Genomic DNA, 190364 nt, shown 5'->3' with positions numbered 1-190364 from the left:
GTATGCGAGTCAAATCAATATGTTGTGGTGTACCGATAGAGCGTAATGATGTACCGGTAGCCCCGTAACGGGTGCCGGTGAAATTTGGAACGATGTACCGATTTACTTGTAATAATCAGCTGTCTTTCCTTCGATATCGCACGGCGCGACGTTCACTGAATTGAGTGTTTTAGGGCTGATTTTCCTGACCATTTTTCCTCCCGTTTTCAGGCGATAACGGCAGGATGTTTAAGTAATTAGACAGGAGGCCAAGTAGGATGAGAAACACTAAGAATTGCACTCTGAACAGGCAAAATGGATTCGAACCTGCGGCTTTCTGCTCCGGAGGCAGACGCTCTATCCCCTGAGCTACAAGGGCACGGGGGATGATTATACGCTATGATGATGCAAATCGGAAAAACAATGCAAGGAATTCTCACGAACATGAAGCAAACCATCGCTATCGATCGCATGGGCTACGGCTCCGAGGCCGTCGGCCGTCTTGACGACGGGAAAACGGTATTCGTCGAAGGCGGTGCGCCGGGGGATGTGGTCACCATCGAGATCACGGAAGAGAAGCCGGCGTTCGCCCGCGCGCGCATCCTGACGATCGAGGAAGCGTCGCCTGCGCGCCAGATGCCCGTCTGCGCGCACGCTGCTTCGTGCGGGGGGTGCGCCTGGGCCCATCTGTCTTACGAGGCGCAGTTGAAGGCCAAACGGGACAACGTGGCGGCGGCGCTCGTGCGCACGGCGCACGTCGATCGCGAGCGCGCGGAGGAGCTGGTACGGCCCTGTCTGCCCAGCAAGCGCCAGTGGGGCTATCGCAACAAGCTGGAGCTGGGCGCGCGGTTCGACGATCGCGGCACGTTTCTGCTGGGCTTTCACCGCGAGGGAACGCACGACATAGCCACGCCCGAAACCTGTCCTCTGGCTGCCAAGGCCATCGAGAAGGCGCCCAAATCGCTGCGCGGCGCGCTGCGATTCGCGCAGGGGTCGTCGGACTTGGGCATATTCCGCGTGGGCGTACGCGCGAGCATGCGGACGCGCGACGTGGAGATAGCGCTGTGGACCGAGCCCGGCGCGTTTCCGCGCGCCCACATGGCCAAGATGCTCAAAAGCGCGCTCAAGGCTACGAGCATCGTTCGCGTGATGGCCGATCCCGGCAAGGCCCGCAAGATCAAGGGCGTCGAGACCTTGGACGGGAAGGGCTGCTGGGAAGAGGAGCTGGCCGGTGCGCGCTTCTTGACGAGCGCCCCTTCGTTTTTCCAGGTGAACACCGCGCAGGCCGAGAAGCTGATCGCCGAGGTGATTGACGGTTTGGGCGGGCAGGCGTCCCTCGACGGCGCCTTGGTAGCCGACCTGTACGCCGGAGGCGGCACGTTCTCCGTTCCGCTGGCGCTTGCGGGAGCCGAAGTGATCGCGGTGGAGTCGGCCGGATCGTCCGTGCGCGACCTGCGCCGCAACGGCGACATGAACGGCGTGGACATCGAAGTGGTGGGGGGCGACGCAGCCCGCGAGCTGCCCGAGTTGGGCGAGCTTGACGCCTTGGTGGTGGACCCGCCGCGCGCGGGGCTCGCCGACGGCGTGGTCGAGAGCATCGCCGCCGCCGCGCCTGCGAAGGTCGCGTACGTGAGCTGCAATCCCGCCACGTGGGCGCGCGACGCGCAGCGCTTCGAGGCTAACGGCTACCGTCTGTGCCGGGTGCAGCCCGTCGATCTGTTTCCGCAGACGCACCACGTGGAAGTGGTCAGCGTGTTCGACCGCGTCGGCTGCTGACGCACGCGGCCGACGCCTTGCCGGAGTTCGAGGTTGACAGAAGGGCAAACAGGCGGCAACCGCTGGTTGAAACCGCATGGATGTTATAAGATTTTTGCCTGCATGGCCGGTTGGCCTGCTAAACTTCTCCTTTGGTATGCAACGAACCATCCGGTCTGCATGCGGATGCACGACAACGTGACGAACGAGATAGAAGGAGCCGACATGGCGCAGTACACTCCTGAATACCAGCCGACGGGCGAAGAAGTCGCCGTCATCAAGACGTCGAAGGGCGACGTTCGCGTCCAGCTGGCGGGCAACGACGCCCCCATCCATGTGGGCAACTTTGTCGAACTGGCTCGCAAGGGCTTTTACGACGGCCTGAAGTTCCACCGTCACGTTCCGGGCTTCGTCATCCAGGGCGGCTGCCCGAACACGCGCGACCTCTCCTGCGACGAGGTTGTGGCGAAGGCTGGCAATCCGTTCGCCGGCCTGGGCACGGGCGGCCCCGGCTACACCATTAAAGAGGAGTTCTCCACGAACCCCAACAACAAGCATGCTGACGGTGCGCTCGCCATGGCCCGCTCGCAGGAACCCAACTCCGCCGGTTCGCAGTTCTACCTGTGCCTGGGAGCTCAGCCCATGCTGGACTCGGGCTACACGGTGTTCGGCCAGACGGTCGACGGCATGGACGTTATCGGCCAGCTGCGCGTAGGCGACGAGATCCTGGGCATCGAGATCGAGAACGTGGCCGACTAACCGTCGTTCGCGCGTTTTCGCCAAGACCGAAGGAATCAGATGAACAACGAGTTATTCCAACAAGCCCGCGCCGCGTATGCGCGCAAAGACTACGAGAGCGCTCTGTCCACGTATGCGCAGTGCTTGCAGGATGCCAGCAGCCCCCTTGCCCCCGGCGAGATGGGCCAGCTGTACCATCAGATTGGAAACTGCCTGATCAAGCTTCGCAATCCCAACGAGGCCATCCATGCGTACACGCAGGCCACGGCCGATGCCGCGTACGACGCGTGCGGCGCGGTGAACTACAACTTGGGCATGGCCTACGCGGCGCTGCATGACTACGAGGACGCGGTCAAGCACTTCGAGATCGCCGTTTCCGATGCGAAGTACGATGCTTCGTACAAAGCGTACAGCGGCATGGGCAGCGCGCTCATGAAGCTGGGCAAGTCCGCTGAGGCGGGCGTGGCGTTTCGCGAGGCGGCGCTCGACGAGGGCAACCCCGATCCCACCAAGGCGCTTCTGAACCTGGGCGTGTGCTTCATGGCGCTTGACAGGCCGTCGGATGCCGTGGCGTCCTACGAGAGCGCGTTGCAGTTCGACATGGGATCCGACACGCGCAACAAGCTGTACGCGAACCTCGGTCAGGCGTACGTGGCGTGCGGCCAGATGCAGAAGGCCTCCGCGGCCTTCGAAGAGGCCATCGCCGACAAGACGTACTTCCTCTCCGACTCCGCCAGCGTTGACTACCAGCGTGCCGTAGCCGCCGTGGCTCAGGGCACGTCGGAAATCACGCAGGTCATGGCTCCGGTTCCGGCTGTCGCCGACATGTCGGGCCTTGACGTGGCTGCCGACGGAACCGCGGTGTACGTGGAGCAGGATCCGTACGCCAGCGCGCAGCAGGACCCGTACTACTACGCGGACCCTTACGCCCAGCCGAGCCCTTACGGGGCTGCGGGCGGAGACGATCGCTTCTTCAACGCAAGCGACGAAGAGCTCGAGCAGTGGTCGAAGGGCCTGGCCAAGCAGGATCGCAAGCGCCGCAACGTCGGTCTCAAGATCCTCGTGACCATCGTGCTGCTGATTCTGGTCGCGTTCGGCGGCGCCGTGTTCCTGTACACGCAGGGCTGGGGCTACCCGACGCAGGAGACGGTGGTCAAGCAGCTGTTCGCCGATCCTCAGAACGCGGTGAGCACCGTGTTCTCGAGCGAAGTCGATTCCAGCAAGGCCGCTTCCATGGTCGAGCCCGTCGTGCAGGATGCGAATCCCGCTATCGACGGCATGAACAAGTCCATGAGCGATTCCACCGTGTACGTGACGGCCAAGACCGCCGAGGGCGGCGCCATGCAGTACAAGGTGTCGCTCGTGCGCGATGCGATCGGCTGGAAGGTTTCCAGCGTTGATCTGTATTTCCCCAGTCAGAATTAACAGGGTTCACCGAAGGCGCGTGCGTTCGCGCGCGCCTTCTTCACGTTTGCAATAATGCATGATAGAGAAGGGAACAATATGGCAGTTCAGAAGACGTACAGCATGATCAAGCCGGACGGCGTGCGCAACGGTCACATCGGCGAGATCGTCAACCGCTTCGAGCGCGCGGGCTTGGTTGTCGAGCGCATGGAGCTGGGTATGGTGACTGACGAGCAGGCGAAGGCTAACTACGCCGAGCACGAGGGCAAGCCGTTCTACGACGGTCTGATCTCCTACATCACCAGCGGCCCGGTGGTCAAGATGGTCATCTCCGGCGAGGGCGCCGTGGCGAAGTGCCGCGCGCTCATGGGTGCCACTAATCCGGCGGAAGCAGCCCCCGGCACGATTCGCGGCGATTTCGGTCTCATCATGGACGAGAATGTCATCCATGGATCGGATTCCCCTGAATCCGCCGAGCGCGAGATCGGCATCTTCTTTGCGTAAGCGGGTCGAGAACGACCGGTAACGCCAAAGGCCCCTTCGCTCGGCAACGACGAAGGGGCCTTTCCATGCCCGATACATCTGCTCACCCAGACGAGAAACGGACGAGAGCATGCTCTATCGTGTTATCGATGCAACCGAGTTGCCAGCGCTCGTGTCGGCGTTCATGGAATCCTATGAGGTGGTGGCCCCGGTCAAAAGCGATCAGGGCTATTCCTTCGAGGCCATCGCTTCGCCCGATGACGTGGAGTTGGCCTACGAGACCACCATCGCGTCGCCGAAGAAGTACTTCCTGCCGCCGGTCGAGACCCTTATGACGTTCGATGTTGCCGACAACTCGGTCACCGACTTCGCGGCGGAGATCACGCCGCGCGTCATCTTCGGGGCCCATGCGTGCGACATCAACGCCATCAACCGCTTGGATTTGGTGTTCAAGGACGGTCGCTACCCTGATCCGTACTACGTGGCTCGCCGCAACGCGACGCTCATCGTGGGCATCAGCTGCATGCCCACCGCCACATGCTTCTGCCATTTATGGGACGCCGACGAAGCTCGCTTCGGATACGACTTGTTCCTGCAGGATCTTGGCGACAAGTACCTGGTGAGCATCTCGAGCGTCGAGGCTGCGAACATTTTGGAGGCCGCCTGCAACCCGCGCGTCGCAACTGACGAGGACCGTTTCGAGTTCCGTCAGGCCACGCGTCGGCGCCAGGAGTCCTTCAACGGCTCGATCCCCGATATCACCGACGTGGCCATGCTCATGGACGCGTTCCATAAGGATCCGTACTGGGACGAGCTGGGCGGTCGGTGCCTCTCGTGCACGGCCTGCTCGGCAGTGTGCCCCACGTGCTTCTGCTTCGATATTCAAGATACGTTCGACCCGGACGGCAAGACCGGGCGGCGCGAGCGCGTGTGGGACGCATGCACGGCGCCGCAGTTCGCCGAAGTGGCCGGCGGCCACAACTTCCGCGGTGACGGGCGCACGCGCGTACGGCATCGCATGTACCACAAGCTCAACGGCTTTCTGGCGAACCACGACCGCATGCTCTGCGTGGGATGCGGCCGGTGCGTGAAGGCGTGCAAGGCGAACATCAATCCCATTGAGGTGCTGGAGTTCTTCGAGAGGAAGGGGGCCGAGGATGCCCAGTAGCTGCGCTGTGTCCACCGTGCAGGTGCGCCCGTTCGCGGGCGGTCCCGCTCCGCTTTCGGGGACCGAGATGATGATGTCGAACCCGTACCGGCCCTGGCCGGCGCGCATCACGTCCATCACGGAGCTGACCGCAACCGAGAAGTTGTTCGAGTTTCGCCTGATCGACGAGCGCATTCGCGATGCGTTCCATCACGAGCCCGGACAGTTCGTGGAGGTGTCCATCTTCGGCGTGGGCGAGGCCCCCATCTCCATTTCCAGTTCGCCGTCCAAGCACGGCTTCATCGAGCTGTGCGTGCGCCGTACGGGCAAGTTCACCGAGGTGCTGCACCAGATGCAGTGCGGCGACATCGTGGGCTTGCGCGGGCCGTTCGGCCGCGGTTTCCCCTTCGAAGACATGAAGGGCCACGATATCTTGCTGGTTGCGGGCGGTTTGGGCATCGCGCCTTTGCGCTCGCTCATCAACAACATCCACGACGAGCGTAGCGAGTTCGGCAAGGTCACCATCATCTACGGGTCGAAGAACCCCTCCGAGGTGATGTTCCGCAACCAGTTCGAGATGTGGCGCCATCGCAAGGATTTCGACCTGTACTTGACCGTCGACAACCCCGACGATACCTGGGACGGGGAAGTGGGCCTGGTCACGAAGCCGTTCGAACATTTGGAAGTGGATCCCGACAACACGTTCGGGGCGTTGTGCGGGCCGCCGGTCATGTACCGTTTCGTCATCGACGAGATGCGCAAGAAGGGCATCAGCTACGACCATATCTACTGCAGCTTCGAACGTCACATGAAATGCGGCATGGGCAAGTGCGGCCATTGCCAGATCGGCCATCAGTACGTGTGCATCGACGGACCCGTGTTCAACTATTGGGAAGCCAAGAACATTCAGGGGTCGATGTAGGATGAACGGGAGCAATATGAGCGGAAACTGCATTGCCTGTCAGGAGAAGCCGGTTGCGCCGCGCGTCGTGGTTGCCGGACTGGCCAGCTGCTTCGGGTGCCAGTTGCAGATCACGAACGCCGAGGCGCATCTGCTTGACGTGCTGGGGCAGATCGATTTGCGCTATTGGCAGCTGGCCTCGAGCGATCCTATGCCCGACGATTTCGACGTCGCCATCATCGAGGGCGCGGTGACCACGGAGGAAGCCGAGGCTACCGTGCGCATGCTGCGCGAGCGCGCCGGCGTGGTGATCGCCATCGGCGCGTGCGCCACCACGGCCGGCATCCCCGGCATGGCGGCCGACCATTTCCTCGAGCGTCCCGGCCAGGTGTACGATCGCCTGCCCGACGCGTGCGGCGACATGATCGCCCCGCGGCCGATCAGCGCGGTGGTGGACGTGGACTACGAGGTGCGCTGCTGCCCGATCGACACGCTTGACTTCCTGGACGTTTTGCAGCGCGCCCTGTACGGGTCGAACAAGGGATTCCCCACGAAGACCATGTGCGGCGACTGCAAACGCAACGAGTCCAGCTGTTTCTACGGGAAGGGAACGCTGTGCCTGGGGCTGGTGACCGTAGCCGGCTGCGGCGCGAAGTGCGTGAATCTGGGTCGGCCCTGCAACGGGTGCCGCGGCCTTTCGCCCGATGCCAACCTGGCGTCGGCTCGCGAGGCGGTGGCGCGCTACGGCGTTTCCGTGGCCGACTTCGACCAGGCGCTCGAGATGTTCAATCAGGTAAACCCCGCCCTTGCGGCGAGCGAGTGAGGAAGCATCCCATGACGAAAACCGCTATACACGTCGACCATATCGCCCGCGTCGAGGGCCACGGCAACGTGCACGTGGTCATCGAGGACGGCGTTGTGAAGACCGTTGAGATGAACGTGGTCGAGCCGGCCCGCCTGTTCGAGAGCATGGTGCGCGGCCGCCGGTTCGAGGAGATCCCCTACATTGCCTCGCGCATCTGCGGCATCTGCTCGGCAAGCCACGTGGTCACCGACCTGCTTGCCATCGAGCGCATCTTCGGCGTGCAGGTGACCGATCGCACGAACGCCTTGCGCGAGCTTTTGGTGTACGGGTCCTACCTGCAAAACCACGCGTCGCACCTGTTCGTGTTCGCCGCGCCGGACTTTGTGGGCATGAAGAGCGTGTTCCCGCTGGCCGAGACGAACCCTGAGCTGTTCGAGAAGGCGCTGGGGCTCAAGGCGCTCGGCAACGAGCTGTGCACGCGCGTCGGAGGTCGCAGCATCCATCCCATCACGGCGGTGGTCGGCGGCTTCACGCACGAGCTGGAAGCGGGGGAGTACCGGGAGCTTGCCGACAAGATGGACGAGGCGCGCGCGTTCGCGTCGGCGACGGTCGACCTGTTCGATTCGTTCGAGGTGCCGGACATCCAGACCGCGGGAGACATGCTGGCCATGGTGGCTCCCGACCGCTACCCGGTGTGCGATTCGCGCACGGCGCGCTTTCTGGATGCGGACCTGACGTTCGACGCCGATGAGGCGACCAACGAGCTGGAAGAGTTCGCGGTTCCCCATTCGGCCGCGCTGCTCTCGCGCGTGCGCTCGACCGGCAAGCCCTTCTTCACGGGCGCGCTCGCCCGCATCAACGCCTCGTGGCAGCATTTGAGCCAGGATGCGAAGGTGGCGGCGGCAAAGGCCGGATTGCGCCCGCCCGAGCGCAATCCGTATTTGAACAACGTGGCGCAGGCGGTGGAGCTGGTGGACGCGCTGGAGCGCTGCGCCGCCCTGTGCCGTCGCCTGGCGGAGCCGGACGGCTTCGAGGGATCGAGCGAGCCGGTTTCGTTCGAGGTCAAGGCGGGTCGCGGCACCGGGTTCACCGAAGCGCCGCGCGGTGCGCTGTTCCATGAGCTGGAGCTGGACGAAGAGGGCCGCGTGGTGCATGCGTCCATCATGACGCCTACGGCTCAGAACGTGGCGAACCTCGAAGCCGACATGCGCCTTCTGGCCGAGAAGCTGGTGTCCGAGGGCTTGGATCGCGACGCCATCCAGCTGGGCATTGAGAAGCTGGTCCGCGCCTACGACCCCTGCCTCTCCTGCAGCGTCCACTAGGCGAGGCTGGCGGTCCGGCCGTCTGTTCGAGGCGCGCGGCTGTTTCGAGATATGCGACCCGACGGGCTTGCGACTTCGCGTCGCAAGCCCGTTTTTAGTTGGGGAGCGTTCGCGAGGCGCCGGGGCTTTCTTGTGGATGTCGCCGCGGGTTGCAGCTTGCTGGTTTCGCGTACGGGCTTGCGGCGACATGCGGCGCGCTGGCCGGCTTGCTCGCGAAAAACCCCTGTCGCTGGCAGGTTCTGACGGTTTGAGGTCGTTGAAGGCGGCGAAGCAAGCTCCTGCGAAAGAACGGCCCAGCAGCCCAGAGCTGTGACCAGGCAAAACGAAAAACGGGCAAAGCTGCGGCGCGAGCAGGGCTCGGCCAAACGACCTCAAACCGTCAGAACCTGCCAGCGGGAGCGTTTTCTCGTGCGCGTATAAGGCGGCGCGAGCGCGGTGCCGGGACCGTTCCTTGGTTTCACTCGTTTCCTCTGCGTCATTGGGCGGGCTAGTTGTGCCCCTCGTGGATTTTCGCGCGGGGAAAACCCCCTGTGCTAGAATTCAGTTTCACGTAGAAACGAGATACAAGGGGTTTGCCCGTATGTCCTTCTTAGATATGTTTTCGGGTTTGACGGGTCAAATGTCCACGGACATGGCTATCGACCTCGGAACTGCTAATACATTGGTTGCCATTCCGGGCGAAGGCATCGTCGTCAACGAGCCTTCGGTCGTGGCTATCGAAAAGGCGACGCATCGCGTGCTCGCCGTCGGCCACGAGGCCAAGAACATGATCAACCACACGCCGGAGGCGTTTTCGGCCGAGCACCCGCTGCATGACGGCGTGGTCGCCGACTACGACGTGACCGAGGCTATGATCTCGGCGTTCATCAACAAGGCGGCTCCGCGCAAGTATCCGTGGCAGGCGAAGCCCCGCATCGTCATCTGCATCCCCTGCGGCGCCACGTCGGTGGAGAAGCGCGCCGTGTTCGAGGCGGCCGTGCAGGCGGGCGCTCGTCAGGCGTACCTCATCGAAGAGCCCATGGCTGCTGCTATGGGCGCCGACCTGCCCGTTACCGAGCCGACGGGCTCGATGGTCGTCGACATCGGCGGCGGCACGACGGAGGTCGCGGTCATCTCGCTCGGCGGCATCGTCACGTCGTCTTCGCTGCGCTTGGCCGGCAACCGTATGGACGAGGCCATCGCCATGCACCTGCGCGACCTTTTGGGCATCAAGATCGGCGAGCGCACGGCCGAGATCATCAAGATCAAGATCGGCTCCATCCTGCCGTTCGAAGACGGTCGCGAGCGCGACATGATCATTTCGGGCCAGGACGTCATCACCGAGCAGCCGAAAGAGGTCACCATTCAGTCCGAGGACGTGCGCCAGGCCCTCATCGCCCCGTGCGAGGAGATGGTCGTGCACATCAAGGAGACGTTCAAGAAGACGAACCCGGACCTGGCCTCCGACATCATCCAGAACGGCATCCTGCTGACGGGCGGCGGCGGACTTCTGTCCGGCCTTGATCGCTACCTGACGGACAAGCTGGAGATTCCCGTATGGACAAGCGAAACGGCGCTCACCAACGTGGTTATGGGCTGCCTCAAGGTGCTCGAGACGCCGACGGCGCTCAAGCAGACCCTCATGCGGTCGAAATAGGGTTGAGCCGGCTTTCTTATGGCGCTTAACTTCCAACAAAGAAACTCGGCGTTTCTGCGCCGGGTTCTGCTCGTTGCATTCCTGGTGGCGTCGATCGTGCTGGTTGCGGTATATGCACGCGAAGGGGAGAACGGGCCTGTTCATGCTGTGCAGGGAGCCGTGTCGAACGCGGTCGCGCCGCTTAGGTTCGTGGGCGCCGCTGCCGGTTCGGCTGCGAGCGCCGCGGGCGAGGGCATCGAGAACGCCACTGCAGACGAATCGACGCTTTCGGGCTTGCGCGAGTACAACGCCGAGCTCATAGAGCAGTACGCCCAGATGGAGGAGTACCGGCAGGAGAACGAGCGCCTGCGCCAGCTGCTCGATCTCAAGGATACGGCCGGCATCGACGGGGTGGGCGCGCGCGTCATCGGTCGCAGCTCCGAAGCCTGGAGCCAGACGGTGACCATCGGCAAGGGCTCGGCTGACGGCGTGGACAGCGGTTTGACCGTCATGGCCGCATCGGGCGTGGTGGGGCAGGTGTTCGAGACGACCGAGCACACCGCCAAGGTTCGCCTGCTGTCGGATCCGAAGTCCGGGGCGGCGGCGCTCGTGCAGTCGAGCCGCGCCGAGGGCATCGTTCGCGGCTCCCTGGAGGGGCTGCTGTACCTCGAAAACCTTGATGCCGACGCGGCGGTGAATCCGGGCGACGTTGTGGTTACGTCGGGTTTGGGCGGCAGCTACCAGAAGGGCCTGGTCATCGGCACGGTGGTCAAGGTCGATTCCCAGCAGGGCGGCGCGACGCGACGTGCGGTGGTCTCGCCGAACGATCAGGCTTCTTCGCTTGAAGAGGTGCTCGTGGTGTTCGGCGTGGGCTCCGACGGATCGGACGCTTCGTCGGGGTCTTCGAATGCGGATAACGAAGGGAGCGATGCGTAATGGGCCCTGAGCGCAGCAATGCCGTGGTTGCGGTCGGCGCGGTTGTGGCCGTTTTGCTCCAGATCGTCGTGGCTCCCAATATAGCGTTGTTCTCTGCTCAGCCGAATTTCCTTTTGGCGTACGTGCTGGTGGTCGCGATCGTGAGGCCGAACGAGGCGGGACCCGTCCTGCCGTTCGTTTTGGGGCTCGTGTACGATTTGACGGGTTCCGGGCCGGTGGGCGCGATGGCGTTCCTGTTCGTGCTCTTCTCGTTCGTCGCTTCCCGCGCGTTCGCGATCCTGGACAACGATACGTTGTTCATGCCGTTGACCATCTTCGCAGTGAGCGTTCTTGCGGTCGAGATGCTGTACGGCGGACTGCTCATGACAACCGGGCTTTCCGCCAGCGCACTCGACGCGTTTCTGTACCGGGCGCTGCCGTGCGGACTTTACGACTGCATCGTCGGCCTGGTGCTGTACCTGATCATGGCGCGCCTGATGGTCGGCGGCTCCCAGGACCGCGGACTGCGCACGCCTCGGCTGCGCTAGGAGGCGATCCGCATGCTTGTCGCCATCATAGCAGCTGTCGTTGCGGCCATCGTGGCCATTGCGGCCATAGCCATCACGTTCTCCATCGTGAAAGGCCGCTCGTCGTCCAACGTCAGCGTCAAGAAAGACGTGCGCTCCATCAGCTCGGTGGGCGTGTCGTCCACGCTGCCGGATTCCGCTAAGCGCGTGGCCGGTTCCGGCTCCGGGCATGCGACCGGCGTGCAGCAGGCCGCTCCGAATCCGTCCGGCAATCTCAAGTCGCGCTTCGTGGCCATGGGCGTGCTGGCCGCCGGCGTGTTCGGGTCGCTGACGGCGAAGATCTGGAGCATGCAGGTGCTCGAGCAGAGCGAGTTCCGCAGCGCTTCAGACGAAAACCAGTACAGCATCGTGTACAAGCCGGCGCCGCGCGGCCGCATCTTGGATGCCGACGGACTGCCGCTTGTGAAGAACCGCTCGTCGTTGACGGTGCTGGCCGACCCGGACGTGGCGAACGACCGCGACGTGGTCCAGCGCCTGTCCGCCACCCTGGGCGTGCCCTACAACGTGGTGCGCAAGCGCATCCTCGACGCTTCGAGCGGCGCGCAGAGCCAGCGCGTGGTGGCCAGCGACGTGCGCATGCGCGACGTCGCGTTCATCATGGAGCATTCCGATGCGTTTCCCGGCATCACGGTGGACGAGCGCGCGGTGCGCGACTATCCTTACGGCGCGCTTGCGGCGCACGCGGTGGGCTATACGGGATTTCCCAGCGAGGATGATTTGAAGAACCCGCCCGAGGGCCGCGTGGTGAAGTCCGGCGACTCCGTGGGCAAGGCGGGCGTGGAGTTGATGTACGACAACATGCTGGCGGGGGATCACGGCGAAAAGAAGGTGGTTGCCGACACGCACGGCAACGTGGTGGACGTGGTGAGCGAAACGCAGCCCGTGAGCGGGTCCGACGTCTATCTGACCATCAAGGGGCCGGTCCAGTACGCCTGCGACCGCGCGCTTGCGGAGCTGATCGCGCCCAAGGACGGCACCATCGGCACGGGCAAGGGCACGGCCGGCGCGGCCGTGGTCATGGACGTGCGCGACGGCGGCATCGTGGCCCTGGCCAGCTATCCGACGTTCGAACCGGAGGTATTCTCGGGTTCCATCTCGCAGGATGTGTGGGACGTGTACCAGTCCGACGACGCGCATCGGCCCATGCTGAACCGCGCGATCGGAGGCACGTACCCGGCTGCTTCCACCTATAAAGCGTTCACGAGCTTGGCGGCGTTGGCCAACGGGTTCGCGGACACCTCGCGCACGTGGACCTGTACCGGTTCGTGGGACGGCTGGGGTTCGGGCGACGTGCAGAAGTGCTGGAAGCGCTCCGGGCATGGGACGCTCGACCTGCGCGGCGGTATCGTAAACTCGTGCGACGTGGTGTTCTACGACATAGCGTACAACTTCTTCGAGCATAGCTCGCTCGGACGCGGTCCCGCTACGGTGTCGGATACGGCCATGCAGGACTATATAAAGAAGTACCGCTTCGGCGAGCGGACGGGCATCGACCTGCCCGCCGAGGAAGCCGGCCGCGTGCCGACGCCCGAATGGAAAGCCGAGTATTTCAAGGACACGCCCGAAGAGGCGGCCTGGAAGGGCGGCGACTCCACCAACATGGTCATCGGCCAGGGCTACGTGCTGGCCACGCCTTTGCAGATCGCCGTGGCGTACGGCGGCCTTGCAACGGGCAAGATCATGAAGCCCCATCTGTTGAAAGAGGTGCGCAACGCGGGAGGCGACGTGGCGCTGTCCGCGAAGGCGGAAGTGGTGGCGGAGCCCGACGTTCCCATGAAGGACCTTGCGTTCGTGCGCGACGCGCTCAAGGGCGTGACCGTGGAGAACGCCGACATCGCACCGTTGTTTCAAGATCGGGGCATCGATCCGGCCACGGTTGCCTGCAAGACGGGTACGGCCGAAATGGCGGGCAAGGACGATTACGCGTGGTTTGCCTGCTACGCCCCCTACGACGACCCCAAGTACGTGGTGGCCTGCGTGGTGGAGGAAGGCGGCGGCGGTTCGGCCGTCGGCGCTCCTCTGGGCGCGGAGCTTCTGGCTGCCGTGCTTGATTACGATGCGGGCACGTACGCCGACATGGGAAAGATCGCCGGCTCGACGGGCAAAGCGGTCGAGTACAAGGGATCGTCAAGCGGACGAACGGACTAGAAAGGAGGCGTCATGGCGCAGCTGCCCCAGATCAACTCGGTCAAGGCTCCCGACAGGGCCGTAACGCAAGCCACGCGAACGCGACGCTTCCCTTGGCTCAACCTTCCGTTCGTCATCGTGGTGGCGCTTCTGGTGTGCTACGGGCTGGTGATCGTTTATTCGGCGGTGCTCAACGATCCCGACTACAGCTTTTCGCGTCAGCTTATGGGCGTGGCCGTCGGCGCGATAGCCATGGTGCTGGTTTGGCAGTTCGATTACCGAAGGCTGTCCGACTACACCACGCTGTTCCTCATCGTGAACGTGGTGCTCATTCTGTCGCCTCACCTACCCGTTATCGGCGTGAACACCATGGGCGCCACGTCGTGGATCAACGTTGGCATACAGATTCAGCCGGGCGAGTTCGCCAAGGTGACGGTCATCCTTTTGGACGCCAGTATCATGGCACGCTACGGAGGGCGGCTTGACGACCCGCGCGAGTACCTGAAGGCGCTCGGCCTTATGCTGGTGCCGTTCGCGTGCATCATGACGCAGCCCGACCTGGGTACGGGCCTGGTGTACCTGTTCATCGGCGCCGTGGCGCTGGTGGTGGGCGGCGCGCGCCCGAAGTACCTGCTGATCACGTTGGCTGCCGGCATTGTGGCGGTGGCGGCCGTGTTTGCCATCGACGAGGTCATCAAGGGGTCAACGGGAGAATACAAGCTGCTCAAGCAGTACCAGCGCAACCGGTTGCTGGTGTTTCTCGATCCCGGCCTCGACCCCAACGGGGAAGGCTACAACCTTCGCCAGGCGCAGATCGCCATCGGGTCGGGCGGGTTGTTCGGCAAAGGGCTGTTCCAGGGCACTCAACATGCGCTGGGCATTCTGCCTGAAGCTCCAACCGACTTCATCTTCTGCGTTCTGGCTGAAGAGCTTGGGTTTTTCGGTGTGATGGTGCTGCTTTCGCTGTACGCGTCGCTTGTTTTGATAAGCTTCCGTATTGCGGCGGCGGCCAGCGACCTTTTCGGCATGACCATCGTCATGTGCGTTGTGGGCATGTGGCTGTTCCAGATTCTCGAGAACATCGGCATGGACTGCGGGCTCATGCCCATCACGGGCATCCCCTTGCCGTTCATGAGCTACGGGTCGTCGTTCATGATGGTCAACTTTATCATGGTGGGTATGATCGGATCGGTGTGGACCCACAACATGGCAAGCAAGCGTTAGGGAAGAAGGCGGTTATGCAGCTACCCGTTGACGTCAAGGCGGTTATCGACGAGGCCACCAATATCGACGAGGCTCGTCGCACTTCCATTTCAGTGAGCGTGTACCTGGACGACACCGCTCCCGGCGACGTGCAGGCGCACGTACGCCAGGCGTTCGCCAGCGCGTCCGCGCATGCGCGCGTGTCGCTGACGTACCTGGACGGCCGTCCGTTCGTGCCGTACGCGGGCGACGACATGGCGGTTATCGTGGCGGGACTGGGCGATCAGGTGGGCGTGTGCGCTCAGCACGTGCGCGCGGTCGGCGTGCCGGTCATGGTTGTGACCACGTTGCCGGAGCTGGTTTCCGACATAGCGCGGGCCTCTGGCTTCCCTATTCCGGACGGCGATGTGGTTTCGCCGAAGATCGTGCAGCCCAAGCAGCTGCCCGCTGAAGGAGAGGACCCGTCTGCCGCGCAGCCTTTGACCGAGCCGTACGCGCTCGACGACGCAAGGGCCGCGTCGCTTTCGGAGCGCATGGGGGGCTGGGTCATCGATGCCTGCAACGAGAAGCGCCTTGCCTGTGCGCTGGCGTTCCCGTTCGTGCGCAAGCCGCTGTCTATGGAAGCCGTGAACGCGACGTCCTTGCAGAACGCGGGCGTGGGCTTGCTGGTTATCATTCCGGGTGCCGATATGCCCGTCATGACGCTCAACCAGGCGAAGATGCTGCTCATGATAGCCGCCGCCTATGGCGAGGAGCTCAACATGGAGCGCGTCAAGGAGCTGGCGGCGTTGGTGGGCGGCGCGTTCGCGTGCCGCGCGGTCGCTCGTCAGCTGGTGGCGTTCGTTCCCGCGCTCGGCTGGGCCGTGAAGGCGGCGATCGGGTACACGGGCACGCAGGCTATGGGCCGTGCCGCGATCGAATACTACGAAGGCGGCCCGAACTTGGGTAGGCTGACCGATGCCGTGGCTTCCGCCCGCGACAAGGTGGTCCAAGCCGCCGCGAAGCGCGCGGCTCAGAAGGCGCAGGCCACCGGTGCCAAGGCCGTGGAGGCCGTGCGCGCCAAAGCCGCGCAGGCGGTCGGCGGCGTGCGCCCGGGAGGCGGCGCGGTCAAGGGCCGCTAGTTCGCACTTTTGTTCCGGGGGCCTGCTCGGTCCCCGGTGTTCTGCTTGTTTTTGCTCATCCCGCATTCGAAGAGGGGAAATTCCGATGAAGGATCTTTGGCCGCAGCTCGAGCCGCTGCTTGTCCATGCAGAGCGTCCTGCTCGCTATCTAAACCATGAGTACGGCTGCGTTTACAAGCCCGAAGCAGACTTTCGCTTCTGCATGGTGTATCCCGACACGTACGAGTTGGGCCAGGCCAACCAGGCGCTGCGCATTCTGGTGAACGCGGTGAACGCCCAGGAGGGCATGGCTGCGGAGCGCGCCTTCCTTCCGGCTTCGGACATGTGCGACACACTGCGCGCCGAAGGCTTGCCGCTGTTCAGCATCGAGAGCTGCGCGCCGGTGGCGTCGTTCGACGCAGTGGGCATCACGCTGCCGCACGAGCTTGCCGCCACGAACGTGCTGGAGACGCTCGACCTAGCGGGCATCGCGCTGCATGCGAAGGATCGCGCGCAAGACGATCCGTTCGTGATGGGCGGCGGACCCTGCGCCTTCAATCCCGAGCCGTACGCCCCGTTCTTCGACTTCCTCAGTATCGGGGAAGGGGAGGAGGCGTTGCCGGAATACTTGGCCATTGTCAGGCGCATGCGATCGGAAGGCGCGGCGCGTGCCGACATTCTGCGCACGCTTGCCCAGCAGCCGGGTTGCTACGTGCCCTCGCTGTACCGTTGGCGCGACGAGGCGACGGCGCAGCAGGAGGGTTCGTGGATCGAGCCGCTGGAGGTGGAGGCGCCCGCGCGCATCGACAAGCGCCTGTTCGAAGGCTTTGCCGAAAGCCCCGGTTGGGAACCGTGCGTCGTGCCGTTCACGGAAGTGGTGCACGATCGTCTGAACGTCGAGATCCTGCGCGGCTGCGCGCGCGGGTGCCGGTTCTGCCAGGCAGGCATGATGTATCGTCCCGTGCGCGAGCGATCGGCGGACAACGTGGTGGCTTCGGTGGTGTCGGGTCTGGCCGAAACCGGTTACGACGAGGTGAGCCTGACCTCGCTTTCCTCGACGGATCATTCGCAGATCGCCGACATTCTTACGCGACTGAACCGTGCGTGCGACGGGAAAGGCGTGCGCATCTCGGTGCCTTCGCAGCGCCTTGACTCGTTCGGCGTGGACATGGCCGAGCTGGTGGCGGGCCAGAAGAAGGGTGGTCTCACCTTCGCGCCGGAGGCCGGCACCCAGCGTTTGCGCGACGTTATCAACAAGAACGTGACGGAGGACGACCTGTTCGGCGCGCTCGACGCCGCGTTCTCGGCGGGCTGGCGTCGCTGCAAGCTCTACTTCATGATCGGCCTGCCTACCGAAACTGACGAGGACATCAAGGGTATCGCCAGCTTGGCGCAGCGCGCGTACGACCGCATGAAGGCCGCGACGCCGCCCGAGCAGCGCGGCAGCTTGCGCATGAGCGTTTCATGCGCGCTGTTCGTTCCGAAGGCCCAGACCCCGTTTCAGTGGGACGGGCAGATTCCTCCCGAGGAAGCGTTGCGACGCGTGAACCTGCTGCGCAACTCGATCAAGTACCGTGCGATCGACGTGCATTGGCACGATCCCTCCACCAGCTTCGTGGAGGCCGTCATGAGCCGTGCCGGACGCGAAGCCGCGGCGTGGGTGGAGGCGGCCTGGCGGCGCGGCGCGCGGTTCGACGCGTGGACCGAGCATTTCAACGCGCAGGCTTGGCGCGATGCCGCGCAGGAGGTGGGCATCGATCCCGAAGCGATCGCGCAAACGGCTTATCCCACCGATCGGGTTATGCCGTGGTCGCATATCACCACGGGTGTGTCCGAGCGCTTTTTGGCGCGCGAGCGCAAGCTTGCCGAACAGGAGCGCACGACGCCCGACTGTACGTTCGGGGCGTGCTCTGCGTGCGGCGCATGCCCTTCGCTTGGCGCGGACAACCAGCTGGCGCGGCCGCGCGTGGCCAGCGGGTCCAATGCGCAGCCGGAGTCGCCGGATTCCGATCTTCGCGCGCACGCCGCCGCTCCGGAGGATGCCCCGGCGGCCTCCGACGAATGTCAGGAGGAAGCTCATGTCTGATCCGAACCTGTTTCGCCTTCGCGTGACGTTTTGCAAGCAGGGGCGCTTGGCGCTGCTCTCCCACTTGGAGGTGGCGCGCGCCCTCGAGCGCGCCGTGCGTCGCGCGGGACTGCCGTTTGCCGTGAGCCAGGGATTCTCTCCCCACATGAAAATTGCGTTCGGCGCTGCGCTTCCGGTGGGCGTAGGGGGCACGCACGAGCTGTTCGACTTGCAGATGACGCGCTACGTAGCGCCTGACGAGGCATTGGAGGCATTGCGGGATGCAAGCGTCCCCGACCTGATGGTGAAGGATTGCGTCTACATCGACGCGCGCACGCCGGCGGCTTCGGCTGCGTATCCGATCGGCACGTACCGGGTGCTGCTCTCTTGCGCCCCCGCCCAGCTGCCGGTGCCCGAAGAGATCACCGTGATTCGCAAGAAGAAGGAGAAGGTTCTGCGGGTTTCCGACTTCCTGGTGGGAGAGATGGAGCTTGCTGGAGCCGTCCTGACGTTTTCGCTGGAGTCGAAGCCTACGGGGTCGCTGCGTCCCGACGTGCTGCTGCAAGCTTGCTGCGCGCAGGCGAACGCTTCCGAAGATGATGGCTGCTGCGCGGCGCCTCTGGCGTTTTTGGTGGAGAACGGCGAGCCGTCGCTGGTTGACGAGGATCCATGCGACGACGGACGGATCCTGCGCGTCGTCACTACGACCCGCATCGACCAGCGGGCCGTTTGAGTCCGGCAGGTTTTCGCGGTGCAAACGCGGGCGCTTCGTGCGTCCGCGTTTTTTGTACCTGGTTTCGAGCGCTGTTGGCGCGGTGGAGAGCTTTCGGTTCTGTCAAAACGAACGAGTTTTGCTGGTCCTTGAATCAGGATAAAGGCTAAGGTCGATCGTCTGACCTGGTACGATGAGATACGTGCTCGAGCGCTTCGCCTGCAAGGGGTCGAAAATCGCCGCAAAACTCGTTCGTTTTGACAGAGCGGGGGACCAGACAGCAAAAAAGCCCGCAAAAGCGGGCTTCTGCAAGTAAATGGCGGGATGTACGAGACTCGAACTCGCGACCTCCGACGTGACAGGCCGGCGCTCTAACCAACTGAGCTAACACCCCAGGTGCGGCAGTGAAGTAAATGGCGGGATGTACGAGACTCGAACTCGCGACCTCCGACGTGACAGGCCGGCGCTCTAACCAACTGAGCTAACACCCCTTGCTTCAGCAGCGCGGATTATTCTACCGGGTGTTTTCCAATCGCGCAATACCTAATTTCAAAAACTTTTGATTCTCGTGTGTTCCCGCGTGCGAGGGGGAAGGGAGGGCTCTCGTGCGGAACGGGACGGACGGTTCCCAGCGGTGGGCGAAGCACCCGTGCGATTTTGCGGCCCCGTGGGGACTCGCACGATTGCACAGCCGTGCAATCGCGGGGCGGATGGGGCGTCCCGCGAGGCCGCGCTCTGCAACCAAGGGGCGGACAGGTGCTCGCGCCAAGTCGTACTCCGCGATCCCGGGGCGATCAAGGCGCGTGCGGCAGCCCGCAGCTAGCCGCCGTCCTCATGCCCCGTTCGCGGTGCATGCAGGTTCTGTGTTCAAATAAACATTTCGGTACGCAGTATTTAACTCATGTTAAAGTTTAGCAGCTAAATTACAGGGGTATGGGAAGGTGCGCCGCTTGCATTGCGCGGAATCTTCCCCAGCATGAGAGGAACGATATGCCTGATTCGTTCGGACAGATCAGAAGCGAGCTTTTCGAGCTCATGGGACGCATGCGGCACGGCAGCTTCACGCCGCCGACCCCCGATGGCATGACGCCCTCGGAAGCGCGCACGATCATGGCTGTAGATGAGATGGTTCGCCGCCACGGAGAGGCGCGGCCTAACCGCGTGGCCGAGTTCGTGCGCACGACGCCCAGCGCGCTGTCGCAGACGCTTCGATCGCTTGAGGACAAAAACCTTATAGAGCGCCGCCGTCTGGGCGGGGATTATCGGGGCGTCACCGTCAGCCTCACGCAGGACGGGGAGCGCCTCGCGCAAGAGGGAAGGCGCCTTCGCGACGAGTACATCGACCGGGCCATAGCCCATGTCGGTGAAGAGGACATGCGCCATCTGGTGCGCATCTTGGGCAAGATGGCGGAGTTCCGCGAGCAGCACAGCGGCTTGGAAGCTGCGTCGGCATGCGAGGGATGCGCATCCCGCCCTTTCTGCGATGACGCGCGGGAGGACCATCCTGCCGATGCGAAAGGCGGCGACGTTTCGTGCGCATAATTCGCTATCTGAAAAACTGCAAACTCGCGGTGGCGCTCATCGTATGCCTGCTTGTCGTCCAAGCGGCCACCGATCTGGCCCTGCCGAACTACACGTCGCAGATCGTGGACGTGGGCATCCAGCAGTCGGGCGTGGAGCATGCGGCGACCGAGGAGATGACCGCGAAGACCCATGATGCCGTAGCCATGCTGTTGCCCGAAAACGACGAGCAGGTGTTCCGCGCTGCCTACGACCAGACGGAGCAGGGTACGTACAGGCTCAACGACCAGGGGCGCAAGGAGATCGACGCGCTCGACAAGATGGTGTCCGTTCCGCTTGTGATCGCCCACTACGCCGACAAGATCCCCGACTTCGATCTCGATCAGGCTCTGCAGGCCTATCGGGAGGGGGTCGTCACGAAGGACCAGGTTCTTTCGCTGCGCGATCAAGCCGAACAGCAGATAGGGGACAAGGGCCAGGCCATCGTCGAGCAGCAGGCCATCGCCGCCGCGAAAGCCGAATACGAAAGCCTTGGCTACAACCTGTCCGACATGCAGATGGGTTATCTTATTCGCGTGGGCCTGCTGATGCTGGGCCTTGCTGCCGTGGGCATGGTCGCCGCCGTATGCGTGGGCTTCATCGCCTCTCGCACGGCCGCGAAGGTGGCTGCGGGCTTGCGTTCCCGGCTGTTTCGCCAGGTGGTCGGCTTCTCGGACGCCGAAGTGCAAAGCTTCTCGGCCGCGTCGCTCATTACCCGCGGGACCAACGACGTCCAGCTGGTGCAGATGGTGATCGTCATGCTGCTCCGCATGGTGCTGTACGCTCCCATCCTGGCTATAGGCGGCATCATCATGATCTCGCGCACCAGCCTGTCGATGAGCTGGATCATCGTTGCGGCCGTGGCGGTCATCTTCGCGGTCATCATGGTGCTCATGCGCGTGGCGCTGCCCAAGTTCCGCATCATGCAGACGCTTGTCGATCGCGTGAACCTGGTGTCGCGCGAGATGCTCACGGGGCTGCCCGTCATTCGCGCGTTCGACCGCCAGGAGTACGAAGAGGCCCGCTTCGACAAGGCTAGCACGCACCTGATGAAGACCCAGCTGTTCACGAACCGCGTCATGACGTTCATGATGCCGTTGATGATGCTGATCATGAACGTAGTGTCGGTGCTGATCGTATGGGTGGGCGGCAGCTACATCGATACGGGTGCCATTCAAACCGGCGACCTGATCGCGTTCATCACCTATTCGATGGTCATCATCATGGGCTTTCTCATGATCGGCATGATATCCATCATGCTTCCGCGCGCCGACGTAGCCGCGCAGCGCATCAACGAAGTGCTCGATGCGCGTCCGACCGTGTGCGACCCTCCCGCCGACGAAGCCTGCGACCAGCGTCTGGCCGCGCGTACCGGCGGGGCGGCCATCGCATTCAACGACGTGAGCTTCAAGTACGGCGACTCCAAGGAATGCGTGCTCGAGCACGTCGATTTCGTGGCCGAGCCGGGCAAGACCACGGCCATCATAGGTTCCACGGGATCGGGCAAGTCCACGATTATCAAGCTGATCGAGCGCTTTTACGATGCGACCTGCGGATCCGTTACGGTGGACGGCGTTGACGTGCGCCACGTGAGCCAGCACTGCCTGCGTGCTCAGTTGGGCTACGTTCCTCAGGAGTCGTTCCTGTTCAGCGGCACTATCGGCTCGAACATCGCGTACGGCAACGAGGACATGCCCCCCGAGCGCATCGAGACGGCTGCCTCCATCGCCCAAGCCGGCGAATTCGTCGCCTCCAAAGAGGAAGGGTTGGACGCCCGCGTTTCGCAGGGCGGAACGAACGTGTCGGGCGGGCAGCGACAGCGCCTGGCCATCGCCCGCGCCTTGGCAACCGATGCGCGCGCCTACCTGTTCGACGACAGCTTCTCGGCGCTCGACTACAAAACCGACGCCGCTTTGCGTCGCGAGCTGGCGGCGCGCCTGTCCGACAAGACGGTGGTCATCGTGGCGCAACGCATTTCGACGGTTTTGAACGCCGATTTGATCGTGGTGCTCGACGAAGGCCGCGTGGTGGGCAAGGGCACGCACGAGCAGTTGATGGAGTCTTGCGAGGAGTACCGGGAGATCGCGATGTCGCAGCTTTCCGAAGCGGAACTGAACGGAGGTGATGCCGCATGAGCGAACGGAAGCCTTCCGACCGGCAGCAGGCCGAGGCGCCGCGCCGTGGCCCCTTCGGCGGTCACGGGCCCGCGGGGCGCATGATGCCCGGCGAGAAGCCCAAGGATTTCAAGGGCACGCTTGGCAAGCTCGTCTCGTTCATGGGGCGTTTCAAGGCGGCGCTCGTGGTGGTGGTCGTGTTCGCCATCGGATCGACCGTCTTCAATATCGTGGGGCCGAAAGTGCTCTCCACTGCGACGACCGAGCTGTTCAACGGCATCGTCGCCAAGATCGACGGTTCGGGCGGGATCGATTTCGACGCCATCGCGCGCATCTTGGCGTTCACGCTGGGCCTGTACCTGCTGTCGGCAGCGTGCTCGTTCGTCCAAGGTTGGATGATGAGCTCGATCTCGCAGCGTACGTGTTACCAGCTTCGCCGGGCTATCGCCGAAAAGATCGATCGCATGCCCATGGGGTACTTCGAGCGCACGCGGGTCGGCGATACGCTTTCGCGCATCACGAACGACGTGGACACGCTGGGGCAGAGCCTGAACCAGGGCGTGACCCAGCTCATCACGTCCGTGACGACCATCATCGGCGTGCTGGTCATGATGCTGAGCATCAACCCGCTTATGACGCTGATCACGGTGCTCATCCTTCCCGTGTCGGTAGTGCTCATTCTGGTTGTGGTGAAGCGTTCGCAGAAGTACTTCGTGGCTCAGCAGAACACGTTAGGCGAGATCAACGGCTTGGTGGAGGAGACGTTCTCGGGGCACGCCATCGTGAAGGCGTTCAACCGCGAGCAAGGCGCGCTCGAAAGCTTCAACAAGACGAACGGGCGGCTGTATGCGTCGGCGTGGAAATCGCAGTTCATCAGCGGCCTTATGCAGCCCATCATGAACTTCGTGGGAAACCTGGGTTACGTGGCCGTGGCCGTGGCCGGCAGCTTTCTGGCCGTGCAAGGGGTTATCACGGTGGGCGACATCCAGGCGTTCATCCAGTACGTCAAGAACTTCACGCAGCCCATCACGCAGCTGACGCAGGTGTCCAACGTGCTGCAGCAGATGGCGGCGGCGGGAGAGCGCATCTTCCGGTTCCTGGAGCAGCCTGAGGAAGAGCCCGAGCACGTGTCCGCGCGCACGGCCGACGTCGAGTGCCGCGTGTCGTTCGATCACGTGCGCTTCGGCTACGATGCCCAGAACCCGGTCATCAAGGACTTTTCGGCCGGGGTCGCTCCGGGGCAGACCGTCGCGCTGGTAGGGCCTACGGGTGCGGGCAAGACCACCATGGTGAAGCTTCTCATGCGGTTCTACGACGTTCAGGGCGGCGCGATACGGATCGGCGGCGTGGACGTTCGCGACTTCGCGCGCGACGACGTGCGCAGCTTGTTCGGGATGGTGCTGCAGGATACGTGGCTGTTCAACGGGACGATTCGCGAGAACATCCGCTACGGCAACCTGGACGCGACCGACGAAGAGGTGGAGGCGGCGGCGAAGGCTGCGTACGTTCACCATTTCGTCCAGACGCTTCCCCAGGGCTACGATACCGAGATCAACGAGGACGCCAGCAACATCAGCCAAGGCCAGCGCCAGCTTCTGACCATCGCGCGTGCCATCTTGGCCGACCGGCGCATGCTCATCTTGGACGAAGCCACCTCGAGCGTCGACACGCGCACCGAGGAGCGCATCCAGAAGGCCATGGACAACCTCATGCGCGGGCGCACCTCGTTCGTGATCGCGCATCGGCTGTCCACCATCAAGCGCGCCGACCTCATCTTGGTCATACGCGACGGCGATATCGTGGAGCAGGGGTCGCACGATGAATTGCTGGAACTTGGCGGTTTCTACGCAGAGTTGTATAATTCTCAACTATATGACTTGCGCAAATGACCTGGGTATATTTTGGAAATATCCTTATTTTTCCTATCTGGGATAGAGGTTAGGATATTTCGGACAGGCGCGATGCGGCTTCCACGGCCACGGAAACCAGCTCGTCTCCGCCGGGACGGTCGTAGTGCCCGACGGTAGTGGAAGCCTGTGTGTGCCCCATTATGCGGGCGACCTGCTCGATCGGGACCCCGGCCTTCCAATGCATGATCGTCTCGAACGACGGGCGCAGCGACTGCATTGGAAGGTACGGGACGGCGGATGCTTTAACGAGCCTTTCCCATGTTCTCGCGACGACGTAGCGCGGAACAGGCTCCCCTGCGCCGTTGTCGTTGGCCCACAAGGCGTGATCGGGCAAGTCTGCGACGATATCGCGCAAACGGTCGCACCAGGGCTTGGGAAGCCCTACGGTGCGCTTAGACGCTCTCGTCTTCAGACGCGCGCGAAGCTCTCCGTCGTCGGCGAGCTGCGACGTTATCGCTATCGAGGCGGCTTCGTCTCCGAACTCGACGTTCTCGATCGGCACGCCGCACGCCTCGCCGACTCGCATTCCGGCGAACGCGCACAGGATGAAAGGCACTTCGCATGCCGACCCCCGCACGACTTCAGCCAGCTGCTCGAGCTGGGCTTGCGTGTACACGCTGCGGTCCCTTCGCTCGGAATCGGCGTACCTGAACTTCTTGTCTGCCGGATTCGTCGCGATGAGCTCGAACATGACGGCATGATCGAGCGTTTTCTTCAGCACGATCCGCGCTGTCTTCGCGCTCGTCCTCGGTATTTCGAGGAGCCACTTCTGGATGTCGAGCGGCCTCACCTCCGTGCACGGCGTGCCGCCCCACCTGGGAGCCACGTGCTTCGCCCAGCAGCTGTCGTACTGCCTGGCCGTGCGATTCGACATCCTGCCGGACGCGAGCCTGTCAGCCATGACGGGCCGCTCGTGATCATCCCATAGGGCTTTGACGGTCATGGCCGGAGGGGCTTCGACTTCCATCCTTCGCTCGGCTAGAAACCTGTCAGCTTCCCGGTACGTGCATTCGAGCGTCTTGGACTTGCGAACGCGCCCGTCGGTGGTATTCTCGATCCATCTTACGACGTGCTTCGTCTTCGTCACGATCGTTATCGACCCCCACGACCGGCGACGGCTTTTCCTGGACATGGTACAATGCACCTGCCTTCCGTTATTCGGTTGGTACTTCAGAAGCCTCGCGCTAGGGTTGCCGCCCGGTGATGCGCGGGGCTTTCTTTGCAGTTATTATTTAAACAGCTTCTTCAATATGTCCATGGTGCCGAACGTTGTCCTGCGGTAGACCGCGTTCTTTACGGAGCGCCGTGGGTTTTTCGCAAACCCAACGCCCTTTTTGCCGTACATCGGGTTGATGGATTTTTTAACCGACCTTTTTGCACGTCCTGTCGTTCTCGCTTTCAAGGACGATTTTATGCGCGGTTTTCTGTACCCGATCTTCATTCGCTCCATCTCCTCTCTAGATTGAAGCCATTCGACAATGCCACCCATATGAGCTGGGCTTTCTTGTTAGTATGTCAATTCAATCGCGTAATAGAATTCGCGACGATCCCGCATCGACGGTATCTTCGATATTGTTGCCGAACTCGGAAGCTGGCCTACCTTGTCTGTCAGGGTGCTGTAGGCTCCGCAGGTTGCTGCTATTTCTGTGACGGGAATCTCCTTGTCGAGCAAAAGTATATGCGGCTTTGCGCGTGAGCCCTTAGGTACTTCAATCATCCTGGTGTCTCCAGAAATACTGATTGACCCTACAACGAAATCAGGAGCACCTTCCGAACGAACGAATTGTTTATTGGCGACATCAAACTCTTGTTTGAATGCAGATTCTTTGATGTTGAATTTGACCAGGCGCCCTTCATTCATCGCCTTTTGCCTGCTATCTAGCAGACCTTTTACCTCTTGGTACGATGGCATGTACGCCTTTATTTCTGGGATTATCGGAGAATATGACCCTGTTCGCATTGCGTCGATCTGCACATCGAAACCTCGCTTGCACAGCTCTTGCAGAATGCCTCCATAAGAGGACATGAATCCGATTGGTTTACCATTGTAAAGTAGCGCGCAGGCACTAGAGTCTTCATCGCTCGTGCTCCATACGCCGCCTGTCTCAGCACTGATCATTGTGATCTCGTCCGCGGTAGCATGAAGCACAATCCTTTCATGCTTCTTTATGCTTTTGAGCGGTGATCCGTCGTAGACGTACACCTTCCGCTCTTCGCAACCCGATAGCAGCAGAGGCTTTAGGGTAGGCTTGGACTGCAGAGGGTATTCTCTTTCGCCAGATTTTCCAAACAGTATTGAAAATAGTCCCATAATTACGCCCCTATCTTTTCCGCAGCCCGTCCATCGTCCATATTTTTCGCTGCACCGTCGTCGGCCATCGTCTCGGCGGTGTTGAGCACCGCCAGACGCTCGCGCTTGGTGCATCTGCGGTACGCGGACACGAGGCGTTCTTCCTCGGCGGTCTCCGCGATCTTCGGCGACGAGGCGGGGAAAGGCGTCGGGTCGTCGGTTCGGCAGAGCAGGTAGTCGGTGGAGCAGCCGTATTTGTCGGCGATGGCGCATAGTATCTCGCCGTTCAGCTTGCCGACGCCCTGCTCCCAATTTCGGTACGTACCGAGGCTTACGTTGAAATAGCTCGCAGCATCTTCTTGCGTGAACCCTCCGACAGCTAAAGCGTAAGAGCGTCGTGCTTCACCAATGTTGTTTTCCATGATAGCTCCTACCAATTGTTTTGGTACAAGAAATATTACCACCAATTCCAAAATTACGCTTGAAACTACTAGAAATTGTTGTACTATACCTACTGAAGGCACGAAAAATTCTAGTAGTTAAGTTGGAGGTGAACCATGGAGGATACGAGAACCCCGCCCCTGGTGGCGATCGCCACCTGTATCCAGGTTGCGTTTCTCGTCCTGTTCTATGCGGACCTCTTCCTGGACTGGGGGCTGCCCAGAACGAGCTTCCTCGCGATGCCGTTCCTCGCGTAGGGCGTCGCCCTCGGCTGGAAGCTCCGCGAAAAGCGCATGAAGGGAGGTGATTCCATTGTTGGAGATTAAACCGCTCGCGTCCGAGCGAGTGCGCGTCGGAATGACGCAGGAGGAGGCCGCCGCGCGCCTGGGCTGCAGCGCGAAGAGCCTGTGCTTCTACGAGAACAACGTGCGCGACATTCCCGCAGAGGTGGCGAACTCCGCAGCCGACCTGTACGGCTGCTCCACCGACTACCTTTACGGCCGCACAGACGAGCGCCTTCCGAGGGATGTCAACGAGCGCAAGGCAGGGTAGGAAAGGAGGAGATGAGTAAATGTTTAAGAATCTACGGGGCTTCATGCATATGCGGGAAGTTACGCCTGAGCAAGTTGCATCTGAAATCGGTTGCACGGAAGCGGTATTCGAGATGAAGCTGTCTGAAGCTATCTCGTTCACTCTCGACGAAGCGAAGGCTATCCGGGACAGGTTCTTTCCGGGTTATCGGCTCGATGGTCCCTTCGGATTATTCGAATCCGACGGCGACGTGCCGACCGAGCGGGAGCGCCTGCACCACTACGCGGAGGCTATCGGCAACGAGCTGACGAAGGACGGCGCGAAGCCCGACCCGGAGGTAGACGAGATCGTGGAGCTGTTCCACGGCTGCGCGGAAGCGTACGCCGAGCGCGAGGCGGGATAGGGAAGGAGGCGAAAAAGCAAGTGGAGATCGAAGCCGAGGACAAGGCGCTGTTCGTTCAGCGCATCAACGATGCCCTCGTCGAATGCGGCGCGCACCGATACGACTACCTGGCCGAGACGCCGATGGTCTACGAGGTGGACGATCACGGCGAGGAGTGGGTGCGCATCGAGGGCGTGGACCACAAGCGGGCGAACGTCAGCATCGACAGCCTGCCGGCCCTCATGACGGACATCAGGCCGCTGCTGTAGCGGCCATGAGGTGAACCCGCCGCAAAGGATCGACCGATCCGGCCCGTCCTTTCAGCCGCAGCCGCGCCGACCAGATGCGCCGCTGTAAGCGCGAAGGCAACCCGTTCCATTGGCAGCGCGCTGTCGGTCATCCTCCGCAGCGGGCTCGCCGCAAGCACCTTAACAATCGAATACCCGGAAACACGGCAGCCGGAAAGGCGGTAGCCGTGAAACTGAAAGACCTGTTTGGCATGAGCGAGGATCAGGCGGAGTCCGTTAAAGACGTCGTGCTGGGCTACGTTTTGGGTGTGGTGAGCACGCTCATTGGCTTGGTGCTTGAATCAATGAGCTGACCAGATTGACGAGGTACGGTATGGCTGCTGTGGCAAGGCCGAGGAACCATCCGATGATCACGTTGTTGCGGCTGTGCTTCCTGTCCTCGTCGCGTATCCGATCGACCTCTTCTTTACGCCGAGCCTCCAGTTCCGCTAGCTTGTCGTGGCGGGCGATGGCCCAGTTCGCTTTCGGGTCGTAGTCGACGTACAAGATGTCTCCGTCGAAATCGCGAAAACAATGGATGAAGCCGAGATCCGACAGTTGAAGGTACATTCCTTGCACGGCTTCGGATTCAAGGCGCGATGCGGCGTATCCTTTCGCCCCGTCTCCGAGACTCACGAGCTTTCTGAGCTCGTCGATCTCGTCGTCCGTGAGAAGGTCGACCGATTGCATGGCCGATGACTCGGAAACTCGCTTTCCGAGGTTGTCGATGCTCCTTCGGATCTCGTCGGTTGATTTCGATGCCTGGGCGACGGATCTTCCCACGTTGCCGACGCTTGACGCTATGCCATCGAGCGGTCTTCTCAGTTCGCTTGTCATGGCGCGCCTTTCCTCGATTGCCTCTCGCAAAGCCAATTCTAACAGGCTGCCGTGTTTCCGGGTATTCGGCTCGGTGCGAACGTACCTTGAAAACCGAATAGGCATGGAGTCGGAAACGCTTCCGACGAGAGAGGTTGTTACGAGCCGAGCCAGTCGCGGAACTCGTCCAAGACGCTCGGAAGGGACTTCTCGAAGAACTCGGCAACGGCCATCGCCGCCGCCTCAGGGCTCGGATCGTCGCCCAGGTCGTCGATGATCGGCTCCGATTCGCTTTCGCGGTCGGGGGAGCGCTGCAGCAGCCCATCGCTTTTTATGAAGCTGTCGAGGTCCTTGAACATACTATTACCTCCGTTCTAAGCGAATCTTACCACGTTTTCGCCTCCATGCCTATTCGGCGAGCACATTGAAAACCTAGGGCACCGCCCAATACCCGCTCCCGACAGGGAGAAGCGGGGAACACCGGTGCTATCTGATAGCGATGATCGATTGAGAAAGGAGGCGCCGATGGAAACCGAAACCCATGGGCAGATCTTCGCCGAGATGGCGAGGGTCGCCGAGCTGCCAGTGAAGCCCATGTACAGGCTGAGGGAGGTGGAGCGTGCGTCAGGCATACCGTACAGCACGCTGTCGCTCGCCGTAAGAAGCGGGGAGATGAAGTCCTTCATGCCGGTCGGGCAGTCTCGCGGCATGCGGGTGAAGCCAGAGTGGTTCGACGATTGGTTTATGAGAGGAGTGCGGAATGCGAGCTGAAAAAGAAGCGCGCCCAGCCGTGGAAAGCAAGCGCGCAACTGACCAACAGGTCGTAAATAGCATAACACGCGCAGTCAAGTACGACATGGAGCGATGCCTGCGCGACGAATGGGAGCGCGGCATGCGGCTGCTCCCGGTGCCGTTCGCGGCGATGCTCGCGATCTACGCGATCATGATGGCATGCGGGGTGGGGTCATGAGCGAAGGGGAGGATCGGACGGTCACGTGGGCGCTCAAAGCCGCCGCATGGGCTGAGAGGCCGTACCCGGCCGATCCGAGCATAACGACCTTCGCGGCCTGGATGATAAGGCTGACCGCCGAGGCGAGCGTTACGAAGAGGTGCACCATCATGCGCAACCAGCAGGCGATGGGGATGAGCAACAACTACTGGCCAGCCCTGTCGCGCCTCGCGGTCATGCACAGCCCCCATCTGGCGAAGTACATACATCCGGCGCACAGGCAGCCCCTCGACGGGCGGGAGGGCGTCGAACTGATGAACGAGCTGTACCGCCGCGTGGTGGGCCGCTCGCCGAAGGTTCGCGACTGGACGGCCGCGCGCGACGCGGTCGGGCAAGGCGCCTTCGATGGTCGATAGGTCGGCGGACGTCGGCCCCTGGCTGATCGTCGTGGACGCGATGGATTACGACCGCGCCGACGAGCTGGGGCGCACGATGGGGTCGCTCGGCGTGACGGGCAAGTTCATGCGCGGAGAGGTCGCCGACTGCATGGCCGACGCGGCCCGGTGGCGAAAGCACAGGAAGGAACAGGAGATTGTCGAGCATCAGGATTGATCCTAGGACGGGCAGCATAGTAGTGCGGTCGTACGCCGGCGTCGACGCGGCGACGGGAAAGACGCGTCAGGTATCGAGGACGCTGCCGCCGGGAGCGACCGACGAAGAGATCGCGCAGACCGTTGAGGAGGTCGAGCTGAAGGCGGGCCGCGCGAAGAGGACTGGCTCCGGCTACACGGTGGGCGCGCTCCTGGACTACTACCTGGACGGCCTCGTCGACTACGGGCATGCGGCGTCGACCGTCGCGGCCTACCGGTCGATGGCCCGCTGCTACGTTCATCCCGGCGTGGGGCGGATCGAGTACGACCGGGCCTCGGCGTCGGACTTCTCGGCGCTCTATCGGTCGCTTCTGCGCAGCGGCGGAAAGGACGGATCGCCGCTGTCGCCCGTGACCGTTCGCAAGCTCCACGCGATGCTGTCGGGCTGCTTCTCCACGCTCATGCGCGACGGCGTGGTGGACTCCAACCCCGTCCTCGGCGTGGCGGTGCCGCGCGGCGGAAGCTCTGAGGCCAAGCCGCTTTCCGAGCGCGACTTCGCGGCTCTCGCGGCGCGCCTCCACGAAGTTCTTGCGAAACCGGTCGAGGACGACGCGGGCTACATGGAGCGGACGTTCGCGGCGGCATGGTTGACGTGCCTGCACACCGGGGTCAGGCGCGGCGAGCTCGCCGGCTTCCAGGTCGGCGATTGGTCGGAGCGGATCGGCATGGACATGGCCCCAGGCGGCGAGGCGTCGTGGCATCCGGGCGTGAGGGTTTCCCGCTCGGTCGCGCAGGTCCCCGGCATGTCGGCCCCCGCCGAGTACAAGGAGCCGAAGTCCGAGCGCGGCAAGCGCGTCTTGACGGTCGACGACGAGACCGCCGGCGCGATCCGCTCGCAGATCGCGCTGCAGCAGGCCGTCATGGCCGAGCGCGGCTGCCGGCAGACGGACGAGACGCCCTTGTTCTCGCATCCGGACGGGACGTGGATACTTCCGTCGGAGTTCACGGCGGAGTTCCGCGCCCTCGCGAAGTCGCTCAAGCTCGCCAAGCACGTCCACCTGCACACGCTCCGGCACACGCATGCGACCTACCTGCTGTCGCACGGCGAGGCGATAAAGGTCGTACAGGAGCGGCTCGGGCACTCGAAGATCGACGTGACGCTGGGAATCTACGGCCACGTGCTTCCGGGGCGCGATGCGCGGGCGGCGGAGAGCTTCGGCGCCCTTTCCAAGTCGATGGTGGAGCGGGCGTGTTCCGCGCCCATCGTCTCGTACGCGCCGAAGTGCCCGCTGTCTGGGGAAACGTGCGCGAGGTTCTACAATCCATCGGGAAAAAGCAATGCATGAAAGGAAGGAGGCGCCAGCCATGGGAAACGGCCGGGAAGCGTTGAAGGAGGCGCGCAGGCGCGCCGGCATGACCCAGCAGGCCGTAGCGGATTCGCTGGGGATAAGCCTTAACTACTATCAGAAGATCGAGGCGGGGGACCGGACGGGAGACTTCGAGATATGGGATGCGCTGGAAGATATGTTCAGCGTTCACCAACGTCTCTTGAGAACGACGGATCCTCCGTTCTCCCAAGGATCCAATCGGTAGACGTGTCGAAGAAGTCCGCGAGCTTTACTAGCGTTTCCGGTGACGGCGCCCTGGTGCCCTGCTCGTATTTCTGGTAGGCGTTCAGCGAAATCATGAGATGGTCAGCCGTTTGCTGCTGAGTTAGAGCATGCGCCATTCGAATTTCGCGGAGCCTTTTTCCGAGCAATTGAACTCCTAAAACAGGTATTGGTTACATACGAATTGTATGTTAATATGCACCTAGAAAAAACATACATAACGTATGTATACAGTACGAATGTAAGGAGGATCGCCATGCTGCACATGATCGACAAGGCCGAGGTGCCGGGCTACCGAGACGGAGACAAGAGCCCTCTTCGGGTCTTCTGCGAGGAGACCGCCAGGGAGTTCTTGGAGAAGTCGAATCCCGGAGACGTGGCCGAGGTGACGTGCGCTCCGGTGGAGCCGGGCGAGAGGGGCGTGCGGAGGCTGGCGGGCGCGTTCCGCAGCGCGCTCTTCTGCATTGACAGGAGCGCCGACCTGCGCCGGGAGGTGCGCGTCATCACGCGCAACGGCGAGCGGGTGTTCCTGGAGCGCGCGAAGCTTGCTCGGCCGACGGAACTCCGCGAGCCGAACCCGTATCCGGACCACGTGAGGAGATAGGGAATGGAAGGAAAAAAAGAAGCGCGCCGGATGTGGAAGTCGGGGCGCGCATCCGCCGATGAAGGCAACCGAATGATACCACACGGCGAATGGGAGCGCAGCTGCAAGATGCTGCCGGCCCCGTTCGCCGCCGCAGCCGCCGCCTACGCGCTCATGCTGGCGTTCGGCGTCGGGGCGTAGGAGCGGGAGGAGCGGCATATGGGAGCGATCGGAGGGTCCCGGAAGAGGGACCCGCGCGGACGAGGCGCGCGGGTCCGTCGTCGAAGGGGGGCTTCGAGCGACGGCCGACAGTCTACACCATACGCCCTTTCGAGTGAAGGGGCGGCCGAGGGAACGAGAGGAAAAGCACCTTTATGAGCATAAACAGAACGATCATCAGCGGGCACCTGACCCGCGAACCGGAGCTGAGGTCGACCGCGGGCGGCATGCCGGTCCTCAGCTTCGGCGTGGCGGTCAACGACCGCCGCAAGAACCAGCAGACCGGCGAATGGGAGGATTACCCGAACTTCATCGACTGCACCATGCTCGGCAACCGAGCCGAAAGCTTGAGCAGGTACCTGTCGAAAGGTACGAAGGTCGCGATCGAAGGCAAGCTCTGTTGGAGCCAGTGGGAGCGCGACGACCAGAAGCGCAGCAAGATCGAGGTGGTCGTTGACGATATCGAGCTTATGAAGCGGCAGGACGGCTCGCAGGCGGTTGCGAGCGCCGCGCCGGTCGTCGACGCTTGCCAGGCGGTTCACGACGAAGACATACCGTTCTAGGAGAAACGATGCCAAACAAGTTCACTTGGTTCCCGAAGATAACGAGAGTCGTCGAGCGGATCCCGTCCGAGGAGCAGCGCGGCATGTTCGCGCTCGCCGTAATGCGCTACGGCACCGAGGGCGCGGAACCCTCTCTCGAATACCCGCTCGACGCGCTGTTCGAGTCGATCCGCGAGGACGTCGACAACTCCGTGAGCGCGCGCGAGGGCAACGCCGGAGGGCGTCCGAGACGGCAGAGGAAAGAAGCTACCAGAGACGTTCGAGAAGCCGAAAACGAGCCGGAAAACGCGCCGGAAGATGAAAAGCAAGCCGAAAAAGAACGGAGTTTAAACGAAGGTGAAACCCCCGTTTCAAACATCGAAAACGGGGGTTTTGAAACCTCGGAACCCCTCCTATATAAACCAAGCCAAGATAAACCAATCCAAACCAGACCAGAAAAAGAGGGAGGTGCGCGCGCGAGGTTTCGCGCCCCGACCCCCGACGAGGTCCGAGCCTTCGCGGAGGAGGCCGGGCTGAGCCTCGACGCGGAGCGGTTCTGCGACTTCTACGCGTCGAAGGGCTGGACGGTCGGCAAGTCGAAGATGCGGGACTGGAGGGCCGCGGCGCGCAACTGGGCCCGCCGCAACGCTGCCGGGAAGGGGGTCGGCCATGATGAGCTTGGCGAGTACGCTGGGGCGTTTTGAGGCGCCGAGGAACACTCCGGAGCAGGAGGCGGCGGCAGCCGCCTGGAAGGAGGGGCAGCGACGGCTGAAGGTGGAGGAGCGGCTCGCCAGATCCGGCGTTCCCTCGCGCTACCGCTCGGCGTCGCTCGACGGGTGCGACCGGCGCATCGCCGACTGGGCGGCGTCGCCGTCCGACGTGCTGCTGCTCCGAGGAGACGTCGGGCGCGGCAAGACGCACGCCGCCTGCGCCGTCCTGATCGCCAACGCCGCCGAGCGCACGGTGCTCTTCGCGACGTCGCTCGACCTGCTGCGGGACTTCCGCAGCGTGTTCGACGGGGCTGCTCGCGAGGCCGACGTGATGGGGCGGTACCGCAACGTCGGTCTGCTCGCCGTCGACGACCTGGGCAAGGAGCGGCCGACCGACTGGGCGCTGTCGAAGCTGTTCGACGTGCTGGACGCCCGCATCAGGACCGGCAAGCCGACTATCGTCACGACGCAGTACAACTCGATCGATCTGACGTCGCGGATGGCGTCCGACGGCAACGTAGAGACAGCCAAGGCGATAGTGAGCCGCCTCGGCGACAGGAGAAACGCGGTCGTCGCCTTCGACGGCCCGGACAGGAGGCTTCGAAATGGCCGATAACGTGAACCACCCCGACAACTACACGCAGGGAGGGATCGAGTGCATCGACGCCATGCGCTCGATGGCCGGCGAGGGCTTCGCCGCTCACCTGCGCTGCACGGTGCTCGAGTGCCTGTGGAGCTACGACCTCAAGGACGGCCTGGATGATCTCCTCAAAGCCCGACGGTACCTGGACGAGCTGATCGACGAGGCGCGAGCCGAGGAGGGGCGCGCGGCCCTCGCCGGGATGAGCGATGCGGCCTCGTCGGACGCCGTGCGTGCGGCGAGCGAGGCCGAGCGGGCCATGGTGGAACGGACGTGCAGCGAAGCCGCCCGCCCAGCCCGCATCGGCTACGGCATCGGCGCAGGTGAAGATCACGATGCCGATGATTCCGAGCACGACGAGTTCGGGAAAAAGGGATGCATGAAAACGCTCTACGGTCCGGTGACGGGATTCTGCCGCGAGGGGGCCTGATGGCGGAGCACTACGGGCAGGTGCGGGGGTTTCGGCATCGAAGCGATCAGAAGGCGGTCGAGCAGCCCGCCGCGCCGCTCCCGAAGCGGCGCGGCACCGAGAAGCACCTGGAGGACATGGTTGCCGATCCGAGCGACCGAAGGCACGGGACGGCTACAGGCTACAAGTACGGATGCCGATGCGAGAGATGCCGCGCCGCTTCTCGCGAAGCCCGCAAGAAGGGAGCCGAGAGGGAGCGCGAGCGCCGAGCAGAAGTGCTCGCCGAGATGTCCGCCGATCCCGGCCATCTGTCGCATGGCACGTACGCCGGCTACAACCGCTACGGGTGCCGGTGCAAAAGCTGCCGACGCGCAGGGCATCTGCACTACATCAAGACGAAAGGAGGCCGATGATGGCCGATGAAACGAGCGGGATCGAGAAGCTGCGAGCGTTCGCAGACGCAGCCGAAACCTGGAACACCCGCTGGGAGCGCACGTGCAAGCCCATCCGCAAAGGCACGAGCGTATCGTGCGACGTATGCGGGAGCGAGCTGCACGATCCGTATAGGTTCTGCGGCGGATGCGGCGCGAAGGTGGTGGACGAATGAGCGGACGCGAGACGTGCTTATGGCGGATGTGCTGGCTAGCGAAAGGTAAGTTTGCCGTAAGCACCCAATGCGGGCACGAGTTCCTGTTAACGAAGAATATGCGCCTCCATGCTCGCATGCGAAAGCCATCATTCGCTTGCCCGTACTGCGGGCTGGAAGAGCGGCATGCCGACGAGAGCAACTGGGATCCTTCCGACGAGCAGCTGGACGAATGGGGCATGTGATGGCGGCGTGGCTGTTCGTCGCGTCCATCGCGCTCATGGCGGCGTTCTGCGCGTGGGTGCTGGCAGGGATCGCGAGGATGCTCGCCGTCGAGTTAATGAGGAGGAAGGAGGATCGCCGATGATATAGGAGCGTATGCCCCGGCTGCCCGTCGCCCTTCTCTAAAGAACGCGGCGCACTCAACCAGCAGGACGTTTTGCAGCCATCCGATCGGAGGCGCGGAATGAGCGCAGAGAGCCTGCCGCCGTGGCCGGTGTGGTAGCATTCTCTTCCAGGAATCCACCGCCGAGCGAAAGGCCATTCGATGAGCGTCGTGTCCAGGATATTCGCGGGAGGGAAAACCAACGCCGAGAGGATCCCCGAGATCGAGCGCATCACGTTGGTGCGCGTCGATAATCCCGTCAAGCAGTACTCCGCGTTCCTTCTCTGCCTCGTGCTGTCGGCGGTGATCGCCACCTGCGGGATCGCCGCCGAGTCGTCTGCCATAGTGATAGGGGCGATGCTCATAGCCCCGCTCATGTCGCCCATGATCGGCACGTCGTTCGCCATCGCGACGGGCAAGCGGCGCCAGGCGGCGAGGGGCCTTCTGGTCGCCCTCTCGGGAGCGGCTGCGGTCGTCGCCGTCGCCGGTGTTACGTCGCTCGCCATACCGGCCGGCGTCCCGCTGGTCGGCAACGGCGAAGTGTCGTCGCGGGTCTCCCCGCGCCTCGTCGACCTCGTCGTGGCCGTCGCGTCCGGGGCCGTCGGAGCCTTGGCCGTCGGCCGCGACGACGTGTTCGACGCCATCCCGGGCGTCGCCATCTCGGTGTCGATCGTGCCTCCCCTCTGCGTGGCGGGCGCGGCTCTCGCCCAGGGGGCCCAAGCGGTCGCGTCAGGGGCCCTGCTCCTATTCACCGTGAACTTCTTCGCCATCCAGCTTTCGTGCAATGCCGTGTTCTTCCTGATGGGCTTTGCCGGGCGCGCGCAGGACGGAAGCAGCGCGAAGGCGAGGCTTTTGTGGTACGCCACCGCGGTCGTCGGGACCGTCCTGCTCGCCGTGCCCCTCGCCGCTGCGAGCAACGAGGTCATCGAGCAGTACTCCTTCGAGCGCGGCGCCGCGCAGTCCGTGAGGGAGTGGCTGCGGGAATCGTCCTACGAGCCGGTCTCCGTCGACGCGTCGGGCGGCGCGGTGGTCGTCGAGATCGCCGGCGAGGGGACGTTGCCCGACCTGGACGACCTGCGCATCCTGCTAAGGGAGAGCAAAGTTCCCGTCGAAGACGTGAAGATGAGGGTTACAAGGCAGTACAGCTGACGAAGGAAGAGGGCCCGCAGCCGATCCAAGGCTGCGGGCCCTCTTCCTTTAAGCGAGAGCGCGGTCGGCTACTTGCGCTTCACCTCCGCCTCGATGTCCTTCACGGCGTTCTTCGCGTCGGCGGCGACGTCCTTGGCGGCGTTCTTCACGTCGTGGGCGGCGTCCTTCACGGCGTTCTTCGCGTCGTGGGCCGCCTCGCTCACGGCTTCCTTCGCCTTGTCGGCCGCTTCTCCCAGCTTTTCCTTGACGTCTTCCATTGGCTCTCCTCTCGAGTCGATCTGCCTTGTCCGGCATTGTAACGGCAGGGGCGATGGGCGGAGCGAGACGGGCGGGAAACCGTTGCGGATCTGATTCTTTAATGCAACTGGCACGAGCTTGCTTCGCGCGGGCGCGCTGGACTCGCCGACGTCCGTGCCGTATCATCTGCAAAACGACCGACGCAGGGGAGGAGCCGCGCCATGGTTCGCGAGAGGCAGCGTTACAGGGTGTTCGACCGCGGGGCCTTGATAGCCGAGGGGACCGCGAGCGAGTGCGCGGCGGCCGCGGGCCTCAAGCCGCGCACGGTCCAGGCGTACGCGGCCGACCCCCGGCGCTCGCCGAGGTGGCGCGTGGAGCACGTCAAGGGAGGCGGCGCTCTACCCGATGAAATGCGACAGGATTCCCAGTCCGAACACGTCTGCTGCCGAATGCGCGATGAAAAACGGCGCTAGGTTCTTGTCTTTCGACCGCCTGTAGATCAGGTAGACGGCTCCTCCGAACACGAGGCCGATTCCCAATGCAGGCATTAACCCTTGGTAGGTATGGAAGCTTGCGCGCACGAGCAACGAGAACGGCACGGCCCACTTCAGGTGCCTGGGCCTCACCGCGAGGCAGATGCCTAGGAAGTACAGCTCTTCGTACGCTCCGTTGAGCGCGGCGTGCAAGACCCTGGAAACGGGTTCGCTCCAGAAAAAAGATCCGATCGGGTTCGGGAACTGGATCGCCTCGCGGATCGACCCCGCAACGACCATGTAGGCATCGAAGGCGAGCGAGCCGATTAGAAACACGAACGCAGCGCAGAGGACCGCTCTGAGATCGAGCTTGATGCGCCATGCCTTGAAATCGAAGTTCCTGGCTCGCAGGTACAGCAGGGCGATCGCCAGCAACCCCGATTGGACGGCGATGGCGTTGTAGTTGTCCGCGACGGAGAACGAGATGTTGCCTTCGACCGTCGCCGTCCCTTGCGAAAGGCCCAAGAGCGACATAGTGGACGAGAGGATCGCCCAGCCGAATAGGATAACGGTGAGCGAGAGGATGTCGAACCACTCGAGATAGCGAACTTTCTCCTTTTTCGTTTTGCGAATGAGCGTCAAGGCCGCCTCCTTTTGACTGCTTTGCATCGATGAGCTCGTCCGTTTTCCGGGAGAGGGGGATGATGATACCCGCCTATCGAATTTCGTCAAGGGGAGGCGACGTTTTTCGCATGTTCGTCGACAGTGATAATTTATGCGATAAAATATCAAGCACACTTGTTCGATCGGATTCCGGAGGCAGATTTGGACCACGACATATTCGTCATGCGGGCATGCGTCGCGTCTTACTTGCGGCATATAAAGACGATGGACGACGAGATACGCGAGATCGAGTCGAGGATAAGGGACGTGCGGTCGCGGCTCGTGTCCATGGGGGCGTCGTTCGAAGGCTCCCGATCCGGCGGATGCGGGGACAGGCTGGGCGAGGGCGTCGCGCGCATCATGGAGCTGGAGGCGGAGTGGTCGGACCGCGTGTCGGCATGCTATGCGGAGATAGCCGCCGCCCAGGACATGTGCGATCCGCACCACGTGGGCAGGTGGGCCATGTGGATGCACGTGGTCGAGGGGCGGACGTGGGCCTACGTCGGGCGCGTGATCGGATACAGCGAGCGCCAGGCTCGCACCATCGGCGACGCCGGGGCGCGCGACCTGTACCGCTTGATCCCGGAGACGTTCCGGCGCGACGAGTTCCCCAACGCCGCGCCGATAGAAACGCTGCCGCCCATTGCCGTCTGATCCTGATAGTCTGATATAAGCGAGACGCAACCGAACAGCCGTCCATTAGGGGCGGCTTTTTTATCGCCGAGACAGGGAGGCAGCAATGGTATCCGTCGAAGAGGTAATCGCAATCGCGTTGCAATACGACACCGCCATCAGCCGCGCCATGCTGCGGGCATGCGGCGTACCGGTTCCGCATGCCCGTCCGCGCATCGGCTCCATCGTCGCTGTCGACGCCTACGACGGCATGGGCGAGTGCTTCGCGAACAACGAGTCTCCGATGGACGGGCGATAGGGGATGGAGGTGCGCCGATGATAATTCACAGGGGTTTCCATACGATGAACGAGCGAGTCGATGCCATGGAAGCGACGGGGCATGTCGAAGCCTAACCCGCGCCGAGCCAACGGAGCCAGAAGGGACGCGCTGCGCAAGCGCGTGGCGGCGATGGGATTGCCGTGCCATATATGCGGGCTTCCCATCGACTACTCGCTCGCGACCTACGTCGATCCGACGGACGGGAAGACCAAGCGCCACCCGATGTCGTTCGAGCTTGACGAGCTCGTGCCGGTGTCCAAGGGCGGCAACCCGCTCGACATCTCGAACGTCGCTCCTGCGCATAGGATATGCAATCAAAAGAGAGGCAACAAGACGCTTAGGAAGCCTCCGGAGCCGACGGCCGACAGGCTCCCGAAGTCGAGGGAGTGGTGACCCAGGGGGGACCCCCTCCCCTTCGTCCGAAGCCACCCTAGCGGCGCAGGGCTAATATCCCCCCGCGATTCTTTTCCGCACCAGGTTTTTGATCTTTTAGCCCGAAAGGAGGGGTTTCCGGATGCCAGAGGACGGATGCATGACGCTTGCGGCCCTCGCAGAGGGTACTGACGACCTCGAGATGCTGAAATGCCTCCGACTAGGGATAGCAAGGCAGCTGGAGGAAACCCAGTCAGGACGCGACATAGCGGCTCTCTCAAAGCAATTCATGGATATTACCAAGGAGATACGCGCATTGGAGAAGGCGCAGCCGAAAAAAGACAGGAGGACGGCTTTGGATGAAGCGAGGAACAAGCGCAAGAAAGCGCCAGCTAAGAGGAAACCAAGATCCGCGAATTAGGGTTTCTGACGATTACGCCTACACGTACGGAGGCGATGCGGCGGAGATGGCCGGCGCCTACGGACTTACTCCCGACCCTTGGCAGCAAACCGTGCTGGATGACTGGCTCGCATACGACGATGACGGCACATACGCGCACGACACTTGCGGGCTGGCCGTTCCGCGCCAGAACGGGAAGAACGGCACTCTTGAAGTTCGTGAACTGTACGGGGCTGCTGTGGAGGGCGAGAAGATACTGCACACCGCACACGAGGTGAAGACGGCCCGCAAGGCATTCCTGCGCCTGTGCTCATTCTTCGAGAACGAGAGCGAGTATCCAGAACTTGCCGAAATCGTGAAAGCCATCCGCAAGACGAACGGGCAGGAGGCCATCGAGTTGACGAACGGAGGCTCGATAGAGTTCTCTGCCCGCTCGAAGGGCGCAGCGCGTGGCTTCACCGTGGACGTAGTTGTGTGCGACGAGGCGCAGGAGCTCACCGACGACCAGTTGGAGGCTCTGATGCCAACCAGTTCGGCTGGCCCGTTGCAGAACTCGCAACTCATTCTTTTAGGAACGCCGCCCGGTCCAACCACCAATGGGGACGTATTCCCGCGAACGCGGAGAAACGCGCTGTCGAGCGAGCACGGCGGCACGAACTGGATCGAATGGTCGGTTGACGACATCGGCGATGTATCCGACGAATCAAGGTGGGAGGAAACCAATCCCGCTCTCGGCTACCGGCTAACGCGAAAGGCGGTCGAAAAGGAGCTGAAAACGATGTCGCCAGACGGGTTCGCGCGCGAGAGGCTTGGCTGGTGGGCGAGCGACATGGCAAACGGGTGCTTCGACCCTTCCGAATGGGACGCGCTCAAAGTCGACTTCACCGACGAGGAGATAGCAGAGCAGGCTTCCTGGAAGCGAGCCTACGGCGTGAAGTTCTCGGCGGACGGAAAGCGCGCGGCAATCGCGATCGCGATATGGAAAAGGGGAGCCACGCCCCATGTAGAGGTGCTCGAGCATGGACCGACGGAGAACGGGATACAGTGGGCTGAAGATTGGCTGACGCCTCGGTGCGGGAAGGTCAGCACGACCGTCATAGATGGCAAGGCAAACGCGCTCGACCTGTACAACCGGCTCCTAGCCGGCGGCGTGGTCAAGAGAGCGCTGGACCCCGCGAAACCGGAAACGGTCACGGCGGCGTCGTCCATGTTCCTGAACGCCGTCACGGAAGGATCCATGACGCACATCGGGCAACCTGCGCTCGACGATGCGGTCAAGGCGGCGGAGAAGCGCGAGATAGGCAAAGGCGGAGGCTTCGGCTTCCAGTCGGGAAACGAGACCGACATCACCCCGCTCGAGGCCGCGTGCCTCGCTCTGTGGGGCGTGAGAACCACGAAAAGAGACCCTAGCAGAAAGGCGGTGGTCGGCTGATGGCTACGACGAGAGCGGCGTTCCAGAAGCCGCGATTCGCGCCCGATTTCCCGTACCAGGACGTGTTCGACGACCTATGGGGCATCTGGCGCAAGCACATCCTCGGCAACCAGAAGAAGAACAAGTACTACGAGGCGAAGAACACCCTGCAAGACCTGGGACTGTCGATCCCGCCTCCGCTCAAGGACGTGGAGACCGTCGTGGGATGGCCGCAGAAGGCCGTGGAGGCCCTCGCCGTGCGATCTCGCTTCGACGGGTTCGAGGCGAACGACGAGACGGCCGCCGCCATCCTCGACAGGGTGTCCGAGCAATCTGGGCTGAAACGAAAATACCGCATGGCCGTCACGTCCGAGCTGGTCTACTGCTTCTCGGCCGTAACCATATCGCGCGGCGACGTCGATGCTGGCGAGCCGGAGGTGATAATCGGGCTCCATTCGGCGGAATCGTCCGCTGCTCGCTGGGATTACCGCAAGAACCGCATCAAGTACGGCTTCACCATCGTGGATTACACTGACAAGGGAAAGGCGTGCGAGATCAACCTGTACGTCGACGACGCGATAGTCAACGCGAGGGCCACTCGGTCGGGCGTTTGGGATTACTCGGTTTCCGAGCACGAGATGGGACGGCCGCTCATGGAGGTCCTGGCGTACCGGCCGACCGAGGCGCGCCCGTTCGGGCAGTCGCGCATCACGCGCGCCGTGCGCTCGATCACCGACAGCGCCGTGCGCGAGGCGCTGCGCACCGAGGTGAGCGCCGAGTTCTTCACGGCTCCGCAAAAGTACCTGCTCGGCGTGAGCAAGGAGGAGGCTTTCGCAGAGGTTTCCAAGTGGGAGGCCTACATCGGATCGATCTTCACCATCGGCAGGGATTCGGAGGGCGACGTCCCGCAGTTCGGGCAGCTCGCACAAGGATCAATGCAGCCGCACGTCGACTACATGCGAAGCCTCGCCGCAAGGTTCAGCGGAGAGACGAACGTGGCGATAAGCCAGCTCGGCGTCATCCACGACAACCCGTCGAGCGCGGAGGCGATCTACGCGGCGAACGAGCCGCTCATCATGGAGGCGGACGACCTCAACGACGGAAACGGCGAGGCTCTGCGGAACATCGCCCGCATGGTGGTGGCAGCCGTGCTCGACAAGCCGCTCGACAAGCTCACAGAGGACGAGCGCAGCATCACGCCGATATTCCGCAACCCGGCGATGCCGAGCATCGTCTCCCAGGCAGACGCTATGGTGAAGATCGCGTCCGTCGCGCCTTGGATCGCCGAAACCGACGTGTTCCTCGAACAGCTCGGGTTCGACGAGGGCACGCGCCGCCGCCTGATGGACGACAGGAACAAAGCTGCGTCGGCTAACGCGATCAGCGATATCTTCGCCGTCAATAAGCCGTCGCAGAACGAGCCTACGGTGGTGGAGTAAATGTACTCCATCCCGCTTTCGTACATTCAGGAGTTCTCCGACGCGGTCGACGAGGTGAGCTACAGGGCGAAGAGTCGGCTCGTCGCCGCGCTTGCAGCCGTTGACATGAGCGACCCGCAGGCAGCGCGCGCTCAAATCGCCGACATCATGGAGCGCATCGTTGGCGCGTCCGACGTGCTGGCATCAACTATGGCGGCTTCCTTCTACGACGGAATCCGCGAGTACCAGACAGGTGAGAAGCTTGGCGCTTCGACCGACAGCGGGCGCGACCCCGAGTCGACTAGGAACGCGACCTACGGCATCACCTCGAAGCTGGCGGAGACGCCTGAAATAAAAGTTGTGGAAGCCATTCTTCTGCAGCGCGTCGGATACGAGATACAGCGTTCCGTTGGCCGCACGATGTTCCTGAACGGAGAGCGCGACGCCAGGAAGCCGAAGTACGCTCGAATACCCTTGGGCGGCGATTCGTGCGAGTTCTGCCGAATGCTGGCATCGCGCGGCTTCGCGTACAGATCAGAGCTGACCGCCGGCAAGCTCGACCCCGACCACTACCACGACGGATGCAGGTGCCGCGTCGTGTGCTCATGGGACAAAGACCCCGCCATCGAGGGGTTCGACCCAGCAGAGTACGATGACAAGGCGTGGGGCCAGTACGGCGGCGACGCGGAATCGTTTGCGCGGAAGGACCATTCGCAGCATCGGCAGCACCAGAAGGAGAAGAGGCGCAACCGTTACACGGAAGACGGCAAGCTGAAAGCCGGATACTCCGGCCAGCGCATCGATAAGCAGGCCGCATATACCGAAGCCGACCGCAAGAAGACGGCGGTACGCGCAGCAGCCGAGCGAGGAAACGCGCAGCGCGTCAAGAAGCGCAAATAGCGACCGCCCTCGGCAAGGCGTTGAACTGCATCGGACATACCTAGGAATCAAGCACCCGCATAGGTGCTTTTTTCATGCCCTGAACCGGGCGACAGCAAAGCGGAGCCGCATGGCGACGCGAACCAAGCGCGCCGCATGGCGCAGGAAGGATGGTCATCATGGCCGAAGACAACATCACAACGATCGAACCGACAGAGCCGACGCAGAACGGCGACGGAGGCGCCGAGCCGCAGGGCGCAGGCGCTCCGGCAGCCGACACGACCGACTGGAAGGCGGAGGCCCGCAAATGGGAGAAGAGGGCGAAGGCGAGCGCGAAGCAGCAGGACGGCAGCAAGACGACCGACGAGGAGCTTGCCAGCATCCGAGCCGAGCTCGACGCTATGAGGGCCGAGCGCGACCAGAAGGCGTGGCTCGCCGAAGTGTCCGAGGAAACCGGCGTCTCCGCAGACCTCGTCAGAGGAGCGACCAAGGAGGAGATGAAGGCGCACGCAGAGGCCATCGCGAAAGCGTACAAGAAGCCCTCCGCGCCGTCCGGCCAGTCCGACACCCGCAAGGGAGGCGACGGCAACGGCCCGAAGATGACCAAGCAGGAGATCCTTGCGATCAAGAACAGCAAGGAGAGAAAAGCCGCGATCGCGGAGAACATCGATTTGTTCAAATAAACCGAAAGGATGATGAAAAATGGCAGACGCAAACCTCAGCACCGCGTCCCGCGTCCTCGACATCGAGTTCGCCAGCAAGTTCGAGCAGGGCGTGACCGCGCTCATGACGGTGTTCGGCATCGAGACGCCGCAGACGCTCACCGCCGGGACCCAGATCCAGATGTACACCGTGGAGGGATCCCTGTCCGAAGCCGAGGTAACTCCCGGCGACGACATCCCTCTGTCCAAGTACGAGCACAAGAAGGTAGGAGATCCGTACGCTGTGAAGCTCAAGTCCTACCGCAAGGCCACCACCAAGCAGGACATCCTGAAGTACGGCTTCGACGCCGCCGTCGAGAAGACCGACAAGAAGATGATCCAGGACATCCAGGGCGGTCTGCGCAAGGACTTCTTCGCGTTCCTGAAGGCGGGGACCGGCACCGCGACCGGCAAGACGTTCCAGGCTGCGATCGCGAACACCTGGGGCGTGCTCACCAAAGCGCTCAACGAGAAGGACGAGAACGGCACGCCGGTGTTCTTCGTCAACCCGCTCGACGTCGCCGAGTACCTCGGAGCCTCGACGATCAACAACATCGAGACCGCGTTCGGCTTCACCTACCTCAAGAACTTCCTCGGCATCGGAGACTGCATCCTCGACGCGAACCAGGCGAAGGGAACCGTCTGCGCGACGCCTAAGGAGAACATCAACGTCTACGCCGTCGACTTCGCCGCGCTGGGCGAGGCTGGCTTCAGCTACCAGTTCGACGAGTCCGGCTTCATCGGCGTCCACCACGAGCCCAAGTACACCAACGGCACGGCCGAGACCTACGCCGACACCGGCGTGCTCCTGTTCCCGGAGGTAGCGAACTACATCGTCAAGGGCGCCATCGAGGCGGGCGTCTAATCATGGCCAAACTGCGAGTGATCAAGTGCTTCACCGACAATACCCTAAACGACAAGAAGGGCGGCGTCCGCTGGGAGGGCGAAGTGTTCGATGCGCCCGCCAACCGCGCTAAGGCGCTCATCGAAGCCGGCAAGGTCGAGGAGGTAAAAACCGAGCATGTCAACAAGCCCGACGAGAAGGTCGAGAAAGAGGAGTAAGGAGGTGCCGCTGGCATGGAGGCTTACGCGAGCGTAGAAGATCTCCAAGCGCGCTGGCGACCTCTTTCGAGCGGTGACGAGAAGGCGCGCGCGGAGCAGAAGCTGAAGGACGCGTCCCTCGTCGTCGCCGACGAGTGCCGGAGATTCGGCGTTGAGCTGGATATCGACGATGAGCTGACGAAGGACGCGCTCTCGCTCACCGTATGCGAGATGGTGAAGCGAGCGATGATGTCGCATGTCGACCAGGCTCCGATAACGCAGGGCGGCGTGACCGTTGGGCCGTTCAGCCAGTCCCTAACCTACGCGAACCCGACCGGCGACCTTTACCTGACGTCTGCGGAGAGGCGAAGGCTCGGCATCGGCCGCCAGAGCGCCGGATTCGTCCACCCGTGGGGTGATGCGTGATGCTCCATGGAACCACGGTGATCGTCGAAACCAAGGCGCAAGCAGGGAAAGACTCCCATGGGAACCCCGTCTACGACGTCGCGGTAGAGACCGTCGGCAACGTCCTGGCGGCCGTCGGCCCCACGTCCTCCATCGGAGAGTCAAACCGTCCGGAGGGCGTGTCCGTCGCCTACACGCTGTACTTCCCGAAATCCTACGGCGGCAGCTTGGAGAAGGCGCGGGTGTGGGTCTACGGAGAATGGTTCGATGTCATCGGCGACCCACGCCCGTGGCTCGACCCAGAGCCTCCCGGCGACTGGAACAGAGAAGTGGAGGTGACGGCGACCCATGGCTGATATAAGCGGCCTCAAGATCAACGGGCAAGCTGCGCGCGAGATCATGAAGATGCCGGCCGTGAGGGCGGACCTCGTGGCGAGAGGGCAGCGCATCGCGCGCAACGCCGAGGGCATGAGCGAGAGCGGGAACGCTCGCTACGGCGTCGTGGCGAAGAACCTGGAGGTTTCGGCGCACGTTTTCGTGCAGACCGCAGACGCCGCATCAATCGCGTCGAACGCGAAGCACAACTCCCTCGTGAAGTCGGTCGATGCGGGAAAGGGGTGATGCCATGCCTTACGACATCGAGGCTGCGCTCGTCGCATGGATAGCCGCGAACACCGGATGGGACGCTGCAACGGAGGTCCCGAACCCGCGCCCGGAGCGCTTCGTGTCGATCGAGCGCACCGGCGGAGGGGTGACAGGCGTCGTCTTGGACAACCCTGCCGTCGCCATCCAATGCTGGGCGCAGACGAGAGCGGAGGCGGCGGAGATGGCGTGCAGCATCCGCGACATGCTGCCGTCGTTCAAGCGCGAGGCGAACGTCAGGGCGGTTTCCATCAACTCGATTGCGAGCTTCCCGGCTGCCGATTCGCCACGTTACCAGATAGTCGCGGACATAAAAACGGTTTAGCCGCCCTCTTCGGGCGGCTTATCAGCATAGGAGGATGAGATATGGCGCAAAACGCTGAAAACGTGCACATTCCGAAGCCCAAAGTAGGAGGATCCGTGTACTCGGCCGACCGAGGGACAAATGTGCCGACCGACGCATCAACGGCGCTGCAGGAAGGGTTCAACAGCCTCGGCTACATCCACGAGGACGGCATCACGGAGGCCATCAACGGCGACACGGAGGGATTCAAAGCGTTCGGAGGAGACGAGGTCGCCGTCGTCAGGACCGATCACGAGGTGACGTACGCGTTCCACCCGATCGAGACGAACAAGCACGCGCTGGCAGAGCGGTACGGGCAGGACAACGTGACGGTCGACAGTAAAGGCAACATCGCCGTGCTGGTGAACAGCAAGCAGTCCGCCGCGCGATCCTACGTGTTCGAGGTGCTCCTTTCCGAGACCATGGTGGAGCGGACCGTCGTCCCTCGCGGGAAGGTCATCGAGGTCGGAGAGATGAAGTACTCCGGATCCGAGCCTCTCGGATCCGAGATCAAGATCAAGGCACTTCCGGACGAGCAGGGAAACAAGGCGTACAAGTACTACGCCGAAATCGAGGAGGAGAGCGCGTAATGGCGACGAACGGCAAAGCAAAGGCGAACGAAACGCCCGTAACCGTAAACGTAAAGGGAATCGACGTTACGGTCGACAAAGAGGTGATGAACGACATCGAGGTAGTGGAGCTTCTCGGAGAGATGCAGGACGGCAACATCTTCGCGTTCCCGAAGCTGTGCAAGCGCGTCTTCGGCGACCAGTACCCGAAGGTGAAGAGCGCGCTCGCGAACAAGGCGGGAGTGACTACGGCCACGTCCATGACCGGGTTCTTCAACGAGCTCATGGCGAAGATGAACGAGGGAGAGGCAAAAAACTGATCTTCTTCGCCGAGGTGCGCCGCAAGTACCCGGACGAGCTTAGAGCCGACCTCCAGAGGTACTACGGCGTCTGCATCGACGACGTGGGAGGGAGCGTGTCGGTCAGGCATGCGGCGTCTCTGTCCCGCAGCCTGCCGAGAGGCTCGCTCACTTTGGCGAAGATCAACCCGGAAACGCAGTGGACGGACGCCGAGTGGATGCTCTTCCACCTGCTCAACTCGTGGCGCGACAAGGACGGCCAACTTGTCCCGCCTTGGAGGGAGGCTCCTAAGAAGCGCTCCGCGTCCATGACGCAGGAAGAGTACGAGAGAAGGCTGTCGATGCCGAGGAAGGAGGCTCGCGATGGCAAGCGAATTGGCTAGCGCGTACGTCGCGCTGTACCCGAAGCTGAAGAAGGCGAACATCGCCGCGCAGCTGAAATCAGTCGACGCGAGCAGCGCCGGGGACTCGGTCGGCAAGTCGTTCGGAGGAAGCTTCGGAGGAGCGGCGGCAACGGCGGCAAAAGCAGGGCTCGCAGCGCTCGTGGCAGCGGCTGCTGCCGCCGTCGCCGGCGTCGCAAAGGTTGCCGCATCCGCGCTCGAAAGCTACGCATCCTACGAGCAGCTGGTTGGAGGCGTCGACACGCTGTTCAAGGAGAGCAGCGGGAAGCTCCAGGCTTACGCTGCCGGCGCGTACAAGACGGCCGGCATGAGCGCGAACCAGTACATGGAGCAGGCTACGTCGTTCAGCGCGTCGCTGCTGCAGAGCCTCGGCGGCGACACCAACGCCGCCGTCGAGTACGCGAACATGGCGATCACCGACATGTCGGACAACGTGAACAAGATGGGCACCGACATGGGGCGCATCACCGACGCGTACCAAGGCTTCGCGAAGCAGAACTTCACGATGCTCGACAACCTCAAGCTAGGCTACGGAGGAACAAAGGAGGAGATGCAGCGCCTGCTCGACGATGCCGAGAAGATATCGGGAATCAAGTACGACATCTCTTCCTACGCCGACATCGTGGAAGCCATCCACGTGGTGCAGCAGGAGATGGGCATCACAGGCACCACCGCGCAGGAGGCCGCAGCCACCATCGAAGGATCTGTTGCGATGGCGAAAGCCGCCTACTCGAACTGGCTCACCGGGCTTGCCGACGAGAACGCCGACCTCGAAGCGCTGACCGGCCAGCTTGTCGATTCCGTCGTCACGGCCGCTGGGAACATAATCCCGAGGCTCGGTCGCATCCTAGGGACGGCCTTGGGTTCGATACCGCAGCTCGTCGCAAAAGTAGGTCCGGAGCTTGCTGCGTCGCTGGGGACGATGTTCTCGACCGCGTTCGAGACCGTGAAGGGCTCGCTTCCGCAAGGAATGCAGGATTCCATCGCGGCGGCGACAGGGTCGCTGCAGGAAGCGTTCGGCCCGATCGTGTCGGAGATAGGCGAGAAGCTCCCGTCGGCCATCGCGACGGCGCAAGAGTGGATAGGACGCCTCGTCGACGCGTTCGCCCCTGTAGCAGCTCAGTTCGCGGGGACGCTGGCGGCAGCGTTCTCGACCGCGTCGACGCTTCTCGAGAGCCTCGGAAGCGCTATAGGCCAGTGGGTGATCCCGGCATTGGAGCAGCTTGCTCCGATGATCGGCGACTTTCTCGGGGCAGCGCAGCGCATGTACGAGGCGCTTCAGCCTGTCGCCGACTTCCTCGGCACCGTGCTCGGGGCAGCCCTGTCGCTGGTCGTCGCCCTCTTCGGAGGAATCGTGCAGGCCGCCACATTCGCCATCGACGCGTTCACCGGGTTCGTCGAGTTCCTTGCAGGATTGCCTGAATCGGTGAACCAGTTCGTGACGAACGTCGGCGCTTTCTTCTCGCAGCTCCCTATGCTCGTCAAGTCGTGGCTCGACCAGGCGGTCGCAGACGCGGTCGCATGGGCGTCCTCGATGGCGGCGCAGGCCGTGGCGGCAGGATCATGGTTCGTGAGCAGCGTCGTGTCGTTCTTTGCCGGGCTTCCAGGATCGGTGTCGGGATTCCTCTCGTCTGCTGTATCTGCTGCAGCGTCGTGGGCGGCGTCGATGGCGAGCCAGGCGGCGACGGCAGGATCCCAGTTCGTCGGAAACGTGATCTCTTTCGTATCGAGCCTTCCTGGAAAGGTCGCCGGGTTCGCCGGGCAGATGGCGTCAGCAGCCGGCGACATGGTACGAGGGATGGTGTCGGGCGTCCGCGACGCAGCGGGTGCTGTTTGGGACGCCATCGTAAACGTGTGCTCCGGTGCGCTCGACGCCGTGAAGAGCTTCTTCGGCATCGCGTCCCCGTCGAAAGTGATGAAGGCGACGTTCAGGTGGGTTCCCCTCGGAGCCGCAGAGGGTATCGACGCAGCTGCAGGATCGGTAGCCAAGTCGATGGCCGCCATGGGAGCAGGAGCAGTGAAGACGGCGACGAGGTTCGCCGACGCAATGGCAGCGCCGTTCTCGAACATGGCCGTATCAGCTCCGAGGATGTCGTCGGCGGGATACGCCGCGTCCAACGGCGTTACGGTCAGGGTCGATCAGAGCGGCGGGATAACGGAGGAAGGCGTGTACAACGCCATGGCGGCGGCAATCGCCTCTGCGGAAGGCAGGGAAGTCTCCGTCTACGTGGACGGGAAGAAGCTGGCGTCGTCAATCGCGCAACCGATCGGAGCGGAGCTCGCCAGGGTGGAGAATCTCAGGAGGTGGTAGAAGATGGAGGAGATAAACCCTCAAAACAGGATCGTCGTCGGAGGCGTCGACCTGTTCGAGCGTTTCGGCATGGTGATGTCAGACGACTGCACGCTGTCCCCTCCGGCTCCGAAGACCTACCTGGTCGACGTGCCTGGCGGCAGCGGGTCGATAGACCTCACCGAGGCGTTGACCGGAGACGTCGCGTACGGGGCAAGGAACCAGTCGTTCGTGTTCGGCGTCATCGAGCCGGAGATGTTCGAGCAGCTCAAGACGGAGGCGTCGAACTTCCTCCACGGGCGCGAGTTCGATTACTCGCTGACGATGGACCCAGGGTACACGTACCATGGCCGGTTCGCGGTTGACGAGTACTACAGCACCGCCCATATCGGGTACATCAAGGTCAACGTCACGGCAGATCCGTGGAAAACCAAGGGGACGCAGACCTACCGCCTCGATGCGAGCGGAGGCAGGATGTACCGCTTCGAGTGCGGTCGGCGTCCCGTGCAGCCGGTCATCGAGTGCGACCAGCCTACCAAGGTCACGACCGCCGACGGAGAGGTCATCCGGCTCGGCAAGGGGACGTACCGCCTCAACGACGTGGTTTTCCGCGAGGGGTGGAACGACCTGTACATCAACAGCCGGGAGGTCAGCAACACGTGCTGGTACGAGCTCGCCGACGGAGAGGCGCACGCCATGACGTGGGTGCAGGCGTCGTCTTTGAGATGGGACGAGGTCATGGCCATGAACGGAAGCTCGAACGCCAAGTCCTCGGCATGGGAAGACCTCGCCGAGACGAGGTGGGCGGAGCTGTCGGAGACGAGATGGGCCGACCTTAGGGTGTACGAGGAGGCGGTCGGAGAGAACGCGACCTACATACAGTACGAATGGAGTGATCTTTAATGCCAACAGCTAACCTAGACCTGGAGTACGTGAACGGGTCTGACTACATCGATCCCGAGGCTTTCAACAGGAACGCCGACAAGATAGACCCTCTCGGGAAATGCTACGTTGTCTCCAGCGGGAAGACGGGCGAATGGCGGTGGAAGAAATGGAGCGACGGCACCGCCGAGTGCTGGATCGACGACAAGGCGTTCCCGTCGCAGGGGCTTTCCGCCTGGGGCAACATGTACGCGACGCAAAAAATGTCGTTCGGTGCGTACCCCTTCGCGTTCAAGTCCCGCCCGTTCGCGTCCATCGCGATCAACAGCTGCACGAACTCGACGCATTGCTCGTTCGTCGCACAGCAGACGACCGAATCCACTACGCAGTCGCCGAGCTTCGTTCTGTGCGATCCGAACAACACGTCGATCGGCGATCCTCATTTCGGCATCTCCGTGAAGGGGGCTGTGTAAGGTGTACATCGTCAAGTACGGCGACGCTTACCTGCACGACCCGCGAGGAGACGAGTCTCTGCTGACCGACGCGAAGCTGTCCGGAGGGCTGAACCAGGCCGGGTCGCTCGTGTTCACGATGGCCCCGAACCACCCGCTTCTCGGCACGGTGCGCGAGCGCGACTCGTCGAGCCCGGTGGAGGTGTACGACGGGGGCGTCCTGGTCTTCGCCGGCTACGTGTGGGAGCTGTCCCAGGATTTCAAGAACACGCGCACGGCATCGTGCAAGGGCGAGCTCGCCTACCTCGGAGATTCGCTGGTGCGCCCGTACTCGACCGTGGAGGGGGAGGCGAAGCTTTCCGCCCCTTCCTCCGTGAGCGGATATTTCCAATGGCTGATCGACCAGCACAACTCGCGCGTGTCGGAGGCGCAGCGGTTCGACGTGGGGCGCAACGAGGGCGCGCTGCTCGACAAGAACGACCGCATATACCGCGCATCGTCCCAGATTCCGACGACGTCCGAAGAGCTGCAGTCGAAGCTGCTCGACGGCCCCGGCGGCTACGTGTTCGTCAGGCGCGAGAACGGGCGGCGCGTCATCGACTACCTGGCGGATTGCGTGGACGTCAACGCGCAGGTGATCGACTTCGGCGTGAACCTGCTCGACTACGCGCGCACGGATTCGGCATCGAGCCTGTACACGGCTATCAGGCCGAAGGGCGGCAAGCCCGACGGATCGGACGAATACGCGACGCTCGAATCGCTGCCCGACGGCACCTATTCCAAAGACGCGCGCTTCCGCAAGGACGGCGACGTCGTCTACGACGCGGAGGCCGTCCGGAAGTACGGCATGATCGAGCTGGAATGGTCCGATTCGGAGGCCGTGACCGCCGACGGCCTCCTCGATTCGGCGGTGATAGCGCTGAAGGAGCACACGTCGCCGAAAACGACCATCGAGATAAAGGCCGTGGACATGTCAATGTTCATGGACGGCTGCTCTCCGTTGCGGCCCGGCCAGCTTGTGCGCGTGCGAAGCAAGCCTCACGGATTCGATTCGTACATGCTGGTGGCGAAGATCGACCCCGACCTGAACGACCCAAGCCAGACGGTCTACACGCTGGGGACCACCTTCGATGCCGTGACGGGCGAGACGAACAAGCAGATACGCAGGCTCAACGCGTCCATCAATGCGCAGATCGACGCGGTAGCCGGGATAAGCGCGGAAGCGAAGGAAGCTGCGAAAAACGCGATCATGGCGAACGCGGCGGCAGGTCAGGCGCAGGAGACGGCGGAAAACGCCAAAGCGGGAGCAGACGAAGCGCAGAGCAAGGCAAACGAGGCGAAGGAAGCAGCCGAAGGCGCGCTGCGAACTTCGGAAGAGGCGCAAGCCGCAGCCGAATCGGCGGCTCAATCAGCAATTAACGCGCAGGCGGAGGCGAAGGCCGCGCAAGCAGCCGTGGATGCCGTGGAAACGCTCGTGACGGGCATGCAGACCGACGTGGAGAACGCCCAGAGCGCGGCCGATGCGGCATGGCAGGCAGCGGAGGAAGCCGACGCTAAGGCTACCGAGGCGAAGACGGCAGCGGACATGGCTAAAGACGCTGTGGAGACCGCTAAAGCGGCTGCGATCAACGCCAAGGCCGAGGCGGAGCAGGCAAACGCCAACGCTTCGGCTGCACAGACCTCCGCGAACGAGGCCAAGACGGCTGCGCAGGAGGCGTCGTCTACAGCTGCTGCTGCGAAGCTCGACGCGGAGCAAGCGCAGCGGGACATAGACGCGCTCGACGCCGAGCTTGAAACCGTGTCGAGAACCATGACTGCGGACTACGCGCGCAAGACCGAACTCACCGAGGCCACGGCGTCGCTGCAATCGCAGATATCCCAGAACGCCGGGCAGATCAGCTCCACCGTTTCAAGGCTGACGGAGATCGACGAGACGGCGAACGACGCAGCGGAGCAGGCGGCTACGGCCCAGACGGCGGCTAACAACGCGAAAGCAGCAGCCGACGCCGCCCAGGATGCAGCAGACGAAGCCCAAGCCGCCGCCGACAAGGCGCAGGAGGACGTGAACGCGCTGGCCGTCCGCGTGACGAAAGCGGAGACGAGCATCACGCAGAACTCCGATGCCATCAAGCTGGCTGCGACCAAAGAGGAAGTGACCAGAACCCTCGGCGGGTACTACACCAAAGAGCAGGCCGACGCGGCGATCAAGGTTGCCGCAGACGGCATCAACCTCACGGTGTCTGAGGTCAAGGAGACGGCGAACGCAGCGAAGGACGCCATCGACGGGCTGGAGGTCGGCGGTAGGAACCTTGTTTTAGATTCGATGGCGAACGATACTAGCAATCATGAGTACGCCTTCGATACAAGAAATTTATCGGTGGTTCTTGAACCTAACACGACATACACTCTAACCGTCAACGGAAGAACCAACGACGACAAAACCTCCGAGGACAACAAGTATCTAAATGTCTTTTTATATGCTGATGATTGGTCGTGGAATAAAAATATCTCCATCAAAGAAAGAAAAGATACGACCAAAAGCTATACGTTCACAACACCGAACGATACCAGCAAGATACGCAAAGTAACGGCGTACTACTATCCAAGTGTGGATAATAGTGGAGTTTCTTCTGCTGGAACATGCACGGTTAACTGGTACAAATTAGAGCGCGGCAACAAAGCCACCGACTGGACGCCTGCTCCAGAGGACATCGAAACGCGCGTCGAAGGCTGCGAGACCGCAGCAGGAGCCGCCGGTATCAAAGCGGAGAACAACTCCACGATGATAAGCAGCTTGTCGACCGAGCTGAACGTCTACAAGGGAACGGTCGAGGCGAAGTTCACGGACGAGAGAAAGTACGTCGACGGTCGAACCGAGGTCGTGGAGAACTGGATTCGAGAAGGCTCCGACGGTACGTCGTCGTTCTTGGAGCTGGGCGGAACGGACAGCAACTTCAAGTCACGGCTAACAAGCACCGAGCTTGGGTTCTACGAAGGAAACGCGAAAGTCGCGCACATCGGCAACAAGCAGATGCACATAAACGATGCGGACATCGACACTGCGAGCATCGACAAGCTGACCATCGGCAAGTACTCGTTCGTAGCCAACAGCGACGGGCATTTGACGCTCGTATACACAGGGTAGGAGGTGGAATGTAATTGGCAACCGTTTTCAGCAACACGGTCAACTATTGGCGAGCTTTCGCTGATTACGTCACCTCGCTAAGCAGCACGCATTTCACCGTGACGGTCACTGCTTTCGGCGTCCAGGCGCAGGGATATGGCTTCGACATCTCGTCGGGCATCACGACCACGATATGGGACACCGCAGGAGGGGCGTGCGCATCTGCAAGCGGAGGCATGCACTCTTCCTACGGAGGATACGATTACACGCGCCACTGGGAGGGTTCGCACTCGCACTCCTACGCCCGCGGGCACAGCGCGTACAATGTAAGCCTCGGCGTAGCTGCGGTCAACTCGTCTGGGTACATGAACGGGTCGGTCGCATCGAGTTCCGGAAGCGGCGACGTGGTTTTCACCGTTCCCGCCCTTGATTCGTACACGGTGTCCTTCAACGCCAACGGAGGCACGGGCGCTCCTTCCGCTCAAACGAAGTGGTACGGGGAGACGTTGACGCTCTCGACCGTGAATCCGACGCGAGCAAACTACACGTTCAAAGGCTGGGCAACCTCTCCAACGGCTACCAGCGCGACCTATGCGGCAGGCGGATCGTACACGTCGAACTCGGCTGTGACCCTATACGCCGTCTGGGAGCGGAATTACATCCAACCGACCGTCAGCAACTTGGCAGCCGTCAGATGCACGAGCAACGGCACGGCGAGCGACAGCGGCACGTATGCGAAAGTCACGGGATCGTGGGCTGTGGACACGTCGATCAACCCGTCCAACAAAGCCACCTCCCTGAAGATCGAATACCGGGCAACTGCCGCCTCGTCGTGGACGACGGCGACAAGCACGAACCCTGCGGCATCGAGCGGAAGCATATCGTCTGTCATAGGAGGGGGCAATATATCCGCCGGCAGCGCGTATTACGTGCGCGTCACGGTCACCGATAGCGGCGGCAGCGTATCGCAACAGGCTATCGTCCCAGCACAGTTCAGGCCGATGGATATCGGGAACGGCGGCAAGACCGTGGCTTTCGGAGCCGCGGCTAGCTCGACGGAAGGATTCGAGGTCACGATGGACTCCCGCTTCGCGGGGTCAATGAACGTGTCGGGTCCGAGTTGCAACTTCGACGTGGCAAACGCCGCCTTAACCAAGAACTCGACGAGAGTGCTGCACGGCGGCAAAGTGCTGTACAGCAACGCATCTGGCACGAACGGGACGGTCACGCTGAACGAAACCGCTGCTAATTTCAGCATGTTGGAGATTATCTATTACGGCGGCGTCAACGACATGAACCATGCGTCAACGAGGGTCTACAACCCGGACGGGAAGAGGGTTGCTTTGTTTGTTCCGTTGGTGCTTTCCCAGGGTAATTATTATGGAAAAGGCAAGGTTGTAACAGTGTCTGGAAACGCTATCTCACGATACGACACCTGGTATGGCGAGGTAGATAATAGCGGTAATATTTACGACGTAGATCACATTTATATAGTTCAAGTGGTCGGGTACGCATAAGGAGGCGAGAAGCATGGCATTGAGCAAACGAATAGTCTTGGACAACGGCGTGTCGACCAACTACCACCGAATCGTCGGCGTGAACGTCGTTACGAACGTGCAGAACACCATCGAAGTAGCCTCTTACACGTCGAGAAGCAAGCGGATCGAGGAGAAGGCATGGTACGAAGAGGCCGCGCGCCGCGACGATCTGGCGCGCAAGGGGAAGGAAGAGCTGACGGAGGACGAGGAAGCCCTGCTCATGACGGCGCAGGAGCCTATGAACGTGTTTATCGAAACGAACGTGTACGACACGCCGTACGACCAGTCCATGACGGTCGAAGCCGCATACGGCTACCTGAAGGGACTTCCGGAGTTCGATGGCGCGTCCGACGTGCTCGAATCAGGCCAAGATCCTGGCGATCCGCAATAAGAGCATCCGTCGACGAACGATATCAGATCAGTTGAGCCCTGCGAGCTTTCGCGGGGCTTTCTTATTGCAAGAGGGGAGGTGATTCCTTGGAGGCGATCATAGCCGCCTGCATCACGGGCGCGGTCACGCTGATCGGCGTCATCGTCGCGAACAGCAAGCAGTCGGCCGTAATGGCCGAGCGGATCGAGGGCGTGAAGAAGGACGTCGTCGACCTGTCGGCGCACGTCGAGAAGCACAACGGCGTCATCGAGCGCGTGTTCAAGCTCGAACAGCAGCCGAAACAGTGCGACGAGAAGTTCAAGACGCTGTTCAACAGCATCGACCGTTTGGAGGACAAGTGAGAAAGCCCAAGGGGAGCACGGTCATCATCGCGCTCATGTACCTGACTTGGACGGCGTACGTCCTGCTCCAGGCGTGGTGCCGACTAGCCATAGGGGCGTTCCTGCCGCCTGAAGTGACGTACGGCACCGCCGCGCTGTTCATCGTGGAGACGGTGAGCCTGGCGCGGCTGAAGATGGCGAAGGAGGGGAGCGCGCTCCCGCAGAAGAGGCCCAACCCCTTCTTGTCCAAGCTGGGGATCGCGGACGTCCCCGATTTCGAGGAAGAAGCGCAAATCGAAAGCGCGAAGCACGCGCAGAAGGAGGAATCGAAATGACCAAGGAAGAGATCTTGCAGAAGCTGACCAGCCGCAAGTTCTGGATCGCGACGGCAGCGGCCCTCGCGTCCGTCGGCGGCAGCGTAGCGGGCTTGGCTACCGACAACACGGCGCTCGCAACCACGGGCATGGTCTGCACCATGTTCAGCGCGGCCATCTACGCCGCAGCCGAAGCGTACGTTGACGGCAAGAGCGCCGCGAGCGCGCAGACCATCAACCAAGTGGTGACGACCAAGCAGGTGACGGCCACCACGTCGGACAAGGCCACCGTGCAGGCTGCGCTCGCCCCGGCGGAGAAGGAGGCCCCCAATGCCTGATCGCGCGAATATCGCGGCGACGTCCCACCGCCGCCAGGTGGACGATTGCCGGTTCGGATACACCCAGGGCGACGGGCGGTGGGGTTCCGGCCCCGTCGAGTGGTGGGAGTGCGAGGGGGTGCGCGCGCCGTTCGCCGTCGGCGACCGAGACTGCGCCAGCTCCGTCATCGACTGCTGGCGCGAGGCCCTGCGCGGCAGCGCCTACGAGGGCGCGCTGGATGCCGCGACGTACACCGGCGACATGCGCGCCGTGTTCGTCGGCTCCGGGCTGTTCGAGTGGCACCCGATGGGCGACGGCTACGTAGCCAAGCGAGGGGATATCTACCTCAACGAGGCCAACCATACGGCCATGTGCCAGAGCGCCGTGCCCGACATGCTGTCCGAGTACCTGTCCAACGAGTTCGGCGGCATCGTCGGCGGGCAGGTCGGCGACCAGACCGGCGGCGAGAGCCTGATGCGCCCGTACTACGACTTTCCGTGGGACGGAATCCTCGCGTACAACGGCAAGGCCGACGGGGGAGGGGCGCAGCCCTCGCAGCCAGCTCCCGCGCCGTCGGGAGTCGCCGGCGGCACCTACGAGTGCGTCGCCGACTCGCTCAACGTGCGCGACGCTCCGGGCATGTCGGGGGCCGTGGTCGCGTCGTACGCCGAGGGAGAGACGGTCGCGCTCGACGAGTGGGGCGAGGTGTCCGACGGCTACCTGTGGGGCCGCTACACGTCCTGGACGGGGGAGACGCGCTACATCGCCGTGGGGACCGCCGACGGGGGCGAGGAGTACTTGCGCAAGCAATGAAGCGAAGAGGGCGCATCCATGACGGGTGCGCCCTATTTTTTTGCGTTTGGGGTTCGATTTACGGGCTTGATAAGCTCTGTGCGGCGGCCACCGGGCACGCCGCGACGCGGTCGCTCGGGTCGTCGGAACATGCAGCCGCCTCCATGTAATCGGCTAGAGCGTAGCAGCGTTTCTTCTTCATCTTCTTCATTTCGGTCTCCTTTTCGACGCTTTCCCATATCCTTCGCATATCCTAAGTTGGCGTTTTTGCGAGCTTTTCTAGCATTGGCGAATCTAAAACACCAGTTGGTAGCATACCTAGCGTATTGAGAATTAAAGAGTTATACTTCTCAATTCGTTGCATGCAACGACGGGAGCGAGGGGTAGCGCGCGGCGGGCGGGGGCCTGCATGCGAGCTCCCGTCCGCCGCGCCAAGGGCGCGGCTCCGTCGACACGATGAGAATGGAATGCCATGTCCCGGAGCGGGGATCAGAGCGCGAACGTAGAACCGAACGTTGAAGCGAAGCCGAATCAGGAGGGCGCGGGGGTTGTTGCACCCGCAGGCGTGCGCGGCCAAACGGGGTCGACCGATTCCGACGCGCCCGTGCAGTTGGCGGTGTTCGATTTCGACGGTACGAGCATTGACGGCAACTCCCCGGTCTTGCTGGTCGCCCATCTCATGAAGCTGGGCCTTCTGCGCAAGCGCGTGGTCTCGCGCATCCTGCTATGGGCGGCTGCCTACAAGCTGCGCCTTCCGCAGAACGAGGCGCGCGTGCGCGGGCTGGTGTTCACGGCTTTCGAGGGCTGGCCTGCCAAGAAAGTCGACGCGTTTCTGGCCGACTTCTACGACCACAGCATTGCGCCGATTTTCCGTCCGCAGGCCGACGCCGCCATGCGCGCCCATGCGGAAGCGGGCGACGTGGTGCTGGTGGTTTCCGCCACCTTCGAACCCATTATCCTGCGCGCCATGGAGCACCACCCCTTCGCGCACCAGGTGTCCACGCGCATGTGCGTTGCTCCTGACGGCACCTACGAGCGCCGCGTGGAGGGGCTTCCGGTCGAAGGCGAGGAGAAGCTGGCTGCGGTGCAGCGCTTCGGCGACGAGCATTTCGGCCCCGGCAAGTGGGAGCTGGCTGCCGCGTACGGCGACCATCATTCCGACCGCGTGGTTTTGGGCGCCGCGAAACAGGCGTTCGCCGTCACGCCGGACCGCCCGCTCACCCGTACGGCGCGCGCGTGCGGATGGAGCATCCTCGACTGGTAGCCTCTTGGGTTTCGGCGTTTTCGGTTCGCCCGCCCCTTGATTCCCAGCCGCAGTGTTTTTGGGTTTTGAGTGCATGCCGCGCCGCATGCGTCTCTATCGGGTAAAATGTGACCTCAACATAGTCATTTTTGCGCACGATGTGCAGATACCATACGCAAAGGAGGTTGGGTACATGCTCGAGAACGACGCGAACAGCTCGCCCAGCCAAAACGACGAGCACGAAAATTCATCCAGCGAGTACCTTCGCCGAGCCGCGCAGGCTTGCGCAGCGGGCGATGCGGTGCTGGGGATGCACCTGTACCTTGCCGCTTTCGAGCAGGCGCGCCGCACCGACGGCACGGCGCCCGACGAGGCGGCGCTCGAAGGCCTCAAGCAGGCGTGGGCGCTTGCCTGCGCGCTCAAGGAGCGCTCGATTGCCGAATACGTGTTCGAGCGGTTGGAGCCGTACCTGTCTTCCGACGAAACGGTCTCCTGCGCCGAGCAGCTGCAGGGCCTGGCTCTCGACAAGCTGCAGGAGTTCGGCCTTTCACGCGAGGACCTGGAGGACATGACGGACCTCATCTCGCAGGACTTTCTGGGCCTTGACGGCGCGCGCCTGCTGCGCGTCGAGCACGTGACCGCCCCGGCGCAGCGCGCCGGGAAGGCGAAGGACGCTCCCGAAGCGGCCGTGCCCGCCGAAAAAGATGCGTCGGCAGGTTCCGAAGACGCGTCTTCTTCCGGCGAGGTCGAAGCGGCGTCGGAGGAAAGCGCGGATGCGACCGGCCATGACGCCGACAGCGCGGCCGTTCTTTCCACGCTCGAGCGCATCACGTATCGAGAGCTGGTGGGATACGATCGAACAGTGGCGCTCATGCGCGATTTCGGGGTGGGCATGCAGGGCGACCCCCAGTTCCAAGAGCTGGTCAGGCAGCTGAACGCGCGGCACGGGCTGGATCGCATGCCCGCCGCCGACGCGCTGCTGTTCCGCTCGCCGGCGCGCGAGGATGCGAACCGGTTCATGGTTGCCACGCTAGGCGAGCTGGGCTTGCCTGCGCTGCGCATGCGCATGGAGGAGAACCTGCAGGGCATGCCCGTCCTGTGCGTGATGGCCCAGGCCGACCGCCAGCCCCAGTTGAACGCGGCTCGCAACGCCTTCGAAGGCGCGGGCGTTCTGCTGCTGGAGGATCTTGACCTGTGGGCGTCGCCGGTGTCCGAGCCTGCGGGGGACGATCTCGGCGGCTTCCTCATGGCAAGTTTGTCCCGCGGCGCGCGCGAGGCCATCAACCTCATACGCTCGGCTGTCGAGAACCCCGACGTGTTCGTGCTGGCGTCTGCGTCCGAAGCGGGGGAGATCGAACCGTTCTTCTACGATCTTCTGGAGCCGCTGTCCATCGTCGACATCGATTTTCCCACGGCGTCGGAGCGCGCGGACATCTGGATGGAGATCGCGCGCGAGCATCCTTCGCTGCGCGGCGTCGACCAGGCGGCCCTCGTGCGCTATTCTGCCCAGATGCCTCGCTACGACATCTACATGGCGGCGCGGGAGGCCGTGGAGGAAGCCTACAAGGCAAGCCTTATGGCGCGGCGCTACGTGCCGGTGACGGCGGACAATCTGTTCGACAAGATGGCGGCCTACCAGCCGCTCGATTCGGAGGAATACCGTGCGCTTGAAAACGCGGTGATCAGCGATTTTCGCCGCGACCTCGAGCACTTGGAGGACCTGCTGAAAGGGGAAGAGGGATAATCGATGGACATCACGCGACGCTGCGATTACGCTTGCAGGATACTTCGTGCCGCTTATAAAAGCGGCGACGCTTACGTGTCGGTGTCCGATATCGCCGAAGACGAGGACATCCCTTACGCGTTCGCGCGCAGCATTCAGCACGACTTGGTCAAGGGCGGGCTTATCAAAACGGTGCGCGGAGCGCGCGGCGGCCTGGCTCTCAATTGCGATCCTGCGGAGGTCACGCTGCTCGAGGTCCTGGAGGCTATCCAGGGTCCGGTGAGCGTGTCGTTGTGCGTGCTGGACCCCGAGTATTGCGAGAAGCAGAAATCCTGTGCGTACAACAAGCTGTGGCAGGGCGCGGATCGCCTGCTCAACGATTACTTCGGCTCCATTACGCTCAAGGATTTGATCGAGTTGGGGGCAACGCATCCCGTGGTGGAGGCGGCTCTTGCGAAGGCTCGCGGCAAGGAGGCTCCCGTGCATGCGCCAGCCGACGCTCGGCCCGAGGCGTGCAGGGTGGCAAGCTGCTCGGTTTCCTGCGCTCATCTGACCGTCGAGGCTCCGGACGACGCGAACCCGGAAAGCCCGCAGCCGTGCGCGTAGCGGGTTTCGATTCGCCTTCGTGGCCCGCCGACGCTCCGTTAGCTCGCGAGGCGTTCGAGGCCAAGGTTCGCGAAGAGGGCGCGCTGCGCTATCGGGAGCTGCCTTGGCGCTATCTGGACGATCCCTACGCGGTTTTGGTTTCGGAGGTCATGCTTCAGCAGACGCAAGTGACGCGCGTGCTGAAGCATTGGGAGCGCTGGATGTCGCTGTTTCCCACGGTCGACGCGCTGGCTGCGGCCGGCACCGCCGATGTTCTGGCGCAATGGCAGGGGCTTGGCTACAACCGGCGCGCCCTTGCTCTCAAGCGCGCGTGCGAGGAATGCTCCGCCACCCATGGCGGCGCCCTTCCCGACACGGCCGAACAGCTGCAGCAGCTTCCCGGCATCGGCCCGGCTACGGCGGCCGGCGTCATGGCGTTCGCGTTCGGCAAGCCTTCGATCTACATTGAGACGAACGTGCGCACGGTGTTTCTGCATGAGGTGTTCCCCCAGCGCGACAAGGTGTCCGATCGGGAATTGACGCCGCTCGTGGCCGCTACGTGCCCGCAAGACGATGCGCGCGCCTGGTACTACGCGCTTCTGGATTACGGCGCGCATCTGAAAACGCTTGTCGCCAATCCCTCGCGGCGCAGCGCCCATTACGCGCGGCAATCGACGTTCGACGGGTCGCGCCGTCAGAAGCGCGCCGAGCTGGTGCGCGTGGTGTTGGCCGAGCCGGGCATCGGCTTCGACGATCTGGCCGCTCGCCTGGATGCGTTCGAGCGCGCGGCGGGCCGCGACGGCGTGGATGCCGAGACGTTCGAGTCCATCGTAAACGACCTGATGCGAGAAGGGTTCTTCCGCCAAGAAGAAGGCGTCTTCCGGGCGTAGCGCGCGGTCCGCTAAAAGACGGGCGCGCGAGCGGGTCTCTGTGGTAAAATACCTCAATCCCGTGGGGGAGTAGTCGGCGCCGTACGGCGTGGCTGGGTCAACATACTGCTTCGGACGAAGCTGGCCAGCATTAAATGACAAGACTCGCGGTGTGACGAAGGCGTCGCACCGTGCATTTCCGCAACCGGCGCGCGCCGGTATTTTTATGCCCTGATGCGGGGAAGAGGCCGCACGGGGTTTGCTGGGGTCGAAGGCGGACGAGAGGATTGCGCTGTGGGTTTTGTCGAATTGCTGCTGGTGGGCGTAGGTTTGTCCATGGACGCGTTTGCGGTTTCCGTGTGCAAGGGGCTGTGCATGAAGCGCCTGAACATGCGTCAGGCGTTGGTGATCGCGTTGTTCTTCGGAGGGTTCCAGGCGCTCATGCCTCTGATCGGCTGGGCGTTGGGCACCCAGTTCGAGCAGTTCATCACGCCGGTTGATCATTGGATCGCGTTCGGGCTTTTGCTGATCATCGGCGCGAAGATGCTGTGGGACTCGTTTCACGGCGACGATGACGAGCAGCTGTCCTGCGCGGTGGACGGGCGGCTTGACCTGCGCGAACTAACGATGATGGCGGTGGCTACCAGCATCGACGCCTTGGCCGTGGGCATCACGTTCGCGTTTCTGCGCGTTGATATCGTGGCTTCGGTGGTCGTCATCGGCGTGACCACGTTCGCGCTTTCCCTTGTCGGCGTTGCCGTTGGGCACCGCTTCGGCGCGCGCTACGAAAAAACGGCCACCATCGCAGGCGGCGTGGTCCTCATTCTCATCGGCCTGAAAATCCTGCTCGAGCACCTGGGAGTACTGGCGTTCTAACGATTCCCGAGAACCTTCCAGGTAGAACCCGGGCCAGCGAAGAGCTGCCCGGTGGAATGGCCGCGATCGGCGGAGGGGCTGGGGAAGAGGTCCGCCAAGCGAGTTCCGCAGCGAAGCGAGGACTGTCTGAGCGATCGGGTCTCTTCCCCAGCCCCGGTTCCCATAGGTTGATGCGCTATCCGATCGGGTAGCTGCCGAGCACCTTCACTTCGCGCAGCTTGAGGCGCAGGCAGTTGAGCGCGGTTTGCACGGGCAGGTCGTTCACGCTGCCTTCCAGGTCCACGAAGAACATGTACTCGCCAAGCGCCTGTTTGGTGGGCCGGGACTGGATCTTGGTTAGGTTGATGCCCGCGTAGGCGAACTCGGACAGGATCATGAGCAGCGCGCCCGCCTTGTCCGCTTGCAGAAACAGCGCGAGCGAGGTCTTGAAGCGCTCTCCCTCGAAAACCGGCGGATGCCCCTGGCGGCCGATGAGCGCGAACGAGGTTTGGTTGCCGTAGTGGTCCTCGATGCCCGCCTCGGCCACGCGCGCTCCGTACAGCTGTGCGGCGAACGAGTTGCCGATGCCGGCCACTTCGGGATCGGATGCGGCTAGGCGCGCGCTCTCCGCGGTGGAGGACGTGGTGATGGTGGCGCGCCCCGGAAGCTGCTCGTTCAGGTAGCGTCGGCATTGCGCGAGGCCTTGCGGATGCGAGGCAACCGTCTTGATGCGCGCAAGGTCGCTTTCGGGATGCACCAGCAAGCAGTGGTGGATGTCGAGCACTTCTTCGCCGAGGATCGTGGCCGAGCTGCGAAACGCGAAGTTGTCGAGCGTGGCCGTCACCGGACCTTCGAGGGCGTTTTCCATGGCTACGACGCCGTAGGTGCAGCGGCCGCGATCCACGCAGTCGAACACCTCGCTGAAAGACGGGCATTCCACCAGGTTCGGCTCGTCGATTCCCAGGCGCGCGGCAAAGGACCGCGCGGCCTCGTCGCTGTACGTTCCGGCGGGTCCCAGGTAGGCGAAAGAAGCTTCTGTCAGCGTCATATTGAATCCTTCTAGTTCTCAGGCTCTCATTGCATATCGTGTGCTATCATACCCGTTTTGCGACGGGAGAAGTGGTGCACGACAAGAAACCGAACGGTCGCTTGCGTCGATTTACGGCTGGTTTCTTGCGTCGGACTGTTTGCATAGCGGGGGGCGAAACCCGGCAAATGCTGCATCAAAATGCAAGCATGAGCCGAAATGGTGAATACTGTTTGTTACGGCTTCGGACGGCGGTAACACTTTCGCGCCATTTGCGGGTTAAACGTTGCGCTCGCGCACCTTTTCTCCATTTTTGCATAACCGTCGTGGAGAATGCATAAGCAGGTAAGCAAGACGAGAAGCACCTGAGGAGGTGTGCACATGGGAAAAGAGGCCACCGTATCTGAGTTTCAGGATATGCTGGCGGCTCGAGGAGTAAGCCGCCGCGATTTCATGAAGCTTTGCGGCGCGGTCGCAGTTGCCGCCGGGCTGTCCGAACTGGCTGCTCCGAAGATAGCGCAGGCTCTCGAAAAATCCGTGATCGGCGCAACGAAGGGTAAGTTGTACCCGGTCATTTGGATTGAAGGCGCGTCGTGCACGGGTTGTACTGAGTCGTTCGCCCAAGTTGAGACGCCGAGCGCGGCTACGATCGTGCTCGAGATGATCTCGCTCAACTATTCCGAGACGCTTTCGGCCGCTGCCGGTCATTCCGTCGAAGAGGCGAAGGCGCAGACGATCGAAGCTGGCAACTACATCCTTATCTACGAGGGAGCTGTGCTGGAGGGATGGGGCGGCCAGGCTCTGCGCGTCGCCGATGCTCCGGGCACGCATCATCTGGAGGAGGCTGCCGCGAACGCCAACGCGGTCATCGCGCTGGGATCTTGCGCGGTCAACGGCGGCTGGATGGGCGCGCATCCCAATTCCGCGGGCGCCTTGGGCGTTCAGCAGTATCTGGAGAAGGCCGGCATCAACGTTCCGGTGGTAAACATCCCCGGCTGCCCGGCCAACCCCGAGTGGCTCGTGTCGGTTTTGGTGGACGTCGTCCTCATGGACAACACGCTGCCCGCGCTTGACAGCCAGAACAAGCCCGTCGGCATCTTCGGCCAGACCATTCACGACAACTGCGAGCGTCGCGGCCATTTCGAGAACGGCGAGTTCGTGTACCAGTTCGGTTCCAAGGAAGAAGCCATGGGCTACTGCCTGTACCCGCTGGGATGCCGTGGTCCCCAGACGAAGTCCAACTGCGGCGTCGTGCTGTGGAACGACCGTCGCAGCTGGTGCGTCCAGGCCGGTTCTCCCTGCATCGGATGCTGCGAGGCCAACCCCAACGATCCGGGCCAGAACTGGGTCGAGGTCAACACCCCGTTCTACAAGCGCCATCGCGACCTGCGCATCGGCGACTGGATGGTCCAGCCCGGCACCATCGCTTTGGGCATCACCTGCTTCCTGGCAGGCGCCCTGGTCGTGCACGGCTTCGGCATGAAGCTGTCCGGACGCATGGACGGCGGTGCGGACTTCGAGAAGGTGCGCGCTTGGGATGCCAAGCACCCCGACAAGTCCATCGGCAAGTACGACGATAAGGAAGGGAGGTAAGCCTACATGACCCGTTCAGTCATCGACCCGGTCACCCGTATCGAGGGCCATCTCCGCATCGAGATGGAAGTCGAGAACGGCAAGGTCTCCGACGCCTGGGTGTCCGGCGGCTGCTTCCGCGGTATGGAGCTCGTCGTGCAGGATCGCACGCCCGAAGATGCGGCGCAGATCGTGCAGCGCATCTGCGGCGTGTGCCCGGTGTCGCACGCTCACGCGTCCGCCATTGCCGCCGAAAAGGCTTACGGCATCAAAATCTCGAACAATGCGCGCATCATCCGCAACCTGATCGAGGGCGCGCAGTTCCTGCGCAGCCACATCCTGTGGTTCTACAACCTGGCTGCGCTCGACTACGTGAACCCGCTCAACGCGCTCAAGGCCGATGCGGCCGACGCGTACGATTTGGCGCAGGCTGCCGGCACGTCCATCAACAGCGACTTCAACGTGTTGAAGGAGCGCCTGACGAACTTCGCCGACAACGGCCAGCTGTCCATCTTCTCGGGCAACTGGTTCGACGCCGAGGACGGCACCGCCTATCAGCTGCCGCCCGAGCTCGACCTCATCTGCACCGCCCATTATCTTGAGGCGCTGACCATGCAGGCGAAGGCTTCGCAGGTTTCCGCTTTGCTGGGCGGCAAGATGCCGCACGTCATGACGATCATCCCCGGCGGCACCGCATTCGTGCCCACCGATCAGAAGCTCGACGACCTCAAGGGCCTCGTCGACGAGATCTACACCTGGGTTGCCACCACCATGATCCCGGACACCTTGGCTATCGCTCCGTACTACATGGATGCGCTCACCTGGGGCAAGGGCTGCGGTCGCTACATCGCTTGGGGCGTGTTCGAGAACAAGAGCATGGAGATGGCGGATCGCTATCTGCCCATGGGCGTCGTCGACGACAAGCTCAACCTGTCCGACGTGCAGGAAAACCTCATCACCGAGTACATGGGCCGCTCCTGGTACAAGGGCGACGCGACCATGACGTCTCCGTACTTCGTTACGGAGCCGGAGTACACGTCCTACGACGTGAACGACCGCTACACGTGGGTCAAGTGCCCCGCGTACGACGGCAAGGCTTACGAGGCCGGCGGACTTTCCCGTATCTTGGCTGCGTACAAGCGCAACGTGCCGTTCGTCAAGGAGCACGTCGACGGTCTGCTCGAAGCGCTGGGCGCTCCCGGCCAGATCGGCGTTGCCCAGTCCACGCTCGGCCGTACCGCCGTTCGTCAGATCGAGACGCTCTACATCGCCGGCCTCATGAAGGAATGGACCGACGAGCTGGTCGAGGCCGTCAAGAGCGGCGACAGCGAGTACTTCCGCGAGCCCGCCACCATCACCGGCGCCGGCTCGGGCTTCTGGGAGGCTCCGCGCGGCGCGCTCTATCACAGCGAGACCGTCAAAGACGGCAAGATCGATGGTTACCAGATCATCATCCCGTCCACGTGGAACCTGGCTCCCATGAACGGCAACGGCGAGAAGGGCCCGCTGGAGCAGGCGCTTATCGGCGTGCCCGTGGGCGATGTGGAGAAGCCGATCAACGCTTTGCGCACGGTTCACAGCTTCGACCCCTGCACGGCATGCGCGGTGCACGTCACCGAGCCGGCCACGGGCAAGAGCTTCGAAACCGTCACGAGCCCGTGGGGGGTGAAGTAACATGGCGCACTTGGCACATTATCGCGAAGCGCATCCGATGCCCTTCGTCATCACGCACTGGATCAACCTGGTTGCGATGGTCCTGTTGATCGTCACCGGCTTCGCTATCCACTTCCCGTTCTGGCCGCTCTTCATGGGCATTGCCCGCGGCGTGCATGTGTTCTGCGGCTTCGTGCTGTTCATCAACTGCATCGTGCGCGTGCTGATGGCGTTCTTCGTCAAGTCCGCTCCGGACGGCGGTACGCGCTATCAGGTTACGGACTACAAGACGTGGCTGCCGCAGGCTGACAACCGTCACCAGCTGGGCGCGTGGATCAAGTACTACCTGTTCCTGAAGAAGGACCATCCGCTGGGCGCCAAGCTGGGCGTGCCGCAGAAGATCAGCTACCTGATGATCCCGATCCTTATCATCGTCATGTTCTACACGGGCCTTGCCCTGTGGGCTCCTACGATGAACCTCGGGTTCTTCGCGGCTGGCACCGACCTGGTGGGCGGCCTCATGTCGATGCGCATCATCCACTACTTCATGATGTACATCTTCATCTGCTTCATGCTCATCCACATGTACCTGGCCAACATCGAGGGTATTTCCCCGACGCTGCTCATGTTCTTCTGGAAAGAGCACGGCGGCTTGGTCTACGATCCCGAGAAGCACACGATCGTGGGCGAGGACGACCTGCATCACAAAGAGAAGGCGTAAGCGCTCTTTGTCGAAAGCGGTATGACGTACGAACCGGGCCGGATCCCTCGAGGGGTCCGGCCCGGTTTTTTCATCGGTGGCGGGCTTCTCGCGTGTGCGTGCTCGTCCTTGTGCTTGCGCTTACCGCGCGGCTTCGATGAAGCGGACGAAGGCGTCTGCCTGTCGTTCCAGGTAAGGAGCGGACGCGTCCAGCTTGAGGACGCCGTCTTGGGCTTGCGAGCCAACGTGCGGTATGCAGAGGCGGGGCTTGTTCATGACGCGCGCGTTGAGGTAGTTCAGCATGCCGGCAAGCTGCTCTTGCGCATGCTCGGCGCCGCTCATGCCGATGCTGGCTCCTGAAAGGGCTACGGGCTTGCCTACGATGACCGGCCCTTCCGTTGCGCTGACCGGCCGTGAGAGCCAATCGAGGAGGTTTTTGAGCGGCCCGGGAATAGCGTGGTTGTATTCGGGGCTGAACAGCCACACGCCGTCGGCGTCGCGAACGGCTTGCCGTACGCGAGCGATGGCAGGAGGCTCGGGGTGCTCGGAGTCTTCGTTCATAAAGGGGACGTCGTCCCAGTTCAGAATAGTGAACGTTACGTCGGGGCGTCGCTGTTTCAGCAGTTCGCCCGCCGCCTGCGCAACTTGGAGATTGTAGCTGCCCACGCGTCTCGACCCTACGATGGCAAGTACGTTCATGTGCTCTCCTTCCGCTTTGCCGGACCCTCCCGTAGAAGGGTGCTTCCTAGACTATAATGGCAGGGAATCATCAAGGTTTCGAAAAGGATACCGAACTGTGGCTGAATTAACCGAAGAGCAAATCGCGCAAGAAGAGAAGTTCTTGGAAGGCGTGCCCCGCGTCAACGTGGGCGCGTTGTTCCTTCCTCCCATCTGGGGGCCGGCGCACGGCATGTGGGCCACTATCCTGTTCTACCCCCTCTGGCTGTTCGCGGACAACACGTTCTATGCGGCGTTCGCGCAGCGCACGCCCTTGGCCATCGGCGTTGCGCTTCTGGTGCTGCTGACGTTGACGGCCGGGACGGTGGCGTTTTCCATCGTGGCCCAGCCGTTCGCTGCGCATCGGGCGGCCAAACGGGGCGTCGACAAGGAAGCGTACTTGAAGCGCGAGCGCGTTTGGGCTGTTGCGAGCGTGATCATTGGGCTGTGCATGCTGGCTGCGGCGACGTACTACAACCTGGTCGTGCGTCCGACGATAGGGGCGTGACGGCTGTGATAGCGGATGATGCTGCGAAGGGCTGCGACGACGCCCGCGCTTTACGTTCCATCGCGGTTCTGTGCGTGGGCAACAAGCTCATGCTCGACGACGGCGTGGGGCCTGCCGTATACGAGGAGCTGATCGAGCGCTACGAGATTCCCCAGAACGTGCAGCTGTTCGATTTGGGGTGCCTCAGCCTTGACATGCTCGATTCCGTTCGCGCGTTCGACATGATCATCACGGTGGACGCCGTGGACGGCACCGATGCCGAGCCGGGCACGGTGTTTCGCTTCGAACCCGATGCCATGGCGCGCCGAAGCGGAGCCAGCGCATCGCTGCACGACCTCAAGCTGATCGACCTGTTCGATTCCGCTGCGCTTCTGGGATACCGGGCGGAAGGCCTGTGCTTGGGCATGCAGGTGGAGAACGCCTCGCCCGCCGTGGTGACCATCGGGCTGACGCCGCGCGTGCATGCGGCCCTGCCGCTTCTGGTCGATACCGTGGCGGGGGAGCTTGCGCGCTTGGGCTCGCCGCTTTCTCCGAAGACGCTCCGCTAGCGTTCGTTCTGCGCATCGCTGCGGGGTGGCGGCGCGTCAACGCGGCATCTTCGATTCGGTGACGGTCGCCCGGTGCTTCTCCTGCGCGCAAGCATGCGCGCTATCGTTTTCGAGAAACGGTAGGATCGCGCGCTGCGCGGTTAGAAGGAGATGCACGTCTATGCTTATACACACGATCAGCGCGTACGAAACTTCGGCAGAGGATTTTTTCGGTCGTTTGGCCGACTGGCGGGTCGATATGCTGCTTGATACGCGCCTGAAGAACACGAACCAGCTTTCCGGTTTCACTAAACGCGATGACCTGGCGTTTTTTGCTGACAAAGTGGCGCATGCGCAGTATGCGCACGACAAGCTGTTCGCTCCGGCTCCCACTATGCTCGAGCGCTACCTCAACGGCAACATAGGGTGGGAAGCTTACGCGAGCGCCTATCGAGCCGACATGGAAAAGCGTGCGGCGGTCGCGCGGTTCTTCGAGCGGTACGGCGATTTCGAATCGGTTGCGCTTGTCGGCACGGCTACGCGCAAGCGCCGCTCCCATGCCGAAGTGCTTGCGGACATGCTTCGGGAGGCTTTGGAATCGTAGGCGCCCATGCGCCGTTCGGCTTGGCGCGGAAAGGGCGCGGTTCTGGGGTCGGCGTGCGGATCGGTCCCGACGGCTGCACCCCTCTGCCGCTTCATCCAATCCGTCTTCTTGTAAAACTAGCACTTGCTTGGTATTATACTAGCAAGTGCTAGTTTTACTTGAGGGGAGATCATCATGCCGGAAGGCAAGCGGGGCGCGCCGACGCGCGACCGGATACTCGACGAGGCGTTCGGGCTTTTCGCCGATCGCGGGTTCCATGCGGTTTCCGTTCGGGACATCGCGGCGGCCGCGGGCATCAAGGACGCGTCGCTGTACAACCATTTTCCTGGAAAGCAAGCCCTGTTCGACGCGATCATCGCGCGCGAGCTCGACCGTTTGCGCGCGATGTTCCAGCCGAAGGGCGTCCTGTTCGACGTCGGGGACGACCCGCGGGAATACGACCCGTCCGATCCCCGTGCGCTTGAGAGGCAGGTGCATGAATCCGTCAGGCCGTTTTTCGAAGATGCTTCGCTGCGGCAGCTGCGTCGCCTGCTCGTTATCAGCCAGTTCGAGAGCGAGGACGCTGCGCAGGCGTACCGCCTTGTGTTCATCGAGCGCCCGCTTGCCTTGCAGCGGTCGGCTTTCGAACATGGAATGGCAACGGGGACCCTGCTGCGCGACGACGCCGCACGGATGGCACTGGAGTTTCAAGGCCCGGTGTTTCTCATGCTGCATGCTGGCATGACCTGGGACGAAGCGAAACCGAAGGTGAGCGCGCTCCTGGCGTCGTTCCTGCGGCGCTACGGCGCGGCGGGGAAGGCTCCTGCGGGCGCCGCTGCGCCTTCGGGTTCTTCGGAAGCAGCTGATGAAAGAGGACGCTCATGACGTGCTTGGTGGCATACGCATCTCAAACCGGGTTCACGCGCGCGTACGCCGAGTGGATCGCGGACGATCTGGAATGCCGGGCCGTTGCGTACGGTCAGGCGACCGACGAAGACGTGGCGGCGTGCGACGTGGTGGTTATGGGAGGGTGGTTCCATGCGGCCTCGCTTGCCGGAGGATCGTGGCTGAAGCGCATGCGCAAGGCTCATCCGAACGTCCGCTTCGTCGTGTTTGGCGTGGGCGCGACTCCTGTAGAGTGGACCGATCAGGTGGAAGAGGGCTTGGCCCGCGCGCTGCCTTCGCCGGACTTCGACGACGTGCCGCGCTTCTACCTGCGCGGAGGCTTCGACTACGCCAAGCTGGGCCTACGCGACAAGCTTATGATGAAGCTGTTTCTCAAGGCTCAGGAGAAGGCGGCGCAAAGCGACGAGCGAGCCGCTGCGATGCTGGAGGGCATGCGCGAGGGCTTCGACGGCACCGATCGGGATGCCATCGTCCCCGTGGTTGCCTGCGCGAGGTCGCTGCTGGACGAGGCGGTGCGACCGTAGCGCCGCTCCGTGCGGTGTGCGCGCTGCGCGCTGTGCCACGCCGACGCGGGATTGCCCATCATGGCGCTTAGCCGGCCGCCGTACAATGGGCCGGACGGAAAGGAGCGTGCGCATGGTTCGATACGATGCGGCTATCGCGGATGCGATGATGGTGAACGTAACGGCTCAAAAAGAGCTCGAGAGCCTGGAGATATTCGAAGCCGAGCGGGGGCGCGTGGCGTTTCGGCTCGACGTGCCGCAGGAGGTGCTGAACTATCACGGCACCATCCACGGCGGCTTTTTGGCGACGTTGTGCGAGATCGCCGCAGGCATGGTCGCGTATTCGTGCGGCGTGAGCAACGTGGCGTTGACGAGCTCGGTCAACTTCGTCAAAGCGGTGGGGGCCGGCCCCCTTGTCGTAAGGGCGAAGACGTCCCACGAGGGTCGCAGCACGGTGATCGCGCATTGCCGGGCCGAAACGTCCGAGGGGCGGTTGGTGTGCGAGGCCACGTTCACGCTGTTCGTGCTCGGGCCGCTTGAGCGGGCATAGCGGTCCGAGCATCCGGGCGCTACCCCAAGAGGAGCGCGATCTTCTCCATGCGCTCGGCTATCGGCACGCCGAAGGGGCATCGGGGCTCGCAGGCGCGGCAGGCAATGCAGTCCGCAGCCGTGGCGTCGAGGGCGTCGTAGTGCGCCTTGACCGATGCAGGGGCCTCGCCTTGGACGGTCGCCAGGTCGTAGAGCTTGTTCGCCATAGCTATGTCGATGCCGGAGGGGCAGGGGGCGCAATGCCCGCAGTAGGTGCACTGGCCGTAGTAGGCATGCTTGGGGGCGCTTGCCAGAACGGTCGCGTAATCCTTCTGGGCGTCGCTCGAGGTTTCGTAGCGCACGGCGTCGGTAACGTGCGCTGGCGTGTCGAATCCGGCTAGGATGCTGGCTGCGGCGGGCCGGGTGAGCGCGTAGTGAATGCACTGGATGGGCGTGAGGGCCACGCCGAACGGCGAAGCCTCGGCGCTGAACAGGCGCCCCCCTGCGTATCCTTTCATGATGGTAAGCCCCACGCCCTCCCGTTCGCAAAGCGCGTAGAGCTCGGCTCGAACGGGGTCCATGCCTTCGAGCGCGTCGTCATAGTCGAAGGCGAATGCCGTTTCCAGGCTGGTCGTGGCCGGCAAAAGGTCGAAAGCCGGGTTCACGCTGAACATGATGACCTCGATCTTGCCCGAGCGCGCCGCCGCCTGCGCCACGTCGGGGCGATGTGTGGACAGTCCGATATGGCCGATGACGCTGCTTTCCTGGAGCTCGTGCACGTAGGCGAAGAACGGTCCGTTCATGATCTGGTCGAACTCGGCAAGGTCGTCCACGTAATGGATCATGCCCACTTCCACGTGATCGGTTGCCAGGCGCGCGAGCAGGTCTTCGAAGGCGTTGCGCGCAAGGTCGAGGTCGCGCGTGCGCACGTACTGCCCGTTTTGCCAGGTGGATCCAATGTGGCCTTGGATGATCCACCGATCCCGGTTGCCTGCGATGGCCTTTCCCAGGTTGCTGCGTACGGCGGGCTCGGCCATCCAGCAGTCCAAGATGTTGATGCCGGCCTGCATGCAGGCGTCGACGACGGCTTGCACCTCGCTGGCGGACTTGCGCTCCATCCACTCCGCTCCGAACCCGATCTCGCTCGCTTCCAAGCCGGTGTTGCCCAGTTTGCGATAGCGCATGTGGTTTCCCCCTTGTTGCTCGATTCCTTTTCGGGCGTCGTTTCCCGTCCGCCCGAGCCTACGCTTTGCCGCAGTTGGGGCAAAGGTCGCAGATGAAGCACTCGCCGCATTTCGGCCGCCGTGCGATGCAGGTTTCGCGGCCGAACAGCACCCACTGGTGGTTGATGGGGCCCCACCATTCGCGAGGATACAGCTTGAGCAGCGCGTCCTCGGTTTTCGCGGGCGTGTCGGCGGAGGGTCCTGCAAGCTTGAGCTTGTGCGCGATTCGGAACACGTGCGTGTCCACGGCGATGCCTTCGACAATGCCGAACGCCTCGTTGAGCACGACGTTCGCGGTTTTGCGGCCCACTCCGGGAAGCTTCTGCAGCTCGTCGATGTCGCGCGGAATCTGGCCGCCGTACTCGGACACCACCAGCTGCGCGCACTTGATCACGTTCGCGGCTTTCGTACGGTAGAACCCGATGGTGCGGATGATTTCTTCGACGTCGGCTGGGTTGGCGGACGCCAGGTCGGCTACGGTGGGGTAGCGTTCCCAAAGCGCCGGCGTTACCTTGTTGACGCCCTTGTCGGTGGTTTGGGCGGACAGCAGCACGGCGATGGTCAGCTTGAACGGGTCGCCCCAGTAATGCAGCGCGCATTCGGCGGCGGGGTAGTGCTCGTTCATGCGCTGCGCGATTTCGATGGCGCGCTCGCGTTTCGCTTTCACGGTTTCGCGGGGCAAGGGATCCTCCTTTGCAGGATGCGATTCGGATGCGGTCAAGTATAGTGAACTTTCGGGTTGGTGTCTGCTTGCAAGACGGGCTGCGGGTGTTTTCGGCTTCGCTGGCCGGCTGGTTTCGAGATCGTGTCAAATCGAACGAGTTTTGCTGGTCCTCAATCAAGAATAAAGCGAGTGCGCAAGTCTTTGACCAGGCATGATGAAAAACGCCCCTCGATCATTTTGCTCAGGAAGGCGAAAAACCGCCGCAAAACTCGCTCAATTTGGCAGCGGTTCGATCCGCCGGTGCAAACTGCCTGTTTGCGGGCGGGCGAACGGCAGGCGAACGGGAGCGGCTTGCGGCTTGCATCGATGTTCTTTGTCGGTTGCGGCCGGTTGCCCGCGCCTTCCGCGCGGGCTTTAAGGTACACTGGTCGGCGCTCGTGCGCGCGCTGTGCGACGGGCGCATACGCAACAAAGCTGCAAGCCGCCCATCGCGGCTTTTCGTGCTGCTCGGATAGAGAAAAGGGAACGACCATGCTCATCGACTCGCTCACGTTCGCATTGGAGAAATCCGGGTGCCTTGACGCGTTTTGGGACAAGCTGGACGCGGGCGAGGACGGCGCGCTCGGCGTGGCGAACTCGGCGCGCCCCTTCCTGATTGCCGCCCGTTTCGCGCACAGGCCGCAAACGACCCTGGTCGTGGTGGCGGGCGAAGACGCGGCGGTGTCGTTCGCGCGCAGCGTGGCGGCTTATCTGGGCGACGAGCGTGTCGTCCGCTTTCCCGAACGAACCGACTATCCGTTCAATCCCAAGCCCAGCGACGCGAGCATCGTGGCGCGCCGCATGGAGGCCGTGCATGCGCTTTCGACCGGACGGCCGGTCGTGGTGGTGGCAAGCGCCCGCTCGCTCGTGCGCATGCTGGCTCCGGCCGGCTCGTCGGTTGCGACGCCGGTTGTGTTCGAGGCCGGGAAGGAACTGGGCGCTATGGAGGGCGCCGACGCGGCGGGCATCGCTTCCTTCGAGGACGTGGCGCGCGCTTTGGAAGAGCGCGGGTACCGCAACACCGGCGAGCTTGACGGGCCGGGCACCTTCGCCGTTCGCGGGGGCACGATCGACGTGTACCCGGGAAACCTGGTGTACCCGGTTCGGTTGGACTTCTTCGGCGACGAGTTGGACGAGGTGCGGCGCATCGTGCCCTCCACGGGCCAGACCATTCAGGCGCTTGCGCGCGTGGAGGCGTATCCCGTGATGGAGTTCTCGTGCTCGAAAAGCGCTCTTGCCCGAGCCCGCAAGAAGCTCGAACGCCCAGCTCAGACGAATGCCGCTTTACGCGATGCGCTGGAGAAGCTGGACGGGGGCCTGCGCTTCGACGGGTCGGACATGCTGCTGCCCTACCTGTACAACGAGACTGTGACGCTGGGCGCCTATCTTCGTCGCGACGCGCTTTCGGTGCTGGTGGAGCCGCGTTCCCTGTTCGACGACATGACGCATGCCTATGACGACATCGCGGGTCGCGCGAAGGGCACGGGCATCGCCCTCAAGGGGCTGTACGCCGAACCCGGCGCGGTCAGCTTCGGGGAGGGCCAGCGCGCAACCTACGTATCCATCATGCGCGTGGGCGGGCACGTGGACGACGAGCTTCCCGTGAAGCGCGTGGAGGTAGCGGGGCATCCCGACAAGCTGTTCGGGCGTTTGCGCAGCTTGGTGGACACCGACTACACGACGGTGTTCAGCGCGCCGAACTTCCGGGCGCGCCAGGACATGAAGCTGGCGTTCGTGGACCACGGCCTGCCGATCCAGGAGACGCTTGACGTCGAGCAGGATCCGAACGAGACGGAAGGCGCGGCCAAGCGACGGTTGCGCCGCGGCGTGGTGAACGTGGTGGACGTGGACGTGCCGCTGGGCATGATCATACCGAAGGCCAAGCTTGCGGTGATCAGCGTGTCCGATACGCAGGGCGCGTCGACGGCGCGTCCGAGCAGGCACGTCGACATCACGGAGATCACGTTTCCCTACAAGCCGGGCGATTACGTGGTGCATGCCGCCCACGGCGTAGCCCACTTCAAGGAGCTTGTGCGCCGCGACGTGGACGGCACGGCGCGCGACTACCTGCTGCTGGAGTATTCGGAAGGCGACAAGCTGTACGTGCCGGTGGAGCAGCTGGACCGCGTGACGCGCTACGTGGGTCCGGAGGGAGCGAGCCCGCGGCTTACTCGCCTGAACACGGCCGATTGGTCGCGCGCCATGAAGAAGGCGCGCGCCGCCACGAAGAAGCTCGCCTTCGATCTGGTGGACGTGTACGCGCGCCGCGCCACGGTGCAGGGCTACCGTTTCGAGGCCGACACGCTGGCGCAGCGCGAGATGGAGGAGGCGTTCCCGTACCAGGAGACTCCCGACCAGCTTGCCGCCATCGCCGACGTGAAGGCCGACATGCAGTCGGCCAAGCCGATGGATCGCTTAGTGTGCGGCGACGTGGGCTTCGGCAAGACCGAGGTGGCCCTGCGCGCCGCGTTCAAGGCGACTCAGGATTCGAAGCAGGTGATGGTGCTGTGCCCGACCACCATTTTGGCGCAGCAGCACTACACCAACTTCAAGGAGCGCTGCGAGCCGTTTGGCGTGACGGTGGAAGTGCTCTCGCGTTTCCGCACGCCGGCCCAGCAGGCGGCGGCGCTTGCGGGCTTCGCCGACGGCAGCGTGAACGTTTTGGTGGGAACGCATCGCCTGCTCTCCCGCGACGTGAACCCGCACGATCTGGGCCTGGTCATCATCGACGAGGAGCAGCGTTTCGGCGTGGGCCACAAAGAGCAGATGAAGAACCTGCGCGAATCCATCGACGTGCTGACGCTTTCGGCAACGCCCATTCCGCGCACCATGCAGATGTCGCTTTCAGGGGTTCGCGACATGAGCCTGATCCTCACGCCGCCCGATGAGCGGCGCGCCGTCGAGGTCCACGTGGGCGAATGGGACCCCGACGTGGTGAGCGCTGCTATTCGGCGCGAGCTGGCGCGCGGCGGGCAGGTGTACTACGTGTCGAACCGGGTGCGCTCGATCGACGAGGCCGTGCGCCGCGTGACGGCTGCCGCGGGCGAGGCGCGCGTGGGCGTGGCTCACGGCCAGATGACGCGCGAGCAGCTGGAGCGCGTCATGGAGGACTTCAGCGCTGGCGAGCTCGACGTGCTGGTGGCCACCACCATCATCGAGAGCGGCATCGACAACCCGCATACGAACACCCTCATCATCGAGGACTCGCAGCGCTTGGGTTTGGCGCAGATGTACCAGCTCAAGGGCCGTGTGGGCCGGTCGTCCACGCAGGCGTACGCCTTCTTCATGTTCCCCGAGCACATGGAGCTTACCGAGGAGGCTGCCGCGCGCTTGACGGCGTTGAACGAGCATACCGACTTGGGCAGCGGCATGCGCATCGCCATGCGCGATCTGGAGATACGCGGAGCGGGCAGCCTCATGGGCGCCGAGCAGTCGGGCAACATGTCCGCCGTCGGCTTCGACCTGTTCGCTCAGATGCTCGCTCAAGCCGTGACGGCTACGCGCGAGGGCGACCTGAAGGCCGTCGATCAGCTGCCGCCGGCCTTGTCCGACATCACGGTGAACGTGCCGGGCCATACCTACCTGCCCGAGGACTACGTGCCGGAGGCGGACGAGCGCGTGCTGTGGTACCGCAAGATCGCGTCGGCGGCGACCGAGCAGGCCGTCGAGGACGTGTACCAGGATATGGCCGACAAGCGGCCCGATATGCCGCAGGCCGCGAAGAACCTGTTCGAGAAGGCGCGCATCAAGGCATTTGCGAACGAGCATCACATCAAGACCGTTTCGGTGACGGCGGGTCGCTTGGTGGTGGAGCCGATCGACGTGTCGCGCGACCAGATGACGCCGCTGCGCCGTGCGGGCGGACGCTACCTGGCCGACAAGCGCAAGCTCCAACTGCCCCTGCGCTATTTCAAGCTTGACGAGGGCGATAACCTTCTGGGGCCGGTCGCCGAGTTTCTGAAAGAGCTGGCGAAGTGACGGGCGAGGCCGTGCGGGCGGGCGAGGCGTTTTTCCGCCAACGTTTCTGGCGCGGGATCGCGGCTGCTTTGGTGGGCGCGTCGCTGTGGGGGTTCTCGGGGGCGTGCGCGCAGTTTTTGATCGCGGGGTACGGGGCTTCTCCCGCGTTCATCACGGCGGCGCGCATGCTGGGGGCGGGCTTGCTGTTCTTGGCGGTGCTGCTGGTTCGCCAGCGCGCGCACGTTCTGGCGATGTTGCGCGATCGGGCGACTTTGGCGCGTTTGGCGGTGCTGGGCGTGGTGGGGCTGTATCCTTCTCAGATCACGTACACGATCGTCGTCGAGTACACGAATGCCGGCACGGCTACCGTGCTGCAATGCATGGGCATCGTGTTCGTCATGCTGTATGCGTGCTTGTCTGCAAGGAAGCTGCCGCAGCGGCGCGAGCTGATCGGCTTGGTTTTGGCGATGGCGGCAACGTGGCTTATCGCCACGCAGGCCGATCCCGGAGCGTTCGCGGTGCCGGTTGAGGGCCTGCTGTGGAGCGTTGCAAACGGCTTGGCAGTCGCGTTCTACATCGTGTATCCGAAGCGCCTGTTCGCGCAGTGGGGAAGCTTGCCCGTAACGGGGCTGGGTATGTTCGCGGGCGGGTTGGCGGCGTTTGGAATGTGGCTGGCGGGCGCGGCCTGGGGCCAGCCGCCGGTCGTTCCCGGCTTCGACGCGGCCGGCTGGGCGGTGGTCGCGGCGATCATCGCGGTGGGCACGTTCGCGGCGTACGGTCTGTATTTGCATGGCGTGTCGGTGGTGGGCCCGGTGAAGGGCAGCCTGCTGGGGACGATGGAGCCGCTGGGCGCTACGGTGTTCGCGGCGCTTTGGCTGGGGACGGTGTTCACGGGCGCCGATTGGGCGGGCTTCGTGCTCATGATAGCCATGATCTTCCTGGTCACGGGCGAGAAGCCGCAACCGAAGGGCGAAGCAGCTGATACGCCCGATTAGCGCTTCTTCAGCTCTGCCATGGGAATGGCGTTTTTGCCGCTCACGTTCACGCCGCGAAGAAGCGCAACATATCTTTTCATAACGCCGCCTTTGCAAAGGTTTTGATTCGATCGTTGCCTATTGAAAGCGTGCGCGCAAGGGGCTTTGCAGCGGTACAATAGCAAGGCTTTGATGCGATTCGCGAGAGAGGAGCGCGGCCGTGGGGCTGTTCATGACGTTGGGAGATGCTTCGCCTGAGGAGGCTGCCAAGCTGTGGGGAGACGACATCTTCTCTCAAGCGAAGGATGCGAATCCTGATCGCTTGCGCGTGTTCGACCTGCATTGCGATACGCTCGATCGCCTGGCGCTTTCGGGCGATCCCGGGGTTCCGGGCGGATTCGCCGAGCATGATGCGGCAATCCCTCGCTCGCGCATGAGCTCGCTGGAGGACAACGCCGCCCATGTTTCGCTTGCGCGCACCGCGCCGTTTTCCTGGTGCCAGTGCTTTGCAGTGTTCGTCCCCGACCAGCTGCAAGGCGATGCAGCGTGGGCGCTGTTCGAGCGCGTGAGAAGGTTTTGGGAGACATCTTTGGAGCGCCATCGCGATGCGATCGCGCGCGTGCGCGACGTGCGCGAGATCGAGGACGCGTTTGCGGCGAGCAAGACCGCCGGGATGCTCACCGTGGAGGGCGCGTCGTTTCTGCAGGATGACGGAAAGGCGTCGGCGCGCCTTGACGCGTTGGCGGAAGCCGGGGTGCGCATGGTCACCCTTACCTGGAACGGCCGGAATGCGTTGGGAAGCGGCAACGAAACGCTTGACGGATTAACTTCGTTCGGGGGCGCGTGCGTGCGCGAATTGGAAGCGCGCGGCATCGTGGTGGACGTTTCCCATCTGAACGAGGCGGGCTTCAGGGACGTATGCGCGATAGCCTCCCGACCCTTCGCCACTTCGCATTCGAACGCGCGGGCGATATGCGACCATCCGCGCAACCTGGAGGATTGGCAGTTGCGCGAGATTGCCGACTGCCAAGGCATCGTCGGATTGAATTTCTGCCGGGACTTCCTATCGGACCTGCATGCCGATCCTTCGCCTGACGACGTGCTGCGTCACGTCGATCGCATCTTGGAAACGGCAGGGGAGGACGTGCTTGCGCTCGGTAGCGACTACGACGGCTGCGACGTGCCCAGCTGGCTCGATCCATGCGATCGCGTCGCCGACTTGCACGCGCTGCTCGAGCGACAGTTCGGGCCGAACGTTGCCGACAAGGTGTTCTTCGAAAACGCGCGCGCCTTCTTCGACCGCATGGGGTAGCGGCCTCGCCCGAAACGCCGGTTCGATTATCTTCGGGTAAGTAGCGTTCTGGTGGTGCGCCCGAATCCCGAGCGCTCCCGTGGCTTCCGGTCGCGCTTGCTTACCGGTAGCACGTAACCGTCATGCGCGCGATCTGCTTGCCCAGGTCGTCCTCGACGACAACGGTGTAGAAGGCCAGGTGACTGCCTGGCTTGTCGCATGTGGCAGTCGCGGTCAGCTTCGACCCTTTCGTCGAGCGGAGGAAGCTGATGGCATGGTCTACGGAAACGGTGGGCTTTTCGCCGATGTTGCAGGCTATGGCCAAGGCGAAGTCCGCCAACGTGAAGATGGCTCCGCCCATGACGCTTCCCATTGCGTTTCGGTGCACGTCCGACAGTTTCATGTCGCACACGGCTCGTCCCCTGCATCCTTCGACCACGCGGCAGCCAGCTGCTTGGGTGGCGAAGCGATCGTTCTCGAACACGGCTGCGATTTCTTCAAGGGAAGGGTTTTCGGAAAGCATGGGCGTCTCCTTTTCCGGGTACTCGATGCGAACGCCCCGACGAAGCCGGGGCGTTGCGAGGTTGCGTCAATGTGCGGTCGGGTTTATTCCGCGGGAGTTGCAACGGCGGCGTACAGCTCCAGGTAATCGCCGTCCGTCACGGTAACGGTTTGGGATCCCCCTGCGATCACGTACTTCGTCTGCGTAATGGAATCGCTGTCGAAGTCGAGATCCTTCATGACGAACGCCGCGCTGTCCTGCGATGCGTTCGCGGACGCCTCGGCGCTCACCGTGACGGTGTACGTTCCGGCGGGGATATCGACTCCCACGCGATACAGCCCGTTCTCGTAGGGAGCCGCGGGGGCGAAGCTCGCCGCCTTGCTCGGGTACATGCGCAGCTCGTCTTTGCCGGGCAGGAAGGCGATCGCGTCGCCGGCCTCAAGCTGTGCGAAGTAGTTGCCGAAATACGAGACCGCCAGCTCAAGCGAATAGGTTCCCGTGTCGTCGTCGCGATCGAACACGTAGTAGGTGCTCTCGGCATCCGAGCTTCCTTCGAGGAAGTAGAGTCCCGGCTCGATGTCCTTTCCCGGGCCTATCTGGTACACGCCGGCTGTGCAGCGACCGTCCTCGACGGTGCTCGGAAGATCGCCCACCGCTTTCTCGATATCCTCGAGCGTAAGCCCTTCGTAGCGGCTGGTGCCGTAGTCGTCCGGGTTGCCGTTTTCGTAGGAATGGTTGTATCCGTATCCCGGTCCGTCGTAGCGAGGGTCAAACGAATCGTTGTAGCTGCGATCGAAGTACAGGGCTCCGCACGCTACGCAGCCGACGCATCCGCCAACGCCTAAAACGAACGCCAGCAGGCACCCGCAGAGCACCCAAGGCCATACCTTCTTCTTTTGCGGTGGCTGCGCGGCGGCCGGGTAGGGAGGCTGCACGGGGTACGGGGGCTGCGGCTGCGGCGGCTGGCCCGCCGACGCGTAGTGCGGCGAGGGCGCGCCGGCGTAGGGGGATTGCGGCTGCTGCGGCTGGGGGCCGCCGTATGTCGGGGGCTGCGGCGGCTGGCTCGTGCTGCTGTAAGGCTGCTGGCCGTAAGGCGGCGCGGGCTGGTCGTTTTGCTGGTCGCCCTCGGGGCGCTCGGGTTCGTTCATGTGACCCTCCTGAAACTCTTCGTTGCGGCGTGCGGTGACGTGTCGCGGGCTTTGCTAGGCTTGTTCGCACCCAGCTTCTTCGGTAAGGAAAACTTCGGCGCTTTCCTCGATCAATTGCACGGCTCCTTGCGCGCAGGCGCTTACGCACAGGCCGCAGCCTATGCAGTAGCGTGCATCGAAAGCAAGCGTCCCGTCTGCGGGGTCTGGGTAGCGCGCGCCGGTCGGGCAGACGGCCGCGCAGTCAAGCGCGTTCGTGCACAGCGCACGGTCGGTGCAGGATATGACAACCGGTATGTTCGGAGCGATGGCGGGCTCGCGGTCGATGGCTTCGAGCAGCATGCGCCGTTTGGGATGCATGGTCTGCTTCGTGTGTCCTTCGGGGGCGAAGTCGTTGAACTGCGGGCTTTCGTTGAGGTTGAGCCGCGCTCGCGCCCGTGCGCGCTCCTTGCGCTCGTAAAATTGCTGCAAAACGTCCGAGTTGCGCAGACGGCGCTTGCCCGAGGCGACGTCTGCCACGTCGGCCGCCAGATTCGTGAACGCGCTGCGTCGATCGACCCCTTCGGGATTCGCCAGATCTTTGACCAGGTTCTCCTTTTCGGGAATTGTTTCAAGGTAGCCCACCTTGCGTCCCGTCCACTGCTCCGCCGTGGCAATGGCGTGCGTGAACAGCATTTCGCCGAACTCTCCCGCCCGGTCGCAGTCGGCGCAGTAAGCTAGGTCCCCCGCGATGCTCACGGGGATGTTCTCGGCCAAAACGAGCGTCCAGAACTCCGGGGAAAGCGTGGCCAGGCAGGGCAGCACCACCACGTTGGCGGCAGGCTGGAATCCGGGGAAGATGTTCTCCTTGCAGGTGATCACCACGTCCTCGCCGCGCAGGGCGATGCGCCGCACGCGGGCGTGCAGGTCGATCATCGTCACGCGCGTGGAGGTGAACGCGTCGCAGATTCCCAGGCAGATGCCGCAGTTCGTGCAGGCTTGCGCATCGATGACGGGCAGTTCCTCGGAGTTGAATTCAATGGCGCCGTGGGGGCATGCGCGTGCGCAGCGGTCGCATGCCGAGCCCCGGAATCGCGTGCAGAAATCCCGCAGCACAAGAATGCGCTGCGGGTGCACGGTCCGCTCATCCTGCGTGTTGTCGGCGACCTCAGCCACCGAACGCCTCACTTGCCACCTGGTCGATGCGCGCAAGCACGTCCTCGCGCGGCAGAAGTTCGATGCTCTCGAACAGCGGCGGCGACACCATGTTGCCGCATACGGCCACGCGCAGGGGCTGGAACAGCAGCTTCGGCTTCAGTTCCAGCTGCTCGCCCACGGCGCGGCATGCTTCCTGCAGCGCTTCGGCTTCCCAGGCCACGCTTTGGTCGGCAAGCACGCCGCGGCAGGCCGCCAGAGCTTCGTCGGCGCGAGCGCCCTCCTTCTTGAGCACCTTGTTGACGCTCTTTTCGTCAAGCTCGCGCACTTCGGGTCCCCAGAACATGAAGCCCAGCTTGGAAACCACGTCGTCGAGGCGCGTCAGGCGTTCCGCCACCAGGGGATACAGCCCCAGGTAGAACTCGGCGCGCGCAGAGATGTCCTCCGGCGTGGCGCCCAGCTCCAGCAGCCAGGGAAGCGACGCCTGTACCCAGGCGTTCGCGCCCATGTCCTTGATGTACTGGCCGTTCATCCAGTCCAGCTTCGTCTCGTCGAACACGGCGTCTTTCTTGGTCACGCGGTCCAGGCTGAAGCGCTCGCACAGGGTGGCACGGTCGATGAGCGTCGTCTCGCCGTCGAGCGACCAGCCCAGAAGCGCCAGGAAGTTCACCATGGCGTCGGGCAGGTAGCCGCGCTCGCAGAACTCCTCGACCGAGGCCGCGCCGTGGCGCTTCGACAGCTTCTTGCCGTCCGGCCCCAGGATCATCGACAGGTGCGCGAACGTGGGCACGTCGAAGCCGAGCGCCTCGTAGATGAGGATCTGGCGCGGCGTGTTGGACAGGTGGTCGTCGCCGCGGATGACGTGCGTGACGCCCATGTTCGCGTCGTCGCACACCACGGCGAAGTTGTAGGTGGGGGAGCCGTCCGTGCGCACGACGATCATGTCGTCCATCACCTCGGCTGGGAAGCTGACGTGACCGTACACGGCGTCGTCGAACTCGATGGGGCCGTGGTTCTCGGGCACGCGCAAACGCCACACGTGCGGCTCGCCTGCGGCGATGCGCGCAGCTGCGTCAGCGGGGTCGATGCAGCGACAGGTGCGGTCGTAGCCGGCGTAGCCGCCTTCGTTCGCCTCGGCTGCGGCGCGCTTGGCGTCGAGCTCTTCTTTCGTGCAGAAGCAGGGGTACACGCTGCCGCGCTCTTTCATGAGTTCGAGCGCTGCGGCGTACGTGTCCATGCGCTGGGTTTGGAAGTACGGTCCGGCCTGGCCGCCCACCTCGGGGCCTTCGTCCCAGTCAAGGCCGAGCCACTTCATGGCATTGAGGATGACCTGCACGTTTTCTTCGGTGGAGCGCTCGGGGTCGGTGTCTTCGATGCGCAGGATGAAGTCGCCGCCCATCGCGCGGGCGAACGCCCAGTTGTAGATGGCCGTACGGGCTCCGCCTACGTGCAGCCGCCCGGTAGGCGACGGGGCGAATCGAACGCGAACTTTCTTCTCGTCTGTCATAGCCGTGGTAATCCTCCAGTTGAATAACGTCATGTTCAAGCCGAAGCGCGGGCTTCGGCGGTGCTTGCAAGTATAGACAACCCGAAGGCCGGAGCAAACCGCGGCTGGCCCATCCTCACTCAAAATGCTCGACCGAGCAGCAGCAGGAAGCTGCTCGCGCACGGGTCGCGCAGCGCCGAGAACCTCGCCGTCCGCTTTCTTAACGGGGAAGGCTCCGGCGCCGCAGCGCCGTTCCCGTGAACGCGGCGATCAGGGACAGCGCGCCCGTGACCGTCAGCCAGACGGCCCCCATTCCCATCCAGAATGCGGGCGGGTACATGGTGATGAGCAGCGACTCGTACGAGAACGTCCAGGTTCCGTCGGCGAAGAACAGCGAGTGGAACGCGGCGAAAAAGCCGTTGAAGTCGACGACCACCCAGGCGGACAGCGCGGCGAACACGGCCAGCACGACGATCCCCGCGCAGGCCAGCGCGCCGCCCACAGCCCGTTTGCCAGCGCGTATGCCCAGGTAAACGCAGAACGCGACAGCGGCGAGGGCAACGGCGGCAAAAGCGACGCCCGCAGCCGCTATCACGCGGTGCACGTCGTCGAGGTGCGAGAGCGCTTCGGGGTTGAGCGTGTAGGCGTCGGGCGCGGCGGCAAGGGCTGTTTCGTCGGCTTCGGCGTAGGGCGTCTGCGCGTTGCGGTTGACGTCGCGCAGCATGGCGAACACGGCTTCCCGGTCGTTGGACCCCACGGTGTAGTCGCGCGTTGCGACGGCGGCTTGCACCAGATCGTCGTGCGAGAACGGCGTCGACGGGTTGTCCGCGCCGCTGAACATGCCGGCCAGCATGCCGGTGGTTTGCGGCAAGCAGCACGCGCCGAGCCCCGCCGCCACGAACGTGACGGCTAGGGCGATGGCGGCAATCCCCTGCGCAAGGCCGTGCTTTGCCCCGCGCCTTGTTTCGTGCGACGGCATCTTCGGCTCCCTTAGTCCTTGTCAACCCAGATGGTGGCGGCGGTCATGCCCTGCATGTCCTTCGAGATGGTGGGCAGGGGCCCCAAGCGGCTGAACACGCCCTGGAACACGCCGTCGTACAGGTACAGGCCGTTCAGGTTGTTGTACATCTGCGGATCGAAGGGCACCTGGTCGTCGGAAAGCCCGTCTATCCCCGTGTCCGGCGGCAGCGTGAGCGTCTTGAAGGGGCGGATGTAGCGCTGCACGATGAAGGGGTAGCCCGCGCGTCCGTTCGCGAAGCGGTCGACCAGCTCTTCCCAGCGTTCGGGCGAAACGGCGCAGCCTGCGTAGACATCGTCGGCCCCGTAGTGGTCGGTGGGCTTGATGATCCATTCGTCCTTGTTCGCGCGGATCTGATCGACGTTGACGTGGTCGTCGTCCAAGAACGCGGTCAGGGGCACGGTTCTCTCGACGAACGAGATCTCGTCGGCGTCCAAGAACTCGATGGTGCGCTTGTCGAACAGAGCTTTGAATATCTGCTTGTCGTGCACGATGTGCCCGGCGAAGCTGCCGATGAGCGCCACCTTCTCTGCGCGCACGGCGTTGATGAGCTGCTGCGAGTCGTCCCAATGGTCGATGACGTCGTTCGTGACGCAGCGGCGCCAGATGGCGTTGACGGGCTTGCCTTCGGCGTCGCGCAGCGTTTCGCCGTCGAAGCTCAGGTCGCGCACATCGGCCACGACGCAGTCCACGCCGCGGCGCTTGAACAGCTCGGTGTAGATGTGGAACTCGTCGACCACGCCGTTTTCCAGGTAGTCGCAGATGGCGAAGCGGGGGTTCTCCACCTTGTGCTCGTAGGTTTCGTAGATGGACAGAAACGCGTCGACCCAGGACTCGAACAGCTCGCAGCCTTCCACGCGGTGGTTGCGGGAGAACGCTTCGAATGCGGGAGAGCTCGCGATGGAGTTCGTGATCTCGCGGTTCTCGTTCATACCCGAGGACCCGTCGCCGTTGAACTCGCAGAACTCCATGCGGTAGTCGTCTTCGTTCAGGAAGGTGTCCACGCGCGCGAAGGGCAGCAGGGAGTCGTAGCCGCGCGGCAGCAGGATGAGCTCTTCAAGGCGCGGATCGAAGTCGAACACGCGGCGGTACTGGGGGTCTTCCAGGTAGCGCGCGATCACCTTGCACAGGATGCGGTGCGAGGTTTCGGCCGTTTCCTTCATAGTGCGGTACGTTTGCGCGTTGAACAGGCGCGGGACGTACGAGCAGGCCACAACGCGGTGGTGCACGATGGCGGTGGAGCTTTGCATGTAGTCGTACGCGGCGCGTCGGCCGGCTACGTCGCCGTCAAGGCGCTCGAGGATGTCGAAGTACTCGCGGGTGTATTCGGCGTTGGTTGGCATGGCGATCCTTTCGCAGACCCGCCCGTGGAAGCGTCGGGCAGGGGGTTCACGTTTGGAAAAAAGTGTAGCACGAGCCGATCGCCCGCATCGAGGCGGTTGCCGTATCGCCACAGGAACGGCGGCGGCGCGAGGCTGGGGCGGGTTCCGCCGGCCCGCACCCCGCCGACCGCCGACCCCTCCCATAGTCTTGCGCACGGGCCCCGCCGGTCCGCCGACCCCTCCCATGGCCCCGCGCACGGCCCCCTTTCTCTCACTCTCTCGTGGCCCCGCGCATGGGTCCCGCCGGCCCCTTCTCATAGCCTTGCGCGCGAAAAACCGCGTTTGCTGGCAGGTTCTGACGGTTTGAGGTCGTCGGAGGCTCCCTTGCTTTTAATAGCAATCGAGCAGTCTCGCGTTACACCAGGTCAGAAAGCTATAGTAAACCGATGGGTGTTCGGGCGCGTCTCATCGCGCTTCGACAACGACCTCAAACCGTCAAAACCTGCCACGGAGGGCGGTTTTTCGTGCGCAACGGGGCGAGGGCGCGGTTCGGGGCTGCGCTCGCGCGCCCGCGTGCGGCAAGGGCGCGGCTTCGGCGGTTCATTCCGTGGGGACTCCGCGGGGCGGGGTCTTCTCCTCTTGCGCGAATAGTGCTTTCAGGGTACCATCGGCAGGGTTTCACGGGGATTCCGGCCATGTGCGCGGTTCTCTGTTTTATCAAGAGTCGGGGGAGAGAGTTGGCTCTGAGATCCCGACACCAACCTGGCGGATACGCCAAGGTGGTCCGGCCTACAGCGATGAAGGAGGAACTTATGGCCGAAGAATGTTCTACGTACCTGTTCACGTCCGAGTCCGTCACCGAGGGTCATCCCGACAAGGTGTGCGACCAGATATCCGATGCCGTGCTCGACGCCATCCTGGCCAAGGAGATCGAGCTGGCGGCTCAGGGCTACATCGCCCCCAGCGGGCAGCCCGCCGATCCCGCGCAGGTGCGCTGCGCCTGCGAGACCATGGCCACCACCGGCATGGTCATCGTCACGGGCGAGATCCGCACGCAGGCGTACGTCGACGTGCCCGCCATCGTGCGCGAGGTGCTGCGCGACATCGGCTACGACCGCGCGAAGTACGGCTTCGACTGCGATACCTGCGGCGTGCTCAACGCCATCCACGACCAAAGCCCCGACATCGCCCAGGGCGTCGACGAAAGCTGGGAGGCCCAGCACGGCCTGGCCGAGGACGACCCATACGAGCGCATCGGCGCGGGCGACCAGGGCATGATGTTCGGCTACGCGTGCGACGAGACGTCCACGCTCATGCCCATGCCCGTCTACCTGGCGCATCGCCTGGCCGAGCGCCTGACCGAGGTGCGCAAGAGCGGCGTCATGCCGCATCTGCGCCCCGACGGCAAGACCCAGGTGTCCGTGCGCTACGAGGACGGCCGTCCCGTGAACGTGGAGAAGGTGGTCGTGTCCACGCAGCACTCCGAGGCCATCGCCCATGACGAGCTGCGCGCGCAGATCATCGCGAACGTGGTGGAGCCGGTGTTCGCGCACGAGGGCGTGGAGCTGGCCGCCGACGCCGAGATCCATGTGAACCCCACCGGCCGCTTCGTCATCGGCGGCCCCATGGGAGACGCGGGTCTGACTGGCCGCAAGATCATCGTCGACACCTACGGCGGCATGGGCCGCCACGGCGGCGGCGCGTTCTCCGGCAAGGACTGCACGAAGGTGGACCGCTCGGCTGCCTACGCGGCGCGCTGGGTGGCCAAGAACGTGGTGGCCGCGGGCCTCGCGCGCCGCTGCGAGGTGCAGGTCGCCTACGCTATCGGCATGGCCAAGCCCGTCTCGGTGATGGTGGACACCTTCGGCACCAACGCGGTGCCCGAGGCCGACATCATGGCCGCGATCGAGCAGACCTTCGACCTGCGCCCCGGCGCCATCGTGGACGCGCTCGACCTGCGCCGCCCCATCTACCGCAAGACGGCCGCCTACGGCCACTTCGGCCGCGAGCTTCCCGAGTTCACCTGGGAGCGCACCGATAAAGCCGACGAGCTGCGGAAAGCCTGCGGACTGGCATAGCCTGCGCTTCGCTGATGGAAAGAGGTCGCCCGTTGCGCGGTTCGATGCGCGAGGGCGGCCTCTTCTTATTGTAAGAGGCGATCGAGCTATAAAAGGAGATCGAGCCGGTCGAGAGCGCATGGGCTAGCGAATGGGGAAGGGCGCAGGCGCGTTTCGGAGTGAACGAGGACATAGGATATACTGAAGATATGAAACTCGCATCGATCATCCTGGACATACCCACGCAAGCGCTCGACGCGCCCTACACGTATGCCGTGCCCGAGGACGAAAGCGGCGACCATCCTGTCGAGGTGGGCTGCGCTGTGCTCGTGCCGTTCGGCCATCGGCGTGCGATCGGCTTCGTGATAGGTATCGAGGAACGCGAAGACGGCGACTATCCCGAAGGGCTCGACCCCGCCAAGCTCAAGGTTATCGTGCGAGCGGTGAGCCGCCCGTATTTCCACGAAGAGGGCGCCGCCTGCGCCCAGTGGCTGGCGCAGCGCTACATCGCTCCGCTCTCGTCGTGCGTGCGCCTGTTCACCCCGCCGGGCGGGGTGCCGCGCATGGTGCGGTCGCGCGAGGGCTACTGGCGCCTGGAAGAGCCCGCCGTGGGGGAAGTGGACGATCGCTGGGTGTTGCCGGGTGCGGCCTTCGACACGTTCGAGCCTCGGAAGAACGCCGTCAAGCAGGCTTCCATCGTGGAGGCCCTGCGCGCGGGCGAGCTGCGCGTAGCCGAGCTGTCGGCCGAGTTCGGCGCGGTGTCGGCTCCGTTGAAGACGCTCGAGAAGCAAGGCGTCGTGCGCATCGAGCATCGTCGCCGCATGCGAGGCTTCGCAGCTCCGTCGGAGCCTGCGGGCGCTGCGAACGCTGCGAACGCCCTTGCCGACCCGCTGCGCCAACCTGCGGGCATGCAGCCTGCGAGCGGCTTCGCCCCTTCTCCCAAACCGCCGCTCACGCAGGGGCAGGCGGCGGCGCTCGCCGTCATCGATGCGGCGCGCGAGCGCGGCGCGGGCGAGGTCGTGCTGGTGGACGGCGTGACCGGGTCGGGCAAGACGGAAGTGTATCTCCAGGCCATCGAGGCGACGCTCGCCGCGGGGCGCACGGCGTGCGTGCTCGTGCCCGAGATCTCGCTCACTCCGCAGACGGTGGGCCGGTTCCGCGGCCGCTTCGGCGACACCGTGGCCGTCATGCACTCGCGCATGAGCCAGGGCGAGCGCTACGACCAGTGGGACTTCATTCGCTCGGGCGCGGCGCGCGTGGTGGTGGGCGCTCGAAGCGCCCTGTTCACGCCGCTTTCCAACCTGGGGCTCCTTGTCATCGACGAGGAGCACGAGGGCTCTTACAAGCAGGACAGCTCGCCGCGCTACCACGCGCGCGACGTGGCTGTATGGATGGCGCGCCGCGCGGGCGCGGCCGTGGTGCTCGGGTCGGCCACCCCTTCCATCGAGGCGCTTCACGCGTGCGCGAAGGATCCCCGATGGCATCATGTCGAGCTGCCCGAGCGCGCGAACGGCAAGCCCTTGCCCGCCGTTCGCGTCGTCGACATGGCGGTGGAATTCAGCGGAGGCTCCCGCTCCATGTTCTCGGGCGCGCTCTCCCGTGCGCTTGCCGAAGAGCTTTCCGCTGGTCGAAAGGCGGTCCTGCTGCTCAATCAGCGCGGATTCGCGAAGTTCTTGCTGTGCCGGGAGTGCGGGTTCGTGCCGGAATGCCCGTCCTGCTCCACATCGCTGACCTATCACGAGCGGGGAAGCTTCCTCATCTGCCATCACTGCGGCTACCGCATCGCGGTGCCCCCGGTCTGCCCCGAATGCGGCAGCCCCTATCTCAAGAAGTTCGGTGCCGGAACGCAGCGGGTCGAGGCCGATCTGCGGGTTTTGCTGGACGAGACCCCCGGTGTGGGCCCTGGGGTTCCCATCGTGCGCATGGACGCCGACACGACGTCGGGCAAGGGCGCCCACCAGCGGCTTTTAGAGGAGTTTGCCGCCGCCGACGCCGCTGTGCTTTTGGGCACGCAGATGATCGCGAAGGGCCTTGACTTCGAAGACGTCACGCTGGTGGGCGTCATCAACGCCGACACCATGCTGAAGCTTCCCGACTATCGAGCCGCCGAGCGCACGTTCGACCTTGTGGAGCAGGTGGCCGGACGCGCGGGGCGCGCCGAGCTGCCGGGGCGCGTGCTCGTGCAGACCTACGAGGCGGACGCCGCCCCCATCCGGGCCGCGGCGTCGTACGACCGCGCGCTGTTTCTGCGCGACGAGCTGCCGAAGCGGCGCCTGTTGGGGTACCCGCCGTACGTGCGCATGGCGAACGTGCTGATCTGGGGCAAGGACGAAGCGGCGGTGCGCGGGGCGGCCCAGCAGCTGCAGCAGGGGATCGAGCAGGTCGTGCGCGATTTCGGCGGTGACGACTGGACGGTCCTGCCCGCTACGCCGTGCGTTCTCGCGAAGCTGCGGGGCACGTATCGCTGGCACATCGTGGTGAAGTGCCCGCCGGAGGCCGACCTCTCGGCCGTGCTTCTTCCGTACTTCAGGCACCGCAAGCCCGACAAGGACGCGAACGTAGCGATCGACGTGGATCCCGACGATCTGCTGTAGGCGGCCTTTCGCAGCCGCGCGGCCCGTAGGTTTACAGTTTCAGCTGCGTCTTCCCTTGTCGTGGTATTCTGGGTGCCCTACAGCTGATTCGACTGGAAGCGGTACCGCAGGCGATGGAGGAGGTTCGAGCCGTGGGGAAATGGGCGAAGCGCATCGCGTGCGCACTGGTGCTCTCGGCGATGCTGGCCGTCGCGTTCGCTGCTCCTGCGGTTGCCGACGAGCGGGCTTCGTCGTCTCGCGGGCGCGTGGTGAAGGTGGCGTTTCCTCCGTCCGAGGGCTTGAGCATGGTGGACGACCAGGGGAATCGCAGCGGGGTGCTCTTCGACTGGCTCACCGAGATCGCGAAGTACACCGGTTGGGAATACGAATTCGTCGACGGAGACATCGACAACTTGATCGATCGGCTGCGCGATGGCGAAATCGACCTGGTGGGCGGCATGTTCGTGCGCGAGCAGCTTGCCGACTCCCTTGACTACTCGACCTACAGCATGGGCTCGAACCGCTCGCTGCTGGCGTGCGCGCAGGACAACGACGCCGTTGCAAGCTTCGACTTGAGCACCCTGGACGGCGCGACGATCGGCGTGTACGAGAAGGCCGTCGACAAGAACAAGCGGCTCGAGAGCTTCCTGAGCCTGAACGGCCTTTTCTGCACGCTTCTTCCGCTTGACTACGCTTCGTACAAAAGCTGCCTCGACGACGGCACGGCCGACGTCATGCTGACCGGGGACACGGATTTTCCCGGCAACTGCAAGGTCGTCGCGTCGTTCGGCGGCGAGCCGCAGTACTTCGCCCTTGCGAAGGGAAGCGACCTGCTGCCCGAGCTCGATGCCGCAATGGCCCAGGTGTACGCAGCCGACCCCGGGTTCGCCACCAAGCTTCACGACGCCTATTTTCCCCAGATGTACCGGTTCCCCCTTGAGCTTTCCGCCGACGACCGCGCGTACGTTGCGGGCCGGGGCGAGGTCAGGGTGGCCGTGGTGGCGGGGCAGTATCCTTTGTACTACGACCTTGAGGGATCGTACCGAGGCGTGGTGAAGGAGGTCTTGGGCCTGGTGTCCGAACGGACGGGCTTGACGTTTCGGTTCGTCCACGCAAGCACGTACGAAGCCGCGCTCGAGCTGGTGGCGTCGGGCGAAGCGGACGTGCTGGGCGGATTCCAGGGCGACGAGCGCACTGCATCCGAGCGCGGTCTGGCCCTGACGGCAAGCTATGCATCCTTGGACGGAGTGGTGCTCAGGAGCAAGGCGGGGTCCCAGCGAAGCGAGGGCCTGGTGTTCGCGCAGCTGGAGGGGCTTGCCGACCCGAAGGGCCTCGACGTGGCGCGCGTGGTGCGCTATGCGACGTACGAAGAGTGCTTGTCGGCCGTGAACGAGGGGCGCGCCGACCTAACCAGCATGCCCGCCTCGTGCGCCGAGAGCCTGTTCGTCGAGCGTTCGTACGCCAACGTTGCCCCGGCAACGTCGGAGCACGACGACGCCGTGTTCTCCGTGGCGTTGCCCAAGCCCGTGGACGCGTCTTTGTACGCCGTGCTGAACAAGGCCGTGAACAGCTTGTCGAGCGACGAGCTTGACGCCATCGTGTCCCGCAACTCCACGCCAGTGACCTCGCATCGCGCCACCATCGAGTCGTTCGTGGCGCAAAACCCCTTTCTCGTGGTCACCATGGTGCTTGTGTTCGCCTTGCTTTTGGGGGCCATCGGCGTTGTGGTGTCGCTGTCGAAGGTGCGCGCCCGCGTGATGGCGATCAAGCTGGAGAAAGCGGAGGAGTCCGGTCGCGAGAAGGCGGACTTCCTCTCGCGCATGTCGCACGAGATACGCACGCCCATGAACGCCATCATCGGGCTTTCCAGCGTGGCGTCGCTGTCGGGGGAGGCCACGCCCGCCATCCGCTCCAGCCTTGAGAAGATCAACACGTCGGCCCAGTTCCTGCTCTCGCTTGTCAACGACATCCTGGACATGTCGAAGATCGACAACAACAAGATGCGCATCGAGGTCGCTCCCATGCGCCTCCGCTGTCTGGCCGAGCGCCTGGAGAGCATGTTCTGCATGCAGGCCGAGGAGAAGGGCGTGCGCTTCGAGGTTAGCTGCGGCGTGGACGAGGGCGTGGTAGGAGACGACGTGCGTCTTCAGCAGGTGCTGGCGAACCTGCTGTCGAACGCGTTCAAGTTCACCGACAGCGGCGGCTTCGTCCAGCTTTCCATCAAGGAGCTGCGCCGAGACGACGCGAGCGTGCGCCTTCGCTTCAGCGTGAAAGACGACGGCGCGGGCATTCGCGAAGAGGATCTGGGCCGTATCTTCGATTCGTTCGAGCAGGCCGCCGAGAACCGTCGCAACGCTCAGGGAACCGGCCTGGGACTTGCCATCAGCAGCAGCCTCGTGCGCCTTATGGGCGGCTCGCTCGAGGTTCGAAGTAGCTTCGGACGGGGGTCGGAGTTCTTCTTCACGATCGATCTGCCGCTTGCCGAAGAGGGGCAGGCTCCGCTGGGCAAGGCTGTCCTGTCGCCTGAGAACGCCCCTGCTTTGAAGGGATCGCACGTCCTTTTGGCCGAGGACAACGATCTGAACGCCGAGATTGCGGCGGCTTTGCTTGAAATGCAGGGCGTGTCGGTGGATCGAGCGGCGGACGGGCGCGAGGCGATCGACCTGTTCGAGGCTTCGAAAACGGGAACGTACGATTTCGTGCTCATGGACGTGAGGATGCCGGTGCTCGACGGGCTGGCCGCCGCGCGCGCCATCCGGTCGCTTGACCGTGCCGACGCGCGGACGGTTCCCATCGTCGCCTTGACCGCCAACACGTTCCAGGAGGATCGGGAGGAGGCGCGCGCCGCCGGCATGGACGGCTTCGTGCCCAAGCCGTTCGACGCCAACCAGCTCTACGATGCGCTGCGCGTCTTCCTGAGCCGATAGGCATGCTTCGGTCCTGCGATTGCGCCTTGCACGCTGCGGCTCGCTTTGCAATAATGGGGAATTAGGTCAACGGAAGTTGCTAAGGCGCGCTCACTTGAATCCGGGGTCTTGCGAAGGCGCGCTTCACCGTTAAAAGGGGATATCGTGAAAGCAATCCTGCAAGGGAGCTACCTGCGCGTGTTCGCTGCCGTGTTCGCGGTTGTGGCGCTTGCGACGGGCGCGGTGTGCGCGATCACGCTCGTGCGCGGCGAGCAGGTGGTCATGGAGGAGACCGAAAGCTACCTTGCCGAGCTGTCCCAGCAAACTACGTACAAGATCAACCAGCGCATGAGCTTCAACGTGGAGCTTCTCGAGCATCTTGGCCGGCAGCTCAGCGTGATCGACGGCGACGACGAAAGCCGCGCGGCCCTTACGGAGACGTTGGTCGACGGCGGGCCCTTCAGCTGGGTCGGGTACGCCGACCGAAGCGGGACCTTGACCGTTCCCGGCGCAGGCGCGGTCGACGCGCAAGGGTTCCGCGTGGTCATGGACGCAATCGAAGGGCAGGCTGGCGTCGAAGGCGATCTGGTCGAGGTGCCCGAGTTCAGCCCGGGCAAGGGCGCGCTGTACGCGGTTCCGGCCGTCGGCCCCAATGGCCTGGGGGCCGTGGTAGGGTGGGTCGCTCACGATTCGATGAAGCTGCTCTACAACACCGATACGGCCGACGGCGTGGGATTCGCCCATATCGTGTCGTCGGACGGGGATTTCATCTTGCGTTCCGAGAATGCGAACTCGCTCGGGGAGGACCGCAACTTCTTCGACGGCCTGCGCAACGAGGCCGTGGCATCCGAAGACGATATCGCTCGCATGGCGCAGGACATGCAGCGGGGGATGAGCGGTTGCTTGGGCTACACGGTGGACGGCCAGCTGCGCGAAGTGAACTACTACCCGCTCGATCTGGGAGGCTGGTACGCCATCTCGGTGGTTCCGCCTTCGCTGTACGCCACGTCCGTTTCGGATTATTCGACCTTGGCCATCATTGGAACGACGGTCTTGGCCCTGGTTTCCTTCGGCGCGTTCGGGGGCTGCCTGGCTTGGGCCACATCGCGCAAGAACCGCGAGATCAGCAGGCTGGCGTTCGTCGACCCGGTGACGGGCGGGCATACGGTTGCGCGGTTCGACATGCTGGTGACCGAGCGCATCAAGGATCGGTCGCCGTTTTCTTTGGTCGCGCTCGACATAGAGGACTTCCGCCTGGTCAACGACAGCTTCGGCAAAGCTCGCGGCGACGAGCTTCTGCGGTACCTGCACAAGGCCATTGCGGACGGCCTGCGCGAGGGCGAAGCCTCCGCTCGCGTGACGGCCGACCTGTTCAACGTCATGCTCGACGACACCGATCCGGAGCTTGTGCGCGCATGGCTCCACGAGCTGGCCGAGCGCCTCAACGCGTTCAACCGCGAGAACAACGCGCCGTACTTCGTCAAGCTCAACTGTGGGGCATGCGCCGTCGAGTGGCCGTGCGACATCGTCACCATCAGGGACCGGGCGAACACTGCCCGCAAAACCTCTGCTGCGGCGGGCGGGCACCTGTGCCGCTGCTCGTTTTTCAGCGACGTGGATCACGAACGGCTGATCCGCGAGAAAGAAATGGAAAACGAGATGGACCGAGCGCTCGAGCGCGGCGAGTTCATCTTGTTCCTGCAGCCCAAGATATGCCTGGAGTCGGGGCGGACCATCGGGGCCGAGGCGCTGGTTCGTTGGGATTCGCCGAAGCGCGGCCTGCTGCCTCCGGGCGAGTTCATTCCCTTCTTCGAGCGAAACGGCTTCGTGATAAAGATCGACCTTGCCGTGTTCGAGCAGTCGTGCAAGCTGATCCGCTCGTGGATCGATGCGGGCATCGAGCCTTTGCCGCTTTCGGTGAACCTGTCGCCGCTGCACCTGCACGACGATCGCTTCCTGGACGCGTTCGAGGAGATCCGCAAGCGCTACGACGTCCCTGCCGAGCTTTTGGAGTTCGAGCTTACCGAAAGCGTGGCGTTCGAGAGCCTTGACCTTCTGCGCGAAACCGTCCTGGGCATCCACTCCTTGGGTTTTCGCTGCTCGATGGACGATTTCGGCAGCGGGTACTCGTCGCTGAACGTCTTGAAGGACATTCCCGTCGACACGCTCAAGATCGACCGGCAGTTCTTCCTGGGCGACGAAAGCCGCTCCGAAGTGGTGGTGGGGTCGGTTATCGACTTGGCCAAGAAGCTCAACATGGGAACCATCGCCGAGGGCGTCGAGACCATTCCCCAAGTGGAGTTCTTGCGCAGCACCGAATGCGACGCCGTGCAGGGCTACGTGTTCTCCGCGCCGGTTCCCGTGGACCTGTTCGAGAAGATGACGTTCGGGCGCACGGGGTCGACGGGAGCGTCGGACGACGATGGCCCTGATCGTCCCGCGCGCTAGTTTGGTTGCGATTCGCCGACGTTTCTTGCTAAGCGCCAACACCTTGTGATATAGTGTTCGGCTGTATCTTTGCGCCTAGAGCGTGCATGTCTTCATGCCCTGTGCGCCATCCTGTTGGAAAGGAAGATCACGTGGCCCAAGCCTCTAAGAAACAGCCGGTACAAGCGAATGACCAAGCGAAAGCCCCGATTGAATCTGAGGAGATGCTTGACGACGACGCGCTCGACGTCGAACCGGACGTAAGCGCTACCGATACGCTCGAAGACGACAAACTCGAAACGCCCCTGTCCGAAGACGGCGAAGAGGACGAGGACCTGCTTGCGGGCATTCCCGAAGAAGAACTCAAGGCCGTCAGCGAAGTGCAGCTGCCGAAGGTGGGGGCCAAGAGCGGCCGCGTTCGCTCGTCGGTGCGCAAGCGCAACGCCGATGCGTCCGTGACCATGCTCACCGGCGACCCCGTGCGCATGTACCTCAAGGAAATCGGCAAGGTTCCGCTGCTCAACGCAGCCGAAGAGATCGACCTGGCCATGAAGATCGAGGCCGGCGTCGCTGCAAGCGAAGAGCTGGACAAGGCCGAAGACGAGGGCATCGAGCTCGAGCGCCGCGAGAAGCGCCGTCTCGGCCGCATCGAGCAGGTGGGCTTGGACGCCAAGCAGCAGCTCATCGAGGCGAACCTGCGCTTGGTCGTGTCCATTGCGAAGCGCTACGTCGGCCGCGGCATGCTGTTCCTGGACCTGATCCAGGAAGGCAACCTGGGCCTGATCCGCGCGGTCGAGAAGTTCGACTACACGAAGGGCTTCAAGTTCTCCACGTACGCCACGTGGTGGATCCGCCAGGCTATCACGCGCGCCATCGCCGACCAGGCGCGCACCATCCGCATTCCGGTGCACATGGTCGAGACCATCAACAAGCTGGTCCGCATTCAGCGCCAGCTTCTGCAAGAGCTCGGGCGCGAGCCAACGCCGGAGGAGATCGGCAAGGAGATGGGCCTGCCCGCCGAGCGCGTGCGCGAGATCCAGAAGATCTCGCAGGAGCCCGTGAGCCTGGAAACTCCCATCGGCGAAGAGGAAGATTCCCAGCTGGGCGACTTCATCGAGGACGACGCCGCCGTGGTGCCGCCCGACGCTGCGTCGTTCAGCATGCTGCAGGAGCAGCTGTCGAAGGTGCTCGACGGGCTGGCGGAGCGCGAGCGCAAGGTCATCGCTTTGCGCTTCGGGCTGGAAGACGGCCATCCTCGCACGCTCGAGGAGGTCGGACGCGAGTTCGGCGTTACGCGCGAGCGCATTCGCCAGATCGAGAGCAAGACGCTGGCGAAGCTGCGCCATCCGTCCCGCTCCTCGAAGCTCAAGGATTACCTGGAAGACTAAGGGCTCGGGCGGCTCGAACGCCGCCCGAGCCGTTCGACGCCGTAGCGCGGACCGGTTTTGCCGACGAGGCCCCGCGATGTCCGAGTTTTCGCCTTGTTGCCCTTCCCGCATGTCGCACGGCATGCGGGCTGCGGGGCGGAAGGCGACGGGCGTCGCGGGGCCTCTTTGCCGGCGCGCTGCTCCAACCTGCGATTTTACGATGGGACGTCACGTATGGAAAAATACAACCTCGAGTTGTTCGCAAGCTGCCTTTCCGGATTGGAAAAGCCGTTGGCCGACGAGCTGAAGTCGCTTGGAGCTAAGCGCGTGCGCCCCCTTGGCGGGGGCGTTGCCTTTTTCTGCGATATGCGCGGCGCGCTCAAAGCGTGCTTGTGGTCGCGGCTTGCCTCGCGCGTGACGCTCGTGGTCGGTCGCGTGAACGCGTCCGATGCCAATCTGCTGTACGAGGGCGCGCGCCGCTTGCCGTGGGAGCGGGTCATCGCTTCGGGGGCGAGCATGGCCGTGCAGGCGCACGGCATGAACGACCAGCTGCGCAACACCCGCTTCACCGCGCTCAAGGTGAAGGACGCGGTGTGCGATCGCTTGCGCGAGATGCGCGGCGAGCGTCCCGATGTGGACACCGATCAGCCCGACGTCGTGCTCGACGTGCGCATTCGCGAAGGGCGAGCGACTATTTCGCTCGATTTGTCGGGAGAGTCCCTGTATCGACGCACGTACTTGACGGCCGACGACGGGCCGGACGCTCCTTTGGAGTGCGCGCAGGCTGCGGGCCTGCTGGCCTTGGCCGGCTGGCACGACATAGCGGCATCGGGCGCCGCATGCGTCGATCCGACGTGCTCGGACGGCTCGCTCGTCATCGAGGCCGCGTCGGTCGCATGCGACCTCGCGCCCGGCCTTGCTCGCTCGCGCTGGGGGTTCTTCGGCTGGGCGGAGGCGGACGAGGATGCGTGGGGCGATCTTCTTGCCGAGGCCGACGAGCGCTTCGAAGCGGGGCTGGCGCGCGTAGCGGCGTGCGATACGCAGGATCCTTCGGCGCCGCCCGATTTGGCGTACGTGCGCTTCGCCGGGGCGACCACGTCGTCGCCTGCCATCGCGCGCGCCCGTCAGCGCGCCAAGCGCGCAGGGCTGCGCCAGGTTGTGAGCATCGAGCTGGGCGATGCCCAAAGCGCTCCCGACCTGGTGGAACGCGTGGGATCGGCGGCGGCGCGCGCACTGCGCGAAGCGATGGCCGACAGCGGTGCGGACGGCATGCAGGCTTCCGGGTTCTTGGTGGCAAGCGTGCTGCCCACCGGCGATCGCGCGCAATCGGAGGCGCGGCAGCAGGCCGAATCGGCCGCCTTCTCGCGCGCGTCTTCGGCGGCGGGTTCGGGCGCGACGTTCGCAGTGGCGGGCGGCGAGGGCATCGAGTCCCGGTTCGGCGTGGAGCCTTTCGAGCGGACGACGCTCGGCGCGGGCCGGGTGTCGGTCGAGGTGCTCGTGTTCGACGAGCCCCCGGTGGAGCCCGTGATCGTGACGGTGCCCGACTCCGCAGGCGGGGCCGAGCATCGCGTCGAGGTGTTCGAGTCCGCGTCCGAGCAGTTCGCTTCGCGTCTTCGCAAGGTGGCGAAAGAGCGTCGCAAATGGGCGAAGCGCGAGGGCGTGTCGTGCTATCGCATCTACGATGCCGACCTGCCCGACTACGCGGTCGCCATCGACCTGTACACGGGCGCGGGCCAGGCGTCGGGCAACACGTATGTGCATATAGCCGAATACGCTGCGCCCTCCACGATCGACCCCTCGAAGGCGCAACGGCGCTTCGACGACGTTCTGTCCCTGGCTCCCGTGGTGCTGGGCGTGCGTCCCGACCACGTGTTCTCGAAGGTTCGCTGCCGCGACAAGGGGGGCAGCCAGTACCGCGGAGCGGGAAGGCGCTCGTACGTGACCCACGTACAGGAGGACGGGTACCTGCTCGAAGTCGATCTGTCCGGCTATTTGGATACGGGCATGTTCCTGGATCATCGCCTGACGCGCGAGCTGGTGGGCGCGCGGGCCGCGGGAAAACGGTTCCTCAACCTGTTCGCGTACACGGGCACGGCTACCGTGCACGCTGCGGGCGGGCAGGCGGAGTCCACGTGCACGGTCGACCTTTCCCAAACGTACCTGGATTGGGCCGCGCGCAACATGGAGCAGAACGGCTTTACGGGCGAAGCGCATGCGTTCGAGCGCGCGGACGTCATGACGTGGATAACGGAGTGCCGCCGCACGCCGCGCAGGTTCGATTTGATCTTCGTCGATCCGCCCACGTTCTCGAATTCCAAGGCCATGGGCAAGCGCACGTGGGACGTCCAGCGCGATCATGTGGAGCTGCTTATCGGCGTGACCCGCCTGCTGGCCGAAGGGGGCGAGGCCGTGTTCTCGTGCAACCTGCGCAATTTCAAGCCCGACGAGGAGGCGCTTGCGAAGTACGGCGTGATCATCGAGGACATCACCGCGCAAACCATCCCGCACGACTTCGAGCGCAACCCGCGCATCCACAAGTGCTACCTGGTGCGCCGCGCGTAACGGCGCCGCTCGCATTGCTCGCTTGCAGCCGCTTGCCCACTCGGCAAGCGGCTTTTTTGCGCGGTGGGGAAGGGACGGGCCGTGCGGTTGCGCGCGCTACCGCCCGGTTCGATGCTGCGGCGCTTCTTCGAGCACCGTGTCGGATAGCCCGATGGCCCATAGCATGTAGGCGTTCATGATGCGGGGCGAAGCTTCCGCCAGCGCGGTGGAGCCGCTTGCGGCGGCCACGGCAAGGGGGTCGGACGCTTCGCGGGGCAGGTAGCGTTCGCGGGGCGCAAAGCCACGCTGCTTGGCGATGAGCAGCGTGGGAAACGTGCGCCCCGCGTTGCCGTACATGGTGACGCGGTTGTTGTAGAGTCCCTTGCAGGTTGTCATGCGGTCTTCCAGTTCCCCCAGCTCCTCTAGGAGAAGCGCGAAGGGCGCGCGCTCGAGCAGGGCGGGTGCGCGCCCTTCGATAAGGTCGAGCAGGTTGCGATGCGCCACGCAGAGCGCATCGTCGGCTTCTGCGGCGCGCGTCGGGTCTTCGGCGGCCTGCGCATCGGCGAAGGCGCGCTCGACGGCTTGCAGGGCGAAGAGGTCGTCCACGCCGTTCGTCCGTGCGGCGTCGGCTATCCGCGCCATGACGTCGTTTCGGCTGCGGCGGGTCGCTTGCAGCTGCTCCCACATGGCGTCCGACTCTCGACCAAGGCTGGCAAGGTTGCGCGCCAGGATGGCCATGACGGCGAAGGCGCCGGCAAGAAGGAAGGCGATGGGGATAAGCAACGTCAAGGCGTGCTCCTTCGGTTGGAGGGCCGCAGCGGGAACCGTCCTTATTGTAGGGTCGCTCGACTGCTCTGTTCCATACCGCAGGAAGTATGGTTTCGGGTGCGCACCTCCCTCGGAAGGTGGTAGAGGCATGCGTGCAGCGCCGCGTTTGCGGGCTGCTTCGGACGTCGCGCTGGGAAGGGGGAGCGGGTGGGCGTGCGGCAGCCTCTGGATGGGCGGCTTCATGCGGGCATGGAAAAGGCTGCACCGAAACCGATGCAGCCTTTGCGTGTTTGCTGGTGGGCCCAGCAGGGCTCGAACCTGCAACCAAGGGATTATGAGTCCCCTGCTCCACCATTGAGCTATAGGCCCGTAAAGCGTCCCGCTATTCTATCCCAAAATGCTCGCTTGTGCAAAGAGGGAAACGGGTAGTTTGCGCAAGCCGCTTAGAATCCTTGCCGCGAATCCTCGCAAACCTGTCGGCAACGCTATTCTCAAAAAATTGAAAATAGGGGCTTGCGCGCGCCTAAAACTACCGGTACAATATTTCAGCGTTGCGAACGAAGCAACAAGTACGGTCGCTTGGCTCAGCGGGAGAGCATCGCCTTCACACGGCGGGGGTCACAGGTTCAAATCCTGTAGCGACCACCATGAATTCAAAAGCCTTCCTTCGGGAAGGCTTTTTCGCTGTCCTAGGCGTTCAACGTGAATTTCCAAGCGCAGTTGCAGGTGCTGTCCGCAATGTCGGGGAAGCAGCTCAGGCATTCGCAAACGATGCGGTCGTCGATAGCGGTTGCGAACACCGCATACTCCACTACTCCCACGTTCTTGCACGGATGGAACCCCATGCCCTTTCGCTCGCGGGCGTTCTGCACGCGGCAATCGACGATGCGGTACGTCAGTTCGTTGCCGTTCACGGTTATCTCGTCGACGTTCGCGGCCGACTGGCAGCGCAGTGAAAGCGCCTTCGCCAGCCCTTCGATGCCCGGATGCTCGTCCAGTCCGAGAAATGCCTTGATGCGGCGGCCCTCCGAAACGCTGAACCGTCGCCATGCTTCCACGTCATGGTGCATGGCTGCGTCCATGCCGTCGTCCTTCTCGATCGATTGGAACCACGTTCCGTCGAGCGCGATCAGGTTCTTCGCGTATATCTCGAGCAGTTCGAGCAGCTCTTCTTTCGTCAGGTTTTTCAGCGCGTCGTTCATGAATCCTCCTCAGGGTGCGATACGGTTCACGATTATAGCGCGCGGCAAAGCGGCCCGATGTGCCGTGCGCACCCCAAAACGGCTATACTGTTGCGATGCGCGTGCGATTCAAGGCTTGGCCGTCAACGCATGCGCGGCGCCCGGCTTGGCTCGCGGCGCCGAACGGTCCGACACAACGATTTCGCGATAGGAACATCATGAGCACCGATAGCTTTGAAGCCAGCAAGAAGCGCAGCGACGAGATCCGCGCAGATCTGCCCGTCCATCCCGAGAACTACACCATGCTCACCGGCGACCGTCCGACCGGCCGCTTGCACCTGGGCCATTACTTCGGCACCATTCGCGAGCGCGTGGCTCTGCAGAACCTGGGCGTGACGACGCGCGTCATCATCGCCGACTATCAGGTGATCACCGACCGCGACACCACCGAGCATATTCGCGACAACGTGTACAACATGGTGATCGACTACCTGGCATGCGGCCTCGACCCGGCGAAGACCATGATCTTCACGCACTCGGCCGTTCCCGCGCTCAACCAGCTGATGCTTCCGTTCCTCTCGCTCGTGACCGAAGCCGAGCTGCAGCGCAACCCCACGGTGAAGTCCGAAATGGAGGCTTCCGGCCACGCGCTCACCGGCCTTCTGCTTACGTATCCCGTGCATCAGGCGTGCGACATCCTGTTCTGCAAGGGCAACATCGTGCCGGTGGGCAAGGACCAGCTGCCGCACATCGAGCAGACGCGCTTGATCGCCCGCCGTTTCAATGAACGGTTCGGTCAGGTGTTCCCCGAGCCCGAGGGCGTGCTCAACGACGCCGTGGAGATTCCCGGCCTTGACGGGCGCAAGATGTCGAAGAGCTACGGCAACGCCATCAGCCTGTCGCTTACCGACGAAGAGACGGCGAAGCTCATCAAGAAGTCCAAGACCGACGCCGACCGCGTTATCACGTACGACAAGGAGAATCGCCCCGGCGTGTCCGCGCTGCTGACGACGGCCGCGCTTTGCACGGGCCGCACCGAGCTCGAGATTGCCGCCGAAATCGGCGACGGGGGATCGGGAGCGCTCAAGAAGTACGTGACCGAAAGCGTGAACGGCTTCTTGGCTCCCATTCGCGAACGCCGTCAAGAGCTCATGCAGGACATGGACTACATCAAGGACGTCTTGCACGACGGGAACCGTCAGGCGAACGAAATTGCCGAGGCCACGCTTGCGCAAGTGTGCGAAACGATGGGCATGGTGTACTAACGCACCAGGTAGATTGCTGGAACCGGCGCTGCGGAGAACAATTTTCGGGCACGTGCCCAAATTTTGAAAAAACGGTCTTGCGCAAAGTTTTGGTTCCGGTATAATACTTACTCGCGCAACGGAGCGCTCCTCATTCCTCGGTAGCTCAACGGCAGAGCATCCGGCTGTTAACCGGAGGGTTGTAGGTTCGAATCCTACCCGGGGAGCCATGAAACGCCAGACCGCCAGTCAAACGACTGGCGGTCTTTTTTGATGTGATGCGGACGGCGCTTGTCCAGGGTCCTTCCCGATCTTTGCAGCGCGATCTCAGCGCAGCTTCTTCTCGGCTTGCACGATAGTCTGCTCGTAGTGTTCTATCTTGTAGTCAAGGCGGTCGAGGCCTGCCTGCATTTCGGCGATGCGCTTCCGCACCAGGTCTCGCTGCTCTTCGAGCAGCGCCTTGCGCGCCGCAATCGTGTCGTCGCCTTGCTCGAACAGGCGCATGTACTCGATGAGCGCTTCAATAGACACGCCCGCTTTGCGCATGCACTTGACGAACTGCACCCGCGCGCAATCCTGGTCGCTGTAGTCCCGCATGCCGCTTGCGTTGCGCGTTATGCTGGAAAGCAGCCCGATGCGCTCGTAGTAGCGCAACGTGTCGGCTGAAAGGTCGTATAGCTTGCTTACTTCGGCTATCTTCATGAGGGATCCTTTCGTCTTGCGGCTTGCATGCGCATGCCGTCTTGCATTGAAGCACGTGGAGTGCGCTCCAAGTCAAGTTTTTAGGCAAGGGATCCTGACGTTTGGGCCTGGTCGGCTCTTCGCTCGAGGTTATTCGTAGAACGTGCGGGCGATGAACGTGACCACGATGATGAAGGCTGCGGCGAAAAGCGAGCCGATCGTGGCGGTTTCGGCCCGACGGAGAATGAGCGACTTCTCGTCGGCATGGATGTCCGACACGCGCGTGTTGGGGTTCATGGTCATGGCGATCGTCCTCCTTGTCGACGTGGTTTCGTTCGGCTTCAGTATAGGCGTTGGCTCGCTATCCAGGAAGCGCATCGCCGTAAACGGCATCTTCGGTTATCATAGACGGTTGGCGTCCGCGATGAGCGCGCGCCGTTTTTTGCCAGCACGAGAACCGAAGGCGCGTTCGCATTATGATCATGCAGCTTGAGCACATATCGAAATCGTTCGGGGGGCGTCAGCTTTTCCATGACGTGACGTTTCGCTTGGAGGAATACGAGCGCTTGGCGCTTGTCGGCCCGAACGGGGCGGGCAAGACCACGCTTTTGAACATCGTCTCCGGTCAGGAGGACGCCGACGAGGGGCGCGTTTTGTTTGCGAAGGGTGCGCGCGTCGGCTACCTGGAGCAGGAGGCCATCGAGATGGAGGATCGCTCCATTTTCGAAGAGGTCATGTCCTCGCAGGTGGAAGTGCTCGAAGCGGAGCGCCGGCTGCACAAGCTGGAGGCCGAGCTGGGCGACAATCCGACCGATCAGCAGCTGGCGGCCGCCGGGCGCGCCCGCGATGCCTACGAGGTGCTGGGCGGCTACACCATCGAGGCGAAAGTGCGCAGCGTGCTTTTCGGCCTGGGCTTCAAAGAGGCGGATCTTGCTCGCTCCACCACCGAGTTCTCCGGCGGTTGGCAGATGCGCATCGCGTTGGCGAAGCTGCTCATCCGCAACCCCGAGGTGCTGCTGCTCGACGAGCCCACCAACCACCTTGACCTGGAGAGCGTCAAGTGGCTAGAGGGTTTTCTGCGCGGCTACGCCGGGACCGTCGTCGTGGTCAGCCACGACCGCGCGTTCATGGACAACATGGTCGATCGCGTTGCCGAAGTGGACAACGGGCAGGTGAACATCTACAAGGGCAACTACTCCGCCTACCTCAAGTCGCGCGAAGAGCGGCTCGAGCGCCTGCGCGCCGAGGCGGCGAAGCAGGCCGAGGAGATCGCCCACATGGAGGCGTTCATCGAGAAGTTCCGCTACAAGCCCACCAAGGCCAAGCAGGTGCAGGATCGCGTCAAGAAGCTTGAGAAGATCAAGCGCATCGAACTTCCCGAAGAGAAGAAGACCGTCAAGTTCAACTTCAAGCAGCCGCCGCGCACGGGCGACGAGGTGGTGCGCGCTCGCGGCCTCGTGAAGCGCTACGGCAGCAAGACCGTTTACGACGGCTTCGACTTCACCATGTACCGGGGCGACAAGATTGCCCTGGTGGGACCCAACGGCGCGGGCAAGTCGACGTTGCTGAAGATGATCGCGGGGGCCACCAGTCCCGATACGGGCAGCATCGACTACGGCGTTCACGTTTCCAAAACCTATTACGCCCAGCACCAGCTTGACGAGCTGCATCCCGGCAACACGGTGTTCGAAGAGCTCGACCACGTGGCTCCGGGCTGGTCGATATCGCAGGTTCGCACGCTGCTCGGCGCGTTCCTGTTCACGGGCGACGCGGTGGATAAAAAGGTGAGCGTGCTGTCGGGTGGCGAGAAGAGCCGCCTGGCTTTGGCGAAGATGCTGGTGGCGCCGCGCCCGCTCCTCTGTCTGGACGAGCCGACGAACCACCTGGACATCGCCAGCGCCGACATCCTGGAGCAAGCTCTGAAAACCTTCGAGGGCACCATCTTGTTCATCACCCACGACCGGCACTTGATTCGGGGCGTGGCGAACCGCATCGTGGAGATCGAGCCGGGCAAGGTGACGAGCTACGACGGCGACTACGACTACTACCTGTTCAAGAGCGGTCAGTTGGACGGCCCGGCGCCAGAGGACCGTTCGCTGGTCGACGAGGTGATGGGCGAGGACGCGCCGCGAGGGAAGGGCGCTCAGAAGGGAAAGGGCGGCTCTCATGCGGCGTCCGGCGCCGAGCATCGGCCGGACAAGGCGGGTTCCGCGTCCGGTGTCGCGCAGACCGAGCTTACGGCGCCGCGCGCGAGCGCGCCGAAGTCCAAGGAGCAGAAGCGCCGCGAGGCGGAGGCGCGCAACCGCGCGTACGCCGCGCTCAAGAACCACCGCAAGCGCATAGCCGAGTTGGACAAGCAGATGGAGCGCGACAACGCGCGCATGGCCGAACTGCTCGAGCTCATGGCCGACCCGGGCTTCTACGTGAACGAGGACGCTTCCTCGGACGCCGTGGCCGAGCACGCCAAGCTCAAGCAGCGCCTTGCCGCCGCCGAGGAGGAGTGGTTCCTGCTCACCGAGGAGTTGGAAGAGGAAATGGCGAAACAGGCGGAGGCGCTGTGAGCGAGCAGCTGAACATCGTGCTCGTGGAGCCTGAGATCCCGCAGAACACCGGCAATATCGCCCGCACGTGCGCATGCGTGGGCGCGCGCCTGCACCTGGTGGAGCCGATGGGCTTTCGCTTGACGCAGAAGAACCTGTCGCGTGCCGGATGCGACTACTGGGACGAGGTGGACATCGTGCGCTGGCCGTGCGCCGATGCGTTTTTCGAGGCGCACGGAAACGACGAGCTGCATCTGTTCACGGGACAGGCGCGCCGCAGCTTCGCCGAGGCTTCGTACGGCGAGGGCGCCTTTCTCGTGTTCGGTCGCGAAAGCCGCGGGCTCGACCTGCGCTTCATCGAGGCTTACGCAAGCCGCTGCGTTCGGATCCCCATGCGCGAGGGGCTGCGCAGCTTGAACCTGAGCAACGCCGTAGCCGTGGCCTCCTACGAGGCCCTGCGCCAGCAAGGGTATCCGGGGCTGGGCTAGCTTGCCCTTTGGCATCGGGCCTGAAGCGCCCGAAGCGTATTCGCCCCTGCCGTCCGGGAGTCTATTCGCCGCTTTAGCGGGATAAAGCGGCCTGTGCGCGCTGCGAGCGTGTATACTGGGCCGCATTGTCTGAAAGAACGTCAAGGAGGTCCCCATGGCTCGTGTGTACAATTTCTCGGCCGGTCCGGCGGTTCTGCCGGAGGAAGTGCTTGCCGAGGCGGCATCCGAAATGCTCGACTACCAGGGCAGCGGCATGTCCGTCATGGAGATGAGCCATCGTTCCAAGCCGTTCGCGTCCATCATCGAAACGGCCGAGCAGGATCTGCGCGACCTCATGGGCATCCCCGACAACTACCGCGTGCTGTTCCTGCAGGGCGGCGCGTCCACGCAGTTCGCCATGATTCCCATGAACCTGATGCGCAACAAGGTCGCCGACTACGTGGTAAGCGGCTCTTGGTCGAAGAAGGCATGGAAGGAAGCGAAGCTCTACGGCGACGCGCGCTGCATCGCCAACAGCGATGACGAGAACTTCAGCTACGTGCCCGACGTGAAGAAGCTCGAGATCTCCGAAGACGCCGACTACGTCTACATCTGCCAGAACGAGACCATCTACGGCACCGTGTACCACGAGCTGCCCGACACGCAGGGAAAGCCGCTTGTGGCCGACGTGTCCTCGTGCTTCCTGTCCGAGCCCGTCAACGTGTCCGATTACGGCTTGATCTACGGCGGCGTGCAGAAGAACGTCGGCCCGGCCGGTGTGACCATCGTCATCATCCGTGAAGACCTGATCAGCGACGACGTGTTCCCCGGAACGCCCACCATGCTGCGCTACGACACGCACGCTGACGCGAAGAGCCTGTACAACACGCCGCCGTGCTACGGCATCTATATGTGCGGGAAGGTGTTCAAGTGGCTGAAGGCCCAGGGCGGCCTGGAGGCCATGAAGGAGCGCAACGTGGAGAAGGCGCAGCTCCTTTACGATTACCTGGATCAGAGCGCGCTCTTCAGCGGCACGGCGCGCAAGGAGGACCGTTCCATCATGAACGTGCCGTTCGTGACCGGTAACGACGAGCTGGACGCCAAGTTTGTGGCCGAAGCCAAGAAGGCCGGCATCGAGAGCATCAAGGGCCACCGCAGCGTCGGCGGCATGCGCGCGAGCATCTACAACGCCATGCCTCGCGAGGGCGTGGAGGCGCTCGTCGCCTTCATGAAGCAGTTCGAAGCCGACAACGCGTAGTCTCTTGCGCATTGCTCGATGAACCCGAAGGGGCCGCGGTTGAGTCGCGGCCCCTTTTTCGCGTGCAGGATTGGCCTGCACGCGGTGCAGGTTGACAGCGGACGTACGCTTTTTGGCAGAGATTGGGAGGTTTGTGGCTCCTGAACGCGAGAGATTCCATTTATAGCGAACAAGTGATCGTATAATGCCTGGTCGCAGATTTCATCTTCCCTTTTCGTGCGCGACGTCACGAGCCAAAAGCCGCAAACCTCGGAATCTCTGCCATTTTCGAGCCCTTCGCGGGCAGGTTGCGGTAGCGCCTCGGGTTTTTTGGCGCATGGACTCTCCAGGAAAACTGTCGCATCCCCTTGTGGCAGCGAACAGGCTGCCGAATGCAGGTTTCGGCAGCGCCTTGTCGGCAAAAGGCATGGTCGCGTTTTGGGATGAGGCCGATCGGCGGCTTCGCGCGCTCGCGAAAGTGTCGCAGGCCCCGATTCGCGCCCAAAAAAATCCTCGCTCGACCCCTTTCGACGCTCTTCGAGATTCCTCGAGATTCCACGAGATTCCTCGTCGCTGCGAGTTTATGAAGTTTTCCCTCTTGGGGCGGGCGGGCCGAGTGCTTGCGGTAGACTGATCAGCATTATGTCTATATCGCTGCCTTACCTTATATGTTCCATCTTGAGCTTCGTGCCCGCCATCGTTTGCCACGAAGCGTGCCACGGTTTTGCCGCCTACAAGTTGGGCGATCCTACCGCCAAGCGAGCCGGACGGCTTTCGTTCAACCCGCTCAAGCACGTGGATCCTTTCGGCACGGTCATCATGCCGCTCATGCTCATGGCCATGAACATGCCGGTGTTCGGCTACGCGAAGCCGGTGCCGTACAACCCGGCGTACTTCAAAGATCCTCGCAAGGGCGACCTCATCGTGGGCTTGGCTGGCCCTGCTGCAAACTTGGCGCTGGCTGTTCTGGGCGCGGCGGTGTACGCGGTTATCCTGTTCGTCCTGCCGGTTGCCCAGCTGGCTCAAAGCATGGTGTTCTACTACTTCTTCACCTTGTTCTTGCCCATGTTCTCGCTGATCAACCTGTATCTTATGTTCTTCAACTTGCTGCCCATTCCGCCGCTGGACGGATCGTCCATCTTCGCGTTCCTGCTTCCGGCCAAGTATTTGCCGCGGTACTACAAGGTGCAGCAGTACGCGTTCCCCATCTTCATGATCGCCGTTATCCTGGTGCCGTACATTCTGCATTTCAATCCCATCGGCATCTATCTGGACGCGACGGCTGGAAACGTGTTCAACCTGCTGTATCCGTTCAGGTAGGCGGGGCCGCGCATGGCGTACAAGGTTCGCATAGACAGCTTCGAGGGGCCGTTCGACTTGCTGCTGCATTTGGTCAGCCGCCAGAAAGTGGACATCGGAGCCATCTCCATCACCCAGATCGCCGACCAGTATCTGGCCGAAGTGTCCCGGATGGACAACCTTGACCTGGACGTTGCGAGCGACTTTCTTCTGGTGGCGTCTACGCTTTTGGAAATCAAAGCCGAAAGCCTGCTGCCGCGCGAGCGCGATGCGGTGCAAGAGGAGCTGGAGGAGCTTGCGCCCAGCGAGGCTCGCGACATTCTGGTCGAGCGGCTTTTGGCGTACAAGCAGTACAAGAACGCCGCGAGCGCGCTGCACATGCGGTTCGTGGCGGAAGGCCGCATGCATGCGCGTCCCTTCGGTCCCGACGCGTGCTTCTTGAACCTCATGCCCGACTACCTGAAGGACGTCACGCTCGACGGGCTGGCGCTTTTGGCGGCGCGCGCGCTTGCTCGGCGCGACGTGTTTCTGCTGGAATCGGAGCATATTGCAGCAAAGCCCATTCCCGTCGAGGTGCACGTGCGCGCCATTCATCAGCGCATCCGCAACAAGAAGGAGATCCGCTTTTCGGAGCTGGTCAACGCGCAAACGCCCACGCCCGTGGTGGTGGTCACGTTCTTGGCGGTGCTCGAGCTGTACAAGCGCGCCATGGTGAAGATCGAGCAGGCCGAGCTGTTCGGCGACATCGACATCCGCTACATCGAAGGGTCCGGCGATCTTTCGCTGGAAGGCGAGGACGCCCTTACGTCGGTCGAGGAAGGTTGACATGTTCCAAGGTTTGCAGGAAGGTCAGATCAAAGGCGCTATCGAAGCCATGCTCTTCGTAACCGACGAGCCGGTGGGCACGCTTGCCCTGGCCGACATGCTGGAGGTTGCACCGGGCGAGGTCGAGCGTGCGCTCGTGGAGCTGCGCGATCAGCTGGAGCGGGAGGACCGCGGCATCCAGCTGCGCGAGGTCGCCGGCGGATGGCGTTTGTACACGCACCCCGCGTACCACGAGCTGATCGAGAGGTACGTGCTGTCATGGGATACCCGCAAGCTTTCCCAGGCTGCCATGGAAACGCTTTCCATTGTGGCGTACCTGCAGCCGGTAACGCGCAGCGGGGTTGCCAGCGTGCGCGGCGTCAACTCGGACAGCTCCATCAACTCGCTGGTGGAGAAGGGCTTGGTGCGCGAGGCGGGCGTGGCCGACGCGCCCGGGAACCCCACGCTGTACGCGACCACGCGCGCCTTCCTGGAGAAGTTCGGTCTGCGCTCGGTGGCCGACCTGCCCGATCTGGACCAGTTCGCGCCCGACGACGATACGCGCGCGTTCATTCGCGAGCGATTGTCCGCTACGCGCGACGACGTGCGCATCGCGCAAGCTGCGGAAGCGCCCGCGGGGGAGGGGCCGGACGAAGTCGACCCCTTGGCGGGCGTGCAGTTCGACCTCGACGACGAAGACGGCGTCATCGTGGCCGAGAGCCCGCGCGAGGAGGCTGCGTCGGACGCCGCCCAGCGCATGCTGGCCGAGGCTATGGCTTCCGGCTTCGGCCTGGTGGAGAAAATAGACTTTGACGAGCTGACGTTTGAAACCGATGACGAGTAAGCGGGTCCGCCGTTCTGTCGAACGGCGGAAGCCCTCGTCGACCCTGGAGGATCTGTGACCGAAGAAACCAACGAAGCACCCCGCGTCGTCCCCATGCGCTTGCAGAAGTTCCTTGCGCGAGCGGGGGCTGCAAGCCGCCGTGGATCTGAGAACCTTATGACGGCCGGTCGTGTGACGGTGAACGGCCAGGTGGTGACCGAGTTGGGCAGCAAGGTGGATCCGCTTGTGGACCAGGTTGCCGTGGACGGGGTGGCGGTTCGGCTGGCCGACGGCCCCGTGACCGTCATGTTGCACAAGCCGGCGGGATTCGTGACGACCATGTCCGATCCGCAGGGGCGTCCCACCGTGGCGCAGCTCGTCCCCGTCGATCGGTATCCGGGGCTGTTCCCCATCGGGCGGCTCGACGCCGACACCACGGGCTTGCTACTGTTCTCGACCGACGGCGACCTGGGCAACGGCCTGTTGCATCCCAAGCATCATGTGGCGAAGCGCTACCTGGCATGCGTCGAGGGCCGGCCCGCCGAACGCGACCTTGCGCGCTTGCGCCGCGGGGTGGAACTTGACGACGGGCTTACGGCCCCTGCCGACGCCCGCCTTGTGGAAGGTCCGGCGGCTCGCCGCGCCGAGCGCGTTCTCGAAGCGCCTCCGGCCGTGCCCGCCCGGGCGTCGCGCGAGTACGCCGTCGAGTGCAAGCAGCGCGCGGCGTGCCGCTCCATCGTTCGCGTGGTTCTTCGCGAGGGAAGAAAGCGCCAGGTGAAGCGTATGCTGGCTGCAATCGGCCATCCAGTGCTGGCACTTCATCGCGATTCGTTCGGCCCGCTTGAACTGGGCGACCTCGAACGCGGCTCGTGGCGGATGCTTTCGCCCGAAGAGGTTGCGGCTTTGAAGCGAGCCGTGGAGGACGGTTCGTAGCGACGCGCGGCGCGGGCGGCCGATCCTTCGGCCGATAATGCTAGAATACGCACGTCGGCATTGTCTGTCGGCGCACGTCAATATGTTTGCAACAGGGAGAGTGTTTCCGTTTCATGTCACATCAACAAGTTGACCATATCGCGGAGCCGGGGTTCGATCGCGTTGCGGTCGTGGGCTTCGGCCTGGTGGGCGCGTCCTTCGCCGCGGCGTTTCGCTCCGCGCACCCCGATGCGCGGGTGCTCGCGGTCGACGTCGACCAGCGCACGCTTGCGCAGGCCCTCGAGCGCGGCTGGGCGACCGAGGGCGCGCTTCCGGCCGATCCTGCGTTTCGGCGGTTCGTGGACGAAGGTTGCGACCTGGTGGTTCTGGCTACGCCGGTAGGAGCGGTCGAAGCCTACCTGAAAGACCTGGCTGCATGGGATTTTCAAGGCATCGTCACCGACACCGCGTCCACGAAGAGCCGTATCGTGGAGCTTGCCTGCGCGCATCTTGCCCATCCTGAAAACTACGTTCCCGGCCATCCTATGGCGGGTTCGGAGAAAAACGGCATCGAAGGAGCGCGGGCGGACCTGTTCAAGGGCGCTCACTGGATTCTGTGCCCCGATGCGAACACGCCCGCCGAGCACTTTCCGCGTCTGCACGAGCTGATCACCTCGCTGGGCGCGCGCGTTATCGTGCTGCCGCGCGAAGATCATGACGAGGCGGTTGCAGTGGTGAGCCATGTTCCGCATATCGTCGCCTCGTCGCTCATGCAGCTGGCGAGTCGTCATGCGGATGACCAGCAGGCCCTTATGCGGCTGGCCGCGGGCGGGTTCAAGGACTCGACGCGCATCGCTGCCGGCTCGCCGGAGCTGTGGTGCGGCATCGCGTTCGACAACAAGGACGCGCTCGTCGACGGGCTGTCGGAGATGCAGGAGATCATCGCGTCGTTTTCCGGCGCGCTCGAATCGGGGAATCGCGCGCAGCTGACGGATCTTCTTGCCTCCGCAGCGGAAGCTCGCCGGGCCCTGCCCGTTGCCTGGGTGCCTTCGACCGAGCGTTTGCTCGAGGTTCGCATTCCCATGGAGAACCGCACGGGCGTGGTGGCCGAGGTGACCACCGTCACCAGCTCGGTCGGTTGCAACATCCAGTCCATCGAGATAGACCACGTCACCGAGGACAGCGCCGTGCTCAGCTTGGTGCTGACCGACGAAGGCGACGTCGGCCAGCTGTCTGCGCAGCTCATCAACGCGGGTTTTTCGGTTTCGTTCAGTCCTCTGGCGGCAAAGGAGCATATACATGTCGATTGAATCAGCAGCGACCATCATCGAGCCTCTGCGCGCGCCGTTGCGGGGCAAGGCCACCGTGCCGGGCGACAAGTCCATCTCGCATCGAGCGGTGCTGTTCGCGGCTATGGCCGAGGGCGTCTCGAAGCTGACCGGCGTTCTTGATTCCGAGGACGTGCGCTCGTCCATGGCGGCGGTGCGCCAGCTGGGCGCGCGGGTAGAGCTTGAGCTGCAGCCCGACAAAAGCCTGGCTGGCGTGGTGGAGGGCTGGGGAGCGAAGGGGCCGTCCCAACCCGAGGGTCCCATCGATTGCGGGAACTCCGGCACCACGGCGCGCCTGCTCATGGGCGTGCTCGCCCCGTGGGACGTGCGCGTGGAGCTGACCGGCGACGAGTCCCTGGTGAAGCGCCCCATGCGCCGCATCACCGCGCCGCTCATGAAGATGGGGGTTCGCTTTCAGCCCGAAGGCCGCGAAACGCTGCCGCTCGTCGTGTGCGGAACGCGCGGCCTGCATCCTCTTGTCTACGATGCCCCTATGGCGTCGGCCCAGCTGAAGACCGCAGTGCTGCTTGCCGGCGTGTACGCGCGCGGCACCACCACCGTGAACGAACCCGCGCCTTCGCGCAACCACACCGAGCTCATGCTCCCGGAGTTCGGCGTAGACACCACGGCTGCGGATCGAACGGCCAGCGTCACGGGGCCCGCCGCGCTCAAGGCTTGCGAAGTGCAGGTTCCGGGCGATCCTTCGTCCGCTGCGTTCCTCGCGTGCGCCGCGGCGCTCAAGCCCGGCAGCTCCGTGCAGATCGAGAACGTCAGCCTGAACCCGGCGCGCATCGGCTTCACCCGCACGCTCGAGCGCATGGGCGCGTGCGTGAACCTGCGTCGCACGGGATCTGCGGGCAAGGAGCCCTACGGGACCGTTTCCGTCGATTACACGCCGAACCTGCGAGGCTGCGAGGTTCCCGCCGACAAGATCGCGTCCATCGTCGACGAGATTCCCGTGCTGTCGCTCGTGGCGGCGCATGCGCGCGGCGTCACGGTGTTTCGCGAAGTGGGGGAGCTGCGCGTGAAGGAGACCGATCGCCTGGAGGCCGTGGTGGAAGGCCTGTCCTCTTTGGGCGTGGACACGTGGGTCGAAGGCAACGACCTGTTCATCGAGGGGCAGCCGGATCTGGTCGTGCCGGATGCGGCGTCCTTCGACTCGAAGGGCGACCATCGTCTGGCTATGACGTGGGCGCTCGTCGGCCTGACAGGCGGTTCGTCCGTGAGCGTGGCGAGCTTCGATTCCGTGAAGATCAGCTATCCTCAATTTCTGTCCGATATCGAAAGGTTGGCACGATGATCATCGCCATTGACGGCCCGAGCGGGGCCGGTAAATCTACTGTTGCGAAAGCTGTTGCGCGCGAACTGGGCTTTTCCTGCCTGGACACCGGTGCGATGTACCGAGCCGTTGCATGGCGCGCCCTGCAAGACGGCGTGGCGCTCGACGACTGCGACGCGCTGGGGAGCCTTGCGCGCACCTACGACATCGCGTTTGCTCACGAGGCGGGCGAGCCGGTTCCGCGCCGCGTCTCCATCGGCGGCGTCGACGTAACCGACGCCATCCGAACCGCCGAGATCGACCGCGCCGTGAGCCCTGTCTCCGCTGCGCCGACCGTCCGTGCGGCTTTGGTGAAGCAGCAGCAGCGCATCGGCCGTGCGGGCGACTACGTGGTGGAGGGGCGCGACATAGGCACCACGGTGTTCCCGGAGGCCCCGGTCAAGGTGTTCCTGACCGCTTCGGCTGAAGAGCGGGCCCATCGTCGGGTTCGTCAAAACGTCGACCGTGCCGTAGGCTCCATCGACTTCGACGAGGTGCTTGCCGACATTCGCCGACGCGACGAGCTGGACTCCTCGCGCGCCACGTCGCCGTTGCGGCCTGCAGACGATGCCGTGCATTTGGATTCGACCGGGCACTACATCGAAGACGTGATCGACGAGATCTGCGCGCTTGCCCGTCAGAGGGGCGCGAACGGCGGCGAAGGCGAGCGCGCATGAGCCTGATTCTGCCTTACGAGAAGATCTGGGATATGCCCTACGGCGGCGCTTCCGACGAGAAGCAGGCTCCGCGCCTGGTCGGCAACGTCATCTACGGGTTCTTGGCCTTCGTGTTCAAGATCTGCTTCCGCTACCGCGTGGACAACCGGCAAAGCCTGCGGGGCTTCGACGGCGAAAGCGGCGTGGTGGTGGTGGCGAACCATACGTCGTTTCTGGACGTGGTGTTCATGTACCTGTCTTCGCGCCCTTCCCAGTGGATACGCTTCTTGGGGCGCGAGAACCTGTTCGGCAACGCGCACGGCCTGGCGGGCCATATCCTGTCGCGCGTGGGCGCGTTTCCCATCAAGCGCGATTCTGCCGATAGAACGGCCATCAAGCGCGCGACCCGCATGCTGAAAAACGACGAGATCGTGGGCATTCTTCCCGAGGGAACGCGCCGGGGCAAAAGCGATCGCACGCCCGAGATCCATTCGGGGGCGGCGTTCATCGCGAAGATGGGTCATGCGCCCATCCTGCCCATGACCGTGCGCAACGCCGAGCATATCAAGGAGAAGGGGAAGTTCTTCCGCTTCCCCAAGGTGACCATCGAGTACGGGGATCCTTTGCTGGTGAGCGATTTCGACTTTCTTCCGAAAGAAGACCGCTTGGACGGCTGCACCTGGTACGCGATGCGCGAGTGCTTCGCGCTGTCGCTGAACGTGCCGGCCGATCAGGTGGACATGCTGGCGCTGTTCCCGGAGGGCCGCGATTTCACGGCGGCGTTCGCCGAGCATCGCGTGGCGCGGCACACGACCGAGGAGCTGGTGGCCGCTATCAGGGAGAAGAAGGCCGCCAAGGAACGCCGCGCTTCCAAGGAAGCACCTGCGGAAGGAGCATGCGCATGAGGGTGGTGAAGGCCAAGCACGCGGGCGCCTGCTACGGCGTGCAGCGGGCGCTCGACATGGCGCTCGAGGCGGCCGAGCGCACCGAGGGCGCCTCTACGCTCGGGCCGCTCATCCACAATCCGCAGGTGGTGGGCGAACTGGCCGATCGCGGCATACGCGCGGTCGAGAGCGCTGACGCGGTGGATCACGGGTCGGTCATCATCCGCAGCCACGGCGTGACGCCGGGCGTGCGCCGCAGCGTGGAGGAGCGCGGGCTGCCCATCATCGACGCTACGTGCCCGCATGTGGCGCGCGCTCAAAAGGCGGCTGCGGAGCTCGCGCGGCAGTGCGGGCGCGTGGTGGTGGTGGGCGAGGCGGGGCATCCCGAGGTGGAAGGGCTGGTTGCCTGTGCGCGCGAGGCGGGCGGCCAGGTGGCCGTGGTCACCGAGCCCGCCGATCTGCCGGATGGCCTTCCGGCTCCCGTCGGCATCGTCGTGCAGACCACGCAGACGCGCGAGTCGCTTGACGCCGTGGTGGACGCGCTTGTTGCGCGCGGCATCGAACCGCAGGTCAAGAACACTATCTGCTTCGCCACGCGTCAGCGGCAGGAAGCAGCCGCAGCGCTTGCGGACGAGGTGGACGCCATCGTGGTGATCGGCGGGCGCAACTCGTCGAACACGACGCGCCTGGCCGAGATCTGCGCGGCCGCGTGCCCGCGCACGCATCACGTGGAAGCGCCCGACGAGCTGGATCCCGCCTGGTTCGAGGGCTGCGAGAGCGTGGGCGTCACCGCGGGGGCGAGCACGCCCGAGGCTCAGATAGCCGCCGTCGTCGAGCGCCTGGAGGCTTGGTAGGCGGGCATCGCGTATACTCTTGCTCGAAGAAAGCGAACGGAAGGCGGCAGGTGAGCACGTACCCATCGAAGGACATCGCGCGCGAGGCGGAAAGCTCCGCTTCGTCCGCTGCGCGCGGGTTCAGCGCTGCGGCGTCGCACGGGTGTCGCCGGAAGGGCGATCCTCCGCGCGCCCTGGTGGCGGCCGTCGCGCCCGAAAGCCCGGCCGACGACGCGGGGTTCGAGCCGGGCTGCTACGTGACCTCTGTGAACGGCGCTCCTGTGCGCGACGTGATCGACTGGCGCTGGCTCACGTCCGACGACGTCATCGAGCTGGGCTACGTCGACCTCGACGGCGAGGCGGGCGAGGTGGAGCTCGAACGCGAACCGGGGGAGGACTGGGGCTTCGAGTTCGACGGCGTGGTGTTCGACGGCGTCAAGCAATGCCGCAACGCCTGCACGTTCTGCTTCATGCGCCAGCTTCCCGACGACATGCGCTCGTCGCTCACGCTGCGCGACGACGACTTCCGCCTGAGCTTCCTGGCGGGCACGTTCGTCACCTTCACGAACCTTTCGCCCGAAGACGAGGCGCGCATCGTGGAGCAGCATATCTCGCCGCTGCGCCTGTCCTTGCACGTGGCCGATCCTCAGGTGCGCCGCCGTATGATCGGCAAGCATGCGCAGCATGGCATCGACGTGCTCGAGCGCCTGCTCGCGGCCGGCATCGAGTTCCATGCGCAGATCGTGCTCGTGCCCGATCAGAACGACGGGGCCGTGCTGAAGGACACGCTTTCCTGGGCGTACGAGCGCCCGGGCATCCTGGACGTCTGCATCGTGCCGCTCGGGTTCACCAAGCATCAGACGTGCTTCGACCGCAGCTTCAACGACCCGGTGTCGTCGCGCGCGGTCATGGACCTGGTCGTGCCGTTCCAGGCGCGTGCGCTCGCCGAACGCGGAACCATGTGGGCGTTCGCCGCCGACGAGTTCTACCACAACGCGTACGGCTCCGAGCTGCTGCAGAACCTTCCTCCGTCGCAGCACTACGGCGATTTCGGCATGTTCGAGGACGGCGTGGGCATCATCCGGTCGTTCGTGGACGACTGGGAGCAGGCCGAGCGCGACGGGACGGTGGCTCGTGCTGCGGACGCGCTCGGGCAGGCCGGCCTGCGCGTGCGCTACGTCGCCGGTTTCGCAACCCGCCAGTTCCTCGGGCCGCTGGCTGCGCGCAGCGCCGTCGCGCCCTGGTTCGAGCCCCTGTTCGTGAAGAACGACTTCTTCGGGGGCAACGTGGACGTCACGGGCCTGCTGTGCGGGTGCGACATCGCTTCTGCGATCCGGGCGTGCGACGACGGCGATCTGTTCGTGGTTCCAAGCGTCGTGTTCAACGACGACGGGGTGACCCTCGATGACATGACTTTGGAGGATATGGGAAAGCGCGCGGGTGCGCCGCTTGCCGTGGTATCCTGTAACGCGTCGGGTTTTCTTTCCGAGATCATCGACCTTGTCGGGCAGAACGCGCCGACTTCAAGCTAACGAATCAATCTGAAAGGTTGCACCATGCCTTTGCCAATCGTGGCGGTGGTGGGACGGCCGAACGTCGGCAAGTCCACCTTCGTCAACCGCATAGCCCAGGCCAACGAGGCCATCGTACATGAAATGCGCGGCGTCACGCGCGACCGATCCTATCACGAAGCCGACTGGAACGGGTGCGACTTCAAGCTGATCGACACCGGCGGCATCGAGATGGGCGACGACGACGCCTTCCAGGGGTCCATTCGCTCCCAGGCCTTCGCCGGCGCGAACGAAGCCGACGTCATCGTGTTCTTGGTCGACGGCAAGACCGGCATCAACGCCGACGACGAAGAGGTGGCTCGCGTTCTGCGCAGAACCTCCAAGCCGGTGTTTCTGGCCGTGAACAAGATGGACACGCCCGGCAGCGAAGACGAGCTGTGGGAGTTCTACCAGCTGGGAGTGGGAGACCCGTGGCCCGTTTCGGCCACGCACGGCCACGGTACCGGCGATTTGCTGGACGCCATCGTGGAAGAGCTGCGCAAGGTCGAGGTGCCGGACGTCGAGGATGATCCGGGCATCAACGTGGCCATCATCGGGCGCCCCAACGCGGGCAAGAGCTCGCTGACGAACCGGATGACCAAGGGGGACCGATCCATCGTCTCCGACGTGGCGGGAACCACGCGCGACGCCATCGACACGCTGGTCGAGCACGAGGGCAAGCACTACACCATCGTGGACACGGCGGGCTTGCGCCGCAAGAGCCAGATCGACGAGGACGTGGAGTACTACGGGTTCGTGCGCGCCATGCGCGCTATCGATCGCGCCCAGGTGGCGCTTCTGGTCATCGACTCCACGCTGGGCTTGACTGACCAGGACCAGCGCGTCGCCGGATTCGCGGCGGATCGCGGTTGCGCCATGATCATCGTCCTGAACAAGTGGGACCTCGTCGAGGGCCCCGAGGCCAAGGCCGAGATCCGCGAGCGCATAGCCGACCGCCTGGGATTCGTGGGCTACGCTCCCGTCATCGCCATTTCCGCGCTTACGGGCAAGAAGGTCGACCGCATCTGGGACGCCATCGATTCCGCGTTCGAGAACTACAGCCAGACCATCCCCACGAACAAGCTCAACACCTGGCTTACGGGCATTCGCGAAACGGGCCATACGGTGAGCAACGGCAAGGCGGTGCTGCGCATGAAGTACGTGACGCAGACGTCTACCTGCCCGCCGCGCTTCACGTTCTTCGCGAACCGTCCGGACCTCGTGAACGACAACTACGAGCGGTTCCTCGAGAACCGCTTGCGCGAAAGCTTCGACCTGACGGGCACGCCGGTCGGTTTCAAATTCAAGAAGAAGGATTAAGCATACGATGCAGGATTTGCTGGTTGCAGGAGCGCTGTTCGTTGCGGCGTTTCTTCTGGGTTCCATTCCCTTCGGGCTGATCATCTCGAAGGTGTTCTACCATACCGACATCCGCGAGCACGGCAGCGGCAACATCGGGACCACGAACGCCATCCGCACGATGGGCAAGGTGGGCGGCTATTCGGTGTTCGTGCTGGATTTCGGCAAGGGCCTTTTGTCGGGTGTGCTGGCCTGGGCGTTCTCGTGGTACCTGCTGCCGGGCGGCGGCTTGGAGCCTGGTTCGCTCGTGTCGTACGACACCATGCTGACCGTGGCGTTCCTGGGTTGCGTGTGGGGGCATATCTTCAGCCCCTGGCTCAAGTTCAAGGGCGGCAAGGGCATCGCGGTGGCCGTGGGCTGCCTGTTCGTCGTGTTCGGCTGGGTGGGCGCATGGCTCGAGCTTGCCATCTTCATCGTGCTGGTGGTTGCCACGAAGTACGTGTCGGTCGGCTCGATCGCGGCGGCGGTGGCCTGCCCGTTCTTCTCCCTGTACTACTTCTGGGGCGATTGGGCCGCGGTCGCTTTGTGCACGATAGCCGGATTGACCGTGGTGTGGGCGCATCGCGAGAACATCGTGCGTCTGCGCGCGGGGACGGAAAGCCGCATCGGCGACAAGAAGAAGGCGTAAGGCTCCGCTGTTCCGTCGAGCAGCGGAACATGCCGACGCCTCTTGCTGGCTTTACGAACGACAGGAAAGCTCGAAGGGAGTCCTACGTGAAAATCGCGGTTATCGGGGCGGGGTCGTGGGGGACGGCGCTGGCGCAGGTTCTTGCCGAAAACGGCCACAACGTGGGCTTGTGGGCAAGAAAGCCCGAAGTGGTGCAGGCGATCAACGCCGAGCACCGCAATCCTCGCTACTTGAGCGACGTGGAGTTGTCCGAGAACATCGTGGCCACTGTGTCGTACCAAGACGCGCTGCTGCGCGCGAAAGCCGCGGTCATCGTAACGCCGTCGAACCTCATGCGCGGCGTGGCGCGTGCGCTCGCCGACGTGGTCGATGCCGACTTCCCCGTTATCATCTGCTCGAAAGGCGTGGAGGAGGGAAGCGGCCTGCTTCCCGTCGAGGTGTTCGAAGCCGAGATGGGAAACGCCGGTCGCCTGGCCGTTCTTTCGGGTCCGAACCATGCCGAAGAGGTTATCAAGGGCATTCCCTCCGGCACGGTCATCGCCAGCTCCGACGAGCATACCGCCTCGTTTTTCCAGGAGCTGTTCGCGGCGGAGAGTTTCCGCACGTACGTGAGCGACGACGTGTGCGGCGTGGAGCTGTGCGCTGCGTTCAAGAACGTCATCGCCATCGCGGTGGGCGTGTCCTACGGGCTGGGTTACGGCGACAACACCGCCGCCATGCTCATGACGCGCGGCCTGGCGGAGATGAGCCGCTTGACCGTGCGCTGCGGCGGGCAGGCCATCACGTGCATGGGGCTGGCGGGCACGGGCGACCTGATCGCCACGTGCACGTCCGAGCATTCGCGCAACCGCCGTTTCGGTAAGCTGCTGGCCGAAGGGTCCACGCTCGACGACTTCACCGCGCAGACGCACATGGTGGCCGAGGGCGCTCTGGCGTGCAAGACCCTCAAGACGCTCGGCGACGCGTACCGGGTGGAGCTGCCCATCACCGACGTGGTGCGCAGCATCGTGTGGGAAGGGGCCGACCCCCACGACGTGGCCCATACGCTTACGAACCGGCCTTTGACCACGGAATTCTACGGGTTGTAGCGCGCTGTAGTTTCGGTCGCATGATCAAAACTACAGTTGATTAACGAAGCGATGACCAAGGGTTCACCGAACGTCCAAGTTCGTTGCGCCCTTCTGGCATCGAAGGTAGTCTTTGCTGTGCGCCTTCGCGCAAGGCTTTGACAACCGATTCGAGACCCGCCGCTTCGTCACTCGCGTGAACCTCATCTCTCTCAACTTCGCGACGGGTCGCAGGACATGCGCACCTTCCCCTTCTCCTTGGTGCGCATTGCGCAGCCCCTCTTCGATTCCCCCGGTTGAAGAGGGGCTTTTTCATGCGCGCCGGGCTTTGGGAGGGCTTTCGGTATAATGGTCGAACGCTACATGCGAATCGAGCAGGGAAGGACGTGGCTGGTATGAGTGCATCGAGGCAGGGGCGGGGACGGCTTGCCGTCGCGTTGACGCTTGCAGCGGCGCTGCTTGCGTGCGTGCTGCTTACGGCATGTTCGCAGCCTGACGCGCAGGTCGAGAAGGGCCTGCCGTCATGGGCGACCGAGGAGGGCGTGACCGTCTGGGCCCATGAAGTGGTCGACGAGTTCAATGCGCGCGACTACGAGGCGCTTGCCGCGCGCTATCAGGACGCGGGCGTGACGGCCGAGCAGCTCTCCCAGAACCTGAGCGCGGCGCAAGACGAGTACGGCGCGTTCGTCGAGTACGGCGACAAGACGTTTTTGCATGGCGAAAGCAAGGGTCGCTCGTATGCAACCGTTATCGAGCAGGCGTCCTACGAGAACGGCTCCGCCGAGTTCCGCATCAGCTTCTTCGAGGACGGATCGCTGGCCGGTTTCTACTTCCTGAAAGCTAAAGAGTAGGGGGCGCAGGTTTCGGCTCTGCATCAAAGAGCCGAAGCTTCTCCAGGTAAGGACGCGTGTCCACAAGCTTCGCAAGGGCGACGATACCGGTCCATCGCCGGGCTCCGGGCGCGATGAGTCCTGGCTTGTAAGCCAACATGGTCACGGTCATGTCGGCGGCGAAGCAGGGGGCGGCCGCGGCTCCCGTTTGGGCCGATAGGCCGCTTGGGGCGTCGATCGACACGGCGAAGGGCGCTCCTTTGGCCTTCGTGGGAAGGCTGTAGGGCAGCCGGGCGTGGTCGCCCTGCTCGTAGACGCGCTTGCGATGCCGTCCGCGACCCCGTTCGCGCGGTCCCTCGAAGCGCTTGCGGTTGGCCGCCTTGATCCACGTCGCGTACGGCTCGCGCACTTCGGCTCCCGCGAACCCGGTTCCCAGAAGCGCGTCCACGACGACGTCCGCCCGCTCGATCGCATCGGTCAGGATGTCGGCATCGGGCGCGATGAGCACGTTAAGGGGAAGGCCCTGCTTGGCAGCCTGCGAGAACACGCTCATGGCAACCGTTCGCGCAGGTTCGGCATGCAGACGCTCTGCCAGGTCGGGCGCTATCAACGTCACGGGGTACCCGGCTTCCGCAAGCGCTTGCGCCGCAACCCATCCGTCGCCGCCGTTGTTGCCCGATCCCGCCAAGACCGCAACGGGAACCGGATCGGGCGCCCAATCGCGCACCGCTTCCGCCACGGCGATCCCCGCTTGCTCCATGAGCGCGGAAAGGGGCGTGCCGTCTTCGGCTATCATCTGCTCGAGCCGCGCCACGTCGGCCACGTTCAGCGCGCGCCGCCGCTCGCGCTCGATCTCAACGCCCTGCTCGGTCATGACGCGCGTGTTGCTCATCAATCCGTTGAGCATGACGAAGGGGGTGCCTGCGCGCACGGCGTGCCTTGCCCTCATGACAAGCGAGATCGCCCATGCCAGCATGAGCGCGGCCCAGGCGCCCGTGAAGTACCCGCGCTGTGCGGCAACGAATCTGCCGACCGCTCCAGCCTCTCCGCCTTGCGACGCGCCCGCACCGATGACCAGCAGCAACGCGAACAGCGGGAGCGCTGCGAACAGGAACAGCAGGCCGTAGCGCGCTGCGTACTGATACCAGCGGGCAGGGGAGGCGTCGGGACGCACAACGCGCAGCCGCAAGAGCTTTTGAGCTGGCGTCTGGCCGTGGGCGAACACGGGGATCGCGCCGAACACCACCAGGCAGGCGCACGTCAGGATGGCCGCCGCAACGCCGTCGTCTGCGCCGGGCGCGGCGACGGCGGCAAGGACGCCCGTGCTGCGCAGCGCGAACATGCAAGCCGAGGTCGATGCGAGCGCCAGCGCGAAGTCCATCGCAAACGAAAGCGCGCGCCGCAGGGCTCCGGCGTGCAACCCGGCTTGGCGCGCCTCCTCGTTGACAAGACGGATATCGGGCAACGCGCGCATGAGCGGGGCGACCAGCCAAAACCCCGTCATAGCGCCCAGCGTGTTCGTGATCAGGTCGTCCACGTCGAACAGTCGGTACGGGTGCTCGTACAAACCCCAAAGGCCCGTGAGCTGCGAAAGCTCGAACGACAGCGTCACGGCGAAGCCGATGAGCAAGGTCTGCCACCACGTGCGGCGGAAATAGTAGCGCAGGTACATGCCAAGGGGCACCAGCAGCAACACGTTGAACAGCGCCTCGTAGATGTAAGGGCTGCGTATCGCGGCGATCCACGAGGCCGGGTCGGCGGGCGAGAACGCGGTATGCGCCAAGAACTGCCGCAGGAAGTTGAAGGGAGCCAGTTGGGGCGCGGCGGCGTAGGGGACCACGGCGGAGCGGTCGGCCGGCAGCGGGAGCAGTACAAGAACGTACGCGCACATCAAGTAGAAAACGAACGAGTACACGACAAGGGTCCTCAGCCAGGGAATCGAGCCGAATCGTCGGTACTGGTAGATAAGGTAAGGCAGCGTGATCAGGAAGGCGGCCAGCGGGAATGCGGTGGCCGCGAAGATGATGTTCGAAGCGTACGTGCTCACGTCAGGCGTTTCCGTTCCATGTCGAGCAGCGCCCTCTTGAGACGCGCGGATGCATCGGCGCCGACCGGGCGGCCGTCGCTTCCCACCACGCGGTGGTCGGGAACCAAGATGGCAAGCGGGTTCTTCTTGACCGCCGTCCCGACCGATCGGTAGGAGCCCGGCTTCCCCATGAGCGCGGCCACTTCGGCCGTCGTGCGCGATGCTCCGTAGGGGATGCGGGCAAGCTCGGACCATACGGCGCGCTGAAACGCGCTTCCCTCGGCGTCGATCGGGATGTCGAAGAAGGTGCGCTTTCCGGCGAAGTACTCCAAAAGCTCGTTGGCCGTGCGGGTGGCAAGCTGGCTGGGATGACGAACGCCGGGCAGGGCCACGTCGCCGAACGCCACGTGCGTGACGCCGCGGTCGCTCGTGCGTATGGTGATGGGTCCGTGCGGGGTGCGGTACGCGAAGTACATCCCGGTGCTTGAAGCCATCTTGCCTTCTTCCGGTCGGTTTCGCCTCATTATAATGCAGTCCCGCTCGGACGATCCTCGATGTTACGGTTCGGCAACCAAGGAATCGCGCAAGAGGTCGACGCAGCTTGCGGCTGCGTGTTGTTTTTCGCCTGCCGCGCGTCGGTTGCAAGCGTGCGCGCGTCGGTTGCGCTAGAATGACGGCAGCAAGCGACGAGGAAGGAACGCAGCCATGTTCGAACCGGTGAAGATCGCACCGTCCATCCTATCAGCCGATTTCATGAACTTGGGGCGCGATGTGGCGCTCTTGGAGAAAGCCGGTGCGGGATACGTGCACGTAGACGTCATGGACGGGCATTTCGTCCCGAACCTGACCATGGGAGTGCCCGTGCTCAAGCAGCTCAAGCGCGCGACCGAGCTGCCGTTGGACGTTCACCTCATGATCTCGAACCCGCTCGAGCAGCTGCCGTGGTTCCTCGACGCGGGCGCGGACATCGTGACCGTCCACGCCGAAGCGCTAGGGGCCGACGAGCTGTCGCGCGCCGTGGCAGCCATCCATGCGGGCGGCGCGAAGGCCGCGGTCAGCTTGAAGCCGAACACGCCCACCGGCGCGCTGGCGCCGGTTCTCGCCGATCTGGACATGGTCCTCATCATGAGCGTGGAGCCGGGCTTTTCAGGCCAAAGCTACATCGAAGGCAGCGAGAAGAAAGTCGAGCGCGTGGTGGAGATGGCGCGCGCGCTGGGCGTTTCCCCGCTTGTGCAGGTGGACGGCGGGATAGGCTTGAAAACGGCTCCGCTGGTGGCGGCGGCCGGCGCCGACGTCCTGGTGTGCGGCAACGCCGTGTGCGGGGCCGAGGACCCCGCGCAGGCCATCGCCGATATCACCGCCGTCGCCGAAGAGGCGCGCGCGGCCGCCCTTGCCGCGAAGGGGGCGTAGGTTCATGCGCTCGGTGCCCGAAGACTACGTGTACCTGGACTACGCGGCTACGGCGCCCCTGTGCGAAGAGGCTGCGGCGGCCATGGCACCCTACCAGGTTCCCGGACGCGCCAACCTTGCCGTGGGAGGCAACGCCAACTCGCTCCACGCCCCCGGACGCGCGGCGTTCAAAGCGCTCGAGGACGCGCGCAGGTCGCTCGCTGCCGATTTGGGCGCGCGCCGGCCTGACGAGATCGTGATCACCTCGGGCGCCACGGAAGCGGACAACGCCGCTCTCGTGGGGTTGGCGCATGCGGCCGCCGACGCGCGCAGGCGCGCGGGCAAGGGGTCGGCTGCGCTTCACGTGATCGTCACGGCAGTGGAGCACGACGCCGTGCTGGCTCCGGCGAAGCGCCTGGAGGCGGAGGGCTTTCGCGTTACCAAACTCGCGCCGAACCGCCAAGGGTTCATCGAGGTCGAGGCGCTTGAGCGCGCGCTCGACCAGGACACGGTGCTCGTTTCCGTGCAGGCGGCGAACAGCGAGGTGGGCAGCATCCAGCCGATAGCCGACCTTGCGCGCATCGCGCATGCAGCAGGCGCGCTCTTCCATACCGACGCCGTGCAGGCGCTGGGCAAGACGTTCGTGAACCTGGAGGCGTGGGGCGTCGACGCCGCTTCGTTTTCCGCGCACAAGGTGGGCGGCCCTAAGGGGATCGGCGCTTTGTACCTGAAAACCCGCACGCCGTTCGAACCCTACCAGACGGGCGGCGGACAGGAAAGCGGTCGGCGCAGCGGCACGCAGAACGTCGCCGCTGCGGCAGGGTTCGCCGCGGCCGTGCGCGCGGTGCAGCCCGAATGGCAGACCGAGGCGGCGCGCTTGCGGGCGCTGCGCGACAAGCTGTACGCTTGCCTTGGGACTCTGGAGGGCGTGTGCGCTACGGTTCAGGTCGAGCCGGGCGACGACGCGTTTCTGCCCAACATCGTGCACGTGCTGGTAGACGGACTTGAGAGCGAAACCCTCATCCTGCGCTTGGACATACAGGGCTTCGGCGTGTCGGGCGGCTCGGCGTGCTCGTCGCATTCCCTCGAGCCGAGCCACGTGCTGCGCTCTTTGGGAATCGACGCCGATCGCGCTCATGGCGCGCTGCGCGTGTCGATGGGCCGCTACACCACCGAAGCGGACGTCGACGCGTTCGTCGAAGCGATGCGCAAAAGCCTGGATTGGAACTGATACGACCCTCCGGGTTTTCGAACCCGATCGCATTAAGGAGCTTGTGAACAGCATGGAACTCGTTACCACGCATACGCATACGTGCTTTACGAACCACGGGGAGGGCACGGTGGAGGAGCTGGTGTCCGCGGCTGCGGCGGCAGGCATTTCCACCATCGCCGTGACGGAGCACTTTCCGCTGACCGATGCGTTCGATCCGCAGAGCTACCTGGCCATGCCCGCTGATCGGGTGGGCGAGTACCTGGCCGCCATCGAGGCCGCCCGCGCAGCCCATCCGGAGATGGAGATCATCGCGGGCTGCGAGCTGGACTGGTTGGGCGACGACGAGGACCGCGTGCTTTCCGAAGACGATTTCGCGCCGTTCGACCTGGTGCTGGGGTCGGTGCACTTCGTGGATCGCTGGCCGTTCGACGACCCCGCCCAGCGCGGTCGCTGGGACGAGGTGGGCGCGGACGCCATTTGGCGGCGCTACTTCGAGGTGTGGTGCGAGGCCGTGTCGTCGACCATGCCGTTCCACGTGATGTCCCATCCCGATCTGGCCAAGAAGTTCGGGTTCTATCCCAGCTTCGACCCGCAGCCGCTTTACGAGCAGGCTGCGCAGGCGTGCGCGGCAGCGGGCCGCATGATCGAGGTGAACACGTCGGGTTCGTACTACGCCTGCAAAGAGATGTTCCCCGCGCCTGCGTTGCTCGAGGCATTCTGCCGCGCGGGCGTTCCGTGCACTGTGGGCACCGACGCGCACAAGCCCCAAAACGTTGCGCGCGATATCGAGCAGGCGTACCGCCTCATGGCCCGAGCCGGTTACAGAACGGTTACGGTGCCGACAGCCGACGGGGACCGTCGCGAAATACCCATCGAGTAATCTGGATGCAGTCGTTTCTTGCAATTCGAGCAAAGGAGCAGCGTCATGGTTGCAGCTAAGAAGAACCAAAAGGACGGTAAGAAGCAGAAGGGCCTTGCCTGCCGTGCGTCCGGCCCGCTTTCGAAGCCGGTGGCAACCCTTACGATCGGCGCGCTCGAGCGCGCCCTTCTTGCCGAGTTCCCGCCCGCGGACGCCGAGTCGTGGGACCGCACCGGCATGACGGTGGGGGATCCCGCGCGCGTGGTGACCGGGGTGGCCGTTGCCCTCGATCCCACGGTGGCGGCCATCGACGCTGCGGCCGACGCCGGAGCGAACGTGCTGGTGACGCACCATCCGGCGTTTCTTGCTCCGCCGGACTCCTTCAAGCCGGCATCGTCGGTGGCGGCGTGCTCGGGCGCGGGCGTGTGGCGCGCGGTGGAGCGCGGCGTGGCGATCATGTCCTACCATACGGCCCTCGACGTGAGCCCGCGTGCCCGCTGCGTGCTTCCGGGCATGTTGAGCCTGGTGTTCCATCGCGTCTTGCTGCCTATCCCCGGAGCTCAGGGCAAGGGATACGGGCAGGTGTGCGGGCTTGGCGAAGGCGATGCGCTCACCCTGGGCCAGCTGGCCGCGCGCTGTACTTCGGTGTTCGCGCGCGCTCCTCGCGTATGGGGCGATTTCTCGCGCGACTTGGATCGCGTGGTCACCTGCACCGGCGCAACCGGCGACGTGGGCCGCGCTGCCTTGCGCGCCCAGGCCGACTGCTTGGTGTGCGGCGAGATAAAGTACCACGAAGCGCTCGATCTTTCCCAGGCGGGCTTGGGCGTGATCGAGCTGGGGCACGACACCAGCGAGCTTCCGCTTGTGCCGGTGCTTGCGGCGGCCGTCAAAAGCGCGGGCATTCCCGATGAGCTTGTGATGATGGTCGATCAACGGGATAACTGGACGTACCCCGAAACGGTACGGGTATAATGGTCGCAACGTCGCGTGCGCGGCGCTGAGACGCAGACAAAGGAAACGCATGCATGTAGATACCGATGATCTTGCAACGCTGCTCCAAATGCAGCATATCGATTTGGAGGCCATGCGCGCGCGAAAGCAGCTTGAAGAGCTTCCCCAGCGTCGCATCATCCTTGACGCGCGAACCAAGCGCAAGGCGGTCGACCAGAAGCGCGCGCAGCTCGATGCGCTCCATGCCGAAGCCGACGCGAAACTCGCGCGCATCACCGACGAGGACGCGTCCTTGGCCGAGAAGCAGCGCAAGGTCCAAGGCGAGATCGACGGTGCGCGCGGAGACTACCGTGCCGTCGAGGCTCGGACGAAGGAGCTCAACGGCTTCGCGAAGCGCCGCAACTTCCTGGAAGGCGAACTGACCTCCGTAGGCGAAGAGCTGGCGAAGATAGAGGCCGTGCAGGCCCAGGTGGAGAAGGCGCTTGCCGACATCGATTCCCAAGAAGCAGCGGCCACCCAGGTGTTCGTGAAGGAAGGCGGCGCGCTCAAGGACGGCCTTGCCCGATTGGAGGCCGAGCGCGCATCGTTGGCGGCGGCGTTGCCGGAGGAGCTGTTCGAGGCGTACGCGAAAACGCTTTCCCGTACGGGTGGCGTTGCGGTCGCGCGCTTGCAGGGGTCCAACTGCGGGGCGTGCCGCATGGGAATCGAGCACGGCCGGCTCATCGACATGCGCGCGCAGGGAAACATGGCCGCATGCCCCCATTGCGGCCGTCTGCTCATCTTAGAGTAGATCGGTTCCGATTCGGATCCGAGCCAGGGCTTTCGCCGTCGAGCGTGCTGCCCAACGAGACAAAGCCCGCAGCGATGCGGGCTTTTTTGCTCGATGCATGCGCGACGAGCGGTCGCGCGAAGCGCGAACTTACGCGCGCTCGACCTTGCCGGCCTTCATGCACTTCGTGCACACGTTGGCCTTGCGGACACGGCCCTTGTTGTCCTTGATCGTGATCTTCTGCACGTTCGGACGGAACCAGCGATTGCTCACGCGGTGCGAGTGGCTAATGCTGCGACCCGCCACGGGAGCCTTACCGCAAACTTCACAAATCTTCGACATCGTTCATCACTCCATGTACGTTGGTTGCTCGTCGGCGCAAGCCGTTGATGACAAAAAAGCCTTCACACTATAGCACATAAACTCAAACGGCCACAAGAATTTTTCGTGTAATATACTTTCAGTTGCAATTGGGCACGTCGCACGGGCGCAAGGCCTTGCGCTATACTGCTGAAGCAGGTTTTGCAGCGCGCGGTCCGTCCGCGCTCGGAAAGGAACGCCATGAACGATACGATACCTGGCAACCTCCATGTTGCCAACGATGTCTTGGCCGATATGGTCGGCAATGCCGCGCTCGAATGCTACGGCGTGGTCGGCATGGCTGCGCCCTCCGCTGCCGACGGCATCGCGAAGATACTCCCGGCCTCCCGGCTTCGTCGCGGCGTGGTGGTGACCGCGACCGACGGCGGCGTGCACGTCGAACTGTACGTGGTCATCGAATACGGCACGAACATCAACACGGTGTCGCAGAACCTCATCGACCAGGTAACGTTCGCCTTGACCGAGTACGCTCGCGTCCCGCTCGACGGGGTAGAGGTGCACGTGCAGGGCGTGAAGGTGCGCAAGTAGCACCGCCGCCTGTCTTTGACGAACCGCTGCGCACCGCGCGAGGACGACGCGCGCGGCGGGCTAATTTGAAGGAGAATAGAACCACCATGTCAGAATCCTATACCGCGAACGACCTGCTCAACGCCATTGCGGCGGCGAGCAAGACCTTGAGCGAGCGCAAAGACGAGATCAACCGTCTCAACGTCTTTCCCGTGCCCGACGGAGACACCGGCACGAACATGTCGCTGACGCTCGAGACGGTTGTCGAGAACCTTGCCGCGCTTCCCATCGGGGCCAGCGGCGCGGAAATTCGCAAGGCGATCACGACCGGCGCGCTCATGGGCGCTCGCGGTAACTCCGGTGTCATCACCTCGCAAATTTTGCGCGGTCTGTGCGAGGGCAGCGTTGGGCACGACGAGCTGAACGCCGACAGCATCGAAGCGGCGTTCTCCAAGTCCCAGGAAGTGGCCTTCCAGGCTGTGCGCAAGCCGGTCGAGGGAACCATCCTCACGGTGCTGAAGGACTCGGCCTCCGCCGCCAAGCGCGCGCGCAAGAAGAAGCTCTCGTGCGACGAAGCGCTGGCCGCCGTGGTGGAGGAAGCCTACGCTTCCGTGCAGCGCACGCCCGACCTGCTTCCCGTTCTCAAGGAGAACGGCGTGGTGGACGCCGGCGGCTTCGGCCTGGCCATCTTCTTCGACGCGTTCGTGGCCGCGCTGACCGGCAAGGAGGGTCCGCTGCGCGACGAGCTGGCCTTCGCCCGCAACGCCGCGCCGAAGGTCGAGATCGAGCAGGTCAACGACTGGGAGGGCTCGGCGTTTCGCTACTGCACCGAGTTCTTGGTGCATTCGGATACGGTCGACGTGGACGCCGCGCGCGAGTTTCTGCCCACGATGGGCGACTGCGACCTGATGGTGGGCATGCACCCCAACTTCAAGGTGCACGTGCACTCCAACCGTCCCGACGAGGTGCTCGGCTGGTTCTTGACGCACGATTCCCAGATCTCCGAGGTGCATATCCACAACATGCAGCTTCAGAGCGCGGCGCGCACCGACGCGCTGGCTGCCGAGGAAGCCGCCGTTTCCAAGCCGCTCGGCTTCGTGGCGGTTGCCGCGGGCGAGGGCAACGCGAAGATACTCAAGAGCTTGGGCGTCGACGTGGTTGTTTCCGGCGGGCAGACCATGAACCCGTCCACGAAGGACCTTTTGGACGCTGCGGGCGAGGTCAACGCCGACGCCGTGATCTTCTTGCCGAACAACAAGAACATCATCATGGCGGCCCAGAGCGCCTGCGAGCTGGCTGACAAGCCGTGCGCCGTGGTTCCGACGCGCAGCGTGCCCGAGGCGTTTGCAGCTCTGTTCGGCTTCGACGAGGACGCCAGCTTGGACGACAACGTCGAGTCCATGACCGAGGCGTACGCCGACGTGAAGACCGGCGAGGTCACTACCGCCATCAAGGATTCCAAGGATGCGCACGACAATCCCATCAAGGAAGGCGACGTCATCGGCATCGCCGACGGCTCCATCGAGTCCGTCGGTTCTTCGACCGAGGAGGTTGTCATGGCGCTTTTGTCCGTCATGGACGCCGACGACGCGGACACGCTGACCATCCTGGCGGGCGAGGACATCGACGACGATGCGTTCGACGCTTTGGTGGCGCGCATCGAAGAGGCCCACGAGGATCTTGAGATCGACGCCCATCGCGGCGACCAGCCCCTGTATCCCATCGTGATGTCCGTTGAGTAACGGCCAGCCCGACAGACTTGCAGCCACTCTCGCGCTCGACGAATCCGTCGAGCGCGTCCGTTTGGTGAGCCCCGGTCGCGCCAAGGCGCTGGCGGGGCTCGGCATTCGCACGGTGCGGGACCTGGTGACCCATTTCCCGCGCAGGTACGTCGACCTGTCCGCCAAAGAGACGGTGGCCTCGGCGGTCATCGGCAGCTCCTGCACCATCGAGGGATCGGTCCACGAGATCAAGCTCAAGCGTCCCAAGCCCCGGCTTTCCTTGGTGGAGATCTCGCTCGTGGATTCCACGGGGCTGCTCATGGTGACGTGCTTTCGGCAACCGTGGCTCATGGACCAGGTCAAGCCCGGCATGAGGATTGCGGTGGCGGGGAAGCTGGAGTTCAACTACGGCTTCAAGCGCATGACCAACCCGTACCTTGAAGTCCTTGAAGGCCCCAATGCGGCGGAGGGCATGATCATTCCCGTGCATCCGGCGTGCGAGAAGGTGTCGGCTGCATGGATGCGTCGGCTCGTCGGCAACGCGCTTGACGCGTGCGCGGGCCTGTACGATCCGCTTCCTCTTGAGATTCGAGCGAAATACCGCTTGATGAGCAGGGGCGTTGCATTATCGAGCATCCATGCCCCCCATTCGATGGAGGAGGTTGCCGAGGCGCGGCGCCGCTTGGTCTACGAGGAGCTGCTGTTCCTGGAGCTCATGCTCATGAGCCAGGGCCGTGAGCGCAGCGCCGGTCGCCAGGCCGTGTGCCATCGGACGGACGGTCCTCGGATGGGCGCGCTTGCCGCCGCGCTGCCCTTCGAGCTGACGGCGGAGCAGAAGCGGGCGAAGGCGGACATCTTGGGGCGGCTGGCCGCGCCGACGGTCGCCAACCACATGCTGTTGGGCGACGTGGGCACCGGCAAGACCGTCGTGGCCGCGTTCGCGCTGGCGGCGGCGGCCGACACCCAAGCGCAAGCGCTGCTCATGGCGCCTACCGAGGTGCTTGCCCGCCAGCATGGGAAAAGCCTTGGCCCTTTGCTTGACGCCGCGGGCGTGTCGTGGGACGTCTTGACCGGATCGACGTCCGCTGCGGAGCGCGAGGCGATCCTGCATCGGCTCGCGGAGGGCTCGTTGGACGTGCTCATCGGAACGCATGCCCTTTTGGAGGACGACGTGGCTCCGAAGCGCCTGAGCCTTGTGGTGATCGACGAGCAGCAGCGCTTCGGCGTGGAGCAGCGCGCGAAGCTGCTGTCGAAAGGCGATGCGCCCGACGCCTTGTTCCTTACGGCCACGCCCATCCCGCGCACCCTTGCGCTGGCGCTGTTCGGCGGCTTGACGCTGTCCTATATCAAGCAGCGGCCGAACGACACGGCGCAGCGGACCACGTTCGTGCATCAAAAGGCCGATCGCGGCCACGCTTACGACGCCGCGCGAGAAGCGCTTTCGCGCGGCGAGCAGGTGTACGTGGTGTGCCCGCTTATCGGGCAGAGCGGCAAGGAACGGGACGCGAAAGCATCCGACGGGGGATCGGGCGGGCGTCGCCGCGAGGCCGACGAAGAGGCGTACGAGTACGCCGCCATCAGCATCGAAAGCGACGACGACCTGGCCGGAGACGACGTGGCCGCCGCTGCGAAGGAGGCAACCTACTTGCAAGCGACCGTGTTCGCCGACTGGAACGTGGAGCTTCTGCATGGGCGCATGCGCTCTGCGGAGAAGCAGGCCGTCATGGACCGCTTCCGGTCAGGGGAGACGCAGGTTCTCGTGGCTACTACGGTCATAGAGGTGGGCGTGGACGTTCCCAACGCCACGATCATGATCGTGGAGGACGCCGATCGCTTCGGCCTTTCGCAGCTGCACCAGCTGCGCGGACGCGTGGGGCGCGGCCGCCTTGCGGCGCAGGTTCACTTGATCTCGGCCTCCAAATCGGACGCAGCGCTCACGCGCCTGGCGGCCATGGAGCGCACCGACGACGGCTTCGAGCTTGCCAGCTACGACTTGTCGCTTCGTCGCGAAGGCGATATCCTGGGCAACCGTCAGCACGGCGCGAGCGGCCTCAAGCTGGTGAACGTGGTGCGGGACGGCAAGATCATCGAGGCGGCGCATGCCGATGCGGCCGCGATCATAGACGAGGACCCGGCGCTCGAGGATGCGGCGCATCGCCCGCTCGCGCGCGAGATGAGGCGCATGTTCGCGGGCGAGCATGCCGTGCAGGGAGGATAGCATGAGAATCATTGCAGGCGAGTACCGCGGGCGCACGCTCAAGGCGCCGAAAGGGGAGGGCACCCGCCCCACCACCGACCGGGTTCGGGAATCCATGATGAGCGTGGTGAACAGCGCACGCGGAGGTTTCGAGGGAGCGGTCGTGCTCGACGCGTTCGCGGGGTCGGGTGCGCTGGGGTTCGAGGCGCTGTCGCGCGGTGCGCGATGCGCCCATTTCTACGAGTGCGGCGGCGAGGCCATGCGCGCGCTGTGCGCGAACGCCAAAACGCTGGGGCTTGAGCCGCGCGACGCGCGCATTCATCGTGCGGACGTGCTCAAGGAGCCCCCGACGTATGCGCGCCCCCCGTTCGATCTCGTGTTCCTGGATCCTCCGTACGCCTACCAGGCGGAGGCTGTCCTGGATTTGGTGGCGGCGCTCAGGCTGCGCGGGGCGCTTGCGCAGGACGCCCTGGTGGTGTACGAGCACGACGCCGCTTCGGTTTCGTCGGTGGACGAAGCGGCAAAAGCGCGCGATTTGTCCCTTGCGCAGCGAAAGAAGTACGGCGATACTGTCGTGGACGTGCTGCTGCTTGACGAGTCCAGCCGCACTGTGTGACCAAACGAGAGGAAACGTGACCCATTCATGAAACGTGCATTGACGCCCGGAACCTTCGACCCTATCACGAGCGGGCATCTTGACGTCATAACCCGCGCAGCCCAGCTGGTGGACGAGATCATCGTGGCCGTGGCGGCGTCGCCGAAAAAGCAGCCCCTGTTCACGCTGGAGGAACGCGTCGAGCTGGTGCGCAAGGCCACCAGCCATCTGCCCAACGTGCGCGTAGAGCCCTTCGACGATCTGCTGGTCGAGTTCGCTGCCAAGATGGATGCGACCGTGGTCGTGAAAGGCTTGCGCGCTATTACCGACTTCGAGTACGAGTTCCAGATGACGGCCCTCAACTACCAGTTGAACCAAGAGCTTGAAACGCTGTTCATCATGTCGCCTCCGCAGTACATGTATCTCTCGTCGTCCATCGTTCGCGAGATAGCCAGCCTGCACGGCAAGGTGGAGCAGTTCGTTCCCCCCTGCGTGCACGAGGCGTTGCTGAAGAAGTTCGGCGACGCGTAAGGGAACTGTAACGTACGTTCCGACCGGGTGAAATGTGCTTGCTTTGTGCATTGGAAGTCGGTTTCCCGACCATACGTGCTAGAATATTGCGACGCATGCGCGCGATGGTGCCCGTGCGCGCCAACGCAGATGAAACGCAGCACGCCAGGGTGGAAGGACAATCATGGACGAAACAGGAGTCTTGGGGCTGTTAGAAGAGCTCTCGATTCTGCTTGAGGACTCTAAGCCGGTTTTCGGCAAAGGCAACATGCGCCAGGTTGACATCGCCGCGGCGTTCGAGATCATGGATGAAATTCGCGACACGTTCCCGAGTGAGTTCGCTCAGGCTCGTCAGATCGTACGCGAGCGGCAAAGCCTGCTCGATGACGCAGAGGCCGAGGCCAACCGCATGATCGAGGATGCACGTAGCCAGGCTATGACCATCGCCAGCGAGCAGGAGATCGTTCGCATCTCCCAGCAGCAGGCCGATCAGGTGCTCGCCGATGCGCGCGAGCTGGAGCGTCAGACCCGCGCCGGTGCCGAAGATTACGCCGACGAGGTGTTCGGCCACGTCGAGCAGAGCCTCGATACGCTGTTGGGCAACGTGCGCCGTTGCCGCGATCGCTTGAACGCCAACTCTCTTGCTTCGGGGCGCTAATGGACGCGACGCGCATCCACGTACCCCTTGAGCTTTTCACGCCTGCCGAAAGCGCTCATTTCGAAGGCGAACTTACGGTGCCCGTCGTCAAGTCGGGCCCTGATCTGTACGACTTCTCGGCTCCTTTGAGCTGGCAGATCGATATATCCAACACAGGTGACGCCCTGCTGGTGACCGGCACGGTGGAGGGCGAGGCCAAAACGGCGTGCGCCCGCTGCCTCGAGACCATCGCGTTTCCCGTTACGGGCGAGATAGAGGGCTATTTCCTGCTGAATTCCGAGGAAGCCGCGCCCGAGGATATGGACGAGGACGAATTCGACCTGCTGTCCGAAGACAAGGTCATCGACGTCGAACCGCTTGCCACGGCTGCGCTGTTGCTGGAGTTTCCGCTGGTGCCGTTGTGCGACGACGAGTGCAAGGGCCTGTGCTCAACCTGCGGAGCGAACCTCAACGAAGGTCCCTGCGGTTGCGAGCCGGCATCCGACGAAGACGACGTGCCGCCGAACCCCTTCGCAGTTCTGAAAGATTTCCCCTTCGAGGAGAAGTAAATTCCCCCTTTGGTTTCGATGGGACGATGCAACGGGGTCAGTGATCCGTTTTCCGGCTTGTTGCCGAACACGAGACATTGACCCCGTTGTCTTATGCTGCGCGCGTCAGGAGCGCTACAATGGGCGGTATGGATACTACGACCAAACCTCAAAGCGACCCGAAGGTCTCTGCGCGCACGGTGTTCGCCCGATTCGCAAGCTACTACAAGCCGTATAAGTTCCTGTTCTTCTTCGACTTGGCGTGCGCCACCGTGCTCGCAGCGGTCGATCTGGCGTTTCCTCAGCTTTTGAACTTCTTTACCAGGGACTTTTTCACCAGATCGGCCGACGTCGTTTTAGCATCGCTCGGGTGGATCGCCCTTCTGTTCGCCGCATTGTACTCGGTGCGCACGGCGTGCCAGTACTTCATCACCAGCTGGGGCCACATCATGGGCGTGCGCATGGAGGCGGACATGCGCATGGACCTGTTCAAGCAGTACCAACGCTTGAGCTTCGGCTATTACGACCGTAACAATACCGGCGAGATGATGAGCAAGCTGGTAACCGACCTGTTCGACGTGTCGGAGCTGGCTCATCACGGGCCGGAGAACCTGTTCATCTGCATCTTGAAGATCGTGGGATCGTTCGCGCTGTTGTTCTTCATCAACGTGCCGCTGACCGCCATCATGCTGGGAGCGACCGTCTTGCTGGCCGCCTACGCCGCATGGCGCAACTACCGCAAACGCCTCATCTTCACCGAGAACCGCAAGAAAATGGCCGACATCAATGCTCGATTGCAGGATTCCCTCGGCGGCATTCGCGTGGTGAAGTCGTTTGGAAACGAGTCCGTGGAGATCGGCAAGTTCAGCCGCGTGAACGATCGGTTCGTGGGGACCAAGGAAAGCTCGTACCGGTTCATGGGATCGTTCCATGCCGTGAACTCGCTGTTCATCGGCGTGTTGTACGCGGTTACCGTAGTGGGCGGCGGCTACTTCGTGGCTCAGGGCGAACTGGCGGTGACGGATCTGGCCATCTACGCTTTGTACATCGGCATCTTCATTTCCCCTATCGAGCAGCTGATCAACTTCGTGGAGACGTTCCAGAAGGGCTACGCCGGTTTTCGCCGGTTCATGGAGGTTCTGGCCGTGCGGCCCGACATCCAGGATGCGCCGGGAGCCTTGGACCTGCGCGTTGCCCGGACGGCGCACAGCTTCGATACGGCCGTTTGCGGCGAAGCGGGAACGTGCGGCGCGCGTGCGCGGGGAGCGGTTCGCTATCGCGACGTGCGGTTCAGCTACGATGGTCGGCGCGACGTTCTGCGGGGGTTCGACCTGGCCGTGCCTGCAGGCGCCACCGTGGCGTTGGTAGGGCCTTCGGGCGGCGGGAAGACCACCGCATGCTCGCTGCTCCCTCGGTTTTACGATCCCCAGTCGGGTTCGGTCGAAGTCGACGGCATCGACATCCGTACGATTACGGCATCGTCGCTTCGCGAGGCAATCGGCATCGTGCAGCAGGACGTGTACCTGTTCGGCGGCAGCATTTCCGAGAACATTGCGTACGGACGGCCCGATGCGACGGCGTCGGAGATAGAGGAGGCCGCACGGCGCGCGAACATCCACGAGTTCGTTGAGAGCCTGCCCGACGGCTACGATACGTTCGTGGGCGAGCGCGGAGCTCGCTTGTCCGGCGGCCAAAAGCAGCGCATCGCCATCGCGCGGGTGTTTCTGCGCAACCCGAGCATTCTCATCTTGGACGAAGCCACGAGCGCCCTTGACAACGAGAGCGAGCGTGCCGTGCAACGCTCGCTCGACGAGCTGTCGGCCGGACGCACCACGCTCATCATCGCGCATCGCCTGTCCACCATTCGCGGGGCGGACTTCATCGCCGTGGTGGACGACGGCCGCGTGGCGGAGCTGGGCACCCATGAGGACTTGCTGGCTTTGGGCGGCACGTACGCCGCTTACTACCGCATGCAGTTCGGAGCCTCCTAGGTTCACTTCCTGCACGCGTGCTCTTCTCTCGCATCTTGGCGCTTTTCGAGCACGTAGGGCTGGTTTTGCGCTATGATCAACGATGCGTTTGTCGTGAAAGTGCCAGTGGTTTATGAATCCTGCATGCCGTTTGCAAAAATGACCTCGCAGGACCCTTGCGGGACCCACAAACCTTTGGTACCATACCACTTCGCGTGTTTACTAAGCGAAAGCGAGCGAGCGTACCGCTCGGCAAAAAGCAAGGAGATAGAGATCATGGCAGTACCTAAGCGCAAAATGGGCCGTGCCCGCACTCATGCCCGTCGCAGCACCAACGACAAGATCGCGGCGCCTTCCCGCTCCGTGTGCCCCCAGTGCGGCGAAGCCAAGCTTCCGCACCGCGTGTGCCCGAACTGCGGCTTCTACAAGAACCGCGAGGTCATCGAGACGGACTAACCGTCTCCTGCGCGCGAGCGCTTACGTCCGCGCCTTGACAAGCCTCCCCGCACATCACGCTTTTTGCGTGACGAGCCGGGAGGCTTTTTTGCATGTTCGTCTATACTGTTGAAGGAAGCTATGCGCTGCGCGCATGCGCCCGCTCGCGCGATTGCGGTCGGACGCATGCGTCCACGCGACTCCACCGAGGAATGCGAGGACACCATGCCCGATAAAGTTACCATCACCGTCGACGCCATGGGGGGCGACAACGCTCCGGCCGTCGTGCTCGAAGGCGTTGCCGATGCGCTATCGACCGATTCCGACCTGACCGTTATCCTGTGCGGTCCGGCCGAGGTGGTCGAGCCCTTCGCCTCTCAGCACGAGCGTTGCGTAGCTCAGCCTACCACCGAGGTTATCGGCATGGCCGAGCATCCGGCAAACGCCGTGCGCAAGAAGAAGGGCTCGTCTATCGTGGTGGGTTGCCGCCTGGTGAAAGAGGGCGCGGCGCAAGGGTTTTTCTCTGCGGGCTCTACGGGGGCCTGCCTGGCGGCCGGGACGTTGGTCATGGGCCGCATCAAAGGCATAGCGCGCCCCGCGCTTGCGACGGTCATCCCGTCGCCGGTTCGTCCCGTGGTCATGTGCGACGTGGGGGCGAATGCGGACTGCAAGCCGGAATACCTGGTGCAGTTCGGCCGCATGGCGTCGGTGTATGCCGAGAAGATCCTCGGGATCGAGAACCCTCGCGCCGCCCTGCTGAACATCGGCGAGGAGGACACGAAGGGATCCCAGTTCGCCCAGGAGGCTCACGAGCTGCTGAAAGAGCAGCTTTCCAACTTCGCGGGCAACGCTGAAGGCGGCGACATCCTGGCCGCCACCTACGACGTGATCGTCACCGACGGCTTCACGGGCAACGTGTGCTTGAAGACCATCGAGGGCACGTCCAAGGTGCTGTTCAAAACGCTCAAGGACGTCATGATGGCGACGCCGGTTACCAAGCTGGGCGCCTTGACCATCAAGGGCGGCTTGAAGCAGCTTATGGCGCAGGTCAGTCCCGATACGTACGGCGGCGCGCCGCTTCTTGGCGTGAAGGGCGCATGCATCGTGGGGCATGGCTCGTCGAACGCCTATGCGGTAAAGAGCGGCGTTCTGACCACGGCGAACTTCGTACGTGCGGGCATTACGGATATAATCGCGCAGACGGCTACGGGCGTCCAGGCGGGCGCTCCGGGAAACGGCGGTCAAGAATGACGCTTGAGAACCTGTTCGATTCCAATGAGCCTTCGGTTTCGAATCTTGACAAGAGGTTCGAAACTCCCATGATGCTGACCGACGAGCAGCGCGGCAAGCTCGATCGGGCTCAGAGCATCCTGGGATACCGGTTCAATCAAGAGCAACTGCTCCTTTCGGCTATAACCCACCCTTCGGCTACCGAAGGCAAGGCCGTCAAGTACTCCTACGAGCGGCTCGAGTTTTTGGGCGACAGCATTTTGGGCGCCATCGTGGCCACTATCGCGTTCGATCGCTTTCACGACCTGGACGAAGGCGGCTTGACGCGCATCAAGGTGGCTCTCGTCTCGGGCGCGAGCTTGTCGGAGGTAGCCGAGCGCCTGGGGTTCACGGACGTGATCGTGTTCGGGTCTTCCGAGACGGGAACGGGTCGGCGCGGACTGCATTCTGCGCTCGAGAACGTGTACGAGGCCGTGGTGGCTGCGCTGTTTCTGGACGGCGGCATGGGCGCTGCCGTGAGCTTCGTGCGCGAAACGCTTATTCCGCGCATGTCGGTTGACATGGCGAAGGAGCCGGAGAACCCGAAGAGCGCGCTGCAGGAAAAGCTGCAAGAAGACGGCATCACGCCTACGTACAAGCTGGTGGAAACGCAGGGGCCGCCGCATGACCGCACGTTCGTGGCGCAGGTGTTCGCCGGGTCGCAGGGGCTTGCCCGCGGCACCGGGCGCACGAAAAAGGAGGCCGAGAGCCAGGCCGCCAAAAGCACGCTCGCTCGTTTGGGCGAGTTCTTCGGCCTGGGCGTCGACGAGGGCGTGCGCGCGGAGAAAGCCGCCGCAGCTAAGCAGGCCAAGGAAGAGAAGGCTGCTGCACGCGCCGAGCAGAAGGCCCGCAAGAAGTCCGAACGAGAGCGCGCGAAGCAGCGCAAGCAAGGGTAGCCTCACATGCACTTGAAGTCACTGGTCCTCAAAGGGTTCAAGTCGTTCGCCGACCGCAGCGTCCTGGCCATGGAGCCGGGCATCACTGCCGTGGTCGGCCCGAACGGATCGGGAAAGTCCAACATTTCCGATGCCGTGCTGTGGGTGCTGGGCGAGCGCAATGCCAAGCACCTGCGCGGACAGGCCATGGAGGACGTGATCTTCGCGGGGTCCTCGGCGCGCAAGAGCGTGGGCGTTGCGGAAGTGGACCTGGTGCTGGACAATTCGGACGGCACGCTTCCGGTCGATTACAGCGAGGTGGCCATCACGCGGCGCATGTACCGCTCCGGCGAGAGCGAGTACCTGATCAACGGCACGGTCGCGCGGCGCATGGACGTGCTCGACATCCTGCACGATTCGGGGTTGGGCACGGGCACGCATTCCATCATCTCCCAGGGAAGCCTGGATTCCATTCTGCAATCGAAGCCGGAGGACCGTCGCGCGCTCATCGAAGAGGCGGCTGGCGTTCTCAAGCACAAGCAGCGCAAGGCGAAAAGCGAGCGCAAGCTGGCGGCCATGGACGCCCACCTGGCGCGCGTAAAGGACGTTGCAGCCGAGGTGGAGCGTCAGCTGGGTCCGCTCGAGCGCAAGGCGAAACGCGCCCGCACCTATCAGGGGCTGGCGGCCGAGCTGTCCGATTTGAGCTTGTCGCTGGCCGTTGACGACCTGCGCACGCTGCGCCGAGCATGGGACGGCGCGCAAACCCGCGAGCAGGCTCTTCAGGCCGAGCTTGAAGAGAAGCGGGCTGCCATCGGCAACGCCGAGGCACATGCGGAAGAGCTGCAGGAGAAGATTCGGCGCGAAAGCGTGGACGCGGGAGACCTGGCCCGTCGGCATCGGCGCGCGTCTTCGGCTGTCGAGCGGTTCGACGGCGCGGTGCTTTTGCTGCACGAGAAGCGCCGCGCTGCGCAAAGCTACGAAGCCGACCTGCGCGTTACGCTGGAATCGAACAAGGTCAAGCGCGCTCAGGCGGAAGCGGACCGTGCGCAGGCGGCGGCGCAGTTGGCCGAGGTTCGCGCAAGTCGCGAGGCTGCCGATGCGGCCGTTGCCCGGTTGACCGAGGAGCAGGCTCAAAACGCCAAACGCAGGCGAGACCTCGAGCGCGAGCTCGAGGATATCGAGAAGGCCAAGCGCTCTGACGAGCGCGCGCAGGAGCAGGCGCGCCGTGAGCTTTCCGAGACGCAGGAGGCTTTGGCAAGCGGGCTTGCCCATGTGAAGTTGATTGAAGGCCACGGCAAGGAGCTGGAGCTTCAGTTGGGCCGTGCGAAGGCCGAAGCCGCAGCGCAGGCCGAAGCCGCAGCGCAGGCCGAAGCCGAACTGGCTGCGTTGACCGAGCGGGAAGCTGCTGCGCGCGCGAAGGTTGGCGAGGCTTTGGTTGCACGCGAATCGGCGCGCGCGGAGCTTGATCAGGCGCGAGAGGCCGCAACCCTGCTGTCTTCGGAGATCAAGGGTCTTGAGGAACTTGAGCGCGCCGCAGCGGCCTCGGGGCCGGCGCTCGCATGGCTGCTGGACCATGCCGACGAACTGGAGGCGGGGATCGAGCCGATCGCCCGCGCGGTGCGCGCGCCCGCCGGTGCCGAGGCGCTGGTGGAGCGCTTGCTGGGCGCGGACGTGTCGGCGCTGTTGGTGGACGACGAGGTTCGCGCGAGCGCGGTTGCGGCTGCTCTTCTGTCTTGCGACGAGCAGGGCGAGGTCGTGCTCGTTTCCCGCGCGGGGAAGCAGACGACGTCGGCGCCTGCGCGCGCTGCTGCGCAAGCGGGGCTCGGCCGTGCCTTGGTGGACGATCTCTCGTATCCCGAGGAGGCGTCTCGCGCGGTCGAGGCGCTTCTGGGCGATGTGGTGGTGTGCGATAGCCGGGAAGATGCGTTCGCGGCTCATGCGCGCGACCTCTCTGGTGCTCGTTTCGTCACGACGGACGGGTGCGTCGTATGGCCGAACGGGAAGGTGACGGTTGGTTCGGCGACGGTCGAGGATGCCGAGGGCGTTCTCGCGCGCGCTCGACGCGCCGATGAGCTGCGCGCTCGGTTGTCGGCTGCCGAGGAGACGCGCGCCGCTTCGGAAAAGCGCACTCAGGCTGCCGAGGAAACGCTGCGCAGCGCGCAGGCCGACAGCTTGAAGCTGTCGCAGCAGTTGGCCGAGCTGCGAGGCAAGACCGACGCGGCGCGCGCAGACGCCCGACGAGCCGAGGAGAAGCTGGCTTCGGTGCGCCGTGAGTTCTCCGATATCGAGGGCCAGCGAGCGCAGGCCGAGCGCACCGTTGCCGAGGCTCGCCCTTCGGTGGAGGCGCTCGAGCAGCGTCTGGCTCAGTTGAAGAAAAGCCTGGACGAGGGCGCGGCGAAGCTCCAGGAGGCGCAGGATACGGTGGTTCCCCTGCGCAAGCTTGCGGCGCAGCTGCGCGATTCGCTTTCGGAAGCGAAGCTCAAGGCGGCAACACTGTCCGAACGCGAAACGTACACGTCGCGCATGGTGGACGCGAGAACGCGCGATCTGGAAGCCGTCGATGCAAGCGATGCGGAAGCGCGCGATTCCCTTGTGCGCAAAACGGTGGCTCAAAAGCGCATCGAGCCTTTGCTTGCGCTGTTCGAGGAGCTTACCGCGAGCGCTCGCCGCTGGACGCGCGATCTGGAGGAAGCGGCGACGGCTGCACAGGATTCGTCGGCTGGCCTGCACGCTGCGGTCAACGAGGCTCGCGCAGCGGCGCGAGCTGCGCATGATGCCTTCGATGCCGCGAACGCCCGCCTGTCCGAGGCTCGCGTGGAGAAGGGCCGCCTGGAGGTTCAGGTGGAAGGCGCGGTCAACGCCATCGTCCACGATTGCGGCGTGCCGCTCGATCGCGCGCTCGAGACCCCCGAGCTCGAGGACCGGGGGGCAACCGAGGATGCCGCTTTCAAGCTGCGTCGTCGCATCGCCAACATGGGTACCATCAACCCGGATGCCGCCGAAGAGTACGAGCAGCTCAAGAGCCGCTACGACTACCTGGCTGCGCAGTTGGCCGACCTGGACGGCGCCCGCCGGTCGCTTTCCAAGATCGTCCGCGTTATCGATGCACGCATGAAAGAGGACTTCATTCGCACCTACGAAGCAGTCGACAAGAACTTCCAGGAGATATTCGCCGTGCTCTTCCCGGGCGGTTCGGCTCATTTGACCTTGGTTGATCCGGATGATCTGGAGGCCACGGGCGTGGAGGTGACCGCGCAGCCGCGCGGAAAGCGCATTACGAAGATGATGCTCATGAGCGGCGGGGAGAAATCGCTCACGGCGCTTGCGCTCCTGTTCGCGGTGTACCGCATCCGCACGACGCCGTTCTACATCCTGGACGAGGTGGAGGCCGCGCTGGACGATTCGAACCTGCGTCGCTTGACGGCGTACCTGGAATCGCTGCGCGACTCCACGCAGCTCATCATGATCACGCACCAGCGTCGCACTATGGAGATGGCCGACGTGCTGTTCGGCGTGTCCATGCAGGCCGACGGCGTGACGAAGGTGGTCAGCCAGAAGCTCGAGAACGCTCTGCGCCATGCCGAATAGCCTTCGGGCGCCGGGCGGCGGTGCCCAGCCGCTCGAACAATCCTGAGCTCGCGCGAACAGCCCGCTGGGCGGTTCGACTCGTGCGGAACTCGCTTGGTGGGCACCGCCGCCCGGCTCCTTTGCAGGCGTTGTGCGTGGTGCAGGGCGGTTCGCTTCTGTCTGCGAGGGAGCCAGGGGATGGGACGGGCGCGATGTTTGCGGGGGGCGGGCTTCAGGGGAATCTGCGTCGCTGACGGGGGGCTTTTTTTGAGCTACACTGTTCAAGTTGCTGAGAAAGGAGCCCGACATGGGATTTTTCAATAGGATCAGCGAAGGGCTGAGCCGTTCGCGCGACAAGTTCAAGGAGCAGATGAACGTTCTGCTCGACCGCGGCCCGGATTTGGACGAAGAGTTTTGGGACGGCCTGGAGGAAACGCTCATCCTGGCCGACATCGGCGGCGCTGCCGCGTCCGAGATCGTGGAGAACCTGCGCGACCAGGCCACCCGCAAGGCGCTGCCCGACGCGTACGCCGTGCTCGACCTGCTGAACGACCAGATTGCCAGCACGTTTGCGGAAGGCGGCCAGGACGTGTTCGGCGGCGGCGAAGCCATCGTCTTGTTCGTGGGCATCAACGGCACTGGCAAGACCACCACGGTGGGCAAGATCGCCAAAGCGGCCACCGACGAGGGGCGCAAGGTTCTTCTAGGCAGCGCCGACACGTTTCGCGCGGCGGCTATCGAGCAGCTGGAGGTGTGGGCGCGCCGCGCGGACGTGCCCGTGTGCACGCGCGAGCGCGGCAGCGATCCTGCCAGCGTGTGCTACGACACCATCGAGCGCGCCGAGCAGGAGGGTGCCGACCTGGTGCTGGTCGATACCGCCGGGCGCCTGCATACGTCGGCCGACCTCATGCGCGAGCTCGAGAAAGTGGTGAACGTGGTGCGCAAGCGCGCGAACATGCCCGTGTACACGGTGCTCGTGACCGATGCGACCACCGGGCAGAACGGCCTGCAGCAGGCGCGCGAGTTCGATCGCGCGCTCGATCTGGACGGCGTGATCGTCACGAAGCTGGACGGCACGGCCAAGGGCGGCATCGCGCTCGCGGTGTCTCACGAGCTGAACCTTCCCGTGCTCAAGATCGGCGTAGGGGAGGGGCTTGACGACCTCAAGGAGTTCGATGCCCACGATTTCGCGCGCGCCCTCGTCGGCGAGTTCGACGAACGAAGCTAGCAGAGCGGCCGGGCGGGAGGGTTCGCAAGTTTGGGCGTGAATCGGCACCTGCGACGAAAGAATCAGGTGCCGAGCGTGCGCTTGCGGTCGCTTCGCTGGTAAAGCCTTGGTCGCGTTTTCGAATGCGGCCAAGATACGGCCTTCCGTGCGCTCGGAATTGTCACGGCTTCTTATTTGCTCCCAAATTCTTCCGGGCTCTATACTGAACCATCCTCGATATTGCGAGGATACTGCCTGGTCCAGTACGCTATGAGGTCCCGATCTCCCGATGGGTCGTGCGCTTCGTGCTCGAAGAGCAGGTTCCTGCGGTCCATGTCCCCGTGCTTGAACCGCTCGACGTAGCAGAGCCGGTCCGGGTGGCGTTTACTATGGAGTAGCTTGCTTGTCGTGCGATTCTTCCCTTAATGTTGCGTTCGAGCGCATGTTGAGACTCGTCCGCTAACGGAGAATACCTGCGACCAGGCAATATGCATACCCCTATCGAAGATCATCTCCCAACGCGTCCTCCGAACGCAACATTAAGGGAAGAATCGCACGCGTGGTGGCCGCTTGCGATCTTGTCGCCAGTTTCAAGGGGCGGCTTTCGGGTATTGCGCTGCTGCGCGTTTGCGCGTGCAGAAGCTCAAAGGCAGGCCGAAGCTCGGGCGGAAGAGCCTCATGAACCTCAGCGCTTCATCAGAGAGAGCCTTTCAACGAGCTCTGTCGGCGAGCCCTTCGCTTTCGAGCGAATTCGTCGAACGGGCCGCTTATCATGTCCAGCGCACTATCGGCGTCGTCGACGATGCCGCCGCCGAGAGACGCGCGTGTTTCCGAAGCGCGGTCGGATTGCTTGTGTGTTTGTGGTCGGAGCGGGATTGCTGTCGTATAATTCGAACCACTACGCTTAATCGACGCATACGACGAGGAGCCTACCGACCATGCTCGAAAACCTCTCCGAACGCCTTCAAGGCATATTTTCCGGTCTGCGCGGCAAGGGCCGCCTGACCGAGGACGACATCAACGGCGCCATGCGCGAGATCCGCATGGCGCTTCTGGAAGCGGACGTCAACTTCAAGGTGGTCAAGGCTTTCGTCGCGAACACGAAGGAGCGCTGCCTGACCGCAGAGGTGCTTGACTCGCTCACGCCTGCTCAAAACGTCATCAAGATCGTTTTGGACGAGCTGACCGGACTTCTGGGGCGCACGGACTCCAAGTTGGTGCTGTCGAGCCGCATACCCAACGTGATCATGCTGGTGGGCTTGCAGGGCTCCGGCAAGACCACCGCGGCCGCGAAGCTGGCGTACCGCTTGAAGCAAGAGAACCACTCTCCGTTGCTGGTTGCCTGCGACGTGTACCGTCCCGCTGCGGCCGATCAGCTGGAAACGCTCGGCGGCGAGATCGGCGTGCGCGTGTACCGCGGCGACGGGCAGGATCCCGTGAAGATCGCGACTGAGGGCGTGCAGGACGCCATCGACAACCTGCGCGACGTGGTCATCGTCGACACGGCGGGCCGCTTGCACGTCGATGACGAGATGATGGACGAGGCCGAGGCCATCAAGCGCGCGGTCAAGCCCGATCAAATCCTCATGGTGGTGGACGCCATGACCGGCCAGGACGTGGTGAACGTGGCCAGCGCGTTCGCTGAACGGGTTGATTTCGACGGCGTGATCATGTCGAAGATGGACGGTGACGCCCGCGGCGGCGGCGCGCTGTCGATCAAGCAGGTCACCGGCAAGCCCATCAAGTTCATCAGCTCGGGCGAGAAGCCCGATTCGCTTGACGAGTTCCATCCTGACCGCATGGCGAAGCGCATCCTGGGCATGGGCGACGTGGTCAGCCTCATTGAAAGCGCCGTGGCGGTGCAGCAGGAGGAGATCGAGGCCGAGTCCGCCGAGCGCATGATGAAGGCGCAGCTCAACCTGAACGACTTCATCGAAATGAACCGCCAGGTACGCAAGATGGGCGGCGTCTCGAAGCTGATCAGCGCATTGCCGGGCGGTGACAAGGCCATGGCCTCCGGCCAGGTGGACGAGGGCGCCTTCGACCACATGGAGATCATCATCAACTCCATGACGAAAGCGGAGCGCGAAAAGCCCGACCTCCTGAACGGGAGCCGTCGCGCGCGCATCGCGGCGGGTGCGGGCGTCACCGTCTCGGACGTGAATCAGCTTATGAAGAAGTTCAACGAGACGAAGAAGATGATGAAGAAAATGATGCCCGCCATGGAGGAGATGCAAGGCGGTCGAAAGGGAAAGAAGGGCAAGAAGGGCCGTCGACGTCGAGGGATACCCGGCATGGGCGGCATGAGCATGTCCGATATCAAAAAGCTCCAGGACATGATGGGGCAGTAGCATGATTCCGCCGGCGACTGCCGGCGGATCTTCGTTTGCCGACGGTTGCCGGTTGCTTTCGGGCGGGTGCCGGCCTCTGCTATACTTGCCTGCGCGGCGCGTTCGCTCCGCGCAGGTTGACGGCGATAAACGACAGGAGGCGCGCCATGGCGCTCGAGATACGCCCGTATCGTGAAGAGGATCTTCCGGGCATGATCAAGGTGTGGAACGAAGTGGTCGAAGGCGGGGAAGCGTTTCCGCAGATCGAGCCGCTTACGATCGATACGGCGCGCGAGTTTTTCGCCGCGCAGGCTCTGACGACGGTGGCTGCCATCGACTCGAAGCTGTTCGGCTTGTACATCCTTTATCCGAACAACGTGGGTCGATGCGCGCACATTGCCAACGCCAGCTATGCGGTAGCGTCAAGCGCGCGCGGCGTCGGGCTCGGCCGTGCGCTTGTAGCGGATTCGCTCGAGCAGGCGGCAAAGAAGGGCTTTCAAGGCCTGCAGTTCAACGCGGTGGTGGCAAGCAACGAGGGGGCCATTCACCTGTACGAGGATATGGGCTTCACGCGCGTCGGCACCATTCCCGGGGGCTTCGTCAACTTCATGGGCGCCTACGAGGACGTGCATATCTTCTACAAGAGCACCGCACGCGAAAACCGCGGCTGCTGAGGCTAGTTCGCAGCCTGGTCTAGGCTGTTCCCAGCGTCTTGCGCCGTCGGTTTGCCGGATGGCGCAAGACGCTCTTTCGCAGTTACTCGGCAATGACGATTTCCGGATGCTCGCGGTCGATCACGGTGCGCGTCGTTACGGTTGCGCCTAGGTGTCGCTCCATGAGGGCGGCGAACTCGTCAAGCGCGGTTTCCAGCGTTTCGCGCCGTTCGGGTTCCAAGCACTCCACGACGAGGATCGCATTGCTCGAATCGTCCGAAAGCGCCGTGCGCTGCCCGTCGCGCCAGTTGAAGCAGCGGCATACGGCTCCGATGTTGTCGCGGTAGCACAGCTCGCCCGGCAGCGTGGGGTCGTCGCCGTCCTCTCCGATAGGCGTGAACGCGTCGCCTCCTTCGGTGATGCCCAGGCGGAAGTCGCCGACGAGCGAGTCGATGTCCTCGCCGCCGACGGGCAGGGCGTACTTGAGGGAAACGGCGTTGTAGATGTCGACCGAGGGCGTGATGGACCCTACAGGATTGCCCTTCAGCACGCGCTTGAGCAGGTTCTCGATCGAGCAGCGCGCGCCCTTCTTCGTTTTGAACTGCCGGTACGCTTCGCGCCATACCTTGACGGGCTCGTTTTCGGAAATCACGTTGCTGGTCAGGTAGGCGTTCGCCTGCTCGTTCGCGTCGCGCAGCAGCCTCGAGATTTCGGCGGCATCGTCGGCGGGCACGTCGCTTGCGCTTTTCATGCCGCGAACGACGATGATGCCGATGGCGGACTTGGGAAACAGGTTCCAAAACGAGTCTTCGGCGATGAATCTCTTCATGTTCTTCTCCTTCGTGTCGTCGCTGCTATCCTTCGTGCGTCGTAAGGTTGAGGCCGATGATTCCCACGGCAATCAACGCGATGCAGATGATCTTAGGCGCGCTTGCCGGCTCCTTGAGCACTACCATGCCCAGGACGGCCGCCCCGACCATGCCGATTCCCGTCCATACCGCGTACCCGATGCTGAGCGGCAGCGTTTTGAGCGCGTGCGACAAAAGCCCGAAGCTGATGATCATGCCGCCAACGGTAAGCAGGCTAGGGACAAGCTTCGTGAACCCTTCCGAAAGCTTGAGCTCGTATGCCCAGAACGTTTCGAACAGTCCGGCAATGATCAAGATAGCCAGTTCATAATTCCTCCCAATAAAAAAGCATGCCGCCTCTTTCATCTTCTCAGGCCTACTGATGAAAGTGCGCATGCTCGCGTCTTGATCTACCCGGCGGCAGATATCCTATTTGATTGGTTTGGCAGAATACTACACTGCGTTGGGCGAGTCAAGTGCGCTCATTCCGCCATTGCGACGGTTGCCGCGCACATGTCGGACGCGCTCAAACGTGGGCTTTTCGAGGACGATTGCACCTCGCTTTGCGCGTTTGGCCTGAAACGCTTAAAATTCGGCTTGGTAATCCGCTTGTCAAACCGGTAGTTTCGCCGTATCATAAGCAATTGCTGTTTTCCCTACACCGTAATGACGGTGTTGAGGCATGAATCGTATGTAAGAAGCAAAAGGAGTTCATCTTCATGGCAGTTAAAATTCGCCTGGCCCGTCACGGCGCCAAGAAGCGTCCGTACTACCGCATCGTCGTTGCCGATTCGCGCTGCCCGCGCGACGGTAAGTTCATCGAGGAAGTGGGTCGTTACAATCCCTGCTCCGAGCCTGCCATGGTGTCTTTTGACATGGACAAGGTTGACCAGTGGATCAAGAACGGCGCACAGCCGACCGACACGGTCGCTTCGCTGATCAGGCGCGCCCGCGAGAACGCGTAAATCCTATGGCCGAGCAGACGGAAGACATCGTCGGTCTGGTTGAATCCGTTGTACGTCCGCTTATCGAGTTCGAAGACGATCTCGAGATCACGGCGAGCAACGCGGAGGACGGAACGATCCTCGTCGAGGTGCGCGTGCATGAAGAGGACGCTGGCAAGGTGATCGGCCGCCAGGGTCGTGTCATCAAGGCTATCCGCACCCTTGCCCGTGCTGCTGCTTCTCGTACGAACACGCATGTCGAAGTGGAACTTCTCGATTAAATGCGTGCATGGGTTAACGTAGCCGAACTGGCTCGAACAAAAACCTTATCGGGAGGGCTCGTCGCGCGCAGCGTGCCGGGTCTTCCCTTTTTGCTGTCCGAAGGCCTGGAGGTGGCGTTCGTTCCGCCTCGGCATGACGGGCCGCGTCGCGGTATCGTGGAAAGCGTGAAGCACGAGGGGAAAGACGCGTACCTGGTCACATTCGAAGGCGTGCACAGCATCGACACGGCAGAGCTGCTGGCTGGGTGTCATTGCCTGGTTCGACGGGCTGATCTGCCTGAAAATGCGCTGGTCGCGGTTGACGACGACCTTGCGGGCTACGAGGTGCACGATGCTTGCATCGGGTACGTGGGCGTTGTGGAGGACGTGCTCGAGAATCCCGGCCAAACGCTTCTTTCGGTTGCCCGAGAGGACGGGAGCGGATCGGCGCTCATCCCGTTGGTAGATGCCTTCGTTGTGGGTTTCGACGACGATGCCCGCCGCATCGACGTGGCCTTGCCCGACGGCTTGCTCGATCTGTAGCGTCCTTTTGCGGCGCTTTTCGTTTGCCTGAAAGGACCCTTCCGTGATCATCGAGACGCTCTCGACGTTTCCGTCCATGTACGATTCCGTTATGGGGTCTTCCATGATGCGCATCGCGCAGGAGAAGGGCCTATTGGAATTCAAGGCGCACGACCTGCGGGATTGGACGCATGACAGGCATCGCACTACCGACGACGACCCGTACGGCGGCGGCGACGGGCTGGTCATGAAATGCGAGCCCATCTTCGAGGCGCACGATGACATCGTAGCCAGGCATCCTGCGCGCCCCTGCACGATTTTCCTGAGCCCGCATGGGGCTCCTTTCGATGACGCGCTGGCGTGCGAGTTGGCGCAGGAAGACCGTCTGCTGTTCGTGTGCGGCCATTACGAAGGCATCGACGAGCGCGCCTACACGCTGGCTGATCGCGTGATATCGCTGGGCGATTACGTGCTTACGAGCGGCGAGCTGGCGTCCATGGTGGTCATCGACGCTGTGGTGCGCAAGGTTCCGGGCGTGCTGGGAGCCGAGACAGGCGCTCTCGGCGAGAGCTTCGCCGACGGCCTTTTGGAGTATCCCCAGTACACGCGTCCGGCTTCGTTTCGCGGTATGGAGGTTCCGCCGGTTCTTTTGTCGGGAAACCACGCAGCTGTGGCTCGCTGGCGTCGCGAATGCAGCCTGGAGCGCACCTATCGCTTGCGCCCCGACTTGCTCGATGTCGTGAACTTGTCTTCCGAAGATCGGAAGTTTCTCGACGCCCTGTAAGGCGGCGAAGGCGGGCAGCCGCCTTGCTGTTCCGCGGTCTAGCTGGCCTTTGCCGCGTCGCGACCGGCCGATTCTCGCTCAGCGCACGAAAAATCACGTTCCGTGGCAGCTTTTGACGGTTTGAGGTCGTTTGGCCGGCCCGCAGGTTTCGTTCGAACGTTCGGTTTTGTCTTCGCAATGCTCTGACCTGGTGGAATGCAAATCGGCTTGATCGTTGGCGAAAACGAGGGGTCCATCGATGACCTCTAACCGTCAAAACCTGCCAGCGAGGGCGGTTTTTCGTGCGCGCGCCGCGTTCGCCCGGCAGCTCGGGGGCTTCGCCTTGCTGCGGCTTTTGCTCTTTCGCCCTCTTTCGCCCGGTGATCGGGATTTTTCTGCAAACTTTGTCGAACGGGTCGGGCGGGTCGCTCGGACGCGCTATCATAGGCACTCGTGATCTCATTCGGGCGCCGCGCGCCCGCATCGAAAGGATAAGCAGGCTTCATGAATTCCGGTCAGCACGCCGATCGTCAGCGTCCGAGCATACTCAGGTCGTTTTTCAGCCTGGTCATCATGGTGGCCTTCGTTTTCGGGCTGTCGTGGTTGCTAAGGACCTACGTGTTTCAGCCGTACGAGATTCCTTCCGGCTCCATGGAAGAGACCATCATGACGGGGGACATGGTGTTCTCCGAAAAGGTGAGCTACTATTTCCGCGAGCCTGCGCCGGGCGACATCGTGACGTTCCAAGACCCCGAGATTCCCGGGCGCGTCCTGATCAAGCGCTGCATCGCCGTGGGCGGGCAGACGGTCACCATCGACGACAGCGGCCTGGTCTACGTGGACGGCAGGGCGCTTTCCGAACCTTACACCAACGGCTTGCCGTCGTATCCGCTGGCAAGCGACGTCACCTATCCCTACACGGTTCCGCAGGGCTTCATCTGGGTGATGGGCGACAATAGGACCAACTCGCAGGACTCGCGTTTCTTCGGCGCCGTGCCGGTCAGCTCGGTTACGGGTCGGGGGGCGCTGGTGTACTGGCCTTTGAGCAATTTCGGCCTGCTGGAATAGCGGGCGTTCGAACACACTGAGGGATTCCGTACGAGGACAAGGAGAGCCATGTCAACCGAAACTGCAAACGCTTTGGCGCAGCAGCAGGGGGCTGCCGATCAGCTGCCGCCGACGTTCCAGGACGTCATCATGAACCTGCAGCGCTACTGGGCAAACGCGGGCTGCGTTATCCTGCAGCCTTACGACAACGAGGTGGGCGCCGGCACGAACGCGCCCGCTACCACGCTTCGCTCGTTGGGACCCGACACGTGGCGCACGGCTTACGTGCAGGGCAGCCGCCGTCCTACCGATGGCCGCTACGGCGAGAATCCCAACCGCACCCAGCACTACTTCCAGTTCCAGGTGCTCATGAAGCCCTCGCCCGACAACATCCAGGACCTGTACCTAGGCAGCCTGCGCGCCATCGGCATCGACGTGGACGCGCACGACGTCCGCTTCGTGGAAGACGACTGGGAAAGCCCGACGCTGGGCGCCTGGGGCCTTGGCTGGGAGGTGTGGATCGACGGCATGGAGGTGACCCAGTTCACCTACTTCCAGCAGGTCGGCGGCTTCGAGTGCAGCCCGGTTCCGGTGGAGATCGCCTACGGCCTGGAGCGCTTGACCATGTTCGTGCAGGGCGTGGACAGCATGTTCGACATCGTGTGGAGCCGGGGAGCCGACGGGGTGACGTTCACGTACGGCGACGTGTACCTGGAAAACGAGCGCCAGTACTCCAAGTTCAACTTCGAAGTGGCCGACACCGACTTCCTGTTCCAGGAGTTCAACGAGCGCGAAGCCGAGTGCAAGCGCACGCTCGAGGCCGACTTGCCGCTGCCCGCTTACGACAGCGTGCTCAAGTGCTGCCATACCTTCAACCTGCTCGACGCGCGCGGCGTGATCTCCGCAACCGAGCGCATGGCCTACATCCTGCGCGTTCGCACGCTGGCGAAGGCCGTGTGCGCAAGCTACATGGAGCACGTGGTGGGCATCAAGCCCGCCGAAGACGTCGAGGCAGGAAAGGAGGAGGCACGATGAGCACCCTGCATACGCTCGCATTCGAGATCGGCACCGAGGAGATTCCGGCGTTCGATCTGCACAAGGCAACGCTTCAGCTTGAGAAGCTGGTCCCGGCCGCGCTCGACGAAGTGCGCATACCGCATGGCGACGTGGCCATCTACACCACGCCTCGCCGCCTGATCGCGATGGTGTCCGACGTGGCCGATACAACCGAGGCCCTTGACGAGGTGTTCCGCGGTCCGTCCGCTAAGATCGCGTTCGACGCCGAAGGCAACCCGACGAAGGCCGCCGCCGGTTTCGCGCGCGGCAAGGGCGTCGACGTCGAAGCGCTCGAGCGCCGCGAGGAGAACGGCGTGGAGTACGTGTTCGCTGCGAGAAGCGTTCCCGCGCGCGACGTGGCCGAGCTGCTGCCCGGCGTGCTGGAGGGCGTGATCGAGGGCATCTCGTGGCCGAAGTCCTGCCGCTGGGGCACCACGAGCGAGTACTTCTCGCGCCCGGTGCGCTGGCTTGTGGCCATGCTGGACGAGCGCGTGATCCCCGTTTCCTTCGCGGGCTTGACGGCCGGCAACCTGACGCGCGGCCATCGCTTCCTGGCGCCCGGCCCGCACGAGGTGGCCACGGCCGCCGACCTGCTGAACGTTGTCGAGGCTGCGCATGTGGTGACGAGCGAACAGGCTCGCGAGCAGGTCATTCGCGTCGGCGTGGCGCAGGCCGAGGCGCAGACGGGCGCTCGCGCCGAGCTGCCTGAGAAGACCCTGCTGGAGGTCACGAACCTCTGCGAGCAGCCGACCGTGCTGGTGGGAACCTTCGACGAGGAGTTCCTGCGCGTGCCCGAGGAGATCATCGTCGACGCCATGCTCATGCATCAGCGCTACTTCCCGCTGTACGATGCGAACGACAAGCTGACCAACAACTTCATCGTGGTGAGCAACGGCGACCCGGCGCATGCTTCCACCATCATCGACGGCAACGAGCGCGTGGTGCGCGCCCGCCTGTCCGACGCCAAGTTCTTCTACGAAGAAGACCTCAAGCGCCCGCTTGAGGCATACGTCGATCGTCTGGACGAAGTGGTGTTCCAGGAAACGCTCGGCACCATGAAGGCGAAGACCGACCGCATCGTGGCGCTGGCGAAGCACCTGGCTTGCGACGCGCGGCTTTCCGAAGCCGACGCCGCCGACGCCGAGCGCGCCGCGTATCTGGCCAAGGCCGACCTGGTGACGAACGCCGTGGTGGAGTTCACCAGCGTCCAGGGCGTGATGGGGTCGTACTACGCCGAGGCCGCGAACGAAAGCGACCAGGTGGCACGCGCCATCGCCGACCACTATCGTCCGCGTTTCTCCGGCGATGAGCCGCCCGCGTCCAACGTGGGCAAGATCGTGGCGACCGCCGACAAGCTGGACACCATCTGCGGCCTGTTCGCGGTAGGCCAGGGTCCGACCGGCTCGTCCGATCCGTTCGCCCTGCGCCGCAGCGCCATCGGCATCGTTGCCATGCTCGAGGCGGGGCTGCCCGTTTCCCTGGCGGCGGCCGTCGATGCGGCGCTGTCCACCTACCAGGCGGCCGGCGTGGCGTTCGATCGGGACGCGGTTCGCGCCGAGGTGTCGGACTTCTTCGTCACGCGCACGAAGGTCATGCTGCGCGACGGCGGCTGCTCGCCCGACGCCGTTGACGCCGTGCTGGCCACGGGTGTGGAGGAGCCGGCGCAGATTATCGCCCGCACCCGCGCGCTCGAAGCGGCCCGCACCAACGCGCCCGACGCGTTCGACAACCTGGCCGTCGCGTACGCTCGCGCCAACAACCTGCGCGACGCGAAGCTGGGCGCCGACGTGGACGAGGCCCTGGCGGCCGACGCGGAGCGCGCGCTCCTGTCCGCAACCGACGAGGCCGCCGCGCGCGTGTCCGAGGCGCTCGCCGCCGACGACTACGCCGCCGCGCTCGCCGCGCTTTCGGCTCTGCGCGCGCCGATCGACGCCTTTTTCGAGGACGTCATGATCATGGACGAGGACCAGGCGGTGCGCGAGAACCGCCTGCGCTTGCTGAACCGCTTCGTGGCCGTGTTCGCCCACGTGGCGGACTTCGGCAAGATGGCGAAGTCGGCCAAGTAGCGCCATGGGCGATTTCATCGTTCACGAGAACGCGACGCCGCTGCCCACCATCCATGTGGTAAGCGACTCGGTGGGCTTGACGGCTCAGGCGGTGGCCCGTGCGGCCGCCGCCCAGTTCGGCGTCACGAATCCCATCATCGAGGTGCTGCCGAAGGCGCGCACGTTCGAGGAGATCGAGGCGTTCATCGACGAGCACAGCGCTTTCCACCGGCAGCGTACGGGCGACGGCCGCATCCTGGTCTTCTACACGTTGGTGGACGCCGGCCTGTCGCGCAGGCTGGCGGAGTACGCCGCCTCGCGCGACGACGTAGTGGCCGTCGACCTTATGACGAGCGCCGTGGGGGCCATCGCGCGCATGACGGGGCTCGCCCCGTCCACGACGCCGGGCAGCGTGCACGTGGCCGACCAGTACTACTTCAGGCGGATCGAGGCCATCGAATTCACCATCGCTCACGACGACGGCCGCAACCCGCAGGAGATCGCGCAGGCGGACATCGTGCTTTTGGGCGTGTCCCGCTCGTCGAAAACGCCGACGTCCATCTACCTTTCGCAGCAGGGCTACAAGGTGGCGAACATTCCGCTCGATCCCTCGACGGAGCCGCCGAAGGAGATCTTCGATGTGGAGCGCACCCGGCTGTTCGGGCTTATGACCACGGCGGAAGTGCTGGTGAGCATCCGCCAGAGAAGGCTCGGCCGTGCCGGCGGGGTGGCTTCGCGCTACGCCGATCCCGAGTTCGTCTACCAGGATCTGGAGAAGGCGCGCGCCCTGATGCGCAAACTCGGCTGTATTGTCATTCACACCGAAAATCGAGCCGTTGAGGAAACCGCTCAAGAGATTTTGCGCTACTATGAGCGCGTTCATCCGCCATCGGCTGATATGATGGGCTAGACCTGTGACTCAAGGTTCGAAACGGTAACGAAAAGCACTTCGGGTTAAGGAGAAAAAGTGACTGAAGAAGTCAAGCGAGTCTATGCGTTCGGCAAGGACGCTCAGGGCAACAACGTGACCGAGGGCAATACCAACATGAAGGCGATTCTCGGCGGCAAGGGCGCGAACCTTGCTGAAATGGCCAACATCGGTCTGCCCGTACCTCCGGGATTCACCATCACGTGCCAGACGTGCATGGAGTACGCCAATGCCGGCAACACCTGGCCCGAAGGCGCGCTCGACACCATCCGCGAGTACCGCGAGGATCTTGAGACCCGCATGGGCAAGAAGATCGGCGATGCCGAGGATCCGCTGCTCGTCTCCGTTCGCTCCGGCGCTCCCATGTCCATGCCGGGCATGATGGACACCGTGCTGAACCTGGGCCTGAACGACCAGTCCATCAACGGCCTGATCAAGCAGACCGAGAACCCGCGCTTCGCATGGGACTCCTACCGTCGCTTCATCCAGATGTTCTCCGGCGTGGTCATGGGCCTGGACGGCGACTTGTTCGAGAACGCCATCACCGCTATGAAGAACCTGCGCGGCGTGGCGTCCGACACCGACCTGACCGCCGAGGACCTGCAGGAGCTCGTGGCCGAGTTCAAGCAGATCTTCGCCGAGAACGTTTCCGCCGAAGCTTATCCGAGCCTCGTGGTGGACGGCGCGATGCAGTTCCCGCAGGATCCCATGGCTCAGTTGCAGCTTGCCATCGAGGCCGTGTTCGGCAGCTGGAACAACCCGCGCGCCACGCTGTACCGCAAGCAGAACAAGATCGCCGACGACCTGGGCACCGCCGTCAACGTGCAGTCCATGGTGTTCGGCAACAAGGGCAACACCTCCGCCACGGGCGTCGCGTTCACGCGCAACCCCGCTAACGGCGACAAGGAATTCTACGGCGACTACCTGGTGAACGCCCAGGGCGAGGACGTGGTGGCGGGCATCCGCAACACGAGCCCTATCGCCGAGCTCAAAGAGGTCGCGGGTCTGGAAGAGGCCGGTCGCGAGCTGGAGGAAGTGTTCGTGACGCTGGAGAACCACTTCCGCGACATGTGCGACATCGAGTTCACCATCGAGCAGGGCAAGCTGTGGATGCTGCAGACCCGCGTGGGCAAGCGTACCGCCGCTGCCGCGCTGCACATCGCCATCGAGATGGAGAAGGAGGGCCTCATCTCGAAGGAGGAGGCCGTCATGCGCGTCGATCCCGACCAGCTCGATCAGCTGCTGCACCCGCAGTTCGACAAGAGCGCCGACTACGACGTGCTGGCTCGCGGCCTGAACGCCTCTCCGGGCGCTGCCGTGGGCGAAGCCGTGTTCTCGGCTGTGGACGCCGTCGAGGTTTCCGAGGCTGGTCGCAAGTGCGTGCTGGTTCGCTGGGAGACCAACCCCGACGACCTGGCCGGCATGATCGCTGCCGAGGGCATCTTGACCTCGCACGGCGGCAAGACCTCTCATGCTGCCGTTATCGCGCGCGGCATGGGCACTCCGTGCGTGTGCGGTGTGGAGGCGCTGCGCATCGATGCCGAGAAGAAGCAGGCTATCGTGGTGGGCACCGACGTCGTCATCAACGAGGGCGACATGATCTCCATCGACGGCACGTCGGGCATCGTGGTGCTGGGCGCTGTCGACCTGGTGCTTCCCGAGCTTACCGGCGACCTGGACACCATCCTGGAGTGGGCTGACGAGTTCCGCACGCTGGGCGTGCGCGCCAATGCCGACAACCCCGAGGACGCCGAGCTGTCCCGCGGTTTCGGTGCTGCGGGCATCGGCCTGTGCCGTACCGAGCACATGTTTCTGGGCGATCGCAAGCAGATCATCCAGACCTTCATCCTGAACGAGGACGAAGCCGTGCGCGAGAAGGCCGTGAACGATCTTCTGGCTGCTCAAACGGGCGACTTCCTGGGCATGTTCGAAGCCATGGACGGGCTGCCGGTTATCGTGCGCCTGCTCGATCCGCCGCTGCACGAGTTCCTGGAAAGCCCGCGCGCCCTTGACGTGGAGATCGCCAAGCTGGAGGCTACCGGCGGCGACAAGGCGACTATCGCCGAGAAGCGCAAGCTCATGGAGCAGATCGACTCGATGAGCGAGGCCAACCCCATGCTGGGCCTGCGCGGCTGCCGTTTGGGCATCGTGTATCCCATCCTGCCGGTCATGCAGGTGCGCGCCATCGCCACGGCATGCGCCGAGCTCAAGAAGCGCGGCCTGGATCCGAAGCCCGAGATCATGATCCCGCTGGTGTCTGTGCTGCCCGAGCTGGAGAAGCTGCGTCGCGTGGCCGAGGAGGCCATCGCCGAGGTTGCCGCCGAGCAGGGCATCGAGCTGGACATCCCCGTGGGCACCATGATCGAGCTGCCGCGCGCTGCCGTTACCGCTGACGAGATCGCCACGCAGGCGGACTTCTTCAGCTTCGGTACGAACGACCTGACCCAGACGACGTTCGGCTTCAGCCGCGACGACGTGGAGGCCGAGTTCGTTCCGCAGTACCTGGCCGAGCGCCTGCTGCCGTACAACCCCTTCGCCACCATCGATCCGGGCGTTGCCAAGCTGGTCGAGATGGGCGTCGAGCTGGGCCACAAGGGCAATCCCGACATCGTGTGCGGCGTATGCGGCGAACACGGCGGCGATCCCGACTCCGTGAAGATGTTCCACAAGATCGGGCTGGACTACGTCAGCTGCTCGCCGTATCGCGTGCCGCTGGCTCGCTTGGCCGCTGGCCAGGCCGCCCTTGCCGAGAAGATGGGCGACGCGCGCGACAAGTAAGCGTCGTCAAATAGCGTGCATGCTCGAAGAACCCGCAGCGAACGTGCTGCGGGTCCTTCTGCGTGGGAGAGGGAGTAGCGCGCGCCTTCTTGGCGGCCTCGCGTTTGGACTCGAGCAATGCGGGCCCTGCTTGGTAAACCCGCGTCCGGGCTCGAGCGTTGCGGAGGGGGATCGCGCCTCGCGCGCCGGGGCCCGGATCCCGGCGGCGGTTGCGGTGACGGGGGAGGGGATTGCGCGCGAGAGACGCCGGGGTGCAAAGAAGAACGGCCCGGATTCCCAGGCCGTTCTTCAAGCAAGATGCATGTAGGCTGTCGGTTGCAAGCCTTGCGATATGCCAGGCGCTACGCCGTCTGAGCAGGAGCGTCCTCGCGACGAGCCATGGCTTGCTCGTAGTCCTTCGTTCCCACGAAGATCTCGTTGGTGTAGGGGTTTCTGCCAAGCTTCTTGCTGCGGTACGCCACGTACCCCAGCGCGGCCACGTTGGCCGCCAGCGCCAGCACCGATACGACGAGGTTCACGTTCGGGTCGTTCACGGACTGCACGGCGAACACGCTGTCGTCCAGGAACAGCGGGAAGCACTGCGCGAACATGCACCAGATGGCCAGCGTGAACGCGCGGTTCTGGATCCAGCCGCCCTTGTTCCACAGCATCGCCGCCACGGTGGGGGCCAGAAGCAGCGCCAGGCCGCAGTACCAGGAGTGCGTGGGCAGGCAGTTGTAGGTGTAGCAGAAGTTCCAGATGTCGTAGGAGATGATGAACACCCAGGTCATGTCAGGCCACAGCATGTCCTGCTTCTTCTTGGACACGTAGATGCCGAACCAACCGGTCATGACGAAGATGTTCAAGATGCCCGCGATGCCGTTGAACACGTTGTGCCAGCCGCCGTAGAGCGTGACGCCCTCGGTGGACACCCACGTGGTGCCCCAGGCGCGAATGGCGCTTTCGAAGTCGCTCACCACGGCGATCAGAATGTTGATGGCCACGATGACGAACGGGAAGCACTTGAACCAATGCGACTTGCCGATCTTTCCCCACTTGTACTTGAGTGCCATGAAGCCGATGCAGCCGATGGTTGCCGCGTACAGCTTCGCGTAGTGGAACCAGCTGTTCATGTACAGATGCGTGGGGTTGTCGAGCGCCCACTGAGCGCCTGACATGGCGCCGATGGTGATGGCGATGAAGTACGCCGTCAGCCCTGCGGGCAGGATCAGGAAGCAGAACACGCCTCCCGCCTTGGAACGACGCGCCACTTCGTTGACCAGGATCAGGCAGATGAACACCATCGCCCAGCCGAGCCATTGGTACACGGCGTTCTCGCCGTACACTTGGAACAACATGGAACCCTCCTTCTTTCGGGTATGCTTCGCACAGGTCGCCTTTCGACCTGTTTCTTCCGGTATACGCGCCGCTTGGCGCTATTCGGTATCGTCGGTTTCGGGACGCCCTCTGTCCATGTGGAGCGTTTGCACGATAAGGTCTTTCAGCACTTCGTCGTCAGCGTCGGGGTGCGTTCGCAGGTAGCCCACGATTCCCAAGATAAGGACGTAGAACGTTTCGTAGACGTGGTCGATGCGCACGCGATGGCGCGCGCTGTAGTCCTGCACCGTGGTCTCTACAATGTAGGTGGCTATGCGGTCGGCCACGCGGTTCACGAAGTCGATGTAGAGCGCCGCGTTCTCGCGCGAGGCGAGCGAACGGCGGAAGGCGTCGTGCTCGAACACGCCTAGGCGCATGAGCTTGACCACGCTCGAAAGGGCGTGCTCGATGTCGCCCGTGCGTCGCTGGGCGTTCCAATAATGGGTGGCTTCGATGAAATCGGCAACGTAGTCGTCAAGCACCGCCGACGTCACAGCCTCCTTGTCGGGGAAGTAGTGATAGAACAGCGAGCGCGTCACGCCCACGCGATCCGTAATGTCCTGGACGGACGTTTTGGAGAGCCCGCGCTCTTCGTAGAGCGCCCGAGCGGCTGCCACGATGTCCGCGCGGCGCGTAGCCGACGGCGCGCTTCGTGCCGCCTTGTCGTTCGCGGTGCCCATGGTTCCCTCCTTGCCGACGGTCGTTCTTCGCGCTTGCCTGCTTTCGCTAAGCCGCTTGCAAAGGCGATGGTGTCGATCCCCTGATGAGCGCAGCATACGCCCATCATTGACGGATCGTCAATTAACACTTTTCGCAAAGCGTCAATAAGGCCCGCCTGCGGAAGGAGCCAGCGCGGAAGGCGCGCTGCATGGGAGAGAGCGTCGTGAGCGTGCGAGTTGCATGGTGCGCGCCCTGCACGGAAGGGGCGCTGCATGGGAGAGCGCGCTATGCGGCGTATCGGTTACGCGGAAGGGGCGTCGTACGGCGCGACCGCCGCATTGCCGCAAGCGCCCCGCGTCCCCGCCGCTTTCGTTGACGAAACGATTCCGCTCGTCAACGGCGGGTTTCGCCGCGCTCGCAAAGATGCTAGCATGCGCTCCATAAAGTTCATTAGTGAAACGAAAAAGATACAACAATGAACTAAAGGGAAAAGGAGGGGCCATGGAGGGAAACGAGCCGAGCGAGAAGCGCTCCGAAAAGAGGAAATGGCCGATCGTGGCGGCGGTGGTCGCGATTACGGCGGTTGCCGCGGGAGGGGGCTTTTGGGTGTGGCACGAGCAGCCCGGCTTCTGTAACGCGATCTGCCACGATCCGATGGACGCGTACGTGGAGGGCTACTATCACGACGAAACGCTGCTGGCGAACGCGCACGAGCGAGCGAACGCGACCTGTCTGGAATGCCACGAGGCGAAGATCGATCAACAGGTGGCCGAAGGCGTGGCCTGGGTATCCGGCGATTTCGAAACGGACGAGGCGGGCCGCATCACGCGGACGGGCGTCACCGCCGACAAGGGCATGTGCGCGCAGAGCGGTTGCCATGATTGGGAGAGCGTCGTGGCCGCAACGCAGGATTGGGGAGGCCGGGCGGGCGTGAACCCGCATCGCTCGCATCAGGGGGAGGCCATCGATTGCAGCAACTGCCATGGCGTCCACGAAGCTTCCCAGATGTACTGCAATACCTGCCATGACTACGAAATTCCCGTCGGATGGAACGACGCTTCGAAGCGTTAGGGGCTGGACCGGGAACGCGGTTTCGATCGCCGTTCCCGAAGACCGAGGAGGGTGCGTATGAAGAAGACGGCTGTGGCTGCGGGATGCGCTGCGGCGCTGACGCTGGGCCTTACGGGGTGCGGCGCGGGGTTCGAGGGATCAGGATCGAAAGATGCGGCGAGCGCCGAGCAGCTGGCGCTGCGCACGGACGATCCGTGGGCGGCGCAGGTGACGGTCGATCCTGCGAAAAAGGCTGAAGGAACGCTGCACGACGGCGTGTACACCGGCACGGGCAAGGGCATGGACGGTTTGGTGACGGTGACGCTTTTGGTTCAGGACAACCGCTTGACCTGCATAGAAACAACGCAGGAAGGCGAAACGCAAAGCGTCGGCGGCTTTGAGGCCATCCGCGACGGCAAGTACGCGGCCCTGATCGACGCGGCGCAGGGCGCCGACATCGACGCTGTGAGCGGGGCTACCATCACCACTGCCGGCGTCAAGCAGGCGGTCGAGGACGCCCTTGCGCAAGCGGAAACAGGCGCAGGCGCTGCCGTCTCTGCGGGAAACTAGGGAGGGGATTGCGATGAAGGAGCATAACGGACGCAGCGCGGAGGGAATGTCGCGCCGCGCGTTCCTGACGGGCGCGGCGGCGGTCGTGGGCGGCACGGCGGCTGCGGCGGTCATGCCCGCAGCCGCGGCGCATGCGGTGCCGGCGGGAGTCATCGGCGATTGGGCAGCCGACGGGTCGAAGAACGTTCAGGTTCCCGACAGCGCGGCGACGAACGCCTCGTGGGAGGACGGCACGTATCGCGAGCATAACGCGGCAGCGTTTCCCGCAGACGACGCAACGCCCATTCCGCCGCGCGCGGTGCCGCAGAAGTGGGACTACGAATGCGATATCTGCGTGGTGGGCGCGGGCGGCGGCGGCCTGAACGCGGCGGCGCGCGCAGCCGAGCTGGGCGCGAAGACCATCTGCGTCGAGGCCATGGGATTGCACGGCGGCAACGCACAATCGGCCGGCATGTGCGGGATCTTGGGCGGCTACAGCGGGCAGGACGAGAAGCGCTTCGCCTTCCCGTCCTATCCTTTTGATCCGAAGGCCCTGACCGATTGGGCCATGGACGAGTATCACTATGCGGCCGATCCCAAGCTCATCTACAAGCTTGCCTGCGAGGGCGGCAAGAGTCTGGACTGGATGGCGGACTGCGGCGTGCGGTGGCGCTTGGGCGAGGTTCCCGTGTACGTGGCGCCGAAGAACTCGACGCTCGACCATCACGTGCTCAAGATGAAAGACGCCACGGACGCCATGTTCAGCTACGGGCAGCGCAAGGGCGTCGAGTACAAGTTCCAGTGCCCGGCGGTGGCGCTCGTGCGCGATGCGGGCGGTCGTATCGTGGGCCTGGTGGCCAAGGAGGACTTCGAGCGCGAGGTGTACATCCACGCGTCTCGCGCAGTCATTCTCACGGCGGGCGGTTTCTGCAACAACAAGGCGCTTCTGGAGAAGTACATTCCCACGGCGGCCATGGGCTGCGCGTCAAGCTACCTGGTGGGCGGCGAAACGGGCGAGTGCTTCCGCATGGGGTTGGGCGCGGGTGCCGACGTGTCCGGGTTCAACAGCTCCGCCAGCTTCGACGGCGGCGTGGACTGGCAGGCCGAAGGCGGGCAGTGGGCGCGCTTCCTCTACGACGGCATGACGCAGCTGTCGCGCCAGCCGTGGCTGACCATCGATCGCTGCGGCAACCGTTTGCGCTACCTGGACAGCCGCGTGGCCGAGGACGGCGCGAACGCCATCTACGCCTTGGGCGATCTGGCCACCATCCAGATGACGCCTCCGGGGCATCGCTCCTACATCATCTTCGACGCGAACTACGAGGATCACCTGGCGGGCTTCGCGCAGGAGCATTGCCGCAAGCTCATCACGCCCGACCTTGAGCAGATCGACAAGGTGCCCGAGCACTACCGCGACTGGCACCACGGCGTGCAGGACGCCATCGACGCCGACGTGTTGAAGAAGCGCGACACGTTGGAAGAGCTCGAACGCGATCTGGGGTTGGCCGAAGGCGTTCTGACCGAGGCCGTGGAAAAGTGGAACGCGTGCTGCGAGAAGGGCGAGGACGATTACCTGTACCCGATGCCTCCCGAATGGCTGCACGCCGTCAAGGAGCCGCCGTTCTACGGGTGCCGCATCGGCGGCAACCTGTACGGCACGAAAGCGGGCTTGCTGATCAACGAGGACATGCAGGTTATGGGCACCGATGGGCGGCCCATCGAGGGCCTGTACGCCGGGTGGCACACCGCCGGAGGGGCTTGCGGCGAGAACAGCTACGTGGGCGACCCTATCCTGGGTTCGCTCATGGGCGACGTCGGACTGGCGTTTTGCGGCGGATACCTGTGCGGCACCTCTGCGGTGGAGCACGAGATGACCGGCGCAGGCGCGTAAGGGAGGGGATGCGAGATGAAAGAGCAACTGAAGGGCATGGCCCGTCCGTACGCGATGCTGTTCCTGATGGCGCTGGCCGTGGCTGTTGTCGGGAGGATCGGTCTGGCCGCCATGGACCTGTCCGGCGCGCTGGCTTACGACTACATATCGGCTTCCGGGGTTCCCATCTTGGACGTGGTGTGCTCCATCCTGACGGGATCGGCCTTCATGGCGTTTCTGTTCCTGGCCTCGCTTGCGATGGTGCTGTCCACGGCCGGGGTCGCGTTGCACGGCCTGCTGTTCGCGCGCGGCGTGCCGGGCGCCGGCAGGCCGGCGACCGCGTTTCTGTGGGGCTGGGCTACGGCGCTTGCGGCCGTCGTGTGCCTGTTCGTCGTGCTTTCGGGAATCCTGTCGGGCGTGCAAGTGCATTCCATGAGCTCGAAGCTGCCGGCGCTGCCGGTGCTGGTAGCCGCGCTCGTCGTGTGGGCTGCGTTCATCGGCACGCTGCTCGGCGCCGCGTCGATGGTGGTGTGCGCGTGCCTGGCGCGTGCTCGGAACGAGAAGCGCGCAGGTTGGAACCTTGTGGCGGCCACGGCGGGCTGTGGCTTTGCGGTCATGGTGCTGACGGTGGGCACGTTTTCCGCCATCAACGCGGCGAGCATCAACGTGGGCGTCGTGGGAATGTGGCTTGCTGTCGACGTCGTGGTGAACCTGGGAATGCTGTTCGGCGCGTCCGCGTTGCTGAAGAAGGCGCGCGCGTAGGCGGGCGCTGCGACGCCGGCGGGCCCCGGCGTCTTACTCGAGAGGTTGCAGGAGGCCGAGCGCTGCTTTGCGCTCGGCCTCCTTGCGCGCCTGCATGTCGGCGATGACGACGCGCCAGGCGCGGGCGAGCGCGCGACGCTGATGGTCGTCGAGGCGGCTCCACAGCTGCGTGCGCGCAAGGAGGCCGATGGTGCGCACGATGATCTTCTGCTGGCGCAGGCCCTGAGGCGTAGCAGCCGCGAACACGGCTTTGCGGTCGTGCGGGCTTGCCAGCCGTTGCGCCCATGCATGCCCGACAAGTCCGTCTACCGCCCGCGCGACGGCTACGGGCGTCATCTGCAGCTGCGTGGCAAGGTCGCCGATGCGCAAGGGCTCGTTCACCTCGCCAAGGCGCTGCAGCACGCGACATTCGCTGAGCGACGCGCCGCATGCGGTGCGCAGGGCGTCTTCCATCCCGCGTTTCACCAGTTCAAGCGATACGAGTGCGCGCGATGCAGCGTAGCGCGACGACGCATCGCCGCCCAGCGGCGGGTCGATGCTCGCGCCGGCGGCGATGGACGCTTCAAGGATGGCGCGGTGAACCGCATCCTCGGTTGGAAACAGCGCGTACAGGCGCTCCACGATGGCCTCGTTCGCTTCGGCCACATGGCGAACGCCCGCCTCGGTGATGCGCGCGGTGCGCACGCGCGCATCGGCCTTGCCGCCGCTTCGCGTGGCAAAACCGGCGTCTACGAGCACGTTCATAGCTTGGGTCACCACGTTGGGCTTGAGCGCGAGCAGCTTGCCGAGGCTCGACTGGGTTGCGCCCGTCGTCCGGGCGGCCAAAAGCTTCACGAGCACGCGGTACTGGGTCACGCTGAGGTCGCTTGCTTGCGCCAGGCCGCTTTTGAGCGCGCGATGAGTAAGGTCGAAAGCGACGAAGAACGTCGAATCGAGCTTCAGATCGTCTTCGTCGTGCGCGCCCGCGGCGGTGGCCATGCTGCTCCCCGTTCGTTGTAATTGTTTCAGTAGTGAAACAATAGTAGCCCTTCTCGGGGTTGCATGGCAGGATGACGGCTCGGTCGCGCAAACTCTCCACGCGCCGCCGCTCGCCGCTCGACCGTCGGCTTTCGTGCCGTCGGTCCCCGCTTCCTGCCACCGCGCTTGCGTGCCGCATGCGGCACGCCATACTTATGCTGTCGCAGTGGCGCTTGATGCGCTGGAATGCTGATCAGACGGCGTCCCAGCGCCGGAACCGGCATTCGCAAGCGATTCGTCCGAACTCGAAGAAGGAGCGAGGGAATGGCTGGAAGATCGATCATGCCGGGTGCGCGCCGCATCGCGACGGGAATCCTGGCGGCGACGCTCATGCTCGCGCTCTGCCCGTTGCAGGCGTTCGCGGCGGGGGGCACCGTCGTGCACAAGAAGTCGGGCATGGACATGTCGTATGCGATCGTGCGCGACGCGGGTGCCGCGCAAGGCGCGGTCGTGCTGGCCGGACTGCCGGAGGGAGCTGCGGGCATCGTCGCGGTCCCCGCCTCCATCATGGTGATGGAAGCGTGGGAGGATCCCACTACCTACGCGGTGGAGGGCATCGCGGCGGGTGCCTTCAGCGGCGCGGCGGCCGCATCGGGCGCGGTGGATCGCATCGACATCGAGGGCGTCGTGGATGTGGACCCCGCCGCGTTCGCAGGACTCGCGGACACGACGACGTTCACCGTGCGCAATGCGGAGATGGTCGAACGGCTTGCGGCCGCGGGCATCGCGAAGGAGCGCATAGCCTGCGAGCCGCTGCTCACGAAGTACGTGGCGTTCGGCGACAGCATCGCCGCCGGCTACGCGCTGTCCGAATACGATAACAGCGACCAGTGCTACGATCAGGAACCCACGCCCTCCGACGCGTTCGTGTCGCTGGTGGGTGCGCACTTCGCCGACGCGTTCGGTCCGTCGGTGACGGACAACCTGGCTGCCTCGGGCTGGACGAGCACGCAGCTGCTCGACGCGCTGCAGGCAGGCGCCTACGACGCGGCGCTTGCCGATGCGACCGCGGTGAGCGTAACCATCGGCTCGAACGACTTGCTGGGGCGGTTCATCGAGATCATCGCCGAGGCGCTCGAGCCCATCAGCGATCTAGGCGATGCGGATGTAGCGCAGATAGAGGCGGCGATCGCCGACGAAGCCGCGGCGGGTCCGGACGCAGCCGCGCTGGCGGTGGACACGGGCGACGCGCTCGTTTCGGAAGCGGGCGACGCGCTCGTCGCCGTGCGCCCCGACCCTGTCAAAGAGCTGCTCGAGAAGGTGTCGGCCGCCATCGAGCGCATCAACGCGGCCCTTGTCGCCGACCCTGAGCTGCTCGCCGCCTGCGAGACGTTCGCGACGACGAACCAGCCGGCCATCTTGGATGCCGTCCACGCCCGCGCGCCGCGCGCCCAGGTGTATTGGACCACGTTGTACAACCCGTTCTACGGCCAGGTGCTCGACGTGCGTACGCTGTTCCCCAAGCTGGCCGCGCATGTGGATCCCGACCTGCCCCTGTCCATCGACCTCGGCAGCGCCGGCGCGCGCTACATCGAGATCATGAACGAGGCGTTCGTCCGGAACACGGAAGGCTACGCCGCCGTGAACCTGTACGAGCCGTTCAACAATCCCGGCTTGACGAACGTCTCCATCGGGCGCGCCGCCGACGGCTCGATCTCGTTCAACGTCGACCCGCATCCGAACCATGACGGCCATGCGCTCATTGCCAAGCTGGTGAACGGGGTCGTTGATGCGACCTACGCGCCGGGCGCGCCCGATCCCGCTCCGGTCGTACCCGATCCTGCGCCGATCGTGCCCGTTCCCGCGCTGCCCGCGTCGACCGCGCCTGCGCCCGCTCCCCAGCGCCTCGCATCCACGGGCGACGGGGCTCCGGGAGCCCTCGCTGTCGTTGCGTGTCTTATGGCGACCGGCGCTCTAGGAGCGTGCGCGGCGCGCCGCAAGCGCGAAGGATGCCGTCGATGAGCAGGCCGGCGACCGCTGCGGACACCGCCCGCGCAGTGCTGCGCCGCGTTCGCGACGCGCTCACGCCCGACCGCCTGCTGGCGGCGCTGTGCCTGGTCGTGGCGCTGGGCATGGCGGCGCCGTGGGCGCGGGTCCCCGTGGCAGAGCTTATCGGGCGCGAGGTGTCCTACTCGGTGCCCGATCTGCTGGCGGTGGGGCAGCTGACGGTCGAGCGCGCCCAGTCGCTCGAGGATCTGCTCGAGCAAGCGCGCGGCATCGCCGAACGTGCGGCGGGTATCGTCGACCGGGCCCAGGATGCGGCGGAGCGCGCCCAGGATGCGGTCGAGCGCGTGTCGACCGCGTTGGACGAGAGGGGGTAGGGCCGTGAACATCGAGCTTATCCGAACGCTGCTCACAATTGCCCAGGTGCTCTGGATCGTCATGGCGTTGCTGCTGGTCGCAGCCGCTGTTGCCCTGCTCGTGCGCGCGAGGGCGCGCTACGGGCTGCTGATCGCCTCCTGCTCGTGCGCGGCGGCGTTCTCGCTCGCCTGGATCGTCCTCGTGCGCGCGGCCGATTCGTTCGCCCTCGGCACCGTGATGGACATGCTGGGGCCGTGGGTCGTGCTCGTGGTTCCTCGCGTGGTGGAGCCGGGCATCTGGCCGTGGATCGTCCTCGCGTGCTCCCTTGCGGGCATCGCGTTCGGCGTCCTGGGAGTCCGCCGAACGCGCGCGCAGCTGGGGCCGCGCATCTAGCGTTGCGCGAGGACGCCGTCGACGAGCTTGCTCCGCGCGGTTAGCTCTTTGCGCGCCAGCGGCCGATGGCTTTCGCGATCTCGGTCTGCACGACCGAAAGGAGGGCGAAGCCGCCGACGAGCGCCCACTGCCATGCGTTCATGGAAGTGCCGCCGAAGGCCTCGATGACGGGCGGCACCAGCAGCACGATCATCATGAGGGCGAAGCTTGCGCCCACAGCCCAGGCAAGCTGCGGGTTGCGCGTTTCGCCGCGGTCCCAAACGGGGTCGGTGGTGGAGCGCTGGTTGAGCGCGCGCAGCACCTGCGAGAAGGCCAGCGTGCCGAAGGCCATGGTGCAGCCGAGCGCGTCCCCTCCCGCTTCGCGGCCGATAGCGAACGCGGCCAAGGCCAAGACGGCGATGAACACGCCCTGGAACCCCACGCGGCGCGCGAGCTTTGCGTCGAGCAGGTTGTTCGCGCGCATGGGCGGGTGCTCCATGATGTGACGGCTGGCAGGCTCTACGCCCAGGGCCAGCGCCGGAAGCGACGCCGTTGCCAGGTTCACCCACAGGATCATGACGGCGGTCAGCGGGGCGTTCCAGTTGAGGGCAAGCGCCGTCAGCAGCACGATGATCTGGGCGACGTTGTCGGCGACCAAAAACGCTACCACCTTCTGGATGTTGCGGAACACGCGACGGCCCTCGCGCACCGCGTAGACGATGGTTGTGAAGCGGTCGTCCATGAGGATCATGTCCGAAGCGTCCTTGGCCACGTCGGTTCCGGTGATGCCCATGGCAACGCCGATGTCGGCGGCCTTGAGCGCGGGAGCGTCGTTCACGCCGTCGCCCGTCATGGCGGTGACCTCGCCGCCATGCTGAAGCGCGCGCACGATGCGCAGCTTGTGCAAAGGCGACACGCGGGCGAATATCGAAGCGTGCTTGACGGCTTCGTCAAGGGCCTCGTCGTCCATGCGGTCGAGCTCCTCGCCCGTAACCACGAGGTCTCCCGGCCGATGGATGCCCAGGTCGCGCCCGATGGCGCGTGCCGTGGCGGCGTGGTCTCCCGTGATCATGACGGTGCGCACGCCTGCGGTTCGGCATGTTTCGACCGCGTGCCGAACGTCCGGTCGGGGCGGATCCATCATGCCCACGATGCCGATCAGCACCAGGTCGCGTTCGATGTCGTCGTCTTCGTCCGGCGCGCCCGCAAGCGCGCGGGTTGCGAAGGCCAGCACCCGCAACGCCTCGTCGGAGAGCGTTTGGGCCAGCGCGAGGGCATGCTCGCGGTCTTCGTCGGTAAGGGGACGGGGGCCGTCCTGGTCAAGCAGGTAGGCGCAACGCGGCAGCATCGAATCGAGCGCGCCCTTCACGGACACGACGGCCTGTCCCTCGCGGTCGTTCACCGTGGACATGCGCTTGCGGTCGGAATCGAAGGGGCGTTCGGCAAGGCGCGGGTACGCGGCGCGCAGCTCTCCCGGATCGATGCCGCCGTCGCGCGCGAGCAGGAGCAGCGCGCCTTCGGTGGGGTCTCCGATCACCGTGTCGCCGACGGCTTCCGATTCCGCAGGGGAGAGCACCGCGTCGTTGCAGAGCACGGCGGTGAACGCAAGGTGCTCGAAGAGGCGGGCGTGCTTCTCGCGTGCTTGCTCGGGGTCGAGCTGGCGTTTTCGAGCAAGGTCGGGCCCAAGGGCCACGCGCACCACGTTCATGCGGTTCTCGGTGAGCGTGCCGGTCTTGTCCGTGCAGATGACGGTGGCGCCGCCCAGCGTTTCAACGGCGGGCAAACGCCTGACCAGGGCTTCGTGCTGCGCCATGCGCTGAACTCCCAGCGCCATGGTCACGGTTGCCGTGGCAGGCAGGCTTTCCGGTATCACCGATATGGCCAGCGACACGGCCAGCAGCAACAGGGGAGCGAGCGGTCGCCCGTAAGCTAGGCCGATGGCGATCACGGCCAGCGCGGCTACCACGCCCACGATGGTGAGGCCCTTGCCGAAGGAGGCGAGCTTGCGCTTGATGGGCGTGTCCAGGCCGTCGCTTTCCTCGAGCATGCCGGCGATGCGCCCCACTTCGGTGTTCATGCCGGTCGCCACCACCACGCCTTCGCCGCGCCCCGCCGTGACGATGGCCGTGGCGAAGGCCATGTTGGCGCGATCTCCCAAGGGGGCTCCGGGAAGCGCTTCGGATGCGGCGTTCTTGTCCGTCGGCACCGATTCCCCGGTTAAGGCAGCCTCTTGCATGCGCAGTCCCGCCGTGCTGGTCAGCCTCAGGTCGGCCGGGGCCATGCTGCCGTCCCCGAGCAGCACGAGGTCTCCGGGCACCAGGTCGCGCGCAGGCACGACGGTCTCGATGCCGCCGCGCATGACGCGGGCTTCCGGCGCGCTCAGGCTGCGCAGCGCCTCCAGCGACGATTGCGCTTTCTGCTCCTGCACGATGCCGATGACGGCGTTGACCACCACGATGGCCGCGATGATTCCGGCTTCGACCCATTCCTGCAACAGGGCGGAAAGCGCGGCTGCGGTCAAGAGGATGAGGATCATGGGGTCCGACAGCTGCTCGCGTACCATGTTCGCCAACGTGCGCGGAGGCTTGGCGTTGAGTTCGTTTGGGCCGAATTCGGCCAACCGGTCATGCGCCGTGGAGGGCGACAGGCCGTCGGGGAAGGTGTCGAGCTCCTTGATGGCCTGTTCGCGCGACATGGCGTGCCAGGCGTGCTGCGCGACGTTTTGACGTTCCTCGGCGTTCTTGGCCGCGCGGATGCGAGCGGCGCTGTGCTGCTCGCGGCGCTTCGGTGGTTGATGGTTGCTCATAGGACCCCTTCGTCGTGGCGGTTGCGGTTCGCGGCCGTCGGGAATCGTTCGGCGGTGTTTCGTTCACCATAATCGGGCAAGCTCGTTGCTCGCCGAACCGTCATCTGCCGGTAGCCGAACCATTACCATCCTCGAACAAGGGGCATGATCGTCTTTTCGCAACGGCCAGTGCGCTACAATGACGAATCCGGTGAATTCTTGCCAAGGAGCTTTGCTCGGCTGCCGTATGCCGGTTGTCGCTCAAGCGCCATGCTCCTTGGTAGATAAACTATGCAAATACTAGACAGTATCCAATAAATCACATAGTCTGATATATATCTTGCCGATCATGCTTGCTAGGGGGCGCAATGCACGGAATGGACGAAGCTTGCCGCTATCTTCGCGCGTCGCATGCGCTGCGCGAGGCGCTGGATATCCCTCGCGGCGCTTCGCTTGCCGCGATTCCTTTGGGAAACGGGGAGCATAATGCGAATTTCGCCTTCGACCACCCGGTGACGGGCGCGCGCTACGTGCTGCGCATGAACTATGCGAGCCAGTTGGGCTTGCGGGAGCAGGCGTCGTACGAGCACGGTGCCCTGCGCGCCCTTGCCGTATCCGGCCGCACGCCGAGCGCCGTCTACGTCGATGAAACCCGAAGCGTCGTGGACAGGGGCGTTCAGGTCATCGGGTTCTGCGCAGGGCGCCTGCTCGATCTCGAGCGCGACGACGATCTTTCGAAGGCAGCGAAAAGCCTGGCCGACGTTCATAGCGTTTCCGTTCCCGACGAATGCACGCTGATCAGGCCGAGAAACCCGTTGGCGGAGATCAGGGACGAGAGCCTGCGCATGTACCGGGTTTACGCCGGGTCGAGGTTCGTCGATGCGCACGTGGCGCGCGAGATCGAGGACCTTCTTGCAACGTGCGATCGCGTGGTGGAAGCGCACGAGGGCGACCCGATGCGCTCGCACATCGTGAACACCGAGTGCATCGCGGCCCATTTCCTGATTCCCGAAGCGGGCGACTTCGCCTACGTGGTCGACTGGGAAAAGCCGATCGTGGGCGACGCCGCGCAGGACGTGGCGTTCTTCGTGGCTCCCACCACGACGTTCTGGGACAGCGATATCGTGTTCGACGATGCGCGCCGCGATCTGTTCGTGCGCGCTTACATCGATTCCGTGGATGGGCGCTTCCCGACGGAGGGGTTCGTCGAGCGGTTCTTCGCTTACCTTACCCTCACGTGCTTGCGGGGCGTTACCTGGTGCGCTATGGCGCAGGTTGAATACCACGATCTCAACCGGCCTTTGAAGAACGACAAGACGTTTCGCAAGATTCAAGCGTATCTGTCGGACGGCTTCTTCGCGCAGTTGAAACGCCAAGCGTTTTTGAAGCGGTCCGCGTAAGAGCGCTGCACGATGCGCGCCGCTGAGCGATCTGGTTCGCACATATACTAGCTATGATCTACTATTAGATATATACTACTAGTGTACGGTTGATGAATCTCATGATCGTATCATGATGGCACAAGGGGAAGGAATCGGTATGGACAAGGTTGCGCAGCAGATGTACTCTCGCCGTCGTTTCTTGGCGTTGGGAGCGACGGCGGGGTTGACGATCGCGTGCGGCGGGGCGCTCGCGGGATGCTCGGGCGCTTCGGGCGGGGGATCCGACGCGGGCGCCGCCGCAGCTTCGATCGACTACGCTGATTGGAACGCGGTCCTGGAAGAAGCGAAGGGCCAGACGGTTTCCTGGTACGGATGGGGCGGCAGCGAGCCTCGCAACACGTGGATCGAGAAGGTTCTAACGCCGCGGCTGAAAGAGCGGTACGATATCACGCTCGACCTGGTCGGCATGGACATCAACGACATCCTCACGCAGCTTTCGGGCGAGATGCAGGCAGGCGTGAGCGAGGGGACCATCGACTTCATCTGGATCAACGGCGAGAACTTCTACTCCACGAAGAAGAACGGGTACCTGTGGGGCCCGTTCTGCGAGTACCTTCCCAATTTCAACGAGTACTGCGACAAAGACGCTGCCGACAACGCGTACGACTTCGGCAGCCCTACCGAAGGGTTCGAGGCTCCGTACGCCAAAGCGCAGATGCATCTGTGGATCGATTCGGCTTCCCATCCGAACCCGCCGAGGACCCTGCAGGAATTCACGGCGTTTTGCAAAGAGAACCCCGGCAAGGTGACGTATCCTCAGCCGGGCGATTTTACGGGAACGGGATTCATCGAGTGCCTGATTGCGGGCGTCGTCGGCAAAGACGAGTTCGAAAAGCTCTCGCGCATGACCGACCCGACGACTGAAGAAGTGAAGGCCATCGTCGATCCCGGACTGGAATACCTGCGCTCGCTCAACCCGTACTTATGGAACCAGGGCGCAACGTTCCCGGCGGATTCCGCAACGGTTCGGTCCATGTTCGCCGACGGCGAGCTGGTTTTGGGCATGGGCTACGGAAGCCCCCAGTCCGACGTCGACAACGGGGCCCTTCCGAAGACCGTCAAGCCGTTTCTGCTGGACACGGGAACCGTGGGCAACACGAACTTCATGGCCATTGCGCAAAACGCTCCCCACAAGGCGGCGGCATTGGTGGCCATCAACGAGGTCATGAGCCCGCAGATGCAGCTCGACCAGTACAAGGAGCTGGGAAACATCAGCGTGCTCGACATGGAGAAGCTGCCGGCTGAAGATCGGGCGGCCTTCGAGGGAATCGAGCTGAAGGGCAGCGAGCTTGCGTTGGACGAGCTGCTGGGCGCGCGCGTTGCCGAGGCCGCAGGTCCGGTGGTTCCCCTTATCGAGCAGCTGTGGCTCGACGAGGTTGTAGGGAAGTAGTCGTCATGCCGCTGCCCCGTACCATAAGAAGACGGTTGGTTCCGTACGTGCTTGCGCTTCCCGCGGCCGTGCTGTTCGCCGTCTTCTTTTACGGGGTGGCGAACGGGGTGCTGCAGGGGTTCGGGATCATGCCGTTTCTCGGTCGCACGGATTTCACCTTGGATTACTACGTGCAGGTGTTCGCTCGGTCGGACTTGAAGGACTCCGTTTCGTACAGCCTGTACCTAGCGGCGGTGTCCTCGGTGCTGGCCGTCGTGGGCGGCGTGGCTTTGGCCGGGTTCATGACGAGAGCCAGATCAGGCCGGTTCGTTCGGCTGGTCGGCATTCGCCTGCCGCTGATGGTCATGCACGCTCTGGTTGCCTTGGCGGTGATCTGCCTGTTCGCGGGCTCGGGCCTCGTTCCGCGGCTCATGTGCTGGCTCGGCCTGGCTCAAGATCCGGGATCCGTCGTTTCGGTGGTGGGCGCTTCGTCGGGCTGGGGGATCATCGCGGTGTACCTGTGGAAGGAAGTGCCTTTCGTCGCGTTTTGCACGGCTTCCATCATGATGAACATAAGCTCGTCGCTCGGCGAGGCGTCGTCTACGCTGGGCGCGGGGCCGTTGCGATCGTTTTTCGAGGTGACCCTGCCCTTGTGCAAAGGTGCGGTGGCGAAGGCGTTTTTGGTGGTGTTCGCATTCGCGTTCGGATCCTACGAGGTTCCGTTCTTGCTCGGGCCGACGCTTCCCAAGGCGCTTCCGGTGCTCGCCTACATAGAGTTCCAAGATCCCGACATCCTCAATCGCTGCTACGCGATGGCGTTGAACGGCGTGATGGCTCTGATCTGCACGGTGCTCGCCGTCGCGTACTTCGCCATCGTGCAGCGCGAGCGGAAGGAGCGGTGAGCATGGCGTCTATCGGCACGCCGAAGCCAAGCAAGCGAGCTTCTGCAGCGCGGCAGGGCAGGTTGTCCAAGGTGTTCGTCGCCGTGCACGCGGCGATCGTCTTGCTGCCCATCGCGGTGGTGGCCCTGTGGGCCTTCGCCGACAGCTGGGCCTGGCCCCACCTGCTGCCTCAATCGTTTTCCCTAAGAGGCGTGGAGCTGGTTTTGTCGGAGGGCCGCGACACGGGGCTTTCGATGATGGTCCAAAGCGTGCTCATCGCCTTGGCCGCGGCAGTGCTGACCACGCTCGTCGCAGCGTTGGCGGCGCGCGCCGTCAGCTGCTACGAATGGGCGGGGCGCAAGGCGTTCAGCTTCGGGCTCGTCACGCCGTTTCTCATACCGACGACGGTGTTCGCCATGGGCGTGCAGGTGCTGTTCATCAAGGCGGGCATCGCGCGAACGGTTCCGGGGGTGGTTTTGGCCCACGCCATCGTTGCGCTGCCGTATTCCGCCGTCATCATGATGGATATGACCGACGCGGTGGGTACGCGGCTCGAGGACGCGGCCAAAGCGCTGGGGGCGTCTCCGTTGAAGGCGGTGCGGCGTGTGACCCTTCCGGCCTTGCTTCCGGGTATCGTGTCGTCGCTGTCCATGGCGTACATCATGTCGTTTTCCCAGTACTTCCTCACGTTGCTGATCGGCGGCGGCGCGGTGAGGACGCTTGCCGTGGTAATGTTTCCCTACCTTTCGGGAGGCGATCGAACCATTGCCGCGGCGTACGGACTTGTGTTCATCGCTTCGACGTTCGCCGTGTTTCTTTTCTTCGAATGGCTGATGAGGCGGTTTGGCATGCGCGAGGACGGCGAGCTGTACGGGTGATAAGGCAACGGGCTACAGGAGGTCTGCATGCACCTTTCTCTTGATGGAATCGGGCTTTCCCTGGGAGGCAAGTCGATACTGGACGACGTTTCCTTCTCGGTTTCCAACGGGGAGTTCGTGTCGCTTCTGGGGGAGTCGGGCGCAGGGAAGTCGACTATTCTGAAGATCGTCTCGGGGCTGATGCCCCAGGATTGCGGAACGGTTTCCTTCGACGGCGAAATCGTCGACGACCTGCCCTCGCATAAACGCCGCGCAGCTATCGTGTTCCAGGATATTCGCCTGTTTCCCAACATGAGCGTGCGCGACAACGTGGCGTTCGCGCTGAAGATGCAGGGGGCGTCCAAGCCTCAGCGCCACCGCGAGGCTGAAGAGCTTTTGCGGGCGGTTCGCTTGGAGGGCATGGGCGACCGGCGGACGAACCAGCTTTCGGGCGGGCAGCAGCAGCGTGTGGCGTTGGCCCGCGCCCTGGCGGGCAAGCCTCGGGTGCTTTTGCTGGACGAGCCGTTCAGCGGCCTTGACGAGCAGCTGCGCGACGAAATGCGCGCGCTTGTCCTGGAGCTTCATCGACGCTTCGACATGACCTCGGTCATGGTGACGCACGATGCGCAGGAGGCGCTGGTCATGAGCGATCGGGTGATCTACGTGAGCGAGGGCCGGGTGCTGCAAGACGCTCCTCCCTCGGAGGTCTTGCTGGCTCCTGCGAACGAGACGGTGGAGGGGTGCTTCAGGGGATCGTCGGCCATCGAAGGAACGGTGTCCGACGGCACGTTTCGCGCGGGAAGGCTCGCGATTCCCGCGCCGGATGTTTCGGACGGTGCGGCCGTGCTGGTGTGCGTTGCCGGATGCGCGCCCTTCGTGCATGCCGTGACGAAGGATTGATCCGCGCCGTTCGCTCGAGCGAAGGCGTCCCCCTTACAACCCCAGGCGCGCCAAGGCTCTCTCCCATGAGAGGAAAGCGTTTTCCTTGAATGCCTCCGGATCGATTATCCGCGGAACGCCGATGGACGCTCGAGGTGCGGTTGCCCGTGCGCTCTCGAGGTAGCCGACGGAGAGGAACGCGGCGTTGAGCGACACGTCTTGCCGTTGCTGGTCGAAGAGGTCCGGTTGGGCCAGGTAGGCGGCGGCCACAAGGTCCCAGCAGGTGAAGCCGTCCAGCCCGTACGCGTTCTCCATGGTGGAGAGCCAAGGGTCGCACGTGCGCGCGATCCACGAGTCGCCGCCGAATCGCGCCAGGAAGTCGTTACGGGAAAAGGTCGCCGGCAGGCAGTTCTGCGACGTGGCGATGCTGACCGGCGTCGGCGACGACAGTACCTCGAGCGTTGCCTGGGGGTCGCAGGAGAGGTTGAGCTCGTTCATGATGCGTCCGTTGATGACCAGGCTTTCCGTGACTCCTCCCATGAGCACCGTTTCGCGCAGGTTTCCGAAAAAGCCGGGGTCGATGCGCGCGGCCCCTTTCAGGTTCGTTAGCGATCCTAGCGCTAGAACGCTCAATGCGCCCCGGTCGTCCACCGCCGCTTGCGCAAGGAAGCGCGATGCTTCGCTTGTTTCGTCGAGGGGGTTCGCGCAGCCTTTCAGAATGGGCACGTCAAAGCTCCATTCCGCGAAGAGGCGCGTCGTGTTCTCGTGCACGACGTCGATGGACGAGTTCCCGTACGCGGTGCATGCGGCTTCGACCCGGACCGCATCGGGGTTGCCGAGCAGGTAGAGGAGGGCAAGGCCGTCGTCGACGTCGCATCGGGGCACCCCCATGGTGTTGTCGAAGTCGACGATGACGCGTTTCGGCGTTAGTGCGCTCATGACGTTCCTCTCTGGCAGCACGTGCGGCTTGGGCATGAAGAGCATTGTGAAATACTAGATCATATCTTATACTTGCAACAGTCTATAGTAAAGGGGCGGGGCTGCGACGGTGTTCGCAGCCCTTGCTGCTCGGACGTCGCGCGGCTTGCCGCGAGAGGCGGTTCGGGCGCAGACCGTGGGGGGCGGATCTCGATGGGCGATATCGTGTTCGATCGGTTGGAGCGCGCGTTTTCGGCGTGCTCGGGTTGCGGGGCCTGCGTCGACCGCTGCGAGGTTCTGAGCGATGCCGGGGTCTCGTCGTTGCGGGATCTGATCGAGCCGTTCAGAGGGGAGCCGTCCCTTGACGCGCTGCGCAGCGTGCCGGAGCTTGCGCTTGCGGTCAGGCGCTGCTGCATGTGCGGTTCCTGCACGTGCTCCTGCCCGACGGACGTCGACGCCCGCAGCGTTCTTGCGAGCTTGCGCGAAGTGCTCGCCCGCGTTGGCGCGACCACCATGGAGGGGTTCGAGTCTACGCAGGTCGACAAGGAATGGCATATCTTTTCGGTGTACCGGGCCGTTCACGGCATAGGCTACGCGGACCTTCCCTCTTGGGAAAGCGCGCGCGAGCTGGGATCGGACACCCTGTTCTTTCCCGGCTGCACGCTGGCGAGCTACGCGCCCGAGCTGACGCGGGAGGTGTTCTCGTTTTTGCAGGATCGGGGCATGAATCCCGTGATCTCTACCGATTGCTGCGGAAGCCCCCTCAAGTCCGGGGGGTTGGGAGAGCGCGTCCGAGCTTACAAGAGCGATATGGTGCGCCGTGCGCGCGAGGCCGGTATCGCGAAGGTCGTGTTCGCGTGTCCGGGCTGTCGCGACGAGTTTTCCGAAACGGAAGAATCGGAGGGCATGGAGTTCGTCGCCCTTCCTCGGCTTTTGGCCGATGCTGGCGTGAAGATAGGCAAGGACCGCGTGCTTGCTGCGGCGGGTTCGTCGGCGGGCGCGATGGCGCGCGCGGCTGTGTTCGACTCCTGCCACGACCGCGACGGCGCGTTCGGGGGTCCGCTTCGCTCTCTGTTCGAGGAAGGCGCGCTTTGCGAGTTTCCCCATTGCGGGCAACGTGCCCTTTGCTGCGGCGCGGGCGGCGCCGTTTCCCTTGTCGACCCCGGCCTGTGCGCGCGGCGGGCGCACCGCATCCTCGACGACGAGGCTTCGAGCGTCGGCGCGGCCGTGCTGGTTTCGAACTGTCCCACGTGCTCCTACACGTTTGCGGCGCAGCTGCGCGCCGACGAGCGGGCGGGCGCGGCCGATGCGCCCGTGCGGTCCCTCAACTACCTGGAGCTTGCGTTTGAGAACGGGTTCGATTGGGATTTGGCGTTCTACCAGCTTGAAACCATGTGGTCGGGGGAATACGGCGCGTGGGTCTGCCAGCAGCTTCTCGGTTAGCGCGCGAGGCTTGCGGTGCGCTACAATGCTGCAACCGAAGAAAGGACCTTTCATGAGCCAGCCCCTCCGTCTTGACCGATTGCCGCGCACCGTCGAGCTCGAACGCGACGGCGACGGTCGCGCGTGCTTCGCGTACGTAGACCAGCGCCTGCTGCCGGGCGAACTTTCCATAGTCCGCACGCATGATTGGCGCGCCGTCGTGCGGGCTATCGAGACGCTTGCGGTGCGCGGCGCGCCGGCTATCGGCGTAGCGGGGGCGGCCGCGGTGGCTGCGTGGGCATGCAACGAAGGAGCATCGGAGGCCGCGTCGCATGGATGCGCCGAGCAGGGTCTGCGCTTCTGGGAGCTGCTCGAGTCGGTTGCCGAGCGGATTGCGGGCGCTCGGCCCACGGCGGTCAACCTTGCCTGGGGCGTCGAGCGCGTCGCGGCTCTTGCGCGCGAGGCGCTGCGGGAGGGCGCGCTTCCGTCCGAGGTCGCCGAGACTCTGTTCGGCGAAGCGAAGCGCATGGAAGTCGAGGACGAGGCGGCGAACCGGGCCATCGGCGCGCACGGGGCGTCCCTGCTTCCTGCGGGCGCGCGGGTGCTCACCCACTGCAACGCCGGCAGCTTGGCGACCGTGTTCTACGGCACGGCGCTCGGCGTGGTGTACGCGGCGGCCGAGCGCGGCGGGATCGAGCGGGTGTACGCGGACGAGACCAGGCCGGTGGGGCAGGGCGCGCGACTGAGCGTTTGGGAGCTTTCCCGCGCGGGCGTTCCCACCACGCTCATCTGCGACGGCATGGCGGCAAGCCTTATGGCGAAGGGCCAGGTGGACGCCGTTGTCGTTGGGGCCGATCGCATCGCCGCCAACGGCGATGTGGCCAACAAGATAGGCACGTACGGCGTTGCCGTGCTGGCCGCCGAGCGCAACGTTCCCTTCTACGTGGCGGCTCCTACTTCCACCATCGATTTCTCCATTTCGGACGGTTCGCTCGTCCCCATCGAGGAGCGCGATCCGTCCGAAGTGCTGCCTTGCCCCATCGACGGCGTAGACGTGTGGAACCCGGCGTTCGACGTGACGCCCGCGCGCTACGTTTCCCGCATCGTCACCGAGCGAGGCGTCTTCTTGCCGCACGAGCTGTCGGACTAGGCGACAAGGCGGGGCAGGGGCCGCCAGCTTGCCTCCTGCTTCGCTTCAAGCCCGCTTCAAGTCTCGTCTCGTCGTTTCGTTTCCCCTGATGAAACGGCGCTGCATCTGGTACAATGCCGTTCAGGACGTCGGTTGCAAGGAGGATTCCATGCATGTCATCCATCGCGAAGACCAAGAGCAGCGAGAGCACGAGACGCTTTCCGCAGATGCGGCGTTCGCCGATCAGAGCGAAGGCCGGGATCGCTCGGCCGAGCCGGACGTTCTGCGCACCGATTACCAGCGCGACCGCGACAAGATCCTGCACACGAAGGCGTTTCGCCGGCTCTCGCATAAAACCCAGGTGTTCCTGGCGGCGGAGGGCGATCATTTTCGGACGCGCCTCACGCATACGCTCGAAGTGGCTCAGATCGCGCGGACCATCGCGCGCTCCCTGGGCTTGAACGAAGACCTCACCGAGGCCATCTCGCTCGGGCACGACCTGGGGCACACGCCGTTCGGGCATACGGGAGAGTCGGCCTTGGCGCGCTGCCTTGCCCGCCACAAGGGCATCGATCCGACGTCTTCTCAGGCAGCGGCGCTGTACCGGCACAACGAGCAGAGCCTGCGCGTGGTCGAGCGCATCGAAAACGGCGGGAAGGGCTTGAACCTCACGGCCGAGGTGCGCGACGGCATCCTCAACCACACGGGCGATCTTCGGGCCGAAACGCTGGAGGGCCGCATCGTCGGCACGGCGGATCGGATCGCCTACGTGAACCACGATATCGACGACGCTATTCGCGCGGGCGTCCTTTCCGAGTCCGACCTGCCCGCCGCCACGCACGCCGTTTTAGGGTCCGATCACTCTACGCGCATAGAGACCCTCGTGCGTGACATGGTGAAGACCTCCGCCGCGGTCGACGACATTCGCATGAGCAGCACGGTATGGGACGCGATGATGGAGCTGCGGGAGTTTTTGTTCGAGCGCGTGTACACCGCGCCGACCGTCACGGTCGAGGTGGAGAAGGCGACGCACCTTATCGAGGATTTGTTCGATTACTACGTCGATCACGTGGAAGAGGTGCCGCGCGAGTACCGCGACATTCCCGAAAGCGACGACCTGCGCGCCGTGGCCGATTACGTGGCCGGCATGACCGACCGCTACGCCAAGAACCTCTACCAGCAGCTTTTCATTCCGCATTCCCTGCATTTTTGATGCGCAGCGCGTTGGTACGCGGTTTGCTGCTCGCCTTGCGCGGCCGTTTCGCGCTTATGCGTTCACGCCGGCGGATTGTCGCCCGAAACGTACGCTTTTCTCTTCGATTCCGTACGTTTCGGGCGACAATCCGTTGCGTCCGCTGCAAATCGGGCTTCCTGACGGCAAGCTGACGGCAAGCGAGATTCCCCCATTGCGCATCTGCACAAAACTTGTATAATCGGGACGCTATGCTTACCGGGGATCACATAAAACAGTCGTTTCAAGCGGCGTTGCCCATCATGTTGGGTTACGTTGCCATCGGCATTCCCTGCGGCATCCTGTGCGACTCCATCGGACTGAACGCCTTGCAGGTGTTCTTGCTTTCGGCGCTGTTCTATTCCGGTGCGGGCCAGTTCATGATTCCCAATATGTGGCTGGCGGCTTCGCCCGTCGCATCCATCATCGCGAGCGTTTCTTTGGTCAACACGCGCCAGATGCTCTACTCGGCGGCGTTCGCGCCGGCGTGCCGCGGCGTGAGGAAGCGCCTGTCGTTTCTGTTCGCGGCTACCGTGACCGACGAAAGCTACGGGGTGAACGTGTCGAAGTTCGCCGAGGGGGAGTGGTCGGTCGGCCGCGCCACCATGGTGAACCTGTTCTCCCAAAGCTCTTGGGCGCTTTCGAACGTGGTGGGCGTGCTCGTGGGCAACGCCATCGGCATTCCGCTGGCCATTGCAGCGTTCGCCATGACCTCCATCTTCATCTGCCTGCTGGTCACCCAGAAGGTGTCGGCCGCTAACGTGATAGCCGCGGGCGTGGCCGTGCTGGGCGTGTTCGCGTGCAAGGCTGCGGGCTTCGGCGGCCCGGCGATCCTCGTGGGGTCGCTTGCGGGCGTTGCTGCGGCGCTGCTGTTCACGTGGGCAAGGAGGCGCGGATAATGGAAGCCATGGGATGGGGCGACTTTTTCGTCGTGTTCGCGTGCTGCGCGGTGACCATGCTGATATGTCGCGTGGTTCCCCTGTTCGTGCTCAAGGGGCGCAACCTGCCCGAGAACGTCGAGCGCGCGCTTGGGTTCATACCGCCGGCGGCGTTTGCCGCATTGGTGGCGAACGACCTGCTCACGCCCGGGATGTTCGACGCGGGCCTCTGGCCTGCCGCCGCTCCTTTGGTTGCCGCGCTGGTGGTTGCGCTGGTGGCATGGAAGACCAAGTCTCTTCTGTGGTGCGCCGTATCGGGCGTCGCCGCGTACGCGGTGCTCATGCTTTTCTAGGCGGGGTTTGGAGGTAGGCAAGTTTTTCCGAATAAGGCAAGGAATTGCCTTGCAAGCAGAAGCACATCGAGGTATACTGTCCAATCGTGTCTTTATGAGACAACACGAACGAGTTTTCACTGAACATATAAGAAGGAACGGGTCATGGATATCATTCGCGCCATTGAACAGCAGCAGATCAAGCAGGACGTCCCCGAATTCAACGTGGGCGACAACGTGAAGGTCCACTACCGCATCGTCGAGGGCAACCGCGAGCGCGTTCAGGTGTTCCAGGGCGACGTTATCCGCCGCCAGGGCGCTTCGAACCGCGAGACGTTCACCGTCCGCAAGATCAGCTTCTCCATCGGCGTGGAGCGCACCTTCCCCGTGCATTCCCCCAAGATCGAGAAGATCGAGGTCGTCCGTCGCGGTGACGTGCGTCGCGCCAAGCTCTACTACCTGCGCAACAAGGTGGGCAAGGCTGCCAAAATCAAGGAGAAGTCTTTCCGCTAAGCTCTGCGAAGCAACCTGTACAAGAACCCCTCGTTTCACACGGAGCGAGGGGTTCTTCTTTTGCATGCGGCGCTTCTGCTATGATGCGGTAGCGCCGATAGAAATCGGAGAGGGAGAGGGAACGCATGGGACTGACGGTAGCCGACATAAAGCAACGATTGCAGCAGGCTGACGAAGCCAAGTTCGCCGTGCTGGAGCGCTCTTTGGCGGCTGAGACGCGCAAAGGGGTGCTCGCCGCTATGGAGAGCGCGCGCAAGCGTCTTGCGGCGCAGGCTGCCGAGCGCGAGCGATTGGCTTCGATGTACGCGTACGAGCGCGAGCTGGCCGCAGCGCGCGGCGCGCGGGTGATCGTGGGGCTTGACGAAGTGGGGCGAGGTCCTTTGGCGGGCCCGTTGGCCGTAGGGGCGGTCGTGCTCCCCGACGAGCCCGTTATCGAGGGATTGAACGACTCGAAGCAGGTCAAGCCCGAGGCGCGGGAGCGTATAGCCGCTCAGATCAAAGAGGCGGCGCTCGCTTGGACGGTCGAGTACGTGGAGCCTGCCGACATCGATGCGTGCGGCATGACTGCAAGTTTGGTCACGGCTTTTCGGAGGGCCGTTGCAAGCGTGGAGCGCGCGGGCGTGCGTCCCGATGTGATTCTGCTTGACGGCAATCCCTTGCGCATGGATCCGCGCGAAGTGAACGTGGTGAAGGGAGACGGCCGCTGCGCCTCCATCGCTGCGGCTTCCATTGTGGCCAAGGTGGAGCGCGACGCGCTCATGTGCCGTTACGCCGAAGAGTATCCGGCTTACGGATTCGATTCGTGCAAAGGGTATGCGAGCGCCGCGCATATCGAGGCAATCAAGCGGTACGGCTTGACGCCCATCCATCGCGTCTCGTTCTGCACGGCGTTCACGCAGCCTGCTTTGTTCTAACGGTTTCTCCCCGAGCCCCGTCGGATGCTTCGACGGGGCTCGTTGCATTTCCGCCCGCCGCTGCCGGGGTTGATCGGGCGTTGACGCAGAGCGCGGAATGCGGCGCGCAGGGCTTCGCGCGCCGGACTGCATCAACCGCGGACCCCGGACGGCATCCTTTTGGTTTCCCCTTGTCTGACCTGGACGTTTTCAATCCTGCTTGATTCGTGCTGGAAGCGCGCTGGAAACGCGCTGGATTTTTGCTGGGTTCGCGCGCGAAACGCGCTGCATCTTGGTTGGAACCCGCGCTGATTCGAGCAGATTCGCGCAGGGTCGGCGCTAGACGCACGTCATGTTTCCGCTAGGTGCGCTCGCTATGATAGAGCCACGACGAAAGGGGGAACGGTTATGGAAGATCGAACGGGAGTTGCCGAGCGGGTTACGGCGCCGGCGCGCGACGAGGGAACGAGCCTGGAGGCTCGTTCAGGGGACGATCGGGGGAGGAAGCGAGGTCGGGGGCGCAAGAAGGGATCGGGCGCCGCTGCGGGCGCCGACTCGCACAACATCGAGCTTGGGAAGCGCGGCGAAGATGCCGCTGCCCGGTTCCTGTATCGACGGGGCTACGAGATCGTCGAGCGGAATTGGACGTGCTCGGCAGGGGAAGCCGACATCATCGCGCGAGATGAAGAGTGGGTGGTGTTCGTGGAGGTGAAAACGCGGTCGAGCTGCGAGAAGGGGTTTCCCTCGGAGGCGGTGGACCCTGAAAAGCGAAAGCGCTACGAGAACATAGCAGCTTTGTTTTTGAGGGACTACGACGTGGTCGACGTGCCGGTGCGCTTCGACGTGGTTTCCATCGTGCTGGTTGCGCCCGATCGAGCCATGATCCGCCATCACATCAACGCGTATTCGTCATGATGGCTGCGAGGGGGCGCTGCACGGTTCGCGCCGCTGCGGTTCGCGGCGTCGAGGCGGTGGCGGTGGACGTCGAGGTAAGCGTTTCGAACGGGATCCCCGGTTTCGCTATCGTGGGGATGGCCGACGCGTCGGTGCAGGAGTCGCGGGAGCGCGTAAAGGCCGCGCTGCGGTCATGCGGGTTTACGATGCCTGCGAGCAAAGTGGTGGTGAACCTTGCTCCGGGCACGCTCAGGAAGACGGGAACGGGGTTCGACCTGCCCATTGCCGCGGGCATCCTGTGCGCTACGGGGCAGGTGGACCCGCAGGCGGCGGAAGGGGTCTTGTTCGTGGGGGAGCTGTCGTTGGAGGGTGCGGTCAGGCCCGTTGCCGGCCTGCTCGCCCACGCGCTGTGCGCGAAGCGGTTGGGCTGCGCGTTGGCTGCCGCGCCCTCCGAGGGGCTGTACGCCGTCAAAGGCGTGGTGCATCGCTGCGTACAGAGCCTTTCCGACTTCCGCACGCTTCCGTTTCCCGTCATGACCGGGCGGCTTGCCAAGAGCAGCAAGGCATTGCCCGACTTTCGCGACATTGCGGGCCACAGCATGGCGAAGCGGGCTTTGCAGATAGCGGCGGCTGGAGGCCATGGGGTGCTCATGATGGGTCCTCCCGGCTCGGGCAAGACGATGCTGGCCTCGAGGCTGCCCTCCATTCTGCCTCCTTTGTCGAAAGACGAGGCGCTTGAAACGGCGGTGGTGCATTCGGTCGCGGGGGAAAGCCTGGAAGCCGTGCTCGGTGGCGCGCGCCCGTTTCGGAAGCCTCATCACTCGGCTACGCTGGCGGGTTTGGTCGGAGGCGGGTCCCCCGTTCGCCCGGGCGAGATAACCTTGGCCCACAACGGCGTTCTGTTCCTGGACGAGTTGGCGGAGTTTTCGCCTTCGGCGCTTCAGGGGATACGCCAGCCTTTGGAGGCGGGCCGGGTTACGGTTACGCGGGCGGACGGCAACATCGACTTTCCGGCGCGGTTCATGCTGGTGGCGGCCTCGAACCCGTGCCCATGCGGGTACTACGGCGACGAGGAGGAGCCGTGCACGTGCTCCCAGCGTCAGATCAAATTGTATCAAGGGCGCATCGGCGGTCCCATCATGGATCGCATCGACGTGCATATCGACGTGCGCCGCATACCTCCAGGCGAGGTGCTGGCAACCGGGTGCGGGACCGGCTCCGAAGAACTGCGCCGCGACGTGCTGCGGGCGCGGGAGTTCTCGTCGTGGAGGCGCGCGCGAGCCGCCGAGAGCAGGCCCGATACGTCGGAGGCCCTTGTGCGGGCCTGCGGCCTTTCGGACGACGACGAGAAGTTCCTCGAAGAGGTTGCCCAGGCAAGCCGCATGAGCGGCCGGGCCATCATGCGCACGCTTGCGCTGGCGCGCACGGTGGCGGACATGGAGGAGCGCGATCGCGTGGAGCGACGGCATTTGTGCGAAGCGG

The 190364-nt window shown here is 63.8% G+C and carries 193 protein-coding genes, 5 tRNA genes and 1 riboswitch (1 of these 199 only partly in view); of the genes, 159 read left to right on the top strand and 39 right to left on the bottom strand.

The features are described 5' to 3' along the window. Window positions 1-423 precede the first annotated feature (423 nt). The 16 genes from rlmD (at window position 424) to LQE90_RS02145 (ending at window position 18879) form a co-directional block, all read left to right on the top strand. Window positions 424-1755: a 23S rRNA (uracil(1939)-C(5))-methyltransferase RlmD gene (gene rlmD, locus LQE90_RS02220; RefSeq protein WP_114567429.1), complete on the top strand. Its 1332-nt coding sequence runs from the start codon at window positions 424-426 to the stop codon at window positions 1753-1755. A gap of 204 nt (window positions 1756-1959) precedes the next feature. Further along, window positions 1960-2493, top strand: coding sequence for a peptidylprolyl isomerase (locus LQE90_RS02215; protein WP_216528677.1), 534 nt, complete (start codon window positions 1960-1962; stop codon window positions 2491-2493). Between the two features lie 39 nt (window positions 2494-2532). Further along, entirely contained in the window at window positions 2533-3897 is a 1365-nt protein-coding gene (locus tag LQE90_RS02210; protein WP_114567428.1) for a tetratricopeptide repeat protein, read from the top strand. 78 nt (window positions 3898-3975) lie between these two features. After that, on the top strand, window positions 3976-4380 hold the full coding sequence (ndk, locus tag LQE90_RS02205; RefSeq protein ID WP_114567427.1) for a nucleoside-diphosphate kinase: 405 nt from the start codon (window positions 3976-3978) through the stop codon (window positions 4378-4380). Between the two features lie 109 nt (window positions 4381-4489). Further along, a complete protein-coding gene (locus LQE90_RS02200; protein ID WP_216528676.1) occupies window positions 4490-5527 on the top strand; it encodes a 4Fe-4S dicluster domain-containing protein in 1038 nt (345 codons plus the stop codon). Continuing rightward, the gene (locus LQE90_RS02195) at window positions 5517-6428 is read left to right on the top strand and encodes an FAD/NAD(P)-binding protein (RefSeq protein WP_216528675.1); all 912 of its coding nucleotides are present in this window, start codon (window positions 5517-5519) and stop codon (window positions 6426-6428) included. Before LQE90_RS02200 ends, LQE90_RS02195 begins: the two co-directional genes overlap by 11 nt. A 16-nt stretch (window positions 6429-6444) precedes the next feature. Then, window positions 6445-7230: an NADH-quinone oxidoreductase subunit B family protein gene (locus LQE90_RS02190; RefSeq protein ID WP_181792598.1), complete on the top strand. Its 786-nt coding sequence runs from the start codon at window positions 6445-6447 to the stop codon at window positions 7228-7230. An 11-nt stretch (window positions 7231-7241) separates the two neighbouring features. Continuing rightward, the gene (locus tag LQE90_RS02185) at window positions 7242-8534 is read left to right on the top strand and encodes a Ni/Fe hydrogenase subunit alpha (RefSeq protein ID WP_216528674.1); all 1293 of its coding nucleotides are present in this window, start codon (window positions 7242-7244) and stop codon (window positions 8532-8534) included. Between the two features lie 580 nt (window positions 8535-9114). Continuing rightward, window positions 9115-10170, top strand: a complete 1056-nt coding sequence (locus LQE90_RS02180) for a rod shape-determining protein (protein ID WP_114567422.1) — start codon at window positions 9115-9117, stop codon at window positions 10168-10170. An 18-nt stretch (window positions 10171-10188) separates the two neighbouring features. Then, the gene (gene mreC / locus LQE90_RS02175) at window positions 10189-11085 is read left to right on the top strand and encodes a rod shape-determining protein MreC (RefSeq protein ID WP_216528673.1); all 897 of its coding nucleotides are present in this window, start codon (window positions 10189-10191) and stop codon (window positions 11083-11085) included. Next, window positions 11085-11612 carry a rod shape-determining protein MreD gene (gene mreD / locus LQE90_RS02170; protein ID WP_114567420.1) on the top strand — a complete coding sequence of 176 codons (528 nt, stop codon included), beginning with the start codon at window positions 11085-11087 and terminating at the stop codon, window positions 11610-11612. Before mreC ends, mreD begins: the two co-directional genes overlap by 1 nt. 12 nt (window positions 11613-11624) lie before the next feature. After that, on the top strand, window positions 11625-13799 hold the full coding sequence (gene mrdA / locus LQE90_RS02165) for a penicillin-binding protein 2 (RefSeq protein ID WP_114567419.1): 2175 nt from the start codon (window positions 11625-11627) through the stop codon (window positions 13797-13799). Window positions 13800-13811: 12 nt separating this feature from the next. Further along, on the top strand, window positions 13812-15002 hold the full coding sequence (gene rodA, locus LQE90_RS02160) for a rod shape-determining protein RodA (protein WP_114567418.1): 1191 nt from the start codon (window positions 13812-13814) through the stop codon (window positions 15000-15002). Window positions 15003-15016: 14 nt separating this feature from the next. After that, complete coding sequence (locus LQE90_RS02155; RefSeq protein ID WP_216528672.1) at window positions 15017-16102, top strand: YcjF family protein; 1086 nt, start codon at window positions 15017-15019, stop codon at window positions 16100-16102. 85 nt (window positions 16103-16187) lie between these two features. After that, window positions 16188-18167: a TIGR03960 family B12-binding radical SAM protein gene (locus tag LQE90_RS02150; RefSeq protein ID WP_216528671.1), complete on the top strand. Its 1980-nt coding sequence runs from the start codon at window positions 16188-16190 to the stop codon at window positions 18165-18167. After that, window positions 18160-18879 carry a TIGR03936 family radical SAM-associated protein gene (locus LQE90_RS02145; protein ID WP_216528670.1) on the top strand — a complete coding sequence of 240 codons (720 nt, stop codon included), beginning with the start codon at window positions 18160-18162 and terminating at the stop codon, window positions 18877-18879. Before LQE90_RS02150 ends, LQE90_RS02145 begins: the two co-directional genes overlap by 8 nt. Before the next feature lie 296 nt (window positions 18880-19175). Here LQE90_RS02145 and LQE90_RS02140 read toward each other — a convergent pair. Together LQE90_RS02140 and LQE90_RS02135 are read right to left on the bottom strand one after the other, a co-directional pair. Next, window positions 19176-19252: transfer RNA gene (locus LQE90_RS02140), tRNA-Asp, on the bottom strand. A 20-nt stretch (window positions 19253-19272) separates the two neighbouring features. Then, a tRNA-Asp gene (locus LQE90_RS02135) sits at window positions 19273-19349 on the bottom strand. 499 nt (window positions 19350-19848) lie between these two features. Here LQE90_RS02135 and LQE90_RS02130 point away from each other — a divergent pair. The 3 genes from LQE90_RS02130 to LQE90_RS02120 are packed head-to-tail and all read left to right on the top strand — an operon-like array spanning window position 19849 to window position 24421. Then, window positions 19849-20400: a MarR family winged helix-turn-helix transcriptional regulator gene (locus LQE90_RS02130; RefSeq protein WP_114565938.1), complete on the top strand. Its 552-nt coding sequence runs from the start codon at window positions 19849-19851 to the stop codon at window positions 20398-20400. Further along, a complete protein-coding gene (locus LQE90_RS02125; protein ID WP_216528669.1) occupies window positions 20391-22553 on the top strand; it encodes an ABC transporter ATP-binding protein in 2163 nt (720 codons plus the stop codon). Before LQE90_RS02130 ends, LQE90_RS02125 begins: the two co-directional genes overlap by 10 nt. Continuing rightward, window positions 22550-24421, top strand: coding sequence for an ABC transporter ATP-binding protein (locus LQE90_RS02120; protein ID WP_216528668.1), 1872 nt, complete (start codon window positions 22550-22552; stop codon window positions 24419-24421). The genes LQE90_RS02125 and LQE90_RS02120 overlap by 4 nt, the downstream gene beginning before the upstream one ends. A gap of 49 nt (window positions 24422-24470) precedes the next feature. On the opposite strand, the gene LQE90_RS02115 is transcribed toward LQE90_RS02120, so the two are convergent. From LQE90_RS02115 to LQE90_RS02100, 4 genes are all read right to left on the bottom strand, one after another. After that, complete coding sequence (locus LQE90_RS02115; RefSeq protein ID WP_114565935.1) at window positions 24471-25574, bottom strand: tyrosine-type recombinase/integrase; 1104 nt, start codon at window positions 25572-25574, stop codon at window positions 24471-24473. A 96-nt stretch (window positions 25575-25670) separates the two neighbouring features. Next, window positions 25671-25883, bottom strand: a complete 213-nt coding sequence (locus LQE90_RS02110; protein ID WP_114565960.1) for a hypothetical protein — start codon at window positions 25881-25883, stop codon at window positions 25671-25673. A gap of 66 nt (window positions 25884-25949) precedes the next feature. Then, window positions 25950-26645: a hypothetical protein gene (locus LQE90_RS02105; RefSeq protein WP_147269844.1), complete on the bottom strand. Its 696-nt coding sequence runs from the start codon at window positions 26643-26645 to the stop codon at window positions 25950-25952. A 110-nt stretch (window positions 26646-26755) separates the two neighbouring features. Next, window positions 26756-27154: a helix-turn-helix domain-containing protein gene (locus LQE90_RS02100; RefSeq protein WP_114565933.1), complete on the bottom strand. Its 399-nt coding sequence runs from the start codon at window positions 27152-27154 to the stop codon at window positions 26756-26758. A 135-nt stretch (window positions 27155-27289) separates the two neighbouring features. On the opposite strand from LQE90_RS02100, the gene LQE90_RS02095 reads away from it, so the two are divergent. The 5 genes from LQE90_RS02095 to LQE90_RS12370 all read left to right on the top strand — a co-directional run bounded on the left by LQE90_RS02095 (window position 27290) and on the right by LQE90_RS12370 (window position 28687). Beyond that, on the top strand, window positions 27290-27430 hold the full coding sequence (locus tag LQE90_RS02095; RefSeq protein WP_216528667.1) for a hypothetical protein: 141 nt from the start codon (window positions 27290-27292) through the stop codon (window positions 27428-27430). A gap of 55 nt (window positions 27431-27485) precedes the next feature. Further along, on the top strand, window positions 27486-27725 hold the full coding sequence (locus LQE90_RS02090) for a helix-turn-helix domain-containing protein (protein WP_114565932.1): 240 nt from the start codon (window positions 27486-27488) through the stop codon (window positions 27723-27725). 19 nt (window positions 27726-27744) lie between these two features. Next, window positions 27745-28107 (top strand): hypothetical protein, encoded by a 363-nt coding sequence (locus tag LQE90_RS02085; RefSeq protein ID WP_216528666.1) that lies wholly within the window; start codon window positions 27745-27747, stop codon window positions 28105-28107. Window positions 28108-28127: 20 nt separating this feature from the next. Then, complete coding sequence (locus LQE90_RS02080; protein WP_114565930.1) at window positions 28128-28355, top strand: hypothetical protein; 228 nt, start codon at window positions 28128-28130, stop codon at window positions 28353-28355. Between the two features lie 206 nt (window positions 28356-28561). Beyond that, complete coding sequence (locus LQE90_RS12370) at window positions 28562-28687, top strand: hypothetical protein (RefSeq protein ID WP_255713160.1); 126 nt, start codon at window positions 28562-28564, stop codon at window positions 28685-28687. Here the strand turns inward: LQE90_RS12370 and LQE90_RS02075 are convergent. Continuing rightward, window positions 28656-29210: a hypothetical protein gene (locus tag LQE90_RS02075; protein WP_216528665.1), complete on the bottom strand. Its 555-nt coding sequence runs from the start codon at window positions 29208-29210 to the stop codon at window positions 28656-28658. The genes LQE90_RS12370 and LQE90_RS02075 overlap by 32 nt on opposite strands. 137 nt (window positions 29211-29347) lie before the next feature. Then, window positions 29348-29548, bottom strand: coding sequence for a hypothetical protein (locus tag LQE90_RS02070; RefSeq protein WP_114565928.1), 201 nt, complete (start codon window positions 29546-29548; stop codon window positions 29348-29350). A 166-nt stretch (window positions 29549-29714) separates the two neighbouring features. Between LQE90_RS02070 and LQE90_RS02065 the strand changes: the two genes are divergently transcribed. From LQE90_RS02065 to LQE90_RS02045, 5 genes are all read left to right on the top strand, one after another. Further along, complete coding sequence (locus LQE90_RS02065) at window positions 29715-29960, top strand: DNA-binding protein (protein WP_114565927.1); 246 nt, start codon at window positions 29715-29717, stop codon at window positions 29958-29960. A gap of 93 nt (window positions 29961-30053) precedes the next feature. Further along, window positions 30054-30554, top strand: a complete 501-nt coding sequence (locus tag LQE90_RS02060) for a hypothetical protein (protein WP_147269843.1) — start codon at window positions 30054-30056, stop codon at window positions 30552-30554. After that, window positions 30544-30750: a hypothetical protein gene (locus tag LQE90_RS02055; RefSeq protein ID WP_216528664.1), complete on the top strand. Its 207-nt coding sequence runs from the start codon at window positions 30544-30546 to the stop codon at window positions 30748-30750. The genes LQE90_RS02060 and LQE90_RS02055 overlap by 11 nt, the downstream gene beginning before the upstream one ends. Beyond that, complete coding sequence (locus LQE90_RS02050) at window positions 30731-32074, top strand: tyrosine-type recombinase/integrase (RefSeq protein WP_216528663.1); 1344 nt, start codon at window positions 30731-30733, stop codon at window positions 32072-32074. The genes LQE90_RS02055 and LQE90_RS02050 overlap by 20 nt, the downstream gene beginning before the upstream one ends. Before the next feature lie 19 nt (window positions 32075-32093). Next, on the top strand, window positions 32094-32321 hold the full coding sequence (locus LQE90_RS02045) for a helix-turn-helix domain-containing protein (protein WP_216528662.1): 228 nt from the start codon (window positions 32094-32096) through the stop codon (window positions 32319-32321). On the opposite strand, the gene LQE90_RS12485 is transcribed toward LQE90_RS02045, so the two are convergent. Further along, on the bottom strand, window positions 32257-32457 hold the full coding sequence (locus tag LQE90_RS12485) for a helix-turn-helix domain-containing protein (RefSeq protein WP_114565959.1): 201 nt from the start codon (window positions 32455-32457) through the stop codon (window positions 32257-32259). The two genes, LQE90_RS02045 and LQE90_RS12485, sit on opposite strands and share 65 nt — an antisense overlap. Before the next feature lie 137 nt (window positions 32458-32594). Here LQE90_RS12485 and LQE90_RS02040 point away from each other — a divergent pair, with 137 nt between their 5' ends. The 10 genes from LQE90_RS02040 (at window position 32595) to LQE90_RS02005 (ending at window position 37561) form a co-directional block, all read left to right on the top strand. Further along, a complete protein-coding gene (locus tag LQE90_RS02040; protein ID WP_216528660.1) occupies window positions 32595-32942 on the top strand; it encodes a hypothetical protein in 348 nt (115 codons plus the stop codon). 353 nt (window positions 32943-33295) lie between these two features. Further along, window positions 33296-33703 carry a single-stranded DNA-binding protein gene (locus LQE90_RS02035; protein ID WP_216528658.1) on the top strand — a complete coding sequence of 136 codons (408 nt, stop codon included), beginning with the start codon at window positions 33296-33298 and terminating at the stop codon, window positions 33701-33703. Between the two features lie 8 nt (window positions 33704-33711). Continuing rightward, complete coding sequence (locus tag LQE90_RS02030) at window positions 33712-34386, top strand: hypothetical protein (RefSeq protein ID WP_216528657.1); 675 nt, start codon at window positions 33712-33714, stop codon at window positions 34384-34386. Beyond that, window positions 34352-35008, top strand: a complete 657-nt coding sequence (locus LQE90_RS02025) for an ATP-binding protein (RefSeq protein ID WP_114565918.1) — start codon at window positions 34352-34354, stop codon at window positions 35006-35008. Before LQE90_RS02030 ends, LQE90_RS02025 begins: the two co-directional genes overlap by 35 nt. Beyond that, window positions 34998-35462 carry a DUF3310 domain-containing protein gene (locus LQE90_RS02020; protein ID WP_216528656.1) on the top strand — a complete coding sequence of 155 codons (465 nt, stop codon included), beginning with the start codon at window positions 34998-35000 and terminating at the stop codon, window positions 35460-35462. Before LQE90_RS02025 ends, LQE90_RS02020 begins: the two co-directional genes overlap by 11 nt. Beyond that, the gene (locus LQE90_RS02015) at window positions 35462-35854 is read left to right on the top strand and encodes a hypothetical protein (protein WP_216528655.1); all 393 of its coding nucleotides are present in this window, start codon (window positions 35462-35464) and stop codon (window positions 35852-35854) included. Before LQE90_RS02020 ends, LQE90_RS02015 begins: the two co-directional genes overlap by 1 nt. Next, the gene (locus LQE90_RS02010; protein WP_147269842.1) at window positions 35851-36048 is read left to right on the top strand and encodes a hypothetical protein; all 198 of its coding nucleotides are present in this window, start codon (window positions 35851-35853) and stop codon (window positions 36046-36048) included. Before LQE90_RS02015 ends, LQE90_RS02010 begins: the two co-directional genes overlap by 4 nt. A gap of 98 nt (window positions 36049-36146) precedes the next feature. Then, window positions 36147-36272, top strand: a complete 126-nt coding sequence (locus LQE90_RS12365; RefSeq protein ID WP_255713159.1) for a hypothetical protein — start codon at window positions 36147-36149, stop codon at window positions 36270-36272. Beyond that, complete coding sequence (locus tag LQE90_RS12360; RefSeq protein WP_255616279.1) at window positions 36272-36394, top strand: hypothetical protein; 123 nt, start codon at window positions 36272-36274, stop codon at window positions 36392-36394. Before LQE90_RS12365 ends, LQE90_RS12360 begins: the two co-directional genes overlap by 1 nt. A gap of 180 nt (window positions 36395-36574) precedes the next feature. Next, window positions 36575-37561 carry a DUF389 domain-containing protein gene (locus LQE90_RS02005; protein ID WP_216528654.1) on the top strand — a complete coding sequence of 329 codons (987 nt, stop codon included), beginning with the start codon at window positions 36575-36577 and terminating at the stop codon, window positions 37559-37561. Window positions 37562-37629: 68 nt separating this feature from the next. Here LQE90_RS02005 and LQE90_RS02000 read toward each other — a convergent pair whose 3' ends face one another. Both LQE90_RS02000 and LQE90_RS01995 read right to left on the bottom strand, forming a co-directional pair. Then, window positions 37630-37818, bottom strand: a complete 189-nt coding sequence (locus LQE90_RS02000) for a hypothetical protein (protein ID WP_123192051.1) — start codon at window positions 37816-37818, stop codon at window positions 37630-37632. Window positions 37819-38196: 378 nt separating this feature from the next. Next, window positions 38197-38913: a CPBP family glutamic-type intramembrane protease gene (locus tag LQE90_RS01995; RefSeq protein ID WP_114565912.1), complete on the bottom strand. Its 717-nt coding sequence runs from the start codon at window positions 38911-38913 to the stop codon at window positions 38197-38199. Window positions 38914-39096: 183 nt separating this feature from the next. Between LQE90_RS01995 and LQE90_RS01990 the strand changes: the two genes are divergently transcribed. From LQE90_RS01990 to LQE90_RS01860, 27 genes are all read left to right on the top strand, one after another. Next, a complete protein-coding gene (locus tag LQE90_RS01990) occupies window positions 39097-39588 on the top strand; it encodes a hypothetical protein (RefSeq protein ID WP_147269841.1) in 492 nt (163 codons plus the stop codon). A gap of 85 nt (window positions 39589-39673) precedes the next feature. Further along, window positions 39674-39865 carry a hypothetical protein gene (locus LQE90_RS01985; protein WP_114565910.1) on the top strand — a complete coding sequence of 64 codons (192 nt, stop codon included), beginning with the start codon at window positions 39674-39676 and terminating at the stop codon, window positions 39863-39865. A gap of 81 nt (window positions 39866-39946) precedes the next feature. Beyond that, the gene (locus LQE90_RS01980) at window positions 39947-40279 is read left to right on the top strand and encodes an HNH endonuclease signature motif containing protein (RefSeq protein WP_114565909.1); all 333 of its coding nucleotides are present in this window, start codon (window positions 39947-39949) and stop codon (window positions 40277-40279) included. Between the two features lie 121 nt (window positions 40280-40400). After that, window positions 40401-40679: a hypothetical protein gene (locus LQE90_RS01975; protein ID WP_114565908.1), complete on the top strand. Its 279-nt coding sequence runs from the start codon at window positions 40401-40403 to the stop codon at window positions 40677-40679. Next, complete coding sequence (locus LQE90_RS01970; RefSeq protein WP_216528653.1) at window positions 40618-42090, top strand: phage terminase family protein; 1473 nt, start codon at window positions 40618-40620, stop codon at window positions 42088-42090. The genes LQE90_RS01975 and LQE90_RS01970 overlap by 62 nt, the downstream gene beginning before the upstream one ends. After that, entirely contained in the window at window positions 42090-43508 is a 1419-nt protein-coding gene (locus tag LQE90_RS01965) for a phage portal protein (RefSeq protein WP_216528652.1), read from the top strand. Before LQE90_RS01970 ends, LQE90_RS01965 begins: the two co-directional genes overlap by 1 nt. Next, a complete protein-coding gene (locus LQE90_RS01960) occupies window positions 43509-44387 on the top strand; it encodes a VG15 protein (RefSeq protein ID WP_114565905.1) in 879 nt (292 codons plus the stop codon). It abuts the gene before it with no gap. A gap of 158 nt (window positions 44388-44545) precedes the next feature. Continuing rightward, complete coding sequence (locus LQE90_RS01955) at window positions 44546-45049, top strand: hypothetical protein (protein WP_216528651.1); 504 nt, start codon at window positions 44546-44548, stop codon at window positions 45047-45049. Between the two features lie 19 nt (window positions 45050-45068). Continuing rightward, window positions 45069-45932, top strand: coding sequence for a hypothetical protein (locus tag LQE90_RS01950; RefSeq protein ID WP_216528650.1), 864 nt, complete (start codon window positions 45069-45071; stop codon window positions 45930-45932). 2 nt (window positions 45933-45934) lie between these two features. Then, window positions 45935-46129 (top strand): hypothetical protein, encoded by a 195-nt coding sequence (locus tag LQE90_RS01945; protein ID WP_114565902.1) that lies wholly within the window; start codon window positions 45935-45937, stop codon window positions 46127-46129. A 15-nt stretch (window positions 46130-46144) separates the two neighbouring features. Further along, complete coding sequence (locus tag LQE90_RS01940) at window positions 46145-46534, top strand: Gp19/Gp15/Gp42 family protein (RefSeq protein WP_114565901.1); 390 nt, start codon at window positions 46145-46147, stop codon at window positions 46532-46534. A gap of 17 nt (window positions 46535-46551) precedes the next feature. Further along, entirely contained in the window at window positions 46552-46869 is a 318-nt protein-coding gene (locus tag LQE90_RS01935; protein ID WP_114565900.1) for a hypothetical protein, read from the top strand. Then, complete coding sequence (locus LQE90_RS01930; RefSeq protein WP_114565899.1) at window positions 46862-47134, top strand: hypothetical protein; 273 nt, start codon at window positions 46862-46864, stop codon at window positions 47132-47134. The genes LQE90_RS01935 and LQE90_RS01930 overlap by 8 nt, the downstream gene beginning before the upstream one ends. Before the next feature lie 4 nt (window positions 47135-47138). Continuing rightward, complete coding sequence (locus tag LQE90_RS01925) at window positions 47139-47480, top strand: hypothetical protein (protein WP_216528649.1); 342 nt, start codon at window positions 47139-47141, stop codon at window positions 47478-47480. A 41-nt stretch (window positions 47481-47521) separates the two neighbouring features. After that, a complete protein-coding gene (locus LQE90_RS01920) occupies window positions 47522-48088 on the top strand; it encodes a phage tail tube protein (protein ID WP_114565898.1) in 567 nt (188 codons plus the stop codon). Continuing rightward, window positions 48088-48387, top strand: a complete 300-nt coding sequence (locus LQE90_RS01915) for a hypothetical protein (RefSeq protein ID WP_216528648.1) — start codon at window positions 48088-48090, stop codon at window positions 48385-48387. The genes LQE90_RS01920 and LQE90_RS01915 overlap by 1 nt, the downstream gene beginning before the upstream one ends. 95 nt (window positions 48388-48482) lie before the next feature. Continuing rightward, complete coding sequence (locus LQE90_RS01910; RefSeq protein ID WP_216528647.1) at window positions 48483-48749, top strand: hypothetical protein; 267 nt, start codon at window positions 48483-48485, stop codon at window positions 48747-48749. Continuing rightward, window positions 48730-51078, top strand: a complete 2349-nt coding sequence (locus LQE90_RS01905; protein WP_216528646.1) for a phage tail protein — start codon at window positions 48730-48732, stop codon at window positions 51076-51078. Before LQE90_RS01910 ends, LQE90_RS01905 begins: the two co-directional genes overlap by 20 nt. A gap of 3 nt (window positions 51079-51081) precedes the next feature. Next, the gene (locus LQE90_RS01900) at window positions 51082-51960 is read left to right on the top strand and encodes a hypothetical protein (RefSeq protein ID WP_216528645.1); all 879 of its coding nucleotides are present in this window, start codon (window positions 51082-51084) and stop codon (window positions 51958-51960) included. After that, complete coding sequence (locus LQE90_RS01895) at window positions 51960-52412, top strand: hypothetical protein (RefSeq protein ID WP_216528644.1); 453 nt, start codon at window positions 51960-51962, stop codon at window positions 52410-52412. Before LQE90_RS01900 ends, LQE90_RS01895 begins: the two co-directional genes overlap by 1 nt. A gap of 1 nt (window position 52413) precedes the next feature. Beyond that, window positions 52414-55536, top strand: a complete 3123-nt coding sequence (locus LQE90_RS01890; RefSeq protein ID WP_216528643.1) for a phage tail protein — start codon at window positions 52414-52416, stop codon at window positions 55534-55536. 14 nt (window positions 55537-55550) lie between these two features. Beyond that, on the top strand, window positions 55551-57032 hold the full coding sequence (locus LQE90_RS01885) for an InlB B-repeat-containing protein (RefSeq protein ID WP_216528642.1): 1482 nt from the start codon (window positions 55551-55553) through the stop codon (window positions 57030-57032). 13 nt (window positions 57033-57045) lie between these two features. Beyond that, a complete protein-coding gene (locus LQE90_RS01880; protein WP_216528641.1) occupies window positions 57046-57444 on the top strand; it encodes a hypothetical protein in 399 nt (132 codons plus the stop codon). Window positions 57445-57530: 86 nt separating this feature from the next. Then, window positions 57531-57785, top strand: coding sequence for a hypothetical protein (locus LQE90_RS01875; protein ID WP_216528640.1), 255 nt, complete (start codon window positions 57531-57533; stop codon window positions 57783-57785). Then, on the top strand, window positions 57782-58099 hold the full coding sequence (locus LQE90_RS01870; RefSeq protein WP_216528639.1) for a hypothetical protein: 318 nt from the start codon (window positions 57782-57784) through the stop codon (window positions 58097-58099). The genes LQE90_RS01875 and LQE90_RS01870 overlap by 4 nt, the downstream gene beginning before the upstream one ends. Continuing rightward, complete coding sequence (locus LQE90_RS01865; protein WP_216528638.1) at window positions 58096-58416, top strand: hypothetical protein; 321 nt, start codon at window positions 58096-58098, stop codon at window positions 58414-58416. Before LQE90_RS01870 ends, LQE90_RS01865 begins: the two co-directional genes overlap by 4 nt. After that, window positions 58409-59209 carry an SH3 domain-containing protein gene (locus LQE90_RS01860; protein ID WP_216528637.1) on the top strand — a complete coding sequence of 267 codons (801 nt, stop codon included), beginning with the start codon at window positions 58409-58411 and terminating at the stop codon, window positions 59207-59209. The genes LQE90_RS01865 and LQE90_RS01860 overlap by 8 nt, the downstream gene beginning before the upstream one ends. Before the next feature lie 58 nt (window positions 59210-59267). Here the strand turns inward: LQE90_RS01860 and LQE90_RS12355 are convergent, their stop codons facing one another. Beyond that, window positions 59268-59399 carry a hypothetical protein gene (locus LQE90_RS12355; protein ID WP_255713155.1) on the bottom strand — a complete coding sequence of 44 codons (132 nt, stop codon included), beginning with the start codon at window positions 59397-59399 and terminating at the stop codon, window positions 59268-59270. 261 nt (window positions 59400-59660) lie between these two features. On the opposite strand from LQE90_RS12355, the gene LQE90_RS01855 reads away from it, so the two are divergent. From LQE90_RS01855 to LQE90_RS01835, 5 genes are all read left to right on the top strand, one after another. Beyond that, the gene (locus tag LQE90_RS01855; protein ID WP_114565888.1) at window positions 59661-60452 is read left to right on the top strand and encodes an HAD family hydrolase; all 792 of its coding nucleotides are present in this window, start codon (window positions 59661-59663) and stop codon (window positions 60450-60452) included. Between the two features lie 172 nt (window positions 60453-60624). Then, a complete protein-coding gene (locus tag LQE90_RS01850; RefSeq protein ID WP_114565887.1) occupies window positions 60625-62175 on the top strand; it encodes a ribonucleotide reductase subunit alpha in 1551 nt (516 codons plus the stop codon). A gap of 3 nt (window positions 62176-62178) precedes the next feature. Then, on the top strand, window positions 62179-62760 hold the full coding sequence (locus LQE90_RS01845; protein WP_114565886.1) for an RrF2 family transcriptional regulator: 582 nt from the start codon (window positions 62179-62181) through the stop codon (window positions 62758-62760). Further along, a complete protein-coding gene (locus tag LQE90_RS01840) occupies window positions 62751-63629 on the top strand; it encodes an HhH-GPD family protein (protein ID WP_216528636.1) in 879 nt (292 codons plus the stop codon). Before LQE90_RS01845 ends, LQE90_RS01840 begins: the two co-directional genes overlap by 10 nt. 273 nt (window positions 63630-63902) lie before the next feature. Then, window positions 63903-64484: a manganese efflux pump MntP gene (locus LQE90_RS01835; protein WP_216528635.1), complete on the top strand. Its 582-nt coding sequence runs from the start codon at window positions 63903-63905 to the stop codon at window positions 64482-64484. 175 nt (window positions 64485-64659) lie between these two features. Here the strand turns inward: LQE90_RS01835 and pheA are convergent, their stop codons facing one another. Beyond that, the gene (gene pheA / locus LQE90_RS01830; RefSeq protein ID WP_114565883.1) at window positions 64660-65511 is read right to left on the bottom strand and encodes a prephenate dehydratase; all 852 of its coding nucleotides are present in this window, start codon (window positions 65509-65511) and stop codon (window positions 64660-64662) included. Between the two features lie 360 nt (window positions 65512-65871). Here pheA and LQE90_RS01825 point away from each other — a divergent pair, with 360 nt between their 5' ends. From LQE90_RS01825 to LQE90_RS01815, 3 genes are read left to right on the top strand one after another with little or no spacing between them, the layout of a single operon-like run. Beyond that, a complete protein-coding gene (locus LQE90_RS01825) occupies window positions 65872-67083 on the top strand; it encodes a hydrogenase small subunit (protein ID WP_114565882.1) in 1212 nt (403 codons plus the stop codon). Between the two features lie 6 nt (window positions 67084-67089). Then, window positions 67090-68736: a nickel-dependent hydrogenase large subunit gene (locus LQE90_RS01820; RefSeq protein ID WP_231088166.1), complete on the top strand. Its 1647-nt coding sequence runs from the start codon at window positions 67090-67092 to the stop codon at window positions 68734-68736. Between the two features lies 1 nt (window position 68737). Next, window positions 68738-69436 carry a cytochrome b/b6 domain-containing protein gene (locus LQE90_RS01815; RefSeq protein WP_114565880.1) on the top strand — a complete coding sequence of 233 codons (699 nt, stop codon included), beginning with the start codon at window positions 68738-68740 and terminating at the stop codon, window positions 69434-69436. Window positions 69437-69556: 120 nt separating this feature from the next. On the opposite strand, the gene LQE90_RS01810 is transcribed toward LQE90_RS01815, so the two are convergent. Further along, window positions 69557-70114 (bottom strand): NADPH-dependent FMN reductase, encoded by a 558-nt coding sequence (locus tag LQE90_RS01810; RefSeq protein ID WP_114565879.1) that lies wholly within the window; start codon window positions 70112-70114, stop codon window positions 69557-69559. A gap of 97 nt (window positions 70115-70211) precedes the next feature. Here LQE90_RS01810 and LQE90_RS01805 point away from each other — a divergent pair, with 97 nt between their 5' ends. The 6 genes from LQE90_RS01805 (at window position 70212) to LQE90_RS01780 (ending at window position 73709) form a co-directional block, all read left to right on the top strand. Next, complete coding sequence (locus LQE90_RS01805) at window positions 70212-70640, top strand: viscotoxin-A3 (RefSeq protein ID WP_216528633.1); 429 nt, start codon at window positions 70212-70214, stop codon at window positions 70638-70640. Beyond that, window positions 70637-71188: a hydrogenase maturation protease gene (locus LQE90_RS01800; RefSeq protein WP_231088165.1), complete on the top strand. Its 552-nt coding sequence runs from the start codon at window positions 70637-70639 to the stop codon at window positions 71186-71188. The genes LQE90_RS01805 and LQE90_RS01800 overlap by 4 nt, the downstream gene beginning before the upstream one ends. A 160-nt stretch (window positions 71189-71348) precedes the next feature. Next, on the top strand, window positions 71349-71771 hold the full coding sequence (locus LQE90_RS01795) for a DUF488 family protein, N3 subclade (protein ID WP_216528632.1): 423 nt from the start codon (window positions 71349-71351) through the stop codon (window positions 71769-71771). A 174-nt stretch (window positions 71772-71945) separates the two neighbouring features. After that, complete coding sequence (locus LQE90_RS01790; protein WP_216528631.1) at window positions 71946-72635, top strand: TetR/AcrR family transcriptional regulator; 690 nt, start codon at window positions 71946-71948, stop codon at window positions 72633-72635. After that, window positions 72632-73180: a flavodoxin domain-containing protein gene (locus LQE90_RS01785; protein ID WP_114565875.1), complete on the top strand. Its 549-nt coding sequence runs from the start codon at window positions 72632-72634 to the stop codon at window positions 73178-73180. Before LQE90_RS01790 ends, LQE90_RS01785 begins: the two co-directional genes overlap by 4 nt. A 112-nt stretch (window positions 73181-73292) precedes the next feature. Further along, the gene (locus LQE90_RS01780) at window positions 73293-73709 is read left to right on the top strand and encodes a PaaI family thioesterase (protein WP_216528630.1); all 417 of its coding nucleotides are present in this window, start codon (window positions 73293-73295) and stop codon (window positions 73707-73709) included. 19 nt (window positions 73710-73728) lie between these two features. On the opposite strand, the gene LQE90_RS01775 is transcribed toward LQE90_RS01780, so the two are convergent. From LQE90_RS01775 to LQE90_RS01765, 3 genes are all read right to left on the bottom strand, one after another. Beyond that, window positions 73729-74871: an aldo/keto reductase gene (locus LQE90_RS01775; RefSeq protein WP_216528629.1), complete on the bottom strand. Its 1143-nt coding sequence runs from the start codon at window positions 74869-74871 to the stop codon at window positions 73729-73731. A 58-nt stretch (window positions 74872-74929) separates the two neighbouring features. Next, window positions 74930-75592, bottom strand: a complete 663-nt coding sequence (gene nth / locus LQE90_RS01770; protein WP_216528628.1) for an endonuclease III — start codon at window positions 75590-75592, stop codon at window positions 74930-74932. A gap of 152 nt (window positions 75593-75744) precedes the next feature. Beyond that, complete coding sequence (locus LQE90_RS01765; protein ID WP_147269838.1) at window positions 75745-76113, bottom strand: hypothetical protein; 369 nt, start codon at window positions 76111-76113, stop codon at window positions 75745-75747. Between LQE90_RS01765 and mfd the strand changes: the two genes are divergently transcribed. Both mfd and LQE90_RS12480 read left to right on the top strand, forming a co-directional pair. Further along, window positions 76106-79591 carry a transcription-repair coupling factor gene (gene mfd / locus LQE90_RS01760; RefSeq protein WP_216528627.1) on the top strand — a complete coding sequence of 1162 codons (3486 nt, stop codon included), beginning with the start codon at window positions 76106-76108 and terminating at the stop codon, window positions 79589-79591. The genes LQE90_RS01765 and mfd overlap by 8 nt on opposite strands. Then, complete coding sequence (locus LQE90_RS12480) at window positions 79588-80565, top strand: DMT family transporter (RefSeq protein WP_231088164.1); 978 nt, start codon at window positions 79588-79590, stop codon at window positions 80563-80565. Before mfd ends, LQE90_RS12480 begins: the two co-directional genes overlap by 4 nt. Here LQE90_RS12480 and LQE90_RS01750 read toward each other — a convergent pair. Further along, window positions 80562-80645: a DUF1697 domain-containing protein gene (locus LQE90_RS01750; protein ID WP_231088167.1), complete on the bottom strand. Its 84-nt coding sequence runs from the start codon at window positions 80643-80645 to the stop codon at window positions 80562-80564. The genes LQE90_RS12480 and LQE90_RS01750 overlap by 4 nt on opposite strands. Window positions 80646-80764: 119 nt before the next feature. Here LQE90_RS01750 and LQE90_RS01745 point away from each other — a divergent pair, with 119 nt between their 5' ends. Next, window positions 80765-81856, top strand: coding sequence for a dipeptidase (locus LQE90_RS01745; protein WP_216528626.1), 1092 nt, complete (start codon window positions 80765-80767; stop codon window positions 81854-81856). 100 nt (window positions 81857-81956) lie between these two features. Here the strand turns inward: LQE90_RS01745 and LQE90_RS01740 are convergent, their stop codons facing one another. The 6 genes from LQE90_RS01740 to LQE90_RS01715 form a co-directional block, all read right to left on the bottom strand. After that, entirely contained in the window at window positions 81957-82358 is a 402-nt protein-coding gene (locus tag LQE90_RS01740) for a PaaI family thioesterase (RefSeq protein ID WP_216528625.1), read from the bottom strand. An 83-nt stretch (window positions 82359-82441) separates the two neighbouring features. Next, entirely contained in the window at window positions 82442-83485 is a 1044-nt protein-coding gene (locus LQE90_RS01735) for a hypothetical protein (protein ID WP_216528624.1), read from the bottom strand. 54 nt (window positions 83486-83539) lie between these two features. Next, window positions 83540-84637: a 4Fe-4S dicluster domain-containing protein gene (locus tag LQE90_RS01730; RefSeq protein WP_231088163.1), complete on the bottom strand. Its 1098-nt coding sequence runs from the start codon at window positions 84635-84637 to the stop codon at window positions 83540-83542. Beyond that, entirely contained in the window at window positions 84630-86123 is a 1494-nt protein-coding gene (gene gltX, locus LQE90_RS01725; RefSeq protein ID WP_216528622.1) for a glutamate--tRNA ligase, read from the bottom strand. Before gltX ends, LQE90_RS01730 begins: the two co-directional genes overlap by 8 nt. Window positions 86124-86322: 199 nt before the next feature. Then, entirely contained in the window at window positions 86323-87081 is a 759-nt protein-coding gene (locus tag LQE90_RS01720) for a lipoprotein intramolecular transacylase Lit (RefSeq protein WP_216528621.1), read from the bottom strand. Window positions 87082-87092: 11 nt separating this feature from the next. Then, on the bottom strand, window positions 87093-88463 hold the full coding sequence (locus LQE90_RS01715) for an ATP-grasp domain-containing protein (protein ID WP_216528620.1): 1371 nt from the start codon (window positions 88461-88463) through the stop codon (window positions 87093-87095). A 690-nt stretch (window positions 88464-89153) separates the two neighbouring features. After that, window positions 89154-89246, top strand: a riboswitch (SAM riboswitch). A gap of 8 nt (window positions 89247-89254) precedes the next feature. Between LQE90_RS01715 and metK the strand changes: the two genes are divergently transcribed. The 6 genes from metK (at window position 89255) to rlmKL (ending at window position 102334) form a co-directional block, all read left to right on the top strand. Continuing rightward, window positions 89255-90520, top strand: a complete 1266-nt coding sequence (gene metK, locus LQE90_RS01710; protein WP_216528619.1) for a methionine adenosyltransferase — start codon at window positions 89255-89257, stop codon at window positions 90518-90520. Window positions 90521-90708: 188 nt separating this feature from the next. Beyond that, complete coding sequence (gene priA / locus LQE90_RS01705; RefSeq protein ID WP_216528618.1) at window positions 90709-93093, top strand: replication restart helicase PriA; 2385 nt, start codon at window positions 90709-90711, stop codon at window positions 93091-93093. 113 nt (window positions 93094-93206) lie between these two features. Further along, on the top strand, window positions 93207-95999 hold the full coding sequence (locus LQE90_RS01700; protein ID WP_225749303.1) for an ATP-binding protein: 2793 nt from the start codon (window positions 93207-93209) through the stop codon (window positions 95997-95999). Window positions 96000-96143: 144 nt separating this feature from the next. After that, window positions 96144-98426, top strand: a complete 2283-nt coding sequence (locus tag LQE90_RS01695) for a bifunctional diguanylate cyclase/phosphodiesterase (RefSeq protein WP_216528617.1) — start codon at window positions 96144-96146, stop codon at window positions 98424-98426. Window positions 98427-98557: 131 nt separating this feature from the next. Continuing rightward, on the top strand, window positions 98558-99793 hold the full coding sequence (gene rpoD, locus LQE90_RS01690; RefSeq protein ID WP_114565859.1) for an RNA polymerase sigma factor RpoD: 1236 nt from the start codon (window positions 98558-98560) through the stop codon (window positions 99791-99793). A 213-nt stretch (window positions 99794-100006) separates the two neighbouring features. After that, window positions 100007-102334, top strand: a complete 2328-nt coding sequence (rlmKL, locus tag LQE90_RS01685; RefSeq protein WP_114565858.1) for a bifunctional 23S rRNA (guanine(2069)-N(7))-methyltransferase RlmK/23S rRNA (guanine(2445)-N(2))-methyltransferase RlmL — start codon at window positions 100007-100009, stop codon at window positions 102332-102334. A 96-nt stretch (window positions 102335-102430) separates the two neighbouring features. Here rlmKL and LQE90_RS01680 read toward each other — a convergent pair whose 3' ends face one another. Together LQE90_RS01680 and LQE90_RS01675 are read right to left on the bottom strand one after the other, a co-directional pair. Further along, window positions 102431-103102: a LemA family protein gene (locus LQE90_RS01680; protein ID WP_181792504.1), complete on the bottom strand. Its 672-nt coding sequence runs from the start codon at window positions 103100-103102 to the stop codon at window positions 102431-102433. Window positions 103103-103375: 273 nt separating this feature from the next. After that, a tRNA-Ile gene (locus LQE90_RS01675) sits at window positions 103376-103450 on the bottom strand. Between the two features lie 204 nt (window positions 103451-103654). Here LQE90_RS01675 and LQE90_RS01670 point away from each other — a divergent pair. After that, window positions 103655-103729: transfer RNA gene (locus tag LQE90_RS01670), tRNA-Val, on the top strand. 41 nt (window positions 103730-103770) lie between these two features. Here the strand turns inward: LQE90_RS01670 and LQE90_RS01665 are convergent. Continuing rightward, window positions 103771-104283: a DUF6125 family protein gene (locus tag LQE90_RS01665; RefSeq protein WP_114565856.1), complete on the bottom strand. Its 513-nt coding sequence runs from the start codon at window positions 104281-104283 to the stop codon at window positions 103771-103773. Between the two features lie 197 nt (window positions 104284-104480). On the opposite strand from LQE90_RS01665, the gene trpS reads away from it, so the two are divergent. Together trpS and LQE90_RS01655 are read left to right on the top strand one after the other, a co-directional pair. Next, window positions 104481-105527 carry a tryptophan--tRNA ligase gene (gene trpS, locus LQE90_RS01660; RefSeq protein ID WP_216528616.1) on the top strand — a complete coding sequence of 349 codons (1047 nt, stop codon included), beginning with the start codon at window positions 104481-104483 and terminating at the stop codon, window positions 105525-105527. A 134-nt stretch (window positions 105528-105661) separates the two neighbouring features. Next, window positions 105662-105736, top strand: a tRNA-Asn gene (locus LQE90_RS01655). A gap of 97 nt (window positions 105737-105833) precedes the next feature. Here LQE90_RS01655 and LQE90_RS01650 read toward each other — a convergent pair. Then, on the bottom strand, window positions 105834-106208 hold the full coding sequence (locus tag LQE90_RS01650) for a MerR family transcriptional regulator (protein WP_216528615.1): 375 nt from the start codon (window positions 106206-106208) through the stop codon (window positions 105834-105836). Window positions 106209-106337: 129 nt separating this feature from the next. Then, the gene (locus tag LQE90_RS01645) at window positions 106338-106490 is read right to left on the bottom strand and encodes a hypothetical protein (protein ID WP_181792503.1); all 153 of its coding nucleotides are present in this window, start codon (window positions 106488-106490) and stop codon (window positions 106338-106340) included. A 173-nt stretch (window positions 106491-106663) separates the two neighbouring features. Here LQE90_RS01645 and LQE90_RS01640 point away from each other — a divergent pair, with 173 nt between their 5' ends. The 17 genes from LQE90_RS01640 (at window position 106664) to LQE90_RS01560 (ending at window position 124743) form a co-directional block, all read left to right on the top strand. Further along, window positions 106664-108748 (top strand): ABC-F family ATP-binding cassette domain-containing protein, encoded by a 2085-nt coding sequence (locus tag LQE90_RS01640; protein WP_216528614.1) that lies wholly within the window; start codon window positions 106664-106666, stop codon window positions 108746-108748. Beyond that, entirely contained in the window at window positions 108745-109215 is a 471-nt protein-coding gene (locus LQE90_RS01635) for a tRNA (cytidine(34)-2'-O)-methyltransferase (RefSeq protein WP_216528613.1), read from the top strand. The genes LQE90_RS01640 and LQE90_RS01635 overlap by 4 nt, the downstream gene beginning before the upstream one ends. Window positions 109216-109369: 154 nt before the next feature. Continuing rightward, on the top strand, window positions 109370-110452 hold the full coding sequence (gene serC / locus LQE90_RS01630) for a 3-phosphoserine/phosphohydroxythreonine transaminase (RefSeq protein ID WP_114565852.1): 1083 nt from the start codon (window positions 109370-109372) through the stop codon (window positions 110450-110452). 621 nt (window positions 110453-111073) lie between these two features. Beyond that, window positions 111074-111751 carry a site-2 protease family protein gene (locus tag LQE90_RS01625; RefSeq protein WP_114565850.1) on the top strand — a complete coding sequence of 226 codons (678 nt, stop codon included), beginning with the start codon at window positions 111074-111076 and terminating at the stop codon, window positions 111749-111751. A 12-nt stretch (window positions 111752-111763) separates the two neighbouring features. Then, a complete protein-coding gene (locus LQE90_RS01620; RefSeq protein ID WP_123191428.1) occupies window positions 111764-112555 on the top strand; it encodes a segregation and condensation protein A in 792 nt (263 codons plus the stop codon). 1 nt (window position 112556) lies between these two features. Continuing rightward, a complete protein-coding gene (gene scpB, locus LQE90_RS01615; protein WP_216528612.1) occupies window positions 112557-113378 on the top strand; it encodes an SMC-Scp complex subunit ScpB in 822 nt (273 codons plus the stop codon). A gap of 93 nt (window positions 113379-113471) precedes the next feature. After that, window positions 113472-114290 (top strand): pseudouridine synthase, encoded by an 819-nt coding sequence (locus LQE90_RS01610; RefSeq protein ID WP_216528695.1) that lies wholly within the window; start codon window positions 113472-113474, stop codon window positions 114288-114290. Window positions 114291-114403: 113 nt separating this feature from the next. After that, a complete protein-coding gene (locus LQE90_RS01605) occupies window positions 114404-115579 on the top strand; it encodes a prephenate dehydrogenase (RefSeq protein ID WP_114565847.1) in 1176 nt (391 codons plus the stop codon). Next, a complete protein-coding gene (gene aroA, locus LQE90_RS01600) occupies window positions 115569-116897 on the top strand; it encodes a 3-phosphoshikimate 1-carboxyvinyltransferase (RefSeq protein ID WP_216528611.1) in 1329 nt (442 codons plus the stop codon). Before LQE90_RS01605 ends, aroA begins: the two co-directional genes overlap by 11 nt. Then, window positions 116894-117592, top strand: a complete 699-nt coding sequence (gene cmk, locus LQE90_RS01595) for a (d)CMP kinase (protein WP_216528610.1) — start codon at window positions 116894-116896, stop codon at window positions 117590-117592. Before aroA ends, cmk begins: the two co-directional genes overlap by 4 nt. Beyond that, on the top strand, window positions 117589-118476 hold the full coding sequence (locus tag LQE90_RS01590) for a lysophospholipid acyltransferase family protein (protein WP_114565844.1): 888 nt from the start codon (window positions 117589-117591) through the stop codon (window positions 118474-118476). The genes cmk and LQE90_RS01590 overlap by 4 nt, the downstream gene beginning before the upstream one ends. Next, window positions 118473-119309 (top strand): 4-hydroxy-3-methylbut-2-enyl diphosphate reductase, encoded by an 837-nt coding sequence (ispH, locus tag LQE90_RS01585; protein ID WP_216528609.1) that lies wholly within the window; start codon window positions 118473-118475, stop codon window positions 119307-119309. The genes LQE90_RS01590 and ispH overlap by 4 nt, the downstream gene beginning before the upstream one ends. A gap of 173 nt (window positions 119310-119482) precedes the next feature. Next, entirely contained in the window at window positions 119483-120820 is a 1338-nt protein-coding gene (locus LQE90_RS01580; protein WP_253288089.1) for a DUF512 domain-containing protein, read from the top strand. A 24-nt stretch (window positions 120821-120844) separates the two neighbouring features. After that, complete coding sequence (gene der, locus LQE90_RS01575) at window positions 120845-122158, top strand: ribosome biogenesis GTPase Der (RefSeq protein ID WP_114565842.1); 1314 nt, start codon at window positions 120845-120847, stop codon at window positions 122156-122158. A 7-nt stretch (window positions 122159-122165) separates the two neighbouring features. Continuing rightward, a complete protein-coding gene (gene plsY / locus LQE90_RS01570; RefSeq protein ID WP_216528608.1) occupies window positions 122166-122825 on the top strand; it encodes a glycerol-3-phosphate 1-O-acyltransferase PlsY in 660 nt (219 codons plus the stop codon). 86 nt (window positions 122826-122911) lie between these two features. Further along, window positions 122912-123913, top strand: coding sequence for an NAD(P)H-dependent glycerol-3-phosphate dehydrogenase (locus tag LQE90_RS01565; RefSeq protein WP_114565840.1), 1002 nt, complete (start codon window positions 122912-122914; stop codon window positions 123911-123913). 374 nt (window positions 123914-124287) lie between these two features. Next, window positions 124288-124743, top strand: coding sequence for a DUF3887 domain-containing protein (locus tag LQE90_RS01560; protein ID WP_216528607.1), 456 nt, complete (start codon window positions 124288-124290; stop codon window positions 124741-124743). Here the strand turns inward: LQE90_RS01560 and LQE90_RS01555 are convergent. Together LQE90_RS01555 and LQE90_RS01550 are read right to left on the bottom strand one after the other, a co-directional pair. Continuing rightward, window positions 124733-126769: an NAD(P)H-hydrate epimerase gene (locus tag LQE90_RS01555; RefSeq protein WP_216528606.1), complete on the bottom strand. Its 2037-nt coding sequence runs from the start codon at window positions 126767-126769 to the stop codon at window positions 124733-124735. The genes LQE90_RS01560 and LQE90_RS01555 overlap by 11 nt on opposite strands. After that, a complete protein-coding gene (locus tag LQE90_RS01550) occupies window positions 126766-127242 on the bottom strand; it encodes a methylated-DNA--[protein]-cysteine S-methyltransferase (protein ID WP_114565837.1) in 477 nt (158 codons plus the stop codon). Before LQE90_RS01550 ends, LQE90_RS01555 begins: the two co-directional genes overlap by 4 nt. A gap of 211 nt (window positions 127243-127453) precedes the next feature. On the opposite strand from LQE90_RS01550, the gene rpe reads away from it, so the two are divergent. Genes rpe through LQE90_RS01525 form a run of 5 tightly spaced genes read left to right on the top strand, consistent with a single transcriptional unit; the run spans window position 127454 to window position 131950 of the window. Next, the gene (rpe, locus tag LQE90_RS01545; protein ID WP_114565836.1) at window positions 127454-128158 is read left to right on the top strand and encodes a ribulose-phosphate 3-epimerase; all 705 of its coding nucleotides are present in this window, start codon (window positions 127454-127456) and stop codon (window positions 128156-128158) included. A 4-nt stretch (window positions 128159-128162) separates the two neighbouring features. Then, a complete protein-coding gene (locus tag LQE90_RS01540; RefSeq protein ID WP_216528605.1) occupies window positions 128163-129368 on the top strand; it encodes a cysteine desulfurase family protein in 1206 nt (401 codons plus the stop codon). A gap of 52 nt (window positions 129369-129420) precedes the next feature. Further along, entirely contained in the window at window positions 129421-130230 is an 810-nt protein-coding gene (locus LQE90_RS01535) for a histidinol-phosphatase HisJ family protein (protein WP_114565834.1), read from the top strand. Window positions 130231-130275: 45 nt separating this feature from the next. Then, on the top strand, window positions 130276-131181 hold the full coding sequence (locus tag LQE90_RS01530) for a Nif3-like dinuclear metal center hexameric protein (RefSeq protein ID WP_114565833.1): 906 nt from the start codon (window positions 130276-130278) through the stop codon (window positions 131179-131181). 49 nt (window positions 131182-131230) lie between these two features. Further along, window positions 131231-131950 carry a zinc ribbon domain-containing protein gene (locus LQE90_RS01525; RefSeq protein ID WP_216528604.1) on the top strand — a complete coding sequence of 240 codons (720 nt, stop codon included), beginning with the start codon at window positions 131231-131233 and terminating at the stop codon, window positions 131948-131950. Between the two features lie 129 nt (window positions 131951-132079). Here the strand turns inward: LQE90_RS01525 and rpmB are convergent, their stop codons facing one another. Further along, window positions 132080-132271: a 50S ribosomal protein L28 gene (rpmB, locus tag LQE90_RS01520; protein WP_114565831.1), complete on the bottom strand. Its 192-nt coding sequence runs from the start codon at window positions 132269-132271 to the stop codon at window positions 132080-132082. A gap of 219 nt (window positions 132272-132490) precedes the next feature. Between rpmB and LQE90_RS01515 the strand changes: the two genes are divergently transcribed. The 15 genes from LQE90_RS01515 (at window position 132491) to LQE90_RS01445 (ending at window position 151352) form a co-directional block, all read left to right on the top strand. Next, entirely contained in the window at window positions 132491-132838 is a 348-nt protein-coding gene (locus LQE90_RS01515; RefSeq protein ID WP_114565830.1) for an Asp23/Gls24 family envelope stress response protein, read from the top strand. Window positions 132839-132924: 86 nt separating this feature from the next. Continuing rightward, window positions 132925-134559 carry a DAK2 domain-containing protein gene (locus tag LQE90_RS01510; protein ID WP_114565829.1) on the top strand — a complete coding sequence of 545 codons (1635 nt, stop codon included), beginning with the start codon at window positions 132925-132927 and terminating at the stop codon, window positions 134557-134559. Further along, window positions 134552-136756: an ATP-dependent DNA helicase RecG gene (locus tag LQE90_RS01505; RefSeq protein ID WP_216528603.1), complete on the top strand. Its 2205-nt coding sequence runs from the start codon at window positions 134552-134554 to the stop codon at window positions 136754-136756. The genes LQE90_RS01510 and LQE90_RS01505 overlap by 8 nt, the downstream gene beginning before the upstream one ends. Before the next feature lies 1 nt (window position 136757). Beyond that, on the top strand, window positions 136758-137351 hold the full coding sequence (gene rsmD, locus LQE90_RS01500) for a 16S rRNA (guanine(966)-N(2))-methyltransferase RsmD (protein ID WP_114565827.1): 594 nt from the start codon (window positions 136758-136760) through the stop codon (window positions 137349-137351). A gap of 27 nt (window positions 137352-137378) precedes the next feature. Next, a complete protein-coding gene (gene coaD / locus LQE90_RS01495) occupies window positions 137379-137861 on the top strand; it encodes a pantetheine-phosphate adenylyltransferase (RefSeq protein WP_114565826.1) in 483 nt (160 codons plus the stop codon). A 163-nt stretch (window positions 137862-138024) separates the two neighbouring features. After that, window positions 138025-138498, top strand: a complete 474-nt coding sequence (locus LQE90_RS01490; RefSeq protein WP_103265837.1) for an ATP synthase subunit B family protein — start codon at window positions 138025-138027, stop codon at window positions 138496-138498. After that, complete coding sequence (locus tag LQE90_RS01485) at window positions 138498-139046, top strand: YceD family protein (protein WP_114565825.1); 549 nt, start codon at window positions 138498-138500, stop codon at window positions 139044-139046. Before LQE90_RS01490 ends, LQE90_RS01485 begins: the two co-directional genes overlap by 1 nt. Window positions 139047-139165: 119 nt before the next feature. Continuing rightward, window positions 139166-141016 (top strand): ABC transporter ATP-binding protein, encoded by a 1851-nt coding sequence (locus tag LQE90_RS01480; RefSeq protein ID WP_216528602.1) that lies wholly within the window; start codon window positions 139166-139168, stop codon window positions 141014-141016. 255 nt (window positions 141017-141271) lie between these two features. Further along, window positions 141272-141451 carry a 50S ribosomal protein L32 gene (rpmF, locus tag LQE90_RS01475; protein WP_114565823.1) on the top strand — a complete coding sequence of 60 codons (180 nt, stop codon included), beginning with the start codon at window positions 141272-141274 and terminating at the stop codon, window positions 141449-141451. Window positions 141452-141655: 204 nt separating this feature from the next. Next, entirely contained in the window at window positions 141656-142681 is a 1026-nt protein-coding gene (gene plsX / locus LQE90_RS01470; protein WP_216528601.1) for a phosphate acyltransferase PlsX, read from the top strand. Window positions 142682-142749: 68 nt separating this feature from the next. After that, window positions 142750-143595, top strand: coding sequence for a ribonuclease III (gene rnc, locus LQE90_RS01465; protein ID WP_114565951.1), 846 nt, complete (start codon window positions 142750-142752; stop codon window positions 143593-143595). A 6-nt stretch (window positions 143596-143601) separates the two neighbouring features. Further along, on the top strand, window positions 143602-147162 hold the full coding sequence (gene smc, locus LQE90_RS01460) for a chromosome segregation protein SMC (protein ID WP_216528600.1): 3561 nt from the start codon (window positions 143602-143604) through the stop codon (window positions 147160-147162). Window positions 147163-147448: 286 nt separating this feature from the next. Continuing rightward, window positions 147449-148369, top strand: a complete 921-nt coding sequence (gene ftsY / locus LQE90_RS01455; protein ID WP_114565821.1) for a signal recognition particle-docking protein FtsY — start codon at window positions 147449-147451, stop codon at window positions 148367-148369. A gap of 917 nt (window positions 148370-149286) precedes the next feature. Further along, window positions 149287-150699 carry a signal recognition particle protein gene (gene ffh, locus LQE90_RS01450; protein ID WP_114565820.1) on the top strand — a complete coding sequence of 471 codons (1413 nt, stop codon included), beginning with the start codon at window positions 149287-149289 and terminating at the stop codon, window positions 150697-150699. Between the two features lie 146 nt (window positions 150700-150845). Beyond that, complete coding sequence (locus LQE90_RS01445; protein ID WP_216528599.1) at window positions 150846-151352, top strand: GNAT family N-acetyltransferase; 507 nt, start codon at window positions 150846-150848, stop codon at window positions 151350-151352. An 82-nt stretch (window positions 151353-151434) separates the two neighbouring features. On the opposite strand, the gene LQE90_RS01440 is transcribed toward LQE90_RS01445, so the two are convergent. Beyond that, the gene (locus LQE90_RS01440) at window positions 151435-152160 is read right to left on the bottom strand and encodes a B3/B4 domain-containing protein (protein WP_216528598.1); all 726 of its coding nucleotides are present in this window, start codon (window positions 152158-152160) and stop codon (window positions 151435-151437) included. 25 nt (window positions 152161-152185) lie between these two features. After that, window positions 152186-152575, bottom strand: a complete 390-nt coding sequence (locus tag LQE90_RS01435) for a DMT family transporter (RefSeq protein ID WP_301282387.1) — start codon at window positions 152573-152575, stop codon at window positions 152186-152188. A gap of 323 nt (window positions 152576-152898) precedes the next feature. Between LQE90_RS01435 and rpsP the strand changes: the two genes are divergently transcribed. The 9 genes from rpsP to ppdK all read left to right on the top strand — a co-directional run bounded on the left by rpsP (window position 152899) and on the right by ppdK (window position 162522). Then, window positions 152899-153144: a 30S ribosomal protein S16 gene (rpsP, locus tag LQE90_RS01430; protein WP_114565816.1), complete on the top strand. Its 246-nt coding sequence runs from the start codon at window positions 152899-152901 to the stop codon at window positions 153142-153144. A 5-nt stretch (window positions 153145-153149) separates the two neighbouring features. Beyond that, window positions 153150-153404: a KH domain-containing protein gene (locus LQE90_RS01425; protein WP_114565815.1), complete on the top strand. Its 255-nt coding sequence runs from the start codon at window positions 153150-153152 to the stop codon at window positions 153402-153404. Next, window positions 153405-153926 (top strand): ribosome maturation factor RimM, encoded by a 522-nt coding sequence (locus tag LQE90_RS01420; protein ID WP_216528597.1) that lies wholly within the window; start codon window positions 153405-153407, stop codon window positions 153924-153926. A gap of 43 nt (window positions 153927-153969) precedes the next feature. After that, window positions 153970-154689 (top strand): tRNA (guanosine(37)-N1)-methyltransferase TrmD, encoded by a 720-nt coding sequence (gene trmD / locus LQE90_RS01415; RefSeq protein WP_216528596.1) that lies wholly within the window; start codon window positions 153970-153972, stop codon window positions 154687-154689. 483 nt (window positions 154690-155172) lie between these two features. After that, window positions 155173-155736 carry a signal peptidase I gene (lepB, locus tag LQE90_RS01410; protein ID WP_216528595.1) on the top strand — a complete coding sequence of 188 codons (564 nt, stop codon included), beginning with the start codon at window positions 155173-155175 and terminating at the stop codon, window positions 155734-155736. Window positions 155737-155784: 48 nt separating this feature from the next. Further along, window positions 155785-156750, top strand: coding sequence for a glycine--tRNA ligase subunit alpha (locus LQE90_RS01405; RefSeq protein WP_216528594.1), 966 nt, complete (start codon window positions 155785-155787; stop codon window positions 156748-156750). Continuing rightward, window positions 156747-158837 (top strand): glycine--tRNA ligase subunit beta, encoded by a 2091-nt coding sequence (gene glyS, locus LQE90_RS01400; RefSeq protein WP_216528593.1) that lies wholly within the window; start codon window positions 156747-156749, stop codon window positions 158835-158837. Before LQE90_RS01405 ends, glyS begins: the two co-directional genes overlap by 4 nt. Window positions 158838-158841: 4 nt before the next feature. Next, complete coding sequence (locus tag LQE90_RS01395) at window positions 158842-159726, top strand: pyruvate, water dikinase regulatory protein (RefSeq protein ID WP_114565809.1); 885 nt, start codon at window positions 158842-158844, stop codon at window positions 159724-159726. Between the two features lie 57 nt (window positions 159727-159783). Further along, window positions 159784-162522 (top strand): pyruvate, phosphate dikinase, encoded by a 2739-nt coding sequence (ppdK, locus tag LQE90_RS01390; protein WP_114565808.1) that lies wholly within the window; start codon window positions 159784-159786, stop codon window positions 162520-162522. Window positions 162523-162863: 341 nt separating this feature from the next. Here ppdK and LQE90_RS01385 read toward each other — a convergent pair whose 3' ends face one another. Together LQE90_RS01385 and LQE90_RS01380 are read right to left on the bottom strand one after the other, a co-directional pair. Further along, complete coding sequence (locus LQE90_RS01385; RefSeq protein ID WP_114565806.1) at window positions 162864-163859, bottom strand: DUF5692 family protein; 996 nt, start codon at window positions 163857-163859, stop codon at window positions 162864-162866. A gap of 78 nt (window positions 163860-163937) precedes the next feature. Beyond that, window positions 163938-164558, bottom strand: coding sequence for a TetR/AcrR family transcriptional regulator (locus tag LQE90_RS01380; RefSeq protein WP_114565805.1), 621 nt, complete (start codon window positions 164556-164558; stop codon window positions 163938-163940). 481 nt (window positions 164559-165039) lie between these two features. Here LQE90_RS01380 and LQE90_RS01375 point away from each other — a divergent pair, with 481 nt between their 5' ends. The 4 genes from LQE90_RS01375 to LQE90_RS01360 are packed head-to-tail and all read left to right on the top strand — an operon-like array spanning window position 165040 to window position 168769. Further along, the gene (locus LQE90_RS01375) at window positions 165040-165609 is read left to right on the top strand and encodes a cytochrome c3 family protein (protein WP_216528592.1); all 570 of its coding nucleotides are present in this window, start codon (window positions 165040-165042) and stop codon (window positions 165607-165609) included. Between the two features lie 57 nt (window positions 165610-165666). Further along, on the top strand, window positions 165667-166158 hold the full coding sequence (locus LQE90_RS01370; RefSeq protein WP_216528591.1) for an FMN-binding protein: 492 nt from the start codon (window positions 165667-165669) through the stop codon (window positions 166156-166158). A gap of 13 nt (window positions 166159-166171) precedes the next feature. Beyond that, the gene (locus tag LQE90_RS01365) at window positions 166172-168028 is read left to right on the top strand and encodes an FAD-dependent oxidoreductase (RefSeq protein WP_114565801.1); all 1857 of its coding nucleotides are present in this window, start codon (window positions 166172-166174) and stop codon (window positions 168026-168028) included. A 15-nt stretch (window positions 168029-168043) separates the two neighbouring features. Next, on the top strand, window positions 168044-168769 hold the full coding sequence (locus LQE90_RS01360; protein ID WP_216528590.1) for a hypothetical protein: 726 nt from the start codon (window positions 168044-168046) through the stop codon (window positions 168767-168769). Between the two features lie 33 nt (window positions 168770-168802). Here the strand turns inward: LQE90_RS01360 and LQE90_RS01355 are convergent, their stop codons facing one another. Beyond that, on the bottom strand, window positions 168803-169747 hold the full coding sequence (locus LQE90_RS01355; RefSeq protein ID WP_216528589.1) for a MarR family winged helix-turn-helix transcriptional regulator: 945 nt from the start codon (window positions 169745-169747) through the stop codon (window positions 168803-168805). 303 nt (window positions 169748-170050) lie between these two features. Between LQE90_RS01355 and LQE90_RS01350 the strand changes: the two genes are divergently transcribed. Genes LQE90_RS01350 through LQE90_RS01340 form a run of 3 tightly spaced genes read left to right on the top strand, consistent with a single transcriptional unit; the run spans window position 170051 to window position 172480 of the window. Further along, the gene (locus tag LQE90_RS01350) at window positions 170051-171748 is read left to right on the top strand and encodes an SGNH/GDSL hydrolase family protein (protein WP_216528588.1); all 1698 of its coding nucleotides are present in this window, start codon (window positions 170051-170053) and stop codon (window positions 171746-171748) included. After that, window positions 171745-172107, top strand: a complete 363-nt coding sequence (locus tag LQE90_RS01345; protein ID WP_216528587.1) for a hypothetical protein — start codon at window positions 171745-171747, stop codon at window positions 172105-172107. Before LQE90_RS01350 ends, LQE90_RS01345 begins: the two co-directional genes overlap by 4 nt. A gap of 4 nt (window positions 172108-172111) precedes the next feature. Then, entirely contained in the window at window positions 172112-172480 is a 369-nt protein-coding gene (locus tag LQE90_RS01340) for a hypothetical protein (RefSeq protein ID WP_114565796.1), read from the top strand. Between the two features lie 40 nt (window positions 172481-172520). Here the strand turns inward: LQE90_RS01340 and LQE90_RS01335 are convergent, their stop codons facing one another. Next, complete coding sequence (locus tag LQE90_RS01335; protein ID WP_231088160.1) at window positions 172521-175265, bottom strand: cation-translocating P-type ATPase; 2745 nt, start codon at window positions 175263-175265, stop codon at window positions 172521-172523. Window positions 175266-175612: 347 nt separating this feature from the next. Between LQE90_RS01335 and LQE90_RS01330 the strand changes: the two genes are divergently transcribed. From LQE90_RS01330 to LQE90_RS01310, 5 genes are all read left to right on the top strand, one after another. Next, window positions 175613-176644 carry a phosphotransferase family protein gene (locus LQE90_RS01330; RefSeq protein WP_216528586.1) on the top strand — a complete coding sequence of 344 codons (1032 nt, stop codon included), beginning with the start codon at window positions 175613-175615 and terminating at the stop codon, window positions 176642-176644. Window positions 176645-176783: 139 nt separating this feature from the next. Then, window positions 176784-178076 carry an ABC transporter substrate-binding protein gene (locus LQE90_RS01325; protein WP_216528585.1) on the top strand — a complete coding sequence of 431 codons (1293 nt, stop codon included), beginning with the start codon at window positions 176784-176786 and terminating at the stop codon, window positions 178074-178076. 5 nt (window positions 178077-178081) lie between these two features. Further along, window positions 178082-178957, top strand: coding sequence for an ABC transporter permease (locus LQE90_RS01320; protein WP_216528584.1), 876 nt, complete (start codon window positions 178082-178084; stop codon window positions 178955-178957). A gap of 2 nt (window positions 178958-178959) precedes the next feature. Continuing rightward, window positions 178960-179814 carry an ABC transporter permease gene (locus LQE90_RS01315; RefSeq protein WP_216528583.1) on the top strand — a complete coding sequence of 285 codons (855 nt, stop codon included), beginning with the start codon at window positions 178960-178962 and terminating at the stop codon, window positions 179812-179814. Between the two features lie 27 nt (window positions 179815-179841). Further along, entirely contained in the window at window positions 179842-180693 is an 852-nt protein-coding gene (locus tag LQE90_RS01310) for an ABC transporter ATP-binding protein (protein ID WP_216528582.1), read from the top strand. 33 nt (window positions 180694-180726) lie between these two features. Here the strand turns inward: LQE90_RS01310 and LQE90_RS01305 are convergent, their stop codons facing one another. Then, window positions 180727-181611 carry a nucleoside hydrolase gene (locus tag LQE90_RS01305; protein WP_216528581.1) on the bottom strand — a complete coding sequence of 295 codons (885 nt, stop codon included), beginning with the start codon at window positions 181609-181611 and terminating at the stop codon, window positions 180727-180729. A 192-nt stretch (window positions 181612-181803) separates the two neighbouring features. Between LQE90_RS01305 and LQE90_RS01300 the strand changes: the two genes are divergently transcribed. The 9 genes from LQE90_RS01300 to LQE90_RS01260 form a co-directional block, all read left to right on the top strand. Further along, complete coding sequence (locus LQE90_RS01300; RefSeq protein WP_216528580.1) at window positions 181804-183033, top strand: heterodisulfide reductase-related iron-sulfur binding cluster; 1230 nt, start codon at window positions 181804-181806, stop codon at window positions 183031-183033. Window positions 183034-183085: 52 nt separating this feature from the next. Then, on the top strand, window positions 183086-184162 hold the full coding sequence (mtnA, locus tag LQE90_RS01295) for an S-methyl-5-thioribose-1-phosphate isomerase (protein WP_216528579.1): 1077 nt from the start codon (window positions 183086-183088) through the stop codon (window positions 184160-184162). Between the two features lie 148 nt (window positions 184163-184310). Beyond that, window positions 184311-185354 (top strand): deoxyguanosinetriphosphate triphosphohydrolase, encoded by a 1044-nt coding sequence (locus LQE90_RS01290; protein WP_216528578.1) that lies wholly within the window; start codon window positions 184311-184313, stop codon window positions 185352-185354. A gap of 230 nt (window positions 185355-185584) precedes the next feature. Further along, a complete protein-coding gene (locus tag LQE90_RS01285; protein WP_216528577.1) occupies window positions 185585-186271 on the top strand; it encodes an AzlC family ABC transporter permease in 687 nt (228 codons plus the stop codon). Further along, window positions 186271-186603, top strand: coding sequence for an AzlD domain-containing protein (locus LQE90_RS01280; RefSeq protein ID WP_114565785.1), 333 nt, complete (start codon window positions 186271-186273; stop codon window positions 186601-186603). Before LQE90_RS01285 ends, LQE90_RS01280 begins: the two co-directional genes overlap by 1 nt. Window positions 186604-186747: 144 nt before the next feature. Further along, window positions 186748-187095, top strand: coding sequence for a 50S ribosomal protein L19 (gene rplS, locus LQE90_RS01275; RefSeq protein WP_114565784.1), 348 nt, complete (start codon window positions 186748-186750; stop codon window positions 187093-187095). A gap of 125 nt (window positions 187096-187220) precedes the next feature. Next, window positions 187221-188009: a ribonuclease HII gene (gene rnhB / locus LQE90_RS01270; protein ID WP_216528576.1), complete on the top strand. Its 789-nt coding sequence runs from the start codon at window positions 187221-187223 to the stop codon at window positions 188007-188009. 387 nt (window positions 188010-188396) lie between these two features. After that, entirely contained in the window at window positions 188397-188903 is a 507-nt protein-coding gene (locus LQE90_RS01265; RefSeq protein ID WP_114565782.1) for a YraN family protein, read from the top strand. After that, window positions 188903-190364: the 5' portion of a YifB family Mg chelatase-like AAA ATPase gene (locus tag LQE90_RS01260; RefSeq protein WP_216528691.1), read on the top strand. Its footprint extends 32 nt past the window's final position; 1462 of the gene's 1494 nt are visible here — the first part of the coding sequence; it begins with the start codon at window positions 188903-188905; its stop codon lies beyond the right edge, outside the window. The genes LQE90_RS01265 and LQE90_RS01260 overlap by 1 nt, the downstream gene beginning before the upstream one ends.

This window comes from Paraeggerthella hominis (assembly GCF_021044775.1).
Taxonomy (GTDB): domain Bacteria; phylum Actinomycetota; class Coriobacteriia; order Coriobacteriales; family Eggerthellaceae; genus Paraeggerthella; species Paraeggerthella hominis.
The sequence above is the reverse complement of the archived record's forward strand: the minus strand, read 5'-3'. Positions and strand labels throughout refer to the sequence as shown.

What these genes read in the sequence shown, in the direction of transcription:
- LQE90_RS01345 (WP_216528587.1), top strand. Translation starts at nt 171,745, where the DNA reads ATGAGCAGGCCGGCGACCGCTGCGGACACCGCCCGCGCAGTGCTGCGC.
- LQE90_RS01445 (WP_216528599.1), top strand. Translation starts at nt 150,846, where the DNA reads ATGGCGCTCGAGATACGCCCGTATCGTGAAGAGGATCTTCCGGGCATG.
- LQE90_RS02085 (WP_216528666.1), top strand. Translation starts at nt 27,745, where the DNA reads ATGTTTAAGAATCTACGGGGCTTCATGCATATGCGGGAAGTTACGCCT.
- LQE90_RS02060 (WP_147269843.1), top strand. Translation starts at nt 30,054, where the DNA reads ATGCCTGCGCGACGAATGGGAGCGCGGCATGCGGCTGCTCCCGGTGCC.
- LQE90_RS02000 (WP_123192051.1), bottom strand. Translation starts at nt 37,818, where the DNA reads ATGGAAGACGTCAAGGAAAAGCTGGGAGAAGCGGCCGACAAGGCGAAG.
- cmk (WP_216528610.1), top strand. Translation starts at nt 116,894, where the DNA reads ATGATCATCGCCATTGACGGCCCGAGCGGGGCCGGTAAATCTACTGTT.
- LQE90_RS01785 (WP_114565875.1), top strand. Translation starts at nt 72,632, where the DNA reads ATGACGTGCTTGGTGGCATACGCATCTCAAACCGGGTTCACGCGCGCG.
- LQE90_RS01350 (WP_216528588.1), top strand. Translation starts at nt 170,051, where the DNA reads ATGGCTGGAAGATCGATCATGCCGGGTGCGCGCCGCATCGCGACGGGA.
- LQE90_RS02005 (WP_216528654.1), top strand. Translation starts at nt 36,575, where the DNA reads ATGAGCGTCGTGTCCAGGATATTCGCGGGAGGGAAAACCAACGCCGAG.
- LQE90_RS02110 (WP_114565960.1), bottom strand. Translation starts at nt 25,883, where the DNA reads ATGAAGATCGGGTACAGAAAACCGCGCATAAAATCGTCCTTGAAAGCG.
- LQE90_RS01850 (WP_114565887.1), top strand. Translation starts at nt 60,625, where the DNA reads ATGCTCGAGAACGACGCGAACAGCTCGCCCAGCCAAAACGACGAGCAC.
- LQE90_RS01290 (WP_216528578.1), top strand. Translation starts at nt 184,311, where the DNA reads ATGCATGTCATCCATCGCGAAGACCAAGAGCAGCGAGAGCACGAGACG.
- LQE90_RS12365 (WP_255713159.1), top strand. Translation starts at nt 36,147, where the DNA reads ATGCGCCTCCATGCTCGCATGCGAAAGCCATCATTCGCTTGCCCGTAC.
- serC (WP_114565852.1), top strand. Translation starts at nt 109,370, where the DNA reads ATGGCTCGTGTGTACAATTTCTCGGCCGGTCCGGCGGTTCTGCCGGAG.
- LQE90_RS01620 (WP_123191428.1), top strand. Translation starts at nt 111,764, where the DNA reads ATGGCGTACAAGGTTCGCATAGACAGCTTCGAGGGGCCGTTCGACTTG.
- LQE90_RS02070 (WP_114565928.1), bottom strand. Translation starts at nt 29,548, where the DNA reads ATGTTCAAGGACCTCGACAGCTTCATAAAAAGCGATGGGCTGCTGCAG.
- LQE90_RS01285 (WP_216528577.1), top strand. Translation starts at nt 185,585, where the DNA reads ATGCTTACCGGGGATCACATAAAACAGTCGTTTCAAGCGGCGTTGCCC.
- scpB (WP_216528612.1), top strand. Translation starts at nt 112,557, where the DNA reads ATGTTCCAAGGTTTGCAGGAAGGTCAGATCAAAGGCGCTATCGAAGCC.
- LQE90_RS01750 (WP_231088167.1), bottom strand. Translation starts at nt 80,645, where the DNA reads ATGAAAAGATATGTTGCGCTTCTTCGCGGCGTGAACGTGAGCGGCAAA.
- LQE90_RS01320 (WP_216528584.1), top strand. Translation starts at nt 178,082, where the DNA reads ATGCCGCTGCCCCGTACCATAAGAAGACGGTTGGTTCCGTACGTGCTT.
- LQE90_RS02155 (WP_216528672.1), top strand. Translation starts at nt 15,017, where the DNA reads ATGCAGCTACCCGTTGACGTCAAGGCGGTTATCGACGAGGCCACCAAT.
- LQE90_RS01970 (WP_216528653.1), top strand. Translation starts at nt 40,618, where the DNA reads ATGAAGCGAGGAACAAGCGCAAGAAAGCGCCAGCTAAGAGGAAACCAA.
- glyS (WP_216528593.1), top strand. Translation starts at nt 156,747, where the DNA reads ATGAGCACCCTGCATACGCTCGCATTCGAGATCGGCACCGAGGAGATT.
- LQE90_RS02120 (WP_216528668.1), top strand. Translation starts at nt 22,550, where the DNA reads ATGAGCGAACGGAAGCCTTCCGACCGGCAGCAGGCCGAGGCGCCGCGC.
- rpsP (WP_114565816.1), top strand. Translation starts at nt 152,899, where the DNA reads ATGGCAGTTAAAATTCGCCTGGCCCGTCACGGCGCCAAGAAGCGTCCG.
- LQE90_RS01305 (WP_216528581.1), bottom strand. Translation starts at nt 181,611, where the DNA reads ATGAGCGCACTAACGCCGAAACGCGTCATCGTCGACTTCGACAACACC.
- coaD (WP_114565826.1), top strand. Translation starts at nt 137,379, where the DNA reads ATGAAACGTGCATTGACGCCCGGAACCTTCGACCCTATCACGAGCGGG.
- LQE90_RS02020 (WP_216528656.1), top strand. Translation starts at nt 34,998, where the DNA reads ATGGCCGATAACGTGAACCACCCCGACAACTACACGCAGGGAGGGATC.
- rlmD (WP_114567429.1), top strand. Translation starts at nt 424, where the DNA reads ATGAAGCAAACCATCGCTATCGATCGCATGGGCTACGGCTCCGAGGCC.
- LQE90_RS01300 (WP_216528580.1), top strand. Translation starts at nt 181,804, where the DNA reads ATGGGCGATATCGTGTTCGATCGGTTGGAGCGCGCGTTTTCGGCGTGC.
- mreD (WP_114567420.1), top strand. Translation starts at nt 11,085, where the DNA reads ATGGGCCCTGAGCGCAGCAATGCCGTGGTTGCGGTCGGCGCGGTTGTG.
- ftsY (WP_114565821.1), top strand. Translation starts at nt 147,449, where the DNA reads ATGGGATTTTTCAATAGGATCAGCGAAGGGCTGAGCCGTTCGCGCGAC.
- LQE90_RS01425 (WP_114565815.1), top strand. Translation starts at nt 153,150, where the DNA reads ATGGCCGAGCAGACGGAAGACATCGTCGGTCTGGTTGAATCCGTTGTA.
- priA (WP_216528618.1), top strand. Translation starts at nt 90,709, where the DNA reads ATGAAACTCGCATCGATCATCCTGGACATACCCACGCAAGCGCTCGAC.
- LQE90_RS01435 (WP_301282387.1), bottom strand. Translation starts at nt 152,575, where the DNA reads ATGCGCACTTTCATCAGTAGGCCTGAGAAGATGAAAGAGGCGGCATGC.
- mreC (WP_216528673.1), top strand. Translation starts at nt 10,189, where the DNA reads ATGGCGCTTAACTTCCAACAAAGAAACTCGGCGTTTCTGCGCCGGGTT.
- LQE90_RS01865 (WP_216528638.1), top strand. Translation starts at nt 58,096, where the DNA reads ATGACCAAGGAAGAGATCTTGCAGAAGCTGACCAGCCGCAAGTTCTGG.
- mrdA (WP_114567419.1), top strand. Translation starts at nt 11,625, where the DNA reads ATGCTTGTCGCCATCATAGCAGCTGTCGTTGCGGCCATCGTGGCCATT.
- LQE90_RS02200 (WP_216528676.1), top strand. Translation starts at nt 4,490, where the DNA reads ATGCTCTATCGTGTTATCGATGCAACCGAGTTGCCAGCGCTCGTGTCG.
- ispH (WP_216528609.1), top strand. Translation starts at nt 118,473, where the DNA reads ATGAGGGTGGTGAAGGCCAAGCACGCGGGCGCCTGCTACGGCGTGCAG.
- rpmB (WP_114565831.1), bottom strand. Translation starts at nt 132,271, where the DNA reads ATGTCGAAGATTTGTGAAGTTTGCGGTAAGGCTCCCGTGGCGGGTCGC.
- LQE90_RS01310 (WP_216528582.1), top strand. Translation starts at nt 179,842, where the DNA reads ATGCACCTTTCTCTTGATGGAATCGGGCTTTCCCTGGGAGGCAAGTCG.
- LQE90_RS01765 (WP_147269838.1), bottom strand. Translation starts at nt 76,113, where the DNA reads ATGAGCATGGTCGTTCCCTTTTCTCTATCCGAGCAGCACGAAAAGCCG.
- LQE90_RS02045 (WP_216528662.1), top strand. Translation starts at nt 32,094, where the DNA reads ATGGGAAACGGCCGGGAAGCGTTGAAGGAGGCGCGCAGGCGCGCCGGC.
- LQE90_RS02145 (WP_216528670.1), top strand. Translation starts at nt 18,160, where the DNA reads ATGTCTGATCCGAACCTGTTTCGCCTTCGCGTGACGTTTTGCAAGCAG.
- LQE90_RS12360 (WP_255616279.1), top strand. Translation starts at nt 36,272, where the DNA reads ATGGCGGCGTGGCTGTTCGTCGCGTCCATCGCGCTCATGGCGGCGTTC.
- LQE90_RS01900 (WP_216528645.1), top strand. Translation starts at nt 51,082, where the DNA reads ATGGAGGAGATAAACCCTCAAAACAGGATCGTCGTCGGAGGCGTCGAC.
- LQE90_RS01510 (WP_114565829.1), top strand. Translation starts at nt 132,925, where the DNA reads ATGTCAGAATCCTATACCGCGAACGACCTGCTCAACGCCATTGCGGCG.
- LQE90_RS01610 (WP_216528695.1), top strand. Translation starts at nt 113,472, where the DNA reads ATGCGCTTGCAGAAGTTCCTTGCGCGAGCGGGGGCTGCAAGCCGCCGT.
- LQE90_RS02025 (WP_114565918.1), top strand. Translation starts at nt 34,352, where the DNA reads ATGATGAGCTTGGCGAGTACGCTGGGGCGTTTTGAGGCGCCGAGGAAC.
- LQE90_RS01720 (WP_216528621.1), bottom strand. Translation starts at nt 87,081, where the DNA reads ATGCCGTCGCACGAAACAAGGCGCGGGGCAAAGCACGGCCTTGCGCAG.
- LQE90_RS02065 (WP_114565927.1), top strand. Translation starts at nt 29,715, where the DNA reads ATGGAAACCGAAACCCATGGGCAGATCTTCGCCGAGATGGCGAGGGTC.
- smc (WP_216528600.1), top strand. Translation starts at nt 143,602, where the DNA reads ATGCACTTGAAGTCACTGGTCCTCAAAGGGTTCAAGTCGTTCGCCGAC.
- LQE90_RS01925 (WP_216528649.1), top strand. Translation starts at nt 47,139, where the DNA reads ATGCCTTACGACATCGAGGCTGCGCTCGTCGCATGGATAGCCGCGAAC.
- LQE90_RS01645 (WP_181792503.1), bottom strand. Translation starts at nt 106,490, where the DNA reads ATGACCATGAACCCCAACACGCGCGTGTCGGACATCCATGCCGACGAG.
- LQE90_RS01280 (WP_114565785.1), top strand. Translation starts at nt 186,271, where the DNA reads ATGGAAGCCATGGGATGGGGCGACTTTTTCGTCGTGTTCGCGTGCTGC.
- LQE90_RS01665 (WP_114565856.1), bottom strand. Translation starts at nt 104,283, where the DNA reads ATGAACGACGCGCTGAAAAACCTGACGAAAGAAGAGCTGCTCGAACTG.
- LQE90_RS01380 (WP_114565805.1), bottom strand. Translation starts at nt 164,558, where the DNA reads ATGGGCACCGCGAACGACAAGGCGGCACGAAGCGCGCCGTCGGCTACG.
- LQE90_RS02115 (WP_114565935.1), bottom strand. Translation starts at nt 25,574, where the DNA reads ATGTCCAGGAAAAGCCGTCGCCGGTCGTGGGGGTCGATAACGATCGTG.
- LQE90_RS01810 (WP_114565879.1), bottom strand. Translation starts at nt 70,114, where the DNA reads ATGAACGTACTTGCCATCGTAGGGTCGAGACGCGTGGGCAGCTACAAT.
- rplS (WP_114565784.1), top strand. Translation starts at nt 186,748, where the DNA reads ATGGATATCATTCGCGCCATTGAACAGCAGCAGATCAAGCAGGACGTC.
- LQE90_RS02095 (WP_216528667.1), top strand. Translation starts at nt 27,290, where the DNA reads ATGGAGGATACGAGAACCCCGCCCCTGGTGGCGATCGCCACCTGTATC.
- LQE90_RS02035 (WP_216528658.1), top strand. Translation starts at nt 33,296, where the DNA reads ATGAGCATAAACAGAACGATCATCAGCGGGCACCTGACCCGCGAACCG.
- LQE90_RS01625 (WP_114565850.1), top strand. Translation starts at nt 111,074, where the DNA reads ATGTCTATATCGCTGCCTTACCTTATATGTTCCATCTTGAGCTTCGTG.
- LQE90_RS02055 (WP_216528664.1), top strand. Translation starts at nt 30,544, where the DNA reads ATGGTCGATAGGTCGGCGGACGTCGGCCCCTGGCTGATCGTCGTGGAC.
- LQE90_RS01920 (WP_114565898.1), top strand. Translation starts at nt 47,522, where the DNA reads ATGGCGCAAAACGCTGAAAACGTGCACATTCCGAAGCCCAAAGTAGGA.
- metK (WP_216528619.1), top strand. Translation starts at nt 89,255, where the DNA reads ATGGCCGAAGAATGTTCTACGTACCTGTTCACGTCCGAGTCCGTCACC.
- ffh (WP_114565820.1), top strand. Translation starts at nt 149,287, where the DNA reads ATGCTCGAAAACCTCTCCGAACGCCTTCAAGGCATATTTTCCGGTCTG.
- LQE90_RS01735 (WP_216528624.1), bottom strand. Translation starts at nt 83,485, where the DNA reads ATGAACGAACCCGAGCGCCCCGAGGGCGACCAGCAAAACGACCAGCCC.
- LQE90_RS01360 (WP_216528590.1), top strand. Translation starts at nt 168,044, where the DNA reads ATGAAAGAGCAACTGAAGGGCATGGCCCGTCCGTACGCGATGCTGTTC.
- LQE90_RS01515 (WP_114565830.1), top strand. Translation starts at nt 132,491, where the DNA reads ATGAACGATACGATACCTGGCAACCTCCATGTTGCCAACGATGTCTTG.
- rpmF (WP_114565823.1), top strand. Translation starts at nt 141,272, where the DNA reads ATGGCAGTACCTAAGCGCAAAATGGGCCGTGCCCGCACTCATGCCCGT.
- LQE90_RS01965 (WP_216528652.1), top strand. Translation starts at nt 42,090, where the DNA reads ATGGCTACGACGAGAGCGGCGTTCCAGAAGCCGCGATTCGCGCCCGAT.
- LQE90_RS02015 (WP_216528655.1), top strand. Translation starts at nt 35,462, where the DNA reads ATGGCGGAGCACTACGGGCAGGTGCGGGGGTTTCGGCATCGAAGCGAT.
- LQE90_RS01815 (WP_114565880.1), top strand. Translation starts at nt 68,738, where the DNA reads ATGGCGCACTTGGCACATTATCGCGAAGCGCATCCGATGCCCTTCGTC.
- LQE90_RS01780 (WP_216528630.1), top strand. Translation starts at nt 73,293, where the DNA reads ATGGTTCGATACGATGCGGCTATCGCGGATGCGATGATGGTGAACGTA.
- LQE90_RS01740 (WP_216528625.1), bottom strand. Translation starts at nt 82,358, where the DNA reads ATGCTTTCCGAAAACCCTTCCCTTGAAGAAATCGCAGCCGTGTTCGAG.
- LQE90_RS12355 (WP_255713155.1), bottom strand. Translation starts at nt 59,399, where the DNA reads ATGAAGAAGATGAAGAAGAAACGCTGCTACGCTCTAGCCGATTACATG.
- LQE90_RS01605 (WP_114565847.1), top strand. Translation starts at nt 114,404, where the DNA reads ATGTCACATCAACAAGTTGACCATATCGCGGAGCCGGGGTTCGATCGC.
- LQE90_RS01490 (WP_103265837.1), top strand. Translation starts at nt 138,025, where the DNA reads ATGGACGAAACAGGAGTCTTGGGGCTGTTAGAAGAGCTCTCGATTCTG.
- LQE90_RS01335 (WP_231088160.1), bottom strand. Translation starts at nt 175,265, where the DNA reads ATGAGCAACCATCAACCACCGAAGCGCCGCGAGCAGCACAGCGCCGCT.
- LQE90_RS01375 (WP_216528592.1), top strand. Translation starts at nt 165,040, where the DNA reads ATGGAGGGAAACGAGCCGAGCGAGAAGCGCTCCGAAAAGAGGAAATGG.
- rnc (WP_114565951.1), top strand. Translation starts at nt 142,750, where the DNA reads ATGATGCTGACCGACGAGCAGCGCGGCAAGCTCGATCGGGCTCAGAGC.
- LQE90_RS02075 (WP_216528665.1), bottom strand. Translation starts at nt 29,210, where the DNA reads ATGACAAGCGAACTGAGAAGACCGCTCGATGGCATAGCGTCAAGCGTC.
- LQE90_RS01950 (WP_216528650.1), top strand. Translation starts at nt 45,069, where the DNA reads ATGGCAGACGCAAACCTCAGCACCGCGTCCCGCGTCCTCGACATCGAG.
- mtnA (WP_216528579.1), top strand. Translation starts at nt 183,086, where the DNA reads ATGAGCCAGCCCCTCCGTCTTGACCGATTGCCGCGCACCGTCGAGCTC.
- LQE90_RS01535 (WP_114565834.1), top strand. Translation starts at nt 129,421, where the DNA reads ATGGAACTCGTTACCACGCATACGCATACGTGCTTTACGAACCACGGG.
- LQE90_RS01485 (WP_114565825.1), top strand. Translation starts at nt 138,498, where the DNA reads ATGGACGCGACGCGCATCCACGTACCCCTTGAGCTTTTCACGCCTGCC.
- LQE90_RS01325 (WP_216528585.1), top strand. Translation starts at nt 176,784, where the DNA reads ATGGACAAGGTTGCGCAGCAGATGTACTCTCGCCGTCGTTTCTTGGCG.
- LQE90_RS02180 (WP_114567422.1), top strand. Translation starts at nt 9,115, where the DNA reads ATGTCCTTCTTAGATATGTTTTCGGGTTTGACGGGTCAAATGTCCACG.
- LQE90_RS02030 (WP_216528657.1), top strand. Translation starts at nt 33,712, where the DNA reads ATGCCAAACAAGTTCACTTGGTTCCCGAAGATAACGAGAGTCGTCGAG.
- LQE90_RS01530 (WP_114565833.1), top strand. Translation starts at nt 130,276, where the DNA reads ATGGTTGCAGCTAAGAAGAACCAAAAGGACGGTAAGAAGCAGAAGGGC.
- LQE90_RS12485 (WP_114565959.1), bottom strand. Translation starts at nt 32,457, where the DNA reads ATGGCGCATGCTCTAACTCAGCAGCAAACGGCTGACCATCTCATGATT.
- LQE90_RS01330 (WP_216528586.1), top strand. Translation starts at nt 175,613, where the DNA reads ATGCACGGAATGGACGAAGCTTGCCGCTATCTTCGCGCGTCGCATGCG.
- LQE90_RS02040 (WP_216528660.1), top strand. Translation starts at nt 32,595, where the DNA reads ATGCTGCACATGATCGACAAGGCCGAGGTGCCGGGCTACCGAGACGGA.
- mfd (WP_216528627.1), top strand. Translation starts at nt 76,106, where the DNA reads ATGCTCATCGACTCGCTCACGTTCGCATTGGAGAAATCCGGGTGCCTT.
- LQE90_RS01975 (WP_114565908.1), top strand. Translation starts at nt 40,401, where the DNA reads ATGCCAGAGGACGGATGCATGACGCTTGCGGCCCTCGCAGAGGGTACT.
- LQE90_RS01820 (WP_231088166.1), top strand. Translation starts at nt 67,090, where the DNA reads ATGACCCGTTCAGTCATCGACCCGGTCACCCGTATCGAGGGCCATCTC.
- LQE90_RS01790 (WP_216528631.1), top strand. Translation starts at nt 71,946, where the DNA reads ATGCCGGAAGGCAAGCGGGGCGCGCCGACGCGCGACCGGATACTCGAC.
- LQE90_RS01405 (WP_216528594.1), top strand. Translation starts at nt 155,785, where the DNA reads ATGTCAACCGAAACTGCAAACGCTTTGGCGCAGCAGCAGGGGGCTGCC.
- LQE90_RS01440 (WP_216528598.1), bottom strand. Translation starts at nt 152,160, where the DNA reads ATGAAGAGATTCATCGCCGAAGACTCGTTTTGGAACCTGTTTCCCAAG.
- LQE90_RS01640 (WP_216528614.1), top strand. Translation starts at nt 106,664, where the DNA reads ATGATCATGCAGCTTGAGCACATATCGAAATCGTTCGGGGGGCGTCAG.
- trpS (WP_216528616.1), top strand. Translation starts at nt 104,481, where the DNA reads ATGAGCACCGATAGCTTTGAAGCCAGCAAGAAGCGCAGCGACGAGATC.
- LQE90_RS01315 (WP_216528583.1), top strand. Translation starts at nt 178,960, where the DNA reads ATGGCGTCTATCGGCACGCCGAAGCCAAGCAAGCGAGCTTCTGCAGCG.
- LQE90_RS01550 (WP_114565837.1), bottom strand. Translation starts at nt 127,242, where the DNA reads ATGGCTTCAAGCACCGGGATGTACTTCGCGTACCGCACCCCGCACGGA.
- LQE90_RS01845 (WP_114565886.1), top strand. Translation starts at nt 62,179, where the DNA reads ATGGACATCACGCGACGCTGCGATTACGCTTGCAGGATACTTCGTGCC.
- LQE90_RS01650 (WP_216528615.1), bottom strand. Translation starts at nt 106,208, where the DNA reads ATGAAGATAGCCGAAGTAAGCAAGCTATACGACCTTTCAGCCGACACG.
- LQE90_RS01355 (WP_216528589.1), bottom strand. Translation starts at nt 169,747, where the DNA reads ATGGCCACCGCCGCGGGCGCGCACGACGAAGACGATCTGAAGCTCGAT.
- LQE90_RS02195 (WP_216528675.1), top strand. Translation starts at nt 5,517, where the DNA reads ATGCCCAGTAGCTGCGCTGTGTCCACCGTGCAGGTGCGCCCGTTCGCG.
- pheA (WP_114565883.1), bottom strand. Translation starts at nt 65,511, where the DNA reads ATGACGCTGACAGAAGCTTCTTTCGCCTACCTGGGACCCGCCGGAACG.
- LQE90_RS02190 (WP_181792598.1), top strand. Translation starts at nt 6,445, where the DNA reads ATGAGCGGAAACTGCATTGCCTGTCAGGAGAAGCCGGTTGCGCCGCGC.
- LQE90_RS01905 (WP_216528646.1), top strand. Translation starts at nt 48,730, where the DNA reads ATGGCAAGCGAATTGGCTAGCGCGTACGTCGCGCTGTACCCGAAGCTG.
- LQE90_RS01980 (WP_114565909.1), top strand. Translation starts at nt 39,947, where the DNA reads ATGTCGAAGCCTAACCCGCGCCGAGCCAACGGAGCCAGAAGGGACGCG.
- rodA (WP_114567418.1), top strand. Translation starts at nt 13,812, where the DNA reads ATGGCGCAGCTGCCCCAGATCAACTCGGTCAAGGCTCCCGACAGGGCC.
- rsmD (WP_114565827.1), top strand. Translation starts at nt 136,758, where the DNA reads ATGAGAATCATTGCAGGCGAGTACCGCGGGCGCACGCTCAAGGCGCCG.
- plsY (WP_216528608.1), top strand. Translation starts at nt 122,166, where the DNA reads ATGCAGGATTTGCTGGTTGCAGGAGCGCTGTTCGTTGCGGCGTTTCTT.
- LQE90_RS01385 (WP_114565806.1), bottom strand. Translation starts at nt 163,859, where the DNA reads ATGTTGTTCCAAGTGTACGGCGAGAACGCCGTGTACCAATGGCTCGGC.
- LQE90_RS02010 (WP_147269842.1), top strand. Translation starts at nt 35,851, where the DNA reads ATGATGGCCGATGAAACGAGCGGGATCGAGAAGCTGCGAGCGTTCGCA.
- LQE90_RS01395 (WP_114565809.1), top strand. Translation starts at nt 158,842, where the DNA reads ATGGGCGATTTCATCGTTCACGAGAACGCGACGCCGCTGCCCACCATC.
- LQE90_RS02215 (WP_216528677.1), top strand. Translation starts at nt 1,960, where the DNA reads ATGGCGCAGTACACTCCTGAATACCAGCCGACGGGCGAAGAAGTCGCC.
- LQE90_RS01480 (WP_216528602.1), top strand. Translation starts at nt 139,166, where the DNA reads ATGGGCGGTATGGATACTACGACCAAACCTCAAAGCGACCCGAAGGTC.
- gltX (WP_216528622.1), bottom strand. Translation starts at nt 86,123, where the DNA reads ATGACAGACGAGAAGAAAGTTCGCGTTCGATTCGCCCCGTCGCCTACC.
- LQE90_RS01775 (WP_216528629.1), bottom strand. Translation starts at nt 74,871, where the DNA reads ATGCGCTATCGCAAACTGGGCAACACCGGCTTGGAAGCGAGCGAGATC.
- LQE90_RS01560 (WP_216528607.1), top strand. Translation starts at nt 124,288, where the DNA reads ATGAGTGCATCGAGGCAGGGGCGGGGACGGCTTGCCGTCGCGTTGACG.
- LQE90_RS01590 (WP_114565844.1), top strand. Translation starts at nt 117,589, where the DNA reads ATGAGCCTGATTCTGCCTTACGAGAAGATCTGGGATATGCCCTACGGC.
- LQE90_RS01525 (WP_216528604.1), top strand. Translation starts at nt 131,231, where the DNA reads ATGCATGTAGATACCGATGATCTTGCAACGCTGCTCCAAATGCAGCAT.
- LQE90_RS01715 (WP_216528620.1), bottom strand. Translation starts at nt 88,463, where the DNA reads ATGCCAACCAACGCCGAATACACCCGCGAGTACTTCGACATCCTCGAG.
- LQE90_RS01795 (WP_216528632.1), top strand. Translation starts at nt 71,349, where the DNA reads ATGCTTATACACACGATCAGCGCGTACGAAACTTCGGCAGAGGATTTT.
- plsX (WP_216528601.1), top strand. Translation starts at nt 141,656, where the DNA reads ATGCCCGATAAAGTTACCATCACCGTCGACGCCATGGGGGGCGACAAC.
- LQE90_RS01880 (WP_216528641.1), top strand. Translation starts at nt 57,046, where the DNA reads ATGGCATTGAGCAAACGAATAGTCTTGGACAACGGCGTGTCGACCAAC.
- LQE90_RS02130 (WP_114565938.1), top strand. Translation starts at nt 19,849, where the DNA reads ATGCCTGATTCGTTCGGACAGATCAGAAGCGAGCTTTTCGAGCTCATG.
- LQE90_RS01420 (WP_216528597.1), top strand. Translation starts at nt 153,405, where the DNA reads ATGCGTGCATGGGTTAACGTAGCCGAACTGGCTCGAACAAAAACCTTA.
- rpe (WP_114565836.1), top strand. Translation starts at nt 127,454, where the DNA reads ATGTTCGAACCGGTGAAGATCGCACCGTCCATCCTATCAGCCGATTTC.
- LQE90_RS01540 (WP_216528605.1), top strand. Translation starts at nt 128,163, where the DNA reads ATGCGCTCGGTGCCCGAAGACTACGTGTACCTGGACTACGCGGCTACG.
- LQE90_RS01955 (WP_216528651.1), top strand. Translation starts at nt 44,546, where the DNA reads ATGGCCGAAGACAACATCACAACGATCGAACCGACAGAGCCGACGCAG.
- aroA (WP_216528611.1), top strand. Translation starts at nt 115,569, where the DNA reads ATGTCGATTGAATCAGCAGCGACCATCATCGAGCCTCTGCGCGCGCCG.
- LQE90_RS01940 (WP_114565901.1), top strand. Translation starts at nt 46,145, where the DNA reads ATGGAGGCTTACGCGAGCGTAGAAGATCTCCAAGCGCGCTGGCGACCT.
- LQE90_RS01915 (WP_216528648.1), top strand. Translation starts at nt 48,088, where the DNA reads ATGGCGACGAACGGCAAAGCAAAGGCGAACGAAACGCCCGTAACCGTA.
- LQE90_RS01855 (WP_114565888.1), top strand. Translation starts at nt 59,661, where the DNA reads ATGTCCCGGAGCGGGGATCAGAGCGCGAACGTAGAACCGAACGTTGAA.
- LQE90_RS01365 (WP_114565801.1), top strand. Translation starts at nt 166,172, where the DNA reads ATGAAGGAGCATAACGGACGCAGCGCGGAGGGAATGTCGCGCCGCGCG.
- LQE90_RS01895 (WP_216528644.1), top strand. Translation starts at nt 51,960, where the DNA reads ATGCCAACAGCTAACCTAGACCTGGAGTACGTGAACGGGTCTGACTAC.
- LQE90_RS02185 (WP_216528674.1), top strand. Translation starts at nt 7,242, where the DNA reads ATGACGAAAACCGCTATACACGTCGACCATATCGCCCGCGTCGAGGGC.
- ndk (WP_114567427.1), top strand. Translation starts at nt 3,976, where the DNA reads ATGGCAGTTCAGAAGACGTACAGCATGATCAAGCCGGACGGCGTGCGC.
- LQE90_RS01825 (WP_114565882.1), top strand. Translation starts at nt 65,872, where the DNA reads ATGGGAAAAGAGGCCACCGTATCTGAGTTTCAGGATATGCTGGCGGCT.
- LQE90_RS02210 (WP_114567428.1), top strand. Translation starts at nt 2,533, where the DNA reads ATGAACAACGAGTTATTCCAACAAGCCCGCGCCGCGTATGCGCGCAAA.
- rlmKL (WP_114565858.1), top strand. Translation starts at nt 100,007, where the DNA reads ATGGAAAAATACAACCTCGAGTTGTTCGCAAGCTGCCTTTCCGGATTG.
- LQE90_RS02150 (WP_216528671.1), top strand. Translation starts at nt 16,188, where the DNA reads ATGAAGGATCTTTGGCCGCAGCTCGAGCCGCTGCTTGTCCATGCAGAG.
- LQE90_RS01700 (WP_225749303.1), top strand. Translation starts at nt 93,207, where the DNA reads ATGGAGGAGGTTCGAGCCGTGGGGAAATGGGCGAAGCGCATCGCGTGC.
- LQE90_RS01370 (WP_216528591.1), top strand. Translation starts at nt 165,667, where the DNA reads ATGAAGAAGACGGCTGTGGCTGCGGGATGCGCTGCGGCGCTGACGCTG.
- rnhB (WP_216528576.1), top strand. Translation starts at nt 187,221, where the DNA reads ATGGGACTGACGGTAGCCGACATAAAGCAACGATTGCAGCAGGCTGAC.
- LQE90_RS01930 (WP_114565899.1), top strand. Translation starts at nt 46,862, where the DNA reads ATGGCTGATATAAGCGGCCTCAAGATCAACGGGCAAGCTGCGCGCGAG.
- LQE90_RS01960 (WP_114565905.1), top strand. Translation starts at nt 43,509, where the DNA reads ATGTACTCCATCCCGCTTTCGTACATTCAGGAGTTCTCCGACGCGGTC.
- der (WP_114565842.1), top strand. Translation starts at nt 120,845, where the DNA reads ATGCCTTTGCCAATCGTGGCGGTGGTGGGACGGCCGAACGTCGGCAAG.
- lepB (WP_216528595.1), top strand. Translation starts at nt 155,173, where the DNA reads ATGAATTCCGGTCAGCACGCCGATCGTCAGCGTCCGAGCATACTCAGG.
- LQE90_RS01985 (WP_114565910.1), top strand. Translation starts at nt 39,674, where the DNA reads ATGGTATCCGTCGAAGAGGTAATCGCAATCGCGTTGCAATACGACACC.
- LQE90_RS01860 (WP_216528637.1), top strand. Translation starts at nt 58,409, where the DNA reads ATGCCTGATCGCGCGAATATCGCGGCGACGTCCCACCGCCGCCAGGTG.
- LQE90_RS01945 (WP_114565902.1), top strand. Translation starts at nt 45,935, where the DNA reads ATGGCCAAACTGCGAGTGATCAAGTGCTTCACCGACAATACCCTAAAC.
- LQE90_RS01265 (WP_114565782.1), top strand. Translation starts at nt 188,397, where the DNA reads ATGGAAGATCGAACGGGAGTTGCCGAGCGGGTTACGGCGCCGGCGCGC.
- LQE90_RS02100 (WP_114565933.1), bottom strand. Translation starts at nt 27,154, where the DNA reads ATGGAAAACAACATTGGTGAAGCACGACGCTCTTACGCTTTAGCTGTC.